Consider the following 224,425-nt stretch of genomic DNA (forward strand, 5'->3'; position numbering starts at 1 on the left):
AACTCCCCGAGCCGCCGCACGCGGTGAGCAGCGGCAGCCCGCCGCCGACGGCGGCGGCCGCGACGGCGGTGGAGGCGAGGAAGCTTCTCCGGCTCGGGGCGGAGGGGGAGTTCGGCGTCATTGCGTCAACCCTTCAGTGGCGCACCGGGACAACACGCGGCGGGAATCCGCCTGTTCGGCTCGGGTGTCCGGGCCGAGGCGTGCCGGCGCTCGCGGAGCGAGCGGGACGAAGCGGGATGAAGAAGAGCAGGCCCGCTGCTGACGTCCTTCGTCGAAGCGCTTCGATGTTGCTGCGAGGTTAAGTGACCGGTTCATGCCGCACAAGAGTCCGGTTCGGATTTGTTCGGTGCCTTGACAGGGTGTGCCGCATCGACTGAGCATCGAAGCGCTTCGAGTTCCTGGACCACCTCCGTCACCCGGCCGCACCGGATGGCACGGGGCTTCACCGGCACCTACCGGGGTTCATCGATCCGAGGCCACCGCTCACGAACCAAGGGGACACCTCACGTGCCGGAATCCGAGCCGCCCTTCCGCGATCCGCGGCTGCCCGTCGCCGACCGGATCGACGACCTGCTGACGCGCCTCACACCCGAGGAGCGGATCGCGATGCTGCACCAGTTCGCCCCGGCTGTCGACCGTCTCGGCGTCGCCGCGTTCCGCACCGGCCAGGAGGCCCTGCACGGCGTCGCCTGGATGGGGCCGGCGACCGTCTTCCCCCAGGCCGTCGGACTGGGCGCGACCTGGAACGACGACCTGGTCCGCCGGGTCGGCGAGGCCGTCGGCGCCGAGGTGCGCGCGATGCGCGCCCGCGACGACCGGGTGGGCCTCAACGTCTGGGCGCCCACCGTCAACCTGCTGCGCAACCCGCTGTGGGGACGCAACGAGGAGGGCTACTCCGAGGACCCGGCCCTCACCTCCGCGATCGCCGTCGCCTACACCCGCGGCCTGCGCGGCGACCACCCGCGCTACTGGCGCACCGCGCCCGTGCTGAAGCACTGGCTGGCGCACAACAACGAGACCGACCGGGCCACCTCGTCGGCGTCGGTGCGGCCCCGCGTGCTGCACGAGTACGACCTGCGGGCCTTCCGCCCGGCGGTCGAGGCCGGGGCGGTGGCCGGCGTCATGCCCGCCTACAACCTGGTCAACGGCCGCCCCAACCACCTCTCGCCCGAGCTGCGCACCCGGCTGCGCACCTGGACGGACCAGCACCTGCTGGTGTGCTCAGACGCCGGGGCGCCCACCAACCTCGTCGACGCCGAGCACTGCTTCGACACCCACGAGGAGGCCACCGCCGCCGCACTGCGGGCCGGTGTCGACAGCTTCACCGACCACGGTCAGGACCCCGGCCCCATCACCGCCAGGGTGCGTGGCGCACTCGACCGGGGACTCATCGACCCCTCCCACGTCGACACCGCCGTGCGCCGCCTGCTCGCCGTCCGGTTCGCCCTCGGCGAGTTCGACCCCGACCTCGACCCGTACGCCGGCCCGCAGCCCTTCGACACCCCCGAGCACCGCGCCCTCGCCCTGGAGGCCGCCGAACAGGCGGTGGTGCTGCTGAAGAACGTCCCGGTCGGAGACTCCCCGGCGGGGCCCCCGGCCCGAGGCGCCGGGCCGCTGCTACCGCTCGCGGAGGGGACGCGCCTGGCGGTGGTCGGTCCGCTCGCCGACGAGTGCAAGCTCGACTGGTACAGCGGCACCCTGCTCCACCGCTCCACGCCCTTCACCGGCCTGCGCGAGCGGTTCGGCGCCGACGCGGTGCAGCTCGCCGAGGGCCTCGACCTGGTCCGGCTGCACACCGCGTCCGGCACCCTGCGCGTCCCCGACGCGTCCACGTCCGCGCCCGACCCGGCGAGCGGCAGCGAGGCCGCTCTCGACCCGGCGCTGCTGCGCGGACGCACCGACCTGCCGCCGCTCACCTGTGACGCGACGGGCACGGTGTTCGCCCTGGCCGACTGGGGCGGCGGCGTGGTCACGCTGCGCGCACCGGACGGCCGCTACCTCACCGTCGCCGACGACGGCTGCCTGCGGGCCGCCGCCGACCGGCCCGGCGGCTGGGTCGTGCAGGAGACGTTCCGCCTGGAGCCGCACGGCGACGGCCACCTGCTGGTCCACCTGGGCACCGGCCGGCCCGTGCACGTCACCGACGGTGGTGTGCGGGTGGGCGCGACGGGCGACGTGTTCCGCGTCGAGACCGTCGAGCACGGCACCGACGCCGTCACCCGGGCCGCCGCCGAGGCCGACGTGGTGGTGGTCGTCGCGGGCAACGACCCGCACATCAACGGCCGCGAGACCGAGGACCGCAGCACGCTCGCCCTCCCTGAGCAGCAGGAACGGATCTGGCGCGCGGCCCGCGCCGCCAACCCGCGCACCGTGCTCGTGCTCAGCTCCTCCTACCCCTACGCGGTGCCCGAGGCCGCCGCCGAACTGCCCGCGCTGCTGTGGACCGCGCACGGCGGCCAGGCCGCCGGGACCGCGCTGGCCCGCGTGCTCGCCGGCGACGTGTCACCGGCCGGACGCCTGCCGCAGACCTGGTACGCCGCCGACAAGGACCTCCCGGACCTGCTCGACTACGACATCGTCGGCAGCCGCCAGACCTACCTGTACTTCACCGGCACCCCCCTGTACCCCTTCGGCCACGGCCTCGGCTACACCACGTTCACCCACGCCGGACTGACGGCCCGCGTCGACGGCGGCACCGTGCACGCCGCGCTGACCGTCACCAACACCGGCCCGGTCGCCTCCGACGAGGTCGCCCAGCTCTACGCCCGGGCCACCGCACCGTCCGTGCCCCGGCCCGGCCGGGAACTGGTCGCCCACCGCCGGGTCCACCTCGCGCCCGGCGAGTCCGCCCGGCTGGACTTCGAGGTGCCGCTGGCCGCCCTCGGCCACTGGGACGTGGCGCACGGGCGCTGGACCGTCGAACCCGGCCGCTACGAGCTGCTGGCCGGACCCTCCAGCGCCGACCCGCACTGCACGGCGGCCCTCACCGTCGACGGCGAACGCGCCGGGCCGCGCCCGGTGCCGTCCGCCGGGCTGGAGGCCGCCGACTACGACGAGCAGCACGCCACCGTGCTCGTCGCCCGCAGCACCACCGACGGAACGGCGGTCGCCCCGGACGGTGACGACCCCGGCGAACTGCTCTACCGGCGCTGCGACTTCGGCGACGGCGTGACCACGGTGGCGCTGCTGGTGGCGGCCACAGGACCCGGCTCCGTGGAACTGGCGGCCGGGCCGCCCCTCGAAGGCACGTCTCCTGTCGGCGCCACTCCTTCCGGCGCCGACCCGGACGCGTCGACCACGGTCGGTGTGCCGGCCACCGGCGGCGTCCACGAGTTCACCGCCCTGCACACCGGCATCCGGCTCGACGGCGTGCGCGACCTGCGGCTGACCCTGCGCGGCCCGGTCCGGCTGGCACGCCTGGACTTCCTCCGACCGGGGGACCGGCGGCACCCCACCACAGCGAGGAACAGCTGATGAAGTTCACCGACGGTTTCTGGCTCATGCGCGAAGGCGTCCGCGCCACCTACGCCTCCCAGGTGCGCGACCTGCGCGTCGACCCCGACCGCTTCACCGCCTACGCCGCCGACAAGCAGGTCCGCGGACGCGGCGACACCCTCAACTCCCCGCTGATCACGGTCGAGTGCTTCTCCCCGGCCGAGGGCGTCATCGGCGTGCGCACCACCCACCACGCGGGACGGGCCCGGCGCGGCCCGTTCTTCGACCTGCCCGGCGCCGGCACCGGACACGGCGCGCAGACCGCCACCGACGGCAGCGTCACCGAGTTGACCAGCGGCCCGCTCACCGTCCGCCTCGACCGCGACGCCCCCTGGGGCCTGACCTTCCTCGACGCGGACGGCCGGCGCCTCACCGCCGTCGAACCCAAGGGCACCGCCTTCGCCACCACCGGCGACGGCACCCACCACATGATCGCCCAACTCACCCTGGGCGTCGGCGAGGACGTCTACGGGCTCGGCGAGCGCTTCACCCCGTACGTCAAGAACGGCCAGACCGTGGACATCTGGCAGGCCGACGGCGGCACCAGCAGTGAACTCGCCTACAAGAACGTGCCGTTCTACATGTCCTCGCGCGGCTACGGCGTGTTCGTCAACCACCCCGGCAAGGTGTCCTTCGAGGTCGGCTCGGAGTCGGTCGGCCAGGTCCAGTTCAGCGTCGAGGACCAGTCGCTGGAGTACCTCGTCGTGGCCGGCCCCACGCCCAAGGAGGTGCTGGCCCGCTACACCGCGCTCACCGGTCGCCCCGCGCTGCCGCCGGCCTGGTCGTTCGGGCTGTGGCTCACCACGTCCTTCTGCACCGCCTACGACGAGGACACCGTCGCCTCCTTCGTCGACGGCATGGCCGCCCGGGACATCCCGCTCACCGTCTTCCACTTCGACTGCTTCTGGATGCGCGAGTACCAGTGGTCGGACTTCCGCTGGGACCCGGACGTCTTCCCTGACCCCGACGGCATGCTGACCCGCCTGAAGGACCGCGGTCTGCGCATCAGCATGTGGATCAACCCCTACATCGCGCAGAAGTCCGCCCTGTTCGAGGAGGCCGCCCGCCTGGGCTATCTCGTCAGGCGGCCGAACGGCGACATCTGGCAGTGGGACCTGTGGCAGCCCGGCATGGCCCTCGTCGACTTCACCCATCCCGACGCGAGGGAGTGGTTCGCCGGCAAGCTCCGCCCGCTGCTCGACCAGGGCGTCGACTGCTTCAAGACCGACTTCGGCGAGCGGGTGCCGACCGACGTCGTCTGGCACGACGGTTCCGACCCCGAGCGCATGCGCAACTACTACACCCACCTATACAACCGGACCGTCTTCGAGCTGCTGGAGAAGGAGCGCGGCCACGGCGAAGCCGTGCTGTTCGCCCGGTCCGCGACCGCAGGCGGGCAGCAGTACCCGGTGCACTGGGGCGGCGACTGCTTCGCGTCGTTCACCGCCATGGCCGAGTCGCTGCGCGGCGGCCTGTCCCTCAGTCTGTCCGGCTTCGGCTTCTGGAGCCATGACATCGGCGGCTTCGAGGGCACCCCCGACCCGGAGGTCTTCAAGCGCTGGCTCGCCTTCGGCCTGCTGTCCTCGCACAGCCGGCTGCACGGCAACGTCTCCTACCGGGTGCCGTGGGAGTTCGGCGAGGAGGCCGTCGACGTCACCCGCCTCTTCACCCGCCTCAAGCACCGCCTCATGCCGTACCTGTACGGGGCCGCCGTCCAGGCGCACGAGGAGGGCGTGCCCGTCATGCGGCCCATGGTCCTGGAGTTCCCTGACGACCCGGCGTGCCGCCCCCTGGACCGCCAGTACATGCTCGGCCCCGACCTGCTCGTCGCCCCCGTGTTCAGCGCCGACGGCGACGTGGAGTTCTACGTCCCGGCCGGTACCTGGACCCGCCTGCTGACCGGCGAGACCGTCACCGGCCCCGGCTGGCACCGCGAGACCCACGGCTTCGACAGCCTGCCCCTGCTGGTGCGGCCCGGCGCGGTCCTGCCGCTCGGCTCCGACGACCAGCGTCCCGACGGCGACTGGCTGGACGGCCTCACCCTGCGCGTGCACGCACCGCCGCCGGACCTCGACACCACCGTCACCGTGCCCGACCACACCGGCCGCCCCGCGGCCACCTTCCGCGTCCGGCGCGAGGGCGACACCGTGCACGCGACTGCCCACGGCACCGACCGCCCCTACCGGCTCGAAACCGGCACGGGCGGCGGGGCCGCCGGGGCCGGGGGCACTGGGGACGTGACGCTCGACCTGGGGGCGGGGGAGCCCGCGCAGGGGTGAGACCGGTTCCGGGGGCGGTCCCACCGCCCCCGGCCGGTGTCCGGTGGCCGGGCGGTACCGGACGCTGTTCGACGGCACCCATTAGGCTTGCCGACATGGCCGACGCACCGTACAAGCTGATCCTCCTCCGCCACGGCGAGAGCGAGTGGAACGCAAAGAACCTGTTCACCGGCTGGGTGGACGTCAACCTCACCGAGAAGGGCGAGAAGGAGGCTGTCCGCGGCGGCGAGCTGCTCAAGGACGCCGGCCTGCTGCCCGACGTCGTGCACACCTCGCTGCAGAAGCGGGCCATCCGCACCGCCCAGATGGCCCTGGAGTCCGCCGACCGGCTGTGGATTCCCGTCCACCGCTCCTGGCGCCTCAACGAGCGCCACTACGGCGCCCTGCAGGGCAAGGACAAGGCACAGACGCTCGCCGAGTTCGGCCAGGAGCAGTTCATGCTCTGGCGCCGCTCGTACGACACCCCGCCGCCGGAGATCGCGGACGGCAGCGAGTGGTCGCAGAGCGACGACGCGCGCTACGCCACCATCCCGCCGGAGCTGCGCCCGCGCACCGAGTGCCTCAAGGACGTCGTCATCCGCATGCTGCCGTACTGGTACGACAGCATCGTGCCCGACCTGCTGACCGGCCGCACCGTGCTCGTCGCCGCCCACGGCAACAGCCTGCGCGCGCTCGTGAAGCACCTCGACGGCGTCTCCGACGAGGACATCGCCGGCCTCAACATCCCCACCGGCATCCCGCTCTCCTACGAGCTGGACGAGAGCTTCCGCCCGCTCAACCCCGGCGGCACCTACCTCGACCCGGACGCCGCCAAGGCCGCCATCGAAGCGGTCAAGAACCAGGGCAAGAAGTAGCAGACAGACCTGAAGAGGCCCCTACCTGTGGTTCTGCGCACAAGGTAGGGGCTTTTTCATGTGCTGGTCCGCGTGGCGGGCATACCCGGCTACCGCTGAGCGCGACCGCGTCCTGGCGGGAACCCGGAGAACTCAGAGAAGATCGCGCCAGAAGGGGGCGGTCGCTCGCGGGTTCCAGCTCTCGTCCACGTCGCCCCGTGCCCCGTCGAACTCCTGGTGCATGTAGTCGTCCAGATCCAGTCCGTAACAGATGATGTCGGTCTGCCACATCGACAGCACCGGGTGCCCGGAGCTTCCCCGGCCGGCGGGCAGGTATCGATGCGCATACACCGGCACCAGCACCGGCGCCTCCGCCAGATGACGCCGAGCTGTGGCCAGAGCCGCCGTCGCATCGGCGGCACGCTCGCCCCAGCCCTCGTACCAGAACCCGTTGTGCTCGACGTCGAGCAGAACACCTTCGACCGGCCAGGCGAGCTGTCGACGCAGACTGTCCTGGTCACCCCAGCGCCACTCCGGCCACGGTCTGGACCAGGTCTGCCCGTCCTCGGGAGGGATGTTGACCGGAAGGGCCGCCGCGAGGAAGGCGCGGTGATCGTCAGCGAACTCGAAGCCGTACTCTCGCTCGATGCGCGTGAACTCGGCGTCGGTCAGCCCCGGCTCGAACTCGTAGAGTCCCTTCTGCGCCAGGCGGGCTGACGCATCCGCCCCCAGACGTGCTCCCTCTTCGCTGATCACCCGGGCACGTTAGCGTCGGCGCAGCACGCCGTCACCCGAGTTGTTTCACGCCGTGTCCTCGCGGGTGGAGACCTTCTCCGCCCCGATCCGCTGCATGCGCTCGGTGCCCCACGCCCCCAGGGGCTCCAGGGCGGCGTTGAGCGAGATGCCGTGCTCGGTCAGGGAGTACTCGACCTTCGGCGGCACCTCGCGGTACACCTCACGATGCACAAGACCGTCTGCCTCCATCTCCCGAAGATGCTGGATCAGCATCTTCTCGCTGACGCCCGGCAGCCCCCGTCGGAGTTCGGCGAACCGGCGGATCCCGTAGTGGTGCAGCTCCCACAGGATCAGCGACTTCCACTTCCCGGTGACCACGTCCATCGCCGCGTCGATCCCGCAGACATAGGGACCGCGTCGTGCCGATGCTGCCATCTGCTCCTCCAAGCCCAAGCCCGTACTCAGGTCCGGACCCAGCCCGGACCCACTTACCCGCAGGTGCGTACCTGACTTGAAAGTCCGTACTGGTCAACGGTACTGGCGACGGAGAGGATCGAGGCGAAGCGGGGCGTACGAAGGCACGTCCGCACCTGAGGGGGAGACCAGGAAATGACAACCGACGACACCACTCGGGTGAGTGTTCTCGGGCTGGGTGCCATGGGCAGTGCTCTCGCAGCCGCCCTGGTGGGGGCCGGCCGCACCACGACGGTCTGGAACCGCTCAGCGGGGAAGACGGCGGACCTCGTGGCACAGGGCGCGGACGCCGCCGCCACGGCGGGGGACGCGGTCCGGGCCGGCCGCGTGGTGGTCACCTGCCTGCTGGACCACGCGTCGGTCCGCGAGGTGCTGGATCCGCTCTCCGGCGCGCTGGCCGGACGGACACTGGTCAACGTGACCACCACAACCCCGGCCCAGTCGCGGGAGTTGGCCGCGTGGGCCGCCGACGCCGGGATCGTGTACCTGGACGGCGGCATCATGGCCGAGCCGCACATGATCGGACGACCGGGTGCGTCGGTGCTCTACAGCGGATCGGCCGAGGCCTTCGACCAGTGCAAACCGCTGCTCGACCTGTGGGGCGCCAGCACCTACTTCGGTGAGGACGCGGGACTGGCGTCCCTGTACGACCTCGCCCTGCTCTCGGGCATGTACGTCATGTTCGCCGGATTCCTGCACGGCGCCGCCATGGTCTCTCCGGCCGGCGTGACGGCAGGCGAGTTCGCTGCCATGGCCGCGCCCTGGCTGTCCGCCATGACCGGTGCCTTCCCGGAGTTCGCCGCGGTCGTCGACGGCGGTGACTACACCGTCGAAGGACAGCAGAGCCTCGAGTTCTCCGACCTCGGCGACATCCTGGCCGCCAGTGCCGACCAGGGCGTCAGCACCGAGGTGGTCGACACGGTCCAGCGGCTCATCCAACGCCAGATCCGCGCGGGCCACGGAGCCGAGGGCTTCGCGCGGATCATCGAGAGCATCAGGCAGCCCGGTTAGAGCTATCGCGCAGGCCCGGCCATTCGCGCCCCGCCGCCCGCCGGGCGTGACCGCGCCCCGCCCGAAGCTCGAAGCAGGGACGGGGCGCGGCGTGCTGGACCGGGTCGACGTCAGCGGTAGGTGATGTCGGACGGCCGGTAGTTGCAGTGCTTGCCGTCGGCGTCGGTGCCGAGGCGCTCCGGCTCCGAACCGGTGTTGTTGCCCTTGTACTTCTGGCAGGGCACCAGGCGGTTCTTGGTGTCGCCGATCACGGTGATCTCGCGCAGCGCCACGGAGTCGCCGTAGTTGGAGTTGATGCCGGCCATCCGGAGGCCGGGGGCCTTCACCTCGATGTCGCGGAAGATCGCCGTACGCTTCTTCTGCGTGGAGCAGTTGCCGCAGGAGCGGTAGAGCGTGGTGAAGTCCTCGACGGTGAACTTCGAGACGACGAGCTTTCCGCCGCCGTTGTGCTGGAAGACCTTGTCCGCTGCGTGCTTGGCGCCGCCGCCGCGCACGGTGTACACGGCGTCGTCGCCGCCCCTGAAGGTCGCGGCGTCCTCGCCGACGTCCTCCCACCACACGTTCTGGATGGTGCAACTGCCCATGCAGTGCACGCCGTCCGCCGCGGGTGCGCCCAGGACCACGTTCTTCAGCACGGCGCCGTCGGCCAGTTTGAACACCGGCTTCTGGCCCTCCTTCTGGCTGCCGTCACCCAGGGCCGAGGTGGCCTTGAAGCGCCGGTACTCGCCGTCGAAGGTGCCCTTGACCTCGATGGTCTCGGGGACGCTGCGGTCGCCCTTGGAGGTCGGCCAGTCGGTGGCCGCACCGGCCGAGGACAGCGGCAGCTGGGTGAACACCGCAGCGCCGGTGAGGGCGAGCCCCGCAGTGAGTCCGCCGAGCACCCGGCGCCGCGTGACCCGGCGCCTGTCCTGGCGGCGGAGTTCTGCTCTGTTCTTCATGTAACTCTTTCCCGGTGTGGTGACGTTGTGCGTCCTCTGGTTGCCGCCGCGGCCGGAAAGGTTGCCGTGCGGATCAGAAAACTTCTGCGAACACCGGGCGCACGTCTTCGTGCACGTCTTCGTGTGTGGCCTGCGCGGCGTCTCAGCGCGGTGCGGCGTCGTGCGACAACAGCGCGAGCTGGATGCGGTTGTCCAGCTCCAACTTGGCCGGCGCACTGGACACATGGGCCTTCACTGTGCCGGCGGAGAGGTGCAGACGCGCGCTGATCTCGGAGTTGGACAGGCCTTCGGCTCCACCGCGCGCGCCATCTCCTGGCCCCGCACGGTCAGTTGGGTGAGGCCCCGCCCGCGTCCCGAATGTCGCGGGTGGCGGCGAGTCCGTCCCGGTGCGGCATGCGCAGGTCCATCAGCACCACGTCCGGCGCACCCGCGCGGACCGCGCCGGCCACCTCGCTGCCGTCCGCCGCCTCCCCGACGACCGTGATGTCCGCCGCACCGCCCAGCATCAGGCGCAGTCCGGCACGCACCAGCGGGTCGTCATCGGCGAGCAGCACGCGAATCGTGGGGCCACGGTAGCCGCGCCGTCAGCGTGAACGTGCCGTCCCCGCTGCCGTGCTCCAGGGTGCCGCCGTCCAGGTCCACACGTTCCCTGAGCCCGGTGAGGCCCGCGCCCGCGCCGGGGATCTCCGAGGCCGTCACCCCGACCGGCAGCGGGTTGTGCACCTCGACGGTGAGGCCCGTGCCCGGTGCACCCGCCAGCCGGACGCCGACGCGGGCGCCCGGGGCGTGCTTGCGGGCGTTGGTCAGCCCTTCCTGCACCACCCGGTAGGCCGTGCGCTGGACCTGGCAGCGCAGTGAGTCGGCGGCCTGCTCGATGATCCCGTCGTCCAGTCCGACCTGCTGTCCGGCCTGCCGCGCCTCGTCGACCAGGCGCGGGATGTCGGCCATGCTCGGCTGCGGTGGCGCCATGCCGCCCCCGGCGCTCCCCGCGTGCTCGCCGGTCTCGCTGCCCGCTCGCGCCGAACCGGTGGCCTCAGCCGTGCCGTCCGCCCCCGCCGGGCTTGTCGCACGTTCGTCGGAGTCGGCCCGCAGCACGTGCAGCACCTCGCGCAGTTCCTCCAGCGCCAGATGCGCGTTGTCCCGGATGACCTGCGCGCTCTCCGACACCTCGGTGTCCGCGAGCGCGGGCGCGCGCCCGGCGGCCGACTGCTTCGTCCGGTAGGCCAGCGCGCCGGCGTGCACCGACAGCAACGAGATGCGGTGCGCCAGCACGTCGTGCATCTCCCGCGCGATCGCTGTCCGTTCCGCCCGACGCGTGTCGGCGAGGTGCCGGGAGTGCTCGCGGCGTTCCCGGTCGGCGTCCTCCCGCATGCGCAGGATCAGCTGGCGGCGGGCGCGGATTGCGGTGCCCCAGGCGAAGAAGACCAGGTAGTAGGCGAAGACGAACGCTGCGGTGACCCAACCGCCCTCGTGGGGCACCGAGTACAGCAGCACGTACGGCATCGCCGTCACCAGGTAGACCACCAGCACCGGCACCGCGCGCTGCCACGGCACCCGCATGGCCAGGTTGAGCACCACCACCATCAGTGCGCCCACCGAGCTGTTGGCCACGGCCGCGACCGGCACGGAGAACAGCGCCACCGCCAGCGGGAAGCGCCGCCGCCACCACAGGGACAGGCAGGCCGCCGCACCCAGCGGCGCGTCCACCGTCCGCATCCAGTCCGGCAGGTACGCGTGGTCCTGGAGCGCGGACAACATGATCGCCCACCACATCACCGCCCACAGGAACAGCGCGACGTCCACCGCCCAGTCCCGGGGGGTGCGCCGCTCCCGGCCCGGCCCCTGGCCGGCGGGCGCTCCGGCGTAGGCGGCGGCCAGTGCACCGGGCAGCAGCGCCCGCGGCACGGCCGTCCTGATCCTGGTCTCGCTCACCTCCCGAGGGTAAGCACCACCCGGCCCTCCCGCCTCCGCCGCCCATCCCGCCTCCGCCACCTGGCCGTCCCGCCTCCGCCGCCCGGCCGTCCCGCGTCCGCCGCCCGGCCGGAAATACCGGACGACCGGAGGATGCCCGCCGCAGACCCGCCACCGTGCTGCTGACCACCGGGTTCACTCTGCTCTCCGGGGAGCACTGGGCTTGGCCGGTACTGCTCGCGGTGCTCCCGGCGCTGCTGGGCACCGCCGTCGGGGTCGCCGTCCTGCTGTCGGTGGTCGCCGCCACGCCGGGCGTCGACCCGCGGGAGCGTGTCGGCCCCGATGACGCGGGGACGTCTCCTACCAGGTGTGGATCGCGATGTGGGGCACGCTTGCGGGCACCGCGCCGACGCTGGCCGCGCTGCCCGCCGCCCTGGCGGCGGGCAGTACGGCGGTACGGGCGCTGCCTGGGCGGCGGTGCCGGTGGGCCTGCTCAACGGGCTGCTCGGAGCGTGGCTGCTCGGCCGCCTCGCCCACCGTCGGCGGGCGGCGAGGCTGCCGGAGACCTTCGTGCGGCTGCGCTACGGCAAGGACATCGCCGCCGCACAGCAACCCGACGGCGGCGGCTGGCTGGACCGGCTGGAACGCGGCGCGACCCGCACCAACAGCGAACGCCGCCCGGTCGGCATCTGAACGCTCCCGACCGCCCCGCGCACGGCCCGGCCCGCACGGATCTCCGCGTGCGGGCCGGCCTTCCGGTCAGCCGTCAGCCGCAGCAGCCGCCGCACTGGCAGGGGCCGCCCGACTGGCAGCCGCAGGAGCACCCCGAACCGCACCCGCACGCGCCTGGCACCGGCGCCGCGGGCCGGCCCCCCGGACGGCCGGTGACGCTCGGGCCGCCCCACGGCACCGCGCCGGTGACAGCCGGGAGCTGGAGAGTGGACCACACGTTCCGGGCGGCAGCCATGGCATCGCTCCTCGAAAGCAGACGTTCCTGGTGGCCGGTCACGGCCTGACCCGACCAGTGCACGCGTCGCTCGCCGGGCGCGTCAACGGCGCGCGGGAGCATGTCCGTCCGTGCTCCCGCGCGTCTGCGCCTCTGTTCGAAGGTCGATACTTTCGTCGCCGCACACCGGTACGAAGGGAGGCTGCGCGTACGCGCCCCCGCTCCCTACGGTGTCCCCGTGGACGTCATGCGAACGGTACGAACAACCTGGCGGTGGACCATCGGCCCCGAGCCGTGGTCCGCGCTGCGCGTCGTCGGTGAGACGGTGGCCCTGCTGGTGGCCACCGGTGCGGCCTTCGCGGTGCAGATGAGCGAGCACGGCTGGCGGCTCGCTCTGCTCAGCGCGCTCAGCGTCCTGCTGCTCGCGGCGCTGCGCCGCCCGCTGCCGGCTGTGACGCTGCTCCTCACCGCGGGCCTCGGTGGCGTGCTGGTCGGCATGTGGCTGCTGCTGCCGATCACCGCCTGGTCCGCAGGCCGCCGCATCGAGCGGCCGACCAAGGCACTGGCCGTCTTCGGCGCCGCGTTCGGGGTCCACCTCCTGACGGAGCTCGTCGGCCTCGTCCGGGAGGGCATAGCGATCAGCTCATGGGTGGTGCTGCTGCTCTCCTCGTTGTGGCTGCTCGCCTCGATGGTGGTGCCCGGGCTGACGGCCCGGTACCTCGCCCAGCGGCGCGCGCTGCTCGCCTCCGTGCAGGCCCAGCACCACCAGTTGCTGCGCGAGAACGCCATCATCGCCCGCGAGGCCCAGCTGCGGGAGCGCCAGCGCATCGCCCAGGACATGCACGACAGCCTGGGCCACCAGCTCACCCTGATAGCGGTGCACACCGGTGCGCTGCAGGTCGACCCGGAGCTCAGCGACACGCAGCGGGTGGCCGTCGGCGTGCTGCGCGACGCCTCGGTGAACGCCATGCGGGAGTTGCGGGAGGTGGTCGGCGTGCTGCGTGAGGACGCCACCGAATCCCGTCCGCAGGAGGGTGCCGAGACACCCGCAGCGGGGAGCGGCCTGGACGCCGTCGCGGGCCTGGTCGAGTCCTCGCGGGCCGCCGGGGCGTCCGTGGAGCTGCACCACCGCGGCACCGCCCGCCCGCTGCCCGCGGTCGCGGACCGCGCCGCCTACCGCATCGTGCAGGAGGGGCTCACCAACGCCCACAAGCACGCCTACGGTGCGCCCATCACCGTCTCGTTGGACTTCGAGCCGGACTCCCTGCTGGTCGAGGTGGTCAACGGCCCCCGCCCTGCCGTGCCGTCCTCCCGCCTTGCGCCCGCCATCAGCGGCGGGCGCGGGCTCGCCGGGCTGGGCGAGCGGGCAAGGCTGGCAGGCGGCATGCTGCACCGCGGCCCGCTGCCCGACGGCGGCTTCCGCCTCGCCGGAGTGCTGCCCTACGAACCCTCCGGTGTCGCCGTCCGCCCACCCGAGGACGCCACGGAAGCCCAGAACAGGGGCGCCGGGAAGGCCGCCGGGCGGGCCTTCGGGACGGCAGCGGCTGACGCTGCGGGGAGCGTCCCCGCGAGCGCCACTGTGAGCGCTGCCGGGAGCGAGAGCGCATCCGGCGCGGCCGCCGCGCTGCCCGCCGCGCTCACGGCCCTCAGCGGCGGGCATGGGGCCGACGCCGAGGACCCCCGGATGCGCATGCACCGGGACTACGACCGCCTGCTCAGCCGCCGTCGCCGCGCCTGCCTGCCGTGGGGCTGCGGCATCGCCGCCCTCACGATGGTGCTGCTCGTCGTGCTGCTGGTGTGGGGGGCGACCACGCTGATGGACGAGTTCCGCAACAGCCTGCTGGAGCCCGAGGAGTACGCGTCGGTGAAGGTCGGCCAGCCCGAGCGCGTGGTACGCGATCGCCTGCCGAACGGCGAGTCGCTGCTCACCTCAGGCCTGTCGAAGGGCGAACCGGAGATACCCACCGGTGCCACCTGCCTGAGGTTGCTGTCCACCGAGGACACACCGGACTGGAACACCGACTTGGTGTTCCGCTTCTGCTTCAAGGACGACGTCCTGGTCAGCAAGGACCGCTACACCACCACCCCGTGAGCAGCACCGCCGTCCTGCGGCGCCCCTCGCAACGCCGTCGGCGGTGGACCGCCCCGCCTCCCGGCCGGCGTCGGCCCGCGCCCCGTCGTTCACGGGCACCTGTTGTCCACAGGCGCCCGTGGCCCCTCAGCATCCTCGCTCCACTTGTCCACAGGCTTCCCGCCCGTGGTGCGCTATCCGCGATGATGGGCGCGCCGGCCGACGGACCGATCACCAGACTGCCCACCCCGCAGCCTCCATCACGCAGCCCACTCCGCACCCACGCTTTCCACTCCCCGTACCGCAGCCGTCGCCCCGCAGCAGCGACCCGCCCCGCAGCAGCCGACCCACCCCGCAGCCGTCGCCTTCACCGCCACTAGACCGCTACCACCACCGTGTTGGAGCCGCCCCCATGATCAGGGTCCTGGTCGTCGACGACGAGCCGCTCATCCGTGCCGGCATCCGGGCGATCCTCACCTCCGCCGGCGACATAGAGGTCGTCGCCGAGGGCGGCACCGGCCGGGAGGCGGTCGAGCTGGCCCGCAGCCACGCGGTCGACGTGGTGCTGCTGGACATCCAGATGCCGGTGCTCGACGGGCTCTCCGCCCTGCCCGAGCTGCGCCGGGCGGCCCCCGCGGCCCGGCCGCTGATCCTGACCACGTTCGGAGAGCCGGACAACGTGCTGGCGGCGCTGCGGCGCGGCGGGGCGGGCTTCCTGCTCAAGGACTCCGCCCCGGAGGAGCTGATCCGGGCCGTGCGGGCAGCCGCATCAGGGGGCGCCTACCTGTCGCCGAGCGCGACCCGGCACGTGGTGGACTCGCTGGCCGACCTGCCGGACGGGCGGGCCGACGAGGCGCGCGAGCGCCTCTCCCGCCTGGGCCCGCGCGAACGCGAGGTGCTGGCGCTGCTCGGGGAGGGGCTGTCCAACGCCGACGCCGGACGCCGACTGCACATGAGCGAGGCGACGGTGAAGGCGTACGTCAGCCGCATCCTGGCGAAGCTGGACTGCGCCAACCGGGTGCAGGCCGCGCTGCTGGCACGGGACGCCGGGCTGGGAGGCTGACCTCCCAGCCCGCGGCCGCACTCGTGCAACCAGGCGCAGTTCCCCGACGGTCGGTACCGGTGCCGACCGGTGCCGACCTGTGGCTCCTGGTGTCAGGAAGCGTCGGCGCTCTTGGCCGGCGCTGCCTGCGTCGAGGCCTGGACGGCGGCAGCCGGGTCGATCTCGTCGGCGTAGTCGCCGGTGACGAGGTAGACCACACGGCGCGCGACGGACACGGCGTGGTCGGCGAACCGCTCGTAGTAGCGGCCCAGCAGCGTCACGTCGACGGCCGTCTCGATGCCGTGCTTCCAGCGGTCGTCCATCAGGTGCTGGAAGAGAGTGCGGTGCAGGTCGTCCATCTTGTCGTCGTCCTGCTCCAGCTGGAGGGCCAGGTCGACGTCCTTGGTGACGATGACCTCGGCTGCCTTGGCCATGAGCCGCTGCGCGAGCTGACCCATCTCCAGGATGGTGGCCTGCAGGTCGCGCGGCACCGCCGACTGCGGGAACCGCAGTCGGGCCACCTTCGCCACGTGCTGCGCGAGGTCGCCGGAACGCTCCAGGTCGGCGCTCATGCGCAGGGAGGTGACGACTATCCGCAGATCGGTGGCGACGGGCTGCTGGCGGGCCAGCAGCTGGATGGCGCGGGTCTCCAGCTGGCGCTGGAGGTCGTCCACCTTGTCGTCGTTGGCGATCACGCTCTCGGCGAGGTTGAGGTCCGCGTCCAGCATCGCCGTGGTGGCGCGGCCGATCGCGGATCCGACGAGCCTGGCCATCTCGACCAGGTTCTCGCTGATCGAATCAAGCTCCTCGTGGTACGCGTCCCGCATGACTGTCCTTCCCTCGCATGGCGATGGTACGGCCGTTGTGGGGCAGTTTCCCCAGGCTGCCACGCTCGGCCCGCAATGCGTCCGGCTTCGGCACCCCAAGTGAATCACCCCCGACACCCGGGTGAACTCTGGGATACGTCGCCCGTTCGGCCCATCGGCCGCCCTGAAGTGGGCCGCCGCCGGTCGCCTGCGGGGAGCGATGTCTCAAATGTAGTGATTGCCGGTGCGGACAGTGAACCACCACCGTCCTGCCGGTGAACTCTGGGGGACGAGTGTTCGAGTCGGGCGGTCAGACCTGTGAGCGGCTTCCGCCACCCGCTTAACCTGTGGACATGGACGTGAACGCGGCAGTCGCCGCAGTGGCTGCGATCGCCGGGGTCTGCACCGGCGCGTTCGCCGTGCTGGCGTTCCGCTGGAGCGAGCGTGAGCAGGCGCGGCCCTCGCGCACCTCCCTGCACATGGAAGCCGGACTGCCACCGGGTGTGGACACCGTGCTGTCGGTGCTGCGTTCCTCCGCCGTGGTGCTGGACGAGGGCGACGCCGTGGTCAAGGCCAGTTCGGCCGCCTATGCGCTCGGCCTGGTGAGGGGCGGGCGTCTCGCGGTGGAGCCGATGCTGCAGATGGCCAGGGACACCCGGCGGGACGGCGAGATACGGCAGGTGGAGCTGGACCTGCCGAGGCGCGGTTCCGGACGGGGCGAGGCCCTCGCGGTCTCCGCCCGCGTCGCGCCGCTCGGTTCGCGGCTGGTGCTGCTGCTGGTGGAGGACCTCACCGAGGCCCGCCGCATCGAGGCGGTCCGCCGCGACTTCGTGGCGAACGTCAGCCACGAGCTGAAGACCCCGGTGGGCGCGCTGTCGCTGCTGTCCGAGGCGGTACGCGGCGCCTCCGACGACCCGGAGGCCGTCGAACGGTTCGCCGGGCGGATGCAGCACGAGGCCACCCGGCTGACCAACCTGGTCCAGGAACTCATCGACCTGTCCCGCGTGCAGAACGACAACCCGCTGGAGGACTCCGAGCCGGTGGGCGTCGGGGTGCTCGTCAACGAGGCCATCGACCGCTGCGGACAGGCGGCGGGCACCAAGCAGATCACCATGGCCACCGGCGGTATCGACGACCTGTACGTGTGGGGCAACCGCGGGCAGCTCGCCGCGGCCCTGGGCAACCTCGTCGAGAACGCCGTCAACTACTCCGCGCCGAGGACCAGGGTGGGCATCGCCGCCCGCCGTATCGCGGCTCCCGGCGGGGACCTCATCGAGATCGCCGTCACCGACCAGGGGATCGGCATCTCGGACAAGGACAAGGACCGGATCTTCGAGCGGTTCTACCGCGTCGACCCGGCCCGCTCCCGGCAGACCGGAGGCACCGGCCTCGGGCTTGCCATCGTCAAACACGTGGCCGCCTCGCACGGCGGGGAGGTCACCGTCTGGAGCGCTGAGGGACAGGGCTCCACCTTCACCCTGCGGTTGCCGGAGGCCGGCACCGCCAGGGAGCGGGCTGAGGCGAGCCGGCGCAGCCGGCAGCAGCTCAGCGGCGCACTGCAGGAACCGGCCGACTACGACGAAGCCGACGACCCCGACGAACCCGCCTCCGGCGGGGGAGGCGGCACCGTGCAGGGCCGGTCGTACGAGACCTTCACCCGTGATCAACTCTCTGCCCCGGAGGTCCTCCCGTGACCCGAGTGCTCGTCGTCGAGGACGAGGAATCGTTCAGCGACGCCCTGTCGTACATGCTCCGCAAGGAAGGCTTCGAGGTGGCCATCGCCGCCACCGGGCCGGAGGGGCTGGACGAGTTCGAGCGCAACGGCGCCGATCTGGTGCTGCTGGACCTCATGCTGCCGGGGCTGCCCGGTACGGAGGTCTGCCGCCAGCTGCGCAACCACAGCAACGTGCCGGTCATCATGGTGACGGCCAAGGACAGCGAGATCGACAAGGTGGTCGGCCTGGAGATAGGAGCCGACGACTACGTGACGAAGCCGTTCTCGTCGCGTGAGCTGGTCGCACGTATCCGCGCGGTGCTGCGGCGGCGCGGTGAGCCGGAGGAGGTCGAGCCGGCCGCGCTGGAGGCGGGCCCGGTCCGGATGGACGTCGACCGCCACGTGGTGACGGTCTCCGGTGGCAAGGTCGACCTGCCGCTGAAGGAGTTCGACCTGCTGGAGATGCTGCTGCGCAACGCCGGCCGGGTCCTCACCCGGATGCAGCTCATCGACCGGGTGTGGGGTGCCGACTACGTCGGCGACACCAAGACCCTGGACGTGCACGTCAAGCGGCTGCGGGCCAAGATCGAGCCCGACCCGGGCGCTCCGCGCTACCTGGTGACCGTGCGCGGCCTCGGCTACAAGTTCGAGCCGTAGGCCGGCCCGCCGGCTCCGGTGCGAGGCGACGACCGTGAGCGGGCAGCTGCTGTGAGGGGGTGGCCCCGGCCCGTCAGGCCGGGGCCACCCCCTCACAGGTGATGCCAGGTGTTACTCGGCGACCGGGCTCTCCTCGGTGCCGCTGCCGGCGTCCGCGGCGTTCTCGCCGTCCGCGGCGCCGTTCTCCGTCTCGCCGCTGTTCTCCGCACCGTCGGCGTCGGGCGAGGCCGAGTCGCCCGCACCCTCCTCCTCCGACTGGCCGGGGGCGTTGTCGGACGGGGCCTCGGCCGGCGGGGTGGGGCCGTAGTCGGAGTAGCCGCCGCGGGCCGGGACCACCGTGGCCCGCAGCTCGACGGCGCCGGTCTCGCTGAGTTCGAAGACGATCGGCTGGGCGTTGCCGTCCGTCACGTCCCCGGTGTCCGCCAGGAACGCGGAGGCGTTGTTGGGGCCGCCGAGCATCAGCGAACCGCCGGCCGGCACGGTGAGGTCGCCGTCCTTGGCCGGCTTCAGCTCGACCTCGCCGCCCGCGCCGGTGACCTTGACGGACTCCAGCGTCTCGTCCTCGGTGCCGTCGTTGAAGATGCGTGCCGACACCGCTGCCGGGCCGTCACCGTCCTCCGACGTCACGATGTTGACGTTCTGGATCTTGATGGATCCGACGGTGATGGCGGCGTTGTCCGGGTTGACCCCGCTCGTCTGGGCGTTGCGACCGGCTCCGCACCCGGCCAGCGAGGCGGTGGAGAGCGCGATGACGGTGGCGGCGACGACGCCGCGTCGAAGGTGGCTGCTCACGGCGGCGGCTTCTCCTAGCGGTAAGTGAAAGCTGTGCTTGAGGTAAAGAGTCGGTCAGGCGCCCAGGTTACCGACCCCCTGCAGCACCCTCGCACCCGACCCGCCCCACCGGCGGCCGCGGTGCGCGCCTGCGCCGCGGCGGAACGGTTCCGGAACCGTCGCACCCGGAAACGCGGCGTTGTGCGCGACCCGCGCGCCCGCGTGTGGGAGTGGTCGTCGGCGGGCGGCCGCGGGCCGGGTCCCGCGGCGGTGAACACCGTCCGCGCGACGCCCGCGAACGGGCCCGGAACGGTGTGTGGAAAACATGGCCCGAGGGCGCGTGCAGGATTCCCGGCCGACTATTGCCGAGGCCGTGAATATCGGCCGACGCGCTGCCGCCGTGATGTGTTGATCAATTAAGCGACGGCCAAACGGGCGACCTCTGGAATACCGGCAAAACGGACTTTTGACGTCTCGTGTCGCCTCTTCCCGCGCGGTTACCGCCGTGATTCGCGGCCCCGCGGGACGGGCCCCGACCTGCGAATACCCGGTTCCACGCCCCGTCCGCAGCACGTCGCGGGCAGAGTTGTCAAGCCCCGAGATATGCCCTGACCTGCGAAAACGCCATTCAGAACACCCGCATCCCGTGCTATCCTGGATAGCCACGGAAGGGGTACCTGACACATGACGTTCAAGGTTGGCGACACCGTGGTCTATCCCCATCACGGGGCCGCGCTGATCGAGGCCATCGAAACTCGCCAGATCAAAGGCGTGGACAAGCTGTACTTGGTTCTCAAGGTCGCCCAGGGTGATCTTGAGGTTCGTGTGCCGGCGGAAAACGCCGAGCTCGTCGGCGTTCGTGATGTGGTCGGCCAGGAAGGACTGGAGAGGGTCTTCGAGGTGCTGCGTGCACCGTACGCCGAAGAGCCCACCAACTGGTCCCGTCGTTACAAGGCAAACCTGGAGAAGCTCGCCTCCGGTGATGTCATCAAGGTCGCCGAGGTCGTGCGTGACCTCTGGCGTCGTGAGCGTGAGCGCGGGCTCTCCGCAGGTGAGAAGCGGATGCTCGCGAAGGCCCGCCAGATCCTGGTGAGCGAACTTGCTCTCGCCGAGAACACCAACGAGGACAAGGCCGAGGCGCTGCTCGACGAGGTCCTCGCCTCCTGACGCAACTCCGACAGCATGTTCCGTCATCGGTGGAGACCCGACGGCACACGCTGAACGGCGGCAGATGCGGATTTGCCGTGGTGCCCGAGTGACGGCTGCGGCCGTCACGGCGGGCGCTGCGGCATGTTCGAGTACGCGTTCCCAGCACGCCGACACCCGGAATGCCGGGACGGTACACGGTGCTGTGCACCTCTTCGCTGTGCAGCTGTTCAACTTCTTCGCAGCTTCTTCGAACTCGCGCACTTGCTTCGCCTGACCCATAGCCAGGGCGGTCCCCGGAGGGACTGAGCGCGGGCTGGCACCTCGAACGGTTCTCACGGAAGGGCCGCCCGAGGTGTGGCGTCCGGCTCGCTGTGGCCATACCCACCTCAGCCAAGGACACAAACCTGAACGTGCAACCAATGTCCGACGAGCACACCACGCCGCAAGGGTCCCGTCCCAGCCACCGCACCGCGGCGATCATCCCTGCCGCAGGGCGCGGCGTCCGTCTCGGCCCCGGGGCCCCCAAGGCGCTCAGGGCGCTGGGCGGCCTCCCGATGCTGGTGCACGCCGTGCGCGCGATGGCCAGAGCCCGAGCGGTCGCCCTGGTCGTCGTCGTCGCCCCGCCCGACGGCGTGTCCGAGGTCCGGCGCATGCTGGACGAGCACCCGCTGCCCGACGGCGGCACCGAGGTGCTGGTGGTGCCCGGCGGCGAGACGAGACAGCAGTCCGTGCGCCACGGCCTCGACGCGCTGCCCGTCGGCGTCGACGCCGTGCTCGTGCACGACGCGGCCCGCCCGCTGGTACCGGTCGACACCGTTGAGGCGGTGATCTCCGCGCTGCGCGACGGGGCGCCCGCCGTGGTGCCCGCCGTGCCGCTCGCCGACACGGTCAAGGAGGTCGAACCCGCCGTGGGACGCGCCTGGGAGCAGGTTCTCGGCACGCCCGACCGGTCCCGGCTGCGTGCCGTGCAGACGCCGCAGGGTTTCGACCGCGCGGTGCTCGCCGAGGCCCACGAGCGCGTCGCCTGTGAGGGCGAGGGCGCCACCGACGACGCCGGGATGGTCGAACGCCTCGGCCGTCCGGTGGTGTTGGTGCCCGGCCACGAGGAGGCGTTCAAGGTGACCAGGCCGCTGGACCTGGTACTGGCAGAAGCGGTACTCGCCCGCCGGAGGGCCCACGATGGCTACTGACCCCCACCCGCCCGCCGGCGCCCAGCCGCTCCCGGCCGACGAGCCGGCGCCCGCCGGACTGCCGTCGGCGGTGCTGCCGCCCGCGGTCCCCGCACCGGTGCGAATGCCGCTCGTCGGCGTAGGCACCGACGTGCACGCCTTCGAGGCGGGCCGGCCGCTGTGGTGCGCCGGGCTGCTGTGGTCCGAGGCGGACAGCGGCGGCCAGGGGCTCGCCGGCCACTCCGACGGCGACGTGGCCGCGCACGCGGCCTGCGACGCCCTGTTCTCCGCCGCCGGTGTGGGCGACCTGGGCGCCCACTTCGGCACCGGACGGCCCGAGTGGTCGGGCGCCTCGGGGGTCACCCTGCTCGCGGAGGCCGCGCGCATCGTGCGCGCCGAGGGCTTCGTGATCGGCAACGTCGCCATCCAGGTCATCGGCGTCCGACCCAAGATCGGCAAGCGGCGGGCGGAGGCCCAGCGGGCGCTGTCCGAGGCCGTCGGCGCCCCCGTCTCCGTGTCCGGCACGACCACGGACGGCCTCGGCCTCACCGGCCGCGGTGAGGGACTGGCCGCCCTTGCCACTGCACTGGTCCTGCCCGCAGGCTGACGCACCCGGCCCGGAGACGCGTCGGTCCGGCCGTCCGGACCGACTTCCTCCCCGGATGCGACGCGGCCCGCTTTGGGTAGGTTCGGTGGTGGTACCCGTAACCCGGCCATCAACCACCGGCCCCGGCCGTGCTCCGCAGGAGCCGCCGGCCGTGCGCCGCGCTCCTGCAGTGCCGGCCGGTGGCGCACCAGTGAGAGAAGGGCACACCGTGGCAGCCACCCTGTCCGACAACCTCAAGCAGCTCCTCGACAGCAAGGTCTTCGTGATGGTCGCGACCGTCCAGCCGGACGGCAGTCCGCAGGTCTCGCCCGTGTGGGTGAAGCGGGACGGCGACGACCTGCTGATCTCCACCACCGAGGGACGCCGCAAGGAGCAGAACCTGCGCCGCGACCCCCGGGTGACCGTGGTCGTGCAGCCCGCCGACTCCCCTTACGCGTACGCGGAGATCCGCGGCACCGCCACGCTCACCACCGAGGGCGGTCAGGAACTGATCGACGAGCTCTCGCAGAAGTACACCGGCACGAGGTACGCCGAGTTCAACCCGGCCTCGGCCCAGGAGGCGCCGCGTGTGGTGGTGCGGGTCTCGCCGCGCAAGGTCGTCGGGCAGGGCGAGATCGTCTGACGCGCCGGCCGGACCCGGGCCTCCCGCCGCCGGGCCGGCACCCCGCCCAGTGGTGCCCCGCGCCGACGGCACGGGGCACCGCTCGCTTCTACTACCCTTGACGGGTGACCATTCGCCTGTACGACACCAGCGCCCGGAAGATCCGTGATTTCACCCCGCTCACCGCGGGCGCCGTCTCGATCTACCTGTGTGGTGCCACCGTGCAGGCCGCCCCGCACATCGGGCACATCCGCTCGGGCCTCAACTTCGACATCATGCGCCGCTGGTTCGCCCACCGCGGCTACGACGTCACCTTCGTCCGCAACGTCACCGACATCGACGACAAGATCATCACCAAGGCCGCCGAGCAGGGACGCCCCTGGTGGGCCATCGGCTACGACAACGAGCGCGCGTTCAACGAGGGCTACCACGCGCTCGGTTGCCTGCCGCCCACCTACGAGCCGCGCGCCACCGGGCACGTGCCCGAGATGATCGAGATGATGGCGGCGCTCATCGACCGCGGCCACGCCTACGCCGCCGAGGGCAACGTCTACTTCGACGTGCGCTCCTTCGAGGGCTACCTGTCGCTGTCCAACCAGGAGCTGGACAACCTGCTCCAGCCCTCGGGCGAGGGCGAGACGGGCAAGCGCGACCCGCGGGACTTCGCCATGTGGAAGGCGGTCAAGCCCGGCGAGCCGTCGTGGCAGACGCCGTGGGGCCCGGGCCGTCCCGGCTGGCACCTTGAGTGCTCCGCCATGGCCCACAAGTACCTCGGCCGGGCCTTCGACATCCACGGAGGTGGCGTCGACCTCGTCTTCCCGCACCACGAGAACGAGATCGCCCAGTCCAAGGCCTACGGTGACGACTTCGCCACCTACTGGCTGCACAACGCCTGGGTCACGATGAGCGGCGAGAAGATGTCGAAGTCGCTCGGCAACTCGGTGCTGGTGTCGGAGATGGTCCGGCGCTGGCGGCCCATCGTGCTGCGCTACTACCTCGGCACCCCGCACTACCGGTCGATGATCGAGTACAGCGAGGAGGCCCTGACGGAGGCGGAGACGGCCTTCGCCCGGATCGAGGGCTTCGTCCAGCGCGCGGTGGAGCGGGCCGGCGCGGTCGAGCCCGCCGCCGAGGTCCCGGCCGACTTCGCGGCCGCGATGGATGAGGACTTCGGCGTTCCGCAGGCCCTCGCGGTGGTGCACAACACCGTCCGGCAGGGCAACGCCGCTCTGAGCGCCGACGACAAGGACGCCGTCACCACCTGCCTCGCCGAGCTGCGTGCCATGCTGGGTGTGCTGGGCCTCGACCCGCTCGACGCCCACTGGGCGGCAGGCGCGGGCGGCGGCGACGAGCTGCACGGCGTCGTCGACTCGCTGGTCCGCCTGGTGCTCGACCAGCGGCAGGCCGCCCGCGCACGCAAGGACTACGCCACCGCCGACGCCATCCGCGACGAGCTGCAGCGGGCCGGCCTGGTCATCGAGGACACCCCCGGCGGAGCCCGCTGGGAGCTCAGCCGCTGACGTCCCCCGCCGTCACCCCACAACCGGCAGCACCGCACCACTGGCGGAACCGGCACGACCGGCGCCACCGCACGACCGGCAGCACCGCCGACCGGCGCGCGCAGCCCCCGAAGCAGCCCGACCCGCAGTACCGAAGGCAGAGAGTAGGAACTCCCATGGCCGGCAACAGCCAGCGGCGCAACCGCCGCACGTCCAACAAGAAGGGCGCGCAGGTCGGCAGCGGCGGCAACCGGCGCCGCAGCCTGGAGGGCAAGGGCCCGACGCCGCGCGCCGAGGAGCGCAAGGGCCACCCCAAGCAGCGCCTCGCGCAGGTCCGCGCCCGCAAGGCCGCCGGCCGTCCCGCGCCGCGCCGCGGCGGCCCCAAGGGCACCTCCGAGCTGGTCGTCGGGCGCAACCCGGTCGTCGAGGCGCTGCGTGAGGGCGTGCCCGCCAACACGCTCTACGTGCAGCAGTTCATCGACAGCGACGAGCGGGTCCGCGAGGCGCTGCGCCTGATCGCGGACCGCGGCGGCATCAACCTGATGGAGGCCCCCCGGGCCGAGCTGGACCGGATGACGAACGGCCTGAACCACCAGGGCCTCGTGCTCCAGGTCCCGCCCTACGCCTACGCGCACCCGGAGGACCTGACCTCCGCCGCGCTGGACGCCGGTGAGGACGCGCTGATCGTCGCGCTCGACGGAGTCACCGACCCGCGCAACCTGGGCGCGGTGGTGCGCTCCGCCGCGGCGTTCGGCGGACACGGCGTGGTCGTGCCCGAGCGGCGCGCGGCCGGCATGACCGCCGGCGCGTGGAAGACGTCCGCCGGCGCGGCGGCGCGCATCCCGGTGGCGCGGGCCACCAACCTGACGCGTGCGCTGGAGACCTACCAGAAGTCCGGGCTGACCGTCGTGGGCCTGACGGCCGACGGCGGAACGGACCTGACGGACGCCGCCGCGCTGGAGGGGCCGGTGGTCATCGTGGTCGGCAGCGAGGGCAAGGGCCTGTCCCGGCTGGTCGGCGAGACCTGCGACGTGCTGGTCCGCATCCCGATGCCTGGCGGCGGAGAGTCGCTGAACGCGGGTGTGGCAGCCGGGGTGGCGCTCTACGAGGCCGCGCGCCGCCGCCGCTGACCGGCGCGGACGTGCGGGCCGTGCGCCGGGTGCGGGCCCAGCCGGGAAGCGGCCCACCAGGGGCTTGACGGGTCGCGGACAGATCGGGCGGGTCAAGGCAGTGTCCTTAACGTCCGTCACTCGGTTAGATGAGCGTGGACACCAGAACACCCCGCACGCCTACCGGGACGAACCCGGGCGGCTTTGACGACGACCCGGTGCTCAGCTCGGTCAAGGTGCCGAGCGACCCCGCACAGGTCATTGTCAACAACGCCAGCTTCCGGGTAAAGCTCGCCACGCCGACTCCCACCGGCAGCGCGTTCGCCGACACCGCCCAGCTGCCCGCGGTCGACGGTGCCAGGCGGCGCGCGCCCGTGGTGTGGAGCGGGCGGAACGCGCCGGGTGACGGCGGCCTCAGCCAGCTGCTGCACGCCGCGCACGCCCGTGGCGGCGGTGAGTCGGCGGGGGGCACCACCCAGGTGCTGCCCCGGGTCGACGCCGAGCGCGCCGCGCACCCCACGGTCGTCAGCCCCCGGGCACCCGAGCCGGACCGGCCCCTGCTGCAAGGGGTGCGGCCGGCCGAGGGCGCCTACGACGAGCCGTACGGACCGGGGTCCGGCACCACCGGCCCCCACGACCGCGACGGGCTCGACCGCGACGCCTACGACCGCGACGCCTACGACCGGCGCGAGAGCGCCCGCGCGAACGACGCCGTCCGGCACGCCTACTACCCCGGGCGCCGGATGAACCTCGGCGTGGTGCTGCTGCCGCTGCGCATCTTCCTGGGCTTCATCTCGATCTACGCAGGCATGGGCAAGCTCACCGACCCCGTCTACTTCGACGGTGGCGAGCGGGGCTCGATGGTCAGCTGGCTGACCTCGCTGGAGCCGTGGGCGATCGCCTCGCCGCTGCACTCCTTCGCGGTGGCGCACCCGGTCGGCTCCGGCCTGACGGTCGCGTTCCTCCAGGTCATCGTCGGCGTGCTGACCGTCTGCGGCCTGTGGCAGCGGGTCGCCGCGTCCTGCGGAGCGCTGCTGTCCGCGGCGCTGCTGCTGACGGTGAGCTGGCGCATGGTGGCCGCCTACGACGCGCCGGACATCATCTACCTGGCCGCCTGGTCGCCGCTGATCATCGCCGGGGCGCCGGTCTACTCGCTGGACGCCAGGCTCGCCGGTGAGGCGTGGCGCCGCCTCGGCCCGCGCGCCGGGCTGTGGGACCTGCGCCGGCGGGTGCTGCGACGCGGCACGATCATGGTGACGCTGATCGCCGGACTGGCCCTGCTGATCGGCTCGGTGCTCGGCAGCGCGGTCCGCACGGCCGGGGTCGCCACCGTGCCCGAGCCGGGCGAGCCGCCGCGCAACTTCCTGCCCGGTTCCCCGCTGCCGTCCACCCCCGGGCAGCGTTCCGGCCGAGCCACGCAGGGGCCGACCGCCGGCCCCACCGCCGGCCAGTCCTCGGCCCCCGCCACCCAGGAGCCGACCGCGGGGACCACACAGGAGACCAGCGGCACCGCCCCCACCGGTGAGACCGCCGGCCAGCCCAGCCAGGACCAGACGGTCCAGGCGCCCCCGCAGCAGCAGGCCCCGCCTCCGCCCGCGCAACAGCAGCCCCCGGCGCCCGACCCGGCGCCCGGCACCTCCGGCGGCGGCGCGCCCGCGCCAGGCGGTGGCGACAGCGGAGGCGGGGGCTCCGACGGCGGCGGCGGTGACAGCGGCGGCACCACCGGCGGTGACGGCGGCGGCAGCGGCGGCGGAGGCAGCTCCGGTGGCCGCGGCGCCCTCGGCGGCCTCCTGGGTTGAAGGGATCTGCTGGGCCTGCCCCTCTGAGCTTTCGAGCCTCTGAACCACTGAGGCTCTGAACCACTGAGGCTCTGAACCACTGAGGGGCGCGGCCCCACGGCGAAGGGTGGGGCCACCGGCTGCGACCGGTGGCCCCACCCTTCGTGCTGCCCGACGGCGTTGCCGGGCCAGGCCGCAGTGTCCCCGGCCAGGCCCGGTGTTCAGGCCAGCTCCGGTGTTCAGGCCAGGTCCGGCCTGGTGGCCCGGTCACGTGGGCGGGCGGGCGGTCGGTCGGGCGTGTCAGGCGAGCGGGTCAGGGGTGCCGCGGTGGGCGGCGAGTTCCCTGGCGGCCTCGGTGAGGTCCTTGGCGGTGTCGATCGCGCGCCAGTAGGCGCCCTGCGGCAGGGAGAAGCCCGCGAGCCGGTGCTCCCGTGCCAGCCGCGGGAACGTCGTGCGCTCGTGGTCGCCGCGCTCGGGCAGCAACTCCGCGAACCCGGGGGAGAGCACGTAGACGCCCGCGTTGATCTCGTACGCGGTGGGCGGTGACTCGATGAAGTCCACGACGTGCCCGAAGCCGTCGGTGCGCACGGCTCCCCACGGCAGGCGCGGGCGGGCCAGGGCCAGCGTGGCGACGGCGTCGCGCTCGGTGTGGAAGGCGGCCATGTCGCGCAGCGGGAAGCGGGTCCAGATGTCGCCGTTGGTGGCGTACCAGGGCTCGGCCGGGCGGGGGAGGGCCGCGGCGGCGAAACGCAGTCCGCCGCCGCGGCCCAGGGGTTCGTCCTCGACGACGGTGGTGATGCGCAGCGGCAGGTCCGCGTCGGCCAGCCACCGCTGCATCACCTCGGCGAGGTGCCCGCAGGAGACCACGACGTCGCTCACGCCTTCCTGGGCGAGCCAGGAAAGCTGATGGCCGATGATCGGCGTCCCCGTACCGGGGATCTCGATCATCGGCTTCGGCTTGTCGTCGGTGTAGGGGCGCAGCCGGGAGCCCTGGCCGCCGGCCAGGATCACCGCCTGGGTGGGTGCGTGCGGAGCTGGCGTCATGCTCCGCACGCTATCCGGGCGCGGCGGACGGACCGCCTCAGCGGGAGCCGTGGCGACTCGGCGTCGTCCCCGCAGCCGCTCGGCGGGACGGCCGCCGGGACGGCGCCCCACCGGCTGTTCGGGCGCTCAGCGGGAGTCGGCGACGCCGGAGGCGAAGGAGGTGTCGCACACCGGCCGGGAGAAGCGCTGGGCGCGCTCGGGCGTGCCGTACTTCTGCACTGCCGCCTTGCCCAACTCGCGGGCGATGCCCGCGCAGTGCTGGGCCAGCGACGGCCGCCGCTCCACGGAACGCTGCAGGTTCGTCAACGCGACGCCCGGGTTCTCCTCCTGGAGTTGGACGAGGAGCTTCTCCTGGAGTACCTCGTGCGGGGCACTCGCGGGAGTCCGGCTCGCCTCCTCCTCGGCGGCGGCGGTGAGCATCTGGGCCTCCGAGGGCTGGACGGCCCAGGGCACTCTGGTCACCGCGAGTGTCCCGGAGAGGACCAGGACGACCGGAAGGACGAGGGCGAGAGTTCTGCCGATACGGCGCGCTGCCTGATTCACTGGTGACTTCCTCGCGAAGGGATCCCGGCGGTACCGGGTCGGAACGGTGCCCGGGAGGGGTTCGCCTGTGATGGTAGCGAGGAGTGGTGATTTGGCGACATTTAGTCACCCTGATGAGGGAACAATCCCTCGATATGGCGATCGCCAGGTTGACGTACGGAGATCGAAAAGGGGCCGTACGCCCGCTAGGTGCGAAAGTACGGCCCCAATCCCTACCCTTGCCGCCCGCCGCTCACTCCCGCGGTGAGACGGGCTCCCGCGAGGCGGCAGGCGGACGGCTGGCGGACGACCCGGAGGGTCAGTCGCTCAGGCGCTCGCCGGTGGAGGTGGCGAAGACGTGGCTCTCGCCGGCCCGCGGCAGGACGTGGATCTGGGAGCCCTTCTCCGGCACGGCACGGCCGTGCACGCGGACCACCAGGTCGCGGGTCTCGCCGCCGATCTCGGTGGTGCCGTAGACGAACGCGTCGGCTCCCAGCTCCTCGACGACGTTCACGGTGACGGCCACACCGGCCGGCTCGTCCTTGGAGAGGGACTTGCCGGTGTCCCCGTTCACCAGGTCGAAGTGCTCAGGGCGGACGCCCACCGTGACCGTCTTGTCGCCCTTGTTGGCGGCCTCCGCCACAGCCTCGCGCTCGACCGGGACGACGCTGTTGCCGAACTTCACGCCGCCGTCGGTGATCGGCACCTCGATGAGGTTCATCGCGGGCGAGCCGATGAAGCCGGCCACGAACAGGTTGTTGGGCCGGTCGTACATCTCGCGCGGTGAGGCGATCTGCTGGAGCAGACCGTCCTTGAGGACGGCGACCCGGTCACCCATCGTCATGGCCTCGACCTGGTCGTGCGTGACGTAGACGGTGGTGATGCCCAGGCGGCGCTGCAGCGACGCGATCTGGGTACGGGTCTGGACTCGCAGCTTGGCGTCGAGGTTCGACAGCGGCTCGTCCATCAGGAACACCTGCGGCTCACGGACGATCGCGCGGCCCATCGCCACGCGCTGGCGCTGACCGCCGGAGAGCGCCTTCGGCTTGCGCTCCAGGTACTCGGTGAGGTCGAGGATCTTCGCCGCGTTCTCGACCTTCTGGCGGATCTCGTCCTTGGGCACACCGGCGATCTTCAGCGCGAAGCCCATGTTCTGCGCCACCGACATGTGCGGGTAGAGCGCGTAGTTCTGGAACACCATGGCGATGTCCCGGTCCTTCGGCGGGAGGTGGGTGACATCGCGGTCACCGATGCGGATCGCGCCGCCGTTGACGTCCTCCAGCCCGGCGAGCATGCGCAGGGAGGTGGACTTGCCGCAGCCGGAGGGGCCGACGAGGACGAGGAACTCGCCGTCCTCGATCTGGATGTCGAGCTCGTCGACGGCGGGCTTCTCGCTACCCGGGTACACACGGGTGGCCTTGTCGAACGTGACCGTAGCCATGCTGTTGTCTCCTTCACCGGCAGGAACGTGCCGGACGATCCGAGTAAAGGTGGAGTTTTGGTGTAGTCCACTGGACGCGGACATCGCCGTGACGCTACCTGGCGGACCGCGCTTTGTCAGTAGTTCCCGCCGGGGAGAACCGCCGGTCACCGCCCGGCCACACCCCGGGCGGGCCCTCCGGACCTCCCCCCGTGTCCCTCCCGGCGGCAGCACCGCCGACGGCACCCGAAAGCCCGTGGCTGCCCGTCCGCGGCGCTGTGTAGAGTGGACGAGCCCGCGCGGCCCCCACCCGCCCGCGCGACGCGCCTCCTTAGCTCAGCTGGCCAGAGCAACGCACTTGTAATGCGTAGGTCGTCGGTTCGACTCCGACAGGAGGCTCAGTGAAAAGCCCAGGTCAGACGGTGTCTGACCTGGGCTTTTCGCGTTCCCGTCCTGCTCCGGCCTACCGGGATGGCTCGTACTGGCGCTGTGTGGCCAAAGCGTGGCGCGACCTGGGTCCGGTCACCGATCTGGAGTCGGGTCACAGCAGAAGCACTACCGCCGTGCCCCACAGCAAGGACAGGGCCACCAGCGGTGGCCCGATCGGCATGCCCTGCCGCCCCGTTGGCGCCTCCTCCAGCGGCCGCAGTTCCGGGCGGAGCAGGAGCGCCTGCAACTCCCCGGCGGCGCGCACCGCATGCGGGTCGCGGCCCAGACGGCGCTCCAGCCACGCCCAGCCGGTGGGGGAGAGCTCGACGGGGGAGTCCTTGGTCCGGGCGACCCGGATGCCGTCGTCGGAGTGCTGCACGGACATGATCACGTTCCACGGGATCCGCCGCACGCGCCACGCTCCCGTCACCCACAGTCCGTCACGGTCGGCGGTGATACGCCAGGCGAGCGCCGTCGCCACGGCCGTCACCAGCCACGGCAGGCCCACGGCCAGCAACAGCCCACCCCACGACGGCCCGCCCTCGAGCGCGGCCCAGATGCCACCGCCCTGCACAAGCAGCAGGCCGGAGCCCACCGCGCGCGAGAAGCCGTGCGCCGTCCACACTCGCGGTGCCGCTGTGGGTGTCATGCCGGCTGCGATCTCTTCGCAGGGCCGCCCAGGGCTCTCGTGTCTACGGCGCTGCGGTCCGCGTCGCCGCACCAGTCCCGGAACGGCCGGTTTCACCGCGGTGACACTGCACTCCACCGACACCTCGTCGTCGTCCGCGCCGTCGCGTGCGACGAAGGCGACCTCGGCGCCGGCGTAGGGGGCGCCGTACAGGACGGCCTCGCGCAGGGGCGGGGGAGGATCCTCGCCCTTGAGGATCTCTGTGACCTTGCCGAACTCGACGACGAGTTCGGGCCCGTCGCCCGCGTCGCCGCGGTCCTCACCGGCGTCCTCGTCCTCCTCCTCGTCCTCGAATGCGTACTGCGAGTGGAAGTGCAGGATCGGCCGGAGGCCCTGCGGGTCGTCGGCTGCGAACACCCAGGTGCGGCCGTCGTCGTGTCCCTCGCGCACCAGTACGTGCAGTACCGGCAGCGGCTCGCTCCGCAGTCGCTTCGCGCGTGTCCGGCCGTCCACGCCGTTCGCGAGGAACGCCAGCCCCGCGACGGAGCCGACCAGTGCCACCAGCTCCCAGTCGAACGTGTCGTACGGCTCCGCGACCAGCGCCGCCCAGTCGCCGTCCACGACGATGTCAACCCGGCTGTCCACGGGGAAGTCCTCGGGGTAGGCCGTCTCGAAGCGATGGGTACGTCCGTCGGCCTCCACTTCGAGGAAGTCGACTTCGTCGCCCTGCTCCAGGGCCGTGACCCGTCCGGACAGCTGAGCCGCTCCTGCGGCCCGCTCCTCGTAGGCGTCGACGACCTGCTGTACCTGCCAGCAGCCGAACCCGGCGACGGCCAGCATCAGCGCGGCCATGAGGAAGGAGATCCGGCCCCGGCGGAAAGTCCGTGCGGCGGCGGGCAGCGGCTGGGTGACCGGCCCGGCAGCCTCCAGAGCCTGCGCCCGCTGCCGCCCCGCGACGACGAGCCGGTGGACGATCCCGACGGTGGTGAACGCGGCGGCCATGAGGAAGGCGAGTGCGGACGGTTCGCCGAGCGCCGCCGTGAAGTCGCCCTCCACGGCGAACCCCACCAGCGCGGCCGCGAGCCCCGCGAGCGCGAGCCGCGGCTGCCGCCACACCCAGTACAGGGTCAGCACCAGCACGATGGCTGTCCCAAGGCCCAGCCAGTCGGTACCGCACGGGTCGGCGGACGTGCACGGGGCGACGGGGCCCGCCACCGTGTCCCACGCCCCCGAGGTGACCAACGCCAGCAGCGCCCACAGAGGGTGCGCCCACCGGGCGGGGACGGCGGCGAGCCAGCGCTGGGCGTCGGGAGTCCGCCACACGGCGACGCCGGGCGGTATGTGCTCGGCGGGCAACGGCAGGGGAAGTCTGGTCACCCGCGCATTATGACCACGCGCGATACACCAGGCGGCAGTAGGCCCCGCCCCGGCGGATCGCGGTCGGATCAACAAGCGGAGCGGATTCGGGTCCCGGCGGGGATCCTTGCTGTCGTCTGCAACGACGAGGCCGTGGAGTTCGGTCTGGGACGGCGGGTGACGGCAGGTGACGGCGGGGGTGTCACCCCAGGCGGCGCAGGGGGGTGCCGGCGAGGTAGGCGGTGATGTTCTCCACGGCCTGGGCGTAGTACGTGCGGTAGTTGCTCTGGGAGACGTAGCCCAGGTGCGGGGTGGCCAGGAGGCGGGGGGCGGTGCGCATCGGGTGGTCGGCGGGCAGCGGCTCGGTGTCGAAGACGTCTACTGCGGCGCCGGCGATCCGGCCCTCGTACAGAGCGGCGAGCAGGGCCTGCTGGTCGACGAGGGCGTCGCGGGAGGTGTTGACCAGGTACGCGGTCGGCTTGAGCAGGGCCAGTTCCGCGGCGCCGAGCAGGCCGCGGGTGCGTTCGCCGAGGACCAGGTGCAGCGAGACGAAGTCGCTGGTGCTCAGCAACTCCTCCTTGCTGGGCGACAGTTGCACACCGACCTCGTCGGCGCGTTCCTGGGTGAGGTGCGGGCTCCAGGCCGTCACCTCCATGCCGAAGGCGAGGCCGACGCGGGCCACCTGGCTGCCGATCCTCCCCAGGCCGAGCAGCCCGAGGCGGCGGCCGTTCAGGTCGGTGCCGACGGTGGACTGCCAGGGCCCACCGGCGCGCAGGACGTTGTTCTCGGTGACGATGCCGCGGGCCAGGCCCAGCAGCAGCGCCCAGGTGAGTTCGGCGGGCGGGGTGGAGGTGCTCTGCGTGCCGCAGACCGTGACGCCGTTGCGTTCGGCCGCCGCGTGGTCGATGACGCTGTTGCGCATGCCCGACGCGATGAGCAGCTTCAGTTGGGGGAGCCGGTCGAGCAGGGAGGCGGGGAAGGGGACACGTTCCCGCAGGGTGACGGCGATGTCGAAGGGGGCCAGCGCGGCGGCGAGTGCGTCCTCGGTCGCGAAGTGCTCGGCGAAGCTGACGACCTCCACCCTGTCCTGCACGGGACTCCAGTCGGCGGCGGTGGCGGCGGCGTCCTGGTAGTCGTCGAGCACGGCGCAGCGCAGTCGCATGGGGTTCCTCTCGGTCCTCCCGGCCTCTCCCGGCGCGGGTCAGGTGGCGGGCGGGGCGGTGTCGCCGTAGGGATTGGCGGGGGTGGGGACTGGGGTGACGGCGGCGGCGTCCACCGCGAGGGCGTCCCCTGTGCCGGGGCGCCAGGTTCCGGTCAGGACGATCCAGGTGTCGACCGGCGGCGCCTCGGCGCCGTGTACGCGGACCTTGAGGCTGACGGAGTCGGCGGCGCAGCAGCTCACCAGGTGCCGGGTGAGGAACCAGCCGCCGCCGGGCCGGGGCGTGACGAAGCCGGTGAGGGCGACGGTCCGGCCGTCGAGTCCGTTGCCGTCGTCGCGCGTGACCCGGCCGGTGAACTCGGTCATGGACAGCCGCACCGGGTCCGAGGCGGGCAGCTTGCCGTACTTGCTGGGCAGCTCCACGGTCAGGCCGCCGTCGCGGGACGCGGTGTAGGAGCCGAGCGGAGGCGGCGGGAAGAGCAGCAGGGCCAGCACCGGCACGAGCAGCAGCCAGGCGACGAGCGGCGGCCGGTCGTGGTGGTGACCGTGGTCGTGGCCACTGCCACTGTGCTCGTCGGCGGACGCGGGAACGTCCCGGGGCGGCGGGGGCTGGTTGCCGCGGCTGACGAAGGGGAAGCCGTCGCGGGCGGCGCCGATCAGGCCCAGCACGATCAGCAGCACGCCGGAGGCGATGAGGAACGGGCGCAACCCCTCCTTGACGTACCGCAGGTACATGTCGGTGAGCAGCGCGACGTGCAGCATGGCCGCGCCGGCGAGCAGGACCACCAGGGTCTGGACGTTGCGTCTCACAGCAGCCACCAGCCGACGAGGGAGGCGACGGCGATGGCCAGGACGGCCGTCACCGACGAGAACCGCAGCGCGAAACCGCGCCCGAACGTGCCTGCCTGGAGTGCGATCAGCTTCACGTCGACCATCGGGCCGACCACCATGAACACCAGGCGCGCGGTGGGGGAGAAGCCGGTCAGCGACGCGGCGACGAAGGCGTCCGCCTCGGAGCAGACGGCGAGCACGATGGCGAGCAGCGCCAGGAACAGCACCGACAGCCACGGCGAGGACGCGAAGGTGTCCAGCACCGAGCGGGGTACCAGCACGTTGAAGGTCGCCGCGGCCATCGCGCCGAGCACCAGGAACCCGCCCGCGTGCAGGAAGTCGTGCTGGAACGAGCGCCGGAACTCCTCCCAGCGGCCGTGCCCCGGCTGGTGCCCGCGCTCACGCCCCGGCAGGCGCAGCCACTTCTCACGCCCCCAGCGCAGCCACAGCCACCCCATGAGGGCGGACACGACCAGGGAGGCGAGCAGTCGGGCGAGGACCATCTCGGGGCTGCCCGGGAACGCCACCGCGGTGGAGACGAGCACGATCGGGTTGACCGCGGGCGCGGAGAGCAGGAACGCGAACGCCGCGGCGGGCGTCACCCCGCGGCGGATCAGGCTTCCGGCGACCGGCACCGACGCGCACTCGCACCCCGGCAGCAGCACCCCGGCCGCGCTCGCCACCGGCACCGCCAGGGCGGGCCGCCGGGGCAGCGCCCGCTGGAAGACCCGGGCCGGGACGAAGGCGTTGACCGCGCCCGAGACCAGGGTGCCCAGCAGCAGGAACGGCACCGCCTGCACCGTCACCGCCACCGCGATGGTCTGCCAGGCGAGGAAGCCCGGGTGCCGCAGCCACGCCACGGCGTCGGACGCCAGCACCAGGGACAACAGGAGCAGGGCGGAGAGCACCCCGGCGACCAGCACCGACGCGGGCAGGCGCGTCGTAGCGGGCGGTCCGGCCCGGTCCGGCGGCCGGACCGGTGGCCGGACCTGCGGGGGCCTGTCGGTGCCTGTCACCCGCACGATGATACGGAAATGGGAACCGTTCTCAGCGCTGGGCGGGTGGTGCGATGCGCGACGGGGACGGGCGGGCGCAGTCGCGCAGTACGCAGGTCAGCCAGCGGACCGTGCTGAGATTGCAACTCCCCAGGTCGACGAGTGGTTTGGGCTCGTCCCGTGCGCAGGAGACAGGGTCGACGCGCAGGGAGGGCAGCACGATACCCACCGACCGCAGTGACGACTTCAGCTCCTCCACCGCCTGCTCGGCTTCCTGGATGCGCTGCACCGCGGCTCGGCGTTCCTCGTCGGACATGGGGGGAGCCTTTCGTTGTTCCTTCACGGGGGGCTTTCTCCCCGAAGTCTCCCTGCGTGAAAGCTACGCTCACCAGGGGTAGCGGATTGAAGTCGTCGACGGAGAAACGGGGGCGCGATGCCGGGACCGAAGAAGCTCGACCCGGGGGCGTCGGTGGCCGCGCTGCTCGGGACGAAGGTGCGCAAGCTGCGCAGCCGGGCCGCACTCACCCAGCGGGACCTGGGCACCAAGGTCTTCGTCACACACACCCGCATCGCGCAGATCGAACTCGGCACGGCCCCGCCCAACCGCCGCCTGACGGAGTCGCTGGACCTCGCGCTGAAGGCGGAGGGCGACCTGCTCGACATCTGGGACCTGCTGGACTACTCACCCCTCCCGCAGTGGGCCGAGCGCTACGTCCGGCTTGAATCCGAGGCGGTTGAAATCTGCAAGTCCAGTGCGGTCGTGCCGGGCCTGCTCCAGACCGAGGGTTACGCCAGGGCCATGCTCAACACGGGCAGGCCGGGCTGCGAGGAGGTGTTGCAGGCACGCGTCGCCACGAGGCTGGGTCGTCAGAACGTGCTCGACCGCACGGAGGCTCCGGTGCTCTGGTGCATCATCGACGAGTCGGTTGTGCGGCGCCCGGTGGGCGGACGCGAGGAGATGCGCAGCCAGTTGGCACATCTGGTCCAGGCCGCCGCCCGCCCGCGCGTCGTGCTCCAGGTGCTTCCCTTCGACCAGGGGGAGTACGCGGCGATGGACGGCGCGCTGACCGTGCTGACGCTGAGCGACGGCAGGCGCGTGGCCTACCTTGAGGGGCACAACTCCGGTGTGCTGGTGGAAAATCAGGCCCGGGTGAGTGAACTGGCACTCACCTACGACTTGTTGCGGGCGCAGGCGCTGCCCCCGGACAGGTCGGTTGCCATGATCCGCGAGGCGATGGAGGACGGTTGCTGATGCGCGGCACAGGACCCGGGCGAGCGGCTTCCGGTTGGCGTAAGAGCAGTTACAGCAACACCGCCGGCGGTGACTGCCTCGAAGTGCGGGACGGGGTGGCCGGGTGGGTGCCGGTGCGGGACAGCAAGCGGACGCGTGGGCCCGTGCTGGTGTTCCCGGCGGCGTCCTGGGCGGCGTTCACCGCCGGGCTGCGGTAGCGGCTGCTCTCGAAGGGCAGTTGGCCGCCGGCCTGGCGGCTGCGGCTCAGCGGACCTTGCGGTAGGTGAGCGGGGTGCCGCCGCTGCCGACCAGTTCGCGTACCAGGGTGCTGTCGCCCTGCATGGTCAGCCGGGACCACTGGCCCGGCGAGCAGGCCGTGGGGTTGCCCTGGGTGACGGCTGAGGGGCCGAGTTCCAGCGGGGGTCCCGCGGACCGCAGCGTGGCCGACCACCGGCAGTCGTGGCCCGGCCCGCGGCCGACCAGCGTCATCACCTGCTCGCCGAGCTTTCCCCTGCTGAGGGTCAGGACCCGGGTGTTGGTGCCCTCCGCCGTGTCGAAGCTCGCCTGCCAGGTGCCGAGGTACCGGTCGGGCACGTCGCCGGTCGCGGATGGCTCCTTCGGCGTCTCCTCGGGGTCCTGCGGGTCTTTTGACGTGTCCCCCTTCGCCTCGCCGGAGGCGTCGGGCGACGGGTCGGGGGACGTGGTGCCGGCGGAGTCGCCGGTCTCCAGGGAGCCGGAGCGGTTGTCGTCGGTGCCGGCGGAGGAGCGCCGGTCGTCGTCGGAGGCGATCCCGACGTAGACGGCCACGCCCGCCAGGGCGGCGACGGTCAGGGCGGCGGCGGCCAGCGGCAGCGTCCAGTGCCGTCCGGTGCGCGCGGGCGGCGCGGCGGGGGGCGGGGCGGTGCCGTAGGGCGTGGTGTGGCCGTAGGGGTGGGTGGGTCCGTAGCCGTACGCCGGGTGGGGGGACGGGGCGGGTTGCGGGGCTGCGGGGCCGGGGTACGTTGCCGGGCCGTACTGGGCCGGAGTCGCGGGCAGCGCGGAGGGCGTGGCGGCCACGGAGGGGCCGGCGGGCGCGGAGGGTGCGGCAGGCGCAGGCGCAGAGGACGGGTCGGAGGCTGCGGCGGCGGTGGCCGCCTTGGCTTCGGCGCTCTCGGCAGGGTCCCCGCTGACGCCCCCGCCCCCGCCCCCGCCCCCGGTCGCCGGGTCCGGGCCGCCGTCCCCGCCCCCGCCCCCGTCCGGGGCTGCGTCCTCGCGGTCGAGGAGCTGGACGGCGTGGCGGCCCAGTTGGGCCACGAGCGCGGCGGGCAGCCACGGCTCGCGGAGGCGGCCGTCGCCCAGGGTCTGACCGGCGTCGGTGCGGCGCAGGATGTCGCGCGGCAGCGGGCGGGCCGCCGGGTCCTTGCGCAGGCAGTCGCGGACGAGGTCGGTGAGCCCGTCGGGCACGCCCGACAGGTCGGGTTCCTCGCGGGCGACGCGGTACATCAGCGCGTGGCTGCCCACGTCGGAGTCGCCGAACGGGAAGCGTCCCGTGGCGGCGAAGGCGAGGACCGAGCCGAGGCAGAAGATGTCGCAGGCGGGCGTGACGGGCCGCCCGAGGACCTGCTCGGGCGACATGAAGCCGGGCGAGCCGATGACGGCCCCGGTGCGCGTCAGTCCGCCCTCGGTGGCGGCGTCCAGGGCGCGGGCGATGCCGAAGTCGATGACGCGGGGGCCGTCGATGGTGACGAGCACGTTCGACGGCTTCAGGTCGCGGTGCACCAGCCCGGCCGCGTGGATGTCGCTGAGGGCCTGGGCCAGTCCGGCGGCGAGGATGCGTACTGTCCGGTCCGGCAGCGGGCCGTGCTCGGTGGAGACGACGTCCAGCAGGCTCGGCCCGGCGATGTAGCCGGTGGCGACCCACGGCACCGGTGCCTCGGTGTCGGCGTCGAGGACCGGCGCCGTCCACCGTCCGCCGACCCGCCGGGCGGCCTCGACCTCCTGCCGGAAGCGGGCGCGGAACTCGCCGCGCTCCGCCAGCTCGCGGCGGACCAGCTTGACGGCGACCGTCCGGCCGCGATCGGAACGCGCCAGGTACACCTGTCCCATGCCGCCGGCTCCCAGACGGGCCAGCAGCCGGTAGGAACCTATGCGCCGCGGTTCGTCCGGCCCCCATGAGTCCATGGCTGTGCGGTCCCTCCCCGTCCCGGAATCCCAACGCCGTGACCCTAACGCGCCCCGGGCCCGCGCCTCCGGGCTGTTGGCCAAATCGTTCCGGCCCGCCCCCCATGCGCAACGGGTGGCTGCGGTCCGGGCGGGCACGTTCACAGACGTGCGGCGGCAGGCGGCCGGTTCCCGGACCGTCCCCGCTGCCGCCCGACTGCATCACCGCCACCGCGCCCGGTGTCACTCGAACGGCTGTGCCCGTCTTTCCCGGGGGTGCGGCGCGGGGGAGGGTGGTCGGCATGTGGTCCCGGCGAGTCGTCGCGGGCACGGCCCTGCTGCCGCTCGCCCTGCTGGTCCCGGCGCACGCCCCACCGCCGGGCCTGCGGCCGCTGCCCGCGGGCGTGGCGTCCGGGCGGACGGACGCGGCGCGGGCCGACGCCCGGGACGCCGCACGTCCGGCGATCGTCGGCCGGGGTGCCTGGGAGGCGGACGAGGACCTGGTACGGGAACCGGCCACCTACACGGGCCGGCCGCGGGCCGTCTTCGTGCACCACACCGCGCACGGCAACACCTACGACTGCGGGGACGTGCCCGAGATGCTGCGCGCGCTGCAACGGGAGCACGTGCTGAGCATGGGCTGGGACGACGTCGGCTACAACTTCCTGGTCGACCGCTGCGGGACCGTCTACGAGGGACGCGCGGGCGGGGTGTCCCGGCCGGTGCGCGGCGCGCACACCAAGGGGTTCAACGCCGACAGCGTGGGCGTCGCCGCCATCGGCACGTTCGGGGCCGGAACGGAGGTGCCGGAGGCGGTGCTGGACTCGTTGGTGCGACTCACGGCGTGGAAGCTGCGGCCGGGGGCCGATCCGCGCGGCCGGGTGCGGATGGTGTCCAGCAACAGCGAGAGCCGCTTCCCGAAGGGCACCCGGGTCCGGCTGGACGTGGTGTCGGGCCACCGGGACAGCTTCCGCACCCGCTGCCCGGGTGACGCGCTGCACGACCGGCTGCCCCGCATCCGCGAGGACGCCGCGCGCCTGCGCCGCACCGCTGCCGCGACCGCGCCGGGCGGCGGCTGACGACAGGCTGGGAGCCGCCCGCCGGAGCCGCCCGCCCGGTCTACTCCTCCTCGGACTCCCGGGCACGGGCGCGTTCGCGGTTGAACTCCTCGACGTGCCGCTGGTGTTCGGCGTAGTCGGAGGTGAAGCGGGTGTCGCCGGGACGCACGGTGACGAAGTACAGCCAGTCGCCCTCCGGCGGGTCGACGACGGCCCGCAGCGCCTCCCGGCCGGGGTTGCCGATGGGGGCGGGCGGCAGGCCGCGGTGCCGGTAGGTGTTGTAGGGGCTGTCGATCCGGGTGTCGTCGCGGCTGGTGTCCAGGGAGCTGCGGTCGAGGGCGTAGTTGACGGTGGAGTCCATCTGGAGCGGCATGTCCCGCTCCAGCCGGTTGTGGATGACGCGGGCGACCCGGCCCATGTCCTCCTCGGTGTCCGCCTCGGCCTGCACGATGCTCGCCGCCGCCACCGCCTCGTAGGTGCTGAGCCCGTGCCGCTTCGCGGCCTCGGGGATGCCTTCCGCCTCCAGCGTGCTGTTCGCCGTGTTCACCATGAACGACAGCAGCGCGGACGCCGTGGTGTCGTCGGTGACGGGATAGGTCGCGGGGAAGAGGTAGCCCTCCGGGTTGCCGTCGGCCTCCGGGGGCAGGGCGAGCGAGGCGTTGCGGGCGGCGCGTGCCGTGGTGCCCTCGTCCAGCCCGAGCGCGGCGTCGGTGGAGGTGTACACCTGGGAGGCGCGTCTGCCCTCGGGCACGAGCAGCGAGTCGTCGCGCTTCGCCTCCCGGTTCCGGTCGGTGAGTTGGACCACCAGGACCACACCCAGCAGCACCAGGACGCACCCCAGCGCCGCCCACACCAGCCACCTCTTTCGCATAACTGCACCGTAGGGGGACGAGCGCCGCGACGCACCAGCGCCTGCGGCACCCGGCGTACCTCCCGGCGCCCGGCGTACCCTCCCGGCACCCGGCCAACCTCCTGGCGCCCCGCCGTACGCGCTGCCGGTTCAGACGCGGGGGAAGCGGGCGAGCAGGGACCACACAGCGGGGTTGTCCGCCAGGCCGTCGTGCATGTCGGTGAGGTCGGCGACCAGGTCGTGCAGGAAGTCGCGGGCCTCGCGGCGCAGCGCGGCGTGGTTGAGGTTGAGCGGACGCTCCTCGGCGGGCTGCCAGTCGGCGCTGATCTCGACCCAGCCGAAGCGCCGGTCGAAGTACATGCGGTCGGCGGACTCGGTGAAGTCCAGCTCGGCGTGCTGCGGCTCGGACGCCCGGGTGCCGCGCGGATCGCGGTCCACCTGCTCGACGATGTCGCACAGGGCCCAGGCGAAGTCCAGCACCGGCACCCATCCCCAGGCTGTGGACAGCTCCCGGTCGGTCTGCAGGTCGGCGAGGTAGACGTCCCCGCAGAACAGGTCGTGACGCAGGGTGTGCACGTCCGCCGTCCGGTAGTCCGTCTGCGGGGGGTCCGGGAAGCGGCGGGAGAGCGAGTAGCCGAGGTCGATCACCGTCCGATGGTGTCACGGGCCCCCGGCTGCACCCTCCCCGGTCGCCGCCCGTGCGGTCGCGGCGGACCCCCGGGACGCGGGAACGCCCCCGGCCGGCTGCCGGAGGCGTTCGCGGGCCGCACGCCGGGGCGCGCGGGAGGTCATGCGGTGGTGCGGGTCGTACGGGTGTGACGGCGGGTGGGGCTCAGACGCCGACGCCGTAGTCCGACGCGATGCCCGTCAGGCCGGAGGCGTAACCCTGGCCCACGGCGCGGAACTTCCACTCGTCGCCGTTGCGGTACAGCTCACCGAAGACCATGGCGGTCTCGGTGGCGGCGTCCTCGCTGAGGTCGTAACGCGCGATCTCGGCCTCGCCGGCCTGGTTGACGATGCGGATGAACGCGTTGCGGACCTGGCCGAAGTTCTGGCTCCGGGCCTCGGCGTCGTAGATCGAGACCGGGAAGACGATCTTGTCGACCTCGGCGGGCAGCGTCGCCAGGTTCACCTTGATCTGCTCGTCGTCGCCCTCGCCCTCACCGGTGACGTTGTCACCGGTGTGCTCGATGGCCTGCTCGGGCGAGACCTTGTTGTTGAAGAAGATGAAGTGCTGGTCGGAGTGAACCTTGCCGCTCGCGTTGACCGCGATGGCGCTGGCGTCCAGGTCGAAGTCCGTGCCCGTGGTGGTGCGGACGTCCCAGCCGAGACCGACGGTGATCGCGGTGAGGCCCGGCGCTTCCTTGGTGAGCGAAACGTTGCCGCCCTTGGACAGGCTCACAGCCATGGGAGATGTCCCTTTCGTCGTGGGTCCGTTCGTCGGATCCTTGCTCCGACGACGGTACAGTCACCTTCCCCAACGCCGTGGGTGTTGCGGCGGTTCCACGCCACACAGAACTCCTGTTGCGCGATCGTGCGCCCCGCAGTGGCGGAACGCACCTCGAAAAGAACGTGCGCCGGGGCGTGCGCGCCGGGACCATGGACCCATGTCCGGTCCCTACTTGATCCGCGGCTCGGTCGCCCTGCCCGAGGCCGAGCTGAAATGGCGGTTCTCCCGCTCGTCCGGGCCGGGCGGCCAGCACGTCAACACCACCGACAGCCAGGTCGAGCTGCGCTTCGACCTGGCCGCCACCGACGCCCTGCCACCGGTGTGGAAGGAACGCGCGCTGGAACGCCTCGCCGCCCGGCTGGTCGACGGGGTCGTCACGGTCCGCGCCTCCGAGCACCGCTCGCAGTGGCGCAACCGCGAGACGGCCGCCGTGCGGCTCACCGCGCTGCTCGCCGAGGCGACGGCACCGCCCCCGCCGCCGCGCCGCGCCCGCCGCACCTCGCGCGGCGCGAAGGAGCGCCGCCTCCAGGCGAAGCGGCAGCGCAGCGACGTCAAACGGGGCCGATCCGGTCGCGGCTGGGACTGATCGGGCACCGCCGCAACCGGCCGCCACCCCCGCCTCGGCACGAGTGGACTAGACCTTTCACGGTTTCTCGGGCGAGACTGGGCCCGTGAACTACGTCATCGCCCTCGATGTGGGCGGCACCGGGATGAAGGCCGCCCTGGTCGGACCGGACAGCGAGCTGCTCCACGAGGCCCGCCGCCCGACCGGCCGCGAGCGCGGACCGGACGCGGTGACCGCCGCCGTCCTGGACTTCGCCGCCGACCTGCGCCGCGTCGGCACCGACCGGTTCGGCACCGCACCGGCCGCCGCCGGGGTCGCCGTGCCCGGCATCCTCGACGAGGCCGCCGGGATGGTCCACTACGCCGCCAACCTCGGCTGGCGGGACGTGCCGCTGCGCGCGCTGCTCGCCGAGCGCCTCGGCGGCGTGCCCGTCGCCCTGGGCCACGACGTGCGCACCGGCGGGCTCGCCGAGGGCCGCGTCGGCGCGGGCGCGGGCGTGGACCGGTTCCTGTTCGTGCCGCTGGGCACCGGCATCGCCGGCGCGATCGGCATCGACGGGCGCGTCGAGGCGGGCGCGCACGGCGGCGCGGGCGAGATCGGGCACATCGTGGTGCGCCCCGACGGGCCCGAGTGCGGCTGCGGGCAGCGCGGCTGCCTGGAGACCCTGGCGTCCGCGTCCGCGGTCGGCCGCGCCTGGGCCGCCGCCTGCGGCGACCCGGCGGCCACCGCCGCCGACGCCGCGCGGGCCGTCGCGGACGGCGACCCGCGGGCCGCCGCCGTCTGGCAGGACGCGGTGGACGCGCTCGCCGCCGGCCTCGTCATCGGCATCACCCTGCTGGACCCGCGGACGCTGATCATCGGCGGCGGCCTCGCGGAGGCCGGCGAGATCCTGTTCGCCCCGCTGCGGGAGACCGTCGCCAAGAAGGTCACCTTCCAGCGGCTGCCCACGATCGTCCCGGCGGCGCTCGGGGACGCCGCCGGCTGCCTGGGTGCGGGACTCCTCGCCCGGGACCTGCTATCAACGGAGGTCACGGACCTGTGAAGGCCAATCGTTGGGCGCTGACCGGCGCCTCGGTGGTGACGCCCGCAGGCGTCACCGAGAACGGCCGGGTGACCGTGGAGGGCACCCGGATCGCGGCCGTCGGCCCCCAGGACGGGCAGCCGGAACCGGGCTCGACGGACCTCACCGGGCACTGGATCGTGCCCGGCTTCGTGGACATGCACAACCACGGCGGCGGCGGTGCGTCCTTCAGCTCCGGCACCGCGGAGGACGTGCTCACCGGTGTGCGGACCCACCGCCGGCACGGCACCACCACCACGCTCGCCTCCACCGTCACCGGCGACCTCGACGTGCTCGCCCGGCAGGCCGGGCTGCTCGCCGAACTCGTCGAGCAGGGCGACCTGGCCGGCATCCACTTCGAGGGGCCGTTCATCTCGCCGTGCCGCAAGGGCGCGCACAGTGAGGGCCTGCTGCGCGACCCCGACCCGGCGGACGTCGCCAAACTGGTCGACGCCTGCCGCGGCACCGCCCGCATGGTCACGCTCGCCACCGAACTGCCCGGCGGCCTCGACTCGGTGCGCCTGCTCGCCGACCGGGGCGTGATCGCCGCCGTCGGCCACACCGACGCCACGTACCAGCAGACCCGGGACGCACTGGACGCCGGAGCGAGTGTCGCCACCCACCTGTTCAACGCCATGCCCGGCCTGGGCCACCGCGCGCCCGGCCCGATCGCGGCGCTGCTGGAGGACGAGCGGGTCACCGTCGAGCTGATCAACGACGGCACCCACCTGCACCCGGCCGTGCTGGAACTCGCCTTCGCCCGGGCGGGCGCCGACCGCGTGGCGTTCATCACCGACGCCATGGACGCGGCCGGCTTCGGCGACGGACGCTACCGCCTCGGGCCGCTGGACGTGGAGGTGGCCGACGGCGTCGCCCGCCTCGCCGACGGGACCATCGCCGGCTCCACGCTCACCCTGGACACCGCGCTGCGCCGCGCGGTGACCGTCGACCGCATCCCCGTGCAGGACGCCGTGCGCGCCCTGTCGGCGAACCCGGCCCGGCTGCTCGGCATCGACGACCGGGTCGGCTCGATCACCGCAGGCAAGGACGCCGACCTCGTCGTGCTGGACGAGGCGTGGACCGTCGCCGGGGTGCTGCGCAAGGGCGAGTGGATCGTGCAGCCGCAACTGGTCTGAGCCCGCACACGGGCGCCGGGACCCGTCCGGATCGGTGGCCGCACGGGACCTGTCCGGATCGGTGGCCGCACGGGTCTCGCGCCGGCCGGGGACGCGGTGGCATGATCGCTGGCGCGGCGGCCCGCCTGGACGGGCACCGCAGCCGCCCAACCCCTGGGGTCGCCATGCCGCTTGTCCGCACCGGTGAACTCATGGCCGGCGTCCGGGAGTCGGGGCGCGCGGTGTTCGCCTTCAACGTCGTCACGCTGGAGCACGCGGAGGCCGTGGCGGCCGGTGCGGAAGCCGCCCACCGGCCGGCGGTGCTCCAGATATCGCAGAACGCCGTCCGCTTCCACGGCGGTCGCCTCGCACCGCTCGCCGCCGCGGCCACCGCCGTCGCCCGCGCCGCCGCGGTGCCGCTGGCCCTGCACCTCGACCACGTCACCCGCACCGAACTGCTGCACGCCGCGCACCCGCAGGGGTTCAGCTCGGTCATGTTCGACGCGTCCGCGCTGCCCTACGGCGACAACGTGAAGGCCACCGCGGAGGCCGTGCGCTGGGGGCGGCAGCGCGGCATCTGGGTGGAGTCCGAACTGGGCCGCGTCGGCGGCAAGGACGGCGAACCGCCCGTGGACGCGCACACACCCGGCGCGCGCACCGACCCGGCCGAGGCGGCCCGCTTCGTCGAGGCCACCGGGGTCGACGCGCTGGCCGCCGCGGTCGGCAGCAGCCACGCGATGAGCGAACGCACCGCCGTGCTCGACACCGGCCTCATCCGGCGGCTGCACGGCGCGGTGCCGGTGCCGCTGGTGCTGCACGGCTCCTCCGGCGTGCCGGACGAGGGGCTCCGGGCGGCGGTCGCCGCGGGCATCTCCAAGGTGAACATCGGAACGGCGCTCAACGCCGCCTGCACGGCCGCCGTCCGCACCCACCTCGGTGAGCGGCCCGCGGCCGTCGACCCGCGCACCTACCTCGCCGCCGGCCGGCAGGCGATGGCCGACACGGTGGAGCACTTCCTCCGGCTGACCGCCGGCCCGCGCTGAGCGGGGGAGGGGTGCTCAGCGGGGACTCGCGCTGAGCGGGGGAGGGGGCGTCAGCCCATCTCGGCGAGCCAGACGCGGTCCACCGCGACGTCGCAGGCGTCGCCCTTGCCGCAGCTGATGCGGAAGACGTTGGTGCCCTCGTGGGTGTTGACCTCACCGTAGGTGTAGGTCCAGCCCTTGGCCCAGTCGCCGTCGCCGGCCTTGGCGAAGTTCTTGAAGTTGAGGTTCTGCGGCTGCTGGCCGTCGTTGACCCACAGCCCCATCTTGCTGTCCTTGCCGGGCACGCTGTAGCTCACGTACAGCCGGTACTTGCCGGCCTTGGGCACCTCGGTCGTCCAGGTCGCCGACGCGCCCTCCTGGCCGAAGCCGGCGATGTACGCGCCGTCCTTGGCCTTGGAGCCGGAGATGTCCTTGGAGACCTCGGGGCCGTTGTCCAGGCGCAGGCTGGAGGCGTCCTCGCTGGGCAGCTCGGAGGACTCGTCCGGCTTGTCCTTGCCGTCGCCCTCCTTCGGGGGCTCCGGCTCCTCCTGCGAACTGCTGCCGGCGTCCTGCTGGCCGGAGGTCGGCGCCGCGGAGGGGTCGGGCTTGTCGTCGTCGCCGCTGAAGGCCACGGCCGCGCCGACTCCGATGACCACGGCGGCCACCACCGCGAGCGCGCCGATCAGCAGGCCGTTGCGCCGATGCGGACCCTGTCCGCGTCCGCCGCGGGGCGGCGCCGGAGTGGCGGGACCGCCGGGGGTGCCGGTCTGCGCCTCGGGCGCGGCGTAGTACGGGCTGGGCGACTGGTGCACCGCCTGGGCCTGCTGCGGACCGTTGCGGCGTTCTCCGACCGCTCGGACCTGGTGGTACGAGGTACGGGGAACCCCGGGCTGCTGGGCCTGGGCTGGCGCGCCGTCGTTCGAGCGGTACAGGTAGCCGAACGGGTCGTCGCCGCCCTCCGGAGTGTTCGTACCGTTGCTTCCGGCGGTCATCCCCTGCTCTCCTCACACGGCAAATGGCTGACCGGCGCAGCCTACCCCGTTAGGGCGACAGGTCCGATTCGCTTGACCTCGTGTTCATCTCCGCCGGACTCAGCCGGCGCGGCGGTGGCCCTTGGACCGGGCCCGCTTCTCCACGTACATGCGCTGGTCAGCCGACTGCAGCACCTCTTCGGCCGACATGCCGCAGGCCGCCCAGCCGATGCCGAAACTCGCGCCCACCCGGACCGCCCGGCCGTCCACCCGGATCGGCGGGATGATCGCGTTCCGCAGCCGCACGGCGAGGTCGGCGGCGTCCGTGCGGCACAGGCCCGAGGCGAGCACCACGAACTCGTCGCCGCCCAGCCGGGCCACCGTGTCGTTGTCCCGCACCCCGGCTGCGAGCCGGCGCGCGACCTCGACCAGGACGGCGTCCCCGCAGTGGTGGCCGAACCGGTCGTTGATCGACTTGAAGCCGTCGAGGTCGCAGAAGAGCACCGCGAGGCCCTTGTCCTGCGGGTCGTCGGTGAGCGGCGAGGTCAGGTGCTCGTGGTGGTCGAAGCCGACGGGGGTCGTCACCAGGTCGTCGAAGCCGTCCATGCTGAAGGCGTGCACCGCGGGCTCCTCGGCCGGCGCGGGGCCCGGCCGGACGCACAGCCGGCCGCCGAGCCGGGACCGCAGCTCGGCGCTGTTGGGCAGGCCGGTGAGCTGGTCGTGGCTGGCGCGGTGGGCGAGCTGGAGTTCGTGGCGCTTGCGTTCCTCGATGTCCTCGACGTGAGTCAGCAGGAACCGCGGCCCGTCGGCGGTGTCCGCGACCACGGAGTTGCGCAGCGACACCCACAGGTAGGAGCCGTCGCGGCGGCTGAGCCGCAGCTCGGCCCGGCCGCCCTCGGCGGAGGTGCGCAGCAGCGTGCCGATGTCCTCGGGGTGCACCAGGTCGGAGAAGCTGTAGCGGCGCATCACCGACGCGGGCCGGCCCAGCAGGCGGCACAGCGCGTCGTTGGCCTTGATCAGCCGCCCGTGCTGGTCGCCGCCCATCTCGGCGATGGCCATGCCGCTCGGCGCGTACTCGAACGCCTGCCGGAAGCTCTCCTCGCTGGCCCGCAGCGCCTGCTGCTCGCGCTCCAGACGGACCAGCGCCCGCTGCATGTTGGACCGCAGGCGGGCGTTGCTGATGGCGATGGCGGCCTGGTAGGCGTACATCTGCAGGGCCTCGCAGCCCCAGGCGCCGGGCCGTCGGCCGTCGCGCGGCTTGTCGACGGATATGACTCCGAGCAGCTCGCCGTCGGAGGAGTACATCGGCGCGAACAGCCGGTCCATCGGGTGCCACTCGTCAGCGAAGCGCGGGGCGGGACCGGCGGTGTGCCACTGGGGCACGTCGTCGTCGTCCAGCACCCAGCCCTCGGTGTACGGGATGAACCGCAGCTCACCCCAGGCCTCGCCCATCGCCAGCCGGCGCTCCCAGGAGGCGCGGGACCCGACGCGGCCGTTCATCATCGCCTCGGCCCCGGCGCTGCCCGCGACCGCGGCGACGACCAGCTCGCCGTCGGATCGCGTGAGGTTGACGGCGGCCAGCTCGAAGCCGAGCCCGCTGACCACACCGTCCGCGACGGTCTGGAGGGTGTCGGCGAGGCTGCGTGCCGTGTTGAGCTGAGCGACGGACTGGTGGAGCTGGCGCAGCGTCGCGAGGTGGATGTACGGCTCAGAGTCGGTGTCCATCGCCCTCCCCCCGTGTGGCTCGCATCCTCCGAATGCCACTCGTCCGTGTGTCCCGGCCACTGAATCACAGCGAGCTGTGCACCCGGTACACAGGGTCAACAATTAGTCCCATCTGTGACTCAAGTCACAGCAGAGCGTAGGCGGTTGATCGCTCCGGGTGGGAACGCTCCCGCGAATGGGCAAATTTCCCGCACATATGTCGTCGGCAACGCCACGGAGTGGCCGGACACGGTCATGACGGGTAGGGCGGAGTGCCGTGCGCCCGTCCTGCTCCGTCCGACCTAGGCCGGACTACCGACCGTACGACGGCCCGGCTGGTACCGCCGCCCGATGCGCCCACCGTGATCGTCCGGTTAGCGTTTCTTGTGTGTACCCGACAGCACCGCACTCCGCCGCCCCCGTGTCCGACGCCTCCGCCGCGCCCGCGGGGCCCTCGCTCCCGCATGCTGAAGGGGTGGACGAGGAACGGTTCCGGGCGGCGATGGCCCGGCTTGCAGCGGGCGTGGTCCTGGTGACGGCGTTCGACGAGGACGACGGCCCGCGCGGCGAGGACGTGGGCATGACCGCCACGGCCTTCCTGTCGGTCTCGCTGGAGCCGCCGCTGGTGCTGCTCAGCGTCCGGACCGGGTCGCGCATGGACGAGGTGCTGGAGGGCCAGCCGCTGTGGGCCGCCTCGCTGCTGGCCGAGAACCAGCGGCAGACGGCCGGGCGCTTCTCGATGAAGGGCCGGCTCAGCGACCGGCTGCTGTTCAAGGAGATTCCCCACACACGAGGGGAGATCACCGGGGCCGCCCTGCCGGACGGCGCGCTCGCCCAGCTGGAGTGCCGCACCGAGCAGCGGGTGCCGGCCGGCGACCACACCCTGCTGGTCGCCCGTGTGCTCAGCACCGCCCTGCCGGCCGCCGAGGGCGGGCCGCTGGCCTACTACCGCGGCAAATACCACAGCCTGCGCTGACCGGTACCGAGGAGTCGACCGGTACCGAGGAGTCGACCGGTGCCGAGGAGTCGACCGGTGCCGAGGAGTCGACCGGTACCGAGGAGTCGACCGGTACCGAGGAGCCGCCGCCCCCGCCTTGGCGGTCGCGACGGTCGGGCGGGGGCGGCGGCTCCGGTCAGGCGTCCAGGACGACGCTGCGTGTGAGGCAGCGCGGGGCGTCCGGGTCGAGGCCGTGCGCCTCCGCGACGGCGACGGCCAGCCGCTGGGCCCGCACCAGCTCCGCCAACGGGTCGAGGCCGCTGGACACCAGCACACCGCCGGTCCGCTCCACGTCGGCGGACAGCCCGGCGGGCACCGGGCCGAACGCCCAGGCCACCCGTCCCGGACCGGTCACCGAGATCGGGCCGTGCCGGTACTCCATCGCCGGATACGCCTCGGTCCAGGCGCCGGCCGCCTCCCGCATCTTCAGGCCCGCCTCCAGCGCCAGGCCGTAGGCCCAGCCGGTGCCCAGGAACGTCCACTGCTCGGCGTCGAGCACCACGTCCGGCAGCGGCTCGGCGAGTGCGGTGCGGGCGTCCGCGACCGCGTCCGCGACGGGTGCGACGCCGTCCGGCAGCGGGCCGTGCGCAGCCAGGGCCGCGCGCAGCAGCACCAGGGCGGTGGTGGCGAACCGGGTCTGCACCACCGACTCCTCGTCGGCCCAGTCCAGTACCACCGTCCGGTCGGCGGCCTCCCGTACGGCCGTGTGCGGGTCGGCCGTCAGCGCCACCGTCGCCTGGCGCCCCCGCAGACCGCCCAGCAGGTCCAGCACCTCGGTGGTGGTGCCGGACCGGGTGATCGCCACCACCCGGTCGTAGCGCCGTCCGGCGGGGAACTCCGAGGCGGCGAAGGCGTCCGTCTCCCCCTGCCCGGCGGCCTCCCGCAGCGCGGCGTAGGACTGCGCCATGAACCAGGACGTGCCGCAGCCGGTCACCGCGACCCGTTCCCCCGGCTGCGGCAGCAGCCCGGCGGCACCGGACGCCGCGTCGGCGGCGCGCAGCCAGCAGTCCGGCTGGGTGGCGATCTCGGCAGCGGTCCGGGACGGACCGTCGGCGCTGCGGGGTGGGTCGTCGGTCGGGGAGGTCTCGGGGGTCATGCGGCGGCTCCAGGGGAGTGCGGGCGGGCCGGAGAGGGGACGGAGTGGGCCGGGTACGGCATTTCCGGGCGAAGGTGATCAAGTGGGTTCTAGCGCGCCGGAACGGGCTCAAGGGGATGCAGGCGGGGTGAACGAGGGGTGGGTGCGGTGAAGTGGCGCGGTGGTGCCGGGGAGTGGGCCGGGAGGGCGAGTCGGAGAGTGCTGAACAGACCGTGCCGGACGGGTGATTGGTGCGGACCATGCGCGGATCACACCTGTGGATATCAGCTCTGACCTGGGAAGCGGAAGGCCGTTGCGGAAGCGAGACCCAGGGTGGTGTAGACCTGATGAAGTCCGGAATGGAGACTCATGCTTCACGTGCGCACCACAGTCACGTGAACACGCCGCCTCGAACAGCGGGGCGAACGGGTAGGAACAGCGCAAAGGGGAAGTGCCAGTGGATCGGCGTCGGTTCTTGGGACTGGCAGCAACCGGAATAGCCAGCGCGGTCGGGCTCTCGGCCACGGCCTGCGGTGGCGGCGACTCCGGCGGCGGCGACGTCAGGCTGAAACTGGTCGCGGCCGACTACGGCTCCCCGGGGGGGCACGACAGCTCCAAGAAGTACTGGGACGCGCTCGCGACCGAGTTCCAGAAGAAGAACCCCGGCATCACCGTCGACGTCTCCGTGCTCAGCTGGAACGACGTCGACAAGCAGGTCGCCGACATGGTGAAGGCGGGCGAGGCCCCCGACATCGCCCAGATCGGCGCGTACGCCGACTACGCGGCCGGCGGCAAGCTCTACAGCGCCTCCGAACTGCTCTCCATACCCGTGCAGGCCGACTTCGTGCCCGCACTCGCCCAGGCCGGCGAACTGCGCCGCACCCAGTACGGGTTGCCGTTCGTCTCCAGCACCCGCGTCTTCATCTACAACAAGTCCCTCTTCACTGCCGCCGGGCTCGACCCCGACGAGCCGCCGAAGAGCTGGGCCGAGCTGAAGCAGGCCGCCACCGCGCTCAAGACCGCCGGCGTGAAGATCCCCTACGGCCTGCCGCTCGGACCCGAGGAAGCCCCCGCCGAGACCATGCTGTGGATGTTCGGCGGCGGAGGCGGCTACACCAACAACGTCGGCGGCTACACCATCGACTCCCCGGAGAACATCAAGACGTTCACCTGGCTGCGGGACGAACTCGTCGGCGCGGAACTGACCGGCCCCGGCTCCCCGGGACGCACCGACCGCCAGGACGTCTTCGACGCGTTCGCCCGCGGCGAGGTCGGCATGCTCAACGGCCACCCGACGCTGCTCCAGCAGGCCGACCGCAACAAGGTCTCGTACGGCACGGCCAAGCTGCCGGGCCGCGACGGGGAGGCGGGCTCCACGATGGGCGTCGCCGACTGGATCATGGGCTTCAAGCAGAACGGGCACCGGGCCGAGATCGGCAGGTTCCTCGACTTCGTGTTCAGCCTGGACCAGCACTACGCCTTCACCGACCAGTACGACCTGCTGCCGGTGACCACCTCCGCCATCGACCGGATGAGCTCGGAGAAGAAGCACAAGAAGCTGTGGCCGTTCCTCGACCAGCTGCCCATCGCCGAGTTCTACCCCGTCGGCAAGATCTCCTGGGCGGGCACCAGCCAGACCATCAAGGAGTCCATCGGCAAGGCCGTCGCCGGCGACGGCAACCCCGAGGCGGTGCTCGGCTCGCTCCAGCGCAAGGCCGAGGCCGACGAGGCCGCCGCCGCAGCCCAGCCCTGACACCCGCCGTTCCCCGGCCACCGCTCCCGGCCACCGCTCGCCCCTGCCCGCCGCCCGGCGGCCGGTCGGAGGTGGGCGGCTGGTCGGAGGTGGGAGGCCGGCCGGGGGCGGGCGGCCTGTCGCAGGCCGTCGGTACGCTGGCACGGTGACCCCGCCCGACGCCCCGCCGGCGCAGCCGGCACCCGACCACCGGGCCGGCGGACCCGGCGCGCTCAACGCCCGGGACCGGGCCGTGCTGGCGGTGGAGCGGCGCGGCTGGCCCGGTCCCGGCGCCAAGGAACGCGCCATCCGCGAGCAGCTCGACATCTCCCCGACCCGCTACTACCAGTTGCTGAACGCGCTGCTCGACGACGCCCGCGCGCTCGCCCACGACCCGGTCACCGTGAACCGGCTGCGGCGGCTCCGGGACGCCCAGCGCGAACGCCGCTGAGGCCGGCACCCGGCCCGGTAGGGTCGCCGGTATGGACAGTGCGCTTCCGGCTCCCACCACCGACGCGGGCCGTGCCGGGCTCGCCGCCCTCCGGGCCGACCCCGCGGAATCCGTCGTCGCGCTCGACTTCGACGGCACTCTCGCGCCCATCGTCGCCGACCCCGCCGCCGCCCGTGCCCACCCCGACGTCCTCCCGGCGCTGACCCGCCTGGCGCCGCGGCTGCGCGCGGTGGCCATCGTCACCGGCCGCCCGGCCGAACTCGCCGTCGCCTACGCCGGGCTGGCCGACGTGCCGGGCTTGGAACGGCTCACCGTGCTCGGCGCGTACGGCGCCGAACGCTGGGACGCCGCCACCGGCGAGACGCGACTGCCGCCGCCCGACCCGGGCGTGGCCGCGGTCCGCGCCGAACTGCCCGCCGTGCTCGACCGGTCGGGCGCGCCCGAGGGCACCTGGGTCGAGGACAAGGGCCGGGCGCTCGCCGTGCACACCCGGCGCACCGCCGACCCGGCCGCCGCCTTCGCGCTGCTCACCGAGCCGCTGCGCGACCTGGCCGAGCGGCACGGCCTGACCGTCGAACCCGGGCGCCAGGTAATCGAGTTGCGTCCGCCCGGCATGGACAAGGGCATGGCCCTGGAGGCGTTCCTCGCCGAGAAGAAGGCCGGGCCGGTGCTCTACGCGGGCGACGACCTCGGGGACCTGGCCGCCTTCGCCGCGGTGGAGAAGCGGCGTGGCGAGGGGCAGCCCGGCCTGCTGGTGTGCAGCGGCAGCACGGTCGCCGGGGAGCAGGTCACCGCGCTCGCCGAGCGCGCCGACCTCGTCGTGCCCGGCCCGGCGGGCGTCGCCGCCCTGCTGTCCGGCCTTCTCTCGGACGTCTGACCGGCCCCGGCGGTGTGCGTGGTCCTCGGCCGGGGCCGTCGGAGACTCGGTCAGCACGACGTCTCCCCTCCCACCGGATCACGCGGCGGGCCCGGGCCCGTGGTCCTGTGCTCGGACTCCAGGGGGCGTCCCGCCGTCGCCACCGTGCGGGGGCGGCGGTCGCCGCGTCCACAGGTCCCGGGGACTCTGGGCGGACCTCGGACGACCGGCCCCGTGAACTGCGGGGACGGCGCGCTGCGAACGGGAGCGCTGGGACGGTTGGGACGGCGGGAGCGGGCTGCCGGGAGGCGGCGCGGGGGCCGCCGGAGGACGGCGCGCGGGCGGTCCGGGGGACGGGCTCAGGACTCCAGGGCGTGGAGCTGGTCGAGGAACCAGCGGCTCGGGGGGAGCGCGGTGGCCGCGGCGGCGAGCCGCTTGGTGGTCTCGGCGCGCTCGTGGCCGTCCATCAGCAGCGCCTCGTGCAGGGCGCGGGCGGTGTCGGCGATGTCGTACGGGTTGACCGTCAGCGCGTGCTCGCCCAGCTCCGCGTGCGCGCCCGCCTCGCGGGACAGCACCAGGGCGCAGCCGTTGTCGGAGACGACCGGCACCTCCTTGGCGACCAGGTTCATGCCGTCCCTGATGGGGTTGACCAGTGCCACGTCGGCGAGCCGGTAGGCGGCCAGCGAGCGGGCGAAGTCGTCCTTGACGTGCAGCACGACGGGAGTCCAGCCGGGCGTGCCGTAGGTCTTGTTGATCTCCTCGGCGACCCGGGACACCTCGGCGGTGTAGTCGCGGTAGACCGCGAGGTCCTGCCGGGAGGGGTAGGCGAAGGCGACGTGCACGACCCGCTCGCGCCACTCTGGGTGGTCGTCCAGCAGACGGCGGAAGGCGTGCATGCCGCGCACGATGTTCTTGGACAGCTCGGTGCGGTCCACCCGCACGATCGCCTTGCGGTCGCTGCCGCCGATCTGCCCGCGCAGCGTGACCAGGCGCTCCTCGACGTCGTCGCGGTGGGAGCGCTCGCGCAGGAAGTCGGCGTCCGCGCCGAGGCCGTGCACGCCGATGCGGGTGGTGCGGCCGTCGAGCGAGACGAGCAGTTCTCCGTCGGCGGAGAGCACCGAGGCGCCCAGCAGGTCGGCGCAGCAGGCGGTGAACGCCTCCGCCCAGCGCCAGGTGAGGAACGCGGCCCGGTCCGCGCCGAGCACGCCGCGCAGTACGGCGGCGGCGACGTCGTCGGGCAGCAGCCGGAAGTAGTCCGGCGGCGCCCACGGCGTGTGCGAGAAGTGCCCGATGCGCAGGTCGGGGCGGCGTTCGCGGAGCAGGCCGGGGACCAGCGTCAGGTGGTAGTCCTGCACCAGGACGGTGGCGCCTTCCGCGGCGTCCTCGGCGAGCGCGTCGGCGAAGGCGGTGTTGTAGGCCTCGTAGGAGGCCCACTGCGCCTCGAAGCCGGTGTCGAAGACCGGCTCCAGCGGCGTCTGGTAGAGCAGGTGGTGCACGAACCACAGCACGGAGTTGGCGACGCCGTTGTAGGCGTCGGCGAACACGTCCGGGTCGATGTCCAGCATGCGCACCCGCTGGTCGCCCGTCTCCGACGCGGGCAGCCGGCCCGCGTCGCGGCGGGCGGCGGCGCGGTCGCCGTCGGTGAGGGCGGCGCACACCCACAGCGCGCCGGCGTCCGGGCCGATCGCGGACAGGCCCGAGACCAGGCCGCCGCCGCCGCGCTTCGCACTCAGGGAGCCGTCCTCGCCCACCGCGTAGGAGAGGGGGCCGCGGTTGGAGGCGACGAGGATCCGGGGCGCAGTGACCATGCGGCGAGCGTATCCGCTGAGGCCCCCGCTCAAACTGCCGTGCGGTTTGAGGTGGGTCACTCGGCCGGTTCGCAGCCCGTCACCCGACGGCCCGGGTCACGCCGCGCGACGGGCGTGGTACTCGGGCACGCCGCGCATCGGTGGGCGCTCCTCGGTGGCGACGCGGTGCGTGCTCGGGTCGAAGCCGCCGCCGGGGGACCGGTCGAACTGGGTCAGCTCGGCCCGGGTCAGCGGCGCTCCGGACAGCCGGGACTGGGCGGTGCGGTAGATGGTGGCGGCCATCCGGCCCAGTGCCAGGCCGTCCTGGTGCCGGTGGCGCCGGACGCCTACGTCGACCTGGCCGAGCGCGTCCAGCCCGACGGCGTCCAGCGCGTCGATGAGCAGGCCCAGCTCCACGCCGTAGCCGACCGGGAACGGCAGGCTCTCCAGCAGCGAGCGGCGGGCCGCGTACTCGCCGCCGAGCGGCTGCACGAACCCCGCCAGGCGCGGCCAGTGCAGGTTGATCAGCGGCCGGGCCACCAGTTCCGTCACCCGTCCGCCGCCCGCAGGGCTGTCGCCGAGCGGGCGGTCGTACATCGCCTTCACCAGGTGCAGGGCCGGGTCGGTGAGCAGCGGGCCGACGATGCCGGAGACGAAACGGGACTGGAAGCCGCGCAGGTCGGCGTCGACGAAGCAGACGATCTCGCCGCTGGTGGCCAGCAGCGAGCGCCACAGCACCTCGCCCTTGCCCGGCAGCGCCGGCAGCCGGGGCAGCAGCGCGTCGCGGTGCACGACGGTGGCGCCGGCCGCCGCGGCGGCCTGGGCGGTACGGTCGGTGGAGCCGGAGTCGACGACGACCAGTTCGTCGACGAGCGGCACGGCGCCGGTCATCAGCTCCTCGCGGATGACCGAGACGATGGCGCCGACCGTCGCCTCCTCGTTGAGCGCGGGCAGCACGACGCTGACGCTGCCCAGCGGCCCGGCGGCGCGTTTGGCGGCGAGCAGCTGCGGCAGTGTCCGGTCGGCGGCGTGCCACGAGCGGCGCCGCAGCCAGGAGTCGACCTCGTCCAGCACGTCTGCGCCTCCTACGGGCTCGGGTTCTCCGGGTCGGACGGTTCGGCGGGTGCGGGCGGTCGGGCGGGGCGCCGGGCGGGGCCGGTGTCTCGCGGTGCGGACGACTCCCTCCACCCTCCCGGTCGTCGGTTACAGTCTTGAACAACGCATGTGACCACTGCATGTCGGGGTCGGCCCCGGTGAGCGGTGGTGCACAGGCGGGACAAACACCTCGGGCGGTCCGATTCGCCCGGCGTCACACCGCTCATCCAGAGGGGCAGAGGGAACGGCCCGTTGAAGCCCCGGCAACCCTCCCGCGCGCACTCGTTCATCCGACATTTCGGGGCGAAGCCGCCGTGGGGAAGGTGCCAATTCCGTCCTGGGACGAAATACGTCACGGGGAAGATGAGGAGAAAGGGCCTCGCCTCCATGGCTGTGCAAGCAGTTGAAAACTCCACCGACACCACCACCGACTCTCCTGGTTCCTTCGGACCAGCCGTCGCGCTCTCCTGTCGCGAATGCGGGGAACGCGTCCCGCTCGGACCGAGCTTCGCGTGCACGGCCTGTTTCGGACCGCTGGAGATCGCCTACGACCTGCCCACCGGCGACCCCGAGGCGCTGCGCGCCGCGATCGCCGCAGGTCCGAACAACATCTGGCGCTACGCGCCGCTGCTGCCGGTGCCCGCCGACGTGGCGGGAAAGCCCAGCCTCAACCCCGGCATGACGAAGCTGGTCAAGGCCGACAACCTGGCCCGCGAGCTGGGTGTCACCGGTGAGCTGCACGTCAAGGACGACTCCGGAAACCCGACGCACTCCTTCAAGGACCGGGTCGTGGCCATCGCCGTCGAGGCGGCCCGCGCGTTCGGCTTCACCACGCTCTCCTGCTCCTCCACCGGCAACCTCGCCGGGGCCGTCGGCGCCGCCGCCGCCCGTGCGGGGCTGCGGTCCTGCGTGTTCATCCCGCACGACCTGGAGCAGGGCAAGGTCGTCATGGCCGCCGTCTACGGCGGTGAGCTGGTCGGCATCGAGGGCACCTACGACGACGTCAACCGGTTCTGCAGCGAGCTGATCGGCGACCCGATCGGTGAGGGCTGGGGCTTCGTCAACGTCAACCTGCGGCCCTACTACGCGGAGGGCTCCAAGACCCTCGCGTACGAGATCTGCGAGCAGTTGGGCTGGCGTCTGCCGGACCAGCTGGTCGTCCCGATCGCGTCCGGCTCGCAGCTGACGAAGATCGACAAGGGGCTGCGGGAGCTGATCAGGCTCGGCCTGGTCGAGGACCGCCCCTACAAGATCTTCGGCGCCCAGGCCGAGGGCTGCTCGCCGGTGTCGCAGGCGTTCAAGAACGGCCACGACGTGGTCCGCCCGGTCCGGCCCGACACCATCGCCAAGTCGCTGGCGATCGGCAACCCGGCGGACGGCCCGTACGTGCTGGACATCGCGCGGCGCACCGGCGGCGCGGTGGAGGACGTCAACGACGCCCAGGTGGTCGACGCGATCAAGCTGCTGGCCCGTACCGAGGGCATCTTCGCGGAGACCGCGGGCGGCGTGACGGTCGGTGTGACCCGCAAGCTGATCGAGTCCGGTGCGCTGGACCCGACGCTGACCACGGTGGTACTGAACACCGGCGACGGCCTGAAGACGCTGGACGCCGTCGCGCCCACCTCCGGTCCCAGCGCGGTGATCCGCCCCAGCCTGGAGGCGTTCCGCGAGGCGGGCCTGGGCTGACGCCCGCAGTGCTCTCCAGCGTCCGACAGCGAGTCAGGGCAGCATGTCAGGGCAGCGCGTCCCGACACCGCTTCCCGACGGCGCCCCCATCCCGCGCCCCGCAGTCCTCTTCCCACAGAAGGTGAATCCGCATGAGCGTTACCGTCCGCATCCCGACGATTCTCCGCACCTACACCGACGGCAAGGCCGAGGTGGCGGCTGACGGCGCCACCCTGGGCGAGGTGCTGGCCGACCTGGAGAAGAACCACACCGGCATCGGCCCCCGGGTCCTGGACGACACCGGCAAGCTGCGCCGCTTCGTGAACGTCTACGTCAACGACGACGACGTGCGGTTCGCCGAGGGTCTGGACACCGCCACCCCGGACGGTGCCGGCATTTCGATCATTCCCGCCGTCGCCGGCGGCTGCTGAACCGCCCGTCCGCCACCGCACCACCGGATCGCCCCCTTCTCTTTTTGTCGAGTGAGGGGGCGATTCCATGTTTAGAAAGGCGATAGAGTGTGCGGCGCCCCCATGAGCGCGTGACGTGTCATCTGAGAACACGACAATCTTGCCCGAGAATGCTGATCCATTTGTCGGGTTGATCCGCTATGCCCGGCCCGGGTTGCCCGGATTCGCCGCGCTCTGTCACGGAATTTCCGATCATTCGTGCTCGGAATTCTCGTCGGATTGACCTGTTGCAGAGGGCGTCCGTGCAGATACATTCAGCGGCGGTCGACGCGTTCCGGCGCACACCTCCTGTGACTTAGGGGGTGAGGTCTGACCCGAGGTCCGCGGAGTGCGGTCTCGCGAAAGGGCCAGTAATAGGGGAGTTAGGAATGGCTCAGGGCACCGTCAAATGGTTCAACGCGGAGAAGGGGTACGGCTTCATCGCGGTCGACGGTGGTGCGGACGTGTTCGTCCACTACAGCGCGATCCAGATGGACGGGTACCGCACCCTTGAGGAGGGGCAGCGAGTCGAGTTCGAGATCTCGCAGGGTCAGAAGGGGCCTCAGGCGGACATGGTCCGACTGACCGCCTGAGCGACGACCACACCACACGTCTGAAGGGTCCGTTCCCCACGGGGGACGGGCCCTTCGCCGCGCGCCCGGGCGTGTGTCCGGTACCTGTGTCAGGGAGCGGCCAGGTGGCTTGCCAGGGGTCGGTCCGGCGGTGATCCGGCGTGCACGGGGCAGGGATTCGACGCGGATTCGCTGACGTGCCGAGCAGGCCGCCCGACGGCCGCGAACCGCCCGCCACCTGGGCGTTCGCCGTACCGGAGCGTGGATCGGCGGGATCGGGGCCGGGTAGGCCGCTTGCACTCAGGGGGGTCGAGTGCTAATCATTGGCGTTAGCACTCTGCAGGTGAGAGTGACAGATTGCGGACCACCTCGGTGAGGTCGGCAGGTGTGGCGGGAAGGAACCGCCCCACTCGCAGATCGTCCGTCGCGGGCGCCGGTGCGGTCCGGAGAAATCCACCCCGTCTGGGAGGACCACTTCACATGGCCAAGATCATCGCGTTCGACGAGGAGGCACGGCGCGGCCTCGAGCGCGGGATGAACCAGCTCGCCGACGCCGTCAAGGTCACTCTCGGCCCCAAGGGCCGGAACGTCGTCCTCGAGAAGAAGTGGGGCGCCCCCACGATCACCAACGATGGTGTGTCCATCGCCAAGGAGATCGAGCTCGAGGACCCGTACGAGAAGATCGGTGCGGAGCTCGTCAAGGAGGTCGCCAAGAAGACGGACGACGTCGCCGGCGACGGAACGACGACCGCCACCGTCCTGGCGCAGGCGCTGGTCCGCGAAGGACTCCGCAACGTAGCCGCCGGTGCCAACCCGATGGCGCTCAAGCGCGGCATCGAGAAGGCCACCGAGGCTGTCTCCGCCGCCCTGCTGGAGCAGGCGAAGGACGTGGAGACCAAGGAGCAGATCGCCTCCACCGCCTCCATCTCCGCCGCGGACACGCAGATCGGCGAGCTCATCGCCGAGGCGATGGACAAGGTCGGCAAGGAAGGCGTCATCACCGTCGAGGAGTCGCAGACCTTCGGGCTCGAGCTTGAGCTCACCGAGGGCATGCGCTTCGACAAGGGTTACATCTCGGCGTACTTCGCCACTGACATGGAGCGTATGGAGGCCGTCTTCGACGACCCCTACATCCTCATCGTCAACTCCAAGATCAGCAACGTGAAGGACCTCCTTCCGCTGCTCGAGAAGGTCATGCAGTCCGGCAAGCCGCTGCTGATCATCGCCGAGGACGTCGAGGGCGAGGCGCTGTCCACGCTCGTCGTCAACAAGATCCGCGGCACCTTCAAGTCCGTCGCCGTCAAGGCCCCGGGCTTCGGCGACCGCCGCAAGGCCATGCTCGGTGACATCGCCATCCTCACCGGTGGCCAGGTCATCTCCGAGGAGGTCGGCCTCAAGCTGGAGAACGCCGGTCTTGAGCTTCTCGGCCACGCCCGCAAGGTCGTCATCACCAAGGACGAGACCACCATCGTCGACGGTGGCGGCGACAGCGAGCAGGTCCAGGGCCGGGTCAACCAGATCCGCGCCGAGATCGAGAACTCCGACTCGGACTACGACCGCGAGAAGCTCCAGGAGCGCCTCGCGAAGCTGGCCGGCGGCGTGGCCGTCATCAAGGCCGGTGCCGCCACCGAGGTGGAGCTGAAGGAGCGCAAGCACCGCATCGAGGACGCGGTGCGCAACGCGAAGGCCGCCGTCGAGGAGGGCATCGTCGCCGGCGGTGGCGTGGCCCTGCTCCAGGCGACCAACGTCTTCGAGAAGCTGGAGCTCGAGGGTGACGAGGCGACCGGCGCCAACGCCGTGAAGCTCGCCCTGGAGGCCCCGCTCAAGCAGATCGCCGTCAACGGCGGCCTTGAGGGCGGCGTCGTCGTGGAGAAGGTCCGCAACCTCGCCGTGGGTCACGGCCTCAACGCCGCGACCGGCGAGTACGTCGACATGATCGCCGAGGGCATCATCGACCCGGCGAAGGTGACGCGCTCCGCGCTGCAGAACGCGGCCTCCATCGCCGCGCTGTTCCTCACCACCGAGGCCGTCATCGCCGACAAGCCCGAGAAGGCCGGCGCCGGTGCGCCCGACCCGACCGGTGGCATGGGCGGTGGCATGGACTTCTGATCCCCCGCGGATCGGACAGCTCCAGGCAGCTCGACGAAGGGCGGCACTCCCCGGTGGGAGTGCCGCCCTTCGGCACGTCCGCAGCCGCCGGGACCCACGCAACCCCCCTGCCCACCGGCGGCGGGCCGTGGTGGGATGTACCACTGTGTGACGTAAGCCACCGTTGATTGGCGGAATGCGGTGTTAGCGCCCGGGTAGCCTGCCGGGAGCTTCTACGGAGGACCACTTCCGCGGCCGGACGCCATGGGTGCGCCGTCAGAGCCGAGCACCATCCGACTTTGAGGACACGCATGGAGTCTCTGGACGCCTTCATCGTCGACGTCAACGACGTCTTCTGGACCTATCTGCTGATCCCGCTGGTGGCGGTGGCGGCACTGTGGTTCACCTTCCGGTCGAAGGCCGTGCAGCTGCGGCTGTTCCCGGAGATGCTGCGCGTCGTGCGCGGCAAGGCCGAGACCGCGCCCGACGGTCGCAAGCACGTCTCCTCCTTCGGCGCCTTCACCATCTCCGCCGCCGCCCGCGTCGGCACCGGCAACATCGCCGGTGTGGCCACCGCGATCACGCTGGGCGGCGCGGGCGCGGTGTTCTGGATGTGGGTCATGGCGCTGCTCGGCGCCGCCTCCGCCTTCGTGGAGTCCACCCTCGCCCAGCTCTACAAGGTGCGCGACCACCGCCAGGGCGGCACCTTCCGCGGCGGCCCGGCGTACTACATCCAGCGCGGGCTGGGCAAGCGCTGGGGCGGCGTCGTCTTCGCCGTCACCATCACGCTCACCTTCGGGTTCGTCTTCAACGCCGTCCAGTCGAACACCATCAGGACGGTGACGGCCGGCTCCTTCGACGCGGCCGACGCCCGCTGGTTCCCGCTCGCGATCGGGCTGCTGCTCGCCGCGATGCTGGCCGGCGTCATCTTCGGCGGCGTGCGGCGCATCGCCCGCGTCACCAGCGTGCTGGTCCCCGTCATGGCCTGCGTCTACCTGCTGCTGGGCCTGGTCGTGGTGCTGCTCAACCTCGGCGACGTGCCGCGGGTCTTCGCCGACATCGTCGGCGGCGCGCTCGGCTTCCGCGAGGTCGCCGGCGGCGCGATCGGCGCGGCGATCCAGCAGGGTGTGCGGCGCGGCATGTTCTCCAACGAGGCGGGTCTGGGCTCGGCCCCGAACGCGGGCGCCACCGCGCAGGTCTCGCACCCGGTCAAGCAGGGCCTGGTGCAGTCGCTCGGCGTCTTCTTCGACACGCTGCTGATCTGCTCGATGACGGCGTTCATCATCCTCACCACCAACCCGTCGCTGGCCGGCCGGCAGGGCGCCGACCTCACCCAGAACGCGCTGACCGACACGCTCGGCGGCTGGGCGGGGCACGTGCTGACGCTGGTGGTGTTCATGCTCGCCTTCAGCTCCATGATCGGTAACTACTACTACGGCGAGTCCAACATCGAGTTCATGACCGCGCGGACCTGGGTGCTGCCCGGCTACCGGGCGCTGGTCCTGGTCACGGTGGTGCTGGGCGCGCTCGGCACGGTCAGCACGGTGTGGAACCTCGCCGACGTCTTCATGGGCTTCATGGCACTGGTGAACCTGGTGGCGATCCTGCCGCTGTCGGTGATCGCCTTCAAGCTGCTCGACGACTACCAGGCGCAGCGCCGCCAGGGCCTGGACCCGGTCTTCACCCGCGACCGCATCCCCGGCCTGACCGGCGTCGAGTGCTGGGAGGGCGCCTCGGAGAAGGCCGCCGCCCCGCGGCCGTCCGGCTCCTGACCGTCCCGGCCCCAGCCCGTCGCCCCGGCTCCTGACCGTCCCCGTGGGCGGCCGACGCACCCTGACGGTGTGTCGGCCGCCCACGGGCGTGTCCCGGCCGGGCGGGCATCCGCCGAGTGCTCCCCACCGGGCACAGACCATCCCATACTGTGAGATTCCGCACCTCAGAGGCCTCTGTTCAGCCGTCGCGAACGCTGGTTAACCTCCCGGAAGCTTCCAACGGGAGAACCACTTCCGCGGCCGACAGCACCTTCGTACGCGACCCGTACACCGCCGTCCGAGCCGAGCACCACCCGACTCACGAGGACGGGAACGCAACCCTTCATGAGCACGCTGGACTCCTGGATCCTCGGCGTCAACGACGCCTTCTGGACGTACCTGCTGATCCCCCTGGTGGTGATCGCGGGCCTGTACTTCACCTTCCGCTCCCGGGCCGTGCAGCTGCGCCTGCTGCCGGACATGCTGCGGGTCTTCAAGGACCGCCCGGTCGGCGGCGTCAGCCCGTTCGGGGCGTTCACCATCTCCGCCGCGGCCCGTATCGGCACCGGCAACATCGCCGGTGTGGCCACCGCGATCACGCTGGGCGGCGCGGGCGCGGTGTTCTGGATGTGGGTCATGGCGATCATCGGCGGCGCCTCGGCGTTCGTCGAGTCCGTGCTCGCCCAGCTCTACAAGGCCCGCGGCAAGGAGCCCGGCACCTACCGCGGCGGCCCGGCCTACTACATGGAACGCGCCCTCGGTAAGCGCTGGCTGGGCGTGCTCTTCGCCGTCCTGATCACGCTCACGTTCGGCTTCGTGCTGACGGCCGTGCAGTCCAACACCATCACCGTCACCATGCAGGGCTCGCTGAGCGCCGCCGACAGCGCCTGGTTCACGCCGGTGCTGGGCGTCGCGCTCGCCGCGCTGCTGGCGATGGCCGTGTTCTACGGCGTGAAGCGCATCGCCAAGGTCACGCAGGTCCTCATCCCCGTCATGGCCGGCCTCTACCTGCTGCTGGGTCTGGCCGTGGTGCTGCTCAACGTCACCGAGGTGCCCCGCCTGCTGGGCGACATCGTCGGCGGCGCGTTCGGCGTGCGCGAGGTCGCCGGCGGCGCCGTCGGCACCGCGATCCTCCAGGGTGTGCGGCGCGGCATGTTCTCCAACGAGGCCGGCATGGGCTCCGCGCCCAACGCGTCCGCCGCCGCCGAGACCACCCACCCCGTCAAGCAGGGGCTCGTGCAGACCTTCGGCGTCTACTTCGACACGCTGATCATCTGCACCATGACCGCGCTCGTCATCCTCAGCACCAACCCGTCGCTGGCCGAGCGCGGCGGCGCCGACGTCACCCAGGGCGCGTTCAACGACGCGCTGGGCGGCTGGGCCGGGCACGCGCTCACCCTCGTCGTCTTCCTGGTCGCCTTCAGCTCCATGATCGGTAACTACTACTACGGCGAGTCCAACATCGAGTTCATCACCGGCAGCCGCCGCGTGATGACCGGCTACCGGGCGGCCGTGCTGGCCTGTGCGGTGCTCGGCGCGATGGGGTCCGTCAGCGTGGTGTGGAACCTCGCCGACATCACCATGGGCGCGATGACCCTGGTGAACCTGCTGGCGATCCTCCCGCTGTCGGTGATCGCCTTCAAGCTGCTCGACGACTACCAGGCGCAGCGCCGCCAGGGCCTGGACCCGGTCTTCACCCGCGACCGCATCCCCGGCCTGACCGGCGTCGAGTGCTGGGAGCCGACGGGGAGCGTGGTCGGCGGGATGCGGGACGGCGGACGGGACGGTGACGCGCGTGTCCCGGCCGACGCAGCAGGCGCGGTCCGTTCGGCCTCCGGCGCGACGGGCTAGACGGATCAGACCGGTCAGCAGGTGCGGGCCGGGGCGTCGTGGCGCAGAACCGTCACCGCCGTCGACCGGGCCGCCGACGCGGGGCACCTGGAGGTCGCCCCTGCCGCCGGTGACCCCGGCCAACTCACCGTGCCCGACGGCACGATGGACCTGGGCACCACCGCACAGATCGGCGTCAGCCCCTGGGGGACCCGATCACCGAGCCGTAGCCGGGCGTTGGTGAGCGGGCCGGGTCCGGCCGCGTCCCCCGTGCCTCAGCCGGTGCGATGCCGTGCGTCGACCGGAACGCCCGCGCGCGGAGAACGCCCGAGGCCAGATGGTCAGCCCGGCGGTGGCTCGGACAGGAACTCGGCCAGCAGGGTGGTCAGTTCGCCCGGCGCGTCCTCCTGGGCGAGGTGTCCGGCGCCACCGATCAGCTCCAGCCGGGCCCCCGGCACCCGGCCGGCCAGCTCCCGTCCGCGCTCGGCCGGTATCCAGGCGTCCTCGGTGCCCCAGCAGACCAGCACCGGCAGGTCCAGCTCGCCGTAGCGCTCCTGGATCTCGTCGGTGAAGCGCTGCTCGGCCTGCGCGATCTGCCGGTAGAAGGCGGCCTGGCCGCGCTCGCCGAGCCACGGCTCCACCAGCGCGTCCGCCACCGACGGGTGCAGACCCGGACCGCTCGCCGAGCTGACGTACTCGCGGACGAGGGCGGCGTGCAGCGGCGGCGGCAGCTGCTCGAAGACGGCGGCGTGCTGCTGCACCAGCCGGAAGAACGGCGAACCCCAGGGTGCCAGCGCCACCACGTCGACGAGCGCCAGCGCCCGGTACCGGGCACCGTGCAGCAGATGCGCCCGCAGCGCGACGGCACCGCCGAAGTCGTGCGCCACGACGGCCGGCTTGCTGAGGCCCTCGGCCTGCTCCCAGTGCGCCAGCAGCTCCGCGAACACGCGCCCCTGCGCACCCAGCGACACGTCCTGCCCGGCCTGCATCGCCGAGCTGCCGTACCCCGGCATGTCCCACACGTAGACGCGGTGGCGCCGGGAGAGGGCCCGCGCGGTCGCCCGCCAGACGTAGGAGGAGAACGGCGTCCCGTGCAGCAGCACCACCGGCGGAAGGCCCTCCGCGCCCAGGGCGTCCCACCGCACCTCCCCGGAGGTGCTGCCGAACGTCCGCGTCAGTTCCCATCCCGTCACGGCGGTGCTCCTCTTCTCACCTGTGCCTGCGCCTGTGCCTGCGCCTGTGCGCGGTGGCGTACCCGTCCGCGACCAAGTGTGCGGCAGGCCACCGACACTCGCCGGTGCGCCGCCCGGGAGGGCTCGGCTCAGGGCGGGCCGGAGCCGTTGAGCCAGAAGGCGCCGTAGGCGGCGGAGAGCGCGACGAGGACCGTCAGCAGCGTGGCCGCCCTCGCAGGGCGGGCCCTGGCCAGGGCGAGGGCCAGCGGGAAGAGGATCGGGAAGGCCGGGAGCAGCAGGCGCGGCTTGGAACCGAAGTAGCCGGACGCGCCGACGGCGAGCAGCGTGACGACGGCCGAGTAGACCACCAGCGGAACGGGCACGCGCTGCCGCAGTCCCAGCCAGTGCGGCCACACGGAGAGCAGGACGACGGCGAGGAGGACGAGCACGCCCGCCCATGCGCCCGCACCCATCGAGGCGGCGACGAACCGGGCGAAGGCGATCCCGGCGTCGAAGCCGTTGCCCCACTCGCCCTGCACGTCGAGGTAACCGAACAGGGCGCCTCGCTCCCAGCCCACCCACAGGATGTACGAGGCCGCGCCCAGCGGCGCGATCAGGCAGCCCAGCACGGCCCTGGCACGGCGGCCGGGGGCCGGCGGGACGGCCGGACGTGCCGTCCGCCAGGCGCAGAAGGCCGCCACCAGCAAGGCCGCCGCCACTGCCAGGCCCACCGGCCGGGTCAGCCCGGCCAGGGACGCCAGCAGCCCCGCGGTGATCCACCGGTGGGTGACGGCGGCGTACAGGGACCAGGCGGCGAGAGCCACGAACAGCGACTCGCTGTAGGCCATGGACTGCACGATGCCGACCGGCAGCGCCGCCCACAGCACGACCAGGACCGTGGCGGCGCGCCGCCCGTACGTGCGGTCGGCGAGCGCGAAGATGCCCCAGGCGGCGGCCACCGAGGCGAGCAGGCTGACGAGCAGTCCCGCGTGGGGAGCGGACAGCCGGGTGACCGCCGAGACGGTCTGCTCCAGCCACGGGAACAGCGGGAAGAACGCCATGCTGGACAGGTGCCGCCCGTCGGGCGCCTGCACGGCGAAGGCGTACCCGTGCTCCGCGATGCGCGTGTACCAGAGCGAGTCCCAGCGCTCCGACAGCAGCACCCAGGGGTTCCTGCCGGTGAACCCGGACCAGACGAACAGGACGGCGACCCCCAGCGCGCGGATCGCCGTGTACAGCGCCAGCGCGGGCGCCGCCCGGCGCACGGCGGCGGAGAGGGCGCTCGCGGCCGGTGTGCGCACCTCGGCGGGCACCACCTGCGCGGCCGGCCGCACGGGGGGTGCCGCAGGGGCAGCAGGGGCAGCGGGGGAGAGGAGCCGAACAACCGCCATACCGTGTCTCCCCCGCTTCCGCGCCGAACCGCCCCGCGCGCGAGCAGGTGGTCGGTCCTGCCCGCGCGTACAGGGAGACGCGGCCCCGGGAGGTGCGGTTGTCCGAGGTGACACACGTCGCAGCGGGGGGCGCGCGGCGGAAGGTCCAGCAGCGGGAGGGCGCGCGGCGGGAAGGCGCAGCAGCGGGAGGGCGCGCGGCGGAAGGTCCAGCAGAGGGGAGGGTGTGCGGATGCGGTCCAGGAGGTGCCGGTGACCGGTCACCCGTCCGGATGCGGGGTGTTTCCCGCCGCGCGGATCGGGGACACGGCGGAAATGGTGCAATTCGGCTACACGATGATGACCGAGCAGGCCGGGCCCCGGGACCTCGTCGACCATGTGGTCCTGGCGGAGCAGGCCGGTTTCGACTTCTCCGTCACCTCCGACCACTACTTCCCCTGGCTGACCAGCCAGGGCCACTCCCCGCACGCCTGGACGGTGCTGGGCGCCGCCGCGCAGGCGACCAGCCGCATCCCGCTCATGACGTACGTGACGTGCCCGACCGTGCGCTACCACCCGGCGGTCGTGGCGCAGAAGGCGGCGACCCTGCAACTGCTCGCCGAGGGCCGGTTCCGGCTGGGCCTGGGGTCGGGCGAGAACCTGAACGAGCACGTGGTCGGCGGCGGCTGGCCCCCGGCGGACGTGCGTCACGAGATGCTGGAGGAGGCTGTGGAGATCATCCGCGCCCTCTTCGGCGGCGGCTACGTCAACCACCACGGCACCCACTACGACGTGGAGTCCGCCAAGCTGTGGGACCTGCCCGAGGAGGCGCCGCAGATCGGCATCGCCGTCTCCGGCGAGCAGTCCTGCGAACTGGCCGGGCGCCTGGCCGACCTGGTCATCGGCACCGAACCCAAGGCGGACCTGCTGGACGCCTTCGCCCGCCACGGCGGCGAGGGCAAGCCGAGCGTCGGCCAGCTCCCCATCTGCTGGGACACCGACCACGACACGGCTGTGGCCCGCGCCCACGACCAGTTCCGCTGGTTCGCCGGCGGCTGGAAGGTCAACTCCGAGCTGCCAGGACCCAAGTCCTTCGAGGCGGCAACCCAGTTCGTGCGCAAGGACGACGTGGCCGAGTCCATCCCCTGCGGCGACAACCCGGACGACTTCGTCAAGGCCATCGCCCCCTACGTGGAGGCCGGCTTCTCCGAGGTCGCCGTCGTCCAGGTCGGCGGCGACACCCAGCCCGCGTTCATCAACTGGGCCCAGGAGACGCTGCTCCCCGCCCTCCGCAGCACCTGGCCGTCCTGACGGCCACCCCTGCGGGACGCGTGGCGGCGGGTGCGTAGCGTGGACGCGGGCGGGTGCCGCCCGCCGCCCGTTCCCGGCGGGCAGGACCGCCGGGGCCGACCCGGGGAGGACCCGCCGTGGCCAGTCAGAAGGAACGCATGCTCGCCGGTGAGCCGTACCTCGCCGACGATCCGGAACTCAGCGCCGACGCACTCCGCGCCGCGCTGCTCAGCGAACGCTTCAACGCCACCAGCTCCGCCGACCCCGCACAGCGGCGGGAACTGCTCACCGAACTGCTCGGTGAGATCGGCGAGGACGTCGAGATCCGGCCGCCGCTGCACCTCGACTACGGCTACCAGACCACCATCGGCCCGCGCACCTTCGTCAACTACGGCCTGACGCTGCTCGACGTCGGCCGCGTCACCATCGGCGCCGACGTGCAGATCGGCCCGAACGTGCAACTCCTCACGCCCACGCACCCGGTCGAGCCGGAGGCGCGACGCGCGAAGTGGGAGGCCGCCGAGCCGATCACCATCGGCGACAACGTGTGGCTGGGCGGCGGCGTCATCGTCTGCCCCGGCGTGACCATCGGCGAGAACACCGTCGTCGGCGCCGGAGCCGTCGTCACCCGCGACCTGCCCGCCGACGTCGTCGCCGTCGGCAACCCGGCCCGCGTGATCCGCAAGCTCTGACCGGGGCGGGGAGCGGGGCGCTCAGCGCGGGGTGCTCAGCCGGTGACGCGATCAGCCGGTGACGTGATCAGGTGGTGAGGTCCACGAGGAAGCGGGACCAGGCACGTGCGGGAAAGGCCAGACGAGGCCCGGCGAGGCGCTTGGAGTCCCGCACGTGCACGGTCTCCGGACACTCCGCCACCTCCACGCAGTTGCTGCCCTCACTGTCACTGTGGGACGACTTCCGCCAGGAGAGGGCGACTTCGAGGCACTCGCTGCCTTCGCTGTCGCTGTAGCTGGACTTGAACCACGCCGACTGCTTGTTCAAAGCTCCTCCAGCATGCGGGTGATGAAGCGGGCTGACTCCTCGGTACTGAGTGCTTCGGTCCGGATCATCCCATAGCGCAGAGTGAGCGCGCTGATGTCCGCCGGTGCAGAGGTCAGGTGGCTCAGCGACTGCCCTTCGACAAGCGCCAGATTCTCGTGGTCACGGGTCTCCAGCAGGACGAGAGGTCCGGTGAGCGCGAGAGGGATGGCCTGTGTGAACGGCAGCACCTGCAAGGTGACACGAGGGTGGCGGCCGATCTTCAGCAGGTGCGCCAGCTGGTCGCGATAGACCTCCGGCCCACCGATCCGTGCGCGAAGTGCAGCTTCGTACATCACGAAGCTGAAGGCTGCCGGCGGCTTGCGATCCAGCAGGGTCTGCCTCTCGACGCGGGCGGCAATCCGCTCCTCGATGACCTCCTCGTCGAGCGGCGGGCTGTGCTCGCTGATCAACGCACGGGCGTAGGACTCGGTCTGCAGGAGTCCGGGGACGAGGGTCGTCTCGTAACACCAGAGGCTGATGGCGTCGGCTTCGTAGCCGAAGAAGTCGTGCGACCGTGCCGGAAACCTCTCGCGGCGCAGGTACTGCTTCGCCGCTCGCAGCAGACCCTGCGCCCGGAACAAGTCATCTGCCACGTCGAGTAGTTGCGGGGTCGGCATACGCGCGCCCTGCTCCATGGACTTGACCGTGTCAGGCGAGTACCCAGCCGCCCGGGCCAACTCCTCCCGCGACGTGCCGCAGTTGGTCCGCCATAGTTTGACCTGGTTGCCGCAGTACCGCCAGGCCAGCGGTGTCTCACCCTGCCGAGTGGTCATCGGCGTACCTCCCCCGGCACCGCCTGCTACCGACCGTCCTGTCGCCGATACAGCGGTGCCCGTATCCACCTGGTTACTACCGACCGTAGCGACGCGTAAGCAGGCTTTGCGTCATGAACAGCAAGAATTCCCCCACCGGGTTCCCCGTCGGCTGCCACGCCGTGGACATCCGCAGCAGCCGGGTGGGCCGGGTGATGGGGCACGAGGGACCGTTCGTGCAGCTGAGGCCGACGGGAGGCGGGCGGGAGTGGGACTGCCCGCCCGAAGCGCTGCGGCACGCGTCCACCAGCGAGGAGTTGCGGGTGCGGGTGGCCCGTCTGAACCGTGAGAGCAGGATGCCGTGAGCGTGCGCGCGGTGCTGCGCTTCGCGCGGTGGCACCTGGCACCGGACCGGGAGCCGGACGCGGAGCCGGTCACGTTCGCCATGGAGTGCGCCGTGTGCGGAGCCCGGTCCGAGGCACGGGTGGACTTCGGCGACGTGCAGCAGTGGACGTTCCGCCACGCGGGTCGCAACTCCTCGCACCACACCTACCGGGAGGTGATCACCCGCCCGTGGCGGGCCTGGACCGTGTAGCGGATGGCCGGGCCGCCGGTCCGGTACGGCCGGGTGGAGTACGGGTGCACGCCGCCGGGTCGCGCGGCGGGTGCCCGCCGGGGATGCTGGGAGGCGGACAGTCGGACAACACCGCCGTGATCGGCAGGGAGGCCACCGTGCCCGTGACGGACCTGAACGGTACGCCGCTGTACCACCGCACCGAAGGGGACGGACCGACCGTGGTGCTCGTGCACGGCTCGTGGACCGACGGCGACAGCTGGGCGGGTGTGGTCCCGCTGCTCGCCGAGCGCTGCTCGGTGACGGTCTACGACCGGCGCGGGCACAGCCGCAGCGAATCAGCGGAACCGCCCGGTCAGGGCTCGGTGCACGAGGACGTGGAGGACCTGGCCGCGCTGATCCACCACCTCGAACTGGGCCCGGTCCACGTCTGCGGCAACTCCTACGGCGCTCTCATCACCCTGCGCCTCGCCGCCGCCCACCCCGACCTGGTGCGTGCGCTGACCGTGCACGAGCCGCCCGGCGTGCGCCTCCTGGAGGCCGACCCGGCCACGAAGCCGCTGGCGGACGGGTTCCGGGAACGTGTGGAGCCCGTCCGTGCCCTGCTGGAGGCCGGGGACGGTGAGGCCGCAGCCGAACGGTTCGTCGAAACGGTCGCCTTCGGCCTCGGGGGGTGGCGGCGGCTGCCCGAACCGGTGCGAGCGTCCTTCGTCCGCAACGGGCCGACCTTTCTCGACGAGCTGCGCGACCCCGACTGCCTGGGGCTCGACCTGGCCGCGCTGCACGCCTTCCCCCACCCGGCGCTGCTCACCCGCAGCGACGACAGCCCGCCGATGTTCGCCCCCGTCCTCGACCTGGTCGCGGCCTTCCTGCCGCAGGCCGAGCGCCACACCTACAGCGGCGCCGGGCACGCGCCGCACGCCGGCCAGCCCGAGGAGTACGCCCAGGTGACCCTGCGGCACATCCTGGCCGGCACCTGACCGACCCGGATGCCCTCGCTGCCCCCAGCCAGGCCCGGCCACCCCACCCAGGCCGGGTGGGGTGGCCGCGGTGTGTGCTGTGACGCGTGAGGGGGCGTGCGGTCGCCGGGTCAGTGCCAGTCGGCGGGGAGGACGCCCACCGTGAAGGTGTCGAACGTGTCGTGGATGTCCTCGTCCTCGTCCAGCCACTCCTCCGCTTCCGGTGGCACCCGGCAGCCCAGGGCGGCAAGGCGGACCAGGGCGGTCAGGCCCGGGAGGTGGTCCGCCTGGTCGACGGGCAGCCGCTCTGCGTCCGGCCACTCGTCGGCGAAGACGCGCAGGCAGTCCCGCCGGGCGCGGGCCTCGTCTGTGACCGGCCGGTCGTCATACACGTGCCAGAAGCCCGTCGTCGGGATCGGCCGGCACATGGCGACAAGACGCCGCAGCAGAGCCGGGTCCGCATCCACCCACGCGACGGGAAGCGCCTCGCCGGCCAGGGGCGCCGCCACCTCCTCCGCCTCGGACAGCTCGTCCGCCGGGACCGCCACCGCAGTCAGCCCGTACGGGGTGTCGGCGTGCCAGTCCAGCAGGCACACGGTCCGTGCAGGGCGTGCCATACGCACATCTCCTTCTTCTCATCGTCATGCCGCAGTCCGCCCACCCGCATGACCGGGTGCTCGACCCTGGCATGCTGCTTGACCCTGACATGGTGTGAGGCCGTGCACTGGGAGGCGTCATGTTGAGTATCGGAGACTTCGCCCGGACCGGCAGCGTGTCGATTCGCATGCTGCGCCACTACGACGCCATCGGGTTGCTGCGCCCCGCGCACATCGACCCGTCCAGCGGCTACCGCCACTACACGGCCGACCAGCTCACCCGGCTGAACCGGATCATCGCGCTGAAGGAACTCGGCTTCACCCTGCGGCAGGTGGCCGACCTCCTCGACGCGCAGGTGGACGCGGCCGAGCTGCGCGGCATGCTGCGGTTGAGACAGGTCGAGCTGCAGGAGGAACTGGCGGCGGGAGCGGCACGGCTGGCCCAGGTCGAGGTGCGTCTCCGCACGATCGAGAGTGAGGGTCGCATGGAAGCCTGCGACATCGTCGTCAAGTCCCTCCCCGCCGTCCGCGTCGCCGAACTGACGGCCATCGCAAGCGACTTCACGCCTGCCGCGATCGGCCCGGTCATCCAGCCGCTGTTCGAGGAGCTGTGCCGGCGGTTGGAGGCGGCCGGGGTGGCCATCACCGGGCCGACCATCGCCCACTACGGGCACGCGGCTGACGGGGACGGCTCGGTGGTGGTGCACGCCGCCGCGCCGGTCGACCTGCGGGAGCGGGAGGGCCACGACTTCGCGGTGGTGGACCTGCCCGCCGTCGAGCAGGCCGCGACCGTCGTCCACCGAGGTCCCATGGCGGAGGTCATGCCCGCCGTGCAGGCGCTGTCCCGCTGGGTGGAGGGCAGCGGCGGCTACCGGGCGGTGGGCGCCTCACGCGAGCTGTACCTCTCGTGCGAGGGCGGCCAGGAGCACTGGGTGACCGAGATCCAGGAGCCGCTGACGCGGGCCTGACCGGCGGCGGGCGGCTGCGCGCGACCCCGGGCCGTCACCTGCGGGCGGCGTCCAGGGCGTCGCGCAGCCGCCCGCCGCTGGCGGCCAGCAGGCGGGTGGCGGTGGCCGCGTCCACGTCGGCCAGCAGCGTCAGCACGGCGTTCTTCACCTCACCGCCGGTGGCGTTCAGCGCCGCCTCGATGGCCTCGTCCGGCGCGCCCGTGGCGAGTGCCACGATGCGCCGCGAGCGGGCGCGCAGCTTCTCGTTGGACGCGCGCACGTCCACCATGAGGTTGCCGTAGGTCTTGCCCAGCCGGATCATCGTCACGGTCGACAGCATGTTGAGGACGAGCTTCTGCGCCGTCCCCGCCTTCAACCGCGTCGATCCGGTGAGCAGTTCGGGGCCGGTGACGATCTCGATGCCGTGCTCGGCCGCCGCCGCCAGCGGCGAACCGGCGTTGCCGGACAGCCCGATGGTGAGCGCGCCCCGGCCGCGGGCGAAGGTGACGGCACCGACCGCGTAGGGCGTGCGGCCGGACGCGGAGATGCCGACGACGGTGTCCTGCGACGTCAACCCCAGCGCGCGCAGGTCGGCTTCGGCCAGGTCGGCACGGTCCTCGGCGCCCTCGACGGCCGCCACCATGGCCTCCGGACCGCCCGCGATCAGCCCGACCACCTGGTCCGGGTCGGTGTTGAACGTCGGCGGGCACTCGCTGGCGTCGAGCACGCCGAGCCGTCCCGCCGTCCCGGCGCCCGCGTAGACGAGTCGTCCGCCGCGGGCCATCCGGTCGGCGGTGGCGTCGATGGCCGCCGCGATCTGCGGCAGCCGGGCGGCGACCGCGGCCGGCACGGTGGCGTCCTCGCCGTTCATCAGTGCGGCGATCTCCAGCGTGGGCAGCCGGTCCAGCTCCGCCAGCTCGGACCGGTGCGTCTCGGTGCTCAACCGGCCCAGCTCGTCGCGGAGTTCACGGTGGGTCGTCATGGGGTGCGTGCTCTTTCCGTACCGGGGCGGGGGACTGGCGGACGGGTTCGGGGGCGGGCGTGGCACCGCCCCACCCGCCGCAGGCGCGGGACGCCCGGGGCGCGGCGGTGCCTCAGCGGGTGCGTCGGGCGTGCCGGCGGTGCGCCAGCGCCTCGTACGACGCGGCCAGCGCCGGAGCAGCCTCGTCGTAGGTGAGCTGCGCGACGCCGACGAAGAGGCAGTCAACCACCAGGAGCTGGCTGGTGCGGCTCGACATGGCGGCCGGGCGCAGCTCGCTCTCCCGGGCGGCGGACGTCGTCAGGAGGTGGTCGGCGTACTGGGATATCTCGCCGTCCGGCCCGCCCGTGACGGCCACCGTCGTCGCACCCCGGTCGAAGGCCACCCGCAGCGGTTCGATGACGTCCTCGGTGCGTCCGGAGTGGCTGAAGGCCACGGCCACGTCCCCCGGGCCGAGCTGGACGGCGTTGGTGACAGCCAGGTGCGGGTCGTGGTGGTCGTGCGCGACGCGGCCGATGCGCAGCAGCTTCTGCGCCAGGTCCTGGGCCACCAGTCCCGACGCGCCGACGCCGTAGACGTCGGTGCGCCGGGCGGTGGACAGCGCCGCCACGGCCGCCTCGACCTGCGTGGCGTCCAGGACTGCGGCGGTGTCCGCCAGCGTCTGCCGTTCGTCCTGGGCGAGCTTGGCGATGACCTGGGCCATCGGGTCGTCCACGTCGATGTCGGCGGTGACGGCGGGCGCGGCGCCCGACGCCTGGTGGGCGGCGAGTCCGGCCAGCGCCAGCCGCAGGCCTCGGTAGCCGGTGTAGCCGAGCAGGCGGGAGGTGCGGACCACCGTGGCCTCGCTGGTTCCGGTGCGCTGCGCCAGGCCGGTGACGGTCAGGCCCGCGCAGCCGGCCGGATCCGCCGCGACGGCCTCCGCGACCCGGTGCATCGACCGGGTCATCGACGGCGCCAGCGTCCGCACCTTCGCGGCCAGCGCGGCCGGGCCGGGCGGCGCGGGAGGGGCCGGCGGGGGCGGTGGGGACTGAGAGGTGCTCGCGGCGGGCTGCCGGGGTCCCGGCAGCGCGGCCCGGTTCGACGCCAGGGGCTGCCGGGTGAAGGTTTTCTTCATGCGATCCTCACGCTCCGGAAGATATTTTCAGCCCCCGCCCGCGTCAAGACCGCCTCGGGGCCGGGCAGGGCGGCCGGGTGCGTGGTCCGGCGGTGGGGCGGCCTCTGGTGCAATGGAGGCATGGAGTTGGAACAGGCCCTGCACACCGCCCGCGCGCTGGTCCTCGCCGACCTGGCGGCTGCGGACGTCGCGGAAGCCGACACGGTGTCCCTGGTGGAGGACGCCGTCACGCACCGGCGGTGGTGGGTGGAGCAGTGGCCGCAGGGCGCCGCGTTCGTCACCGGCCTGGTCGCCCAGGACGTGCAGGACGCCCTGCTGGACCGCTACGGCCGCTGGCCGCTGTGCCCGTTGTGCGGCGACGACGTGGACGGCGGCCCGCACGCCCTGGACGTCGAACCGGAACTCGGCGAGGACCCGCACTGGGTGTGCACCCTGACCGCCACGGCGGTGGCGCCCGTCGGCCGCCTGGGCGCGTCCGCGTGACGGTGTACATCGACCCGCCGATCTGGCCGGGCCACGGACGTATGTGGTCGCACCTGGTCAGCGACGTCTCCTTCGAGGAACTGCACACCTTCGCCGCCCGCCTCGGTGCGCCCCGCCGGGCCTTCGACCGGGACCACTACGACCTGCCGTCCACCCGCTACGCCGACGCCGTCCGGCTCGGCGCGGTGGAGGTCGGCAGCAAGGAACTCGTCCGCCGCCTCACCGCCGCCGGCCTCCGCCGCCCCAAGGGCCGCCCGGCCTGAGCGCCGCTCCGGCGGCCGGGGACGCGGTGACCTTCGGTGTGCTGTGGCTGGTGGCCGATCCGCAGGCCGAATCGCGACGGGAGCACTGATCGCCTGTCCGGCACGGCGGTCGCCCTGGGACACTTCGGACAGGGGCAGGCGCGCAGGCGGGAGAGGTCGGTATGGGTTCGGACGAGGACATGATGGTCGGTCCGGCGGCGCGGTGGGCGGCGGGGGAGCGGGAGCCGGAGCAGTCGCCCCGCCGGGCCGACGACCGCCGCTACGAACCGCGTCCGGACTGGCAGCGCATGGTCCGCTCGGACTGGCACGACCTGCGCGTGGTCCGCACCCGTCTGGCTGCCGGGGCCGACCCGGACGGCGACCCGCAGGACCGCGCGGACGGCGGGCCGCCGCCGCTGCACCGGGCCGCGGAGGAGGGCGCCGCGGAGGTGGTGGCGGAGCTGGCCGGGCGGGTCAGCGACCTGGAGGCCGTGGACGGCGAAGGACACACCGCGCTGTGGGCGGCGGTCTGCGCCGACTCCCCGGACGCCGCCGCCGCAATGCTGGCGGTGGGCGCTGACCCGTGGCGTCCGGTGGTCGGCGAGCGGTCGGCGGGATGGCTCGGCCTGCGCAACAAGTGCGCCGACGTGTTCGCCGGCCTGCCCGGCGCCGTCCTGCCCACTGCGGACGAGACGGCCCGGCAGCAGGAAGCGGACTGGCTGATCGGCCTCTTCACCGGCGAGTATCCGGAAGGCCTGGCGGCAGCGTTCGTCGCCGGGTTGACCGAGGACGAGGCGCTGCGCCGGGTGGGCCTGGACCCGGCCGCCTGCTCGCCGCTGACCGAGGCGGACAGGGCCGCGTGGGACGCGTTGGAGCACGAGGCCGGGGACGTCACCGGGGTGTCCGCCGTGCCCGGCGGCTGCGTGCTGATGCACGCCTACAACTACTGGCTCAGGACCGAGGAAGCACTGATACCGCTCTCGGCGGGCACCACCGCGTACGGCCTGTACTTCAACCCCAAAGGCGGCGTCTTCGGCACCCTGGCCCGCGACGGCGCCGTGGTCCTGCACGAGGAGATCGGTCTCGACCCGGACGAGGACTCCCCCGCCGACCACTGGCTGTTCCGCTTCTATGACCGGGGCCCCGAACACCTCCACGACGCGTCCTGCCTCGCCTACGCCTGCTGGACGGCGGGCCTGAGCCCCACCTCGGCCGAACAGGTCCTCGGCCCGCCCCGGCGGTGGGCCACGCCGCCCGGGACGCGGTGACGGCGATGCGGGTTCGAGAGGGCCAGAGTGGTGTGACACCGAAACGGGAGACGAACATGGCGGAGTGGGAAGTCCACGCGCAGTTGCTGCTGGCGGGGCCCGCCCGTGATTCTTCGGAGCTGTGCCGACGTCTGGCCGAAGCTCTCCTTGGGGGCCCCACGAGTTCGTGGCGGTGGCGACCCTGAGCGGTGGCGCCGCCTCGCCCGTGGTCTCAGCGGGCGGTACGTTCCAGATCGGCGCGGCGACACCGGGGGAAGCCGTGGACGTGGCCGTACGTCAGGTGCGGATCGCGTTCGCGGCGGCAGGGGTCGTGGACCAGGGCGTCACCGAGGTCTCCGTGACCCCGGGCGGCGTCGACCCGCGTACGTTGCCGTAGCGCACGGACGTTCCTGCCCGGGGCAGGACGAGGTGAGAGTGGCCTTGGCGTGTCCCTTGTCCACGCGCCTCCCCGGTCCGGATCGGCAGTGTGCGAGTCGCCTCAGGGCAGGCGGTCGGCCGGCTGGTCGGTGGTTGCCGCGCCTGGATGGTCGCCGCCCGCTGCCGTCTCGACGATGCGGGTGCGGGTGGTGGTCGCCGCCGCTGTGCGGTGCCAGTGGGCGGCCAGTGCCGTACCGGTGAGGGCGAGGGCGGCGAGCAGGGCGCCGGTCCAGGCGACGGCCGGGTAGCCCCAGCCGGCGCTGATCACCAGGCCGCCCAGCCAGGGGCCGACGGTGTTGCCGATGTTGAAGCTGGCGGTCGTGGTGGCACCGGCGAGGGTGGGGGCGGCACCGGCCACGTCGAACATGCGGGCGTTGAGCGCGGGCGCGGTGAAGAAGGCCGTGACGCCCAGCAGCAGCGACAGTCCGACGGCCGCCGCCGGGTGGTGTGCGGTGAGCGCGAGCAGGGCCAGCACGGTCGTCGAGGCGGCTATGCCGAGGTACATCGTGCCGAATAGGCGCCCGTCGGCGACCCGGCCGCCGACGACCGTGCCGATGAGCGCGCCGACGCCGAACAGGCCGAGGACCGTCGGCACCCAGCGCTCGCCCAGTCCGGCGGTCTCGGTGAGCAGCGGCGAGAGGTAGGAGAAGAGCGCGAAGACGGCACCGCCGTTGAGCGCGGTCACGGCCAGCGCCAGCCACACCTGCCGGTCGGTGTAGATGCGCAGCTCCCTGCGGAGCACCGGACGGTCGGCCCCGGTGGGCGGCTGGGTGCCCGGGACGACGGTGACCACGCCCACCAGCCCGACGGCGGACAGGGCGGCCACCGCCCAGAACGCGGACCGCCAGCCGAACTCCTGGCCGAGGAACGCGCCCGCCGGCACGCCTGCGATGTTGGCGACGCTCAGCCCGCCGACCATGACGGCCATCGCGCGGGCACGGGCGTTGACCGGTACCAGCGACACCGCGACCGCCGCGCCGACCGCCCAGAAACCGGCGCAGGCGAGTGCGCTGACCACCCGCGAGGCGAACAGCACGCCGTAGGTCGGAGCGAGCGCCCCGGCCACCTGGCCCAGCCCGAAGACCGCCAGCAGCGCGATCAGCGTGGTGCGTCGCGGCAGGCGCAGGGTCGCCGCGGCGAGCACGGGCGCGCCCACCACCATGCCGATGGCGAAGGCCGAGATCAGCAGCCCGGCCTGCGGGATGGTGACGTCGAGATCGCGGGCGACCGGTTGCAGCAGACCCGCGAGCATGAACTCGCTGGTGCCGAGCGCGAAGACGGAGAGCCCCAGCACGTACACGGCTGCGGGCATGCGGGCACGGCCGGCGGCGTGGTCGGGCGGGGCGTCAGAGGGCACGTACGGCGGCAACACCGGACCCGGTCGACGCATTCCCGTTCGGCCGTTCGTCCCAGAGCCTGCCCTTTCAGGAAAGCGGGCGCCCGCCCCCCGTCCGGGCGCCCGCCTCACCTCCGGCCGTCCCACCGCGGCCGGCCCGCCCGGGGGTTACCCGCCGGGGTACCACTCGTACTACTCGCCCGCGTAGGCCTTCTCCAGGGCGGCCAGGTCGAGCTTGCGCATGGTCATCATGGCCTCGGTGGCGCGCCGCGCCTTCGCCGGGTCGGGGTCGCGCAGCATGGCGGTGAACGGGGTGGGCACGACCTGCCAGGACACGCCGAACCTGTCCTTGAGCCAGCCGCACATGCTCTCCTCGCCGCCGTCCGTGAGCCGGTCCCAGTAGTAGTCCACCTCCGCCTGGTCGGCGCAGGGGATCTGGAACGAGACGGCCTCGTTGAAGGTGAACTGGGGGCCGCCGTTCAGCGCGACGAACTTCTGGCCGTTCAGTTCGAACTCGACGGTCAGTACCGTCCCGGCCGGGCCCGGACCGCCCTCGGGCATGCGGACCGTCTCGCCGACCCGGCTGTCCTCGAAGACCGAGACGTAGTGCCGGACCGCCTCCTCGGCCTGCCCGTCGAACCACAGGCACGTGGTGAAGCCCTCGGTTGTCATCGCTGCCTCCTGCGGGTGAAGTGCTGTCACCCCTTACCGACGGCCGCCGCGCCGCGAACTCATCGCATGCGGCCCTGCGGATGTGCGCGGACCCTCACAGTCGGCGGCCGAGCAGGCCCAGCAGCTGGTCCTGCGCGGGGGCGTCGGCGGGCACGGGGACGGGCGCGGCGAACATCGGGGTGCCCTGCAGGGCGTCCGCCATCGGGAGGACCTGCTCCAGCACGGCCGCGGCCAGCTCGGGGTCGAGCCGGTCGTCCAGGCCCGCGCCGCGGGCCAGGTCCCAGGCGTGCACGGCGAGGTCCAGCGTCATCTGCCACGCGTACTCCTCCGCCGGGCTCCGGCCCCCGGAGGTGTGTACCGGCAGGTCGAGCGCGCCGGGCCGGTGGAACGCGGGCACGGACGCGGCGGAGGCGCTCGCCCAGGCGGCGGCCGGGTCGTCGCCCAGCACGTCGCCGTCGAAGCGGTCGCCGACCTCCTCCAGCGTCGCTCCGCTCAGCAGCGGCGGCGCCCACAGGTGCTCGGCGGTGAGGTGGTTGACGAGGTCGCGCACCGACCACTCGGTGCACGGCGTGGGCGCGGTCCAGCGGTCGTCGGGGACGGCGCGCACCCGGCGGTCGAACTCCGCGTGCGCGCGGTCGAAGGCTTCGAGCTGTTCCATACCCTCAAGCTGACAGCGCCCTCAGGCTGACAGCAACTCCAGTTCGGTGGTCAGGTTCCGCCGGGCGTGGTGCTCCCAGTGGCGCCGGCCGTGCTCGGTGCGGAACAGGCCGGGCAGCGCCAGCAGGGAGCGCAGCACCCCGGCGCGGCCGGGAAGGAACACCTCGTCGGGCAGGAAGCCGTACTCCTCCCGCACGGCGGCGGCGTAGGCGGCGTACTCCTGCGGGTTGCCCGCCAGCACGGCCAGGTCGGCATCGCACAGCGTCTCGCCGTTGCGGTCGCCGGGCTCCGGGTCGTGGGTCGCGGTCAGTCTGACCAGGCGGGCGACCTCCGCGGTGCGGGCCGCCGACACCCCCGCCTCCGGCAGGGCCCGCTCGGCCAGGGCGGCGCTGCGCTCCTCGTTCTCGCTGCGGTCGGGCCGGTAGACGGCGTCGTGGAACCAGGCGGCCAGCAGCACCGCCTCCGGGTCGTCGGCGTGGGCACCCAGCTCGTCCAGGCGGTCCAGGACCGCCGCCAGGTGCGCGGTGGTGTGGTAGCGGCGCTGCGGCTCGGCCCAGCGGGCCAGCAGTTCGGCGCCGTAGGGCTCCGGGTCGGGGCCGTCGGCGGTCCCGCGCGACCGGGTCAGCAACGCGTTCCACCGGGCGAGCAGGTCGGAGCGGTCGGGGGTGCGGGGCTCGGTCATGGAACCAATTGTGTAGTGCACCTTCCCCGGTCGCGGGGTCTGTGGCACTCTTTGTTATATGTCTAGACCAATTCTCGAGGTGATCGCGCTCAGCGCGGAGGACGCGGAAGCGGCCCGGGCCGGCGGGGCGGACCGCCTGGAGCTGGTCAGCGATATCGCCGCTGACGGGCTCACCCCCAGCCGGGAGACGTTCGCCGCGGTGCGTGCCGCGGTGGACATCCCGATCCGCGTCATGCTGCGCACGACGGACGGCTTCGCGGCCGGGGACGCCGCCGACATCGCGGCGCTGCGCGCCCAGGCCCAGCTGCTGCGCGCGGAGGGTGCCGACGAGTTCGTGCTCGGCTTCCTCGACGGGACCACCGGGCAGCCCGACCTGCACGCGGTCGGCGCGCTGCTGGAGGTCGTCCACGGCGCCCGCTGGACCTTCCACCGGGCCATCGACCGGGCCGCGGACCGGGAGAGCCTGCGCAAGTCCCTCGCCGAGCTGCCGGGCCTGGACACCTACCTCACCGCCGGGTCGGCCACCGGTGTGCAGGACGGCCTGGACGTCCTGCTGGCCGAGAGCGCGCGCACGCTGGCCGGGGACCCCGGTTTCGAGGCGCGCATCCTGGTGGGCGGCGGCCTGCGCCTGGATCACCTGCCGCAGCTGCGCGCGGCGGGACTCGACGCCTTCCACATCGGCGGCGCCGCCCGTCCGCAGGGCTGGCAGGCGCCGGTGGACGCCGACGCGGTGCGCCGCTGGCGCACGGCGCTCGACGCCTGACATCTGACACCTGGCGCCCGGGGGCCTGGCACCTCAGGCCTGGCGCGGTCGGTCGCACCGGACCGGGCCCGGGAGGAGTGGCGGCTGCACGTCGGGGGGCGTGCCAGCCGTCGCCGGACCTCGGACCTCGGACCTCGGAGCCCGGACCTCGGAGCCCGCGGGTCGGGGGCGGAGGTCGGTATGGCGGGAGTCAGGGTCGGCGGAGGTCCGGAGACGGGACGTTCAGTGGCGGCGGTGGATGCCGGCGGCGGCTGCGGTGCCGTCGTCCATCCGGCCCAGCACGGCGATGTCGATCGCGGCGCCGAAGAAGACCCGGACGGCACGGAGGCTGTTGCCCAGCAGATGGCGGGTGTGGGCGTCGGCCGGTCCGATGGCGGTCGCGCCCCGGCTCCGACCACCCACAGCGGGAGTGAGCGATGCGGTAGTCATGCATCCAGCATGCGATTCACCCGTTCGCCGCACATCGGTCCCACGACCGATTCGTCCCATGCGGACCGTAGGCCCGGCGGGTGAGCGCGACCCCTACGGGTCGCCTCCGGGCCGGTGCGAAAACCGGTCGCCCGTGCCCGGAGGCGCCGGTACACTCGCCCGTCTGCCGCCTCCCGGACCGGGGAGGCCCCCGGCCGGACGGTAATCGGCCGGCACTCGCCGTTCCCGCACCCGTAACCCGCCGGAGGCCGTGCCGTGCCCGCCCCTGCCCACCCACCCGCCGACCCCGGGACCGCCCCCACTCCCGCACCTGCCGCACCTGCCGGGAGCGACGCCCCCGCTGCGCCCCGGCCCCGCACCGACACCGCACCCGCGCACGGGCCCGACGAACCGGCTCCCGCGCCCGGCGGACCGCTGGAGCGCGAGCGCGCGCACCTCGCGGCGTCCCGCGCCGCGCTGCGCGCCATGCGGGCCGACGCGGCGGCGCTGGACATCAAGGACGTCACCGCCAACTGGGTGAACGCGGAAGTCCTCCAGGCCGAGCTGGACAAGCGCATCACCTCGCTCGCCGACCTCGCGCACACCCCGCTGTTCTTCGGCCGCCTCGACTACCGCGCCGAGCCCGGCCCGGCGGCGCTGTCCGACGGGCACGCCCACCCCGACGGGCAGGTCCGGCCCACCGGGCAGGCCGAGGGCGACACCGGGAACCGCTTCTACATCGGCCGCCGGCATGTGCACGACGCCGACGGGGACCCGATGGTGGTCGACTGGCGGGCACCCGTCTCGCAGCCCTTCTACCGGGCCTCCCGGCGCGACCCGCTCGGCGTCGAACTGCGGCGCCGCTTCGGCTACACCGGTGGCGAACTGACCGCCTACGAGGACGAGCCCCTGGGCGCCCCTGCCGGAGGCGCCCCCGCTGGCGGCGACCCCACGGCTGGCGACACCGCCGCGGACGTGCGCGGCAGCGCCCTGCTCCAACGCGAGATCGAACGGCCCCGCGTCGGCCCGATGCGGGACATCGTCGCCACCATCCAGCCCGAGCAGGACCGCATCGTGCGGGCCGGGGTCGAGGGTTCGGTGTGCGTGCAGGGAGCGCCCGGCACCGGAAAGACGGCCGTCGGCCTGCACCGGGTGGCGTACCTGCTGTACGCGCACCGGGAGCGGCTGGCCCGCACCGGCACTCTCGTCATCGGGCCGAACCGGTCGTTCCTGCACTACATCGAGCAGGTGCTGCCCGCGCTCGGCGAACTGGCGGTCCGGCAGTCCACCGTCGCCGACCTCGTGGCGCACGTGCCCGTCACCGGCACCGACGACGCGCTCGCCGCCCGGCTCAAGGGTGACCCCCGGATGGCCGAGGTGCTGCGCCGCGCGGTCCGGTCCGGCGTGCGGCGGCCCACCGAACCGTGCGTCGTGGTGCGCGGCTCCCGCCGCTGGCGGGTGCCCGCCGACGAACTCGCCGCGCTCGTCGACGAACTGCTGGCCCGCGACATCCGCTACGGCGCCGCCCGCGACGCTCTGCCGCAGCGCATCGCGCACGCCGTGCTGGTCCGTATGGAGCAGTCGGGTGAGGCACCCGACGACCGGGTGCAGGACGCGGTGGCCCGCAACGCGGCCGTCAAGGCGACGGTCAAGGAGGTCTGGCCGGCCGTCGACCCGGCAAAGCTGGTGCTGCGGCTGCTCGGTGACGCCGACTTCCTCGCCGGGCAGGCCCACGGTGTGCTCGACGAGGACGAGCAGCGGGCGATCCGGTGGGCGAAGCCCGCCCGGAGCGTGCGGTCGGCCCGCTGGTCGGCGGCCGACGCGGTGCTGATCGACGAGGCGGCCGACCTCGTCTCCCGCACCGGCTCACTCGGCCACGTCGTGCTGGACGAGGCGCAGGACCTGTCGCCCATGCAGTACCGGGCGGTCGGCCGCCGGTGCAGCACCGGCTCGGTCACGGTCCTCGGCGACCTCGCCCAGGGCACCACCCCGTGGGCCACCGCCGACTGGGCCGAGGCGCTGCGCCACCTGGGCAAGCCCGACGCCGTCGTGGAGGAGCTGACCCGGGGCTTCCGCGTGCCGCGCCAGGTCATCGACTACGCCTCCCGGCTGCTCCCGGCGATCGCGCCCGGCCTGGCGCCCGCCACCTCCGTGCGCGAGTCGCCCGGCGACTTCGCCGTGCGCCCGTGCGACCCGGCACGGCTCGACGACGCCGTGCTCGCCGCCTGCCGGGAGGCGCTCACCCGGGAGGGCTCGGTCGGCCTGATCGCCGCCGACGCCCGCGTCCCGCAGCTCGCCGCCGCGCTCGACGCCGCCGGGCTGGGCCATCTGGAGCCCGGCACCGAGACCACCGCGTCGTCCCGGCTGACGCTGGTGCCCGCCACGCTCGCCAAGGGCCTGGAGTACGACCACGTGGTGCTCGACGAACCGGCCGCCGTCGTCGCGGGCGAGCCCGACGAGCGCACCGGGCTGCGCCGCCTGTACGTCGCCCTCACCCGTGCCGTCTCCGGCCTGGTGGTGGTCCACGCCGACCCGCTCCCGTCCCGGCTGGCCGGCTGACGCGCGGGCGGAGCTGCCGGGTGCACCTGCCGTCTGACGACCGGGCGTCCGGTCGTCAGTCCAGGACCGCGGTGGCCTCGATCTCCACCAGGTGCTCGGGCACGTCGAGCGCCGCGACGCCGATCAGGGTGGCCGGCGGCACCGGGGTGACGCCGAGCTTCGCGGACGCCCGGGCCGCTCCCTCCATGAACAGCGGCATCTTGTCGGGAGACCAGTCGGGGACGTAGACGGTCAGCCGAGCCACGTCGTGGAAGGAAGCGCCGACCTCCGCGAGAGCGGTGCCGACGTTGAGGTAGCACTGCTCGACCTGAGTGGCGAGATCGCCCTCGCCGACCGTGACTCCGTCGGCGTCCCAGGAGACCTGCCCGGCGACGAAGACCAGTCGCGAACCGGTGGCGACCGCCACCTGCCGGTACGCGTCGATCTTCGGCAGTCCGTCGGGATTCACCAGGGTGATGGCCATGCTGTCCGCCTCCTTGTTCACCACGGACCGGGACGCTCCCGGTCTCCAGTGGTTACTCAGAAACCGTAGGAGAGCAGCCGCTGACATGGAAGAACGCACTTCTCCGTGACTGGGGAACCTGGCGGTGACCGTGCAGTTCACGGGCTCGCCCGGCAGGAGATGCGGACCTGGGGCGCATGGTCTCCACAGCGCGTGGCGGGCTTCTGCGAGACGTCTCCGTCTCCGTCACCGCCACGGCAGACGGAGCCACGGGCTCTCGGGGTCGGTGGTGAGCTGCCGGTGGGCGTCGAGCATCTCGGTGTACCAGGAGCCTGCCTCGTCCCGGTCGAAGTGCAGGCAGCGGCCCAGCACGTATCCCGCGGAGAACTCCTCCCAGGACTCGTAGGAGACCTGGCTCACCCGTCCCGCTCGGACCAGTGCCCGCTCGGTCTCGGCCATGGTGCCGTACCGGGCGCCCAGGCCCCAGCGGGCCATCTTGGAGGCCCGCCCGTAGCACCAGGCCAGCACCGAGCGCACCTGGCCGTCCTCCGGCAGCAGCCCGTCGGCCCGGAACCGGGACTCGTACCGGGCGATCCGCCCGATCAGGTGCCGGGCCCGCCGCACCTCCCGGTCCAGCAGGTCCGCCCGGCCCAGGCCCGTTCCCCGGCCCAGGCCTGTCTCCCGTCCGCGGTCTGGCTCGGACTCCGGCTCGCGGCCGTGGGACGGACCGGCGGCCGGACCGCCGTCCGGCGCCGCGTCCGCGCCGTCCCCGTCCCCGGCTGTGGAACCCGCCCGTGCCCCCGCGGTCGGCGGTGCCGGGCGGGCGGAACGCCGCAAGGCGTACTCCGCCGCGTCCTGCCACTCCGCCACGCCCGGCGCCCGGCCGGTGGCCTGCGTCATCTGCTGCCGCAGCCTCAGCAGCACCTCCCACAGCGGGTCCAGCGACTCGCCCAGCAGCAGTTCCTCCAACCGGGCCAGCCAGGCGATCCGGTCGGTGATGCCCCACGCCTGCTCAAGCCGGTTCCGCTCGCCCGAGTACCCCCTGCCGTGCCAGGCCACGGCGTTCCACAGCGAGCCGTTGGAGACGCACAGCAGGGCGCCGCAGGCCAGCCCGTGCGCGAGTGGCCCGTCGAGCACGCCGCCCACCCGCAGGGTGCGCAGCATGGCCTGGCCCGAGGGCGCCTGCTCGGCGTGCGCCCGCCACTGCACGCGGTGGGCCATCGTCCCCGGGAAGTACGCCTCACAGGGGGTGCCCGGGTTCACCGCCAGCCACCACCTGTCGCTCGGCCATGACGAGGCGAGGCTGCGCAGACTCTCGCCCTCGTACACGGGGTTGTCGCCCGGCACCGGCAGCATGCCGTCGGTGTAGTAGGCCATGCAATGGCTGCCGAGGGACTTGTTCCAGAACGGGTGGAGTTCAGCCTGGCGGACGGCGTCCACCGGTCCGCGGGGCGTGGCGAAGTACAGGTAGTGCGGAGCCAGCGCGTTGAAGTAGGCGGTCCAGTCGGCATGCTGCCGGGCGTGCAGAAGTGCCTGTTCCAGCGCCCCCGGCGGCGTCCACGCGACCGTCTCCCGCGCTGCCTTCCTGCCCCACCGCATGTGTCCCCCTGGTCTCGACCGGCCAACGGGATGCCATGATCCCAGCCGCCGCCGCCACGCGGCCCGGCGGGCCCGGCAGGGACCTGCGGGGCAGGGCGACCTGTCGGGGGCAGGGCGACCTGTCGGGGGCGAGGTGACGCTGCCGCTCAGTCGGTCGTCCAGTCCCAGGTGTCGAAGTAGGCGGTCCTGCCGGTGCGGCGGGCATCCGCCACGGCGCTCAGGCGCGCGAAGTCGCCTTCGCCCATCCTCAGGGCCCGGACCACCGCCATGATCGAGGCAGTCACGGAGCTGCCCCCGGTCGTTGTGAGCGACCTTCTCGGCATCACGGCGTCCGCCGCGGCCCGGTGGACCACCTGGCGAGCGCCAGCTGGGCCGAGTACCTGGATGCCCGCACCATCGACGGCTTACCGGCAGAGCCACCGGGGGCTCCCGATGAGAGCCCGGCACCTTACGACTCCCAACAACAGGAGGCTTTTGAACCTTCAGGCGCAGCCTCACACCCGGGATCTCAGCACGTCGATCTCGCAGCCTGGCGCGAACGGGTCGAAGCCGTGCTCGATCAGCCAGCGAACTGCCAGCAGGCTTCGCAACGACCACCACGCGTGGATCACGTCGAGGTCGATGTCGGTGCCATAGCCGGCGAGGACGTCGTCGAGGTGCTCCTCGTGTCCGAGCGTGAAGGTGGCGAGGTCGTACAGGGCATCGCCCTGGCCGGCCTCGGACCAGTCGATGACGCCCGTCACTTCGTCGCCGTCGAGGAAGACGTGCGCGATCTGCAGGTCGCCGTGCGTGAACGCCGGAGTCCACGGCCGGAGGGCGGCCTCGGCGACCCGGCGGTTCCGGGTGACCAGGTCAGCTGGCAGGAGGCCGTTCGTCACGAGCAACTCGCACTCGTCGTCGAGTTCCGCCGCCAGCGCGGCGATGGTCCGGCCGGCCCGGCCGGGCCGGGGCGGCAGCGGCGCTTCGTGCAGCTTCCGGATGGCGGCGCCTGCCGCGGCCCAGGCCGCCGACGCCCCGGTCGACGGCCCTCCGAGGCGCCCGAGCGTCGTCCCCGGGAGCGCGGCGATCGCGAGCACGGGCGGCTTGCGCCATAGGACCTTCGGGGTCGGGACCGGCGCCAGGGACATCGCCTCGACCTCGACGTCGATACGCGTCTGATCGGTGTCCACCTTCAGGAACACGTCGCCGACGCGCAGGGTCGCGCGCTCGGAATGGGCGACGACGATCTCGACCTCATCCATGGGCGATCAGTATCCCGGAGGTGATCGCCCACGTCGCCGGGTTTATCGCATGCGATCACGCAGCTGACCGCGTCCCGCCGGGCCTTGGTCCTGGCCGGGAGCTGGCAGGCCAGGGCCGTGGCCACCGGATACCGCATGGGTGGAATACCGGCTCTGCACCAGCCGGTCGGTCCTCCTCGTCGGTGTAGCAGACACACGCGAAGCAGGTGGCCTTGGGGACCGTCTCGGCGTACTGCTCCAGCGGCAACCAACCAGGATCGCTCTCCGCGCCGGACACCGGGCCGGAGCGCGCGCCGGACACCGGGCCGGAGACCGGCACGGACACCGGGATGACGCCCGGCGTCGGGGGACGTCCTGTCGTCCACGGGACCTCTCCTTCCGTTCGGCCGGTCGGGAGGGCCGCTCCGGGGGCACCCTCAGGCGCCGTCGTCGGCCAGCAGCTCACCCGCGTCGACGATGCGGTACGCGTAGCCCTGCTCGGCGAGGAAGCGCTGCCGGTGGGCGGCGAAGTCCTGGTCGACGGTGTCGCGGGCGACCACCGAGTAGAACCGCGCCTCGTGCCCGTCCGCCTTGGGCCGCAGCACCCGGCCGAGCCGCTGCGCCTCCTCCTGGCGGGAGCCGAACGTGCCGGACACCTGGATGGCGACAGTCGCCTCGGGCAGGTCGATCGAGAAGTTCGCCACCTTCGACACGACCAGCACCGACAGCTCGCCCTGCCGGAACGCGTCGAACAGCTTCTCCCGCTGGGCGTTGCTGGTGTCCCCCTTGATCACCGGGGCGTCCAGCCGCTCGCCCAGCTCGTCGAGCTGGTCGATGTACTGGCCGATGACCAGGGTCTGATCACCCGCGTGCCGCCTGACCAGGGACTCCGTCACCCGCTGCTTGGACTCCGTGGTCGCGCAGAAGCGGTACTTCTCCTCCGTCTCGGCGGTGGCGTAGGCCAGCCGCTCCGACTCGGTGAGGCTGACGCGGACCTCGACGCAGTCCGCCGGCGCGATGTAGCCCTGCGCCTCGATCTCCTTCCAGGGCGCGTCGAACCGCTTGGGGCCGATCAGCGAGAACACGTCCGACTCGCGGCCGTCCTCGCGGACCAGCGTCGCCGTCAGGCCCAGTCGCCGCCGCGCCTGGAGGTCGGCGGTGAACTTGAACACCGGCGCCGGCAGCAGGTGCACCTCGTCGTAGACGATCAGGCCCCAGTCCCGGGAGTCGAACAGCTCCAGGTGCGGGTAGACGCCCTTCCGCCGGGTCGTCAGCACCTGGTACGTGGCGATGGTGACCGGGCGGATCTCCTTGCGGGTGCCGCTGTACTCGCCGATCTCCTCCTCGGTGAGCGAGGTGCGCCGCACCAGTTCGTGCTTCCACTGCCGGGCCGAGACCGTGTTCGTCACCAGGATCAGCGTCGTCGCCTTGGCCTGCGCCATCGCACCCGCGCCGACGAGCGTCTTGCCCGCGCCGCACGGCAGCACCACCACCCCCGAGCCGCCGTGCCAGAAGCCCTCCACGGCCTGCTTCTGGTAAGGCCGCAGCGACCACTCCCGCTCGTCCAGGTCGATGCGGTGGGCCTCGCCGTCGACGTAGCCCGCCAGGTCCTCCGCAGGCCAGCCCAGCTTCAGCAGCACCTGCTTGACCTGCCCGCGCTCCGACGGGTGCACGGCCACCGAGTCGGCGTCGAGGCGCTCACCGACCAGCGGGATGATCCGCTTCGACCGCAGCACCTCCTCCAGCACCGGCCGGTCGGTGCTGGTCAGCACCAGGCCGTGCGCGGGGTGCTTGGTGAGCGTCAGCCGCCCGTAGCGGGCCATCGTCTCGGCGATGTCCACCAGCAGCGCGTGCGGCACCGGGTAGCGGGAGTACGCCACCAGCGCGTCCACCACCTGCTCCGCGTCGTGCCCGGCCGCCCGCGCGTTCCACAGGCCCAGCGGCGTCACCCGGTAGGTGTGGATGTGTTCCGGCGCCCGCTCCAGCTCGGCGAACGGCGCGATCGCCCGCCGGCAGGCGTCGGCCTGCTCGTGGTCGACCTCCAGCAGCAGCGTCTTGTCGCTCTGCACGATCAGCGGACCTGTGTTCACGCGGTTCTCCATCCGGCCCAGGCATCACCGCCCCCGGCACGGGGGCAGTCCTCCAGTGTCCCGCATCCGCGGGGGAAGTCCCTCCTGCGAGTGAATCCGATGGGTGCATGTCGTTTCTCCGGCTGTACCGTCGGAGAATGACGGTACAGCCGGGAAAAACGCACATGAGATGTCGTTCAGGAGGCTGAGATGCTGTTGCGGTTCCGGGTCGCCAACCACGCCTCGCTGCGTGACGAGCAGGAGCTGTCGCTGATCGCCGACGGTCCCAGGCAGGGCCGGGCGGACCGTGCGGTGCCGCGCACCAGGCACCACACCGTGCCGGTGGCGGTGGTCTACGGCCCGAACGCCTCGGGCAAGTCGAACGTCATCGACGCCATGGCGTGGATGCGGCTCGCCGTGCTCTCGTCGTTCCGGCGCTGGGACCCGTCCGGCGGCGTGCCGCGGCGGCCCTTCGCGCTGCGGAAGCACCCCGGTCGGGAGCCGAGCAGTTACAGCGTCGAGTTCCTCCACGGGGAGGTCCGCTACGAGTACGGCTTCACCTGTGACGACGAGAGGGTGGAGGCCGAGTGGTTGTCCAGTTACCCCGAGGGCAAACCGCGGCGGCTGTTCGAGCGGACCGCGGGCGAGGCCATGCGGTTCGGCCGGGGGCTCAGCGGGCGCCGCAAGACCATCGCCGACCTTCTGCGGCCGAACAGTCTCTACCTGTCCGTAGCCGCAGCGCAGGGCCATGAGCTGCTCGGCAGCCTCTACCAGTGGTTCCGGGAAGGGCTGCGCGTGGCGACCGACGCCGACTTCACGCAGCGTCTCGACTTCACCGTGGACCTCTGCCTGAAGGGAGGCGAACGCCCCGGTGGGGAGCGGCTGCTGGCGCTGCTGCGCTACGCGGACCTGGGAGTGTCCGGGCTGGAGGTGTCGGAACCGGAGCCTCAGGCGGAAGCCGATCGCGCCCGTGTGGTGGCTGCGCTGCGGGACGTGATCGGGGAGCGCGTCCATGTCCAGGAGAGCCTGGGGGACCGGGTCAGCGTGGAACACCGCACAGACCAGGGCACGTTCACTCTGCGACTGGCGGACGAGTCGAGTGGGACGCGGACGTGGATCGGACTGCTCGGCCCGGTCCTCACCGCGCTGGCCGACGGTTCCGTGCTGTGCGTGGACGAGTTGGACGCCCGACTTCACCCGCACCTCACCGACACCCTGGTCGGACTCTTCCAGTCCCCGCACGTCAACACCCGCGGTGCGCAACTGGTCTTCAGCACACACGAGGCGCACCTGCTCGGCCGCAACTCCCGGATCGAACTGCAGCGGGACCAGGTGTGGTTCACCGAGAAGGACCACGACAGCGGAGCGACCCGGCTGTTCCCCATGACGGACTTCCAGGTCCGCCCCTCCGGCGAGAACCTCGAGAAGCGCTACCTGGTGGGCCGGTACGGGGCGGTGCCGTTCTTCGACGACGACCTGCTCGACGACATCGTCGCGGGCATCAACAGGGGGAGAGGGCTTGCAACGCAAGAGCTCGCTGAGGCGGAACCGGAAGGAACGCCCGGAGCGGCGTAGGTTCCTCATCCACTGCGAAGGCGAGAGAACGGAACAGCACTACTTCAGAGGGCTCCGGGCCGAGCTGCGCTCCACTCCCGTGGAGGTCTGCATCGCCCCGCAGCACGGTGAACCCCTGGCCCTCGTACGAGCGCCGTCACCCGGCAGGAGAACGCACCCCGCAGCGCCCGGGACCGCCACACGGCCTACGACGAGGTCTGGTGTGTCGTCGACGTCGAAGCGCCGACCCCGCATCCGGGCCTGGACCAGGCTCTCGCCCTGGCCCGCCGCGAGGGCATCAGGATGGCGCTGAGTAATCCGTGCTTCGAACCGTGGTGCTGCTCCACTTCACCTCCACCGCCGCCTACTGCACGTCCGCACAGGCTCAGCGGCTGCTGGAGAGGCATGCCGCATGCGGCTACACGGCACAGCGCAGACACCTGGAGTACGCGAAGCTGGCCGACCACTTCGGTACGGCACGCCGACGGGCCAGGGAGTTGCGCCTGCCCGTTCAGGGACGGGCGCCGCAGACTGTCAACCCGTGGACGGACGTCGACACGCTGATCGACGCGCTGCGGGAGCCATGCGGGTGAGCTGTGTCCGGCCCTGGGACCAACGCCCTTGGGCGGCGTTTGCGAGGGGGGCTCACGTGACCGGCCTGTCGTCCAGGATGCGCTCAAGGGACCGTCGACCCATTCGGCTCATGGGCGGATTGCTCTCGACGTAGTACCAGACCAACCCCATCGCTTGGGCGAACGCCCACGCCCTTCCCCGCTCCCATTCGAGGTCACCGCAACCCAGGCGATCACGGAGGACCTGCCGCGGCCCGGCTTCGAGCACGTGCCACGCGCACACGAGATCCAGCGACGGGTCGGCCGGTCCGACGCCGCCGACATCAAGAACCCCGGCCAACCGACCTGCGGACAGGAGCACGTTGCCGGGGATGAGATCGCCATGGGTCATCACGTCCTCAGCCGCGTCGCGCGGGAGGGCACGCAGAGTTGTCCAGAGGCGGCGCAGCCGGCGAACATCCAGGAGTTGCTCGCTGTGCCGGAAACAGGTCTCCATCCATGCGTCATGGGAGCGCAGGTCGCCTCCCCGGCCCGTACCGGCGAAGGTGCGGCCACGCGTGTCGATCGCCCGGAGGTCTCCGATGAGATCCGCCAGGTCCCGGGCGAATCCGACTGATCCACCCGGGTCCTCGTCCGCGGCCACGTCCCCGGGCAGCCACGTCTGCACCGACCACGGAAGCGGATAGCCTGCCCCGGGTTCACCCAGCGCGACCGGCTCGGGCGAGGGGAAACGGATGCGGCCCGCCAACTCGCGAGCTGCTTCCGCTTCGGCCTCCAGCCCGCGCCGCGTCGACTCGACGTCTGCGGACTCAAGCGGGAACCGGGCCGCGAACCGATCTCCGACGCGGAAGATGGCGTTGGCCGTGCCCTGGGCGCGGATGCTCCTGACCGGCAGGCTCCGCCACTCGGGAAACTGCTGGTCCACCAGTGTGCGCACCGTCTCAGGCCGCACCGTCAACTGATCGGCGTGCATCTTCACCGTGGAAGCATGCGCGGCACGATCCATGCCTTCAACCCGTTTTCGCCGCGAGAACACGCTCAGGGACAGACAACCCCGGTCAGCCGTCGGCGAGTTCGGCGACGCCGGTGATGCGGTGCAGCGGGTAGGTGCGGACCTCGTCGGCGGTGTGGTCGTAGCCGGTGACGAAGCCGCCCTCCACCCGGACGGGGGCGATGACGCGCTGGCTGGCGGCGCCGTCGGCGTTGACGTAGCCGATCCACACGGCCTGCCCGGTGAGCACGGCCGACTGCATGGTGGCCAGGGTGTCCGCCGAGGTGGTGCGCGGCAGCGTGCCCTCCGGGGTGTGGCGCGGCGCGCGCGGTTTGTGCGGGGTGACGGCGGCCAGGTCGCCCGCCCGGATGGCGCGGACGGCGGCGGCCAGCAGCGTGTCGTCCGGGCGCGGCGGGCCGTCGGGCACCGGCTCCGGCGGGGTGCGCGGCGGGGTGCGGTGGGCGTCGGGGCGGGCGATCAGCACGTCGCCGTCCGCCGACTCCGCGGCCGGCGCGAAGCCCAGGTCGCGCAGGCCCGCCAGGAGCTGGTCGGGGGCGGCGGCGGACGCCAGCACCGTCGGCGCCAGCAGCCGCAGGCGCAGCCCGGCGGACCGGCGGTCGGCGAGGATCTCCGTGAGCAGTGCGTCGTCGTCGCACCGCACGTAGGAGGAGGCGGCGCCCACCCGCAGCCGGCCGTGCCGCCGCGCCACGTCGTCCACCAGGTACGTCAGCGGTTGCGGCACCGGTGTGCGGGAGTGCGCGGCGAGGAAGGCGTGCAGTTCGGTGGCGCTGCGCCCGGCGTCGAGCGCCCGGCGCACCGACTGCGGGGTGAAGCGGTAGACGGTCGCGGCGCCCTTGGACTCGACCTCGGCCAGCACGCTCAGCGCGTCCGACAGCGGGCGGCGCAGCGGGCCGGGGGCGACGGCGGTCAGGTCGGCCTGCAGCAGCACGTGGTCGAGGGGTTCGGGCAGCAGCGGCGCGAGCAGAGCGGCGGCCTTCGCCGCCGGACCGGCGGTCGCGGCCGGGCCGTCACCGGAGGCGGTGCCTCCGGAGGCGGTGCCGCCGGGGGCGAAGGCGGCGTCCAGCAGCGGGCGGGCGTGCCCGGCCAGGGCGCCGCGCCCGGTGAGGCCCAGCTGCTCGGCCTCGGTGAGGACGGCGGTGCCCATCGTGGCCCGCAGCTCGTCGCCGGACCTGAGCGGGCGTTCCCAGCGCAGCCGTTCCAGCAGCGCGCCCGGTTCCGGTGTGCCGCACTCGGGCAGTTCGGCGAGCAGTTCCAGGGTGCGGCGGCGCAGCGCGGGCGCGAGGGAGCGGTCCAGGCCGGGGCCGAGCGCGGACAGCGTGCGGCCCTTGCCGTCGCGGGTGCCGGCCAGCCCCGGCACCCGGGTGCCCGGCAGCCAGGCGGCGACCAGCACCGCCCAGCGGTCCTGCGGCGCCCGGTCCAGCCAGTCGTCGTAGGCGGGGGTGGGCGCGTACCGCTCGTCGGTCTCGCCGTCGGACGCCACCAGGCCGGCCGCGTGGGCCAGTTCCACCCAGAACGCGGTCTCCGGCTCCGGCAGGTCCAGGGCGGCGGCGGTCCGCCTGAGGTCGCGCACGCCAAGGCCGCCGGCGCGCAGCACGGCGGGGGCGGCCCGCTCCCACTCCTTGAGCAGTTCCTCGACGGTCGAGACGGCCGTGAACGCCTGCCCCGCGGCGGTGCCGTCGACGGTCGGCAGCGGATGCACCCGCTGGGCCGCGACGGGCGGCGGCACGGGCTCCAGCTCGCGGTGCGCGCGGCCCTCCCGCAGGTGCAGCGCCACCTCGCGCGGCAGCAGCACGGTGTGTCCGCGCCCCCCGCCCGGACCGGGTGCGGCGCGGGGGCCGGCGGGCAGCAGCAGCCCGCGGTCCAGCAGCCACCGCACGGGCGCGGAGAACACACCCGCCACGGGGGCCGTGCCGTCGGCCGGGTCGGCGGTGGCGACGGTGCCGTAGGGCGGGCCCCACACCAGCTTGCCGAGCATCGCCGCCGCTTCGGGCGGCGCCCCGGCGAGCAGTTCGGCCATCCGCGTGCGGTCGGTGAACAGGTCGGTCAGTGCGTTGACGGCACTCACCGGGTCGTGGGTGGCGGGCAGCCCGCAGGCCGCCACCAGTTCCTGGAGCCGCCCGGGCGACGTCCCGGCGGCGGCCTCGGCGAGGGAGGGGCCCAGCCCGGTCGGTGACGTCGTGGTCGCCGACGGGGACAGCAGCTCCCGGGCGGTGCGGACCAGCCGCAGCCGCTCACCGCCCCACACCAGGGCCTGGGCGCGCAGCGCGGCCACCGCCGTCGGCAGCTGCTCCTCGCCGCCGGGCAGCAGCGCTGCCAGCGCGGGCAGGTCGCACGGGTCGGGCGCGACGGCAAGCGCCTGCGCGGTCTGCAGGGCGAAGGTGTCCAGGCGCTCGACGGCCCGCACGACGGACGCCCTGGTGCCGGCGCGGGTGGCGAGCTGGGTGAGGTCGCCCGGTACCGGCGAGAGCAGGTCGGGGCGTGCCCGAAGCAGCGCGGCGAGCGCCTCGTCGGGCAGGGCGCGCAACTCGTCGGCGAGAGTGCGCGGGGAGCCGGTCTCGCTGGTCATCCCCCTCACGGTACCGGGCGCGGCGCGATACGGTCGCTGTGTGGGGATCGAGAGCGAACAGCTGGTGTTCGACTACCTGAGCCGCGTCGGGGACTTGGCGCACAGCACGCCGATGACCGCTGCCGAACGGGCCCGGCTGGTCAGCGATCTGCGGGCGGGCATCCAGAGCGAACGGGCCGCGGCCGAGGGCGGGGGCGAGTCCTCTGCGGCGGTGCGCAAGATCCTGAAGCGGATGGGCCGGCCCGAGGACGTGGTGGCCGCTGCCGGCGGCGGGGGCGGCTCACTGCCGGAGCAGCGCGACGCCACCGCCGCAGGTACCGCCGGTGCCGTCGGGCCTTCGGTGCCGCGGTCCGCGTCGGGCGGAGCCGCGCCGCCGCACCTGGCCGGTCTGGACGAGCTGACGTCCGCCGAGAGCGACCCCGACTGGTGGCGCGGCGCCGGGTCAGGGCCGCTGCCGCAGGGCAGCGGCGGTGAGGTGAGCGGCTTCGTCGGCGGCATCGAACTGCCCGACATGCTCAAACCGCCGCCCGGCGAGAAGGGCCCGCTGCCGTCACCCGCGCCGCCACCCGCCATGGAGACGGCCGCCGCCGTGCCCGGTCCGGCCGCCGCGAAGGAGGTGCCGACCGGCCGTCGGCGGCTGGTCGCCCGGTTGCGCGGCCGGGCCGGGCAGCCCGGCGGCGGGACCCGCCGGGCTGGCGGCGCGGTCGAGCTGATCGCGGCGCTGGCGCTGGTGGCGGGGGCGGCGCTGGGCTCACTGGTGGCACTCGGCCTGGGCTGGGTGCTGACGTGGTGGTCGCCGCGGCTGAGCCGCATCGAGGCGAAGTGGGCACTGCTGGGCATGCCCGGGCTGGTCGTAGGCGTCGGGCTCGTCTGGTTGTGGGGGCGCGCGGACGGGCGGTGGGGCGATCCGATCGCCGACGGGCAGCTGCAGGAGGTGCTGACCGGCGCTTACCCGTGGGTGCTGCGGGGAGCGGCCGTCGCCAGCGCGGTGTTCCTGCTCTGGCGCGCCCGCCGCCCGGTCGCCTGAGCGGCGGGCCGGCCCGATCCGTGGCCGGCCCGATCCGTGGCCGGCCTGATCGGTGGCCGGGGCGGGAGCGGGGCCCCTCCCGCCCGTCCCGCCCCGGCCGGTCGGCCGTGCCCGCCCGACCGGCACAATGGGCGCCGTGACCTCACCGACCGACGCCGGGGAGCTGCCCGGCCACCCGACCCCGCCGCCGGTGACGGTCGGCTTCGACCTCGACATGACGCTCATCGACTCCCGACCCGGCATCCGGGCCGTCTACGAGCTGCTGGCCGCCGAGACGGGCGTCCACATCGACTGCGAGCTGGTGGTGTCCCGGCTGGGGCCGCCGCTGGAGACCGAACTGGCCCACTGGTTCCCCGCCGACGGCCTCCGGGCCGCCGCCGACCGGTACCGGGAGCTGTACGTGGACCACGCGATCGAGCCCACTCCCGCCCTGCCGGGCGCCCGCGAGTCGCTCGCCGCGGTACGGGATGCCGGCGGCCGGTCGGTGGTGGTGACCGCCAAGAACCAGCGCAACGCGGGCCACCACCTGGCGTACCTCGGTCTGGAGCCGGACGAGCTGGTCGGCGACCTGTGGGCCGAGGCCAAGGGCCGGGCGCTGCGCGAGCAGGGCGCGACGGTCTACGTCGGCGACCACGTGGGTGACGTGCGCGGCGCCCTGGCGGCCGGGGCACTTCCTGTGTCGGTGGCGACGGGCCCGTACTCGGCGGCCGAACTGGACGCCGCCGGGGCGGCGGTCGTCCTGCCGGACCTCACCGCGTTCCCCGCCTGGCTGGACGGCTACCGCTCGGAGAGCCGCCGCGCCGCGTCACCCGCCTGACGCCGCTGCTCGGCAGCGGACCGCAGCAGCCCTGCGGCGGCCAGCGCGAAGCCCAGCCCCATCAGCATGCACACGAAGTAGGCGATCGGCGGGAACCGCTCGGTGCCGAGGAACATCGGTGCGAACGTGACGAGGGTGGCCAGCGCGCCGACGGCGAAGACGATCCCGCCGACCCGCACCAGCAGGTCACCGGCTCTCCCCTGATCGGTGGCGGGGCCGGTGGCGGGGCCGGTGGCGCCGCCCGTGGAAGGAGAGGACGGGCTCCGGTGGACTGGTGTATTGCTCACCTGTCCAGGGTAAGCCGGTGGGCAGGTGCGCGGAGGAACGGGGCCGGGGCATCTTGTCAGCGGGCGACGGAAGATTAACCTTGAGTCATGGCGGGGCGAGCGGCCCGCCGCTGCTTTCCAGTTCCACGGATTCACGCTTTCACGTTTTCACGAGCGTTCTCGGTGCCGACCGGCGCAGCCCAGGGGCTGCGAGGGCACCGTTCGACGCTAGGGGGGCGTTGAGTCCTGCCCATCAGTCCGGCGCAACTGCCGGGGCCGACCGACGAGTGACGAGGACGAGGACAGACGTGCCTACCGGCAAGGTCAAGTGGTTCAACAGTGAGAAGGGCTTCGGCTTCCTCTCTCGTGACGACGGCGGGGACGTCTTCGTGCACTCCTCCGTGCTGCCCAGCGGCGTGGAGGCGCTGAAGCCGGGGCAGCGGGTCGAGTTCGGGGTGGTGGCCGGTCAGCGGGGTGACCAGGCGCTCTCGCTGACGCTGCTCGATCCGGCGCCCTCGGTCGCCGCGGCGCAGCGCCGCAAGCCGGACGAGTTGGCGTCGATCGTCCAGGACCTCTCCACGCTGCTGGACGGCGTCTCCCAGCAGTTGGAGCGCGGCCGGTACCCGGACCGCCAGCACGGCCACAAGATCGCCGGGATGCTGCGGGCGGTGGCCGACCAACTCGACGTCTGAGCCCGCGACCTCGACGTCTGAACCTGCGACGCCTGCCCGGGCCCGACGTCCGGCGCACACTTCGCGATGCGTGGCCCGCCCCCGGCCGGGGGCGGGCCGCACACCGAGGCGCAGCCGACCGTCCGCTCGGATCGGCCGACCTCCCGCCTGGTCTTTCGCCGGTGAACCCATCCGCCGAGCGAATGGTGACGAATAACTTGTACAGGCAAACAAGGGACTTCGGCCATGAAAACTCCGATTCAGGACACCGCTCCGCCGGACGCCACCCACGGCCCTCTCGACGAGGGCCCCGGTTGCCGTCCCCTCGACGACTGGCCCGCCTGCCTGCCCGCCCTGCGAGGCGAGATCCGGCGCCGACTCCAGTCGTGGGGCCTGAGCGACGTCTCCGACGACGCGCAGGTGGTCTGGACGGAGCTCGTCTCCAACGCCGTACGGCACGGCACGCCGCCGCTGGCGGTGACCGTGGTGCTGCGACGCACGAGCGACCGGCGGCGTGCCGTGCGCATCGAGGTCAGCGACGCCGGCACCGGTGTGGACATCGGCCGGCTGCAGGCCCGGTGGCGTCATCCCGCCTTCGACCTGGCCGAAGACGGCAGGGGTCTCTTCCTGGTCGACGCGCTCTGCGATGCCTGGGGGGACCGGCGCCGCTGCCACGGCCACACCGTCTGGGCGGAGATTCCCGCGCCTGCGCCCGCGTCTTGACGATCAGGGTGACGCGCACCGCGGGAGGGACCGTGACCGACGCCGCGGCAGGAGTCAGCGGGGCAGGGTCAGGGCGTCCGGGGCCAGGGGCGGGACGAGGCCTTCCGCCGCTGCCCGGGTCAGCAGCCCGCGCACGGCGGCCAGACCGGACTCGCCGAGGTCGGCGGTGAACTCGTTGACGTACAGCCCGATGTGCTGCTCCGCCACCTCCCGGTCCATCTCCTGCGCGTGCGCCCGCACGTACTCCCGGGACGCCTGCGGGTCGTCCCACGCCATGCGCACCGAGGTGCGCGCCGCCGCGGCGAGGGCCCGCAGCGTCGGCCCGCCCAGTGAGCGCCGGGCGATGATCGCGCCCAGCGGGATGGGCAGGCCCGTCGTCCGCTCCCAGTGCTCGCCGAGGTCGGCGAGCCGGTGCAGGCCGTAGCGCTGGTAGGTGAAGCGGGCCTCGTGGATGACCAGCCCGGCGTCCACCCGGCCGTCCCGTACGGCCGGCATGATCTCGTCGAACGGCATGACCACCACGTCGCCGACGCCGCCCGGGACCTGCTCGGCCGCCCACAGGCGGAACAGCAGGTACGCGGTGGAGCGCTCGCCCGGTACCGCCACCGTCGCTCCCCGCAGGTCGCGGCCGGGTTCGCGGGTCAGTACCAGCGGGCCGCAGCCGCGTCCCAGCGCACCCCCGCACGGCAGCAGCGCGTACTCCTCCAGCACCCACGGCAGCACCGCGTAGGAGACCTTCAGCACGTCGAGTTCGCCGCGTTCCGCCATGCCGTTGGTCACGTCGATGTCGGCGAACGTCACGTTCAGCGGCGGCGCGTCCGGCACCAGGCCGTGCGCCCAGGCGTGGAAGACGAACGTGTCGTTGGGGCAGGGGGAGTACGCGATGTCCAGCGGTGCGTGCCGCGGCTGCTCAACCATGCCTCGTCCAACCCTCGATGACGGGTGCGATCTTCCCGAACGCCCCGGCCAGCGCGTCCAGCGCGTCCGGGATGCGCCAGGCTGCGCGGTCCCTGGGCCCGACCGGGTTGGACACCGCCCGCACCTCCAGCACGGGCACGCCCGACGCGGCGGCGGCCTGGGCGACGCCGAACCCCTCCATCGCCTCGGCGACGGCCCCGGGATGACGGGCCGCCAGCTCGGCGGCGCGGGCGGCGGTGCCGGTCACGGTGGAGACGGTGAGGACCGGGCCGAGCACGGCCCGGAGCCGGTCGGCGACCGCGCGGGCCAGGTCGCCCGGCACGTGCACCGTGTCGGTGCCGAACCCGAGCGCGGCGACCGAGCGGAAACCGTCGGGCGTGTCGGCGCCCAGGTCGGCGGCGACGATCGTGGAGGCCACCACCAGGTCCGGCGGTTGCACGGGCGCGAACCCGCCGCCGATACCGGCGGACACCACCAGCGCGTACGGCCGCCCGGCCAGGGCGGCCGAGGTCAGCTCGGCGGCGGTGGCGGCAGCCGCGGCGGCCGGGCCCACTCCGGCCGCAAGCACCGTCGGGCGGCCCTCACCCGAGCCCGGTCCGGAGTCTGGGTCCGGGCCCCGACCGAAGTCGGAGCCGCAGGCGGCGAGGCCGGCGAGCACCGCGTCCCGCTCGGGCGGGACGGCGGTGACGATCAGCGCGCGCACGGCGGACCGGTCCGGTGGCTCAGTTGTTCTTGAGCTCGATGTTCCAGACGCCCTTGTAGTTGTCGCCGTCCACCTGGACGATGCTCACGTTGACCGACGACGCCTGCTCCTGGCCGCCCATCGGGTCCTGCCGGCTGAAGAACGCGTCGCTCGGGAAGCTGCGGTAGGTCTTGGTGATCGGCTCGATCGCCTGCTGGCCGTTGAGGAAGAGCACCCAGCCGGTCTCGGCGATCTCCGGGTCGACGCCGAGGCGGAGCATGTCACCCTCGCCGACCGTCAGGGAGCGGGTGGGCTTCTGCTTGGTGCAGTCCGCGATCCGCTTCTCGCTGAGCTTCTTGCCGTGGTCGTAGCAGGCCGCTTCCGTCGACACCGACGTCGAACCGGCCACCATGGTGGCCCGGGGCGTCGGCTTCTCGCAGGCGGACAGGGCGACAAGCCCGAGGGTGACGGCGCCGGCGGCGACGGCGGTGCGGGCGGCGCGGCGGCCCCGGCCTCCTGAGAGCATGCTGGTCATGCACGCAGGCTACCGCTCCGCGTCCGTCAGGCGACGCGGGGGTGCGGCGTGCCGCGCCGCGCGGACACCAGCAGGCCCCGGACGGAGGCGATCGCCCCCGCCAGCAGGATGCCCGCGCCGACCGCCATGCCCAGCGTGCCGAGCAGCGGGAGGCAGATGCCGACGGCCCCGCCGACCACCCACGACATCTGCATCAGCGTCTCCGAGCGGGCGAACGCCGAGGTGCGCACGTCCTCCGGCACGTCCCGCTGGATGAGCGCGTCCAGCGACAGCTTGGCCAGCGCCTGGCAGATGCCCGCCACGGCGGCGACGGCCGTCACGGTGACGGCGCTGTAGGCGACGGCGGCGGCGACGGACGCGGTCAGGGACAGGCCCAGCACCACCGCGATGATCACTTCGGGGCCGCGGGCCTTCAGCCAGGCGCCCGTGGCGGTGCCCAGCGCGTTGCCGGCGCCCGCCGCGACCACCACCATGCCCAGCGAGTACGCGGCGTTCATGCCCTCGAAGGGGTGCTCGCGCAGCATGAACGCCAGGAAGAACGTGAGAAAGCCGGACAGGGCCCGGATGGAGGAGTTGGCCACCAGCGCGTTCAGCACCGACATGCCGACCGTGCGCAGCCCCGGGCGGCGGGCCCGGCGGTCGTGCCCGGGGGTGTGCCGGGCCACCCACGGCTCCGGCTCGCCCGCTGCCGCCGCCAGCCGGGCCTTGCGCTCACCCTTCGCCGAGTCCACGTCGTGGGAGAGGCTGAAGGACAGGAAGGTGCCGACGATGAAGATCAAAAAAGCGCCGTACAGCGGCCACTGCGGGCCGAGTTGGTGCAGACCGGCTGCCACCGGCGCCGCGGCGCCGGTGGCCAGCAGACCGGCGAGTGTCACCCGGGAGTTGGCCTTGACCAGCGAGATGCGTGGTGGCAGCAGGCGTGGCACCACCGCCGAGCGGACGATGTTGTAGGCCTTCGACGCGACCAGCACGCCCAGCGCCGCCGGATACAGCTCCAGCCCGCCGTCGCCGACCGCGCCGGACAGCGCAAGCGCCAGCAGGGCCCTGGCCAGCATCGCCCCGGCCATCGCGGCCCGCCGGCCGTGCGGGATGCGGTCCAGCAGCGGGCCGATGACCGGCGCGAGCAGCGCGAAGGGCGCCAGCGTCACCGCCAGGTACAGCGCGACGCGCCCGCGCGCCTCGTCGGTGGGCACGGCGAAGAAGATGGTCGAGGCCAGCGCCACGGTGATCATCATGTCGCCCGCGGAGTTCACCGCGTGCAGCTCGATGAGCCGGCCCAGGCCCGTCTCCCCGGCGCCCTGGGCGTGTGTCGCCCGCCGGATGCGGCGGGCGACCGCGGTGGGCGGCCTGCGCACCGCATGGCCCAGCCCCCGCATGACGCTTCGCCTTCGTCCGGGTTCCCGTTCCGTCAACCTGGTTGCACCCACCTGGTTCAGTCTGCCCCAGCGAAGCACGCTTACCCGGCAGCCCCACCGGACCGGCCCGGACGCACCGGCGCCCCGGTGGGGTAGCGTGGGAGCGCAGTGCGCCCCGTACGGTCCTTGCACCGGGGAGGCGGACGTCGCAGCGGCCCGTCGGTCCGCTCCGTCCCCGGTCCCCTCGGCAGGCCGGGCCCCGCGATGGCGCGCCCCCGCGACACGGCGTAGGAGAAAACGATTCTTGTGAGTGCTGCGATGCGAAGCCGTACCCCTGACCGGCTGTGCGCCGAGGCAGTCGAACTGGCCCGGGAGGCGGCGGTCGAGGCCGCGCACCCCCGGCCGGTCGGCGAGCACCTGGGCACGGTCGTTGACGGTGATCGGGTCGTGACCCACCTCTTCGCGTGCCGGGAGCCCGGCTACCGCGGCTGGCACTGGGCGGTGACCGTCGCCCGCGCCTCCCGCGCGAAGCTCGTCACCGTCGACGAGACGGTGCTGCTGCCGGGGACCGACGCGCTGCTCGCCCCGCAGTGGCTGCCCTGGAGTGAGCGGCTGCGGCCCGGCGACATGGGCCCCGGCGACCTGCTGCCCGCCGACGCCGACGACCTGCGCCTGGAGCCCGGCTTCTCCGGCGAGGACGCGCCGCCGCCCAACTCGCCGCTCGCCGCTGACGAGGAGGAGCCGCCGCTGCCGCGCCCCGCTGAGCTGGGCGCGATCGCCGACGAGCTGGGCATGGGACGGCCCCGCGTGCTGTCGCGCTTCGGCCTGCACACCGCGGCCGACCGCTGGGAGGAGGAGTTCGGGCCGAAGGCGCAGATGGCGCAGTCCGCACCCGCCTCCTGCATGAGCTGCGGCTTCCTGGTGCCGCTGACGGGCTCGCTGCGGCAGGCGTTCGGCGTGTGCGCCAACGAGTACGCCCCGGCCGACGGCCGGGTGGTGTCCCTCGCCTACGGCTGCGGCGCGCACTCCGAGGCCGCCGTCATGCCCAAGCCGGTGCGCCCCCCCGAGCCGGTCGTCGACGAGAACCGGGTCGACGCCATGCCCCTGCACGACCCGCCGCCGGCCACCGACGAGGATGCCGACGGGGCCGGGAACGGACCCGACGGGTCCGGTGACAAGGCCGGTGGCCGTTCCGGTGGCGAGTCCACGGACGGCGATTCCGGCTCCACGTCCGCGCCCGGCCCCGACGGCGGCCCCGCCACCGGCTGACGGCTGGACGCCGACGACCGCGCGCTGGCCCGCTTGGCAACCGCCGACTGCCGGCTGGCCGCGCCCACTCGGCGTGGGCCCGCCCCCCAGGGCGGCTCGGGCCGCGCCGGGAGGCCGGACCGGGGCGGCGGGGCGCGTGGGGTGCCCCGGGCGGTAGCGTCACCGCATGGCCGATGACCTCTTCCGCACCGCAGACCTCCGCCGCCGCGTGCTCGACGCGTGGGCGGCGTCGCCAGCCCGGTTCCGGGAGGACGCCAACGCCGAGGAGGAGCTGGCCCTAGGCGGCTACCGTGACCGACTCGTCGTCGAGCTGGCGCAGAACGCCGCCGACGCCGCCGCCCGTGCGGGCGTGCCCGGACGGCTGCTGCTCACCCTGAACTCCGGCGCGCTGGTCGCCGCCAACACCGGCGCCCACCTCGACGCGGCCGGCGTGGAGTCGCTGTCGACACTGCGCGCCTCCGCCAAGCGCGACGACACGCAGCCGGAGGGCACCGTCGGCCGGTTCGGCGTCGGCTTCGCCTCCGTCCTGGCGATCAGCGACGAACCCGCGCTGCTCAGCCGTACCGGCAGCGTGCGCTGGTCACTCGACGAGGCGCTCACCATGGCCGCCGCCCGCCCCGAACTGGCCGACGAGCTGCGCCGCCGCAGCGGCGGCCCGTTCCAGGTCCCGCTGCTGCGCCTGCCGCTGCCCGCCGACGGCACCGCACCCGACGGCTACGACACGGCCGTGGTGCTGCCGCTGCGCGACGCAGCCGCCCGGGACCTCGCCGAGCGGCTGCTCGCCGCCGTCGACGACGCGCTGCTGCTCACCCTGCCCGGCCTCGCCGAGGTCGAGATCCGCACCGACGCCGGGACCCGCACCCTCACCCGCCGCCAGGACGGCCCGTACACCGTCATCGGCGGCACCCGCTGGCGGGTGGTCACCGACGCCGGCACCGCGGGCCCCGAACTGCTCGCCGACCGGCCGGTGGAGGAGCGCGCCCGGCCCGGCTGGTCGGTCACCTGGGCGGTGCCCGTGGACGCCGAGGGCGCCCCCGTGCCGCCCGCCACCGCGCCCGTCCTGCACGCGCCCACCCCCACCGACGAGCCGCTGGGCCTGCCCGCGCTGCTCATCGCCTCGTTCCCGCTGGAGCCCACCCGGCGGCACGTCGCCCCCGGCCCGCTGACCCGTTTCCTGCTGGAACGGGCGGCGGACGCCTACGCCGCGCTGCTGCGCGAGTGGGAGCCGGTCAGCACCGGCACGCTGGACCTGGTGCCCGGCCCGCTCGGCAAGGGCGAGATCGACGGCGAGCTGCGCGGCCTGCTGCCGCCCCGCCTGATCCGGGAGCCGTTCCTGGCCGGGGCCGGACTGGACGACGAGGGCAAGCCGTACGCGCTGCGGCCCCGGGAGGCGGAACTCGCCGAGGGCGCCGGCGCGGAGACCGTCGCCGTGCTCGCCGAACTGTTCCCCAGCCTGCTGCCGGCCGGTCTGGAGCGCCGCACCGAACTGCGTGTGCTGGGTGTGCCGCGCATCCCGCTGGGTGAGGTCATCGACCGGCTGGCCGGGGTGGAACGCGACCCGGCCTGGTGGCGGCGGCTCTACGACTCGCTGGCCGGGGTTGACCCCGACCGGCTCACCGGCCTGCCCGTGCCGCTGGCCGACGGCCGCACCACGATCGGCCCCCGCCAGGTCCTGCTGCCCGACCCCACCGGGGACGCGACCGGGGGCGGCAGCGGGGACGCCAGCGGAGACGGCACCGCCGGGGACGGGCCCGGCGCTGCGGCCCGGCGCCTCGCCCGGCTGGGCCTGAAGGTGGCGCACGCCGAGGCCGCGCACCCGCTGCTGGAGAAGCTGGGCGCGCTGCCGGCCACGCCGCGCGCGGTGCTCACCACCCCGCAGGTGCGGGCGGCGGTCGCCGCGTCGATGGACGCCGAGGAACGCTGGGACGACGGCCTGGACGACGCCGGGAACGGCCCGCTCGACCCGGACGAGCTGGTCGAGACGGTGCTCACCCTCGTCCGCGACGCGGGCCTGGCCCCAGGCGAGGAGCCGTGGCTGGCCGCGCTGGCCCTGCCCGACGAGGACGGCGAACCGGCCCCCGCCGGTGAACTCCTCTACCCCGGAAGCGCGTTGGAGCAGATCATTCGCGAGGACGAACTCGCGCGCTGCGACGCGGAGTTGGCCGAGCGCTGGGGCGAGCAGCCGCTGACCGCGGTCGGCGTGCTGGACCGACTCACCCTGGTCCGGGCCCAGGACGTCGTACTCGACCCGGACGAACTGGAGCCGCGCGAAGGCGACTTCGCCGAACCGGACGACGCCGGGCTGTTGGACGCGGTCGACGTGTGGTGCGAGGACACGCTCGACACGCTGCCCGAGACGCCCGTCCCCCCGGTCGCCGGTGAACTGCTCGCGGTGCGCGACCTGGACCTGGTCGACGACGACCGCTGGCCGCAGGCCCTGGCGATGCTCGCCATGCCGCCGCTGCGGGACGCGCTGACCACCCCGCTGCGCGTGCTGCTGCCCGACGGCACCACCGAGAGCGTGCGCCCGTACACCGCGTGGTGGCTGCGCGGCCACCCCGTGCTGGACGGTCGCCGTCCCGCCGGGCTGCGCGCCGCCGGCGGCGACCCGCTGCTCGCAGGGCTCTACGAGGAGGCCGACGCGTCCGGGTTCGACGACCCGCAGATCCTGCACGCCCTCGGCGTGCGCACCTCCGCCGCCGCCCTGCTCGACGAGCCGGGCGGCGCGGCGGAGCTGCTGGGCCGCCTCGCCGACCCGGACCTGCCGGTGGGCGCCGCCCAACTGCACGGCCTGTACACGCTGCTGGCCGAACTCGACCCGTCGGAGGTGACACTGCCCGACGAACTGCGGGCCGTCGTCGACGGCGAGGTGCGGGTGGTGGACGCGGCGGACGCCCTGGTCGCCGACGCGCCCGACCTGCTGCCCGCCGCGGGCGGCCGGGCACTGCTGCCGGTCCGCCCGGCGCTGGCCGCCGAACTCGCCGCGGTGCTGGACGTGCGGCGGCTGTCCGAGGCCCTGACGCCGCAGCCGCCCATCGGGGGCGAGCAGCGGACCGTCCCGGACGCGGTGCGGGCCCTGCTCGGCTCCGCCGCACCCGCCACCTACCTGGAGCACGACGAGCTGCTCGTCGACGGCATCGAGACCGAGTGGCGCCTCACCGGCGACGGCGTGCTGCACGCCGCCACGCTGGAGGGCGTCGCCGCCGGGCTGTGCTGGGCGGCGGGCGCCTGGCCGCGCCGCTTCGAGGTGGCGGCCCTGCTGGAGGACTCCTCCCGCACGGCGGAACTCACCGTCGCCCGCTGGTTCGACTGACGCCGGTCCGGGTGAATCCTGCGACGGCCCGGGCGGCCCCCCTCCGTCCGGTAATGGCCCAGGCGACCACCCCGTCCGGCAACGGTCGGGGGGAATCCGGCTCCGGTCCGAGGAACGGGCGGCGCGTCTCACGGAACGGACGTCGCCGCCCGGCCTCCCCGCACGCGTTACTCTCACGTGCGTGGCTGAGATCCGGATTCCCGCTGACATCAAGCCCGCCGACGGACGTTTCGGTTCGGGCCCCTCCAAGGTGCGAGGCGAGGCGCTCGACGCCCTGGCCGCCACCGGTACCTCCCTGCTGGGCACCTCCCATCGCCAGGCACCCGTCAAGGACCTGGTCGGCCGGGTCCGCAAGGGCGTGTCCGAGCTGTTCTCGCTGCCCGAGGGCTACGAGGTCGTGCTCGGCAACGGCGGCTCCACCGCCTTCTGGGACATCGCGACGCACGGTCTGATCGAGAACAAGTCGCAGCACCTGTCGTTCGGCGAGTTCTCGTCCAAGTTCGCCAAGGCCGCGAGCGCCGCGCCCTGGCTGGCCGAGCCGACCGTCGTCAAGTCCGAGCCGGGCACCCACCCCGTCCCGCACGCCGAGGCCGGCACGGACGTCTACGCACTGACCCACAACGAGACCTCCACCGGCGTCGCGGCCCCCATCCGCCGGGTCGCCGGAGCCGACGAGGGCGCGCTCGTCCTGGTCGACGCCACGTCCGGCGCGGGCGGCCTGTCCGTGGACATCAGCGAGAGCGACGTCTACTACTTCGCGCCGCAGAAGTCCTTCGCCGCCGACGGCGGCCTGTGGCTCGGCGCCTTCTCCCCGGCGGCCCTGGACCGCGCGGCCCGCATCGCGGCCGGCGACCGGCACATCCCCGCCTTCTTCGACCTGCCCACCGCGATCGACAACTCGCGCAAGAACCAGACCTACAACACCCCGGCGCTGGCGACCCTGTTCCTGCTGGCCGACCAGCTGGACTGGATCAACGGCCAGGGCGGCCTGGACTGGGCCGTGAGCCGCACCGCGGCGTCCTCGCAGGCGCTGTACGGCTGGGCCGAGGAGTCCAAGTACGCCACCCCGTTCGTGGCCGACCCGGCACAGCGCTCGCAGGTCGTCGGCACCATCGACTTCAGCGACGAGATCGACGCCGCCGCCGTCGCGAAGGTGCTGCGCGCCAACGGCATCGTCGACACCGACCCCTACCGCAAGTTGGGCCGCAACCAGCTGCGGGTGGCCATGTTCCCGGCGGTCGACCCGGCCGACGTCGAGGCCCTCACCGCCTGCGTCGACTACGTCATCGAACAGCTCTGACCTTTCCGGCACCGTCGTCCCGGCGGTCCGCGTCCGCAGGCCCGGCAGCACCGCTGCCGGGCCTGCGGCGTTCGCACCCCGGCCCCGCAGCGCCGGTGCGGGGCGGGGCCCCAGCGGCGGCGCCGGTGTTCTTACCGGTGTTTTGCCTGTTGCCGGTCGGGTACCCGCCCCCGCATGGCTACTCCGACGACAGGACTTGCGAACTTCGCATCCGAGAAGCGGGTGCGTCTGACCACCTACGGCCGCGACGGGACGCCGCAGGGTTACACCAGCAATCTCGCAGTCGAAGGTGACCGGGCCTACTTCCGGACGTACAGCCGCGCGGAGAAGAACGCGCGCCTGGACCGCTACCCGGAGGTCGAGATCGTGCCCGCCACGATGGACGGCGTTCCCGCAGGAGCCCCGCTGAAGGCCCGCGTGCGGCGCCTGGACGGTCAGGAGTCGCAGCACGCCGCCCGCAGACTGGCCCGCAAGCACCCCCTGATGCAGGGCGTGCTGGTGCCGCTCGGCTATGCGCTGAAGTTCGACCGCCCCGTGCACTACGAGCTGCGCCTGATCGGCGAGTAACGGCCCCCGTCCTCACGGGGTCCCGGACGGCTACAGATCTCCGTTGAGCCACATGGGGATCGTGAGGACGATCCACATGGCGGCGAAGATCCAGTCGAAGCCGGACGTCCAGCGGCGCAGCGCGGTGCGGGTGACGGCGACGATGACCAGGACCCCCGCTCCGGCTGCCCAGTGCAGGAGCCGGCCGACGGCGGCCAGGGTGTCGTTGCCGCGAGCGTCCGCGACGAACAGCAGCAGGAAGCCGATGACCGCGAACAGGAGCACGGAGCCGAATGCGGTTTCGGTGCGGTTCCCGGGCGACAGCTCGGCCGGCGCGCTGGGCGAGGGGGGTTCGGAGGAGGTCATGCGGGCTTCCCTGGATACGACGGCGGTGCCGTCGGCGGCAGCCCGCAGATCCGCCTGAGCGCCCGAGCCTAGCTGGGCAGGGAACTCCGTGGACTCCGGCGGGCTACGGCCGCTTGCACGCCCGCCCTGGTCAGTGGCGGGTGCCGTCAATCCTGGTTGCCGGGTATACGCAGGTCAACGCGGTTTCTGGTCAGGCGTGCGGCGGCGAGTGGCGGAAACGCCGTCGCGGTGAAGAGCCGAAGGAGGAGAGGCTCGGCCGCGAACGTGGTGCGGGAGCCACCAACGCCCTTCGGCCGCGGGCGGTCAGGCGCGGCGGCGGAACAGCTTGCGCAGGCCGAGCCAGGCGCCGACCGCCACCGCGACGATGACCGCGCCCTTGAGGGCGCTGCCCTGGCCCGCGGAGTCCTCCGCTCCCGAGTCCTGACCGCCGTCGCCGCGGCCGTCCGCCTTGCCGCCGTCCCCGCCGCTCCCGTTGCCGTTCCCGTCCTTCTCGGCCACGTCCTCGGGCAGCAGGTCGCCGGACAGCTCCACCGGGCGCACCTCGCTGCGTTCGCCCTCGGTGCCGAACATCAGCGTGCGGCCGTCCGGGGTGAAGGTGACCGATTCGCCCTGCCGCTGGATCGGCACCTGGAGGCGGTCGATTCGCTCGGGGCGGCCGTCCTGCCAGTCGTACATGATGCCGCCGAAGTAGCCGCGGACCGCGAGACGGCTGCCGTCGGGCGAGAACGCCGCGTCGGTCGCCCACAGGTCGATCTCCGCGATCCGCTCGAAGGTGTTCACGCCTTCGGTGGTCAGCTTCTCCGGCCCGCGGTACAGGCCGTCGCCGTCCTCGTGCTTGCCCACGATGTAGACCCGGCCGGTCTTCGGGTGCACGGCCAGCGACTCGGCGTCGCGCGGCCCGTCGGAGTAGCGGACGGTGAACCGGGTGGGGGTGAGCGTCTGGTCGGCGAGCTTCTCGGGTTCGGGGAAGCGGAAGATCCACACCTCGGGCCAGGTGCCGCCTAGGTTGTCGCCGATGTCGGCCACGTAGACGTTGCCGTCGGGGCCGATCGAGATCGCCTCGACGTCGCGTCCCTCGAAGCCGCTCAGCGTGACGGTGGCGACCGTCCGGCCGGTGCGGCTGTCCACCGCGTAGACGTTGAACGGCGTGTAGCCGCTGTCGTTGTGCGTCCAGTAGACGCCTTCGTGGAGGCGGCTCGCGGCCAGCCCGCTGGACTCCACGATCCGCGGGTCCTCGATGGTGAACGGCTCAGGGCCGTCCGCCGCCACCGCTGCCCCGGCCGTCCCGGTGACCGCCCCCGCCGCCAGGACCAGAGCCGCACCCGCCGCACACACACCCATTCGCATGCCCCCAAGCCTGCCACCCGCTTCCCCGGCCTCGGTGACCGGCATCACGTCGCCGGGAGGGTGCCGGGTCCGTCAGGATGTCGTGGTGCGGATGATGTGTGTGGGCGACTCGATGACGATCGGCAGCGCGGGCGACTTCACGTGGCGCTACCGCCTGTGGCAGCACTACGGCCGCACCTTCGGTGGGCCGTTCCGCCTGGTGGGTCCGCGGACCGCGCTGTACGAGGACTCGCAGGAGTACGGCGATCCGGCGTTCCCGGAGAAGGCCCGCGGGCACCTCGCCGGGTGGGGCGAGGGCTTCCACCACATGGCGCCGCTCGTCGAGGACGCCGTGCGACGGCACCGCCCCGACACGCTGCTGGTGTCGCTCGGCCTCATCGACCTCGGCTTCTACACCGACGCCGAGCAGACCGCCGCGAACGTCGAACGGTTCCTGACCGCCGCCCGGGCGGCGGCGCCGCGCATCCGCGCGGTGCTGCTGCCGGTGATACCCAACGTGCGGGCGGCGGGCGATCCGCTGTTCGCGGCCGAGTGCGACCGGTTCAACGTGCTGCTGGCCAAGACCGTCGCCGACCTGGACACCCCGCTGTCACCGCTGCTGCTGGCGTCCGCGCCCGCCGACTTCCGCACCGACCGCGACACCTACGACGGCACGCACCCCTCACCCAGCGGCGAGCACCTGCTCGCGGCGGCCTTCGTCGACGCCATGTACCAGGCCTGGGACGTCGCCGAGCCGTACGAACCGGTCGCCGCCCGGTAGCGCCCCGGCGCCGGGCAGAGGCTGGGCGGTGCCCGTCAGGCGGAGACGGCCTGCAGGGGCAGGGCGACGAGGACGTAGGCGAGCAGGGCGCAGACCGCGGCGGCGCCGAGCGTCGTGGCGCGTTCCCGGTGGGTGCGCGCCATGAGCAGGGGGATGGCGGTGAAGACCGCGAGGCAGGCCCAGGCCTGCGGCGCGTAGCGGAGGTCAAGGGCGTACGTCAGGCCCTCCATGCCGAACAGCCCGGCGAACGCGGCCAGGGCGGCGACGCGGCGGCGGGTGTCCCGGGAGCTGCGCCACCACAGGCCGGCGACACCGAACAGCGGCCCGGCGACCAGCGCCATGCCGAGCCACACCAGCGGGAAGAGCAGACCGCCCGCGCCGCCCCGGACGAACTCGGCGTACCCGTAGTAGCCGAGGACCAGGCCGAGTTCTGCGCCGGCGCCACCGATCGCCGCTCGCAGGGGCGGGCCCTGGCGGAACAGCAGGGCTCCGGCGGCGAACGCGGCGGCGGCCCACACGGCTCCGGAGTTGGCGATCTGGTTCCAGGCGCCGGGGAGCCAGCCCTGGGCGAGGTTGGTCAGCACGCCCAGCAGCAGGCCGCCGAGCGTCGCTGCCACCGCCCGGCTCCGCCACGGGAGCGGGCCGGCCGTCGGTGCGGCGGCCAGGTGGTCGGGAGCAGTGGTCGTCATCGCCGTCTCCGTGGTCGTGGATGCCGATGCCGCAGCAGCGGCACCCGGAGACGGTGACTATACACTCCGCGTATACATGGGGTGAGTACGCGAGGGTCCAGGGCGGCTGCCCGTGTCCCGGAGTTGCCGCGCACGATGGCGTCAGCCCCTTCCCGGCTCACGTCCACCTTCGGGGGAGCCGGGTCCGGGGCCGGGAAGCGCGGAGAAGCCCATGATGCGGCCTGCTGCGGTGACGGTGATCTCCAGATGGGCCGGCATCAGGGAACCGTTGGTGTGGCGGCGGTAGGTGAGCACGTACAGCGCACGCTCGCCCGTCTCCCCGGCGACGGTGTCGACGGTCTTCCGGCTGCCGCGCACGTCCTGGGGAAACCACGCGCGGGCGAAGTCGGTGCCGACCGTGCGGGCCTGCTCACGGCCGAGGTCCCCGGGTTCCCCCTCGCTGTCGTGGGAGCGCGCCTCCGTGAGCTTCTTGTCAGGCCACCATCCGGAGATCTGCCCGCGGTCTGTCTCCGCCGTGATCAGGGCACGCTCTCCTCGCCACTCCCGCCGGACGCCGGCCATCTGTGTGCCGGTGCAGAAGGTAGGTGGCGGAGAAGCCGTTGTCGCACGCACCCCTTCCCGCTGTCCCGGCGCTGCCCGGAAGCAGCGTGACAGCGGCGACGCCGGCCAGGGAGACGGCGAAGACCGTGGGCAGCGCCGAGGGGCGCTCCTGTCTGCGAGCCCTCAACCAGACGGGCAGGGCGAACAGCGCGGCGAGAAGAAGAAAGGAGACCAGCAGGCCGGGCACGGCCTTGATGGATGCCTCGATCACTGGAAACACCTTGTCCGGAACCGGAGGGCTCAGAGCCGTCGGGAGCCAGCCCGTCCGCGAGCCGTCGGCTACTCAGTAGAACCGGAACCTAAGCGATCTTTCGGAACGGAGGAAAGACCTCCGTTCCGACGCCTCGCTCATGCATGGCTCACGCCTCGCTCACGCCTCCGTCACGCAAAGCTCACGCCGGGAAGCGGCGGGCCACCCAGCGCCAGCCGAACTCCAGCAGCACGGCGGCGATGGCGGCGATGGCGACCGCCCTCAGCGGCATCGTCAGGCCGACCAGCCGCAGCGCGAAGAACTCCTGGAGCCACGGCGTCACCTGGACGGCGAGGAAGGCCGCGGCCATGGTCAGGATCAGGGCCACCCGCCACCAGGTGTAGGGGCGGGCGACGATGGCCAGCACCCACATCGCCACCAGGAACAGGGTCAGCGTCGCCGCGCTGGTCTCGGCGTCCAGCGCGTTCGGCCCCGAGTAGTGGCTGCGGGCCAGCAGGTAGGTGGTGAAGGTGGCGGTGCCCGCGATCAGTCCGGCGGGGATCGCGTAGCGCATGACCCGGCGCACGAAGTGCGGCGCGGCGCGCTCCTTGTTCGGGGCCAGCGCCAGGAAGAAGGCGGGCACGCCGATGGTCAGGGTGGCCAGCAGAGTCAGGTGCCGGGGCAGGAACGGGTACGGGACCTGCCAGATGATCACCAGTACCGCCAGCAGCACCGAGTAGACGGTCTTCGTCAGGAACAGGTTCGCCACCCGTTCGACGTTGCCGATGACCCGGCGGCCCTCGGCCACCACCGACGGCAGCGTGGCGAAGCTGTTGTTCAGCAGCACGATCTGCGCGACGGACTTGGTGGCCTCGGAACCGGACCCCATCGCCACGCCGATGTCCGCGTCCTTCAGCGCCAGGACGTCGTTGACGCCGTCGCCGGTCATCGCGACGTCGTGGCCGCGGGCCTGGAGGGCGGCGACCATGTCGCGCTTCTGCTGGGGCGTGACGCGGCCGAACACGGCACCCTTCTCGATGGCGTCGGCCATGCCCTCCGGGTCGGACGGCAGGTGGCGGGCGTCCACGGGCGCGTCGGCGCCGGGCAGGCCGAGCTTCGCCGCGACCGCGCCGACCGACACCGCGTTGTCGCCGGAGATGACCTTCGCCGCGACGCCCTGCTCGGCGAAGTACCGCAGGGTGTCGGCGGCCTCCGGGCGCAGCCGCTGCTCCAGCACCACCAGCGCGTGCGGTTCGACGTCCGACGCCACGTCCGGGTCGTGCAGGTCCCGGGAGGCACGGGCCAGCAGCAGTACGCGCAAACCCCGGGTGTTGAGGTCGTCGACGTGCGACAGGGCCGGGTGCTCGTCCGGCAGCAGCACGTCGGGGGCGCCCAGCAGCCAGCCGGCGGTGCCGCCGTCCTGGCCGGTGAACGCGGCACCGCCGTACTTGCGGGCCGAGGAGAACGGCAGCGCGCCCGTCCGCCGCAGGCCGCTGCCCGGGTCCACCGGGTAGGCGTCGATGACCGCCCGCAGGCTGGCGTTGGGCCGCTCGTCGGCCGCGCCGAGCGCGCCCAGCACCTGCCGCACGGACGCCTCGTCGGTGTCGGCGAGCAGGCGCAGCTCGGAGACGTCCATGCCGCCCTCGGTGAGCGTGCCGGTCTTGTCCAGGCACACCACGTCGACCCTGGCCAGGCCCTCGATCGCGGGCAGTTCCTGCACCAGGCACTGCTTGCGGCCGAGGCGGATCACGCCGATCGCGAAGGCGACCGAGGTGAGCAGCACCAGCCCCTCGGGAACCATCGGCACGATGCCGGCGACCATGCGGCGCACGGCCTCGTCCAGGTCGCGGCTCTCCACCACCGTCTGGCTGATGATCAGGCCGATGGCGGCCGGCACCAGCATGTAGGTGATGTACCGCAGGATGGTGGAGATGCCGCTGCGCAGTTCGGAGTGGACCAGCGTGAAGCGGCTGGCCTCCTCGGCGAGCTGTGCCGCGTAGGCCTCCCGACCCACCTTGACGGCGGTGAAGGCGCCGCCGCCCGCGACCACGAAACTGCCGGACATGACGGGGTCGCCAGGCTGCTTGACCACCGGATCGGCCTCACCGGTCAGCAGGGACTCGTCCACCTCCAGGCTGTCGGACTCCGCCACCCGGCCGTCCACCACGATCCGGTCGCCCGGGCCGAGTTCCACGAGGTCGCCCAGCACGATCTCGCCCGTCGGCACCGGCGTGCTGCGTCCGTCGCGCCGCACCACCGGCTTGGCCTCGCCGATCACGGCGAGGTTGTCCAGGGTCCGCTTGGCCCGCAGTTCCTGGAAGATGCCGATGCCCGTGTTGGCGATGATCACGAAGCCGAACAGGCCGTCCTGGATCGGTCCGACCACGAGGATGATCGCGAAGAGCACGCCGATGATCGCGTTGAACCGCGTGAACACGTTGGCCCGCACGATCTCGGCGGCGGACCGCGACGACCGAACGGGTACGTCGTTGACCTCGCCCCGGGCGACACGTTCGGCGACTTCGGCCGTGCTCAGGCCGGGCGTCCTCGAAGGGGCGGGCTCGCCGCCCGGTCCGGTCTGCCCCGTGTCGGTGTCCACCCGCTGCGTCATGCCCCCGACGGTAGACGGGAACGGCGGTGAATGCGCTGCCGAGCCCCTTGGGCGGGTCGGCGGGTGGCCGGGAACCGCCGGGTGTGTCCGGGAGCCGCCGGGTGTGGTCAGCCGTGGTCAGTCGAGAGTACGGGCGTGATCGCGGAGGGTCGGCGGGGCCGTCTCGGTGGAGGTGGTCAGCGGGTGCCCGGCGGCAGCGGCTCGTCGCCCGCCGAGGCGTCGCCTGCCGGAGCATCGCCCGTGGAGGCGCCGGGTGCCGGAGCGCCGGGCGTCGGAGCGTCGGGCGTGTCGGCGGCGGGGGGCGCTTCGGTGGTGGCTGTCCCGGTCGTGCCGGTCCCGGCTGCTTCGGCGCTGCGGCGGATGGACGTCTCGCGGGCGCGGACGTACCAGAGCCCGATCAGGCCGAGGCCGGCGCCGGCCAGGCAGGTCCAGATGAACCAGTCGTGGCCGCGGTCGGCGTACCAGCCGTAGAAGGGCAGTTGGACGAGGAAGAGCACGAACCACGCCGCGGTCAGGCCTGCCACGGTGGCGAAGATGTTGCCCTCCAGCGGCTCGGGTGCCTCCCGGTCCCCGCTGGTCCACCTGTCCAGGCGCATCGTCTCGGCCAGCCTCTCGCTCGTGTGCTCCCAGGGTATCCGCGCCTGCCGACACACCTCCGACCGACCCGACCGACCCGACCGACCCGACCAGGACCGGCCGGTCGCGGCCCCGGCCGGCCGGCCGCAGCCCGGTCCGGGTGCGGGACTCAGCCCGGTCCCGTCCGGCTCAGCTCAGCCGGTGGAAGCGTTCCGTCTCCTCCACCGCCGTCTTGAACCGCTCGTCGAAGTCGTCGCGCCGCAGCGCCCGTATCACGTAGTCCTGCACGGTCATGCGCCGTCTGGCCGCGTGTTCGTGGAGCCGGTCGAGAAGCTCACCGTCCATGCGCAGGCTGAGCACCTTCGAAGTCATCCCGCCACCGTGGCCGCCACCACCGGGTGACGGGGCTCAATCCCGTCCGGACTCACCCGTACGTGTGACGGAGGGAACGGCGGGACCGATAGTCGTTAGCCGAGGTAATGAGTTAGGCTAACGAGTATGCCGGACCTGATGCACGATGCGGACGCCGCCGCCGTGAACGCACTGCGTTCCTCGGTGATGCGGCTCTCCCGCCGCCTGCGGCACCAGAACGTCGACGAGTCGCTCAGCCCCACCGAGATGTCCGTGCTCGGCACGCTCGCCCGGTGCGGCTCGGCCGGTCCCGGTGAGCTGGCGCGCAAGGAGCACGTGCAGCCGCCGTCGATGACCCGCATCATCGCGATGCTGGAGGCGAAGGGCCTGGTCCGCCTCGAACCGCATCCCGAGGACCGGCGGCAGAAGATCGTCACGCAGACCGAGCAGGCCGAGTCGATGCTGGCGGCCAGCCGCAGCAAGCGCAACGTCTGGCTGGCCGAGCTGGCCGGCGGACTGGACGAGGAGGAGTGGGCGAAGCTGCGGGAGGCGGCGCCCGTACTGGAGAAGCTGGCTCATCTGTAGGAAGTACGCCAAGGAGGCGAAGCACCATTGAGTTCGGGACCCGGAGCACACTCCGCACCCGCACCCCCGACACAGGAACCCAGCGGCAAGCCGTCGATGTTCAGCTCGCTGAGGATCCGCAACTACCGTCTCTTCGCGATGGGCCAGGTGGTGTCCAACACCGGTACCTGGATGCAGCGCATCGCCCAGGACTGGCTCGTCTACAGCCTCACCGGTTCGGCCACCGCGGTCGGACTCACCGTCGCGCTGCAGTTCCTGCCCATGCTGCTGTTCGGCCTCTACGGCGGAGTCATCGCCGACCGCTACCCCAAGCGCCGGCTGCTGTTCGTCACCCAGTCCGTGATGGGACTCACCGGCCTGGTGCTGGCCGCGCTCACTCTCAGCGGCGCCGTCCAGGTGTGGCACGTGTACGCCGTCGCCTTCGCGCTCGGCATGGCCACCGTGGTCGACAACCCGACCCGGCAGACCTTCGTCTCCGAGATGGTCGGTCCGCACCAGCTGCGCAACGCGGTCTCCCTGAACTCGGCCAACTTCCAGTCCGCCCGCCTCGTGGGCCCGGCGGTCGCCGGACTGCTGATCACCGCCGTGGGCAGCGGCTGGGCGTTCCTGCTCAACGGCCTGTCGTTCCTCGCACCCATCATCGGCCTGCTCCTGATGCGCACCAGCGAGCTGTACCCGATCGCACCCGTGCCGCGCGGCAAGGGCCAGCTCCGCGAGGGGCTGCGCTACGTGCGCAGCAAGCCGGAACTGATGTGGCCCATCATCCTGGTCGGCTTCATCGGCACCTTCGGCTTCAACTTCCCCATCTGGCTCGTCGCGTTCACCGAGAACGTCTTCCACATGGGCGCCGGCGCCTACGGACTGCTCAACGTGCTGATGGCCGTCGGATCGGTCACCGGCGCGCTGCTCGCGGCCCGGCGCAACTCCTCCCGGCTGCGCCTGCTGGTCGGTGCCGCCGTCCTGTTCGGCGTGCTGGAGATCGCCGCCGCGCTGTCCCCGTCGTTCTGGCTGTTCGCCGCGCTCATGCTGCCCATCGGGATGATGGGCCTCACCTTCAACGTCACGGCCAACTCCAGCGTGCAGCTCGCCACCGACCCGGCGATGCGCGGCCGGGTGATGAGCCTGTTCATGATGGTGTTCGTCGGCGGCACGCCCTTCGGCGGCCCGCTCATGGGCTGGATCACCGACACCTACGGCGCCCGGATCGGCTTCCTGTCGGGCGCGGTCATCTCGCTGCTGGCAGCCGTGGTCGTCGGCCTGGTGCTGGCCCGGCTGACGGGGCTGCGGCTCCGCGTCGACCTGCGCCGCGGACGTCGGCACTTCGCCTTCGTACCGCGCGAGCGCACCCCCGTCACCGGGCTCGCGGCCTCGCAGGGCGCGGGCGCCTGACCGCGTTCGCCCGCCTGACCGCCTTCACCGCCTGACCGCGTTCACCGCCTGGCCGCGTTCGCCCGTCCGTCGGGCCCGGCGGACGGGACACTGGCGGGATGAGACTCTTCGCCGCCGTGCTGCCGTCGCCTGAGGCGGCCGGGCCGCTCGCCGAACTGGTGCAACGGCTGCGGGCCCGACCAGGGGCGGACCGGCTGCGCTGGACCGACCCCGCGGGATGGCACGTCACCGTCGCCTTCCACGGCGAGGTGGCCGAGGACCGCGTCCCCGAACTGCACCGCGGCCTCGCCCGCGCCGCCGCCGACTGCCCGCCGTTCACGCTCCGCCTGTCCGGCGGCGGACGGTTCGGCGACCGGCACCTGTGGGCGGGCGTGGACGGGGAGCGCGACAGCCTGGCGGGGTTGGCCGCCGGTGCCGCCGGTGCCGCCAACGGGGTTGGTGGGGCAGATGGGGTTGGTGGGGCGACTGGCGCGGTCGGCGGACACCCGTATGTGCCGCACCTCACGCTGGCCAGGGGCTCCGGACGGGAGCCGCTGGCGCCATGGACCGACGCGCTGTCCGGCTACGCCTCCGCGTCCTGGCAGGTCAGCGAGCTGGTGCTGATGAGCAGCCGGCTGCCGCACGACTCCTCCGGCGGCCCCCACTACCTGCCCGTCGCCGCCTGGCCGCTCGGCGGCTGACCCGGGCGGATACCGTGGAAGGGTGAACTCGAAGATCAGGATGCGGATCGTGACCGGCGCGCTGGTGCTCATGTTCGCCGTGGTGGCGCTCGCCTCGGCCTTCGGCCGGTAGCGGCGGCCCCGGGCGGACGCGGACGCCACCCACCGGCGCGCACATGCGACGGCGGCCCCGGGCCCGGCGGGATGCCGGGCACGGGGGCGCCGCGCGTCACGTGCCGCAGCACGTGCGGCGAGTTCCCCGGGCGGCAGGTTTATCCGCCGACCGGGGCACGTGCTCGCCGGTTCACCAGGCGAAGGCCTCCGGGGTCGGGCCGGGGCCCGGGAAAATCTCGTCCAGCGAGGCCAGCAGCTCGTCGCTCAGCTTCACGTCCACCGCGCGGACCGCCGCGTCGAGCTGCTCGGCGGTGCGCGGGCCGACGATCGGGCCGGTCACGCCGGGCCGGGTCAGCAGCCAGGCCAGGGCCGTCTCGCCGGGGTCCTTGCCGTGCTTCTCCAGCAGGTCCTCGTAGCGCTGGATCTGCTCGCGCAACGCGCTGTCCTTGAGCGCGTCCGCCGATCTGCCGGTGGCGCTGCGCCCGGCGCCGCCCTCACGCTCCTTGCGGATCGCGCCGCCCAGCAGGCCGCCGTGCAGCGGTGACCATGGGATGACGCCCAGCCCGTAGGCCTCGGCGGCCGGGATGACGTCCATCTCGGCGCGGCGCTCGGCCAGGTTGTAGAGGCACTGCTCGCTGACCAGGCCGAGGCTGCCGCGCCGGGCGGCGGTCTCGTTGGCGCGGGCGATGTGCCAGCCCGCGTGGTTGGACGAGCCGGCGTAGAGGATCTTGCCCTGCTGGACCAGTACGTCGATGGCCTGCCAGATCTCCTCCCAGGGGGTGCGCCGGTCCACGTGGTGGAACTGGTAGAGGTCGATGTGGTCGGTGCCGAGCCGCTTCAGGCTGGCGTCCACCGCGCGGCGGATGTTCAGCGCGGACAGCCGGTCCTGGTTCGGCCAGAACTCGCCGTCGGGCGCCATGCTGCCGTAGACCTTCGTGGCGAGCACGACCTTCTCGCGCCGGCCGCCGCCGAGGGCGAACCAACTGCCGAGGATCTCCTCGGTCCTGCCCTTGTTCTCGCCCCAGCCGTACACGTTGGCGGTGTCGAAGAAGTTGATGCCCGCCTCGAGCGCGGCGTCCATGATGGCGTGGCTCGTGGCCTCGTCCGTCTGCGGACCGAAGTTCATCGTGCCCAGCACGAGTCGGCTGACCTTGAGTCCTGTGCGTCCAAGCTGCGTGTACTCCATGCCCACCAGCCAAGCTGCTGAAGCGCACTCGAAGCAAGCAGCCCTGCCGCACGTCCGGCCTCCGGTGGCGCAGACGCAGCGTGTCGGCTGTCGTCCCCACGGCCTGGCGGCCGAGGGGACGACACACCGCACTGCCGCTCAGATCAGGCTGAGCTTCATTTCGCCCCCGCCGACGATCTTCTCGCCGTCGACCAGCACGATGCTCCAGGCAAAGTAGTGACCCTTGGACATCTTGGGGCCGAAGCTGTCGCAGACGTGCCAGGGGCTACCGCCCCCGCCGGTGCCGTAGCAGCGGAAGCCGTCCCGCTTGCGGTCCAGGACCTCTCCCCTGATCTCGATGTGGGCCCCGTCCTTCTTGAGGTCCTTCACCCACAGCTTTGTGCCCTTGCGCTGGAAGCAGGCCAGGCCCACGGCCTGCCGGCCGGTCAGAACTTCAAGGCAGTTCGCGTCGAACTTGATCGTGCTGCTGGTCTTGCGGGCCTTCTCGAAGTGGATCGTCTTGGCTGACGCGCTCCCCGGGAGGAGCATCACCAGGGCGAGGGCTGTTGCGACGATGCCTGCGGTGTGGGCGAGTTGCTTTCGGAGCATGTCATCTCCCGTGTACGTCGGACGGGTGGTAACGAGCCGGTGTTGTCAGGAGCACTCTCCGTAGCTGGGCCCGTTGGTCTCCCATGTGCCGTTCGCCCTTACGATCTGGCGCGCTTCGAGCTTGACGGGCTTCTTGCCCAGGGAGTTGACGAAGTTGCCGGTCGCCGCGCTGTAGTGGCGGGCATTCCTCACACCGAACCACTGGCGGTACTCGTCCACGACGCCGGTGGTGCGCGAGTACGTCCAACCCTGCATCTTGCCCAGCGGGGTCACGTTCCCGCCGTAGCTGATCTTCTTGCGCTTGACCGTCGTCCCGTTCGTCTCCCACAGCTTGACCTTGGTGTAGCTGAGGAGAACGCGTCCGCTTGCGTCGGTGTAGGTGTGCTTGCTGGTGAGGTGGCAGGAGAGGCTACTGGCTTTCACCTCGTCGGTTGACTTCGCCTGCGCTGAGCCGTTGCTCAACACGAGCGGGATCAGCGCGGTTGCGGCGACGAGAGTGGCAGACGTCTTCCTTCTCATTGGGAGTCCCCGTGTGTCGTGCTCAGCGCGGCACCAATGCACGTGCCACGTGAGGGTTGAGTTCTGGCCAGGTTGGTCGGGTGGATCGTCCCGAGTCGCTGAGTGCGCGAGCCGGGTGCCGTTGCATATGTGTGGTGGCGTTTCGACCGTCACTTCGCAACGGGGTGCACATGGCTGGAACTCAGGTCGGAGTCGTCAGGGCCCGGCTGTGGACTCGGTGAAGGAAGACTGGCACGGGCCGCCCGTGCAGTTGAATGACGTGACGCGCACGGATATTTGACGTTCAGCGCACTCAGTCGAGCCCAGGGGCAGCACAGCGACCGTGCCCCGTCACACCGTTGGAGGATCGACGGGAGCGGTGTTTCGGTGCTCGGACGGGGACACGGCGAATGCGTCGCGGAAGGACCGGGTGAACACGGCGTGGTGTCGAAAGCCCCAGCGCGCGGCGATGTCATGGACGGGCACCGCTGCAAGCGCCGGGTCGGACAGATCACGATGCGCGCACGCCAGCCGCTGTCGGCGGATGCTCTGCGTCACCGTCTCCCGTTCCTCCTCGAACAGCCGATGCAGGTAGCGGACCGAGATGTGGTGCGCACTCGCCACCAGGGCGGGGCACAACTCGGGGTCGGAGAGGTTCTCCTGGATGAACGCCCGAATCCTCAACCGCAGGATCCGGCTGCGGGTCTCCGCCGGCTGCGTGTTCTCCGCGTCGCCGGCCTGAGCGAGGAACGCGGTGAGCAGGTCGAGGAGGATCAGTTCGAGTCGAGGGGCGTCAGCTGCTTGGTAGCCGGAGTTCCGGCGGGAGAGCTGGGTCAGGCAGAGTGCAAGCAGCGCCCCTGCGCCCTCGCGGGCGGAAAGGCGCTGGCCGACCGCCCGGTCCACCTGGCGGGATGCCAGTGGGATGGCGGCCCGGGGTACCTCCACGCCGACCGACTGCACGAGCGCGCCCGCCGCGGCTGGTCCGGTTCTGACCCGTGCGGGTGCGGAGGACACCGTGGTGAGCAGGTCGTCAGTGCCGTAGCGGCTCCAGGACTTCCCCCAGGCGGCCTCCGCTCCTCCGCTGACTAGGAGGAAGACATGGCAGGTTTCCGGGTCCGTCTGTCTGACCAGGCTCGCGGAGCGGTGGAAGGTCAGAGCGTGGTAACTCGCTGGCCACACCGCGAGCGCGCCCAGCTCCATCACCCGTAGCTCCGCGCGGAAGTCCTCACGATGGGCGCTGTGCACATCCATAGGAGACAGCGAGCCCGCCATGTGCTCCCGCCACCGCTCGAACCGCTCCGCAGCCGGTACCTCGGCGCTGTTGAAATAGAGCTTCTCCGTCAGCACAACTCCCCCTTGGTCACGCGGTCGCCCTCAAGCTTCGCAACACCGGACAGGGAGCAGCAAGATCACGAGCGTGTCCACGACCGGTTGTCTCCCGCCTACGGTCTCCCCACCGTGCACCGGTCGCTACGGGCAACCCGGCCATCCGAACAACCAGTCATGGCAAACAGCGGGAGGCGGCTCACCACCCGGCGAAGACGTGCAGGTGGTTGTCGATGACGTTGTTGGATCAGCACCGTCGCTCAAGGCGTGGCAGGCAGAAGAACGGAAACGGGAGAACGCACGGCGACCGCCCACGAACGGGGGCGGAACCAATGTGCGAGCACCTGGTCAGGCGGGCGGTCCGTCGCCGACGCGCCCGCCGCACCCGCCGCCGGGAATGCGGGCGCGGGGGCGGGCCCGGGGTGCACGCTGGGGGTATGGGACTGGCAGCGGAACTGGGCAGGGAAGTACGCGGCGACGTGGAGTTCGACGCCGCGAGCCGGGCACTGATGACGATGGACGCCTCCAACTACCGGCGGGTGCCCGTCGGTGTGGTCGCACCCCGGGACGCCGAGGACGTGGCGGCGGCGCTGGAGGTGTGCCGGCGGCACGGCACCGCGGTGGTGGCGCGCGGCGCGGGCACCAGCATCGCCGGGCAGGCCACCGGTACGGGTGTGGTGCTGGACTTCACCCGGTACATGAACCGGGTGCTCGACCTCGACCCGGCGGCCCGTACCGCGCGCGTCCAGCCCGGCGTCATCCTGGACACCCTGCGCGGCGGCGCGGCCCGCCACGGCCTGACGTTCGGCCCCGACCCGTCCACGCACCGCCGCTGCACGCTCGGCGGCATGATCGGCAACAACTCCTGCGGCTCGCACTCGGTCGCCTGGGGCACCACCGCCGACAACGTGCGGGAGCTGTCGGTGCTCACCTACGGCGGTGAGCACGCCCGGCTGGCCCGCGGCGGCGACGGCGTTCCGGCGCGGATCAGGGAGGAGGTCGCGGCCCTGGTCGGCGGTGACCTGGCTCGGCTGCGGACCGGCTTCCCCGAACTGCCGCGCCGCATCTCCGGCTACGCCCTGGACGAGCTGCTGCCGGAGCGCGGCGAGGACTGGGCGCGCGCGTTCACCGGCAGCGAGGGCACGCTGGGGGTGCTCACCGAGGCGACCGTGGCCCTGGTCCCGGCCCCCAGGGCCCGGGTGCTGGCTGTGCTCGGCTACCGGGACGAGAGCGAAGCCGCCGAAGCCGCACCGGAGTTGCTGCCGCACGGGCCGCTCACGGTGGAGGGCATGGCCGCCGACCTGGTGGTGGGCAGTGCGCGCGAGTCGCTGCCGCGCGGTGACGCCTGGCTGTTCGTGGAGGTCGGTGGCGAGGACGAGGCGCAGGCGCGGGAGCGCGCCGGGCGGCTGTGCCACGCGGCGGCCTCGGGCACGACCGCGTACGCGCTGGTGGTGGACCCGGCCGACCAGCGGGTGCTGTGGCGGATCCGCGAGGACGCCTCCGGCACAGCGACGCGTATGCCCGACGGCACCGAGGCGTGGCCGGGGTGGGAGGACTGCGCGGTGCCGCCAGCCCGACTCGGCGTGTACCTGCGGGACTTCCGGGCGCTGATGCGCGAGCACGGCCTGCGGGGCCTGCCCTACGGGCACTTCGGCGACGGGTGCATCCACGTCCGGATCGACTTCGACCTGCTCGGGCCGGAGGGCGTCGCCCGGTTCCGCACCTTCTCCGTCGAGTTGGCGGACCTGGTGGTGCGGCACGGCGGTTCGCTGTCCGGTGAGCACGGCGACGGCCTGGCGCGGGCGGAGCTGCTGCCGCGCATGTACGGGCCGGAGATGGTGGGGCTGTTCGAACGGTTCAAGGACGCCTGGGACCCGGCGGGCCGCCTCAACCCGGGCGTGCTGGCCCGTCCCGACCGGCTGGACGCGAACCTGCGCTTCGCGGTGCTGCCCAAGGACACCCGGCCGACCCGCCCTGACGGGTTCTCCTACCCGCACGACGGCGGGGACTTCACCGCGGCCGTGCGCCGCTGCGTGGGCGTGGCCAAGTGCCGCGAGACGCAACCGGGGCCCGCCGTGATGTGCCCGTCGTTCCGGGCCACCGGCGAGGAGCGGCACTCCACCAGGGGGCGGGCGCGGCTGCTGCACGAGATGCTGGCCGGGGAGGTCGTCACCGACGGCTGGCGCTCCCGCGAGGTGCACGACGCACTCGACCTGTGCCTGTCCTGCAAGGGCTGCCGCAGCGACTGCCCGGTCGGCGTGGACATGGCGACGTACAAGGCGGAGTTCCTGCACCACCACTACGCCGGGCGCCCGCGTCCCGCCGCGCACTACTCGATGGGCCTGCTGCCGCGGTGGCTGCGGCTGGTGGCGGCGACCCGCACGGCGCCGCTGCTGAACTCCCTGGCCCGGACGCCGCTCGCACACGTCGCCAAGCGCCTGGGCGGCGTCGCTCCGGAGCGCGACATCCCGCCCGTCGCCCGGACGTCGTTCACCCGCTGGTGGCGGGCGCAGGGCCGGACCGATGGAGCGCTGGCCGCGCCCGCGTCCCGGGTGGTGCTGTGGCCGGACACGTTCACCAACCACCTTTCGCCGGAAGCCGGTTCGGCCGCGGTGGCGGTGCTGCGGGACGCCGGGATCGAACCCGTCGTCCCGCCGGGAGCCGTCTGCTGCGGTCTCACCCAGGTCTCCACCGGGCAGTTGGGCCGGGCCCGGTCGGTGCTGCGCCGCACTCTGGACCGGATGGAACCGGCGCTGCGGGCGGGTGTGCCCGTGACCGTGCTGGAGCCGCCGTGCGCGGCGGCGCTGCGCACCGACCTGCCGGAGCTGCTGCCCGACGACCCGCGGGCCGCCCGGCTGGCGGGCCTGGTGCGGACGTTCGCCGAGACGCTGGAGCAGCACGCACCGGACTGGGAGCCGCCGCGCCTGGACCGTCCGGTGGCCGGGCAGAACCACTGCCACCAGCACGCGGTGCTCGGCGACGCCGCCGACCGGCGGCTGCGGCAGCGCGCCGGACTCACCGGCGAGCTGTCCGCCGGCTGCTGCGGCCTGGCCGGCAACTTCGGCTTCGAGAAGGGCCACTTCGAGGTGTCGAGCCGGTGTGCGGAGGACCAGCTGCTGCCCGCGGTACGGGCGGCGGGGCCGGACGTGGAACTGCTCGCCGACGGCTACTCCTGCCGTACCCAGCTGTCGCAGCTCGCCGGTGTGCACAGCCGCCACCTGGCGGAGGTCCTTGCCGAGGGCCTGCGGCGGCGACCGGCGGCCGGTCCGGGTGACGCCGGGAAGGCGCCGGAAGGAAACCCGGGCACGGAGTGAACCCGGCAGCCCTCCACGGCGTCTGAACATCCGGCGGGGAAAATGCCCTGCAACTGGCCGGGAATTGGCTGGGAATTGTACTGCTGGATTGGTTCGGGGAATTCTTTGACGTAGTCGCGGTGGCGCTTCTAATGTGACCCCACGAATCGGCCCGGTAAGGGCGGTTGCACGTTCACGCGTGTCGTTGCCGCTGCTTTGTGCTGCCCGGGCCGGCCCACTGAGGGAACTGAGAAGAAGGAGCCACCCCCCATGCGGCTTTCCCTGTCCCACCCGGCCGGCCGGCGCCGCCTGGCCGCCGCCGCCCTGGCCACGACGGCGGCCGGAGCGCTGCTCGGCGCGACCGTCCCGAGTGCCGTGGCGGCCCCGTCCGACCAGGAGCGCGCCAAGCCCGGTGCGCGCATCATCGGCGGCGGTGACGTCTCCAACGACGCGCTGCCTTTCATGACCGCCCTGCTCAGCAAGGGAAAGGGAAATCCGAAGGACCGCCAGTTCTGCGGCGGTAGTCTCGTCAACCAGCACGTCGTCATGACCGCCGCGCACTGCGTGGAGGGAATGAAGCCCAAGGACCTCCAGGTGGCCGTCGGACGCACCGTGCTCTCCCGGACCGGCCAGGGCCAGGTACGCGAGATCAGAAAGTCCTCCGGCGCGGGCGACCCGGGCGGCATCGTCATACACCCGCGCTACACCAAGGGCGCGGACGCCTACGACATCGCCTTCCTGGAGCTGGCGAAGCCGGTCACCGGGGTGCGGCCCGTGCAACTGCCCACGGTGGGCACGGACTCGCTGATCCGTCCCGGGGCCAAGGCCACCGTCGCGGGCTGGGGCAACACCGACACCGGCATGCCGCACTTCCCGGACCGGCTGCGGCAGGTCAAGGTTCCGCTGCTGTCGCACGACGAGTGCAAGATCGCCTACAAGGAGTACAACCGTCAGGTGAACGTCTGCGCCGGAGTGGCCGGCAAGGACTCCTGCCAGGGCGACAGCGGAGGCCCGCTGTTCCGTCCGGTGCCTGGCCGGGAGGGCGTCTTCCAGATCGGCGTGGTGTCGTGGGGTGACGGCTGCGCCGAGCAGGGCGCGCCGGGTGTCTACGCCTCCACCAGCTCGGCGAAGCTGTGGAAGACCCTGGGCGAGTCACCCGAGGGCAAGAAGATGGCGAAGCGCCTGAACCGCTGAGCCGACCCGGCACAGCCGCCAACCGCTGCGGCCCGCGGGCCCGTTCGGCAGGCCACGCGTGCGGCGTCAGTCGCCGCCGCGTGAGCCGGTCGGGCGGGCCCGCACGTGCATGCGCTCGCCCTGCGCGCCGAACAGGCTGAGGAACTCCACCGGCCGGTCACCGGCGTTGCTGAAGGCGTGCGGGGTGCGGGTGTCGAACTCGGCCGCCTCGCCCGCCGTGAGCACCAGGTCGTGCTCGCCCAGGACGAGGCGCAGTCGGCCGGAGAGCACGTACAGCCACTCGTAGCCCTCGTGCACCCGCGGCTCGGGGCTGTGCCGCGCGCCCTCGGGAGGGGCCGGGAGGATCTGCTTGTAGGCGTTCAGGCCGCCGAGGTAGCGGGTCAGCGGGACGAAGGTCTGTCCGTGCCGGGTGAAGGGCTGCGGGTGGATGCGGGGGTCGCCGGTCGGCGGCGCGCCCACCAGCTCGTCCAGCTGCACGCCGTGCGCCTTGGCCAGCGGCAGCAGCAGTTCCAGGGTGGGTTTGCGACGGCCGGACTCCAGGCGGGACAGCGTGCTGAGCGAGATGCCGGTGAGTTCGCTCAACTGCGCCAGTGTCGCGCCGCGTTCCTGCCGCAGTGCCCGCAGCCTGGGCCCCACCGCGGTCAGCACCTGGGGGATGTCGTTGTCGGCCATCCCTCCATTTGCCGTCACGGCAATCTGTTTTGTCAAGCGAGTACCGGTTGGTGTGCGGCCAGAAAAACGAGCAAGCACGCTTGATTGTTTTTCGCGTCGGTGCCACGCTGGGCCCGCGCCACTCCGCAACGCCCGAGCACCGCAACGCCCGAGCACCGCCGAGTCCGCACCGCAACGCCCGAGCACCGCCACGTCAACGGCGAAGGGTGGACGCCGCGGCGTCCACCACGAGAGGGGCCCATGTGCTGCGCATCGCCAACGCCTCGGGGTTCTACGGCGACCGGTTCGACGCCGTGCGCGAGATGCTCACCGGCGGACCGCTGGACGTGCTCACCGGCGACTACCTGGCCGAGCTGACCATGCTGATCCTCGGCCGGGACCGCCTGAAGGACCCGGATCGCGGCTACGCCCGGACGTATCTGCGGCAGCTGGAGGACGGCCTCGGGCTCGCCCGGGACCGCGGGGTGAAGCTGGTCAGCAACGCGGGCGGCCTCAACCCGGCGGCGCTCGCAGACGCGGTGCGCGCGCTCGCCGACCGGGTCGGCGTGCCCGTCCGGGTCGCCCACGTCGAGGGCGACGACCTGCTCGGCCGGGGCTGGGGCGAGGGTGTGCTCACCGCGAACGCCTACCTCGGAGGCACCGGCATCGCCGCCTGCCTGCGGGCCGGAGCCGACGTGGTCGTCACCGGCCGGGTCACCGACGCCGCTCTGGTCACCGGCCCGGCGATGGCGCACCACGGCTGGGCGGCCGACGACTTCGACGCCCTGGCCGGGGCGATGGCCGCCGGGCACGTCCTGGAGTGCGGCGCCCAGGCCACCGGCGGCAACTACGCACTCTTCGGCGAACTCGCCGCCGCCGGGCACGACCTGCGCCGCCCCGGCTTCCCGCTCGCGGAGATCGCCGCCGACGGGTCCGCGGTCGTCACCAAGCACCCCGGCACCGGCGGCGCCGTCACGCCGGGTACGGTCACCGCCCAACTGCTGTACGAGACCGACGGCGCCCGCTACCTGGGCCCGGACGCCACGGCCCGGCTGGACTCGGTGCGCCTGACCGCCGACGGCCCCGACCGGGTACGGATCGACGGTGTGCGGGGCGAGCCGCCGCCGCCGACGCTGAAGGTCGGACTGACCAGGCTGGGCGGCTTCCGCAACGAGGTCGTCTTCGTGCTCACCGGCCTGGACGTCGAGGCCAAGGCCGCCCTGGTGAAGGAGCAGATGGCCGACGCGCTGACCGCCGCCGGGCCGAAGGAGGCGCGCTGGTCGCTGGCGCGCACCGACCGGCCCGACGCGGACGTGCAGGAGGAGGCGTCCGCGCTGCTGCGCCTGGTGGTCCGCGACGCGGACGAGGCCGCGGTGGGCCGGGCCGTCAGCGGGGCCGCCGTGGAACTGGCCCTGGCCGGCTACCCCGGCTTCCATGTCACCGCGCCGCCGGGGCCCGGCGCCCCCTACGGCGTCTTCGAGGCGCTGGCCGTGGACGCCGCCGACGTGCCGCACGTCGCGGTGCTGCCGGACGGCCGCCGCGTCCCCGTGCCGCCCGCGCCGCGCACCCGGGCACCGGCCGCCGTGCCCGAACCGCCGCTGCCGCCTCCGCTGCCCGCCGGGCCGTGCCGCCGCGCGCCGCTCGGACTGGTCGCCGGGGCCCGCAGCGGCGACAAGGGCGGCGACGCCAACGTCGGCGTGTGGAGCCGGGAGTCGCTGGGCGCGGACGGCTGGCGCTGGCTGGTGCACGAGCTGACCGTCAGCCGCTTCCGCGAGCTGCTGCCGGAGACCGCCGCCCTGCCCGTGCGGCGGCACGTGCTGCCGAACCTGCGCGCGCTGAACTTCGTCGTCGAGGGGCTGCTGGGCGAGGGCGTCGCCGCACAGGCCCGCTTCGACCCGCAGGCCAAGGCGGTGGGGGAGTGGCTGCGCTCCCGCCACCTCGACATCCCGGAGGTTCTGCTGTGACGGTGTGGACGTCGGCCCTGGACACCGCAGGGCCCGAGTACGCCGCGAACCGGGAGGTGATGCTCGGCCGCCTCGACGAGATCAACGCCGAGCACGCCAGGGCGCTCGGCGGCGGCGGGCAGAAGTACGTGGAGCGGCACCGCTCCCGCGGCAAGCTCACCGCCAGGGAGCGCGTCGAGCTGCTGCTCGACCCCGACACCCCGTTCCTGGAGCTGTCGCCGCTGGCCGCCTGGGGCAGCGACTACCCGGTGGGCGCCTCCCTCGTCACCGGCATCGGCGTGGTGGAGGGAGTGGAGTGCCTGGTCACCGCCAACGACCCGACGGTGCGCGGCGGCGCGAGCAACCCGTGGACGCTGCGCAAGGCGCTGCGCGCCCACGAGATCGCCCGGGTGAACCGGCTGCCCTGCCTGAGCCTCGTGGAGTCCGGCGGCGCCGACCTGACCGGGCAGAAGGAGATCTTCGTCCCCGGCGGCGCGCTGTTCCGCGACCTGACCCGGCTGTCGGCCGCGGGCACCCCCACCATCGCGGTGGTCTTCGGCAACTCCACCGCGGGCGGCGCCTACATCCCCGGCATGTCCGACCACGTGATCATGGTCGCCGAGCGGGCGAAGGTCTTCCTCGGCGGGCCGCCGCTGGTGCGGATGGCCACCGGCGAGGAGGCCGACGACGAGGAGCTGGGCGGTGCCGACATGCACGCCCGCACCTCCGGGCTGGCCGACCACTTCGCGGTGGACGAGCCGGACGCGCTGCGCCAGGCCCGCCGGGTCGTGGCCCGGCTCAACTGGCGCAAGGCACACGCCGATCCGCCGCCCGCCGCGCCGCCGCTGTACCCGGAGGAGGAACTGCTGGGCATCGTGCCCGGCGACCTGAAGGCGCCCTTCGACCCGCGTGAGGTCATCGCCCGGCTCGTCGACGGCTCCGACTTCGACGAGTTCAAGCCGCGCTACGGCCCGAGCCTGGTCACCGGCTGGGCGGAGCTGCACGGCTACCCCGTCGGGGTGCTCGCCAACGCGCAGGGCGTGCTGTTCAGCGCCGAGTCGCAGAAGGCCACGCAGTTCATCCAGCTCGCCAACCAGCGCGACATCCCGCTGCTGTTCCTGCACAACACCACCGGCTACATGGTCGGCACCGAGTACGAGCAGGGCGGCATCATCAAGCACGGCGCGATGATGATCAACGCCGTCTCCAACTCGACCGTGCCGCACCTGTCGGTGCTGATGGGCGCCAGCTACGGCGCCGGCCACTACGGCATGTGCGGACGCGCCTACGACCCGCGCTTCCTGTTCACCTGGCCCAGCGCCAAGTCCGCCGTGATGGGCCCGCAGCAGCTGGCCGGCGTGCTGTCCATCGTGGCCCGCGCCGCCGCCGAGGCCCGCGGCCGGCCCTACGACGAGGAGGGCGACGCGGCGCTGCGCGCCATGGTCGAGCAGCAGGTGGAGGCGGAGTCGCTGCCGCTGTTCCTCTCCGGCCGGCTCTACGACGACGGGGTCATCGACCCCCGCGACACCAGGACCGTGCTGGGCGTCTGCCTGTCCGCCCTGCACACCGCGCCCGTCGAGGGCGTGCGCGGCGGCTTCGGCGTCTTCCGGATGTGAGACCGGGCCCGACCCCGGACGGTGCGCGGACCGGAGGCGGACCCGCACAGACCCACAGGACCTGAGAGGACCGGATGCTGACCTCCCTGCTCGTCGCCAACCGGGGCGAGATCGCCCGCCGCATCTTCCGCACCTGCCGCGAACTGGGCGTCGCGACCGTCGCCGTGCACTCCGACGCCGACGCCGACACCCCGCACGTGCGGGAGGCCGACCTGGCGGTGCGGCTGCCGGGTGACAGCCCAGCCGAGACCTATCTGCGCGCCGACCTCCTGGTCAAGGCCGCCCTGGACGCCGGAGCCGACGCGGTCCACCCCGGGTACGGCTTCCTCGCCGAGAACGCCGCCTTCGCACGGGCGGTGCTGGACGCCGGGCTGGTCTGGATCGGGCCGCCGCCCGGCGCGATCGAGGCCATGGCGTCGAAGACCCGCGCCAAGGAGCTGATGCGGGCCGCCCGGGTCCCGCTGCCCGACACCGTCGATCCCGCCGCCGCCAGCACCGGCGACCTGCCGCTGCTGGTGAAGGCGGCGGCCGGCGGTGGCGGACGCGGCATGCGTGTGGTCCGCGAACTGGAGCGGCTGCCGGCGGAGTTGGCCGCCGCGCGGCAGGAGGCCGCGGCGGCCTTCGGGGACGGCGAGGTGTTCGTCGAGCCGTACCTGGAAGGCGGGCGGCACGTGGAGGTGCAGGTGCTCGCCGACCGGCACGGCACCGTCTGGGCGCTCGGCACCCGCGACTGCTCGCTCCAGCGCCGCCACCAGAAGGTGATCGAGGAGTGCCCCGCGCCCGGCCTCGACGGGCAGTTGCGCGACACGCTGCACACCGCCGCCGTCCGCGCGGCCCGCGCCGTGGACTACGAGGGCGCCGGAACCGTCGAGTTCCTGCTCTCCGCCGACGGCCGGCCCTACTTCCTGGAGATGAACACCCGCCTCCAGGTCGAGCACCCCGTCACCGAGGCCGTGCACGGCGTGGACCTCGTCCGCCTGCAACTGTCCGTCGCCGAGGGCGAGGCACTGCCCGCAGAGCCGCCGCCCGCCCGCGGCCACGCGGTCGAGGCCCGGCTCTACGCCGAGGACCCCGGCCGCGACTGGCAGCCGCAGACCGGGACCCTGCACAGGCTGGCGCTGCCCGACGGCGTCCGCCTGGACAGCGGCTACGACGACGGCGACACCGTCACCGCGCACTACGACCCGATGCTCGCCAAGGCCGTCGCCTGGGCACCGACCCGGGCCGCCGCCGTGCGCCGCCTCGCCGGGGCGCTGCGGCACGCCACCGTGCACGGCCCGGCCACCAACCGCGACCTGCTGGGCGCCGCGCTCACCCACCCCGACTTCGCCGCCGGCCGCCTGCACACCGGCTTCCTCGACCAGCACCTCGACGACCTCACCCGGACCGACCCCGCCGGCACGTCCGCCGCCGCGCTCGCCGCGGCCCTCGCCGACGCCACCGGCCGCTCCCGCTTCGGCGGCTGGCGCAACCTGCCGTCCGGGCCGCAGTCGAAGAGCTACCGCGCCGAACCGGCGACGGACGCGACGGATGCGACGGGCCCCGCCGCCGTCCACGAGGTGCGCTACCGCCTCGACCGGGACGGCCTGCACGCCGAGGGCCACCCCGGCACCCGGCTCGTCACCGCCGCCCGCGACCGCGTCGTGCTGGAGACCGGCGGCATCCGCCGCACCTACCGCGTCGCCCGCTACGGCACCCGGGTGCACGTCGACTCCGCCGAGGGCGCACGGGCGTTCACCGCCCTGCCCCGCTTCACCGACCCCGCCGCCCGCACCGAACCCGGCTCGCTGCTCGCCCCGATGCCCGGCACCGTCACCCGCCTCGCCGACGGCGTCCGCATCGGCACGGCGGTCGCAGCCGGGCAGCCGCTGCTGTGGCTGGAGGCGATGAAGATGGAGCACCGCGTCACCGCTCCCGCCGCCGGCACGCTCACCGCACTGCACGCCGAACCCGGCCGCCAGGTCGAGGTCGGAGCCCTGCTCGCCGTCGTCACCGAGGAGCCCCCGTCATGACGTCAGCCCTGCTGGACACCGAGGAGCAGCGCGCCCTGCGCGCCGCAGTCGCCGCGCTGGGAGCGCGCTACGGGCGGGAGTACTTCACCACCGTCACCCGCGAGGGACGCCACACCGACGAACTGTGGGCGGAGGCCGGGAAGCTGGGCTACCTCGGCGTCAACCTGCCGACCGCCCACGGTGGTGGCGGCGCCGGCATGCGCGAGCTGTCGATCGTGCTGGAGGAGCTGGGCGCCCAGGGCTGCCCCTTGCTGATGCTCGTCGTCTCGCCCGCCATCTGCGGCTCGGTCATCGCCCGCTTCGGCACCGACAGCCAGCAGCAGCGCTGGCTGCCCGGCCTCGCCGCCGGCACCCTGAAGATGGCCTTCGGTATCACCGAGCCCGACGCCGGCTCCAACTCGCACCGCATCACCACCACCGCCCGCCGCGACGCGGCCACCGGCGACTGGCTGCTCACCGGCCGGAAGATCTACATCTCCGGCGTCGACATCGCCGACGCCACGCTCATCGTCGGCCGCACCGAGGACGCCCGCACGGGCAGGCTCAAGCCCTGCCTGTTCATCGTCGACCGCGACGCCCCCGGCTTCCACCGGCAGCTGATCCCGATGGAACTCGCCGCCCCCGAGAAGCAGTTCGAGCTGGTCATGGACGACGTGCGGCTGCCCGCCGACGCGCTCGTCGGCGACGAGGACGCCGGGCTGCTGCAACTGTTCGCCGGGCTCAACCCGGAACGCATCATGACCGCCGCGTTCGCCCTCGGCATGGGCCGCTACGCGCTGGGCCGGGCCGTCGACTACGCCCGCACCCGGACCGTGTGGAAGTCACCGATCGGCGCCCACCAGGCCGTCGCCCACCCCCTCGCCCAGGCCCACATCGACCTGGAACTCGCCGCCCTGATGACCGCCAAGGCCGCCCACCTCCACGACAGCGGGGACGACGCGGGAGCCGGCGAGGCCGCCAACATGGCCAAGTACGCGGCGGCCGAGGCCAACATCCGGGCCGTCGACCAGGCCGTGCACACCCTCGGCGGCAACGGCCTCACCACCGAGTACGGCCTGGCCTCCCTGCTCAACGCGGCCCGTGTCGCCAGGATCGCTCCGGTCAGCCGGGAGATGATCCTCAACTACGTGTCGCACCAGTCCCTCGGCCTGCCGAAGTCCTACTGAGGGACAGCCCCCGGACACCGGGACCGGGTTCCGCTGCGACCCCGTCCGCCGCCTTCCGCCCGCCGCACCCGCGAGGAGACCACCGTGACCGACCCCACCGCAGGCGCCGCCGCCGAGGACACCGCCGCCGAGGACACCGCTGCCGAGGACACCGCCGAACTCGTGCACCGCACGGACGACCGCGGCGTCGCCGTCCTCACCCTGGACTCCCCGCACAACCGCAACGCGCTGTCCACCCGTCTCGTCGCCGCCCTGCGCGACCACCTCACCGCGGCCGGCGGCGACGACTCGGTGCGCGCGGTGCTGCTCACCCACACCGGCAACACCTTCTGCGCCGGCGCGGACCTCCGAGACGGCGGCGGGTCCCCGGCCGACCTGGTGGACCTGCTGCGAACCCTCGTCGAACTGCCCCGCCCCGTGGTGGCCGCCGTCGACGGCCACGTCCGCGGCGGCGGACTCGGCCTCGTCGGCGCCTGCGACCTGGCGGTGGCCTCCCACCGGGCCACCTTCGCCTTCACCGAGGTCCGCATCGGCGTCGTCCCCGCCGTCATCTCGCTGCCGCTGCTGCCCCGCCTGGACCCGCGTGCCGCCTCCCGCTACTACCTGACCGGGGAGCGGTTCGACGCCGCCGAGGCGGCCCGCATCGGCCTCATCACCGCCGCCGGTGAGAACACCTCCCACGCCCTGGAGCCCATGCTGAGCGCGCTGCGGCGCGGCTCCCCGCAGGGCCTCGCCGAGGCCAAGCGGCTGGTCACCGCGGAGGTGCTGCGCGCCTTCGACCGGGACAGCGATAGCCTCGCCAGTCTCTCCGCGCGCCTGTTCGGCAGCCCCGAGGCGCGCGAGGGCATGACCGCCTTCCTCGAACGAAGGGACCCCGCATGGGCGCTGTGACCGCCCCCAAGCAGGACCGCAGCCGCGCCACCAGGCAGCGGCTGCTGGAGGCCGCGGTGAGCTGCCTGGCCGAGCACGGCTGGTCGGGCAGCACCGTCGCCGTGGTCGCGGAGTACGCCGGGGTGTCCAGAGGCGCGGCCCAGCACCACTTCCCGACCCGGGAGGACCTGTTCACCGCCGCCGTGGAGTACGTGGCCGAACGCCGCTCGGCGGCGCTGACGGCCCTGCCCCGCCCGGCCGGCACCCGGGCCGCCGTCGCCCTGCTCGTGGACCTCTACACCGGCCCGCTGTTCCGGGCCGCCCTGCACCTGTGGGTCGCCGCCTCCCACGAACCGCAGCTCGGCCCGCGGGTCGCCGTGCTGGAGGCCCGCATCGGCCGGGAGACGCACCGCATGGCGGTGGACCTGCTCGGCGCTGACGAGTCCGTGCCGGGGGTGCGGGAGACGGTGCAGGGGCTGCTGGACATGGCCCGCGGCCTGGGCCTGGCCAACCTGCTCACCGACGACACCGCACGCCGTGAACGTGTCGTCGCGCAGTGGGCCGGGGTGCTCGACGCGGCCCTGACCGCCCGCTGACCCGGGTGGCCTTGATGACGGGCTGAGCTGTGACGTTCGGGCTTGGGCCCGACCTCAGCGATGCGAGCACGCAGTACGTGAGTCGTCCGCCCGATCCCCCTCTGCCGTCGGCAACTCCTGGGCCGACGGCGGCTGCGGACCCTGCACTTGGCCCATGACCGTACGCGAGGAAGCACACCGGCTGCTCGACGCGGTGCCGGAGGACCGGCTGCCCGATGCCCTGGAGCTGCTGCGGCAGTGGGCGGAAGCGGAACTCGGCGAGCGCCCCCGCCGCCAGTTCCGTACGACCGGCGTCTTCGACGGCGAACCCGACCTCGCGGTCCGCTCCAAGGAAACAGTCCGCGACGCCTGGGCCAGGGAGGAGCCTCGGAGCGCGTGATCGTCATCGACACCGGCCCCGTGGTGGCAGCCGCCAACCGCAAGGACGACTACCACTTGCAGTGCGTCGACCTGCTCCAGAACTTCCCCGGCCCGCTCCTGCTGCCCGCCCCGCTGCTGACCGAGATCGGTCACATGCTCGCCAGCCGCGCCGGGGCCATGGCAGAGGCCGGTTTCCTCCGCGACGTCGCGGACGGCGTATACGAACGGGTGCCCGTGACCTCCTCCGAGGTCAGTCGGGCCGCCGACCTGGTCGAGCAGTACGCGAGCCTGCCCCTGGGCACCGCCGACGCCTTCGTCGTCGCGGTCGCCGAGAAGTACCGCGCGGTCAACATCGCCACCCTGGACCGCCGCCACTTCAGTATGGTGCGCCCGAGCCACCTCCCGGCACTCACTCTGCTGCCGTAGCCCCGCGTTGACGTGCCCGCTCGCGGCAGAGGGCAGCACGGCCTTGGTCCGGTGTCCTGCCCGCCGCCCGTCCCCCCGCAGCGACGGGCGGCGGTGGGAGCGTCGTGCGCTCCCCCCGCCGCCCGTGTGCGCCGGGCCCGCCCGAGGCGGGCGGACCGGGTGGATCAGCCGGAGATCTGGTCGAAGCCCTCGATCTCCTGGGGCTGCCGCGAGGACGGGCCGGTGTAGCGCGCGGAGGGGCGCACCAGGCGGCCCGTGCGCTTCTGCTCCAGGATGTGCGCCGACCAGCCGGCGGTACGCGCACAGGTGAACATCGAGGTGAACATGTGGGCCGGCACCTCGGCGAAGTCCAGGACGATGGCCGCCCAGAACTCCACGTTCGTCGCCAGCACCCGGTCCGGACGGCGGTTGTGCAGCTCCTCCAGCGCCGCCTTCTCCAGAGCCTCGGCGATCTCGAAGCGCGGCGCGCCCAGTTCCTTCGCCGTGCGCCGCAGCACGCGCGCCCGCGGGTCCTCGGCGCGGTACACGCGGTGGCCGAAGCCCATCAGCCGCTCGCCCTTGTCGAGCTGCTGCCGCACGTACGCGGCGGCGTCACCGCTGCGCTCGATCTCCTCGATCATGCCCAGCACCCGCGAGGGCGCCCCGCCGTGCAGCGGGCCGGACATGGCACCGACCGCGCCCGACAGGGAGGCCGCCACGTCGGCGCCGGTGGAGGCGATGACGCGAGCGGTGAAGGTGGACGCGTTCATGCCGTGCTCGGCGGCCGACGTCCAGTAGGCGTCGACGGCGGCCACGTGCTTGGGGTCCGGCTCGCCCCGCCAGCGGCGCATGAAGCGCTCCACGACCGTGCCGGCCTTGTCGATCTCCCGCTGCGGCACCATCGGCAGGCCCTGGCCGCGCGCCGACTGCGCCACGTAGGACAGCGCCATCACGGCGGCCCGGGCCAGGTCGTCGCGGGCCTCTTCCTCGTCGATGTCCAGCAGCGGTTTCATGCCCCAGACCGGCGCGAGCATCGCCAGCGCGGACTGGACGTCCACGCGGATGTCACCGGAGTGGACGGGGATGGGGAACGGCTCCGCGGGCGGCAGTCCGGGGTTGAAGCTGCCGTCGACGAGCAGCCCCCAGACGTTGCCGAACGAGACGTGCCCCACGAGGTCTTCGATGTCGACCCCGCGGTAGCGGAGAGCGCCGCCCTCCTTGTCGGGTTCGGCGATCTCCGTCTCGAACGCGACGACTCCCTCGAGTCCGGGTACGAAATCGGACATCTGGCGGCTCCTAAAGGTGTGTCGGAACGGTTCCGCTGCTTCGGTTCTCGCAGGCTGGCGGTCCGTTGCCGGTATCCGGGTCATGCCCCGTGCGGAGGGTGGTCACCCAACCCGGGCGATCGAACACCATAGCCGCTGCTGTCGGGGTGCCACACCTTCCCACCCGGTGATTTTGGTGGGTTCGCCACCTGCGGTACAGGGTGAGAAGCGGCACACTCGCGCATTCGGCCCCACCAGGTGTACGCGCGGAGAAGAGCGGGCAGACTCGGCCACCGCAAGGCTCCGGCATGCTGCAAGATGAACCCGTGCCCCAAGCCGACCGCCACACCGCAGCGACCAGCGCCGACGAACCCCGCCAGGACCGGCAGCTCGACCCGGCCGGGATGCGAGCCCGGTACCGGGCCGACGGCCTCGACGAGATGTCCCTCGCGAAGGACCCGGTCACCCAGTTCCTCGCCTGGTTCGCCCAGGCGGAGGCCGCCGGACTGCACGAACCCAACGCGATGGTGCTGTCCACCGCCGACGCCGAGGGCCGCCCCAGTTCCCGCACGGTGCTGCTGAAGCAGTGCACCGAGGACGGCTTCGTGCTGTTCACCAACTACGGCTCGCGCAAGGGCCGCGAGATCGCCGTCAACCCGTACGTCTCGCTGCTGTTCCCCTGGCACGGCATCGCCCGCCAGGTCATCGTCGGCGGCCGGGCGGAACGGGTCAGCCGCGCGGAGACCGCGGCGTACTTCCGCACCCGCCCGCACGGCTCGCAACTGGGCGCCTGGGCGAGCGAGCAGTCCTCCACGGTCGCCTCCCGCGAGGACCTCGACCGCATGTTCGCGGCCCTGGCCGAGCGCTACCCCGAGGGCGAGGACGTGCCGGCACCCCCGCAGTGGGGCGGTCTGCGGGTGGTGCCGGAGACGGTGGAGTTCTGGCAGGGCCGGGAGAACCGGCTGCACGACCGCCTGCGCTACCGCCGCGAGGGCGACGGCTGGACCATCGAGCGCCTCTGCCCCTGATCAGGGCGCAGGACCCCCGACCCGGGCCCCGGAGCTCCGGGTCGGGACTCCGAGACCCCCGGGCAGGCCCCTGGTCAGCCCCCGACCGGAACCGGGAAGCGGTTCCAGACCCGGTGCGAGGCCAGCAGGCCGGTGATCTCCTCCAGCACCGCCGAGGAGGTGTCCGCCAGCACCACGCCGGGCGCGGTGGTGGAGCAGCCGGCCGCCCGGACGACGCCGTCGGCACCGCCCCAGCCCCCGATGGCCTTGGCGTGCCGGAACGCCTCGGAGACCATCAGCAGCACCCGCGGGTCGACTCCGGTACGGCTCTCCTGCGGCGCGCCCGCGCCGGCGCTGCGGGCACCCGCCGCGTCGGGGCCGTCCGGCGCGGCGCCGGCGAGCAGCAGCGCGTCGAACTCCACCGACCGCGCCGTGGCGAAGGTCCGCTGCACGGTGACCGGACCGCCGTCCCCGTCGGCCAGCTCACCCCCGGTGGGGGCGATCACCAGCGGGACCATGCCCGCAGCCAGGATCGACTCCCGTACCGCACGCACCTGCGCCAGGTCCGCGGCCGTGTCGGCGACGATGCCGATGACCCGCCCCTCGGCGGGCCACGTTCCCCCGACCTGCGAGAGAGCGGGGCTCGGCTCGGGGTTGTGGGCGGCGTACTCCGGGTCCGGATCGGGGACCGGCAGCCCGAGACCGGTCGCCACCTCGCGGCACAGCCGCTCGTCGATGTTGGCCAGCACCCGCAGCGTCCGCTCCCGGATCGTCTGCTCGTAGCACTTGCCCAGCTCGAAGGTGTACGCGCCGATGATGTGCTCCTGCTCCACCGGCGACATGCTCCGCCAGAACAGCCGGGGCTGGGAGAAGTGGTCGTCGAAGGACTCCGGCGCCTCCCGTACCTGGCGGGACTCAGGCACCCGCACCGGGGTCTCCACGTACCCGCCCTCCTCCGCGCCCGCCAGGAACGGGCAGCCGCCGTCCAGGGAGTTGGGGTGGTACGGGGCCACCCCGCGGTGCACGGCCTGCTGGTGGAAGCCGTCCCGCAGCATGTCGTTGACCTCGGCGTGCGGCCGGTTGATCGGGAGCTGCGAGAAGTTCGGTCCGGCCAGCCGGGTGATCTGGGTGTCGATGTAGGAGAACAGCCGGCCCGCCAGCAGCGGGTCGTCGGTGACGTCGACGCCCGGCACCAGGTGGCCGGGGTGGAACGCCACCTGCTCGGTCTCCGCGAAGTAGTTCGACGGGTTGGCGTCCAGGGTGAGCAGCCCGATCGGCTGCACCGGCGCCAGCTCCTCGGGCACGATCTTCGTCGGGTCCAGCAGGTCGATGCCCTCGAAGGTCTGCTCCGGGGTGTCGGGGAACGCCTGGATGCCCAGCTCCCACTGCGGGTACGCGCCCGCCTCGATGGCGTCGGCCAGGTCGCGGCGGTGGAAGTCGGGGTCGAAGCCGTTGATCATCTGCGCCTCCTCCCACACCAGGGAGTGCACGCCGGCCCGGGGCTTCCAGTGGAACTTCACCAGCGTCGTCGTGCCGTCGGCGGCCACCAGGCGGAAGGTGTGGACGCCGAAGCCCTCCATCGTCCGGTAGGAGCGCGGGATGCCCCGGTCCGACATGTTCCACAGGGTGTGGAAGGTCGCCTCGGTGTGCAGGGAGACGAAGTCCCAGAAGGTGTCGTGGGCGCTCTGCGCCTGCGGGATCTCGCGGTCCGGATGCGGCTTGCCCGCGTGGATGACGTCGGGGAACTTGATCGCGTCCTGGATGAAGAAGACCGGGATGTTGTTGCCCACCAGGTCGAAGACGCCCTCGGAGGTGTAGAACTTCGTGGCGAAGCCCCGGGTGTCGCGGACGGTGTCCGCCGAGCCGCGGGAGCCGAGCACGGTGGAGAAGCGCACGAAGACGGGGGTCTCCACGTCCTTGGCCAGGAAGGCGGCCTTGCAGACCTCGGAGGCGCTGCCGTAGCCGCGGAACACTCCGTGCGCCGCCGCGCCCCGGGCGTGCACCACCCGTTCGGGGATGCGCTCGTGGTCGAAGTGGGTGATCTTCTCCCGCAGGTGGTGGTCGCGCAGCAGGACCGGGCCGCGCGCGCCCGCCTTCAGGGAGTGGTCGGTGTCCGGGAGGCGCAGGCCCTCGGCGGTGGTCAGCCGCGCCCCCTGCTGGGACCGGTCGCCCGGTTCCCCGGAGCGGCGTCCGGTGGGTGACACGGGGGCCGGCTCCGCCTGGTCCGGTTTGGGCGGCAGCGGTTCACGGGGAGTGGTGGGCTCCTCCAGGGAGGGAGGCTCCGGCGCGGGCACACCGGGGATGTCGGGGGCCTCCCCGGCGGCGGGCTCGTTCGAGTGGGGGGACTTCTTGCTCCGGTTCAAGCGTTCCTCCGGGTGGTGGCGTGTCCGCGGACGGCGGGGCGCGGACGAGATGGTCGCCTCCGCCGGGTAACCGGTACGGACCGTCCCATTCCTCCCGCTGCCCGCCGCCCGTCCTGCCGCTCGTCTGCCACCCGTCTGCCGTGCGTCGCCCGCCTCCGACCCGCCGTCGGAGGGAGCGATGTCCGCGGCGGCGCCCGATCGGCCGGACTTTCGGGCAACCTGACGGGAGGTTCGGGCGTCCAGTTGTGCGGCACCCGGCGCCGGACGCGCAGGCAGGAACGCGGGCAGGAACGCGCGGGCGGGACCGGGGCGCGTGGCGGCAACCCGGCCGGTGCCGGGCGCGGTACCCGGGAGGCGGCGGAGGGAACTGGGGCTGGTGGTGGAGGACGGCGGACACACGGACACCGAACGGTGGATCGCACGGCGGCGCAGCCGCGAGGGACTGCTCGTGCTCTTCGCCGTGCTCGTCGCCGCGGCCGGCCACGCCACCGCAGGCTTCGCCCTGGAGGGCGCGCTGCCGTCCGGGTACGCCGTGCAGGTCGCCGGTCTGGGCTCGCTCGGGCTGCTCGCCCACCTGGCGGTGCGCCGCTTCGCCCGGTACGCCGACCCGCTGCTGCTGCCGCTGGCGGTGATGCTCAGCGGGCTGGGCCTGGTGCTGTTGTCCCGCCTGGACCACTCCTACGCCGAGAAGTACCGCGCGCCCGAGGTCGCCGCCGGGCAGGCGATGTGGAACGCGCTCGGTATCGCGCTGCTGGTCGTGCTGCTCGTGGTGATGCGCCACCACCGCGTGCTCCAGCGCTACACCTACCTGGGCATGGCGGTGTCCATGGTGCTGCTGATGGCCCCCGCGCTGTTCGGGGCCGACGAGTACGGCGCCAAGCGCTGGATCCGGCTGGGCGGCCTGTCGGTGCAGCCCGGCGAGTTCGTGAAGATCCTCATCGTGATCTTCTTCGCCAGCTACCTCACGGCGAACCGCGACGCGCTGGCGCTGGCCGGGCGCCGGGTGTGGGGCCTGACCCTGCCGCGTGGCCGCAACGCGGGCCCGGTCCTGGTGGTGTGGGTGCTGAGCCTCCTGGTGCTGGTCCTCGAACGGGACCTGGGCACCTCGCTGATCTTCTTCGGCGTGTTCGTGATCATGCTGTACGCGGCCACCGAACGCACCAGCTGGGTGGTCTGCGGTGTGCTGATGGCCGCGGCCGGAGCCTTTGTGGTCGGCTCGGTCGAACCGCACGTGAAGGGCCGCGTCACCGCCTGGCTCAACCCGCTCGCCATCTACCTGCCGCCGGAGCAGCAACCGCCCGGGCTGGTCTCCGACCAGCCGGCCGAGGCCCTGTTCAGCTTCGCCACCGGCGGCCTGACCGGCACCGGCCTGGGCGAGGGCCAGCCGTGGCTGATCAAGTTCGCCGGGCGCAGCGACTTCATCCTCACCACCGTCGGCGAGGAGCTGGGGCTGCTGGGGACGACTCTGGTCATCCTGCTGTACGCGCTGCTCGTGCAGCGCGGCCTGCGCACCGCGCTGGCCACACCGGACCCGTTCGGCAAGCTGCTGGCGCTGGGCCTGTCGGTGACGATCGCGCTCCAGCTGTTCGTGGTCGGCGGCGGGGTGTCCGGCCTGGTGCCGCTCACCGGCAAGGCGCTGCCGTTCCTGGCGCAGGGCGGCTCGTCCACGGTGGCCAACTGGCTGCTGGTCGCGCTGCTGATCAGGATCAGCGACAGCGCGGGCCGCGCCGCGGTGGCCCCGAAGGGCAACGCCACGATCCTCACCCCCGCGGTGGCATCCGCCGACGTCACCCGCTGAGGGCGCGGCGGGCGTGGGAGCGACCTGCGCGGGAGGCGGGAGGCGGGAGGCGGGAACGCAACGACCCGCGGTGTCGTTTCCGCTGCGCCGCCCAGGGGGCGGGAGCAGCGGGCCGGTCGGACGATCCGGCGACACCGCGGGTCGGGTGACTGCTGGGAATTGGCCGGGCTAGCCGGCGTTGCGCAGGTGCGCTGACTCCGGCCCCTAGGCCGCAGTCACCTCACGCGTCCGGTTGTCGTACATCTCCGGAACCACCTCCCTTCTCGTGTAAAGCCGACGGTAGGCACCGCCTCCGCGACGGGCAAGCGAATTTCGGGGGTGCAACAATTTGCCGGAAGGCGCTGTGTGCCGCGTCACGTTCGAGTTGAATGATCGTGCGGCCGCAGTGTGCAGCAGCGTCAAGCCCGGGGGTGCCCGATGCCTGCTCAACCCGATACCCAGTCCGGACCGGCAGCCGGTGGTACCGGCGGTGCCGGTGGAGGCCCCGTGGGCGGCAGCGGCGCCGACCCCGGGGGCGAGTCCCTGCTCGCCGCGCTGCTCGACGGCATGGACGCGGCGCTGTGCGCCTTCGACGCGGCCGGTGTGGTCACCCACTGGAACCGCGAGGCGGAGCGCATCCTCGGCTGGACCAGCCGGGAGGCGGTGGGCCGCAAGGGCCTCTCCGGGTGGGCGGTGCGCAGCGCCGACGCCCAGGAGATCGAGTCGCGGCTGCTGGGCGCCATGACCGCGCCGGGCCGCCAGGTGCACGAGTTCGCCCTGGTGACCAAGGACGGCGGCCGGGTCCTGGTGCGCACCCAGTCCTCCGGCGTGCGCGACCCGGACGGCCGGCCCGCCGGGGTGTACTGCGCGTTCAGCGAGGTGCACACCCAGATCGACCTGGAGCGGTCCATCGCGCTCAGCGAGGCCCTGTTCGACGACGCCTCCTGGGGTGTGGTGCTGCTCGACGCGGACCTGCGTCCCGCGGTGTCCAACACGCACGCCGCGCGGGCCCTCGGCGTCGGCCGGGCGGCCATGCTGGGCCGTCCGCTCGGCGACCTGATCGCGGAGGGTGTCGACGAGCTGGAGGGCGCGTTGCAGCACGTGCTGGCGGCCGGCACGCCGCCCGCGCCCGCCGACCTGTGGGTGACGCTGCGCACCGGCCGCAACGGCCGCTCCGACGCCCCGGGCGAGTCCGGCGGCCGGGGCGACGGCGGTGAGCGCCGGTGCTGGCGCAGCGGCATGCTGCGGCTGGCGTCGCCGCTCACCGAGGAGCCGGTGCCGCTGGGGGTGGCGTGGCTGTTCCACGACATCACCGACGCCAAGCGCGCCGAGCAGGAGGCGTCCCGGGTCCGCTTCCGCGACACCCAGCTGCACCGCGCGGCGCGGGCCGCCGCGGAGTGCGAGGACCCGCGTGAGGCGGCGGCCCTGCACCTGGACTTCGCGCTCGCCGGGTTCGCCGACCACGCCCTGCTCGACCTATCCGTCGGCGGCCGGCTGGTGCGCGCCGCCCGGACGCCGTCCCTCGCCGGGCCCTGCCCGCCGGCCGCCGGCAGCGGCATCCCGGTCCGCTACATGGACGCCCACCCGGCGCTGCAGGCGCTGGAGCGCTGCGGGTCGGTGCGCACCAGCGTGGGGGGCGCCGCGGTGCCCGGCTGGGCGGCGGCCCGGTCCTGGCCGGAGGACGCGGTGCACGGCATGTGCTCGGTGCTGCGCAGCCGGGGCCACACGCTCGGTGTGGTGACGTTCCTGCGGACCGCCGGGCGCCGGCCCTTCGACCGGTCCGACGCGATGTACGCGGAGGACGTCGCGGTGCGGGTGGCGGCCTCGGTGGACCTGGCGGAGACGGTGGAGCGGGACCAGCGCCGGTAGGGCGTCGGCGCGGGCAGGGCGTCGCCCCGGAAGGGCGCGGCGCGGGCAGGGGTGTCAGCGCCGGTAGAAGATCCGGTCCGCGTACTCCGTCATGACGTGGTCGTTCCACTCGTGGCCGCCGTCGACGTTGCCGGACCGCAGCAGCGGGGGCTCGATGCCCCGGGCGGCCAGGTCCCCGGCGGCGGTGGCGACCACGGCCTGCATGAGGGCGCTGGTGACCACGGTGGACGCGGGGGCGAACGGCGCCGGGATGCCGGGCGCGGTCAGCGTCGTGTCGCCGACGGGCACGCAGCTGTCGATGACGACGTCGCAGTGGTCCTTCAGGAACGTGCCGGAGGAGTGCCGGGACTTCGTGGCGCCGGAGTACTCCACCGACGTGACCCCGATGACCTTCATGTCCAGGGCCCGCGCGTTCATCGCCATCTCCACGGGCAGCGCGTTGCGCCCGGACAGCGAGATGATCACCAGGGTGTCGCCCGCGGTGGCCGGGCTGGTGTCGAGGACCGCTGCGGCCAGCCCGTCGACCCGTTCCAGCGCGCTGCCCAGGGTGGCCGGCACGACGTCGACCCCCACCACGCCGGGCACGCTGAGCAGGTTGACGACGGCCAGCCCGCCCGCGCGGTAGACGACGTCCTGGGCCGGGAGCGAGGAGTGGCCGGCGCCGAAGGCGAAGATCCGGCCGCCGTCGGCCACGGTCGAGGCGAGCAGTGCCCCGGCGGCCCGCACGGAGCCGGCGTTGGCCGCCCTGGCCTTCTCCAGCAGGCTGATGGCACTGTCGAAGAACTGGTCCGCAAGCTCACTCTCGGTCATTGCGCACACGTTAGAGGTCTGGACCAGAGCCTTCAATAGCTCCGCGGCACCGGATCGCGGGGGCGTGCGCGGGGGGCGGGCGCGGGCCGGGCGGGCCGCGGCGGGAACGGTTGTCGGCGCTATGCGTCAGAATTGGGTCAGGGCCACCGCACGAACTGACGAGGGGCACGAATGTCCGGACTCATCGACACCACGGAGATGTATCTCCGCACCATTCTGGAGCTGGAGGAGGAAGGCGTCGTCCCCATGCGTGCCCGCATCGCCGAGCGGCTGGACCAGAGCGGTCCGACGGTCAGCCAGACCGTGGCACGCATGGCCCGGGACGGGCTCGTCACAGTGGCCGGGGACCGCCACCTGGAGCTGACCGAGGAGGGCCGCACCCTGGCCACCCGGGTGATGCGCAAGCACCGGCTGGCCGAGTGCCTGCTGGTCGACGTGATCGGCCTGGAGTGGGAGCAGGTCCACGCCGAGGCGTGCCGCTGGGAGCACGTGATGAGCGAGGCCGTGGAGCGGCGGGTGCTGGAGCTGCTGCGCCACCCCACCGAGTCGCCGTACGGCAACCCCATCCCGGGGCTGGAGGAGCTGGGTGAGAAGAACGAGTCCGACCCCTTCCTCGCCGAGGACATGGTCGCGCTGAGCGAGCTGTCGCCCGGCTCGGACGGCAAGACGGTCGTGGTCCGCCGCATCGGGGAGCCGATCCAGACCGACGCCCAGCTGATGTACACGCTGCGCCGGGCCGGGGTGCAGCCGGGCTCGGTGGTGACGGTCACGCCGGGCGCCGACGGCGGCTCGCACGTGGGCAGCGGCGGTGAGGCGGCGGAGCTGAGCGCCGAGGTCGCCTCGCACGTCTTCGTCGCCAAGCGCTGACAGCGGACCGGTCGGCCGGTCGGCCGCTCGACCGCTGCCGCACGCGGCCCCGCCCTTCCCGGGCGGGGCCGCGTGCGTTGCCGACCGGACGCGCCGGTGGGCGCGTGCCCCGGCGCTGCGCCGGGGCACGCCGGCCGAAGCGGAGCCAACGGTCCGGTTCCGCCGTCTAGTTCTCCGGAAGGAGGACGCCAGGGCACTGATCGTGCGACGCTGGGGCTGACGTATATGCGGGACGGGAGGGAAGCCGTCTGATGTACCGGTCCTGGAGCAGGGGCCCCGGTGCTGTGAGCATCCAGGGCCCCGTCCTTGTGCGCCCCCCTTCGGTCGCGGCCCGGAGCCCCGAGCTCCCAGGGCCGCCGCCCTACGGCGACCGCCTCCCCGTGTGCTTCCCAGTGGCGAGCGCCCCTGCGGTGAGCGGTGCCGCCCTCCCGCCCGCTGTCTCCCCGCGCCGAAGACGGTCAACCGCGCACCGGTGTCACTCGAACGGGGGGTGTTGCCGCGTCGGGGGCTCTTTTCGAACCCGCATTCGATAGCGTGTCGGGTGTTGTGGTGGGTGCAGCGGGCAGGAGGGGGATGGGGGTGCCAAGGCGAATGGTGCGACGCATCGATGTCACCGGCAGGGGCGGAGTGCGCCTGGCTGCCTGGGAGTTCACCGATCCTCCGAAGGAACAGCCCGAGGTCGGGCGCCGGTCCGGCGCGCCCTCGGGGCAACGGCCTGGCAGCGGCGTCCTGTTACTGCACGGCCTGATGGGCCGGGCCTCGCACTGGGCGACCACCGCCCGCTGGCTGTCCGGCAGTTACCGCGCGGTCTGCCTGGACCAGCGCGGCCACGGTCGCAGCGACAAGCCCTCCGAAGGACCCTTCGACCGCGAGTCGTTCGTCGCCGACGCGGAGGCCGCGATCGAGCAGCTGGGTCTGGGACCGGTCGCGCTCATCGGTCACTCCATGGGCGCGCTGACGGCCTGGCAGCTCGCCGCGAAGCGGCCCGACCTGGTGCGCTCCCTGGTGATCTGCGACATGCGCGCCTCCCCGCTGGGCGAGCAGTCGCAGCGGGAGTGGGAGCAGTGGTTCGAGCACTGGCCGCTGCCGTTCGCCACCCTCGCCGACGTGCGGCGCTGGTTCGGTGAGGAGGACCCGACGCTGGAGCGGCCCAACCCCTCCCGCGGCGACTTCTACGCCGAGGTGATGGCCGAGCGGTCCGACGGCTGGCGGCCGGTGTTCTCCCGCCGCCAGATGCTGCTGGCCCGCGAGACCTGGGTCTACGACGCGCACTGGGAGGAGCTGGCACAGGTGCGCTGCCCCGCGCTGGTGGTGCGCGGCGTGGACGGCGAACTGGGCCGGGCGGAGGCCCAGGAGATGGTCCGCGTGCTGCCGCGCGGCAGCTACGCGGAGGTCTCGGACGCCGGCCACCTCGTGCACTACGACCAGCCCGACGGCTGGCGGGTCGCCGTCGAGCCGTTCCTGCGCCGCACGATGGCGGCCGGCGACGAGGAGGGCGTCATCCCTTGCTGACGGCGGTGAGGATCTCCGGCAGCCGCCGGGCGGTGCGCGGCGCGGCCAGCTTGAGACCGGCCACGGCAACCAGCAGCCCGTAGCCGATGCCCACGGGCAGCACCGTCCACAGCATGCCGTGGCGGTCGTCCAGGTGCATCCAGACGGTGAGCGCCACCACCGGCAGGCACAGCAGCAGACCGGCCAGCAGGCCCAGGAGCAGGCTCATGTACGCCACCGAGCCCTGGCCCGGCACCACGTTCTTGTAGCCGCTGTCCTGCGGGATGGAGTACGGGAAGAGGGCCGAGGCGACGGCCCCGCCGCCGATCAGCACCCCGGCCAGTGCCAGGGCCAGGCCGAGCGCCGACGGCAGCTCGTCCCACTGCCCGAAGACGGCCGCGGAGCCCACGAGCACGACGACGGTGAACGGCACCACGACCACGGCCAGCGCCAGTGCCCTGGCGCGCAGCTCCAGGTAGGCGTCGCGGCTGGAGGAGATGGTGCCCGCCACCATCCAGAACGCCGACGAGTCCTGCCCGAACTGGTTGTACATCAGCAGGCCCAGCATGCCGGCCACCCAGCAGGCGTTGTACACCGAGCCGTTGCCCTGCACCGCGGTCACGAAGGGCAGCAGCACGCCGATGCCCAGCGACGTCGCCCAGGCCGCCTTGGTGCGCGGGTCCCGCCACGCGTACTGGAGGGTGCGCCGCAGGGCGGGGCCGGTCCGCCCGGCGGGCAGCAGGGCGCTGAGCCGGCCGCCGCCGGCCCGGCCGCGGTCGGCCTCCGGGGCCGGCTGGAGGGTGGAGGAGTCCGGCGCGGTCATCATTTTGGTGAGACCGGCGTGCCACCACCACAGCAGCGCCGCCAGCACACCCGCGGTCGCGGCCAGCAGCAGCGCCGCCAGCGCGTACGAGCCCTCCCCGGCGGCGCGCACCGCCTCGACGCCGGACGCCGGCGGCAGCCAGCGCAGCACGTCGGCGTAGGGCCGCAGCGCGGCCAGTCCGCCGCCCGCGCCGAGCTGCTGGGCGGCGAGGTTGACGAGTTGGATGCCGACGGCCAGGAACAGGCCGCTGAGCAGGGCCAGGTCGCGGCCCTTGCGGCTGGTCAGCAACCTGGCGTTGGCGGTGGCCAGGGCCCTGGAGAGCGCCACGCACACCAGCACCACCAGCGGCACCGCCACCACGGCGGCGGCCCAACCGGCGCCGTCCGCCACGGACACGGCCGCGCCGGTGGCGATGACCAGGGTGAACAGCGGTCCGAAGCCGACCAGTCCGGACACCAGCAGCGCGGTGAGCAGCGGGCGGGGCCGCAGCGGCAGCATGGCCAGCCGGCCCGGGTCCAGCGTCTCGTCGCCGCCGCCGGCGAACAGCGGCATCACCGCCCAGCCCAGGGTGAGCACCGCGACCAGCACGATGCCCAGGGCGGCGGCGTCGGGCCGCCCGCGCAGGGCGACCATGCCGAGCAGCACCAGCGCGGCGACGAGCAGCACCAGTACGCCGCTGACCACGAAGAGCGCGGTCCGACCGGAGGACTGCCGCAGGCCGTTGCGCAGCAGCGACCACTTGAGGCGGACGAAGACCCGCACGATCGGCGGCTGCACGTCCGAACGCGGCAGGGAGCCGGTGCCGAACCCCTCTGCACTGTTCGGTTGCACGGCGGCGGTCATCGGGCACCGCCGAGCCAGTCGAGGTCCGCTCCGGCGGTCCTGCCGTGGGCGCCGACCAGCTCCAGGAACGCCTCCTGGAGAGAGGCCGCCTCGCCCCGGACCTCGGCGAGCGGCCCGTGCGCGCGGATGCGTCCGGCGGACATCACCGCGACCCAGTCGCACAGCGACTCGACGAGTTCCATGACGTGGCTGGAGAAGACGACGGTCGCGCCGGAGCGGGTGTAGCGCTCCAGCACTCCGCGGATGGTCTGCGCGGACACCGGGTCGACGCCCTCGAACGGCTCGTCGAGGAAGAGCACCGAGGGGTTGTGCAGCAGGGCGACGGCCAGGCCGATCTTCTTGCGCATGCCGGTGGAGTAGTCGACGACCAGCTTGTGCTGGGAGCCCGACAGGTCGAGCACGTCGAGCAGCTGGCCGGACCGGCGCTCCACCTCGTCTGCCGGCAGTCCGCGCAGCAGGCCCATGTAGGTGAGCAGTTCGCGGCCGGTGAGTCGTTCGAAGAGGCGCAGCCCCTCGGGCAGCACACCGATGGTCGACTTCACCCGCACCGGGTCCTGCCACACGTCGTGGCCGCCGATGTGCACCGTGCCGGCGTCGGGCCTGAGCAGGCCGGTGACCATGGACAGTGTGGTGGTCTTGCCGGCGCCGTTGGGGCCGACCAGGCCGACGAAGCGCCCGGCGGGCAGTTCGAGGTCCACCCCGGCGACGGCGGCCTGCTCGCCGAACCGCTTCCACAACCCCTGGATGCGTACCGCCGGGACCTGCCCGCCGTGCTCTGCCTCGGTCGCCACCGGCTCTTCCCCTTCGCCGTCCGCTCGGGGCCGCCGCCTTCCGTACCGGAACGCCCGGACCCCCGTCCGGGCGACACGATACGGGCCGCCGGACGGGGGCGGGAGGTCGGCGTCGGTGGCGGTGCGGCCACGGCGGCGGGGTCAGACGGTGCGGGGGCCCGCCGCCTCCCGGCCGCACGCGTAGGCGAGCTGCGGCAGCAGCTCCTCGGCGTCCGGCAGCCAGCGGTTCGCCGCGGTGGGCTGGCGGGCCCACTGCACGGAGCCGCGCAGGCCCATGCGGGTGGGGGGCGCGGCGACCCAGTCGCCCTCGCCGTGGGCGAGGAGGTCGATGGACTCCGGCGCCCAGCCCTGCTTCCTGACCAGTCCGGGCACCTTGGGGGAGGCGCCGGGCAGCACGAAGAAGAGCATGCGTCCGAAGGGCGTGCAGGTGACCGGCCCGAGCGGCAGGCCCATGCGTTCCATGCGGGCCAGGGCGAGGCAGCCGGCGACGTCCGGCACGTCGACGGCGTCGAAGGTGCGTCCGGTCGGCAGCAGTACCGAGGCGGCCGGGTGCTCCTGCCACATCCGCCGGGCCGCGGTGGCACTGCCGGTGGCCAGTTGGGCCCAGTCCGCGTCCCTGGGGTGGGCGCCCGGCGACGGGCAGTCGATCACGCGGCAGGTGCACCGTGGGGTGCCGCCGTCCTCGCTGCCGGTCTCCAGCCAGGTGCCGGGAAACACGTCCCAGTGCCGCTCCTGTGCGTAGCGGACCGCGTGTTCGAGCAGTGTCTCCCCCCGCTGCTGAGGGATCGGGGGCGCTGCTGTGACTCCTGAGGTGACTCCGATGGTCTCTTCCACGCACTTCACAACTTCACGTACCACCAGGGGTTACGGCTCGGTGCCGCATCACCGAGGCGATACGTTCCGGCGCCGCCCGGCGGACGTGCGCCGAGCCGGGGCGCACGGTCGGTGCGCGCCGCTCAGGGGCGGGGCGCGGAGGCGGAGTGGCGGATTCCGCGGCGGGCCGTGCGCCCGGCTCACCGGGACCGGCCCGAGGGCGCACCGTTGCACAGGCGGGGGCGCGTGCCGCGGTGAGCGGCTGCGGATGGGTAGTCACCTCTGCGGAGTGATGCCGGAGTCCGCCGGGATTTTCCGCATATGCACTGGGCAGTGTTCTTCAACGTTCGTCAGCGTTCGTCAGCGTTCGTCAGCGTTCATCAGCGCGTTTCGCAAGCGACGCGATTCCGTCATCCCATCACGAGGGGGAGCCGCCCATGGCCGCCAGGCCGCTCGTAGCGAGGCAGCCGAACGAACGGCTGCAAGCACTCATCCAGGAGGCCGCCTGCTCCAACGCCGGACTGGCCCGCCGCGTCAACCTGGTCGGCGCCGAACACGGCCTCGACCTGCGCTACGACAAGACGTCGGTGGCGCGCTGGCTGCGCGGTCAGCAGCCGCGCGGCCGGGCGCCCGGCATCATCGCCGAGGCGCTGGGCCGCAAGCTCACGCGGGCCGTCACCATCGACGAGATCGGCATGGCCAACGGCAAGAACCTCGCCGCCGGTGTCGGGCTCCAGTTCGCACCCTCGGTGCCCGCCGCCGTCGAGCAGGTCAGCGAGCTGTGGCGGAGCGACGTCGGGCGCCGGGAGTTCCTCACCGGCCGCACGGTCGCCGCCTCCGCACTGGTCGAGCCCAGCCGCGACTGGCTGATCAGCGGCGCGGACCCGCAGGTCGCCAGGACGGCGGGCCCCCGGGTGGGCACCGCCGACGTCGAGGCGGTGCGCGCCACCACCGCCGCGCTGTCGGAGCTGGACCACCGCTTCGGCAGCGGCCATGTGCGGCCGGTGGTGGTGCACTACCTCAACAGCGTGGTCTCCGGCCTGCTCGCCGGCTCCTACCGGGAGGCGGTCGGCCGCGACCTGTTCGCGGCCGTCGCCCGGCTCACCGAGCTGGCCGGCTACATGGCCGTCGACACCGGTCAGCCCGGCCTGGCCCAGCGCTACTACATCCAGGCGCTGCGCCTGTCCCAGGCCGCGGGGGACCGCGGATACGGCGGCTACGTGCTCGCCGCGGGCATGAGCCACCTCGCCGGCCCGCTGGGCAACCCGCGCGAGATCACCCAACTCGCCAGGGCCGCCCAGGAGGGCACCCGCGGCCAGGTCACACCCCGCGTGGAGTCGATGTTCCTCGCGGCCGAAGCCCGCGGCCACGCCGTGCTCGGCGACGGCCGCGCCTGCCAGGTCGCCGCCGGCCAGGCCCTGGCCGCCTTCGAGCGGGCCGAGTCGGCGACGGACGCGGGCGACGATCCGCCGTGGATCGCGCACTTCGACTCCGCCTACCTCGCGGACGAGCTGGCGCACTCCCATCGCGACCTGGGGCAGCCGGTGCCCGCCGCCCGGCGGGCAGAGGAGGCGCTCGCCCAGCTCGACGAGCGCCGCGCCAGACGCCGGGCGATCGGCTTGCTGCTGCTCGCCGACGCGCAGGTGCAGCAGCGGGAGATCGACCGCGCCTGCCACACCGGGGGCCGGGCGGTGGAACTGCTGAGCGGTCTGCGGTCGGAGCGCGGCCAGGAGTACCTGGACGCCTTCCGGCAGCGTCTGGAGCCTTTCGAACAGGAGCCGGTGGTACGCGAGTTCACCAGCCGCTCCCGGATGGAGGCCGCCGCGTAACCGGGCGGGTGCGGGCGGTGGCCCGGGGTGTCCGGGGGCCGGTGGCGCCGCGGCGTAACCGGGCCACCGGACCGGTGCGTCCGCACGCCGGGCGGACCGGCTGGTAACCGGGGCGCTCGTGGTCGGGTGCGCTCGGGACCCGGTAGCGTTGCCGACGGTCTGTAAGTCGGATGAACGCCCGCACCAACAAGGAGCCCCGGTGACAGCGCACAGCGGACAGGGCGACGAGCCGCGCGAGGGAATCGTGCTGCCGTCGAACGGTGAGCCGTGGTTCCCGGGGCGGCAGGAGACGCCGCCGGTGTCACCTCCGGCCGGGCAGCCGTGGGACCGGCCCTGGGGCCCGGCCGCCGACGAGGCCTCCGACGCGGCGCAGGGCCCGGGAGCGCCGGGCGCCGGTACGCCGGTGCCGCCGCGGCCTCCGCACGCCCCGCCGCACCAGCCGCCCGCGCCGCAGACTCCGCCCGCCCCGACCGCCGGACCGCTGCCCGACTACGCGTCACCGGACCACCAGCCGAACGCTCCCTCCGCCTACGGTGGTTCGCCGTCGGCCGCGGAGGAGACGCAGATGCTGCCCCCGCAGCCCTCCGACCCCGGCACCGCGGCCCCCGGCCAGGGCGCGTACGGCCAGAGCGGCTACGGCCAGAGCGGCTACGGCCGGGGCGGCTACGGCCAGGACGGGTACGGCCAGGACGGGTACGGCGGCCAAGGCGGCTACGGCGGCCAGAGCGGAAGCTACGGCGGTCAGGCCCGTCACGGCCAGGACCAGTTCCACCAGAACCCGTACCGCCAGGACGAGTACCAGCAGGACCAGTTCACGTCGGGCGGCCACGGCGGCCACACCGTCCACAGCGACAGCGGCTACGGGCAGGGCGGTCACCGGCAGGGGGGCCACGGCCGTCACTCAGCTGACGCGTATCCGCAGGCCGCACCGCCGGGGGAGTTCGGGCCGCCGCCCGCGGACGCCGACGCCACCCAGCTCATCCCGCCGCAGGGCGCGGCGGACGCCGACGCGACACAGCTCATCCCGCCGCAGGGCGCCGCGGACGCCGACGCCACCCAGTTCATCCCGCCCTACGCCGACGGCCCCGCCGCCCCGGCCGGGCCCGAGGCGGCACGCCGTCCGCTGCCGCCGGAGGCCCCGGCGGGCGGCCCGCCGGAGTCGGCGGGGTCCGCGTACAGCGGCGCCGACTCCGCCGACCTCCCGGCCGGCCCCGCCTACGGAATGCGGCCCGGCACGCCGGGGGAGCGCCCGCCGCCCGCCGAGTTCGACAACCTGTTCCGTCCGGACCCCGGCGCCGGGGCAGGCGGCGGAGCAGCGAGCTCCACCCAGCAGCTGCCGCAGATCGGCGAGGCCGTCTCCCGGCCCCGCCCGGCCGGAAGGGGCGGCCCCGGCGGTCCAGCCGGGGAGAGGCCGCAGCCGACGTCCCGGGGGCGCGGGCGCCCGTCAGGCGAGCGCAAGAAGCCGAGCCCGGTGCTGCTGGGCGGCCTCGGGGTGCTCGGCATCGTGGTGGCCGGACTGATCGGCGGGGCCGCGCTGGGCGGTGGCGACGACAGCTCCGGCGACGGAACCCCCGCCGCCCGGACCGGGGAGCCAAGTGCGGCCCCGGAGGAGCAGGAGGAGCAGGAGGAGACCGAGGCGCCCGTCGATCCGGTGGAGGAGCAGGCCAAGGCGCTGGACACTCTGCTGGCGGACAGCAACAACAGCCGCGAGGCGGTGATCCGCTCGGTGGAGAGCATCCGCAAGTGCGAGAACCTCGGCACCGCAGCCAAGGACCTCCGGGACGCCGCCGACCAGCGCAACGACCTGGTGACCCGGCTCGGCGAACTCGACATCGCCCAGCTGCCCGACCACAGGAAGCTGGCCGCGGAGCTGACCAAGGCGTGGAAGGCGTCGGCGGCCGCGGACGACCACTACGCGGACTGGGCCGAGCAGGTCGACTCGCCCAAGGGCTGCCGAGGCGGCCAGGCCCGCAGCACCAAGGCCCAGGCCCGCGGCAACCGGGCGAGCGGGGAGGCGACGGCCGCCAAGCAGAAGGCGGCCGACCTGTGGAACCCCGTCGCCCGCAAGTACGACCTCGACGAGCGGCAGCCCACCCAGCTGTGACGGCTGCGCCCGGCGGTGGCGGCATGCCACCGCCGGGCGGTGCCGGGCGTCCGGGCGGACCCAGGTGGAACCCGGGGGGCACCGGGCGGCACCGGGGAGCGGTCAGTTGCCGGCGATGGCGCGTTCCAGGGTGGGCCCGATGTCCACCGGGTCGCGGCGCGTGGTGATCAACTCGCCCTGCTCGACCCGCTGGAAGCTGACCATGGAGTTGACCAGCCGCGGGTAGGACCGGGCGGCGAGCAGGTCCTCGTAGCGCCAGCCGAGGTCCGGGGTGAGCCCGCCGGTGGTGAGCGGCGGGCTGGTGTCCAGGGCGCGCTGCAGCGTGCGGGGCGTGACCGGGCGGCCTTCCAGCGACTCCAGCGTGGCCCGCAGCACCGTGTACGCGACCCAGGTGGTCTGCACGCCGGGATCGGCCGCGTCGATGCGGTTGTCGCCGAACGCGTGCTCCTGGATGACCTGCTTCATCTCGTCCCAGACCGGTTCCCGGGAGGGCGGGTACCAGGCCGTGACGAAGCTGCCCTCCAGGATGCCCTTGCCGCCGCCGGTGCGGTCCACCAGCGACTGCTGCACGCTGCCCAGCACCGATGCGAAGCCCACCTCGGGGCCGCCGGCGCCGGCACGGGCGAAGGAGTCGAGGAACGCACCGGTGCGTCCGCCGAGGGCGGCGCTCACGCAGGCGGCCCGCGTCTCGTCGCGACCCGCGCCGCCACCCGTCCCACCGCCCGTGCCGCTGCCGTCGCCCGTGCCGTCACCGCCCGTCCCGCTGCCGGGTGCGAGGGGCGTTCCGGGGGTGTCGCCGCGGGCGCCGCGGATCGCCTGCTCGGCTTCCTCGCCGTAGTTCGCGGCGTCCTCGGGCACGCGCACGTCGGCGGCGGGGCTGCGGCGGCCGGTCGCAAGCCCGGCGTTGAAGAGTTCGGGCAGCTCGTCACCGGCGAGCGTGTCGGGCCGTACCAGCGCGACCCGCTCGCACACCTCCGACAACTGCTGCCCGCTGCCGGCCAGCAGCGCCGGCTGGCCCCCGTTGACCGGATACGACAGCGGGCTGGTGAACTCCTCCTCGGTGACGCCGTAGCCGCCCAGGTAGGGGATGCCGTCCGCCTCCAGCGACGCCATGAAGACCTGGCTGTGCTGGCTGTAGGAGCCGACGACGGCGACGGCGCCCTCCTCGCGGGCCCGCCGCGCGCAGCGGGCGGCGAGCACGCTCTCGTTGCCCTCGTTGCAGGTGACGACGCGCAGCTCGCGGCCGTTGACGCCGCCCTCGGCGTTGACCCAGCGGGCGAAGGCCTTGGCCACGGCGGTCACGCCCGGCATGTTGGTCGCCCGGGTCTTCACCGGCGCCCAGGTCATGACGGTGATCGGCCCGGAGTCGGTGGAGCCGCCGGTCAGCGTGCCGCAGCCGGACAGCAGCCCGGCACCGAGGGCGGCGGCGGTCAGCGCGGCGGCGAGCGGGCGGAGGCGGGTACGGCGCCATACGGTCATGTCCACACACCCTGCCGCCGCAGCCGCAACGGGTCAGTGACGAACCCCCAACAGTGGGTGACAGGAGGATGAACAGCGGCCCGGGACGTGCCCGCGCGGCAGGGGAACGTACGATCGACAACCGTGCAAGCTCAGGAGAGGTCTTCCCGTCGCGGCGGTCGGTCCAGCACCATGGACGGTATGCCGGTCAATGACATGCCCTGGTGGCGCTGGCGCAGCAACGTGCGCTCGGCGCTGCACATGCTCTCCGACCCCGCCTTCCAGCAGGAGTGCTGGCTCGCGGGGCGTCCAGGCTACGGGGACGTGACGGACGCCGTCTACCGCCTGGTCGAGGACACGTGGCTGGACAACTGGTCCGCCGAGAAGTACGTCGGGACCGTGTTCCGCGACGCGCAGGAGGCGGCGCTCGTCGACGCCGCCGTGCTGCAGGTGCTGCGCATCATGCACCAGGTCGGCGCGGACGCTCCCGTCGCGTCCTACCTGGAGCATCCGTCCTGGCCGGAAGCGGTGCGGGCGGCGAGGGAGGCGCACGTGCTGCTCGCCGCCAACGACGGGCACAACCCGGACGAGCCGCCCACCTCGCTGGACGTGCTGGCCATCATGCTGCGCGCGGTCTGAGCCCGCGTGCCGATGTGCCACCCTGGTGCGCATGAGTTCGCCGTCGCCCACCGCCGCTGACCAGTACGTACTGACGCTGTCCTGCCCGGACAAACAGGGCATCGTGCACGCGGTGTCCAGCTATCTGTTCATGACCGGCTGCAACATCGAGGACAGCCAGCAGTTCGGCGACCACGACACCGGCCTGTTCTTCATGCGCGTCCACTTCAGCGCCGAGTCCCCGGTGACGCTGGAGAAGCTGCGGGCCAGCTTCGCCGCCATCGGCGACTCCTTCCACATGAGCTGGCAGCTGCACCGGGCCGAGCAGAAGATGCGCGTGGTGCTCATGGTCAGCAGGTTCGGCCACTGCCTGAACGACCTGCTGTTCCGCGCCAGCATCGGCGCGCTGCCGGTGGAGGTCGCCGCGGTGGTCTCCAACCACCCCGACTTCGCCGAGCTGGCCGCCTCCTACGACGTGCCGTTCCGCCACATCCCGGTGACCCGGGAGACCAAGGCGCAGGCCGAGGCCGAGCTGCTGGCGCTGGTCGAGGACGAGGGCGTGGAACTCGTCGTGCTGGCCCGCTACATGCAGGTGCTCTCCGACGACCTGTGCAAGGCGCTGTCGGGCCGCATCATCAACATCCACCACTCGTTCCTGCCGAGCTTCAAGGGCGCCAAGCCCTACCACCAGGCGCACGCCCGCGGTGTGAAGCTGATCGGCGCCACCGCGCACTACGTGACCGCCGACCTCGACGAGGGCCCGATCATCGAGCAGGAGGTCGAGCGGGTCGGCCACCAGGTGACGCCGGAGCAGCTCGTCGCGATCGGCCGGGACGTCGAGTGCCAGGCACTGGCCCGCGCGGTGAAGTGGCACAGCGAGCACCGGGTGCTGCTCAACGGCAGCCGCACGGTCGTCTTCGACTGACCGGTTTCGACAGGCCGGTTTCGTCTGGCCGGTTTCGTCTGGCCGTCGACGACTGACCGTCTTCGACGGGCAACCGCCGCCCGGTCAGAGCCGGGAGAGTGAGGCGGTGGCGAGCAGCACGTCGCGGATGGCCTCCGGATCGCCCTCGGCACCGGCCGCGGCGTCCAGCGGCGGCACATGACCGGCCACGAGCTGGCAGAACTCCATGCCGTCGAGCGCGACATGGGCCACCGTGTGCTGCGGTGACGCGACCGTGCCCGGCGAGTCGAGCGGGATGTACCAGTGCCCGCCGCCGCTGCCCTCCACCTCCAGGTGCAGCGTCCGGGCGGGCGAGCCGGCCGCGGCCAGTCGTCGCGGCGGCGCCGCCAGTCCGGCCCGGCGGCGCCCGGCGAGGACCAGCGGCAGCATGCGGGCGGCCAGGTCGATGAGCTGCCGCAGGTGGTTGCCGCTGGGCAGCGCGTGCGGGTAGTCCACCGCGTCGGCGATGTCGCCGGCGTGCACCCAGCACTCGAAGGCCCGGTCCAGGAAGACGTCCCGCATCGGCAGCCCCAAGCCGGGGACCTCCCGGTCGGCGGCGCGGTCGCCGCCGAAGGACACCGTGCGGACCAGGGCGTGCGTCTGCTGCCGCCAGGGCGCCAGCAGCGTCCGGCCGTCGGGCACACCGGCCTGCCAGAAGGCCTCCGTCCTGGTCAGCGGGTCGAGCGCGGCGGCGGACGTGCCGAGCGGGTCGGGCAGCCCCAGGGCCGTGGCGACCATGCCGTCGACCGCCATGAGGTGCCCGATGACGCCGCCGACGCTGGTCGTGTGCTCCTGCTGCTGCCGGCCGTCGAACCAGCGCAGGCGCACCGGGGCCCGCCACTCCGCCTCCGCCATGTCGTGCAGCAGCGCGTCGAGACGGGCGGTCTCCGCGTCGTACGGCGCCGCCCACTCCGGTACCGGGATGCGGGCGGGGCGCCGGTCGAGGCAGCCGGCCAGCACCCGGGAGCGCAGCATCGGGTCCAGGTCGAGGCTGTCGCCGGTGTGGAGCAGCCCGACGGCGTCCCGCAGCCGCAGCGCCTCCTCCGCGCAGCTGGCGCAGTCGGTCAGGTGCGCCTCCAGCACCACCGCCTCCGCGGGCGAGCACGCCGACAGGGCCCAGGCGCCCAGCAGCGACTTCAGCAGCGAGTGGTCGTACCCGTCGGGACCGCCGGGACCGCCGGGTCCGCCCGGCCCGTCCGGGTCCTCGTACGAGAGCGGGTCACCTGGCGTGCGGCCACCATCCGGGCCGGGGCCGTCTTGCGGGGTGCTGCCGTCTCCCGGGGCATGCGGGTCCGGGTCGCGGTGGTGTGGGCCGGACGCGTTCTCGCCGTCCCGGCCGTCGGCCGGTCGCCCGTCATCCACCGCCTCCGCCCTGTCAGCCTCCGCCCTGTCCTCCTCCGCGCTGCCACTGCCCGCGGTGCGGGCCGACGTCTCCAGCGTCGCCTCGCGGGACTGCCGCTGCGTCCGCCCGGCGTCCGGTGTGCCGGGTTCCGGCGCGGGCCGCAGCGGCGCCCGGCCGGGTCCGGCGGGCGCCCGGTACGGGCCGGAACCGCGCGGTCCCTGACGCGGCAACGGGACCTGCGGGCGGCGGGCCGCCGGCGGGTTGTCGTCGCCCGCGGCGCGCGGCGGCGGTATGCGCGGCGGTCCCGCGGGCCCGTCCTCCGGGGAACGGCCGGGAAGGTGCGGGTCGTTCACTGCTGACCTCCGAGCCCTGCCGGTCCCAGTGGCGGCGGGGTGCCCTTTGTCGCGGTGGACAGCATCTGAAGCCCCAGCCGGAGCCGACGCCTCGCCTCGTCCTCGGTGACGCCCAGATGCTCGGCGGTCTGACGGTAGTCCCGCCGCTGTATGTACGCCAGTTCAAGGGCGGCGCGCAGCGGGGCGGGCATGGACGTCCTGATGTAGTCGGCGCGGGCCGCGACCGAGGCGGCGCGCACCTGCTCCTCCAGGTGCTCGGACGGGCCGTCCCCGGACTCCTGGCGGCGCCGCAGGGACTGCACCGCCAGCCGCTGCGCGACCGCGGCGATCCAGGACCGCATCGAACCCTCCTTGGGCTCGTAGGCTTCCGGGTTCTCCCAGACGTACCCGAAGACCTCCCGGGTGACGCGGTCCGCGGCGTGTTCGTCGTCGAGCACGCGGTGGGCCAGCCCGTGCACCAGCGAGGCGAACCGGTCGTACAGCTCGCCCAGCGCCGCTGCCTCGCCACGGGTCAGCCGCTGCTGCATCTTGCGGTCCCAGCGAGGTGGTGTGTCATGCCCCATCGTCCCGGCCCCCAGCCCTCTTCCTTCCTCGAATGTAGTGCGAAGAGCTGACAAGGTGCGCCCCTTTACGGCAATGTGCGCCCCCTGGACGACAGCACATCGTGGTGGATCGGTCACGGTGTGCGGACCGCACCTGCGGTAAATGAATCATTCGTGACGGATTCTGTCGATGCGTTACGCGGGTGTGACCGGATCTGTGGGGAGTTTGCACCTCACTTCGGCATAGGGTCGAGACAGAGGGGGGCCGTTTTGACCGTGGTCGGCGGGGCAGTCGAGACGGGAAGCAATAGTTCCGGTAGACCGAGCGAAGGGCTTCGACGCGTGTCATTGAGGGTGATGGAGGAGACACGGGGGGAGTGGTCCGTGCTGCGGGTCTCCGGCGAGATGGACCTCGTCACCTCCCCGGCGGTCCGGCAGCACATGCACGCGGCGGTGGCCGAGGGCCGGCACAGTGTGGTGCTCGACCTGTCGGAGGTCCTGTTCTGCGACTCCAGCGGAGTCGGCGTGCTCATCGCCTCCCGGCGCCTGATGCACTCCTGTGCCGGGCAACTGCGGCTGATCCTGCCCGCCAAGGGCGCCGTTGACGGCTCCCACGTCAACCGGGTGCTCGCCGCTCTCGGCGTGCGACGCCTCTTCGACTGCTACCCCGACCTCACCGCGGCCACCGACTGCGCCGCCCGCCCCCTCTCCGCCTGAGCGGCCGTCAGCGCGGCTCGGGCACGGGCAGTAGCCGCACCTCGGACGCCGGGAGCTTCGCCCACCAGTGGCCGTACCGGCTGTACACGGACGCCTCACGGCCGGCGAGCAGCGCCGTCAGCGACCGGGCCTCCGCCGCCAGCCCTGCCCAGTCGGCGGGCGTGAGGGCGTGGAAGGCGGACGCCTCGACGCCGCCGTCCACCGGCCGCCACACACCGGCGACCCGGCCGTCCACCAGCAGGGTCGGCAGCACGTCGCCGTTGTTGCGGATCACCATCGTCCGGTAGGCCGGGGGAATCACCCGGCTGCGGTCGGCGTGGGCCAGCAGCACGCTGTCCCACATGCCCAGCAGCCGCGGCGGCGCAGGGGTGTCCTCCGGCGGCCGGGCGGCACCGGGCAGGTCGAACAGCGTCACTCCGTCCGGTCCGGAAAGCTGCTCGACGGCGTCCCCCAGGGAACCCAGGGCCGCCCGCACCGGCGCCCGCCGCACCATGGCGAACTGCGCCACGTCCGCCACCGACGCGGGCCCGAACCCGGCCAGGTAGCGCACCACCAGGCTGCGCAGCGCCTCGGGATCACCCTCCCGGCCCGCCGGCACCGGACCGGACCCGGACGCGACGAACGAGGGCCGCACACCGAACGACCACGGCGCGTCCCCCGGGGCGTGATGCAGCGGCGCGTACGCCCGCAGTCCCCACCACGCGCCGTCGCGCCGCTCGGCGTCGAGCCGCTGCTCGACCCAGGCCCGCATCTCGGCCGCGGTGCGCGGCCGGTCGGCGAAGGCCAGCACCTCCGGCACGAGTTCCGCCGCGTCCGCCGGGGTCAGGCCCGCGGCGGCGAAGCGCTGACCGAGCCGTGAGGCGTACAGCGTCGGCTGCATCGCCGCGCGGAACACGTCGTAGTCCTCCGCGTGCACGGCGTGCAGCGTGATGCGCATCAGCGTCGCCTTGACGACGGACCGCCGGGCGAAGGCGTCGTCCAACTCCTTCGGAGTGAAGCCCGCAAGCCGGTTCCACAGGGCGAGATACGGTGACGCCGGATGCTGCGCCTGGAGCGCGACCACCTGCCGCACGCCGTCCAGGACACTCAACGATTGGCGTCGCAGTAGCAGTTGACGACTGAGAGTCGCCCGGTTGAGCCCCTGCACGGTGATGTCCATGACGCAGCATTCTGCCGTTCCGGCTTCCGCGCGGCGGTGCCCGCACCCGGTGGGAGCCGCCGGCCACGCCCGCGCCGCCCTTTTGCACCCTGTGTTCGGAGTGTGAATCAGTGCGGGTTTCGGCAGGCCCGGACCGTTAGCAGGGCGTACGCACAAGCTCCGGGCCGCTGCCGCACACGGCAGGTCGTGCCGCGGCCCCGCCACGCACCCGAGGGACATCCATGCCCATGTCCACGCCCGTCACTCCCCACGACCGCGACCTCGTCTCCGGATGGTCGCGGTCGGCCGACGCCGTCGGCACCGCCCTGTGCGGCACGTTCGCCGTCGCCATGGCGGCCAGCGCGGTCGAAGCCGCTCTGGCCCCCGCCTGGACCGCGCACACCTGGCCCGTGCCGTGGCTCGTCACCGCCGCCCTGGTGCTCCTGTGGGTGCCGCTGCGCTACCTCGACAAGCTGGCGGCAGGCACCGAGCCCTACCTGCCGGCCGCCCGCTGCGTACCGCTCCCCGTGCCCCAGCCAGGCCCCGGCCCCGACGCGGACCCCGGGCCCCTGTGGCACGCAGCCCGCTGACGTCGGGCGCCTGAGGTCGGGCGTCTGACGTCGGGGCCGATGCCGGGGCCGATGCCGGGGCAGCGTCAGCGGACGACGTCGAACACGTTCTTCTGGATGCCGTTGCCGTAGACCTCGTGCTCGACCAGCTCCAGCTTGCGGGTGTCCACGTCCGACTCGCTGAACAGGCGCTTGCCGGCGCCGAGTAGCAGCGGGAAGACGAGCAGGTGGTAGCGATCGATCAGGCCGGCGTCGGAGAGACCCCGGTTGAGGGCGGCGCTGCCGTGCACGATGACCGGGCCGCCCTCGGTCTGCTTCAGCGCGGCGACCTCGTCCAGTGAGCGCAGGATCGTCGTGTCGCCCCAGTCCGTCACCAGGGCGTCCTCGGTGAGGGTGGAGGAGACGACGTACTTCGGCATGGCCTTGTAGCCGGTGAACTCCTCCATGCCCGGCCACACCGGGCTGAACGCCTCGTAACTGACCCGGCCCAGCAGCAGCGCGGCGGACTCGCGCTGCTCCCGGTCCTTGATCTCGTACGCCTCGGGCAGGAACTCCACGTCCTTGAAGGTCCAGCCCGAGTTCCGGTATCCGGGCTCGCCGCCCGGGGCCTCCACGACGCCGTCGAGCGAGACGAAGGCGGTGCTGATCAGAGTGCGCATCTGGTGTCTCCCGGGGGTGTGTCTGGTGGTGGGACGGGGTGTCGGTACGTCGATGGGCGGCCGGTGTACCTGCTGCTGTCGCGGCTTCGGCTTTGCGGCAGCAGTAGTACACCTGCCACCACTGACAGACCGGACGACGCGGCGGAACTCATCGTTTCGGGCGAAGAGGCCTGCATCGCGTCGGCCGTCACGGCTCACCGGTGTCACGGCTCACCGTCGTCACGGCCGCCGGTGTCACGGCCTCCGGTCTCACGGCCTCCGGTCGCGGCGCGGCCGAGCAGGTGGCAGGCGAACGCGACACCTCCGGCGAAGGACGCCCCGGCCGCCAGCAGCGTCCAGAACATCACCCGGCGCCGGGGACGGCCGTTCCGTCCCGCAACTCGAACCAGACGCTCTTGCCCGTGGGCTCCGGCTGCCCGTGCCAGGTGACGCCCCAGGCCGAGGCGAGAACGTCCAGCAGGGGCAGGCCCCGGCCGCACTCCTGCTCCCCGCCCACCGGGCGCAGGCGCGGCGCGAGGCGCGGCTCGCCGTCCCGGACTGCCACCCACAGACCGTCCCGGCGGACGGCGGCCACCAGGGTCAGCGCGGGCACCCGGGTGTGCAGGTGCACGTTGGCGACGACCTCGGAGACGAGCAGCCGCGCCACGTCCACCAGCTGCGGGTGCCCGGTCGCCCGCAGCAGTGAAGCGACTATGTCGCGGCCGACCTTCGCCGTCTCGGGGACGTTCGGGGCGCACATGCGGTACGAGCCGACGGTCGGCTCGGCGATGGCGAGTTCGGTGATGGCGGTCAAGTTCCCTCCCGGCGAGAGGCGCCACCGTGGCCCGGCCGCCTGGTCAGGGGCGGCTGCTCTGCGGTTTCACTGGCGCGCTGTAGCGGTACGAGCACCGACTGTAGAGCATGCGGATGCACATGTGCATCCATCTCATTGAATTCGTGCATCATTTGGGAAGCGGGGGTCGCACCCACCAGACTTGGCGCGGAGTTGAGGAGGGGTGGATGCCAGCGAGGGCGGTTCCGTCTGCCAGGCAGCGACGACTGGGTGTCGAGTTGCGGAAGATGCGCGAGAGCGCCGGGTTGTCCGTCTCTCAGGCCGCATCGGGGCTGGGTGTGGACCGCACCCGCATCAGCAACATCGAGGCCGGACGGGTTGGGATCAGCGGGGAGCGTGTCGAAGCCTTCGCGAGCCTCTACGACTGCTCGGATCGGGACTACGTGTGCGCTCTCGCGGGCATGGCGGCCGAGAGGCGGCGAGGCTGGTGGGAGGAGTACCGGGAGACGATGGCGGTCGGCGCCCTCGACCTCGCCGAACTCGAGCACCATGCGGTGGGGCTGCGGGCGGTGCAGATGATGCACATTCCGGGTCTGCTCCAGACCGAGGCCTACGCACGGGCTGTGTTTGCCACTGCTGTTCCGGAGCCCACCCCGGTTGAACTGCGCCGCCGGCTCTCGCACCGGATGCGGCGTCGTGACGTGCTCGACCGGGTTCAGCCACCCGACTGCACGTTCCTCCTTCATGAGGCCGCACTGCGCCTGGAGTTCGGCGGCTCCAGTGTCATGCGATCGCAACTGCGATACGTGCTGGACGAGTCGGAGCGTGACAACGTGACGCTGCGTGTCATTCCGTTCTGCTCGGGAGGCTTTCCCAACGCGGGCAACTCCACCCTCTACGCGGAGGGGCCGGTGCCGCAGCTCGACACCGTGCAACTCGATGTGGCCAATGGTGTCGCCCTGCTGGACGCCGTCTCGGTACTGGCCAAGTATCGAGCGATCATCAGTCGGACTGCGGAGTTGAGCCTCTCGTCTGCCGCCTCCCGTGACTTCATCCGGGAAGTGGTTCGCGAAGGCTGAATCGAAGGGGAAACCAGCATGAAGTGGCAGAAGTCGTCTTACTCGACCGATGCGGAAGGCTCCAACTGCATAGAACTCGCCGCGGACCGCAGTGAGGTCCGGCTGCGGGAGAGCGAGCGGCCGGATGTCGTACTGGTGGCCGGTCGGGGCGGGCTGGCCGCGCTTCTCGGCGCGGTGAAGGGGGGCCTGCTCGACGAGCTGTGAAGCGGTCGCGGCGGAGCGTGACCTGCGGTGCAGTCGATGCACGCTCGTGACTGATCGCCCGGCGCCGAGCGGCGAAGCCTCGGGTACGCTCCGTCGAATGCGACAGGTACCCCGGCCCCGAGTCCCCGAGCGGCGACGTTCGAGTAAGCGGGTTCGTCGTCGCACAGTATGCGAGGCGCCTACTCCTTTGCGCCGGAATATGCCCGAAGTGCTTGTTCGCGCAACAGCTTGTCCATCAGGCTGTGTTACTCCGGTGTCACTTTCCGTGACCCCGTCGGTCTTGGTGGTGTGAGCGGTGCAGGTGCTGCAGGTGCAACTGGAGATCGGGCCTGACCCGATGGAGGTCGGCCGCGCCCGACGATGGGCGCGGTCCCGACTGGCGGGTTCCGGGATCAGTGCCGACGGGCAGTTGGGCGAGACGCTGATCCTGCTCATCTCCGAGTTGGTGACCAACGCCGTCGTGCACGCCGGTTGCCCCGCGGTGCTGCGCATGCTGCTCCCCGAGCGGCACGTTCCCGGTGCGGTCAGGGTGGAGGTGGCCGACACCAGCAGCAAGGCGCCCTGCCGCAGGCAGGCCGGTGGCGGCGACACCGGCGGGCGCGGGCTGGAGCTGGTCGACGGGCTCGCGGACCGCTGGGGCTGGCAGCCGGAGGGTCAGGGCAAGCGCATCTGGTGCGAGCTGGACCGGGCCGAGAACGGGCCGGTGGCGGACGTGGTGCCGGCCGGGGGCGCGGCTCACCCGTGTGCGCGGACAAATCGGCCTTAACGGGCAAAGCTCAGGCCAGGTGTTGACGAACGGTGTCCGTTTGATCACCCTGGTCTGGAGCGATTCGTCGTGAGGGGACGTCGAGGGCTGTGGACGGCGTCCACAGCCCTCGACGAGAGCGGATCGTCCGTCCGGTCCCGGCGTACCCTGCCGGGGAGTGACAGGGCCCGGACGACGAGAGCCGGGTGGCGGTCCGCGATGCGTGCTCGGGGCGTGCAGCGCCCCGCCCCCGGCCCGTCGGGCCCCGTCCCACCGGTCTCACCTGTTTCCGCCAGGCCACTCAGGTGTCTGGCGCTGCGATCGTTCATGGCCCGTCCCTGCCCCGGTTCGGCGGATCTGCGGGGCGGTCTCACGGGGAGTCGTCCCACGATCGGTCGGCAACGCCAGGGCAGCCCCAAGGAAGAAGCCCCAAGGAAGAAGAAGGACGGCTGATCAGAAGTTGCCGGGCGGCAGCGGGAGAGGTAGTCCGGGCAGGCCGTCGATGCTCTGTGCGATGTGGTCCTTCTTGGCGAAGTACGCGCTCAGCGAGGCGTCGTCCTCACGCGCGAAGCGTTTGCCGTGCAGGTCGCGATCTTCGTCGTACGACATGAAGGGCACGCCGTATCCGCAGGAGTCGCGGATGAGTTCGGCCGTCACCACGATGATCGCGCGCAGCCCGTGCAGGGCCGGGTCGATGCTCGGAAAGTGTGCGAGCAGATCCTCGAAGCGCGGGTCGTCACGGAAGACGGGCTCGCCTCGGCCGTGCACCCGAACGATGTTGGGTGGCCCCTGGAAGGCGCACCACATCAGCGTGATCCGTCCGTTCTCCCGCAGGTGCGCGATGGTCTCGGCGGTGCTGCCGGCGAAGTCGAGGTAGGCGACCTGCTTCCCGTCCAGTACCGCGAAGGAGCCCTTGAGGCCCTTGGGGGAGAGGTTGACCGTGCCCTCGCCGGCCAGCGGGGCGGTCGCGGTGAAGAACATCGGCTGCTGCTCTATGAAGGTGCGCAGTCGGCCGTCGATGTGTTCGTAACTCTTTCCCATGTTCGGCATTATGCTGGGATGTCGCCCGTGCCGCGGAAGGTGCGGCGGTATGCCGCCGGGGAGACCCCGAGCGCGGCCTGGAAGTGCTGCCGCAGGGAGGTGCCGGTGCCGAACCCGGCGTCTGCGGCGACGCGGTCCACGGTCAGGTCGGTGGTCTCCAGCAGTTCCCGCGCCCGGTCCACCCGTTGGAGCGCGAGCCAGCGCATCGGGGTGAGGCCTGTCTCCTCGCGGAAGCGGCGGTTGAACGTGCGCACGCTCATCGTCTCCCGGGCGGCCAACTCGCCCAGCGTCAGCGGCCGGTCGAGGTGCCGCAGCGCCCAGGCGCGGGCCTGCCCGGTCGCGCCGACGCCCGGCGCGGCGACCGGGCGCCGGACGAACTGGGCCTGACCGCCCTCCCGGTGCGGCGGCACCACGGTCGCGCGGGCCACGTCGGCGGCGACGGCGGCGCCGTGGTCGCGCCGGATCAGGTGCAGGCACAGGTCGATGCCGGACGCCTCACCGGCCGAGGTCAACACGTCGCCCTCGTCCACGTACAGCACGTCCGGGTCCAGTCGCACGGCCGGGAACAGGCGGCGGAACAGGTCGGCGGACTTCCAGTGGGTGGTGGCCCTTCGGCCGTCCAGCAGTCCGGCGGCGGCCAGGACGAAGGCGCCGGTGCAGATCGACGCGACGCGGGTGCCCGGACGGATGCGGGCCAGGGCCGCCGCGAGGTCGGCGGGCAGGAGGCCGGTGCTGTCGGTGGCGCCGGGGTCGTGGGTGGCGGGTACGAGCACGGTGACGGCCGTGTCGAGCGCTTCCGGGCCGCGGCCGACGTCGATGGGGAAGTCGGCGTCCGTGCGGACCGGGCCGGGCGCAACCGCGCACGTGACCACCTCGTACAGCGCCCGCCCGTCCGCCCCGCGGGCCTGCCGGAACAGCTGGTGCGCCAGGCCCAGCTCCATCGGCATGACGCCGTGCCGCACGAGCACCGCCACCCGGTGCGGGCGCGGCGGTCCTGATGGCGAGGGCGGTCCCGATGACGATGACGATGGCGATGACGGGGACGGCATGGCCAGATTCTTTCACCCTTCGGCACTCTGGCCACTCGTAGGGCTGCCCGTGCCGGGCGCAGGGTGGAGGCATGAACGTGCTCTGGATCTTCGCCCACCCCGAACAGCGCTCACTCAACGCCTCGCTCCGCGACGAGGGACTGCGGGAACTGGCCGCCGCCGGCCACCCGACCCGGGTGTCGGACCTGTACACGATGGGCTTCGACCCCGTCCTGGACGCCGGTGACTTCCCCGCCGACCCGTCCGGCGACCGGCTGCGGGTGGGAGCCGCGCAGGAGCGCGCCCACCGGCGGGCCGAGCTGAGCGCCGACGTATCCGCCGAGCAGGAGAAGGTCCGGTGGGCGTCGGTCCTGGTCTTCCAGTTCCCGCTCTGGTGGTTCGGCCCGCCGGCGATCCTCAAGGGCTGGTTCGACCGGGTCTTCGCGCAGGGATTCGCCTTCGGCGTGCGGGACGAGCGGGGCCACCGCCGGTACGGGGACGGCGGCCTGGCGGGCAGGCGCGCGCTCACCGTCACCTCGGTCGGGGCCCGCGCCTCCGGCTTCGGGCCGCGCGGGGTGCACGGCCGGCTCGACGAGGTGCTGTTCCCGCTGCTGCACGGCACCTTCTGGTACACCGGCCTGGAGGCGCTGCCGCCCTACGCGGTGTACGGTGCCGACCGCCTCACCGACGCCGGGTACGCCGAGGCCGCCGCAGGCCTGCGCGAGCGGATTCGGGCGCTGCCGCACACCGAGCCGCTGCCCTTCCGCACCGAGCGCGGCGGCGACTACGACGCCGACCTCGTGCTGTACCCGCACGTGGCGCCCGGCCGCACCGACCTCGGCGCGCACTACACCTCGGCCGACGACCGCACCGCGCCCTGCGCGGCTTCGGGCGGGGCCGCGCGGAACGTGCGGCGGTAGGCGCTCGGCGCGACGCCCAACACCGCCTGGAAGTGCTGCCGCAGGGAGGCGCCGGTGCCGAACCCGGCGTCCGCGGCGACGCGGTCAACCGGCAGGTCGCTCGTCTCCAGCAGGTGCCGCGCGCGCTCCACGCGCTGCCGGGTCAGCCACACCTGCGGGCTGACGCCCGTCTCCTCGCGGAACCGCCGGGTGAACGTGCGCACGCTCATCGACTCCTGGGCCGCCAACTCCGCCAGGGCCAAAGGCCGGTGGAGGTGACGCAGCGCCCAGGCGCGGGCGGCGGACGTCGACGCCATGCCGGGCGCGGGCACCGGCCGCCGGACGAACTGCGCCTGGCCGCCGTCGCGGTGCGGCGGCACGACCGTGCGCCGGGCCACCGAGCCGGCCACCTCCGCACCGAAGTCCCGCCGGACCAGATGCAGGCACAGGTCGATGCCGGAGGCGACACCGGCCGACGTCAGCACGTCGCCGTCGTCCACGAAGAGCACGTCGGGGTCCACCTCGACCTGCGGACGCAGCTGCCGCAGCTCCTCGCAGTGCGCCCAGTGGGTGGTGGCCCGGCGGCCGTCCAGCAGTCCGGCGGCGGCCAGGACGAAGGCGCCGGTGCAGATGGAGGCGATCCGCGTGCCCGGCCGGATCAGAGCCAGCGCCGCCGCGAGCGGCGCCTCCAGCGTGCCGAACGGGAACGCGGGGTCCGGCTCGTGGGCGGCGGGCACGATCACCGTGTCGGCCTCGGCCAGGGCACCGGGGCCGTGCGGGACGTTGACCGTGAAGTCGGTGTCGGTGCGCACCTCGCCCGCCTGCACCGCGCAGGTCAGCACCTCGTACAGCGGCTCGCCCGCCGCCGTGCGGGCCCCGCCCAGGATGCGGTGGGCGATGCCCACCTCGATCGGCAGCAGACCGTGCCGGACGAGCACGGCCACCCGGTGGCGGCCGGGATGCCGGAAGTACGTCCGCGAAAGGCCCATGGCCCGATCCTTGCACATCATGGCCATCGGGCCACTCGTTCACGGTGAGCAGCGCGGACAGCATGAACGCCGTGGCCCAGACATTCCATGACTCCCCGCAGCAGCCCCCGCGCCCGCAGCAGCCCTCGCGGCTCGAAAGCGCGCCCCGGCCCCGCGTGCACCGCGCCTGGTGGGTGGCCGGCGTCGCGTTCGTGACGATCATCGGCGCGGCCGGGTTCGCCTCGCTTCCGGGCCTGCTCATCGACCCCCTGCACACCGAGTTCAACTGGTCGCGCGGCACCGTCGGTTTCGCCGTCGCCGTCAACATGGCCCTGTACGGGCTCACCGCGCCCTTCGCCGCCGCGCTGATGGACCGCTTCGGCATGCGGCGGGTGGTGGCCTGCGCGTTGACCGTCATCGCCGTCGGCGCCGGGCTGACCACGGTGATGACGTCCGCCTGGCAACTCGTCCTCTACTGGGGGGTGCTGGTCGGCCTCGGCAGCGGCTCGATGGCGCTGGCTTTCGCGGCGACCGTCGTGGACCGCTGGTTCACCACCCGGCGCGGCCTGGTCACCGGTGTGCTCACTGCGGCGGGTGCCTCCGGGCAACTGGTGTTCCTGCCGGTCCTGTCCTGGCTGGTGGAGCAGCACGGCTGGCGGCCCGCCTCGGTGACGGTGTCTCTGACCGCGCTCGCCGTCGTGCCGTTCGTCGTCCTGCTGCTGCGCGACCACCCCGCCGACGTCGGCCTGGCCCCCTACGGCGCCGCCGCGCCGGTGGCCCGCCCGGCGCCCGAGCCCGGGGCCGCCCGCCGGGCGCTGCGGGTGCTGCGCGACGCCGCCCGCACCGGCCCGTTCTGGCTGCTGGCGGGCAGCTTCGCGATCTGCGGCGCGTCCACCAACGGCCTGATCCGCACCCACTTCGTGCCGTCCGCCCACGACCACGGCATGCCGATCACCGCCGCCGCTTCGCTGCTCGCGCTCATCGGCGTGCTGGACGTGGTCGGCACGATCGCCTCCGGCTGGCTCACCGACCGGTTCGACGCCCGCCGCCTGCTCGCCGTCTACTACGCGCTGCGCGGTGTCTCGCTGCTGTTCCTACCGATGCTGCTGGCACCGACCGTTGAGCTGCCCATGGTGTTCTTCATCGTCTTCTACGGCCTGGACTGGGTGGCCACCGTGCCGCCCACGCTCGCCCTGTGCCGGGCCGCCTACGGCCGGGACAGCGCCATCGTCTTCGGCTGGGTGCTGGCCTCCCACCAGATCGGCGCCGGGCTGGTGGCCTTTCTCGGCGGCCTCGCCCGTGACGCCTTCGGCTCCTACGACCCGGTGTGGATGGCGTCCGGTGCGCTGTGCGCCCTGGCGGCGCTGATGGCCCTCGTCATCCGCCCCGGCGAAGTCCCCGGCGATCGGGAGCCGGCCGGGGCGCCACCGGGCGCCTGAGCGGCGCCTGAGCCGCCCGGGAGCCTCAGGTGGGCCGGGTACGGGCCGGGTACGGGCCGGGTGTTGGGAGCGAACGCTGGTTGTCAGTGGCCGCGGCTAACGTGCGGGCATGGGACAACGAGTGCCGGCCACCGGCAGCGAGAAGGAAACCCTGCACGTCAGCCTCGACCGGCACCGCGACGTGGTGCTGTGGAAGCTGGACGGCCTCGGCGAGGAGCAGCTGCGGCGCCCGATGACGCCCTCGGGTATGACGATGCTCGGGCTGCTCAAGCACCTCGCGGCGGTCGAGTACGGCTGGTTCTGCGAGACGTTCGGCAGGCCCGTCGAACCGCTCTGGTTCAAGCCAGAGGAGGACTTCACGCTCGGCCCGCAGGAGAGCGCCGAGGACATACGGGCGTTCTACGGCAGGGCGCGGGCCGCCGCCGACGCGGTGATCCGGCAGCTGCCCGTCGAGGCCACGGGCACCTCCTGGGACGGCGTGACGGTGTCGATGCGCTGGGTGCTGGTCCACATGGTCGAGGAGACGGCCCGGCACGCCGGGCACCTGGACCTCATGCGGGAGCTGCTTGACGGCAGCACCGGCGACTTCCCCGCCTCCTGAGGCATGCGCCGGGGTGCCGCCGACGCCGCTCAGGCGGCGGAGCGGGCCACGGCGCGGGCGATGCGCTCGGCGTCGCGGGCCAGCTCGCGCAGCATGCCGCTGATCGGGCTGGTGTAGCCGGTGAAGTACAGGCCGGGCGCGCCCGGTGCGGCGCGGCGGCCGTGGGTGCGGGGCAGGCCGCGCTCGTCGAGCACGTCCAGGTGCCCGGCGAGGTCCTCCAGGCCGCGCCGGTAGCCGGTCGCGGCGATGACCACCTCGGGGCTGATCAGTGAGCCGTCGGCCAGCCTGACCTTGCCACCGTCCAGGGACGCGACCGCCGGAACGGGCTCGATCAGCCCCTTCTTCACGCCCCTTACCAACCCGACGTCCTGCACCGGGATCGCGCCTTCGCGCACCCGCGAGTACAGGCCCTGCGACGGGCGCGGCAGGCCGCGGCCTGCCAGGTCGGGCATGGTGGCGCCGACCACCACGCGTGCCATCCGGTCCACCACGGGGACGGGGAGGCGCCGCACCAGGATTCCGGTGGCCTGGGACGGCCAGCCGAGCGTGGACCGGCGCACGATGTGCGGCGGCGTGCGCACCGCCAGCCGTACCCGTCCGGCGCCGCCCTGCACGAGGTCGGCGGCTATCTCCGCGCCGGTGTTGCCGACCCCCACCACCAGCACGTCACGACCCGCGTACGGCTTCGCGTTGCGGTAGCGGGAGGCGTGCAGCAGCTCACCGGTGAACGTCTCGCGCCCCTCCCAGTCCGGGATGTGCGGGGTGTGGCTGTAGCCGGTGGCGACCACGACCACAGGGGCGCGCAGCTCCCGGCCGCCGTTGGCCCGCAGCAGCCAGCCGCCGTGGCCGTCACCGCCCGTGCCGCTGCCGTCCGCCGCGCCGCTGCCGTCCGCCGCGCCGCTGCCGTCCGGGCCGCCGTCCGCGGGGGCCAGGCGCTCGATGCGGCTCACCTCGACGCCCGTCGCCACCTCCAGCCGGTGGTGCTCGGCGTACTTCTCCAGGTAGCGGACCATGTCGTCCCGGGCCACCCAGCGCCCGAACGACCGGGGCATCGGCAGTCCCGGCAGCGAGGACCAGCGGCGGGTGGTGTGCAGCCGCAGCCGGTCGTAGTGGCCGCGCCAGGAGGCGCCGACGGCATCCGACCGCTCCACCACCAGGGCGCGGATGCCGCGCTTCTGGAGGGCCGCTGCGGTGGCGAGGCCACCGGGGCCGCCACCGATGATGTGGACGGGTCTGCCGTCTTCGGGCATGGGCATGTCGTTGAGCTTAAGCCCCGGTAACGGCCGGCGCCGAGGGCGCCTCCGGCCAATGTGCCGGGCCGCGCTCCCGTGCGCCGCCCGGCGGCCTCCACGCTCCCGGACACCCCGGGGAACCGCGCCCGAGCGGCACGCAGCGCCGACCCCGGGCCGTTGGGGCGGCGCTGCGGGGGGATGCCCGAGCGGGCGTCCGCGGGGCTCGAGGGCGACTTCCGGGCGGCCGGCGGGCAGTGTCAGGGCGGTCCGTGACCGTTCGGGGCGCCCGCGTCCGGGGCCGGAAATTCGCCGAAACAACATCTGCCGCCCACCAGCCGGGGTTGGGGTGTTGGGGTTCCCGGCTGGTGGGCGGCAGCGATCGCACGTTCTACCGCGATTCGGACGCCCGCGGCGACACCCTGGTGACACCGGCACTAAAGTGCCGCCCATGGTGCACGAGAAAGCCGGTGCCGACGGGGACGCCCACACCGAGGAACTGGCAGGTCATCTGGCATCACTGGGCGTGGATGCGGACGCCGTGGAGCTCTACGTCAGGCTGCTCTCCGGAGAGGCCCGCGCCCGTCTGGACGACGCCCGGCACGCGGCGGCGGTGCGGGCGCTGACCACGCTCGGCATGGTCACGGAAGGCCCCCGCGGTGAGCCCGCGCCGGTCCCGCCCGCGGGCGCGCTGGAACTGCTGGAGCGCCGCCGCGCCCTCCAGCTCGCCGAGGCGCGCGCGGCGGTGGCCGGCGCCTACGACCACTTCCGGCGGCACCACCCGTCGGCAGGCGGGGGAGTGGTGGCCGAGGAGGTCACCGGAGAGGGCATCGAGCGGCGCCTCGGCGAGGCGCTCGCCGACGCCCGCGCCGAGGTGCTGCGCTTCGACACCCCGCCCTACTTCTGGGACAGCCAGCGCGGCGCCGCTGCCGAGATCGCCATGCTGCGGCGCGGTGTGCGGCACCGGGCCGTCTACGCCCGCGCCTCGCTGGCCCACCCTGGTCACCTGAGCACCAACATCCAGCCGTGCATCGACGCCGGCGAGCAGGCCAGGGTGCTGTCGGAGCTGCCGGTGAAGCTGACCATCGTCGACGACCGCATCGGCTTCGTCGGCCTGTCCATCGCCGAGGTCGAGGTCAACCGCGGCCTGCTGGTGGTGCGGCCCAGCGGACTGCTGACGGCGCTGCGCGCGCTCTTCGAGTCGTGCTGGGACCGGGCGCTGCCCATCCAGGCGTCGAGCGGTGTCGCCGCGGCGCCGGTCGCGATGCGGCCCGGGCCCTCCGAGCGGCGCATCCTGGCCATGCTCGTCGCCGGGGTGCCCGACAGCCAGATCATCCGGGAGCTGGGCGTCAGCCGCCGCACCTTCTTCCGCCGCATGGAACTGCTCATGGCGCAGGCCGGTGCGGGCTCCCGCTTCCAGTTGGCGCTCCAGGCGCAGCGCCGCGGCTGGCTGTGACGACCGCGCCGGGCCCGCCGCCGGGCGCCGCGCACATCCCCCTCCAGGCCGACGGCGGCCGGTAACTCCCCTGCCCGCAGGGCACTTCGCGGGCGCCGCGTCACCGTGGTGCCGGGCGGGCATCTTGGTGTCCCTGGCACTGGTGTGCCTCGGCGGGCGTCGGCGGTCCGCTAGAACCTTTGTTTCGCGCGCACTTCAGGGAGGGGCACGGCCGCATGAAGAGACCGGCACGCATACGCACCGTACTGGGGGCGGGGCTCGCCGCGCTCGCCGTCGCGGGGACCACGCTCGGCACCGCCCAGGCCGCGGAACCCGGGTCGCCCGGAGAGATCCGCGGGGCCGGGACCGGTCAGAGCATCGCCGGCGAGTACGTCGTGGTCCTGAAGAAGGACGGCGACCTCAAGAAGGCCGACACGAAGGCCGGTTCGGGAGCGCGGGAGCGCCTGCTGCGTGCGCGGGCGGGGTCCCTGGCGGGCCGCTACGGCGGCGCGGTGGACCGGACCTACTCGGCCGCGCTGGAGGGCTTCTCGGTGAAGGCGTCCGAGTGGCAGGCCCGCCGGATGGCCGCCGACCCGGCCGTCGCCTACGTCGAGCCGAACCGGATCGAGACGGGCGACGCCACCCAGACCGACCCGGTGTGGGGCCTGGACCGGATCGACCAGCGCGACCTGCCGCTGAGCAAGAGCTACACCTACGACACCACCGCGTCGAACGTCACCGCCTACGTCGTCGACTCCGGCGTCCGCATCGGGCACACCGAGTTCGGCGGCCGGGCCCGCTACGGCTACAACTTCGTCGACGGCAACACCACCGCCAGCGACTGCCACGGCCACGGCACGCACACCGCCGGGACCGTCGGCGGTGCCACGCACGGCGTCGCCAAGGGTGTGAAGATCGTCGCGGTCAAGGTGCTCAACTGCAACAACAGCGGCACCACCGCCAACGTGCTGGCCGGCTACGACTGGGTGGCGAAGAACGCGGTCAAGCCCGCCGTGGCCAACGTCAGCATCGGCGGCAGCGCCAGCGACGCCAAGGACGAGGCCGTGCGCCGCATGGTCGACGCCGGGGTGACGGTCGCGGTGTCCGCGGGCAACAACAACACCGACGCGTGCACCCAGTCGCCCGCCCGGGAGCCCAAGGTGATCACGGTCGCCGCGACAGCGAGTGACGACTCCCGTTCGACGTTCTCCAACTACGGCACCTGCGTGAACGTGTTCGCGCCCGGCACGTCGATCGTGTCCGCCGGTCACGCCGACGACACCGGCACCTCCACCAGGAGCGGCACCTCGATGGCCGCCCCGCACGTGACGGGGGTGGCCGCGCTGTACGTGTCCGCGAACCCGACCGCGACGCCGGCAGCCGTCACCAAGGCGCTGCTGGACCGCTCGACGGCCTCGAAGGTCACCTCGCCCGGAACCGGCTCGCCCAACAGGCTGCTGTACAGCCGGTTCTGACACCGCTCCGGGTCCGGACGCGCGGGCGCGCAGGCATCGCGCGCCCGGACGCGGAGGCAGGTCGGTCACGGCCGGTGAGACGGCCGGTGAGGCCGCCGGGGGAGACGGAGGGCTCCCGGCGGTCGAGCGCGGCGGTCGGTACGAGCGGCCGGTACGAGCGGCCGGCAGGCGGCGGTTCGCGGCGGGGAGCGGAAGGCGGTCGGGCGGTCGGTGCGCGGCCCGGCCGGTGACAGGTCCGGCCGAAGGGGCGGCGGGGGCCGCGGCCTGGGACCGGTCTATCGGGTGGGCTTGCGCCCGGTGACACCCAGGTGGACGAGCAGGGCCAGGCTCGGCTTGAGCTGGGCCTGCTTGACGCCCCAGCTCTGGAAGCCCTTCTGGTGGCCGGCGACGGAGGCCAGCATGGTGACGAGGGAGCCCGCGAGCGCGGCGGCGCTGACGTCCTTGTCGACGCGGCCCTTCGCCTGCAGCTCCTCGATCGACTCGGTGAGCGAGGACGTCACCGAGGTGAGGATCTTCATACGGATCTTGTAGAACCGTTTGTCCCCCTCTGCGGCGCCCAGGTCGACCACCCGCAGGATCGCGTCGTGGCGGCGCCAGAACGCGAGGAAGCCGTCTACCAGTTCCTCCGCCGTGCGGGCGCCCGCACGACCGGCCCAGGAGCGGCCCGCGACGAGTTCGTCGAGCGCCGAGCCCTCCTTCGCCATCGTGTCGGCCAGCTCCAGCACGGCCCCTTCCACGTCGGGGAAGTACTGGTAGAAGGTCGCCGGGGAGGTGCCCGCCCTCCGGGCCACGTCGATCACCTTGACGTCGCGGTAGGGCGAGGAACTGAGCATGTCACTGAGGCAGTCGAGCAGCTTCTGACGCGTTGCCTGCCCGCGCCGCCCGGCCACCCGGCCGTCAACAGTTCGAACGTGTCCTGTCATGCCGTCAGCTTACCGACGGGTGATCGATGCGCGATTTGTCCGCATGCAAACGGGTTCCGCCCCGGTCGCACGGCGCGGCGCCGGACTGGCGGGCGGGGCACGGACGGGACAAAAATGGGGAACACCGGGAAGAAGCGGGGGGAAACACCGAAAGCGGGAACGGTGAGGGGTAGAGGGATCCGCACGTGGGGATCCGCACGTGACGGCGGGGCCGCAGCCCCGCCAGGAAAGGACCGCGCGTTATGGCTGACTTCGCCGAGGGTGCTCCCTGCTGGGCCGACGCCACCCTGCCCGACCTGGCCGCCGGCCGGCGCTTCTACGGGGAGCTGTTCGGGTGGTCCTTCCCCGAGGAGCGGCCCGCCGACCCGGACGGGTGGATTCCCGCACTGCTCGACGGCGAGCAGGTGGCGGGCCTTCGGCAGAAGTCCGACGGGCGCATGCCGACGGTGTGGACCGTCTACCTCGCCACCGCCGACGCCCGGCGCACGGCGGCCCGGATCGACGCCGCCGGCGGCCGGGTCATCACCACCCCCGTCCCCGTCGGACGCGGCCCCGCCGGGATCACCGCGACCGCCGCCGACCCCTCCGGCGCGGTGTTCGGCCTGTGGCAGCCGGGTGAGCACCCCGGCTTCGCCGCCGTCGGCCGGCCCGGCACCTACGTGTGGACGGAGGTCCGCACCCGCGAGCGGGACGCCGTGGACGCCTTCTACCCGGAGGTCTTCGGCTACGGCACCCGCCAGGCGGAGGCCGCCGGCGAGGACTTCCTGATGTGGGCCCCCGAGGGCGAGCCCGCCGACGAGGAGCACGCTGTCGGCGGCCGGGCCCTGCTCGACGAGTCGACTCCCGTTGAGCTGCCCGCGCACTTCCTCACGTACTTCGCGGTGGACGACTGCGACGAGGCGGCCCACACCGTCGTCCGGCTCGGCGGCCGGGTCCTCACCGGCCCCGAGACCGGCGGCTACGGCCGGTTCGCTGTCCTGGTGGACAACCAGGGAGCCGTGTTCGCGGTCCTCGACACCGGACGGACCGCCCGGCCAGACTCGGCCGAGCTGTCCGCGCGGGCGGCGCCGGAGGAGGAGCCCGCGCCGGACGGCGGCGCCCCCGCGCAGGCGGAGGACGACGTGCGGGCGGAGGACGACGGGCGGGCGGAGGACGACGGGCAGGCGGAGGACGACGTGCGGGCAGGACGGGACGGGCGCGAGGAGGCCGGGGACGACGGGCGCGAGGAGGCCGGGGACGACGGGCGCGAGGAGGCCGAGGAGGACCGGCAGGAGGGGGAGCGCGGCACCGAACGGCGTGCGCCGGGCGGCGACGAGGGCGGGCCGGACTCCCGGCGGGCCGTGTCGGAGGGCTGACGGCGGCCGTTCCATGCCGCAGCATGGGAGCGGCAGGACCGTACGACGGGGGAGCAACCGTGACGTCTCACGCACCCGCCCGCACCGGGCAGGCGGCAGCGCCCTGCCCGCCCTGCCCGCTTGGCCCACGCCGGGGTGCGGGCCGTGCCCCGGCCACCGGATTCCGGCCGAACCGGCCCCCGGTTCGCGACCGCGGAGGCCGGGAGGAAGAATCAGCGTCCGTACCGCCCCTCCGGAGCGGCAGCGGGACGCCGTACCGGACGCAGGAAGCACGGACGGGAGCGTCCGCGGCGGCAGCAGTATCAGCAGTATCAGTGAGAACAACGACAAAAGCACAGACAAGCCCCTACGGGGAGGTGGCAGGCACATGGTGGAGCAGCTGACGCAGCACGATCCCCGGCGGATCGGCCCGTTCGAGGTGCTCGGCCGGCTCGGCGCCGGGGGCATGGGACTGGTCTACCTGGCCCGCTCGGCCTCCGGCCGCCGCGTGGCGATCAAGACGGTGCGCACCGAGCTCGCCGAGGACCAGCTGTTCCGGGTCCGCTTCACCCGCGAGGTGGAGGCGGCCCGCGCGGTCAGCGGCTTCTACACGGCCGCCGTCGTGGACGCCGACCCGCGGGCGGCCGTGCCGTGGCTGGCCACCGCCTACGTGCCGGCGCCCTCGCTGGAGGAGATCATCCACGAGTGCGGCCCGATGCCGGCCCAGGCCGTGCGCTGGATCGCCGCGGGCATCGCCGAAGCCCTCCAGTCCATTCACGGGGCCGGGCTGGTCCACCGCGACCTCAAGCCGTCCAACGTGCTCGTCGTCGAGGACGGGCCCCGCGTCATCGACTTCGGCATCGCCTCCGGCGTCTCCAACACGCGGCTCACCATGACCAACGTCGCCGTCGGCACCCCGGCCTACATGTCCCCGGAGCAGGCCCGCGACTCCCGCAGCGTCACCGGGGCCAGCGACATCTTCTCGCTGGCCTCCACGCTGGTCTTCGCCGCCACCGGCCATGCGCCCTACCACGGCGCCAACCCGGTCGAGACGGTGTTCATGCTGCTGCGCGAGGGGCCCGACCTGGAGGGGCTGCCCGACGAGCTGCGTCCGCTCATCGAGTCCTGCATGCGGACCGAGGCGGACGCCCGGCCCAGCCCCGCAGACCTCCAGGCACAGCTAGCCCCGCACCTGTTCTCCTCCGGCGGGGACGACAGCGGCACCGCGTCCGCGTGGCTGCCCGCGGGCGCGGTCGAACTCATCGAGCGCAAGCGCGGCGGTCGCAACCGGCCCCCGCGCCCCGCACCCGTCCCCGTGGCGCCCGCGCCGCCGCCCGTCGCACCGCCCCAGCCCGCGCACGCGCCGCCCGTCCCGGCGGGCGCGCTCGCCGCGCCGCCGCACCCGGGCCCCGCCGTCCCGCAGGCGGCACCGGCCGGACCGCAGTCCGCCTCGGCGTTCGCACAGGCCGCGCCGATCGCACCCGACGCCCCACCACGTCCCCCGGTGCAGCCGGGCGCCGACCCGGTGCGGCTGCCCGGCTCGCAGGTGCCGATCGGTCCCGGCCCGCGCCGCGTGGACGGCCGCGGGCCCGACGCCGCCGCCGGCACCCAGTGGGTGCGCCCGCCGGGCGGCGTACTTCCCGCGCCCGCCGGACCGCCGGGCCCCGCCCGGCCCCCGGCCGCGCCGCCGCGGCCGCCCGGCGGCGGCGCCGCGTCGGCGGACGGGGCCGCGCCCGCCCGCTGGCGGCCGTGGCGGTTCCGGATGTCCAACGACGTGTGGGGCACACCGGTCGTCGTGGACGAACTGCTCTACGTCACCTCCTTCGAGGTGCACGCGCTCGACGTGGCCAGCGGCAGACGCCAGTTCAAGACCCGCGACGTGGCCTGGTCGATGGCCGTCGCCGACGGCCGGGTGCACGCCTCCGACGGGCCGAGCCTGTTCGCGCTGGACGGCGCCGACGGCACCGAGCGCTGGAAGCAGGCCGTGGACGGCTGGGTGTACGCGCTGCGCGCCGACGGCGGGACGGTGCTCACCGGCACCCGCGGCGGCGGCGTGCAGACCTGGGACGCCGCCACCGGCGAGATGCTGTGGGAACTCAGCGGCGCGCAGGTCGACTTCGAAACGCCGGAGGCCGGTCCGCTGCTGCACGGCGGCACCGTCTACCTGTGGGCCGACGGACGGCTCTCGGCCCGGGACGCGCGTGACGGCGGCGAGCAGTGGTCGTACCCGGTCGGGGACGCCGCGGCCACCGGCGGCGTGCCGGTCCGGCTGCTGCCGACCGACGACGGGGTGGTCTACGTCAGCGCGGGCGCCCGGGTGCTGGCGCTGGACGCGGGCACCGGACACGAGCGCTGGCGCTTCGACGCCCCGGCGGCGTTCCTCTGCCCGCCCGCCTTCGCCCCCGGCCCGGCCGTCGCGGGCGGCGGCGTGTACCTGGCGGACTACCTCGGCACGGTGTACGCGCTGGACGCGGCGAACGGCAACGACCGCTGGCGGATCGCCACCGAGGCCCGCCAGTCCGCGGACCCCGTCGTCGTCGCCGACGGCCTGGTGCACGTGGGCAGCGGTCGTGCGCTCTACACCATCGACGCCGTCCCGGGCACCGGGCGCTACCGCTTCCAGGCGCAGGGCGACGTGGTGGGCGCGCCGGTCGCCGCAGACGGGCGGGTTCACTTCGGCTCCGCCGACCACTCGCTGTACACGCTGGACGCGGTGGGCGGCCAACTGCGCTGGAAACTGGCCACCGGTGGCGAGATCACGGGCTCTCCCGTGGTGTCCGGCGGCGTGCTGTACGCCTGCAGCAAGGACCGCTGCGTGTACGCCCTGGACGCGGCCAAGGGCACCGGCCAGGCCCGCTCCTGACGTCCTGTCACCCTGACGCCCTGACGCCCTGACGCCCTGTCATTGGCGTCGGCTGGGTTCAGACGTAAGGGAGTTGGGAGCGGGCGGGAACCCGGGGCGGCCATGTCCGCGTCCCTTGCACGTGTACGGTGCGCGCGACGGTCGCGGCACCGTGTTCCGCATGAGCCTCGGGGGGCCCTTCGTGATGCGTCAGGTCAAACTGCTCGCCGCCGTCACCGCCGTGCTGCTGGCGCTGACCGGTTTCAGCCACACCGGCACCAGCGGCAAGGGCGGCGGTGGCAAGAGCCGCAGCAGCGGAAGCAGCAGCGGCGGCGGATGCGGCAAGAAGTCGACCAGCGGTAGTAGCAACAGCGGCAACACCTACAAGTCCAACGGCCGGAACAACACCTACCGTGGCGGGACCAGTGGCGGGACCAGTGGCGGTTCCGGCAGCGACAGCAGCAGCCGACGGCCGACCGGCAGTGTCAAGCAGTGCGTGACGACCACCAGGGCCGTGGCGACCGTGCGCGTCGACCCGCGGACCAGGAACGGCAGCCACCGCGTGCACGTCGACTTCCTCGACCGCAACGGCGTTCTCGTCGACAGCGGATCGACGGTGGTGCTGCTCCAGTCCGGGAAGCCCGTCGACGTCGACGTCCCGATGGACCTGCCGGAGAAGGCCGGAGACGTGACGAACTGCCGTGTGCAATCCATTAGTTGAGTGGTCGTCATCTGAACCGCCACCCGGTGGGTGCACCTCACGGGCACGCTGACGGGCCTGGCGACCAGCGCCTACGGGTTGGCCCTCGGCCGGGCGGGGTATGCGCTCGCGCTGCCGCTCATCGGCTACGGCACGGCCTGGCCTGCGCACCTCCGGTCGTGGCAGGTGCCGGGAGGCGCACGCGTGGGCGGGCCCGTGCCGGCGGCATCCCCCTCGGCCGCCGGCACGGGCCCGTGTTCCCCGGACACGCGGTGGTTCCGTGTACCGCCCGGTGCGCGGATACTGCCGCGCACCGGGCGGGAGGATCAGGTGACCGGCTCGCTCGAACCGTGGTGGTCTCCGTTGACGACTGCGGGCTCCCCCGAACCGTGGTGGTCGCCGGCCGCACGCAGTGGTTCGCTCGACCCGTGGTGGTCCTTCTGGACCGCCACGTCGTCCTGCTTCGGCCTCTTCGACTTCTGGTTCTTGTTGACGGCCATGCCTGATTCCTCCCGTTGGTGGTGCTCCCGTGGTGACCGGCCGGCGGCACCCCCGCATACCGCCGGACAGTCACCGGGGGCCGGTCACCCCCCGTGACCGGCGCCCCTCCCCTCGATCCGCCTCCCCCCGAGACCGGCGGATCGACTGGTTCCAGCATGCCGCGGCGGGATAAACGATCGATGAACGTCCGTTTGGCGATCGGGAGTCGGGCGGAAGTCGGGTATCGGTGGACACCGAATCGGAACCCGTCGGACCGGAACCCGTCGCACAGGGCCGGACCGCGTGGGAACGGCCGGTTCCGGCGGGCGGGTCAGACCGTGACGGGCGGCGCCAGCAGCTCGCGCACCTCGGCGGTCTCGGGGGCGCCCATCGCCTCGAAGATGATCAGCGCCTCCTGCCAGCAGGCCCGCGCCCGGTCCCGCTGCCCCAACTCGGCCAGTGCCCTTCCCAGTACGCACAGCACCGTGCCCCGCCGCCACTCGCCACCGATGCTGCGAAGCACCAGGGCCTGCTCGGCGTGCCCGGCCGCCAGGGCCGCCCGGCCGTCGGCCAGGTGCGCCTCCGCGACGCGGAAGTGCGTGACGCCCTCCCACAGCGGCTGCCGGCTCTCGTGGAATACGGCGAGTGCCTGGGTCAGCTTCGCCAGCCCCTCGGCGGTGCGCCCGGACTTCGCCAGTGCCACGCCGAGCGTGTAGAGGCCGTTGGCGAGCCGTAGCGTCAACCCCATGGCGTCGTAGATGCGCACGCCCTGCTCGGCGAGGTCGATGGCTTCGGAGAACCGGCCCAGCGACATGTGGGCCCGCGACAGGTTGCACAGCGCGCTGGCCTCCGACGGCCGGTTGGCGTAGTCGCGGAACCGTCGCAGGGCCTGGCTCAGGTACTCCTCGGCGTCCTCGTTCCTGCCCTGGTAGTTGGCCACGATGCCGCAGTCGTTCAGCGCGTACGAGGTGCTGATGGGGTCGTCCGCGGCCAGTCCCAGCAGCAGCGTCTTCCGCGCCTCCTCGTCCGCCTCGTTGAACCGGCCCGAGGTGAGGTGGGCGACGGTCAGCACCAGTCGGGCCCGGGCCTCCGCGTGCGGGTCCCCGGCCTTCTGGGCGGCGTCCCGCACCCCCTCCGCGGTCAGCAGGTACTGCCGGGCGTTCGCCCCCGACTCGGCCAGGTCGCTGGTGACCAGCAGCAGGTCCGCGGCCCGGCGCAGCGTCGCGCCGCCCGCGAGCTGCTGGGCGCAGGAGAGGAAGCACGAGGACTCCGCGAACAGCCACTCCGTCGCCGACGCCAGGTCGCCGAACTCCAGCCCCCGGGAGTCCGTCGGCTCCAGGTACTCGACCAGCAGCTCACCCGGCCGGTCCAGGACGTGCACCCGGGCCGCCGTCACCAGGTAGAAGTCGAGCAGGCGGGACAGCGCCGCGTCCCGTTCGGTCGGCGGCTGCTCGTCCCGGTACGCGCATGCACGCGCGTAGAGTCGCAGCAGGTCGTGGAAGCGGTACCGGCCGGGAGCGGCCGACTCCAGCAGGCTGGCGTCGACCAGCGACTCCAACAGGTCCTCGGCCGCCTCCTCGTCCCGGTCGAGCATGGCCGCCGCGGCCGCCAGCGACAGGTCCGGGCCGTCGGCCAGTCCCAGCAGGCGGAACGCCCGCGCCTGCTCCGGGTCGAGCTGGCCGTAGCCCAGTTCGAAGGTGGCCTTCACGGCGAGGTCCCCGGCCTGCAGCTCGTCCAGCCGGCGGCGTTCGTCGGCGAGCTTGCGGGCCAGCACCGACACCGTCCAGGTGCGCCGGGCGGCGAGCCGGGCCGCGGCGATGCGCAGCGCCAGCGGCAGGAACCCGCAGGCCGCCACGACGTCCATCGCGGCCTCCCGTTCGGCGCCGACCCGTTCGGCGCCGACGATGCGGGTGAACAGCGTCATGGCCTCCTCGGGGCTCATCACGTCCAGGTCGACCAGGTGTGCGCCCGCCAGGTCCACCATGCGGGACCGGCTGGTGACCAGTGCCGCGCACCCCTCGGTGCCGGGCAGCAGCGGACGCACCTGGGCGGCGTCCCTGGCGTTGTCCAGCAGCGCCAGTACGCGCCGACCGGACAGCAGCGAGCGGTACAGCGCGGACCGCTCGTCGACCCCGTCGGGCACGGCCTCGTCCGGGGTGCCCAGCGCCCGCAGGAACGCCCCGAGCACCGCTTCCGGTTCGGCCGGCGCGGTGCTGGCGCCGCGCAGGTCCACGTAGAGCTGGCCGTCGGGGAAGTTGTCCCGGGCGGCGTGCGCCACGTGGATGGCGAGGGTCGTCTTGCCGACGCCGCCGATGCCCGCGACCGCGGACACCGCCATCACCCGCCCTGCGGACGTGCCCAGTTGGCCACCCAGGTCCGCGACGAACGAGCGGCGCCCTGTGAAGTCCGGAACCGTGGCCGGAAGTTGCTGTGGACGGACCAGGGCGGGAGGCTCCGACTGCACGGCCGGGGCGGCCAGCGTGTCGTCTCCGCGCAGGATGCGCTGCTGCAGGTCGGACAGCTCCGCCCGCGGGTCCACGCCCAGTTCGTCCGCCAGCAGCCGCCGGGTGTCGGCGTACACGGCCAGCGCCTCGGCCTGCCGGCCGCCGCGGTAGAGCGCCACCATCAGCAGCTCCCGCAGTCGCTCCCGCAGGGGATGTCCGGCGGTCAGCGCGGTCAGCTCCGAGACGGCCTCGGTGTGGGCGCCGTCCCGCAGGTCCAGGTCCAGGCACTGCTCGAGGACCGAGAGCCGCCACTCCTCCAGCCGCACCCGCTGCGTCTCGGCGTACGGGCCTGGGACCTGCGCCAGCGGCTCGCCGTCCCACCGGCCCAGAGCGTCCCGGTACAGTTCGCGCGCCCGTCCGAGGGCACCGGCGTGCGCGGCGCGCTCGGCCCCGGCGACCAGCCGTTCGGCCTCGTCCAGATCCAGCACCGCGTCCCGGCCGGTGCGGATGGCGTACCCGCCGGACTCGCTGACCAGCGCTTCCGCGCCGAGCGCCTTGCGCAGGCGGGAGGCGTAGGTGCGCAGCGCCGCGAGTGCCTGCTGCGGCGGGTTCTCGCCCCAGAGCGCGTCCACCAGCTCCTGGGCGGTGGCGGTGTGGCCGCCGCGCAGCAGCAGCGCGGCCAGCAGGGCCCGTTGCTGAGGGGAACCCGTGTGCAGCGGCTCCTCACCTCGCCAGGCCCGTACGGGCCCCAGTACCGCGAAGCGCAGCGCCGTTGCCGGGTCGGCGACCATGAGTGCCCCCTCGTCGTCCTGTGCTTGGGTGCCGCACCCCACAGTGTGCCCTGTGCACGGGATGAGCGGCAGTTCCGTACCGGCCTCCGGCGGCCCCGGCCCGTGTCCAACCTGGAAGAGTAACCCGCCACCGGGCGGCGCGAGTTGCTCGGCGTCGCTTCCCGGCCCCCGGCGGAGGCCCCGCCTCCGGGCCCGCCCGGCCCGGCTGACCGGGGGCGTCCCCTCGCCCGCCCGGGGTCCTCCGGTCGGCCGCCGTGCGGTTGCCGGGCGCACGGCACCGGGATTCCCTGGACGGGGCCGGCACTCCGCCCGCCCGCGCCGAGGGAGGCACCATGGCCCTGCACCGCACCGCCGGCACCCGCGCGGAGCGGCCCGCCGACGCCGACGCGAGTGACGACGACCACGACGTCTACACATCCCTGCTCGGCGGGCGCACCCTGCCGCGACGGGCCATGCCCGACGCACCCACCGACCCGTTCAACGTCTACCGGCTGATCCGGGACGAGCTGGACATGGACGGCAACGCCGCGCAGAACCTCGCCACGTTCTGCACCACCTGGAGCGAGCCGCAGGTGCACCGGCTGATGGACGACAACCTCGCCAAGAACATGATCGACAAGGACGAGTACCCGCGCACCGCCGAAATCGAGTCCCGCTGCGTGCACCTGCTCGCCGACCTGTGGCACGCGCCGGACAGCGCCGGAACCGTCGGCTGCTCCACCACCGGGTCCAGCGAGGCGGCGATGCTCGGCGGTCTCGCCATGAAGTGGCGCTGGCGGCAGCGCAGGAAGGCCGCCGGGCTGCCCGCGGACCGGCCCAACCTGGTCTGCGGGCCGGTGCAGGTCTGCTGGGAGAAGTTCGCCCGGTACTTCGACGTCGAACTGCGGCAGGTCCCCCTGGAGTCGGGCGCGACCGGCCTGCGCCCGTCCCAACTGCGGGACCACGTCGACGAGAACACCATCGGCGTCGTGGCCGTCCTCGGTGTCACGTACACCTGCGACTACGAGCCGGTCGCCGAACTCGCCGCCGAACTGGACGCCGTCCAGCACGACACCGGCCTCGACGTGCCGCTGCACGTGGACGCGGCCAGCGGCGGCTTCGTCGCCCCCTTCGTACAGCCCGACCTGGTCTGGGACTTCCGGCTGCCGAGGGTCCGCTCGATCAACTCCTCGGGCCACAAGTACGGCATGGCGCCGCTGGGCGTCGGCTGGGCGCTGTGGCGGGAGAGCGGGGACCTGCCGGAGGAGCTGGTCTTCCGGGTCAGCTACCTCGGTGGCGACATGCCGACCTTCGCGCTGAACTTCTCCCGGCCCGGCGGCCAGGTCGCCGCCCAGTACTTCCTGCTGCTGCGGCTCGGACGGGCCGGCTACCGGGCGATCCAGCAGCGCTGCCTGGACTCGGCCGCGCGACTCGCGGACGAGATCGCCGCGATGGGCCCCTTCACGCTGCTGCACGACGGCCGCGGCGCTCTGCCGGCCGTCTCCTACACGCTGCGCGACCCCGACGGGCCGCTCGACCTGCACGCCCTCTCCGACCAGTTGCGGATGCGCGGCTGGCAGGTGCCCGCCTACCCGCTGCCGCCCGACCGGCAGGAGACGGTGATCCACCGGGTGCTGATCCGGCACGGTATGAGCGCCGACCGGACCGCGCTGTTCGCCGAGGACCTGCGGCAGTCCGTCGCCGCCCTGGGCCGCACCGGTGCCCGGCACGGCTCCGGCCCCGGCACCGCCTTCCACCACTGAGCACGGCTGAGCACTGCCGCTGACGGACCCCGCGGGCGCGGGCGGGCGGGGCGGTCAGGCGCGGGGGTAGCGCTGGAGCCAGCCGGGGGAGTGGGAGGGCGTGGCCGGGCTGTGCAGCGCCGGGCCCTGCGTCATCTCCATCGCGAAGTCGTCGGCCAACTCCAGGATCGTCGGCCGCCCCTCCAGCTCCGTCACCCAGGCCGGCGGCAGCGCCGTCTCGCCGTGCTGCACACCGAGCAGGTTGCCGCAGACCGAGCCGGTGGAGTCGGAGTCGCCGCCGTGGTTGACGGCCAGCAGCAGGCCGTGCCGCACGTCCTCCGCCACCAGCGCGCAGTACACGCCCATGGCCAGCGCCTCCTCGGCGGTCCAGCCCTCCCCGAGCGACTCCACCCGCTCCGGCGTCGGCAGGCCCTGCCGTACGGTGCCCAGCGCCCGCTTCAGCGCCTCGGTGGTCTCCTCGTGCCCCGGCCGGTCCGCCAGCATCGCCAGGGCCTGCTGCACCGCCGCGTCCAGCGACACCCCGCGGGTCAGCGCGTGCACGATGACGGCGAACGCCCCGGCGGACAGGAACGCCGTCGGATGGCCGTGGGTCTGCGCCGCGCACTCCATCGACAGCTGGAACACCAGCTGCGGCTCCCAGCCGACCAGCAGGCCGAAGGGCGCCGACCGCATCACCGTGCCGCACCCCTTGGAACCGGGGTTCTTCGGCTGCTCCAGCGTGCCCATCCGGTCGTCCGCCAGGCCGGTGAGGCAGGCGTTGCCCGGGGCGCGGCGGGCGTACAGCCACTCCTCGCGGGCCAGCCAGCCGTCGTCCTTGCGGCGCTCGTCGGGCCCCCAGTCGCGCTGCGTCGCCGCCCACCGCCGGTAGGCGGCGTAGACGTCCGACGGCGGGTGCCAGGCGCCCGCGTCGCGGCGGACGTGCGCCCGTATCAGGCCGTCCACGGTGAACAGCGTCATCTGCGTGTCGTCGGTGACCGCGCCGCGCCGCCCGTAGGCGGGCACATAGCCGGTCACCCCGTCCGGGCCGTGGGCGTCCCGGATCGCGCTCAGCGAGTCGAACTCGACGCCCGCCCCCAGGGCGTCCCCGATGGCGCCGCCCAGCAGGCAGCCGCGGACCCGGCTGCGGAAGTCCTGCTGCTCGGCCCGGCCCCACACGGCGGTGTTGCCGGAGCTGCCCGATCCGGTCACGGTGCCCCCCTCGTTCCGGCCTCTTCCGGCCATCCCCGGTCCCCGGTGATACTGCCCGGCTCAGCACTGTAAACGAACGCGCGGACGGGGAAGAGAAGGCGTGGGCCCGGACGGCCGGGCCCCGGCCGGAGCCCTCAGTCGCCGAGGACCGGCAGCAGCTCCGGCAGGTGCCCGTCCCGGTCCCGCGCCGCCTGCTGCCGCTCGGCGGGCACCTCCCCGTAGGTGGTCGTGCGCGGCCGGGCCGGACGGCCGGCCGCGGCGGCGATGGCCTCCAGGTCCTTCACCGAGCGGTACGAGCCGTAACCCGACCCCGCCATACGGGAGATGGTCTCCTCCATCAGCGTCCCGCCCAGGTCGTTGGCGCCCGACCGCAGCATCTGCGCGGCGCCCTCCGCGCCCAGCTTCACCCAGCTGGTCTGGATGTTGGTGATGTGCGGGTGCAGCAGCAGCCGGGCCATCGCCGTCACCGCCCGGTTGTCGCGCACCGTCGGCCCGGGGCGGGCGATGCCCGCCAGGTACACGGGCGCGTTGGTGTGGATGAACGGCAGCGTCACGAACTCGGTGAAGCCGCCCGTCTCCTGCTGGAGTTCCGCCAGCGTGCGGAAGTGGCCGAGCCAGTGCCGCGGCTGGTCGACGTGGCCGTACATCATGGTCGAGGAGGACGGCAGCCCCAACTCGTGTGCGGTGCGCACCACTTCGATCCAGGTGGCCGTCGGCAGCTTGCCCTTCGTCAGCACCCAGCGCACCTCGTCGTCGAGGATCTCCGCCGCGGTGCCCGGGATGGAGTCCAGACCGGCCTCTTTCGCGGCCGACAACCAGTCCCGGATCGACATGCCCGTCCGCGAGGCGCCGTTCACCACCTCCATCGGAGAGAAGGCGTGCACGTGCATGCCCGGCACCCGCTCCTTCACCGCCCGCGCGATGTCGAAGTAGGCCGTGCCCGGCAGGTCCGGGTGGATGCCACCCTGCATGCACACCTCGACCGCGCCCACGTCCCATGCCTGCGCGGCCCGGTCGGCGACCTGGTCCAGCGACAGCGTGTACGCGTCCGCGTCGGTGCGGCGCTGCGCGAACGCGCAGAACCGGCAACCGGTGTAGCAGACGTTGGTGAAGTTGATGTTCCGGGTGACGACGTACGTCACCTCGTCCCCGACGGTGTCCCTGCGCAGCTCGTCCGCCACCCGGCACAGCGCGTCCAGCGCCGGCCCGTCCGCGTGCAGCAGCGCCAGCGCCTCGCCGTCGGAGAGGCGCTGCGGGTCGTCCGCCGCCGTGGACAGCGCCGCCCGCACGTCGGTGTCGATGCGCTGCGGCACCATGCCCGGAGCCGCCTGCTCGCGCAGCGACTCCCAGTCGCCGTACACCTCGTCGAAGTCGTCCCGGCGGTCCGCCGTGCGGCCGTCGGTGTCGATGGTGCGGTGCAGGTCGGTGCGCCCCGACGCCTGCGCGGTGAACTCCTCGTCCGGCTCCTGCCACGGCAGTCCCGACGGCACCGCGCCCTCCCGCGCCAGGCCGGTGTCCCCGTCGGCCAGGGCCCGCACGTGCGGCAGCAGCCGCGGGTCCAGCCACGGTTCGCCGCGGCGGATGAACTCCGGGTAGACGGTGAGCCGTTCGCGCAGCGTGAAGCCCGCGTCCGCGGTCCGCGCGGCCAACTCCTCGATGTGCGGCCAGGGCCGCTCCGGGTTGACGTGGTCCGGCGTCAGGGGCGACACCCCGCCCCAGTCGTCGATGCCCGCGTCGATCAGCAGCCGGTACTCCTCGTCGACCAGGTTCGGCGGCGCCTGGATTCGCGCGGACGGCCCCAGCACGTGCCGGGTGACGGCCACCGCCGCTGCCAGCTCGGTGAGTTCGGCGTCCGGCATGCCGCGCATCGCCGTGTCCGGCTTGGCGCGGAAGTTCTGCACGATGACCTCCTGCACGCCCTGGTAGGCGCGCTGGACGCGGCGCAGCGCGAACAGGGCCTCGGCGCGCTCGTGGAAGTCCTCCCCGATGCCGATGAGCACCCCGGTGGTGAACGGCACGTTGGACCGTCCGGCGTCCTCCAGCACCCGCAGCCGCACCGCGGGCTCCTTGTCGGGCGAACCGTGGTGCGGGCCGCCCGGCTCCGACCACAGGCGGGTCGCGGTCGTCTCCAGCATCATGCCCATCGACGGCGCCACCGGCTTCAGCCGCTGGAGGTCCGTCCAGGACAGCACGCCCGGGTTCAGGTGCGGCAGCAGACCCGTCTCCTCCAGCACCCGGATCGCCATCGCGCGCACGTAGGCGAGCGTGTCGTCGTAGCCGTGCGCGTCCAGCCACTCGCGCGCCTCGGGCCAGCGGTCCTCCGGCCGGTCGCCGAGCGTGAACAGCGCCTCCTTGCAGCCCGTCTCGGCGCCCTTGCGGGCGACGTCCAGCACCTCGTCCGGGGACATGTACATCCCGTGCCCGGCGCCGCGCAGCTTGCCGGGCACCGTCACGAACGTGCAGTAGTGGCAGCGGTCCCGGCACAGCCGGGTCAGCGGGATGAACACCTTGCGCGAGTAGGTGATGACCCCCGGCCGCCCGGCCGCCTCCAGCCCCGCGTCCCGCACCCGCGCGGCGGAGGCGGTCAGGTCCGCCAGGTCCTCCCCGCGCGCCTGCAGCAGCACGGCGGCCTCGGCCACGTCCAGGGCGACACCGTCCCTGGCCCGGCGCAGCGCGCGGCGCATGGCGTTGGCGGTGGGCACCGGGGCGTCGGCGGCGACTCCCCGTGCGCCGCCTGTCGGTCCCACCGGGTGCGCGTCGGCTGTCGGTCCCTGCGCGTCTGAGGTCATTACCCGAGGGTACGACCCCGCTCTGAGCAGCAGCACAGCAGATCCGGGCCGCCCTGGGCCGGCTGAGCCCGGCCCCGGCGGGTGCGCGGGGCCGGGCTCAGAGACGCGGGGTCGGAGGTCGCGCCGGTCAGAGACGTGGGGTCAGAGGATGCGGGTGATGCGTGCTCCCGTTCCCGGCTCGGTCAGGTCCGCCGCCAGGGCCACCGGCACCTTCACCTGCCCGGGCCCGGCTCCCACGGTCAGCGTGCCGACCCGCGTGCCGGACGCGGCCTCACCGGGAATCGTTTCGTCACCGGAGGTGAGTGCCAGCTCCACCTCAAGCCCCGACCAGCCGACCGCCGTGACGTCCTTCGTCGCCACCACCGGCGTCCGGCCGCCCAGACCGTCGTCGACCTGCCCGACCACGTCGCCCTTCTTCACGATCGTCTCGGCGGTCAGCAGCTCACCGGCCGAGCTGATCAGGTTCCGGCCGGCGCTCAGCGCGCCCTCCAGGATCGAGTTGCCGGGACCGGCCGGGGGCTGGCTGAGGACCGCCCCGATGATCAGCTGCTTCGTGCCGCCGACCTCCTTCTCCGCCGCGAACAGCAGGTTGCCGCCCGCCGCGGTGGTCGTGCCGGTCTTGATGCCGATGGTGCCGTTGTAGGGCACCAGCTGGTTCCAGTTGCTCTGGTTCCTGCCGTTGCGGTCGTCGTACGACGGCTGGGCCACCGACGCCCGGAACGCGTCCAGCTTCATCGCCGCCTTGCCCAGCTTCACCTGGTCGGCCGCGGTGCTCACGGTCTCCTTCAGCAGGCCGCTGGGGTCGGTGTACGTGGTGTTCTTCATGCCGAGTTCCTCGGCGGTCTTGTTCATCTTCTCGACGAACGCCTTCTCCGACCCGGAGTCCCACCGGGCGACCAGTCGGGCCACGTTGTTCGCCGACGCGATCATGAGCGCGTTCAGCGCCTCCGCCTCGGTGAGCGTCTCGCCCTCCTTGACGTCCACCGTCGACTCGCCCTGCTGGCTGAGGCCCGCGTCCTCCTCGGCCTGCTTGTCGACCGGGATCGACGCACCGTCCTCACCGGCCTTCATCGGGTGTTCGCGCAGCATCAGGTACGCCGTCATCGCCTTGGCGACACTGGCGATCGGCACGGGCTTCTGCTCGCCCGAGGTGCCCAGCGAACCGAGTCCGTCGATCTCCATGGCAGCCTGGCCCGACCCCGGCCACGCCACGTCCGGCTTGCCGCCGTCGAAGGTGTGGCTGGACTGCGCGGTCAGGTCGAGGGACGGCTCCGGCAGCGGACGCAGCAACTGCGCCGCGACGAAGACGATCACCAGTAGCAGGAGCAGCGGAGTCCAGATCTTGACCCGGCGGACCAGCGTCCGGATCGGCGTCTCGGGCGGCGCCGGCTTGTTCGTGAGCTGCGCCAGCAGGTCGAGCGGACGCTCGCCCGGACCGGGCGGCAGCGGCTGCTGCCGCGTGCGCTCCACCTCCGGCAGCGCACCCGCCGCCTGGTCGCCGTCGGACGTGGCCGCGCCGGCGGCCTTCGCGTCGGGTGTGCCGGCGTCCGCCGGGGCGGGCTTGACGGGCGGGCCGGGCGGCGGCACGGCAGGCTTCGCCGACCGCACGTCGTCCGCCGACCGCAACGGCACGAACTGGCTGGTGCGCTCCACCGCGGGGGGCGCGTCATCGGCGTCGCCGTCTCCGGCGTCGGCGGCGACCCCGGAGGCGGCGTCGGGCTTCGGCGTGGGGGAGGAGGGAGCGTCGGTGCCGCCGGCGTCCTTCTCCGCGTCGGCCTCGGCCGTCCTGGCCTTGGCGGCCTGGCCCTCGCCCTTCGGGTCCTCGCCGTCCGCCTTGTCGTCCGGCGCCTTGTCGTCCGGGTCCGCGTCCGTCGGGCGGTCGGACTTCGGCGGCTGGGTGCGGAAGACGGCCGTCGGCTGGTCGACGGCGACGGCAGGGCGCGCATCGCCGTCCGCCTCGTCCGCCTGGTCCGCCTCGGGCGTCTCCGCGCTCGAGGCGGCCGTGGCGGCCTCGGCGTCGGAGTCGAGGTCGGCGTGTCCGGCGGCGTCGGTTGTGGAAGCGGCGTCGTCGGCCTTGGCCTCGGCCTTCGCTGCGGGGGCTGCTTCGGAGGCCTTGGGGGCGTCCGGCTCAGCCTCGCCGTCCGTCGATCGGTCAGGATCGGACGCTCCGGCGGCGTCCGACGCTTCGGCCTCTTCGGCATCCTCGGCAGACACCCAGGCGGCCACCGCGTCCCGCAGCTCCCGGTTCCCGGACCCGGACCCGGACCCGGATTCCGCCGCGTCGGACGGCTCGTCGTCGGACGGCTTCGCGTCGGATAGCTCCGGACCGGAGGGCTTGTCCGTGGCGGTGTCGCCCTGCGCAGCGTCCGCCGAGCTTTCGGCGTCCGCAGCACCTTCCGCGTCCGTCAGGCTCGCGCTGTCGGCGGCCTGGGGGGCGCGCGGGGGCGTGCGGGTGGTCGGGGTACGGAAGACGGCCGTCGGTTCGTCCACGGGCCGCGTGGCCCCCTTGACGTCCGCGTCACCGCCCGCGCCGTCACCCTCTACCGGGACGTCCGCGTCCCTGTCCGCGTCCGTGCTCGCGGTCAGGTCATCCGACGACGCGGACGCGGTCGTGTCCGCGTTTGGATCGTCGTCCGCCGGCTCCGTCGGAGGGCCCGGCGTCCGTGCGGACGTGCCGTCGCCATTGCGACTGCCGCCGCCGAACGTCGTACGGGGGTCGTTCCGGTCGCGGGCGGCCGGAACCGTACCGCGCTCCGCTGTCGTCTCCCCCGACGACTTCCTCTGCTTCGAACTGTCGGGGGACTCGCCCGCCACCGTGCCTCCTGAGTTCTGCCGATCGCGTACCAGTTAACAGTGTCCTGCGGAACACGCCCGTACGGCCGGGTGGACCGTGCGGTCCGGGTGTCCCAGTGGACAGACGAGACGACATACCTACTGGTTCCCGTCCATAACGACCAGGCACTCTCGACAGAACAATGTGAGAGGGGTCACCCTGTGATTCATCCACGCGGGGAGGCATGGATGGGCAGGAGCCGCAGAACAATTCCGGAAGAGCTGCTGTTGCTCGCTCTGGACCCGACCACGGGTACCACAGCGCAGCCGCAGTCGCTCGACCTCGGCCTGGCCGGAGCGCAGCTAGTGGAGCTGGCTCTGGCAGGACGGATAGCCCCGGACGGGGATCGTATCGCCGTGGTGCTGCCACGGCCGACAGGAGATCCAACTCTGGACTCCGCACTGGAACTGCTGCGCAGGCGCGGCAGTCCGGTACGCGCGGTCCACTGGATAGGCGGACCCCGACTGGGGCTCCGCCAGACGTATCTCTCGCATCTGGAGCGCTGCGGCATGGTGCATGCCGTCGAGGGCCAGATGTGCGGGGTGCTGCCGACGACTCGCTACCAGGCGACGGAGACGGCCATCAGCCGGGAGATCAAGAACCGGCTGGACTCGGCGATCCGCACCGGTGTACCGCCGGACCCGCGGACCGCCGCGCTCGCCGCACTGGCCCACGCGGTCGGCCTCGGCAAGCACCTCTACCCCGGCAACGAGGGACGGTCGAGCCGTTCCCGGTTGCGGGATCTCATCAGGCACGACCCGATGGGCGGACTCGTCGCGCACGCCGTCATGGACGTGCAGAACGGTGTGGCGGCGCAGCCGCGGCGCGCACCGGGCGGCGCGCCACCGCCAGTCAGTACGCGCGGCACCGCACGGGCCACCGCGACGGGGACGGCGATGCCGTCCCGCGGGATGCCCGAGCAGGCGCTCCGGGGCGGCATGGCCCGCGCCGGCGCTCGCTGACGCATCGGAACGGGAGCCGCTGACGCCAGGGGTGGCGGGCAGTCCGCATGACTGCGGGCCGCCCGCCACCCCTTGCGTGCGTGCCTGCACACTGTGTGGTCGATTCTTGTCAAAGTACCGGCACATCCGCGCTGTTGGTGGCAACCTGCTGCACAGTATTCGTACGAAACAGCGGAGGTGCTCATCCCGTGGCGTCCAACGTCAACCCGACAGTGCGAAGGCGCCGGCTGGGACAGGAGCTGCGAAAGCTCCGGGAAGAGAAAGGCATGACGGCGGAAGAAGTCGCCGAACGCCTGCTGGTTTCGCAGTCGAAGATCAGCCGCCTGGAGAACGGCCGCCGCAGCATCAGCCAGCGCGATGTCCGCGACCTGTGCGGCGTCTACGAGGTCGAGGACCGGCGGATAGTCGACTCGCTCATGCAGATGGCGAAGGAATCCCGCCAGCAGGGCTGGTGGCACGCCTTCGGCGATATCCCGTACAGCGTCTACATCGGCCTGGAAACCGACGCCGCGTCACTGCGGGTGTACGAGTCCCTCATCGTGCCCGGACTGCTGCAGACCCGCGCCTACGCGCAGGCCGTCATCGAGGGCATGTGGCCGGAGGCCACGCCGAGTGAGATCGAAAAGCGGATCCAGATCAGGCTGAAACGGCAGGACCGGCTCACCGAGACCCGCAACCCGCTGAGGTTCTGGGCTGTGATCGACGAGGCGCTGCTGCGCCGCGTCGTCGGCAGTCCCCGCATCATGGCCGAGCAACTCGAGCACCTTGCCGAACTCAGCCAGCAGCCGCATGTGACATTGCAGGTCCTTCCGTACAGCGTGGGAGCCCACCCCGGTATGTACGGCAAGTTCGCCATTCTCGAGTTCCAGGACGCCGGTGACGCGAGCGTCGTCTATCTGGAGGGCGTCACCAGTGACCTGTACCTGGAGAAGGCCAACGACGTGCAGAGCTACGGCGTGATGTACGAGCATCTCCGGGCGGAGGCGCTGAACCCGGAGCAGTCGCGGGCCTTCATCCTGCAGGCCGCCGCCGATCATGAGGCATGACGTATACGGCGAATATGAAAGGCCGGAGAGTACACGGGAGGAAGTGATGGGGGAAGGCCTTGTGGGGGTATTCCATTCGGTCGAGTGAACGCTTCCTACCCGGACTCCGATGAGCCCGTACCGTGGATCGTTCGGAGCCCTGGTAGGGCGGTGGGTTTCGTGCCCACGCACACGCACAACCATCGGAGTGATCATGCTTGATCGGCAGGCACCCTTGGCGAACTGGACCAAATCCTCGTACTCGGCCGTGAACGGCGACTGCGTCGAGGTGAGGGCGTACTCCCGGCAGGTAGTCGCCGTCCGCGATTCCAAGAACCCTCACAAGTCGGCTTTCCACTCGTCCACCGAGGCATGGTCGTCCTTCGTCGGACTTGTCCGGCAGGGTCTTCCCCGCTGACAACTGATCTGCACACCGTGTGAAGCAGAGTCCTCCCGACTGGCCCACCGTCCTGGTCGAGAGGACTCAGCTTCGTCTCCGACCCGCGCTCACGATTCTCTCGTCGCGCTTTCCGCTTTCTCCAGGAACGAACGGCATTCGGCTGTCACGGGGTGTTCTGCACCGAGGTGGGTCAGGCAGGCGCTCAGAGTGGATCGGGCCAGCGCGACGGCTTCCGCCCGGCGGCCCGAGCCGTCGGTGATCCGGGCGAGTTCCACCTGGACGAGCAGGGTGTGGGCGTGCGCCTCTCCCAGGGACGACAGCCGAGTGGTGAGCACCTGGCGGGCCAGGCATTCCGCCTCCTCCCACTGTCCCCGGCCCCGCAGCACCGAGGCCAGGCGATGGGCACTCGCCGTGGTCAGCCAGTGGTCGGGGCCCTTGGCCGCGCGGTGTCCTTCGAAGGCACTGCGCGCCGGTGCTTCCGCTTCGTCGGGCCTGCCCAGCTCGTCGAGTACGAACGCCCGGGTGAGCAGGCACGTGAGGGTCACGGGGTGCTCCTCGCCCAGAACCCGGGTGCTGGTCTCACTGATCTCCTCGGCGAGGCGCACGTTCTCCTCCCTTTCGCCGAGCCGACACAGCACCTCGGCCAGGAGCCCCTTGCTGAGCAGTGTGTCGGGATGCTCGGCACCGAGGGTCCGCGCCCGTCCTTCCGCGGCCCTGCGCACCGTGCTTTCCGCAGCGCGCACATCGCCCACCCAGTACAGGGGGAAGTACAGGTGGTGAGCGCTGCTGAGCGTCGTGGGCGCGTCCGGTCCGTCGGTGCGCTCCCTGGCCTGCAGGACCTCCTGCTGCAGCGTCAGGCATTCCTCGTACTCGCCAAGTGCCAGCAGGACCTGGCCCAGCACCTGCTTGTCGGTCAGGGACTCGGTCGTGCTGGTCGTGCTGGCCGCGCTGGTCGCGGTGTCCCGGGAGGCGACGGTGACGGTCAGGCGGGCGAGAGCGAGCAGGTTCTCGTGATCGTCGCGTTCGACCATGTGGGTCCGCAGCTGCCGGGCGACAGTCAGGGCCAACGGCAGGGCGTCGGCTCCGTGTTCGCCAGCCCGCTTCAGGACCTGGGCCACGTGCGGGATCAGCAGTCGGCGCATCCTGTCACCAGCCGGAGTGGCACCGGCCGGTTCCGGGAGGGCCTGCGAGAGCAGGGCCGCCGCGGCAGCCAGCAGGATCGGCCGCTGGGCTTCCGGCGTGCTGGTCCACACGGTGTCCAGCACCAGCCCGTGGACTCGCAGCAGACGCAGCGGCGGGCCTGACTGCTCGTGCAACTCGTCCACCGCGACGAGCGAGTGGTCGACCAGTGCCTTCAGGCAGGGGGCGATGGTGGTCTCGGCCAGCGGCGGGTCGACGTCTCCCAGCCCCGACGAGGCCACCGCACGCGGCGGGATCACGCCGACGGGCAGCGGGTCGGAGGCGAAGCAGCTGAGGAGCCGCATCAGCGTGGTCGCAGCGGGCAGGCCCCGCTCCGCAAGCCCGTCCAGCGAGAGCTGCCAGGTGCTGCTGAGGGCCCGTCGCGGCTCGTTCTCCCAGGGCACCACGCCCTGGTCGATCCGGGTGCTCGGGTTGTCGGCCATTCTGCGGCGTAGCTCGTCCATGGTCATGGGCTCCAGAATCTGCTGTGACAGCTGGGACCCCGCCAGGGTCAGCGCCAGCGGGAGGCATCCGACGGCCTGGGCAAGAAGCAGTGCCTCGGTGTCGCTGCCCGTGGACGGCGCGAGATCGCGCAGGACGAGCGCGGCGTCCTCCGGGTCGAGAAGGTCGACGCGGTGCGTCTCGGCGTGCGACCAGAGCGCCGAGTGGCTCTGCCGGGTGGTGACGAGCACGGTGCCGTGGCAACTCGACCTGAGCCAGCCGCCGTCGAGGCACGCGGGGTCGTCCGCGTTGTCCAGCACCAGGAGCCACGGTCTGTCCGGCCCGTCCAGGTGGTGCCACACCAGGTCGGCGGCCGGCCGGTGCCCCCGCTGGACTGCCTCCAACTCCGCTGCCGTCGCTCCGCGATCCGCGGCGACGGCGAGCATGCCGGCCCGCAGGGAGGTCCGGTGGGCCGCGTTGACCCAGAAGCCGTCGATCTCCCGTGTCGCTGTGCACTCGTCGAAGACGTGACGGGCCAGCGTCGTCTTTCCGCAGCCGCCCATGCCGTGGAGGACGTGGACGCGCTTCCCGGAGAGCGTCCTCACCGCGGCGGTGAGCAGCGCCTTGTACTCGACACGGTCGCGGACCTCGACGGGCTTGGGCGCCGCGACGGGGACCCTGACCGAGTCAGGTCCCATGTACGGTTCCCGCACGGCCTGCCCGGGCAGGAGGACCGGTGACCCCTCCGGGTAGTGGTGGTGGTGCTCGGTGATGTGCTGGTCCCGGGCGGCCTGGAACAGCCTCCCGTAGTCGGAGACGGCGACCTGCGGGTCAGCCCGTCCCTCCACCTTCTCCTGTGGCATCCACTCAGGCTTTCCACTCGGTCCGGGCTTTCACTGGGTGCCCCACGGGGTTGCGCGAAGCCGTCCCCCGGTGCGGCGGGTCTGCCGACATCCGGTAGCCGAGCTCACCCCTCGTGGATGGTCTGGTTGCCGCCTGCCTGGTAGACACGTGCCCGACCTGACGCTGTGGCGTTCATGGTGATCGTGGTGAGCCGGTCCTGGGCGTCGGCCGGGAGCATCGGACGCCACTCCTCGTCGAGGACCCGCTGCAGTTCGTCTCTCAGGTTCGGATCGTCCCGCAGCAGTCGCCGTAGCCGCCGCTGCCAGTCCTCGGCCAGGCCCTCCTCCACGTCGGACTGTCCGGCCGCCCGTGCGGCGAGCAGTTCGGCCCGCACCTCTTCGAGTTCGTCCTCGATGGCGCGTGTGCGTTCCGGGTGTACCCGCCGCCACAGACCCACGGCCATCGAACGGGCCTGCTCCCAGGTGTCCGTGGCCATGCTGCTCACCAGCGCCGTACCTGCCGCGAGTACCAGAGTCTCCACGGTGCCCCCCTGTAGACGTGCCTGTCATCGTAGGCGGACCGGGGGCGGATTCGGAGGGTTTTGCCGCTGCGGCTCGGCCTGAGCACCACCTCTCGCCGGTGCTCAGCCGACCGCTGCCGCGACCCGTTGTCGCCGACCACCGCGGATAAAGGTGTGCGAGGGGCCGGATCCGGCCATGTCCGTGGTCGGGTTGCGCCGGCCTTTCGGCGGGCCCGTGCATCGTCGGGAGTCTCCTGGCACGCTCACTACCGACACCACCACCACTACACAGGGTTATCGGCAGGTGGCGTCTGAGTCCGGACGTCGGGGTGTGCTCCCGTGGATGTCGGGGAGTCATGCGCGCCCCGGCCCCGACGAGGGGACGTAACGTCCGGCGCCGACGGCCGTCTCGTGAAGTTTCCGGGGGTGTCGCCGGAGCCGAAAGAGAGCGTTCTCACACCCCCCGCACACGGACAGCCCGGTACGGTCGATGATGACCGTACCGGGCCGTCGCGCCCCCGTGACCGGCAGGCCGTACGAACCCCCGTGGCCGTACGCCCTGCTCGTCTATTTTGTTTTACGTGCTGTTGAGAGAGTACGGCGAGGGTGGCCCCCTTTGTCAAGCACGTTTTACGGCGGACAGCGGAAGCTACGCGTGCGTAAACTTCAGTAGAGGACGGCTGCGGTTGACCAGCCGCAGCGTTGATCACAGGGGGTGATGGGGTGGACAGGGGGACACCGGAAAGCGAGCGCACCATCGCTCAGCGACTGGACCACCTGATCGGGACGATCCATCCGGCGGGTCGCGGCCCGCTGAGCTACATGGAGATAGCCGACGGGATCAAGGAGAAGGCCGGTCCCGACGGGCCGACCGTCTCGCACGCCACGATTCAGAAGATCCGCAAAGCGGAGATCGTCGATCCCAAGGTGAGCACGCTCACGGTGATCGCGGGCTTCTTCGGGGTGCCGGTGACGTACTTCTTCGACGCCTCGGTTGCCGAGCGGGTGGACGCGAAACTCGCCAAGATCAAAGAGCGGGTCGAACTCACCAGAGCACAAAGGGAGTTGGTCGAAATCCTCGATGACGGGGATGTGCGCGACGTGGCGGTGCGGATGAACGGGCTGTCCGCCGGGAGCCTGCACGCCATCCGCGGGGTGATCGACCAGGCCCGCAGGCTGGAGGGCCTGCCCGACACCCCTGAAAAGCGCGAATAAGGCCCGCTGGAGCCCATCTCCGTTCTTGTCGCGATTTCGCCGGACCTCGCAGCGGGGATAACACGGCAGTTCACCGGGCGGACGCCGGGGCGACCCGGAAATGTCCGAGAGCATTTGGTCGAGCGGGAGCCGAGCGGCCTAAACTACGGCTCCGAAGGAGACCGTATGCCCAGAAAGAGCCGCCGTGCCCGCTGCGAGGCTGCCGCTGACGCGCTCGACATTCCGCGACCGTTCGACCTCGACGCGCTCTGCGAGCGCGTCGCGGCGGACCGCGGACGGCCGCTGCGGCTCGTCCCGCTCGAAGGCGCCCCCGACGGCAGCCTGCCCTGCGGGGTGTGGGTCGCCACCGCCAGCACCGACGTCATCTTCTACGAGCCCGCGACCAGCGGTGTGCACAAGCTCCAGATCGTGCTGCACGAACTGGCGCACCTGCTGCTCGGCCACGGCGCTCCGGACGCGGAACGCCCCGCCTACGCGGTGCGCCTGCTCGACGACGCCGCAGCCGTCCACCGTGACGACGAGGACGAGCTAGACCTGGACCAGCTGATGCACGTACTCGGACGCACCAGCTACACCGACGGCGAGGAACGCGACGCCGAGCTGCTGGCCAGCATCCTCAGCGAGCGTGCCCTGCGCGGCGGCGCTCCGGCGACGTCGGACCAGGCGGCGGGTGTGCTCAACCGGCTCAACGACGTCTTCGGCCACCCCATACGCGGATGAGGCGCCTGTGCAGACCGCTGTTCTGATCCTGCTGTGGACCATGGTCCTCTGGCGGGCCCCGGCCGCGCTGCGGCCCGGCGGCCCGGCGAAGCAGCGCCCGCTGTGGTTCACCTTCGCCGCGCTGACCGTCGCCATGACGCTGCGGCTGCCCGACGTCATGACGACCCTCGACGGCCACACCGGCGTCAACAACCTGTCGACGCTGCTCAAGCACCTGCTGGGCGTGCTCGCCGCCGCGTCCCTGCTGGAGTTCGTCTTCGGCATGACCCGCCCCGACAACCGCTCCGGCCAACGCCTGCGCCTGGCCGTCACCGGCACCGTGATGGCCGTGCTCGTCGCCCTGTTCGCGGTGATGCCGCGGGAGACGGAGGTCGCGGACTTCTACGAGACCAGCGCCGGCTCCGTCACCGCCACCGGCTACCTGCTGGTGTTCTTCGGCTTCCTGGGCTCCGCGATGGCCGCAGCCGCTTGGCTGTTCTGGGGCTCCAGCCGCCACGCCGGCGCCGGCTGGCTGCGCACCGGGCTGCGCATCCTCGGCGCGGGCACCGCCGCGGGCGTGGCGTACGCGGTGGTCCGTGCCACCTACCTGGTGCTGCGCCTGACCACCCGCGCCGACGACCCGGCGCGCGACGCGACGGTGAGCGACACCACCGACGTGCTCAAGCACGTCGCCATCGCCCTGATAGTGATCGGCAGTTCGGTTCCGGCGGTGGGCGTCGCGTGGCAGTCGGCACGGTACTGGGCGCATCTGCGCCGGCTCCGCCCGCTGTGGCACGACCTCACCGCGGCTGTCCCCGAAGTGGTCCTGGACGAGCGGTTGCGGCGCCGGGAACTGCGGCTGCGGCTGCACCGCACGGTGGTCGAGATCCGCGACGCGCTGCTCGCCCTGCAACCGCACGTCACCACCGCGCATCGGGACGCGGCGGAGGAGGCGGCCACCGCCGCCGGACCCACCGGCACGGACCGCCGGGCCGTCGCCGAGGCGGGGTGGGTTGAGCTGGCCCGTGCCGCCAAGCTCGCCGGTCATCCGCCCGCCACCACCGTGCAGCGCCGCGACCCCGGCGGGCCCGACGAGGACGGCGACGGGTCCTCCTCCGGCGTGCGCCGCCCCGGTGACGCACCGCACGACCTGGAGGCCGAGGCCCGCTGGCTGCGCCGGGTGGAAGCGGCCCGGCACACCCCGCAGGTCAGGGACTTCACCGCCGCACATCTGCCGAGCACCCGCAGTCCCGAGACCCCGACGCCCGGCCGGGGCACGTCCGAAGCCCCGGCGTCCGAAGCCCCGGCGCCCGAAGCCCCGGCGCCCGAAGCCCCGGCGTCCGAAGCCCCGGCACCCGATGCTCCGGTGTCCGGTGACCGATCCTCCCGTCAGGAGACCGCCTCCTCGTGAGCCCACACCGCGCAGGAGCGCCCGACAGCCGGACGGCCGCCGCCGGCACCACCACCGCCGCCGGCACCACTGACCCGGTGCCCGACGCCGGGACCGACGGGACGGCGGCACCGCCCGCACGTCCGGAACGCGGCTTCGCCCGGTTCGTCACCGACGCCTTCGAGCCGAAGAACTGGATCATCGCGCTGACCGTGGTGGTCGGCTGGCAGGTCGCCGGTCTCACCGGCGTCGGCTGGGGGCTGTTCGGCGCGGTGTTCGCGGCCGTGTTCCCCGTCCTGTTCATCACCTTCGGCATCCGCCGGGGCACCTGGGCCGACCGGCACCTGGGCGTACGGCAGCAGCGCCTCGTGGCGATGGTGTTCATCATCAGCTCGGTACTCACCGGCACGCTCCTCATGGTGCTGCTCGGCGCACCTCAGGCGATGGTCGCCCTGATCGCCGCGATGGTCGCCACTCTCGTGGTGCTCATGGCGATCACCGTGGCCTGGAAGGTGTCCGTGCACGCGGCCGTCTCGGCCGGCAGCGTGGCGATCCTGACCCTGGTCTTCCACGGGCCCCACCCGCTGGTGCTGCTGCCGCTGGTCGTCCTGGTCGGCTGGTCGCGGATCGCGCTGCGCGACCACACGCCCGCCCAGGTGGTCACCGGCGCCCTGCTCGGCGCGCTGATCGCGGGCAGCACCTTCGCGCTCCTGCGCTGACCCCGCCGCCGGTGACCGGATCGTTCCGGCCACCGGCCCGTTCTGCCGCCGGCCCCTGGCCCGGTGCGGTGCGCGGATCACGAGGTGCCCTGCCTCAGTGGGAGAGCTGCCCGCGGACGGCGCCGTCGGGGAACTCCTTGTTGTGCACGTTGAGGTAGAAGCCGTTCGCGTTCGCCGCGATGTGCTTCAGACCCGCCGGGTTCAGCTTGTTTACGACACCGGACACCGCGAAGATGTTCTCCGGGATCGGGGTGGTGAACAGCGGGAACCGCACGTCGCCGTTCTTGCCGAACCCGCCCTCGTGCACGTGCGCGGCCTGCGGTGCGCCGATGTTCACCCAGGCCAGCGAGTAGTGCGCCTTGTTGTGCCGGGGGTCGACGAAGCCGATGCCGAAGCCGTCCAGGTCACCGGCCAGCGGCACGCCCTCGCTGCTGATCTCCTGGAACCCGCTGGCCAGGGCGCGAAGCTTGCCGGCCTTGATGATTTCCAGCGGGTTGATCGCCTTCTTGATCGGCTTGAGCTGGCCGCGCACCGCGCCGTCGGGGAACTTCTTGTTGTGCAGGTTGACGTAGAAGCCGTGCGGTTTGGCGATGATGGCCTTGGCGATCTTGGCGTCCTCCACGCTGACGTGCCCGGCCGCCGCCCGTACCGTCTTGGGCATCGGCGTGCCGAACAGCGGCACCGCGACGTCCCCGTTCTTGCCGAGCCCGCCGATGTGGATGTGTCCGGCCGCGGGGGCCTCGATGCCCTTCCACTTCAGCGCGAACGTGACCCGGTCGCCCTTGACGTTCACCAGCGCGATGGCCTTGCCGTCGGGGTCGCCCGCACCACGCTTGCCGTCCTCGGACACCTCCTGCGCGCCGGTGAGCACCGCGGCCAGGGAGACCGACTTGCCCTTCGCCGGCTTGGTGGTGGTGGTCGTGGTGGGGACCGTGCTGCTGCCGTGTGAGGTGTGGGCGGAGGCCGGGGAGGTTCCCAGCAGGCCCAGGGCGAGTGCCGCGGCCGAGAGGGCCAGAAAGCGCCGTCGCATGGTGCCGTCCTTTCGGAAGCTGTCGACGACCGGCGCGGAGAGCGACCGGTCAACCTCACCCACGCACCCGGGCCGCGAAACACTCAGACCCGGCCGGACTTTGCTTCGTTTGCCTCAAGACTGAGTACGACGGCCCGCGTTGTCCGTATCCCCCTTCCGACATGACCGTGACGGAGGACGAGGAAGCCCATCATGCGCGCACGTATCGCCCTGTTCGCCGCAGCACCGCTCGTGCTGGCACTGACCGCATGCGGCGGAGGCGGTCCGGACGACGGGGCCGCCGTCGGCGCGAACCAGCAGCCGCCCGCCGCCGCGGACCCGGCGGCGCCCGCACCGCCGGCGGGCCAGGGAGAGTCGGGCCAGGACGCAGCGCAGGAGGACATCGCGTCGCCTCCCGCCGCGGAGGAGCCCACCCGGGCCCCGGCGGCTCCGCCCAAGGCCGCGCCGGACACCACCATCAAGGTGGTCCAGGCCGATGAGGGCCGCTTCCTCGTCGACGGGTCCGGACGCACGCTGTACGGGTTCACCAAGGACAAGGGCGGGAAGAGCAACTGCGACGCCGACTGCATCGCCGTCTGGCCGGCCCTCATCACCCCGGCGAAGGTCAACGCGGGTGACGGAGTCCAGTCCGGCCTGCTGCGCCAGACCGACCAGAGCCAGGGTGTCAGCCAGGCCACCTACGGCGAGTGGCCGCTCTACTACTACGTCGGGGACGCGGTCCCGGGCGACGTCAACGGGCAGGGCCTCGATGACGAGTGGTTCGTGGTCGCCCCCGACGGCAAGCTCATCAAGTAGGGCGGTGGGTTGGCCCGTTGAGGTCGCAGGCCGGTCCGGGGCGGTCGGCGTCGGCGCGGGCCGCCGGTGGCCCCCGGGCCGGACCGGCCTTGTCCGGGAAGAGGCGCGCGCGGTCAGGGTGTCGCGGTGAGCAACTCCAGGATCTGCTCACCGTACTTGGCGAGCTTGTTCTCGCCGACGCCGTTCACGCCGCCCAGTTCGGCGAGCGAGGTCGGCGCCGCAGTGGCGATCTCGCGGAGCGTCGCGTCGTGGAAGATGACGTAGGCGGGCACGCCCTGCTCCTTCGCCGTCGCGGCCCGCCAGGTACGCAGCGACTCGAAGACCGGGACCAGCTCCTCGGGCAGCTCGACCGCCGGCGCCCTGCGCGACCTGCCGCCCCCGGATGCCTTCGCCGGGCGGGTTGTACGGGCCGCCGGGTCGCGGCGCAGCCGCACCTCACGCCCGCCGCCCAACACCTCGCCGCCCGCCTCGGCCATCACCAGCGTGCCGTAGTCGCCCTCCACCGCCAGCAGCTCCTGGGCGAGCAACTGCCGTACGACGCTGCGCCATTCGGCCTCCGTGAGGTCGGCTCCGACACCGAAGACGCTCAAGGCGTCGTGGTCGAACTGGATGACCTTCGCCGTCTTGCGGCCGAGCAGGATGTCGATGACCTGCCCCGCGCCGAACTTCTGGTTGCGCTCCCGCTTCAGCCGGACCACGGTGGACAGCAGCTTCTGCGCGGCGACCGTGCCGTCGTACGACTCGGGCGGCGTCAGGCAGGTGTCGCAGTTCCCGCACGGCTCGCCCTGCTGCCCGAAGTAGGCCAGCAGTCGCACCCGGCGGCACTCCACCGTCTCGCACAGCGCCAGCATCGCGTCCAGGTGCCCGGCGAGCTTGCGGCGGTGCGCGTCGTCGCCCTCCGACCCGTCGATCATCTTGCGCTGCTGCACCACGTCCTGCAGCCCGTACGCCAGCCAGGCCGTGGACGGCAGGCCGTCGCGGCCCGCACGGCCCGTCTCCTGGTAGTAGCCCTCGACGGACTTCGGCAGGTCCAGGTGGGCGACGAAGCGCACGTCCGGCTTGTCGATGCCCATGCCGAACGCGATCGTGGCGACCATCACCAGCCCGTCCTCCCGGAGGAAGCGGGACTGGTGGGCGGCACGGGTCCGGCCGTCGAGACCGGCGTGGTAGGGCAGGGCGTCGACGCCGTTGGCGGTGAGGAACTGCGCGGTCTTGTCCACCGACGCGCGCGACAGGCAGTAGACGATGCCCGCGTCCCCGGCGTGCTCGGCCCGCAGCAGGGACAGCAGCTGCTTCTTCGGCTCCGCCTTCGGCACGATCCGGTACTGGATGTTCGGCCGGTCGAAGCTCGCCACGAAGTGCCTGGCGTCGTCCAGCGCCAGCCGGGAGGCGATCTCCGTGCGCGTCGCGTCGGTGGCGGTGGCGGTCAGCGCGATGCGCGGCACCTTCGGCCAGCGCTCGTGCAGCTGCGACAGCGCCAGGTAGTCGGGCCGGAAGTCGTGCCCCCACTGCGCGACGCAGTGCGCCTCGTCGATGGCGAACAGCGACACCCCGCCCGTCGAGGCCGCCTTGTCGAGCAGCCGCAGAGTGGCGTCCACCTTGAGCCGTTCCGGCGCCAGGTAGAGCAGGTCCAGTTCGCCGGCGAGGAACTCCGCCTCCACCATGCGGCGCTCGTCGAGGTCCTGCGTGGAGTTGAGGAACCCGGCCCGCACACCGAGCGCGCGCAGCGCGTCCACCTGGTCCTGCATGAGCGCGATCAGCGGCGAGACCACGACCCCGACACCGTCCCGCACCAGGGCCGGGATCTGGTAGCAGAGCGACTTGCCGCCGCCGGTCGGCATCAGGACCAGCGCGTCGCCACCCGACACCACCAGGTCGATGATCTCCTGCTGCTCACCCCGGAAGGCGTCGTAGCCGAAGACCCGCTTCAGTACGCCGAGCGCGTCCTTCGGCAGCGGCTCGCGGAACGCGCCGGCCTCGGCGTGCGGGGCGTCCGCGGCCTCCCCCGCGCCCTGCGCGGGCAGGCCTGCGTCGCCGAAGGGCTCGTCCGGCTCGTAGGGGAACGGGTCGGCGAAGTCGTCGTCCGGTTCCTGGAGCTCGCCGGGGCCGAAGAGGTCCGTCGACTCGTGGAGGTCCTGCGGGTCACTGCTGGGCGCGGCCATCCGCCCATGCTAGGAGCCGCTGGTACGTTCCGACGACCAGTTCCGGCCACCGGGGCCTCGCCGTCCGCTTCCCGGCCTGCTGGGGGCCGCGGTCCCGGACGCCTCCGCCGCGAAAGCCGGCGGCCGCCCCGCCGGGGCGTGCTCCCCGCCTGGTAGCCCCCTATCTCCGCCGCACCGCGCACAGCAGTCACGCCATGCCCACCGGTACCACCGCAGGATGGCCGGAACGCACAGCCGGGTGGTGCGGCGAACACGGAGTGTCGCCGGGCGGCTGCGCAAGCGGGAGCGAAAGCCACAAAGGTGAGTCATGTCACTTTCCGGCGCGTTGGATGCACCTTCGACCGAGGAATGCGGTCTGGACCTTGTGGGGCCCGTCGGGATGACCGACCGGACGGGCCGGCAGTGACTCGACCACGGCCCAGGCCGTCGGAGGACCAGGGGGAAGCGGATGAAGATCGCGTTCTTGGTGTACAACGTGTACGGAATCGGGGGCACGATCCGGGCCACCGCGAACCTCAGCAGCGCGTTCGCCGCGGCAGGCCACACCGTGGACCTCGTGTCCCTGTACCGGACGCAGGACGCACCCCGGCTCACCCTCGACCCCCGGGTGCGGGTGATGTCGCTCGTCGACTGGAGGCGCTCGGCGCCGACCTTCGAGGGCGGCCTGCCCGCGGTCTCCGAACCGACCGCCATGTTCGCCGACCGCGGCGTCTGCTTCGGCCCCCTGCCGCCGTCCCGGCTGACCGACGAGCGCGTCGCCGCCTACCTGCGGGACACCGACGCGGACGTGGTCATCGGGACGCGGCCGGTGATCAACGGCTACCTGGCCCGGTTCGGCGAGAGCCGCTACCTGCGCGTGGGGCAGGAGCACCTGACCCTCGCCATGCACGACGACCAGCTGCGGGCCGACCAGAACGCCGCACTGGCCCGCCTCGACGCCTTCGTCACCGTGTCGGAGGCCGACGCCGACGCCTACCGCGACGCCCTGCCGGACGTCACGACGCGCATCCTCTGCATCCCGAACGCGGTGCCCACGCCCGCCGTCGCCCCCGCCACGGGGGAGAGCCGGACCATCGTGGCCGCCGGACGACTGGCGTCCGTCAAGCGCTACGACCGGCTCGTCGACGCCTTCGCCAAGCTGGCCCCGGCCTACCCCGACTGGAGTCTGCGACTCTACGGGCGCGGGCCCAGGCGGGACGAAATCCGGGCACAGATAGACGAGTTGGGCCTGTACGAGCAGGTGCGGCTGATGGGCGCGGTGGCCCCGATCGAGACCGAGTGGGCCAAGGGCGCCATCGCGGCGGTCAGTTCCGACGCCGAGTCGTTCGGCATGACCATCGTCGAGGCCATGCACTGCGGCGTGCCGGTCGTGGCGACCGACTGCCCCTACGGCCCCGGCGAGATCATCGACCACGGCACGGACGGGCTGCTCGTCCCGCTCGGCGGCGGTGCCGACGCCTACGCGGAGGCGCTGCGCACCCTGATGGACGACGCCGACCGGCGGCGGGCCATGGGCGAGCGGGCGCAACTCAAGGCGGCCCGCTACGAGTCGGCGTCGATCGCCGCCCGGTACGAGGAGCTCGTCGTGGACCTGCACCGCGGCCGGGCGCGCACCCGGTCGCTGAGCCGCCGCCTGCGGGACGCCTTCCGGGTGGGACGCCCGGCGTCCGCGCCGACCGCCCAGCCGGCGCAGCCCACCGTGCCGCGCGGCCCCCGGGCACGTGCCCGCGCCACCGCGGACGGCGGGCTGCGCCTCCGTCTCGACCCCGCGACGCTGCCGGACACGCCGCTGGAACTCCTCCTGCGCCTGCGAAAGGACCCGCTGCAGCGGGAGGTCCGCCTCCCGGTGCCGGCGCTCGCCGACCCGGTGGACGGCCGGATCGGTGTGCTGGTGGAACGCGGAGGCCACCGGCTCGCCGAAGGACGCTGGGACGTGTACGCCGTGCCGCGCGGCGGCGGCCGGACCCGTCGGGTGGCCGCCGAACTCGTCGAGACGGCCGCGCTGGTGAACCGGCCGCCGGACGTGGACGACGAGGGCGTGTCGTCCTGGGTCCCGTACACCACGAAGGACGGGAACCTCAGCGTGCGCGTATGGCACCGCCCGGAGCACGCGGAGGTGGAGGACGTGCAGATCGACCGGGCCGGGGCCACCGTCACCGCCCGGCTGTACGGACCGGCCGCGCCGGGCCCGGACGCCGTGGTCGTCGCGGTCTCCCGGGCGGGCGGCGCGCACGACCTGCGGCGCCCGGTGGACCGGCTGCCCGGCGGCCGGTTCGCCTTCACCGTCGGCTATGCCGACCTGGTCGCCCTCCGCAACCCGGAGAACCCGCTGTGGGACCTCTGGCTGCACCCGGACGGCTCGGACGGCGGCACGCCGGTCCGGCTGGGCCGGATCGGCGGTGACGGCCACCAGCGCAAGCAGACCGACACCTACCCGGCGCGGCTCCTGCCGGACACGGCAACGGGCGAAACGATTCGCCTGCGCCCGTACCTCACCGTCGACAACGCACTCGCCCTCAGCGCCCGCCCCCACCAGCCGGAGCCCGAGCCGGAGGTCGAGTCCGCGCCCGAGCCCGAGCCCGCGCCGGAGCCGGAGCCGGAGCCGGAGCGTGAACCGGAGGCCAGCGCCGAACCGCCGTCGCGGTGAGGACTGCCGCCCTTGAGGACTCCCGCCCCTGCGGGACGCTGCCCGTCGCGCTCACCCCGCCTCGAACTTGCCGTTCCCGCAAGTTTCCGTGCCGGGTCGGGGAGCGTCCGGCGAGACTGGGCGCACACCGACCCGGGGAGTCCCGGAGCGGCAGCACCACCGAGGCGGTGCTGCCGCTCCGGACGGCGTCCACGGGTCCGGCCGGCGTCCCCGCGTGCCGGTCGGCAGCCGAAGGGAGACCACGATGCCCGGAACCACCCGCCGAACCCGCCGCCGCGACACCCCGCCACCCCGGACCGGAGGCAGTGAGACCGAGGCCCTGCGCGGTTTCCTCGACTACCTGCGGACCTCGGTCGCCGCGAAGGTCGAGGGTGCTCCCGAGCCGCAGGTGCGGACCGCCGCGGTGCCGTCGGGCACGAACCTGCTCGGCCTGCTCAACCACCTGACGAACGTCGAGCGTGCGATGTTCCTCGGAGACGAGGTCAGCGACTGGCCGGCGACCTTCCACGCCGCTCCGGGAGACAGCGTGGCCGACGTCGTGGCCCGGTACCGGGACGCGGTCACGCGCGCGAACGGCGTACTCGACGCGTGCACCGATCTCGACGCGCCCGTCCCCCGACCGCGCCGCCCCGCTCCCAGCATCCGCTGGGCGCTCGCCCACATGGTCGAGGAGACCGGCCGGCACGCGGGCCACGCGGACGTCCTCCGCGAACTCATCGACGGCACAACCGGCCGCTGACCCTCCTCCTCTGCACGGGCGAGGGCGTGAACACCGCGCGGGGCGTGAACACCACGCGCAGCGGCGTCACTTCAGGCCCAGTTCGACCCGGTACAGCACACGGGTAAGGCCGTCGCTCGCCAGCCGGACCAGGTCACCGCTCTTGTGCCCCTCCGCACCCTTCAGCGAGATCGCCGTCGTCACCGGGCCGATGCGGGACTTCGTCCACACGTACTCCTGCGGGCCGGACGAGGAACTGTCGCTGTACTTGCCCGACTCGAACAGCGACGACTCCGCGTTGCGCACGTCCCGCTCGTCGAACCGCAGCGAGGAAAGGCCCGTCAACTGCCGCCCGCCGCCGAGGTCCTGGTCGGGGCAGCGGACGCTCTCCTGCACGGTGTCCTTGATCTCCCGCTCGGCGTCCCGCTCGCTGCGGTGCACACTGATCGTCACCGAACCGCGCAGCAGGCCGCGGCCGTCCTTCGCAGGCAGGTCGATGCGCCGGGTCAGCGTGTGCAGCACATGGCCGGGCAGCTCGCCGCGGGACCAGACGCAGTCCCCGCCCAGCACCGGCCAGGTGCCGCCGCTCTCGTACTGCTCGTGGCGGACCATGCCGGCCGCCCAGTCGGCCGGCTCCAGCTGCGCCCGCTCCGCCAACCTGCGTGCCGCGTCCGCCGACTTGGGCACTCGCTTGGGGTCGGGCGTGAACGTGTAACCGCTCGGTGACCGCTCCGCGTCCCCGGCCCCGTCCTCCTCCGGCCTTGTCCAGGCGCCGTCCCCGTAGTGGTCGGACGCGGCTCCGGACGTCGCCGAACCCGCCGTCGCCGCACCGGTCGCCTCGACGTCCGGATCGCTGTCCGCACGCGGCGGCTCCTGGCCGCAGCCAGCCAGCAGCACACCGGCCAGACAGGCGGCCAACACCGTCGCGGTCCTCCGCTCTGCACGCATCCGTACCCCCTCAAGCCCCGTGGTCAGCCGAGCCGGCGCGCGGCAGGGAAGTGCGAGTGATTCTAGGCACCGACAGTGAACCAGCGGTACGGATGGGACGGATCCGCATGCCGGTCGCCGCCCGGTGCCCCGCCGCGCATCCCGGCCCTCCCCGTGGCCGGTTCCCCCGCGGGGCGCCCCTCCTCCCTGTCCTACCTGTGGACAACACCGCTGCCTGTGGACAGAACCGCTGCCTGTGGACGGCGGGGCCGGTTGTCAGTCCCGCGCTCTACGGTCCTGCCCATGACGCGAACCACGCAGGTCTACAGCTATCTGCGCCCCTCCGCCGTACAGCAGGCCCCGGCAGGGCCGTTGCTCGGCCTGGAGACGTCCGGCGGCCTCACCCCGGCGGGCGCCGAGGCCAACCCCCGCTTCTTCCACGGCTTCCTCACCGAGCCGCAGGCCGCCTCCCAGGCGCTGCTCGCCGTGGCCGACATCGCGGCGGCGCGTTACCACCGGCGGCTCGCCGCCGCCTCGCTGGACCCGGTCGTCACCGCCAACGGCGACCGCCTGCGGTTCGAGTCGTTCTCCGGCTGCTGCGGCGTCTACGCCCGGCTCGACGTGCTGCCGCGCGGTCTGGACGGCGACGACATACGTCACGGCACCACCAACGTCGACGTCAACAGCCCGCTCAGGGAGTCGCTTTCCCGCGTCGGCAGCGGCGACCCGCTGCACCTGCGCGTCGGACCGGAGGAGATGGCCGTCACCACGCTCACCGGGCCGGTCGTGGAGAAGAAGGTGCCGCTGCCGGACCGGTGGCTGCGCGGCTTCGCCGAGACGCAGGTCATCGCCTCCGGATTCGACCTGCGCGCCGAGCTCGGCGCCGTACAGGCCCAGCGCTACCTGCGGTCGCTGCCACGCGGCGCGACCGCGAGCGGTGGTGTCGGCTGGGTCGTGCCCGCCGCGGGTACGCTCCGCCCCACCACCCGCCCGGTGCCGGGCGCGGTCTGCCTGCCCGGACCGGCCCGGCTCGGCGTGCTGCACCGGGTGCTGCGCCACGTCACCGGGTTGCGCGTCTACGGTCCGCCCGTCGCGGCCGGCGGTGCGGCCTTCGGCAGTGGCGCCGACGGCGGCCCGGTCGCCAGCGCCTGGGAGGTGTCGCTGCCCGGCATGCGCCTCACCCTGATGCTCTCCCCGCAGGCGGCCCGCGGCTTCTCCGGTGAGGGAGCCGTCCTGGAACACCTCGCCACCGGCACCGCGGTGGAGGCCGAGGAGGCGGCCACCGACGCCGAGCTGACGGCCGCGCTGCTCGCCTGGGACCCGCGGATCGACCCCGCCGACCTCGCCGACCGCTCCGGCCTGCCCCGTGACCGGGTCAGGGCCGCACTCACCCGCCTCGGCACCGCGGGACGGGTCGGCTACGACACGGCCGAAGCGGCCTACTTCCACCGCGAACTGCCCTACGACGCCGACCGGGTCGAGCGCCACAACCCCCGCCTGCGCTCCGCCCGAGCCCTGCTCGAAGCCGGCGCGGTCACCCTCGACGGCGACCTGGCCACCGTGCGGTCCGAGGACCGCGTGCACCACGTCCGCCGGGAGGCGGACGGCCGTCGTACCCACTGCACCTGCCCCTGGTGGGCCGAGCACCGCGGCGGACGCGGCCCGTGCAAGCACGTGCTCGCCGTCGGCCTCGCCCACCGCGCCGACCTGCACACCGACCGGAGCGTCGCCCGATGACCACCACCGCCCCCGACAGGAGCGCCGCACCGACCGCGGCCCCCACTCCCGCGTCGGCCCCCACTCCCGCGTCGGCCCCCACCCCGACCGCCTCCACCCCTGAGCGGACCCCCACACCCGAGCGGACCGCCGCGCCCCTGCTCGACGCCGTACGCCGGGGCGACAGCGGCGCGGTCGCCGTGCTGCTCGCGGGCATGAGCGAGCAGGAACGCCGTGCCTGCGTCGACGCGCTCACCGCCGAGCGGCGGCGACTGCGCAGCGACTGGTCACGATGGGACGGGCCGAACCTGGCCGCCCTCAAACTCGCCGGAACGGGCTGCCACACCGGTGCCGCCGCCTGCGCGCGCTGGCTGATGCACAGCGACCTGCGCTGGGCGGACACCGAACCGGAGGCACTGGCGGACGTCCTCGCGGACCGTGACCCCGCCTGGCTCGCCGACCTGCTGCGCCGGCTGTCCGAGGCCCGCACCGACCTCATGCCGGACGAGTTCACACTGCTGCTGCGGCTCCGCGACCTCGCCGACGTACCGATGCCGGCCAACGAGGCCTGCGTCAACGCCTGGATCAACCAACTCCAATCGCAGCGCTACGCGAGCGGCAACAGCACGCCCGTCAGCCTGGTCCGGACCCTGCGCGAGGACCCGCTCACGCCCGTCTTCGTACCCCTCATCCTCGACCTGGCCGGGGTGAACAGCCCCGACCTCTGGACCCCCGAGGAGAGTTCCGCGTCCGATCAGACCTGGCCCGGCGCCCTCAGCCGTCTCAGCGACGAAGGCCTGCTGCCGCGCCGGGGCCTGATCGACCGATGTCTCGCCGCCCTCCTCCGCGGCGGACGCCCCGCCGAGCTGCGCTTCGCCACCGCCCTGCTGACGGCACTGAGCCCGACTCCGCAGGAGCGGGCGGAACGCACGGGTGACTGGGTCCGCCTGGCGGCCGACGCGCCCTCAGCCGTCGCCGCCCACGCCCAGACCGCCCTGCGCGACCTGTGGGAGCAGGAGCAACTTCCCTCCGCCGTGCTAGCGGAAGCCTCCACAGGCGTGCTGTTCCGCACCGAGAAGAAGCTGGTGAACGCGCAGCTCAGCCTCGTCGACAAGGCCGTCCGCCGGGAGCCGGACAGCGCACCTCTGCTACTGGCGGCCGTCGGCCAGGCGTTCGGGCACCCCGACCACGCCGTCCAGACGCGCGCCCTACGCGTCGTACGACGTCACCTCGCCCACGCCGACGACGCCACCCGAGCGGAACTCGGCGCAGCAGCAGACCTGCTGGCGCCCTCGCTCCTCACCGAGGCCGCGCAACTGCTCGGTTCGCACATCACCCCGCCCGCCACCGAGCCGTACACGGAGTCCCTGCCTCCCGTACCGGTCCCGCACGCTCTGCCGCCCGCCCCGGACACCGCCACCGAGGCAGCGGCCGAGATCACCGCCGCTCTGGCCCACGAACCGGAGGCGGCCGAGTTCGAGCGTGCACTCGACACCCTCGTCCGGCACGCCCACCGCGACCGCCCGGCGCTCGTCGCGGCACTCCAGCCCCTCGCGCAGCACCACACGTGGCTCGCCGACCCGCAGCAGTTCCACGACTCCACCGACGGCCTGGCGCTGGCCGTCAGCGCCGTGCTCGGTCACCTCGACCCGCAGCAGATCCGCGGCTCCGGCAAACGTCCCGCCCGGCACGGCCGCACCTGCCAGCACCAGCGGTTCACCGCCCTGCTCGACGCACGGGTGCGCGAGGCAGCCGAACGCCTCACAGGCGACCAGCCGCTGCCGCTGCTGCTCGCCACGCCCAGCGACCACCTCGGCCGGCTCGGCGCCGCCGAACTGCTCGACCGGCTCGCCGCATACGACCGGCTCGGCGTGACACCGGCACCGCTCGACTTCGAGCAGGCACTGCTCCGCGTCCAGCACCCCGACGACCCCGCGGAGCTGACAGAGCGCGCAATGCGCTCGGGCACCGAGCACAGCGACCGCCTGGCGGCTCTGCTGTCATCCGGCCCGCTCGCCCCCGCGCCGCTGGAGCGCCGCGTCGCCAAGGTGAAGCGGCGCTGGTACCGGTCGGAAGAGCCGGCCGGCAGCTACGTCCGGTACGACATCCAGGCACTGCCCGCCCTGCTCGACATCTGCCGGGAACCAGAGACCCGGCGCCTCGCCGACCCCCTCACGCCCGGCAACGAGATCTGCTACTGGCACCACATGCCGCCGAGCCGGCAGCTGGCCGCCTGCCCCGGCCACCGCGAGACCCTGGCGGCCGGACTCATCCCGGCGGCGGCCGACCTCGACGGCTGGGGCATGTCCGACGCCTGCCAGATGCTGCCCCTGCTCGCCGAGGCGCCCGGAGGCGCAGGCTCACCCGGCCTGCACCTGCTACTCGCCTACGGCCTCAGCGCCCGGGACCGCGAAGACCGCACCCACGCCGTGGACGCCCTTCTCCTGCTCGCCGCCCGCCACCACCTCGACCCGGTACTGCTCGCCTCGGACATGGTCGAACTGATCGACCGCGGCTTCGCCCTCCCCAACCGGGTCTGCGACGCACTCGCCACCGCCGCCGACACCGGCGCGCACCGCACGGTCTGGTCCGTCCTGGCGGCACTGCTGCCCGCCCTGCTCACCCGCACTCCTGCCTCCCGTGCGCTCGGCGCCTTCCTGGCCACCGCCTCCGACTGCGCCGAACGCACCGGCATCCGAGGCGACATACCCGGGTTGGCCGACCTCGCCGCCCGCCGCGGCACCACTCGCGTCCTGAGTCAGGCCCGGCGTCTCGCCGCCGCCCTGGCCGACCCCAGCGCGGAGGCCGCCGCACCCGTCTGAGGTCAGAGCCCCGCCCGCCTGCCGTGCCCCGGTCCACCACCGGAGTACGGCAGGCAGGTGCGGCGGGGAACGCCAGGCGGTGAGGGGGGAGGGGCAGCGGACGGCCCGTCAGCCGGTCGTCCGCTCCTCGGCGACAGGCGGCAGTGCCGCCGTGTCCCGGTCGGCCGCGTCCACGTCGGCCGCACCGTTGACGGCCGCGTCCCCGACGTAGCCGAGGCGACCGCGGGTGGCCATCAGCAGGACGACGGCCGTGACGACGCAGGCGACCAGGAGGGAGTAGACGGTGTAGTCGTCGGACAACGTGGGGAACATGTCCGACCAGGCGACGGAGAAGAAGTTGTTGACGCTGGTGTGCAGCAGCATCACCAGCGGCATGCTCCCGCCGGAGCGGTTGAACACCCACGTCATGGCGAAGCTGAACGCGACCGTCGTGCACATGAACGCCGTCACCCGCCCCGCGCCGGGGTTCGGCCCGCCGCCCCACTCGGTCAGGAACAGCGGCAGGTGCCACGCGCCCCAGAGCAGACCGACACCGACGGTGGCGGCCAGCGGCCCGTACCGGCGCTGTGCGCGCGGCATCGCGAACTCGCGCCAGCCGGGCTCCTCGGCGAGCCCGGTCGTGATCATCTGCACCAGCAGCGCGGGCAGGTACGCGGCAAGCACCACGGCGGACGGCAGCGCGGGTCCCCGGCCGGACAGTGCCACCGACGTCAGGGTCAGCGCGGCCGGCACCGACAGCAGGACCACGACGTACCAGCGCCAGCTGACCCGGAGCCTGGTCATCCGGCCGAGCCAGATCCGCAGGCCGCGACGTCCCTCGGTGATGCCGGTCAGCAGGAGGGCCGAGGTGATCGGACCCAGGTAGGCACCCGGCAGGACTCCCAGGAGCTGGGTCGTGCCGCCGACCTCGGGGAAGGAGTAGCGCCAGACGCCGAGGCCGTTCTCCGACAGGATGTACGGCGTCCAGGCCGCCCAGCTCAACGTGAAGGTGAGCACGAAGAACCAGGTCAGCGGGCGGCGGCGGAGGCTACCGCGCAGGCCCCCGGCACGTCCTGCCCGGCCTGCGGGGTCCGGTTCGGCGCTGAGCGGGGATGGGTCCTTGATACTCACTGGGGTGTCCCTTCGGACGGGTCTGGTGTGACGTGTTCAGCACACCAACCCCGCGTCCGCGGATCATTGCCGTGAGCGCCCCGAGTAGTGGTACAGCAGGCTGTACCACCGCCCGAACGGCCCGCCCTGCTGCCCGCGCCGACCCCCGCGCGCTAGCTCCCGCGCCGCGCGTTCTCCAGGTAGTGCAGGACGGCCGCCACCCGCCGGTCCGTCCGGTCGGTGGGGGACAGGTCGAGCTTGGCGAAGATGCTGCGGATGTGCTTGTGCACGGCGCCGCCGGTGACGACGAGGCGTTCGGCGATGGCGTTGTTGCCCAGCCCCTCGGCCATCAGGCCGAGCACGTCCCGCTCGCGCGGACTCAACCGTTCCAGACGGGTGTCCTGGCGGGTCCGGGTGAAGAGCTGGGCAACGACCTCGGGATCGATGGCGGTACCGCCGGAAGCCACCCGGTGCAGCGCGTCGAGGAACTCCTCCACCCGGCCCACCCGCTCCTTGAGCAGGTAGCCCAGACCGCCGACACCACCGGTGAGCAGGTCGGTGGCGAAGCTCTGCTCCACATACGCGGACAGCACGAGCACGGCCAGGTCGGGACGCCGCCGCCGGGCCTCCACCGCCGCGCGGATGCCCTCGTCGGTGTGGGAGGGCGGCATGCGCACGTCGAGGATCGCTATGTCCGGCGCGTGCTCGTCGATGGCCGCCAGCGCGCCTTCGGGCGTACCGGCGGTGGCCACCACGTCCAGGGACTCCGCGCGCAGCAGCAGCGCGAGCCCCTCGCGCAGCAGCGGGTCGTCCTCGGCGATCACGATCCGCAGCTCACGATCCACAGGGAAGCTCCACCTCAAGAGTTGTCGGGCCGCCGACCGGGCTGGTCAGGCGGAACGTCCCGTCATGCGCCGCCACCCGGCGGCGGATACCGCTGAGCCCGGTCCCGCCGCCCGTACCGCCCGGGTCCGCACCGCCCACGTCCCCGCCGACTTCGAGGCCCACGTCCCCGCCGCCCGTTCGGCCGGCGTCCGCGCCGCCCCGGCCGTCGTCGGTGACGGTCAGACGCAGGCGCCCGCCACGGGCGTGCGCCACCACGGCGGCCCGCCGGGCGCCGCTGTGCTTGGCGATGTTCGTCAGCGCCTCGGCAGTGACGAAGTAGGCCGTCGCCTCGACGGAGGCGGCACACCGCTGCGGCACGTCGACCTCGGTGCGGCAGGGCACCGCGCAGCTCGCGGCCAGACCGGTGAGCGCCCCGGCCAACCCCCGGTCGTCCAGCACCGGCGGCAGGATGCTGCGCGCCACCTCGCGCAGCTCGGCCAGCGCCTGCTCGGCGGCGGACTGGGCGCGCTCCAGCATCTCGTCGGCGCGGGACGGGTCACGTGCCACCTGGCGGCGGGCGGCACCGAGCAGGACGGTGACGGACACCAGCCGGTTCTGCGTCCCGTCGTGCAGGGCGCGCTCGATCCGGCGCAGCTCGACGGCGTGCGCGTCCAGCGCGGCGGCGCGGGTGGCGGTCAGTTCCGCGACCCGCAGCGACAGGTCGGTCTCCGGGCCGGCCGCCAACAGCCGCCGTCCGGGCGCCGCCTGGAGCCGGGCCATCGCCGGGCCCAGCCCCAGCAGGATCGCGATCCACCCCACACCCAGCAGGGCCACGGCGACAGCCTCGGGCCACGACTGGGCCGTGCCGAACCCCACGGAGGTGGCGGTCGTGTCCTGCGGGAGCAACTTCCAGTACAGCGGGAAGGCGGTGTCCCGCGCGGCGAGGACCGGCAGCCAGACGCCGAGGAAGCCCAGTCCGAGCCCGGCGGTGGAGTGCCGCAGCAGCCACCGCGCCTCCCGCCGGGTGGCCGGGTCGACGAGCGCCGACCGGACCCGGACGGGCGGTGGTTCCGGTGCCGGGACCTCCGGTCCCCACCGCGCCAGCCGCTCCCGCTCCCGCCCGGCCAGGGCGTGCAGCGCGCGCAGCACCAGCGGCGCCAGCAGCAGCCCGACACCCGCCAGCACGGACACCGCCGTCACAGCGAGCACGACCAGCACGAGCAGCGCCAGGACCGCCGTACCGAGACCACTGACAAGCTGCGCGACTGCGGACCCGGAGGCCCGCAGCACCCGGACGGCGGTGTCCTGCAACCTCTCGCCCGCGCCCTCTCGCGGCGACACCGCCTCGCCTCCCACCCGCGCCCCTTACGCCTCCGCGCCCGTTCCGACGCGTCCGTCCCGCCTGGACGGTCACGGGCGCGGCAAGTATCGCAGGGGGAGCCACCCCCGCCACGGCTGAGCGCCGCGCCCTCCAGGCGGATGCGGGGCGGATGCGGGGCGGATGCGGGCGTGGTCGTGGACGCGGGTACAGCCTGCTGTACTCCGAGCCGGGCAGTCCACGGGATCGATCGACGGCGGGCCGGCTCCTAGCGTCATGGGCAGAGCAGCCGCAGTGACTTCAGCACTGCCACCGTTGCCGCCGCACCCGTTGCTGCCACATCCACAGGAGGAACCCCATGGCCCCCACCGACCGCGACCACCTCTCCACCCTCACCGCTGACGTCCCCGCCCCGATCACCGGTGGTCGCGTCTACCGCACGTTGCTGTGGGCGGTCCTGATCACCAGCACGCTCGTCAACCTCGCGGCCTCCCTCGTCGGCGCGGACCTCGCACTGCACCTCGTCTGCGGCGTCGTCACCGCGCTCAGCGCGACCGCCCTGGTCCTGCACGGCCTGCGCGGCCGACGATAGGCCGACACCGTCACCAACCTGGCCGCAACCGAAGGCCGGTGGCAGGACCTCAACGTCAGGCCGAGCGGGGCACGATGCTCACCGCGCGGTACTCGTAGCCGTCCTGCCGGAAGCCGGGGGCTTCCCACGTGAGGTCGACCCGCTGACCGGGCGACAACGTGCGGAAGCCGGCCACCTGGATGTCGGAGTAGTGGCCGAAGCAACCACCGGGCGTCTCGGAGGAGTCGAGCACACCCCACCCCTCCTCGTCGTTCCACTCGCGAACCGTCGCATTCACCATGCCCGGAACCCTACGGGCCGCCTCCCGCAACGCCCTCACCGACCGACGGGGCTCTGCGCGCGGCACCCCCGGGCCACTTGGTCAAGCTTCGTACAGCCACCTCGTGAACGCGCGAGGCTCGGGCGTTGCCCTTGAATTCAGAGTTCTGGCCGAGGCCGACACGGCCGCGGACCCGGATCGGAGCCGTACCGGATAGTGCTGACCCGTCGGGAGAAGTACCGGGAGCCGGCGCTGGAGCAAGGCAGGCTGCAGGGTGCCTGGCCAGGGAAATCACCTCTCCGCGGTTCTCACGGGTTCACGGAGTTTCCGGGACTCAGGTGTGCTGGGTCTGTTCCGGTGGGCCGCCCGTGACGACTGCCGGCCTGCCCTGGCCGCTCACCGCGTCAACGGTCGAAGGCTTGTCGGTGCAAGACCTCGGCACGAAGTGCTACCGGGTAGCACCGAGTGCTACCGTGGTTGGTATGAGCGTTCAGCCCGAAATCACCCAACGGGATCTGCGCAGCCGGTCCCGAGAGATCATGGACGCCATACAGGGCGGCCAGTCGTTCACCGTCACCCGCGACGGACACCCGATCGGCCAGCTCGTCCCGCTGCGCCGACGCCGTCGGTTCGTCTCCCGCCAGGAGTTCGCCGCGATGTCCAGGACCGCGCCCGACATCGACCTCGACACGTTCCGCGCCGACCAGGACGCCACGGCCGACGCCTACCAGGACGATCCCTATGCCCGCTGACCGCTCGACGTATCGGCAGGGCCTCCTCGACACCAACATCATGATTCTGCGCCGCTGGGTGGCCCCCGAGGAGCTACCGGACGAAATGGCGATCACCGCCATCACCCTGGCCGAACTGTCCGCCGGCCCGCACGAAGTCCGTCGCAACGACGAGCAGAGCAGTTACGACGAACACGCCGAACGCGCCCGCAGGCTCGACGTTCTGCAACGCGCCGAGAACGAGTTCGACCCCATCCCCTTCGACGCCGAAGCGGCCCGCATCCACGGCCGTATCTGTGCCGCTGTGATCAGCGCCGGCCGCAAGCCACGCCGCCGGGTGGCCGACCTGATGATCGCTGCCATCGCCGTGGCCGAGGACCTTCCCCTCTTCACCACCAACTCCGACGACTTCAAAGGGCTGGACGACCTCCTCACCGTCGTACCGGTCACCCGCCCGAAGGTGCCCCAAGCAGGCTGACGCCAGGGCACCGGTGCGGTCGGAGCACAACGGAATTCGTGGTCCGGGCGTGGCGGAGTAGCGATCGTGCAGCAGGGCCGGTTCGAGGGTTCAAGCCCTTCGAACCGGCCGATGGCTGGTGCCCCCGGCAGGATTCGAACCTGCGACACCCGCTTTAGGAGAGCGGGTGGGTAATCTGGCGCCTGACCTGCGGCTTCGCCGACCGAGGTGGCGGGCGGCTACTCGACCGCAGAGAACCGGTGTTGACCGCAGCTGACCCCTGCATCTGGCACGATTGTGGCACGAACCTCAGCCGACGACAGTCAGCCACGACGGCGGGGGCGCCGACCGAGGGCGCACGCGTGTGCCTCGCTACACCCACCGGCCTCAGTCACGCTACTTGCTTGCGCCGTCGTCCACAGCCAAGTGCCACAGTCGGCCCGTGAAGAGAGCGCCAGATGTGCTGCAACTTCGGAGCCTTCACCTGGGGACGTGCAGGTGCATAGGGCTTGCTGGTGGGTTGAACTGCAGCGGAGCAGGACTGGCTCCTGTCGGGCGGTGGGCTGGATTCGCGGTATCCCCCCACGGTCTGGCACGGACCTCCTTGTGCCGAGCCCTACAGCCACATAGGTGCTAAGCGGCATTTTGCTCCCCTTTGCCCTCCGGGTGCAGGGCCAGAGCTCCAGTAGTAGCCCCAGGCGCCTGGCGGTCTCAGACCGCTGGCCTTGCTCCTGCCTTGCCTGGCCAGGGCGGTTTCAAAGTCTGACTGTTCATGGGTCCGTGCTGGTCAGCGGAGTCCGAGGAGAGC

General features: G+C 73.1%; 199 protein-coding genes, 2 tRNA genes, 2 pseudogenes and 1 riboswitch (1 of these 204 only partly in view). Of the genes and pseudogenes, 109 read left to right on the forward strand and 94 right to left on the reverse strand.

The features are described from left to right. Nucleotides 1–121, reverse strand: partial view of an extracellular solute-binding protein gene (locus QNO07_RS03090; RefSeq protein WP_283989817.1) — the beginning only. Its footprint begins 1,559 nt before the window's first position; 121 of the gene's 1,680 nt are visible here — the first part of the coding sequence; the start codon lies at nucleotides 119–121; its stop codon lies off the left edge, out of view. Between the two features lie 386 nt (nucleotides 122–507). On the opposite strand from QNO07_RS03090, the gene QNO07_RS03095 reads away from it, so the two are divergent. The 3 genes from QNO07_RS03095 (at nucleotide 508) to QNO07_RS03105 (ending at nucleotide 6,628) form a co-directional block, all read left to right on the forward strand. Further along, nucleotides 508–3,474, forward strand: a complete 2,967-nt coding sequence (locus QNO07_RS03095; protein WP_283989818.1) for a glycoside hydrolase family 3 C-terminal domain-containing protein — start codon at nucleotides 508–510, stop codon at nucleotides 3,472–3,474. Continuing rightward, nucleotides 3,474–5,774 carry an alpha-xylosidase gene (gene yicI / locus QNO07_RS03100; RefSeq protein ID WP_283989819.1) on the forward strand — a complete coding sequence of 767 codons (2,301 nt, stop codon included), beginning with the start codon at nucleotides 3,474–3,476 and terminating at the stop codon, nucleotides 5,772–5,774. The genes QNO07_RS03095 and yicI overlap by 1 nt, the downstream gene beginning before the upstream one ends. Before the next feature lie 95 nt (nucleotides 5,775–5,869). Next, nucleotides 5,870–6,628 (forward strand): phosphoglyceromutase, encoded by a 759-nt coding sequence (locus QNO07_RS03105; RefSeq protein WP_283989820.1) that lies wholly within the window; start codon nucleotides 5,870–5,872, stop codon nucleotides 6,626–6,628. Between the two features lie 132 nt (nucleotides 6,629–6,760). Here the strand turns inward: QNO07_RS03105 and QNO07_RS03110 are convergent, their stop codons facing one another. Beyond that, the gene (locus QNO07_RS03110) at nucleotides 6,761–7,363 is read right to left on the reverse strand and encodes a hypothetical protein (RefSeq protein WP_283989821.1); all 603 of its coding nucleotides are present in this window, start codon (nucleotides 7,361–7,363) and stop codon (nucleotides 6,761–6,763) included. A 45-nt stretch (nucleotides 7,364–7,408) separates the two neighbouring features. Further along, complete coding sequence (locus tag QNO07_RS03115; RefSeq protein ID WP_283989822.1) at nucleotides 7,409–7,777, reverse strand: winged helix-turn-helix transcriptional regulator; 369 nt, start codon at nucleotides 7,775–7,777, stop codon at nucleotides 7,409–7,411. Between the two features lie 174 nt (nucleotides 7,778–7,951). On the opposite strand from QNO07_RS03115, the gene QNO07_RS03120 reads away from it, so the two are divergent. Then, complete coding sequence (locus QNO07_RS03120) at nucleotides 7,952–8,827, forward strand: NAD(P)-dependent oxidoreductase (RefSeq protein ID WP_283989824.1); 876 nt, start codon at nucleotides 7,952–7,954, stop codon at nucleotides 8,825–8,827. 110 nt (nucleotides 8,828–8,937) lie between these two features. Here QNO07_RS03120 and QNO07_RS03125 read toward each other — a convergent pair whose 3' ends face one another. The 3 genes and pseudogenes from QNO07_RS03125 to QNO07_RS03135 all read right to left on the reverse strand — a co-directional run bounded on the left by QNO07_RS03125 (nucleotide 8,938) and on the right by QNO07_RS03135 (nucleotide 11,697). Continuing rightward, on the reverse strand, nucleotides 8,938–9,765 hold the full coding sequence (locus QNO07_RS03125) for a pectate lyase (RefSeq protein WP_283989825.1): 828 nt from the start codon (nucleotides 9,763–9,765) through the stop codon (nucleotides 8,938–8,940). A gap of 142 nt (nucleotides 9,766–9,907) precedes the next feature. Next, nucleotides 9,908–10,271 (reverse strand): annotated as a pseudogene (locus QNO07_RS03130) (response regulator transcription factor). Between the two features lie 31 nt (nucleotides 10,272–10,302). Beyond that, a complete protein-coding gene (locus tag QNO07_RS03135) occupies nucleotides 10,303–11,697 on the reverse strand; it encodes a sensor histidine kinase (RefSeq protein WP_283989826.1) in 1,395 nt (464 codons plus the stop codon). 348 nt (nucleotides 11,698–12,045) lie between these two features. Between QNO07_RS03135 and QNO07_RS03140 the strand changes: the two genes are divergently transcribed. The 3 genes from QNO07_RS03140 to QNO07_RS03150 all read left to right on the forward strand — a co-directional run bounded on the left by QNO07_RS03140 (nucleotide 12,046) and on the right by QNO07_RS03150 (nucleotide 15,756). Then, entirely contained in the window at nucleotides 12,046–12,369 is a 324-nt protein-coding gene (locus QNO07_RS03140) for a hypothetical protein (protein ID WP_283989827.1), read from the forward strand. 500 nt (nucleotides 12,370–12,869) lie between these two features. Next, nucleotides 12,870–14,714, forward strand: a complete 1,845-nt coding sequence (locus QNO07_RS03145; protein WP_283990059.1) for a sensor histidine kinase — start codon at nucleotides 12,870–12,872, stop codon at nucleotides 14,712–14,714. 391 nt (nucleotides 14,715–15,105) lie between these two features. Further along, nucleotides 15,106–15,756 (forward strand): response regulator, encoded by a 651-nt coding sequence (locus QNO07_RS03150; protein ID WP_283989828.1) that lies wholly within the window; start codon nucleotides 15,106–15,108, stop codon nucleotides 15,754–15,756. A 92-nt stretch (nucleotides 15,757–15,848) separates the two neighbouring features. Here the strand turns inward: QNO07_RS03150 and phoU are convergent, their stop codons facing one another. Beyond that, entirely contained in the window at nucleotides 15,849–16,562 is a 714-nt protein-coding gene (gene phoU, locus QNO07_RS03155; protein ID WP_283989829.1) for a phosphate signaling complex protein PhoU, read from the reverse strand. 332 nt (nucleotides 16,563–16,894) lie between these two features. On the opposite strand from phoU, the gene phoR reads away from it, so the two are divergent. After that, on the forward strand, nucleotides 16,895–18,235 hold the full coding sequence (gene phoR / locus QNO07_RS03160; protein WP_283989830.1) for a two-component system sensor histidine kinase PhoR: 1,341 nt from the start codon (nucleotides 16,895–16,897) through the stop codon (nucleotides 18,233–18,235). Then, nucleotides 18,232–18,912, forward strand: coding sequence for a two-component system response regulator PhoP (phoP, locus tag QNO07_RS03165; protein ID WP_283989831.1), 681 nt, complete (start codon nucleotides 18,232–18,234; stop codon nucleotides 18,910–18,912). The genes phoR and phoP overlap by 4 nt, the downstream gene beginning before the upstream one ends. 111 nt (nucleotides 18,913–19,023) lie before the next feature. On the opposite strand, the gene QNO07_RS03170 is transcribed toward phoP, so the two are convergent. After that, nucleotides 19,024–19,704, reverse strand: a complete 681-nt coding sequence (locus tag QNO07_RS03170) for a DUF461 domain-containing protein (RefSeq protein WP_283989832.1) — start codon at nucleotides 19,702–19,704, stop codon at nucleotides 19,024–19,026. 663 nt (nucleotides 19,705–20,367) lie between these two features. Between QNO07_RS03170 and QNO07_RS03175 the strand changes: the two genes are divergently transcribed. The 7 genes from QNO07_RS03175 (at nucleotide 20,368) to QNO07_RS03205 (ending at nucleotide 27,616) form a co-directional block, all read left to right on the forward strand. Further along, on the forward strand, nucleotides 20,368–20,850 hold the full coding sequence (locus QNO07_RS03175; RefSeq protein WP_283989833.1) for a CarD family transcriptional regulator: 483 nt from the start codon (nucleotides 20,368–20,370) through the stop codon (nucleotides 20,848–20,850). A 401-nt stretch (nucleotides 20,851–21,251) separates the two neighbouring features. Then, the gene (ispD, locus tag QNO07_RS03180) at nucleotides 21,252–22,022 is read left to right on the forward strand and encodes a 2-C-methyl-D-erythritol 4-phosphate cytidylyltransferase (protein ID WP_283989835.1); all 771 of its coding nucleotides are present in this window, start codon (nucleotides 21,252–21,254) and stop codon (nucleotides 22,020–22,022) included. A 103-nt stretch (nucleotides 22,023–22,125) separates the two neighbouring features. After that, nucleotides 22,126–22,608 (forward strand): 2-C-methyl-D-erythritol 2,4-cyclodiphosphate synthase, encoded by a 483-nt coding sequence (gene ispF, locus QNO07_RS03185; protein ID WP_283990060.1) that lies wholly within the window; start codon nucleotides 22,126–22,128, stop codon nucleotides 22,606–22,608. A gap of 208 nt (nucleotides 22,609–22,816) precedes the next feature. Further along, nucleotides 22,817–23,230 carry a PPOX class F420-dependent oxidoreductase gene (locus QNO07_RS03190; protein ID WP_283989836.1) on the forward strand — a complete coding sequence of 138 codons (414 nt, stop codon included), beginning with the start codon at nucleotides 22,817–22,819 and terminating at the stop codon, nucleotides 23,228–23,230. A 104-nt stretch (nucleotides 23,231–23,334) separates the two neighbouring features. Beyond that, the gene (cysS, locus tag QNO07_RS03195) at nucleotides 23,335–24,729 is read left to right on the forward strand and encodes a cysteine--tRNA ligase (RefSeq protein WP_283989837.1); all 1,395 of its coding nucleotides are present in this window, start codon (nucleotides 23,335–23,337) and stop codon (nucleotides 24,727–24,729) included. A 155-nt stretch (nucleotides 24,730–24,884) separates the two neighbouring features. Beyond that, the gene (gene rlmB, locus QNO07_RS03200) at nucleotides 24,885–25,838 is read left to right on the forward strand and encodes a 23S rRNA (guanosine(2251)-2'-O)-methyltransferase RlmB (protein WP_283989838.1); all 954 of its coding nucleotides are present in this window, start codon (nucleotides 24,885–24,887) and stop codon (nucleotides 25,836–25,838) included. Between the two features lie 128 nt (nucleotides 25,839–25,966). Continuing rightward, entirely contained in the window at nucleotides 25,967–27,616 is a 1,650-nt protein-coding gene (locus tag QNO07_RS03205; RefSeq protein ID WP_283989839.1) for a DoxX family protein, read from the forward strand. Nucleotides 27,617–27,895: 279 nt separating this feature from the next. Here QNO07_RS03205 and QNO07_RS03210 read toward each other — a convergent pair whose 3' ends face one another. The 3 genes from QNO07_RS03210 to QNO07_RS03220 all read right to left on the reverse strand — a co-directional run bounded on the left by QNO07_RS03210 (nucleotide 27,896) and on the right by QNO07_RS03220 (nucleotide 30,602). Continuing rightward, nucleotides 27,896–28,639 carry a nucleotidyltransferase family protein gene (locus QNO07_RS03210; RefSeq protein ID WP_283989840.1) on the reverse strand — a complete coding sequence of 248 codons (744 nt, stop codon included), beginning with the start codon at nucleotides 28,637–28,639 and terminating at the stop codon, nucleotides 27,896–27,898. A 126-nt stretch (nucleotides 28,640–28,765) separates the two neighbouring features. Continuing rightward, nucleotides 28,766–29,182, reverse strand: coding sequence for a hypothetical protein (locus tag QNO07_RS03215; protein ID WP_283989842.1), 417 nt, complete (start codon nucleotides 29,180–29,182; stop codon nucleotides 28,766–28,768). Between the two features lie 298 nt (nucleotides 29,183–29,480). Further along, a complete protein-coding gene (locus tag QNO07_RS03220; protein WP_283989843.1) occupies nucleotides 29,481–30,602 on the reverse strand; it encodes an ABC transporter ATP-binding protein in 1,122 nt (373 codons plus the stop codon). 304 nt (nucleotides 30,603–30,906) lie between these two features. Here QNO07_RS03220 and QNO07_RS03225 point away from each other — a divergent pair. Next, nucleotides 30,907–30,980, forward strand: a tRNA-Thr gene (locus tag QNO07_RS03225). Nucleotides 30,981–31,122: 142 nt separating this feature from the next. Here QNO07_RS03225 and QNO07_RS03230 read toward each other — a convergent pair. The 5 genes from QNO07_RS03230 to QNO07_RS03250 form a co-directional block, all read right to left on the reverse strand. Then, complete coding sequence (locus tag QNO07_RS03230; RefSeq protein ID WP_283989844.1) at nucleotides 31,123–33,015, reverse strand: hypothetical protein; 1,893 nt, start codon at nucleotides 33,013–33,015, stop codon at nucleotides 31,123–31,125. A gap of 181 nt (nucleotides 33,016–33,196) precedes the next feature. Beyond that, nucleotides 33,197–34,156: a D-2-hydroxyacid dehydrogenase family protein gene (locus QNO07_RS03235; RefSeq protein ID WP_283989845.1), complete on the reverse strand. Its 960-nt coding sequence runs from the start codon at nucleotides 34,154–34,156 to the stop codon at nucleotides 33,197–33,199. A gap of 39 nt (nucleotides 34,157–34,195) precedes the next feature. Beyond that, nucleotides 34,196–34,963, reverse strand: coding sequence for a TIGR03943 family putative permease subunit (locus QNO07_RS03240; RefSeq protein ID WP_283989846.1), 768 nt, complete (start codon nucleotides 34,961–34,963; stop codon nucleotides 34,196–34,198). Then, on the reverse strand, nucleotides 34,960–36,000 hold the full coding sequence (locus QNO07_RS03245) for a permease (protein ID WP_502961763.1): 1,041 nt from the start codon (nucleotides 35,998–36,000) through the stop codon (nucleotides 34,960–34,962). Before QNO07_RS03245 ends, QNO07_RS03240 begins: the two co-directional genes overlap by 4 nt. Before the next feature lie 31 nt (nucleotides 36,001–36,031). After that, on the reverse strand, nucleotides 36,032–36,295 hold the full coding sequence (locus QNO07_RS03250) for a hypothetical protein (protein ID WP_283989847.1): 264 nt from the start codon (nucleotides 36,293–36,295) through the stop codon (nucleotides 36,032–36,034). A gap of 117 nt (nucleotides 36,296–36,412) precedes the next feature. On the opposite strand from QNO07_RS03250, the gene QNO07_RS03255 reads away from it, so the two are divergent. Then, nucleotides 36,413–37,231, forward strand: a complete 819-nt coding sequence (locus tag QNO07_RS03255) for a Scr1 family TA system antitoxin-like transcriptional regulator (protein ID WP_283989849.1) — start codon at nucleotides 36,413–36,415, stop codon at nucleotides 37,229–37,231. Then, a complete protein-coding gene (locus tag QNO07_RS03260) occupies nucleotides 37,231–37,428 on the forward strand; it encodes a DUF397 domain-containing protein (protein WP_283989850.1) in 198 nt (65 codons plus the stop codon). Before QNO07_RS03255 ends, QNO07_RS03260 begins: the two co-directional genes overlap by 1 nt. A 46-nt stretch (nucleotides 37,429–37,474) precedes the next feature. On the opposite strand, the gene QNO07_RS03265 is transcribed toward QNO07_RS03260, so the two are convergent. Next, nucleotides 37,475–39,370 (reverse strand): serine/threonine-protein kinase, encoded by a 1,896-nt coding sequence (locus tag QNO07_RS03265; RefSeq protein ID WP_283989851.1) that lies wholly within the window; start codon nucleotides 39,368–39,370, stop codon nucleotides 37,475–37,477. A 281-nt stretch (nucleotides 39,371–39,651) separates the two neighbouring features. Here QNO07_RS03265 and QNO07_RS03270 point away from each other — a divergent pair, with 281 nt between their 5' ends. Further along, nucleotides 39,652–40,428, forward strand: coding sequence for a peptidoglycan recognition protein family protein (locus QNO07_RS03270; protein WP_283989852.1), 777 nt, complete (start codon nucleotides 39,652–39,654; stop codon nucleotides 40,426–40,428). A 40-nt stretch (nucleotides 40,429–40,468) separates the two neighbouring features. Here QNO07_RS03270 and mltG read toward each other — a convergent pair whose 3' ends face one another. The 3 genes from mltG to QNO07_RS03285 all read right to left on the reverse strand — a co-directional run bounded on the left by mltG (nucleotide 40,469) and on the right by QNO07_RS03285 (nucleotide 42,665). Continuing rightward, nucleotides 40,469–41,278, reverse strand: a complete 810-nt coding sequence (gene mltG, locus QNO07_RS03275) for an endolytic transglycosylase MltG (RefSeq protein WP_283989854.1) — start codon at nucleotides 41,276–41,278, stop codon at nucleotides 40,469–40,471. 129 nt (nucleotides 41,279–41,407) lie between these two features. After that, on the reverse strand, nucleotides 41,408–41,905 hold the full coding sequence (locus QNO07_RS03280) for a hypothetical protein (RefSeq protein ID WP_283989855.1): 498 nt from the start codon (nucleotides 41,903–41,905) through the stop codon (nucleotides 41,408–41,410). Between the two features lie 184 nt (nucleotides 41,906–42,089). After that, nucleotides 42,090–42,665, reverse strand: a complete 576-nt coding sequence (locus QNO07_RS03285) for a TerD family protein (protein ID WP_283989856.1) — start codon at nucleotides 42,663–42,665, stop codon at nucleotides 42,090–42,092. A 199-nt stretch (nucleotides 42,666–42,864) separates the two neighbouring features. On the opposite strand from QNO07_RS03285, the gene arfB reads away from it, so the two are divergent. The 4 genes from arfB (at nucleotide 42,865) to QNO07_RS03305 (ending at nucleotide 46,490) form a co-directional block, all read left to right on the forward strand. Then, nucleotides 42,865–43,293 (forward strand): alternative ribosome rescue aminoacyl-tRNA hydrolase ArfB, encoded by a 429-nt coding sequence (arfB, locus tag QNO07_RS03290; RefSeq protein ID WP_283989857.1) that lies wholly within the window; start codon nucleotides 42,865–42,867, stop codon nucleotides 43,291–43,293. A gap of 85 nt (nucleotides 43,294–43,378) precedes the next feature. Further along, nucleotides 43,379–44,314 (forward strand): ROK family protein, encoded by a 936-nt coding sequence (locus QNO07_RS03295; protein ID WP_283989858.1) that lies wholly within the window; start codon nucleotides 43,379–43,381, stop codon nucleotides 44,312–44,314. Continuing rightward, nucleotides 44,311–45,468 carry an N-acetylglucosamine-6-phosphate deacetylase gene (nagA, locus tag QNO07_RS03300; protein ID WP_283989859.1) on the forward strand — a complete coding sequence of 386 codons (1,158 nt, stop codon included), beginning with the start codon at nucleotides 44,311–44,313 and terminating at the stop codon, nucleotides 45,466–45,468. The genes QNO07_RS03295 and nagA overlap by 4 nt, the downstream gene beginning before the upstream one ends. Nucleotides 45,469–45,632: 164 nt before the next feature. After that, nucleotides 45,633–46,490: a class II fructose-bisphosphate aldolase gene (locus QNO07_RS03305; RefSeq protein WP_283990062.1), complete on the forward strand. Its 858-nt coding sequence runs from the start codon at nucleotides 45,633–45,635 to the stop codon at nucleotides 46,488–46,490. Between the two features lie 50 nt (nucleotides 46,491–46,540). On the opposite strand, the gene QNO07_RS03310 is transcribed toward QNO07_RS03305, so the two are convergent. Together QNO07_RS03310 and cdgB are read right to left on the reverse strand one after the other, a co-directional pair. After that, nucleotides 46,541–47,461, reverse strand: coding sequence for a carbohydrate-binding protein (locus QNO07_RS03310; protein WP_283989860.1), 921 nt, complete (start codon nucleotides 47,459–47,461; stop codon nucleotides 46,541–46,543). Between the two features lie 99 nt (nucleotides 47,462–47,560). After that, complete coding sequence (gene cdgB / locus QNO07_RS03315) at nucleotides 47,561–49,165, reverse strand: diguanylate cyclase CdgB (protein WP_283989861.1); 1,605 nt, start codon at nucleotides 49,163–49,165, stop codon at nucleotides 47,561–47,563. 400 nt (nucleotides 49,166–49,565) lie between these two features. Between cdgB and QNO07_RS03320 the strand changes: the two genes are divergently transcribed. Continuing rightward, on the forward strand, nucleotides 49,566–50,120 hold the full coding sequence (locus QNO07_RS03320; RefSeq protein WP_283990063.1) for a flavin reductase family protein: 555 nt from the start codon (nucleotides 49,566–49,568) through the stop codon (nucleotides 50,118–50,120). A 157-nt stretch (nucleotides 50,121–50,277) separates the two neighbouring features. Here QNO07_RS03320 and QNO07_RS03325 read toward each other — a convergent pair whose 3' ends face one another. After that, a complete protein-coding gene (locus tag QNO07_RS03325; protein ID WP_283989863.1) occupies nucleotides 50,278–51,237 on the reverse strand; it encodes an SIS domain-containing protein in 960 nt (319 codons plus the stop codon). Nucleotides 51,238–51,673: 436 nt separating this feature from the next. On the opposite strand from QNO07_RS03325, the gene QNO07_RS03330 reads away from it, so the two are divergent. The 3 genes from QNO07_RS03330 (at nucleotide 51,674) to otsB (ending at nucleotide 54,276) form a co-directional block, all read left to right on the forward strand. Next, nucleotides 51,674–52,969, forward strand: coding sequence for an extracellular solute-binding protein (locus QNO07_RS03330; protein WP_502961764.1), 1,296 nt, complete (start codon nucleotides 51,674–51,676; stop codon nucleotides 52,967–52,969). A 145-nt stretch (nucleotides 52,970–53,114) separates the two neighbouring features. Further along, nucleotides 53,115–53,399 (forward strand): DUF3263 domain-containing protein, encoded by a 285-nt coding sequence (locus tag QNO07_RS03335; RefSeq protein ID WP_283989865.1) that lies wholly within the window; start codon nucleotides 53,115–53,117, stop codon nucleotides 53,397–53,399. A gap of 31 nt (nucleotides 53,400–53,430) precedes the next feature. Continuing rightward, nucleotides 53,431–54,276, forward strand: coding sequence for a trehalose-phosphatase (otsB, locus tag QNO07_RS03340; protein ID WP_283989866.1), 846 nt, complete (start codon nucleotides 53,431–53,433; stop codon nucleotides 54,274–54,276). A 338-nt stretch (nucleotides 54,277–54,614) separates the two neighbouring features. Here otsB and QNO07_RS03345 read toward each other — a convergent pair whose 3' ends face one another. Together QNO07_RS03345 and QNO07_RS03350 are read right to left on the reverse strand one after the other, a co-directional pair. Next, nucleotides 54,615–56,063, reverse strand: coding sequence for an alpha,alpha-trehalose-phosphate synthase (UDP-forming) (locus tag QNO07_RS03345; protein WP_283989867.1), 1,449 nt, complete (start codon nucleotides 56,061–56,063; stop codon nucleotides 54,615–54,617). Nucleotides 56,064–56,159: 96 nt separating this feature from the next. Next, nucleotides 56,160–57,116: a glucosyl-3-phosphoglycerate synthase gene (locus QNO07_RS03350; protein WP_283989868.1), complete on the reverse strand. Its 957-nt coding sequence runs from the start codon at nucleotides 57,114–57,116 to the stop codon at nucleotides 56,160–56,162. Between the two features lie 241 nt (nucleotides 57,117–57,357). Next, a riboswitch (SAM riboswitch) is annotated at nucleotides 57,358–57,507 on the forward strand. A gap of 17 nt (nucleotides 57,508–57,524) precedes the next feature. On the opposite strand from QNO07_RS03350, the gene thrC reads away from it, so the two are divergent. The 6 genes from thrC (at nucleotide 57,525) to QNO07_RS03380 (ending at nucleotide 65,513) form a co-directional block, all read left to right on the forward strand. Further along, a complete protein-coding gene (gene thrC, locus QNO07_RS03355; RefSeq protein WP_283989870.1) occupies nucleotides 57,525–58,823 on the forward strand; it encodes a threonine synthase in 1,299 nt (432 codons plus the stop codon). Nucleotides 58,824–58,954: 131 nt separating this feature from the next. Next, the gene (locus QNO07_RS03360; protein WP_283989871.1) at nucleotides 58,955–59,233 is read left to right on the forward strand and encodes a MoaD/ThiS family protein; all 279 of its coding nucleotides are present in this window, start codon (nucleotides 58,955–58,957) and stop codon (nucleotides 59,231–59,233) included. 407 nt (nucleotides 59,234–59,640) lie between these two features. Continuing rightward, complete coding sequence (locus QNO07_RS03365) at nucleotides 59,641–59,844, forward strand: cold-shock protein (protein ID WP_219092312.1); 204 nt, start codon at nucleotides 59,641–59,643, stop codon at nucleotides 59,842–59,844. Nucleotides 59,845–60,303: 459 nt separating this feature from the next. Then, nucleotides 60,304–61,932 (forward strand): chaperonin GroEL, encoded by a 1,629-nt coding sequence (groL, locus tag QNO07_RS03370; protein ID WP_283989874.1) that lies wholly within the window; start codon nucleotides 60,304–60,306, stop codon nucleotides 61,930–61,932. Between the two features lie 290 nt (nucleotides 61,933–62,222). Next, a complete protein-coding gene (locus QNO07_RS03375; protein ID WP_283989875.1) occupies nucleotides 62,223–63,683 on the forward strand; it encodes an alanine/glycine:cation symporter family protein in 1,461 nt (486 codons plus the stop codon). Nucleotides 63,684–64,007: 324 nt separating this feature from the next. Further along, entirely contained in the window at nucleotides 64,008–65,513 is a 1,506-nt protein-coding gene (locus QNO07_RS03380) for an alanine/glycine:cation symporter family protein (RefSeq protein WP_283989876.1), read from the forward strand. Nucleotides 65,514–65,833: 320 nt separating this feature from the next. Here QNO07_RS03380 and QNO07_RS03385 read toward each other — a convergent pair whose 3' ends face one another. Both QNO07_RS03385 and QNO07_RS03390 read right to left on the reverse strand, forming a co-directional pair. After that, the gene (locus QNO07_RS03385) at nucleotides 65,834–66,685 is read right to left on the reverse strand and encodes an alpha/beta fold hydrolase (RefSeq protein ID WP_283989877.1); all 852 of its coding nucleotides are present in this window, start codon (nucleotides 66,683–66,685) and stop codon (nucleotides 65,834–65,836) included. 128 nt (nucleotides 66,686–66,813) lie between these two features. Continuing rightward, nucleotides 66,814–68,055, reverse strand: a complete 1,242-nt coding sequence (locus QNO07_RS03390; RefSeq protein WP_283989878.1) for a glycosyltransferase family 39 protein — start codon at nucleotides 68,053–68,055, stop codon at nucleotides 66,814–66,816. 312 nt (nucleotides 68,056–68,367) lie between these two features. On the opposite strand from QNO07_RS03390, the gene QNO07_RS03395 reads away from it, so the two are divergent. Further along, nucleotides 68,368–69,342 carry an LLM class F420-dependent oxidoreductase gene (locus QNO07_RS03395; RefSeq protein ID WP_283989879.1) on the forward strand — a complete coding sequence of 325 codons (975 nt, stop codon included), beginning with the start codon at nucleotides 68,368–68,370 and terminating at the stop codon, nucleotides 69,340–69,342. Nucleotides 69,343–69,479: 137 nt separating this feature from the next. Further along, complete coding sequence (locus QNO07_RS03400) at nucleotides 69,480–70,013, forward strand: sugar O-acetyltransferase (RefSeq protein WP_283990064.1); 534 nt, start codon at nucleotides 69,480–69,482, stop codon at nucleotides 70,011–70,013. 67 nt (nucleotides 70,014–70,080) lie between these two features. Here the strand turns inward: QNO07_RS03400 and QNO07_RS03405 are convergent, their stop codons facing one another. After that, a complete protein-coding gene (locus QNO07_RS03405) occupies nucleotides 70,081–70,320 on the reverse strand; it encodes a DUF397 domain-containing protein (protein WP_283989880.1) in 240 nt (79 codons plus the stop codon). After that, complete coding sequence (locus tag QNO07_RS03410) at nucleotides 70,317–71,132, reverse strand: helix-turn-helix domain-containing protein (protein WP_283989882.1); 816 nt, start codon at nucleotides 71,130–71,132, stop codon at nucleotides 70,317–70,319. Before QNO07_RS03410 ends, QNO07_RS03405 begins: the two co-directional genes overlap by 4 nt. 113 nt (nucleotides 71,133–71,245) lie before the next feature. On the opposite strand from QNO07_RS03410, the gene QNO07_RS03415 reads away from it, so the two are divergent. From QNO07_RS03415 to QNO07_RS03425, 3 genes are all read left to right on the forward strand, one after another. Continuing rightward, nucleotides 71,246–71,476 (forward strand): hypothetical protein, encoded by a 231-nt coding sequence (locus QNO07_RS03415; protein WP_283989883.1) that lies wholly within the window; start codon nucleotides 71,246–71,248, stop codon nucleotides 71,474–71,476. Then, a complete protein-coding gene (locus QNO07_RS03420) occupies nucleotides 71,473–71,706 on the forward strand; it encodes a DUF7848 domain-containing protein (RefSeq protein ID WP_283989884.1) in 234 nt (77 codons plus the stop codon). Before QNO07_RS03415 ends, QNO07_RS03420 begins: the two co-directional genes overlap by 4 nt. A 143-nt stretch (nucleotides 71,707–71,849) precedes the next feature. Continuing rightward, on the forward strand, nucleotides 71,850–72,665 hold the full coding sequence (locus QNO07_RS03425; protein ID WP_283989885.1) for an alpha/beta fold hydrolase: 816 nt from the start codon (nucleotides 71,850–71,852) through the stop codon (nucleotides 72,663–72,665). 110 nt (nucleotides 72,666–72,775) lie between these two features. On the opposite strand, the gene QNO07_RS03430 is transcribed toward QNO07_RS03425, so the two are convergent. Next, entirely contained in the window at nucleotides 72,776–73,261 is a 486-nt protein-coding gene (locus QNO07_RS03430) for a hypothetical protein (RefSeq protein ID WP_283989886.1), read from the reverse strand. 119 nt (nucleotides 73,262–73,380) lie between these two features. On the opposite strand from QNO07_RS03430, the gene QNO07_RS03435 reads away from it, so the two are divergent. Beyond that, entirely contained in the window at nucleotides 73,381–74,208 is an 828-nt protein-coding gene (locus tag QNO07_RS03435) for a MerR family transcriptional regulator (RefSeq protein ID WP_283989887.1), read from the forward strand. A gap of 34 nt (nucleotides 74,209–74,242) precedes the next feature. Here the strand turns inward: QNO07_RS03435 and murQ are convergent, their stop codons facing one another. Next, nucleotides 74,243–75,169 carry an N-acetylmuramic acid 6-phosphate etherase gene (gene murQ, locus QNO07_RS03440; RefSeq protein WP_283989888.1) on the reverse strand — a complete coding sequence of 309 codons (927 nt, stop codon included), beginning with the start codon at nucleotides 75,167–75,169 and terminating at the stop codon, nucleotides 74,243–74,245. Between the two features lie 112 nt (nucleotides 75,170–75,281). After that, nucleotides 75,282–76,280, reverse strand: a complete 999-nt coding sequence (locus QNO07_RS03445) for a MurR/RpiR family transcriptional regulator (RefSeq protein ID WP_283989889.1) — start codon at nucleotides 76,278–76,280, stop codon at nucleotides 75,282–75,284. Nucleotides 76,281–76,400: 120 nt separating this feature from the next. Between QNO07_RS03445 and QNO07_RS03450 the strand changes: the two genes are divergently transcribed. The 4 genes from QNO07_RS03450 to QNO07_RS03465 all read left to right on the forward strand — a co-directional run bounded on the left by QNO07_RS03450 (nucleotide 76,401) and on the right by QNO07_RS03465 (nucleotide 78,649). Next, on the forward strand, nucleotides 76,401–76,763 hold the full coding sequence (locus tag QNO07_RS03450) for a DUF8819 family protein (RefSeq protein ID WP_283989890.1): 363 nt from the start codon (nucleotides 76,401–76,403) through the stop codon (nucleotides 76,761–76,763). Further along, a complete protein-coding gene (locus tag QNO07_RS03455; protein ID WP_283989891.1) occupies nucleotides 76,760–77,026 on the forward strand; it encodes a DUF4031 domain-containing protein in 267 nt (88 codons plus the stop codon). Before QNO07_RS03450 ends, QNO07_RS03455 begins: the two co-directional genes overlap by 4 nt. 161 nt (nucleotides 77,027–77,187) lie before the next feature. Then, nucleotides 77,188–78,273: an ankyrin repeat domain-containing protein gene (locus QNO07_RS03460; protein ID WP_283989892.1), complete on the forward strand. Its 1,086-nt coding sequence runs from the start codon at nucleotides 77,188–77,190 to the stop codon at nucleotides 78,271–78,273. Nucleotides 78,274–78,445: 172 nt separating this feature from the next. Continuing rightward, nucleotides 78,446–78,649: a hypothetical protein gene (locus QNO07_RS03465; protein WP_283989893.1), complete on the forward strand. Its 204-nt coding sequence runs from the start codon at nucleotides 78,446–78,448 to the stop codon at nucleotides 78,647–78,649. A 102-nt stretch (nucleotides 78,650–78,751) separates the two neighbouring features. On the opposite strand, the gene QNO07_RS03470 is transcribed toward QNO07_RS03465, so the two are convergent. The 4 genes from QNO07_RS03470 to QNO07_RS03485 form a co-directional block, all read right to left on the reverse strand. After that, nucleotides 78,752–80,002 (reverse strand): Cmx/CmrA family chloramphenicol efflux MFS transporter, encoded by a 1,251-nt coding sequence (locus QNO07_RS03470; RefSeq protein ID WP_283989896.1) that lies wholly within the window; start codon nucleotides 80,000–80,002, stop codon nucleotides 78,752–78,754. A 216-nt stretch (nucleotides 80,003–80,218) separates the two neighbouring features. Then, nucleotides 80,219–80,698, reverse strand: a complete 480-nt coding sequence (locus tag QNO07_RS03475) for a VOC family protein (RefSeq protein WP_283989897.1) — start codon at nucleotides 80,696–80,698, stop codon at nucleotides 80,219–80,221. 94 nt (nucleotides 80,699–80,792) lie between these two features. After that, the gene (locus QNO07_RS03480) at nucleotides 80,793–81,356 is read right to left on the reverse strand and encodes a TIGR03086 family metal-binding protein (RefSeq protein ID WP_283989898.1); all 564 of its coding nucleotides are present in this window, start codon (nucleotides 81,354–81,356) and stop codon (nucleotides 80,793–80,795) included. A 21-nt stretch (nucleotides 81,357–81,377) separates the two neighbouring features. Beyond that, nucleotides 81,378–82,037 carry an HD domain-containing protein gene (locus tag QNO07_RS03485; RefSeq protein ID WP_283989899.1) on the reverse strand — a complete coding sequence of 220 codons (660 nt, stop codon included), beginning with the start codon at nucleotides 82,035–82,037 and terminating at the stop codon, nucleotides 81,378–81,380. 58 nt (nucleotides 82,038–82,095) lie between these two features. On the opposite strand from QNO07_RS03485, the gene QNO07_RS03490 reads away from it, so the two are divergent. Further along, entirely contained in the window at nucleotides 82,096–82,800 is a 705-nt protein-coding gene (locus QNO07_RS03490) for a copper homeostasis protein CutC (protein WP_283989900.1), read from the forward strand. Nucleotides 82,801–83,022: 222 nt separating this feature from the next. On the opposite strand, the gene QNO07_RS03495 is transcribed toward QNO07_RS03490, so the two are convergent. Next, complete coding sequence (locus tag QNO07_RS03495; RefSeq protein ID WP_283989902.1) at nucleotides 83,023–83,229, reverse strand: hypothetical protein; 207 nt, start codon at nucleotides 83,227–83,229, stop codon at nucleotides 83,023–83,025. A gap of 255 nt (nucleotides 83,230–83,484) precedes the next feature. Here QNO07_RS03495 and QNO07_RS03500 point away from each other — a divergent pair, with 255 nt between their 5' ends. Then, nucleotides 83,485–85,767, forward strand: a complete 2,283-nt coding sequence (locus QNO07_RS03500; protein ID WP_502961765.1) for a HelD family protein — start codon at nucleotides 83,485–83,487, stop codon at nucleotides 85,765–85,767. A 55-nt stretch (nucleotides 85,768–85,822) separates the two neighbouring features. Here QNO07_RS03500 and QNO07_RS03505 read toward each other — a convergent pair whose 3' ends face one another. From QNO07_RS03505 to QNO07_RS03525, 5 genes are all read right to left on the reverse strand, one after another. Continuing rightward, complete coding sequence (locus QNO07_RS03505; RefSeq protein WP_283989903.1) at nucleotides 85,823–86,230, reverse strand: RidA family protein; 408 nt, start codon at nucleotides 86,228–86,230, stop codon at nucleotides 85,823–85,825. Between the two features lie 225 nt (nucleotides 86,231–86,455). Further along, complete coding sequence (locus QNO07_RS03510) at nucleotides 86,456–87,808, reverse strand: DUF1266 domain-containing protein (RefSeq protein ID WP_283989904.1); 1,353 nt, start codon at nucleotides 87,806–87,808, stop codon at nucleotides 86,456–86,458. A gap of 146 nt (nucleotides 87,809–87,954) precedes the next feature. Next, nucleotides 87,955–88,092, reverse strand: coding sequence for a hypothetical protein (locus QNO07_RS03515; protein ID WP_283989905.1), 138 nt, complete (start codon nucleotides 88,090–88,092; stop codon nucleotides 87,955–87,957). A 210-nt stretch (nucleotides 88,093–88,302) separates the two neighbouring features. After that, nucleotides 88,303–89,049 carry a phosphotransferase family protein gene (locus QNO07_RS03520; protein ID WP_283989906.1) on the reverse strand — a complete coding sequence of 249 codons (747 nt, stop codon included), beginning with the start codon at nucleotides 89,047–89,049 and terminating at the stop codon, nucleotides 88,303–88,305. Between the two features lie 416 nt (nucleotides 89,050–89,465). Beyond that, complete coding sequence (locus QNO07_RS03525; RefSeq protein ID WP_283989907.1) at nucleotides 89,466–91,118, reverse strand: DNA repair helicase XPB; 1,653 nt, start codon at nucleotides 91,116–91,118, stop codon at nucleotides 89,466–89,468. A 189-nt stretch (nucleotides 91,119–91,307) separates the two neighbouring features. On the opposite strand from QNO07_RS03525, the gene QNO07_RS03530 reads away from it, so the two are divergent. Then, nucleotides 91,308–92,672, forward strand: coding sequence for an AAA family ATPase (locus QNO07_RS03530; RefSeq protein WP_283989909.1), 1,365 nt, complete (start codon nucleotides 91,308–91,310; stop codon nucleotides 92,670–92,672). A gap of 299 nt (nucleotides 92,673–92,971) precedes the next feature. Further along, nucleotides 92,972–93,244 (forward strand): hypothetical protein, encoded by a 273-nt coding sequence (locus tag QNO07_RS03535; protein ID WP_283989910.1) that lies wholly within the window; start codon nucleotides 92,972–92,974, stop codon nucleotides 93,242–93,244. Nucleotides 93,245–93,296: 52 nt separating this feature from the next. Here QNO07_RS03535 and QNO07_RS03540 read toward each other — a convergent pair whose 3' ends face one another. Together QNO07_RS03540 and QNO07_RS03545 are read right to left on the reverse strand one after the other, a co-directional pair. Beyond that, entirely contained in the window at nucleotides 93,297–94,196 is a 900-nt protein-coding gene (locus QNO07_RS03540; RefSeq protein WP_502961771.1) for a phosphotransferase, read from the reverse strand. 85 nt (nucleotides 94,197–94,281) lie between these two features. Continuing rightward, nucleotides 94,282–96,801, reverse strand: coding sequence for a helicase-associated domain-containing protein (locus QNO07_RS03545; RefSeq protein ID WP_283989913.1), 2,520 nt, complete (start codon nucleotides 96,799–96,801; stop codon nucleotides 94,282–94,284). 40 nt (nucleotides 96,802–96,841) lie between these two features. On the opposite strand from QNO07_RS03545, the gene QNO07_RS03550 reads away from it, so the two are divergent. Both QNO07_RS03550 and QNO07_RS03555 read left to right on the forward strand, forming a co-directional pair. Next, nucleotides 96,842–97,828 (forward strand): hypothetical protein, encoded by a 987-nt coding sequence (locus tag QNO07_RS03550; protein WP_283989914.1) that lies wholly within the window; start codon nucleotides 96,842–96,844, stop codon nucleotides 97,826–97,828. Nucleotides 97,829–97,955: 127 nt separating this feature from the next. Continuing rightward, entirely contained in the window at nucleotides 97,956–98,645 is a 690-nt protein-coding gene (locus tag QNO07_RS03555) for an HAD family hydrolase (protein ID WP_283989915.1), read from the forward strand. On the opposite strand, the gene QNO07_RS03560 is transcribed toward QNO07_RS03555, so the two are convergent. Then, nucleotides 98,606–98,830 carry a hypothetical protein gene (locus QNO07_RS03560; RefSeq protein WP_283990067.1) on the reverse strand — a complete coding sequence of 75 codons (225 nt, stop codon included), beginning with the start codon at nucleotides 98,828–98,830 and terminating at the stop codon, nucleotides 98,606–98,608. The genes QNO07_RS03555 and QNO07_RS03560 overlap by 40 nt on opposite strands. A gap of 389 nt (nucleotides 98,831–99,219) precedes the next feature. Between QNO07_RS03560 and QNO07_RS03565 the strand changes: the two genes are divergently transcribed. Together QNO07_RS03565 and QNO07_RS03570 are read left to right on the forward strand one after the other, a co-directional pair. Next, nucleotides 99,220–99,603 (forward strand): cold-shock protein, encoded by a 384-nt coding sequence (locus QNO07_RS03565; RefSeq protein WP_283989917.1) that lies wholly within the window; start codon nucleotides 99,220–99,222, stop codon nucleotides 99,601–99,603. 225 nt (nucleotides 99,604–99,828) lie between these two features. Next, complete coding sequence (locus QNO07_RS03570; RefSeq protein ID WP_283989918.1) at nucleotides 99,829–100,305, forward strand: ATP-binding protein; 477 nt, start codon at nucleotides 99,829–99,831, stop codon at nucleotides 100,303–100,305. 54 nt (nucleotides 100,306–100,359) lie between these two features. On the opposite strand, the gene QNO07_RS03575 is transcribed toward QNO07_RS03570, so the two are convergent. The 4 genes from QNO07_RS03575 to QNO07_RS03590 are packed head-to-tail and all read right to left on the reverse strand — an operon-like array spanning nucleotide 100,360 to nucleotide 103,816. After that, complete coding sequence (locus QNO07_RS03575; protein ID WP_283989919.1) at nucleotides 100,360–101,223, reverse strand: 1,4-dihydroxy-6-naphtoate synthase; 864 nt, start codon at nucleotides 101,221–101,223, stop codon at nucleotides 100,360–100,362. Continuing rightward, complete coding sequence (locus QNO07_RS03580) at nucleotides 101,216–101,926, reverse strand: futalosine hydrolase (RefSeq protein ID WP_283989920.1); 711 nt, start codon at nucleotides 101,924–101,926, stop codon at nucleotides 101,216–101,218. The genes QNO07_RS03575 and QNO07_RS03580 overlap by 8 nt, the downstream gene beginning before the upstream one ends. 19 nt (nucleotides 101,927–101,945) lie before the next feature. Beyond that, nucleotides 101,946–102,440, reverse strand: coding sequence for a DUF2771 domain-containing protein (locus tag QNO07_RS03585; RefSeq protein WP_283989922.1), 495 nt, complete (start codon nucleotides 102,438–102,440; stop codon nucleotides 101,946–101,948). 26 nt (nucleotides 102,441–102,466) lie between these two features. Continuing rightward, nucleotides 102,467–103,816, reverse strand: coding sequence for an MFS transporter (locus tag QNO07_RS03590; RefSeq protein ID WP_283989923.1), 1,350 nt, complete (start codon nucleotides 103,814–103,816; stop codon nucleotides 102,467–102,469). Between the two features lie 297 nt (nucleotides 103,817–104,113). Between QNO07_RS03590 and QNO07_RS03595 the strand changes: the two genes are divergently transcribed. The 4 genes from QNO07_RS03595 (at nucleotide 104,114) to QNO07_RS03610 (ending at nucleotide 110,244) form a co-directional block, all read left to right on the forward strand. Continuing rightward, nucleotides 104,114–105,064: a DUF3027 domain-containing protein gene (locus QNO07_RS03595; RefSeq protein ID WP_283989924.1), complete on the forward strand. Its 951-nt coding sequence runs from the start codon at nucleotides 104,114–104,116 to the stop codon at nucleotides 105,062–105,064. Between the two features lie 166 nt (nucleotides 105,065–105,230). Beyond that, the gene (locus QNO07_RS03600) at nucleotides 105,231–108,377 is read left to right on the forward strand and encodes a sacsin N-terminal ATP-binding-like domain-containing protein (protein WP_283989926.1); all 3,147 of its coding nucleotides are present in this window, start codon (nucleotides 105,231–105,233) and stop codon (nucleotides 108,375–108,377) included. A 181-nt stretch (nucleotides 108,378–108,558) separates the two neighbouring features. Continuing rightward, the gene (gene serC, locus QNO07_RS03605) at nucleotides 108,559–109,677 is read left to right on the forward strand and encodes a phosphoserine transaminase (protein ID WP_283989928.1); all 1,119 of its coding nucleotides are present in this window, start codon (nucleotides 108,559–108,561) and stop codon (nucleotides 109,675–109,677) included. A 174-nt stretch (nucleotides 109,678–109,851) separates the two neighbouring features. Continuing rightward, the gene (locus tag QNO07_RS03610) at nucleotides 109,852–110,244 is read left to right on the forward strand and encodes a PNPOx family protein (protein WP_283989929.1); all 393 of its coding nucleotides are present in this window, start codon (nucleotides 109,852–109,854) and stop codon (nucleotides 110,242–110,244) included. Nucleotides 110,245–110,274: 30 nt separating this feature from the next. On the opposite strand, the gene QNO07_RS03615 is transcribed toward QNO07_RS03610, so the two are convergent. Both QNO07_RS03615 and QNO07_RS03620 read right to left on the reverse strand, forming a co-directional pair. Then, nucleotides 110,275–110,589, reverse strand: coding sequence for a hypothetical protein (locus QNO07_RS03615; RefSeq protein WP_283989931.1), 315 nt, complete (start codon nucleotides 110,587–110,589; stop codon nucleotides 110,275–110,277). A 303-nt stretch (nucleotides 110,590–110,892) separates the two neighbouring features. Next, the gene (locus QNO07_RS03620; RefSeq protein WP_283989932.1) at nucleotides 110,893–111,936 is read right to left on the reverse strand and encodes a WD40 repeat domain-containing protein; all 1,044 of its coding nucleotides are present in this window, start codon (nucleotides 111,934–111,936) and stop codon (nucleotides 110,893–110,895) included. A 94-nt stretch (nucleotides 111,937–112,030) separates the two neighbouring features. On the opposite strand from QNO07_RS03620, the gene QNO07_RS03625 reads away from it, so the two are divergent. After that, the gene (locus QNO07_RS03625) at nucleotides 112,031–112,696 is read left to right on the forward strand and encodes a GDSL-type esterase/lipase family protein (protein ID WP_283990068.1); all 666 of its coding nucleotides are present in this window, start codon (nucleotides 112,031–112,033) and stop codon (nucleotides 112,694–112,696) included. Nucleotides 112,697–112,731: 35 nt separating this feature from the next. On the opposite strand, the gene QNO07_RS03630 is transcribed toward QNO07_RS03625, so the two are convergent. From QNO07_RS03630 to QNO07_RS03650, 5 genes are all read right to left on the reverse strand, one after another. Continuing rightward, nucleotides 112,732–113,385: a DUF6518 family protein gene (locus QNO07_RS03630; RefSeq protein WP_283989934.1), complete on the reverse strand. Its 654-nt coding sequence runs from the start codon at nucleotides 113,383–113,385 to the stop codon at nucleotides 112,732–112,734. A gap of 141 nt (nucleotides 113,386–113,526) precedes the next feature. After that, on the reverse strand, nucleotides 113,527–113,946 hold the full coding sequence (locus QNO07_RS03635; protein WP_283989935.1) for a hypothetical protein: 420 nt from the start codon (nucleotides 113,944–113,946) through the stop codon (nucleotides 113,527–113,529). Between the two features lie 431 nt (nucleotides 113,947–114,377). Beyond that, nucleotides 114,378–116,786, reverse strand: coding sequence for an HAD-IC family P-type ATPase (locus QNO07_RS03640; protein WP_283989936.1), 2,409 nt, complete (start codon nucleotides 116,784–116,786; stop codon nucleotides 114,378–114,380). Between the two features lie 176 nt (nucleotides 116,787–116,962). After that, complete coding sequence (locus tag QNO07_RS03645; RefSeq protein ID WP_502961766.1) at nucleotides 116,963–117,382, reverse strand: DUF2530 domain-containing protein; 420 nt, start codon at nucleotides 117,380–117,382, stop codon at nucleotides 116,963–116,965. Nucleotides 117,383–117,551: 169 nt separating this feature from the next. Next, nucleotides 117,552–117,734 (reverse strand): ribbon-helix-helix protein, CopG family, encoded by a 183-nt coding sequence (locus QNO07_RS03650; protein WP_283989938.1) that lies wholly within the window; start codon nucleotides 117,732–117,734, stop codon nucleotides 117,552–117,554. 126 nt (nucleotides 117,735–117,860) lie between these two features. On the opposite strand from QNO07_RS03650, the gene QNO07_RS03655 reads away from it, so the two are divergent. The 3 genes from QNO07_RS03655 to thpR all read left to right on the forward strand — a co-directional run bounded on the left by QNO07_RS03655 (nucleotide 117,861) and on the right by thpR (nucleotide 120,367). Next, complete coding sequence (locus QNO07_RS03655; RefSeq protein ID WP_283989939.1) at nucleotides 117,861–118,298, forward strand: MarR family winged helix-turn-helix transcriptional regulator; 438 nt, start codon at nucleotides 117,861–117,863, stop codon at nucleotides 118,296–118,298. Nucleotides 118,299–118,325: 27 nt separating this feature from the next. Then, nucleotides 118,326–119,687, forward strand: a complete 1,362-nt coding sequence (locus tag QNO07_RS03660; protein ID WP_283989940.1) for an MFS transporter — start codon at nucleotides 118,326–118,328, stop codon at nucleotides 119,685–119,687. A 98-nt stretch (nucleotides 119,688–119,785) separates the two neighbouring features. Beyond that, nucleotides 119,786–120,367, forward strand: coding sequence for an RNA 2',3'-cyclic phosphodiesterase (gene thpR / locus QNO07_RS03665; protein ID WP_283989941.1), 582 nt, complete (start codon nucleotides 119,786–119,788; stop codon nucleotides 120,365–120,367). A 283-nt stretch (nucleotides 120,368–120,650) separates the two neighbouring features. Here the strand turns inward: thpR and QNO07_RS03670 are convergent, their stop codons facing one another. The 4 genes from QNO07_RS03670 to QNO07_RS03685 form a co-directional block, all read right to left on the reverse strand. Beyond that, entirely contained in the window at nucleotides 120,651–121,646 is a 996-nt protein-coding gene (locus QNO07_RS03670; protein ID WP_283989942.1) for an aldo/keto reductase, read from the reverse strand. 138 nt (nucleotides 121,647–121,784) lie between these two features. After that, nucleotides 121,785–122,234, reverse strand: a complete 450-nt coding sequence (locus QNO07_RS03675) for a hypothetical protein (protein WP_283989943.1) — start codon at nucleotides 122,232–122,234, stop codon at nucleotides 121,785–121,787. Between the two features lie 45 nt (nucleotides 122,235–122,279). Continuing rightward, on the reverse strand, nucleotides 122,280–122,753 hold the full coding sequence (locus QNO07_RS03680; RefSeq protein WP_283989944.1) for a hypothetical protein: 474 nt from the start codon (nucleotides 122,751–122,753) through the stop codon (nucleotides 122,280–122,282). Nucleotides 122,754–123,083: 330 nt separating this feature from the next. Then, entirely contained in the window at nucleotides 123,084–124,079 is a 996-nt protein-coding gene (locus tag QNO07_RS03685) for a helix-turn-helix domain-containing protein (RefSeq protein ID WP_283989945.1), read from the reverse strand. 416 nt (nucleotides 124,080–124,495) lie between these two features. On the opposite strand from QNO07_RS03685, the gene QNO07_RS03690 reads away from it, so the two are divergent. Further along, nucleotides 124,496–127,372, forward strand: coding sequence for an FAD-binding and (Fe-S)-binding domain-containing protein (locus tag QNO07_RS03690; protein WP_283989947.1), 2,877 nt, complete (start codon nucleotides 124,496–124,498; stop codon nucleotides 127,370–127,372). A gap of 249 nt (nucleotides 127,373–127,621) precedes the next feature. Beyond that, nucleotides 127,622–128,545, forward strand: coding sequence for a S1 family peptidase (locus QNO07_RS03695; RefSeq protein ID WP_283989949.1), 924 nt, complete (start codon nucleotides 127,622–127,624; stop codon nucleotides 128,543–128,545). Nucleotides 128,546–128,611: 66 nt separating this feature from the next. On the opposite strand, the gene QNO07_RS03700 is transcribed toward QNO07_RS03695, so the two are convergent. Then, entirely contained in the window at nucleotides 128,612–129,217 is a 606-nt protein-coding gene (locus QNO07_RS03700) for a helix-turn-helix domain-containing protein (protein WP_283989952.1), read from the reverse strand. A gap of 206 nt (nucleotides 129,218–129,423) precedes the next feature. Here QNO07_RS03700 and QNO07_RS03705 point away from each other — a divergent pair, with 206 nt between their 5' ends. From QNO07_RS03705 to QNO07_RS03740, 8 genes are all read left to right on the forward strand, one after another. After that, nucleotides 129,424–131,160, forward strand: coding sequence for an acyclic terpene utilization AtuA family protein (locus tag QNO07_RS03705; RefSeq protein ID WP_283989953.1), 1,737 nt, complete (start codon nucleotides 129,424–129,426; stop codon nucleotides 131,158–131,160). After that, the gene (locus QNO07_RS03710; RefSeq protein ID WP_283989955.1) at nucleotides 131,157–132,755 is read left to right on the forward strand and encodes an acyl-CoA carboxylase subunit beta; all 1,599 of its coding nucleotides are present in this window, start codon (nucleotides 131,157–131,159) and stop codon (nucleotides 132,753–132,755) included. The genes QNO07_RS03705 and QNO07_RS03710 overlap by 4 nt, the downstream gene beginning before the upstream one ends. A gap of 74 nt (nucleotides 132,756–132,829) precedes the next feature. After that, nucleotides 132,830–134,767, forward strand: a complete 1,938-nt coding sequence (locus QNO07_RS03715; RefSeq protein ID WP_283989957.1) for an acetyl/propionyl/methylcrotonyl-CoA carboxylase subunit alpha — start codon at nucleotides 132,830–132,832, stop codon at nucleotides 134,765–134,767. Continuing rightward, nucleotides 134,764–135,933, forward strand: a complete 1,170-nt coding sequence (locus QNO07_RS03720; protein WP_283989959.1) for an acyl-CoA dehydrogenase family protein — start codon at nucleotides 134,764–134,766, stop codon at nucleotides 135,931–135,933. The genes QNO07_RS03715 and QNO07_RS03720 overlap by 4 nt, the downstream gene beginning before the upstream one ends. Nucleotides 135,934–136,017: 84 nt before the next feature. Beyond that, entirely contained in the window at nucleotides 136,018–136,824 is an 807-nt protein-coding gene (locus QNO07_RS03725) for an enoyl-CoA hydratase family protein (RefSeq protein WP_502961767.1), read from the forward strand. Then, nucleotides 136,812–137,399, forward strand: coding sequence for a TetR/AcrR family transcriptional regulator (locus QNO07_RS03730; RefSeq protein WP_283989961.1), 588 nt, complete (start codon nucleotides 136,812–136,814; stop codon nucleotides 137,397–137,399). Before QNO07_RS03725 ends, QNO07_RS03730 begins: the two co-directional genes overlap by 13 nt. Before the next feature lie 154 nt (nucleotides 137,400–137,553). Further along, entirely contained in the window at nucleotides 137,554–137,778 is a 225-nt protein-coding gene (locus QNO07_RS03735) for a hypothetical protein (RefSeq protein WP_283989962.1), read from the forward strand. Then, the gene (locus QNO07_RS03740) at nucleotides 137,775–138,185 is read left to right on the forward strand and encodes a type II toxin-antitoxin system VapC family toxin (RefSeq protein ID WP_283989963.1); all 411 of its coding nucleotides are present in this window, start codon (nucleotides 137,775–137,777) and stop codon (nucleotides 138,183–138,185) included. The genes QNO07_RS03735 and QNO07_RS03740 overlap by 4 nt, the downstream gene beginning before the upstream one ends. 164 nt (nucleotides 138,186–138,349) lie before the next feature. Here the strand turns inward: QNO07_RS03740 and QNO07_RS03745 are convergent, their stop codons facing one another. After that, complete coding sequence (locus QNO07_RS03745) at nucleotides 138,350–139,450, reverse strand: citrate synthase 2 (RefSeq protein WP_283989965.1); 1,101 nt, start codon at nucleotides 139,448–139,450, stop codon at nucleotides 138,350–138,352. Nucleotides 139,451–139,833: 383 nt separating this feature from the next. On the opposite strand from QNO07_RS03745, the gene pdxH reads away from it, so the two are divergent. Then, entirely contained in the window at nucleotides 139,834–140,457 is a 624-nt protein-coding gene (gene pdxH / locus QNO07_RS03750; protein ID WP_283990071.1) for a pyridoxamine 5'-phosphate oxidase, read from the forward strand. A gap of 74 nt (nucleotides 140,458–140,531) precedes the next feature. Here the strand turns inward: pdxH and QNO07_RS03755 are convergent, their stop codons facing one another. Next, a complete protein-coding gene (locus QNO07_RS03755) occupies nucleotides 140,532–142,799 on the reverse strand; it encodes a catalase (protein ID WP_283989967.1) in 2,268 nt (755 codons plus the stop codon). 415 nt (nucleotides 142,800–143,214) lie between these two features. Here QNO07_RS03755 and QNO07_RS03760 point away from each other — a divergent pair, with 415 nt between their 5' ends. Together QNO07_RS03760 and QNO07_RS03765 are read left to right on the forward strand one after the other, a co-directional pair. Then, a complete protein-coding gene (locus QNO07_RS03760) occupies nucleotides 143,215–144,597 on the forward strand; it encodes an FtsW/RodA/SpoVE family cell cycle protein (protein ID WP_283990072.1) in 1,383 nt (460 codons plus the stop codon). Nucleotides 144,598–145,014: 417 nt separating this feature from the next. Further along, entirely contained in the window at nucleotides 145,015–146,445 is a 1,431-nt protein-coding gene (locus QNO07_RS03765) for a PAS domain-containing protein (protein ID WP_283989969.1), read from the forward strand. A gap of 54 nt (nucleotides 146,446–146,499) precedes the next feature. Here the strand turns inward: QNO07_RS03765 and QNO07_RS03770 are convergent, their stop codons facing one another. Continuing rightward, nucleotides 146,500–147,255 (reverse strand): SIS domain-containing protein, encoded by a 756-nt coding sequence (locus QNO07_RS03770; RefSeq protein ID WP_283989971.1) that lies wholly within the window; start codon nucleotides 147,253–147,255, stop codon nucleotides 146,500–146,502. A 171-nt stretch (nucleotides 147,256–147,426) separates the two neighbouring features. Between QNO07_RS03770 and QNO07_RS03775 the strand changes: the two genes are divergently transcribed. Both QNO07_RS03775 and QNO07_RS03780 read left to right on the forward strand, forming a co-directional pair. Next, nucleotides 147,427–148,122 carry an iron-dependent transcriptional repressor DtxR gene (locus QNO07_RS03775; RefSeq protein ID WP_283989973.1) on the forward strand — a complete coding sequence of 232 codons (696 nt, stop codon included), beginning with the start codon at nucleotides 147,427–147,429 and terminating at the stop codon, nucleotides 148,120–148,122. Between the two features lie 591 nt (nucleotides 148,123–148,713). Then, nucleotides 148,714–149,634, forward strand: coding sequence for an alpha/beta fold hydrolase (locus QNO07_RS03780; RefSeq protein ID WP_283989974.1), 921 nt, complete (start codon nucleotides 148,714–148,716; stop codon nucleotides 149,632–149,634). Here QNO07_RS03780 and QNO07_RS03785 read toward each other — a convergent pair. The 3 genes from QNO07_RS03785 to QNO07_RS03795 all read right to left on the reverse strand — a co-directional run bounded on the left by QNO07_RS03785 (nucleotide 149,621) and on the right by QNO07_RS03795 (nucleotide 152,904). Then, on the reverse strand, nucleotides 149,621–151,279 hold the full coding sequence (locus tag QNO07_RS03785) for a transporter (protein WP_283989975.1): 1,659 nt from the start codon (nucleotides 151,277–151,279) through the stop codon (nucleotides 149,621–149,623). The genes QNO07_RS03780 and QNO07_RS03785 overlap by 14 nt on opposite strands. Next, a complete protein-coding gene (locus tag QNO07_RS03790) occupies nucleotides 151,276–152,070 on the reverse strand; it encodes an ABC transporter ATP-binding protein (RefSeq protein WP_283989976.1) in 795 nt (264 codons plus the stop codon). The genes QNO07_RS03785 and QNO07_RS03790 overlap by 4 nt, the downstream gene beginning before the upstream one ends. A gap of 141 nt (nucleotides 152,071–152,211) precedes the next feature. Further along, on the reverse strand, nucleotides 152,212–152,904 hold the full coding sequence (locus QNO07_RS03795; RefSeq protein WP_283989977.1) for a bifunctional DNA primase/polymerase: 693 nt from the start codon (nucleotides 152,902–152,904) through the stop codon (nucleotides 152,212–152,214). Between the two features lie 416 nt (nucleotides 152,905–153,320). Here QNO07_RS03795 and QNO07_RS03800 point away from each other — a divergent pair, with 416 nt between their 5' ends. Further along, entirely contained in the window at nucleotides 153,321–154,712 is a 1,392-nt protein-coding gene (locus QNO07_RS03800) for an NsdA family TPR-like regulatory protein (protein WP_283989978.1), read from the forward strand. Between the two features lie 199 nt (nucleotides 154,713–154,911). After that, complete coding sequence (locus QNO07_RS03805) at nucleotides 154,912–156,816, forward strand: hypothetical protein (RefSeq protein ID WP_283989979.1); 1,905 nt, start codon at nucleotides 154,912–154,914, stop codon at nucleotides 156,814–156,816. Nucleotides 156,817–156,918: 102 nt separating this feature from the next. On the opposite strand, the gene QNO07_RS03810 is transcribed toward QNO07_RS03805, so the two are convergent. Next, nucleotides 156,919–158,295, reverse strand: a complete 1,377-nt coding sequence (locus QNO07_RS03810) for an ABC transporter substrate-binding protein (RefSeq protein WP_283989980.1) — start codon at nucleotides 158,293–158,295, stop codon at nucleotides 156,919–156,921. Nucleotides 158,296–158,466: 171 nt separating this feature from the next. Here QNO07_RS03810 and QNO07_RS03815 point away from each other — a divergent pair, with 171 nt between their 5' ends. Together QNO07_RS03815 and purU are read left to right on the forward strand one after the other, a co-directional pair. After that, entirely contained in the window at nucleotides 158,467–158,913 is a 447-nt protein-coding gene (locus QNO07_RS03815) for an SCO4402 family protein (RefSeq protein ID WP_283989981.1), read from the forward strand. Nucleotides 158,914–158,944: 31 nt separating this feature from the next. Then, nucleotides 158,945–159,817 carry a formyltetrahydrofolate deformylase gene (purU, locus tag QNO07_RS03820; RefSeq protein WP_283989982.1) on the forward strand — a complete coding sequence of 291 codons (873 nt, stop codon included), beginning with the start codon at nucleotides 158,945–158,947 and terminating at the stop codon, nucleotides 159,815–159,817. An 84-nt stretch (nucleotides 159,818–159,901) separates the two neighbouring features. Here purU and QNO07_RS03825 read toward each other — a convergent pair whose 3' ends face one another. Continuing rightward, nucleotides 159,902–161,197, reverse strand: a complete 1,296-nt coding sequence (locus QNO07_RS03825) for a zf-HC2 domain-containing protein (RefSeq protein ID WP_502961772.1) — start codon at nucleotides 161,195–161,197, stop codon at nucleotides 159,902–159,904. Between the two features lie 329 nt (nucleotides 161,198–161,526). Continuing rightward, the gene (locus QNO07_RS03830) at nucleotides 161,527–162,093 is read right to left on the reverse strand and encodes an RNA polymerase sigma factor (RefSeq protein WP_283989985.1); all 567 of its coding nucleotides are present in this window, start codon (nucleotides 162,091–162,093) and stop codon (nucleotides 161,527–161,529) included. A gap of 336 nt (nucleotides 162,094–162,429) precedes the next feature. Between QNO07_RS03830 and QNO07_RS03835 the strand changes: the two genes are divergently transcribed. After that, complete coding sequence (locus tag QNO07_RS03835; protein WP_283989986.1) at nucleotides 162,430–162,789, forward strand: STAS domain-containing protein; 360 nt, start codon at nucleotides 162,430–162,432, stop codon at nucleotides 162,787–162,789. Nucleotides 162,790–162,796: 7 nt separating this feature from the next. On the opposite strand, the gene QNO07_RS03840 is transcribed toward QNO07_RS03835, so the two are convergent. After that, nucleotides 162,797–163,948, reverse strand: coding sequence for a winged helix DNA-binding domain-containing protein (locus QNO07_RS03840; RefSeq protein ID WP_283989987.1), 1,152 nt, complete (start codon nucleotides 163,946–163,948; stop codon nucleotides 162,797–162,799). 227 nt (nucleotides 163,949–164,175) lie between these two features. Here QNO07_RS03840 and QNO07_RS03845 point away from each other — a divergent pair, with 227 nt between their 5' ends. After that, a complete protein-coding gene (locus QNO07_RS03845) occupies nucleotides 164,176–164,517 on the forward strand; it encodes a hypothetical protein (RefSeq protein WP_283989988.1) in 342 nt (113 codons plus the stop codon). Between the two features lie 65 nt (nucleotides 164,518–164,582). Here the strand turns inward: QNO07_RS03845 and QNO07_RS03850 are convergent, their stop codons facing one another. The 3 genes from QNO07_RS03850 to QNO07_RS03860 all read right to left on the reverse strand — a co-directional run bounded on the left by QNO07_RS03850 (nucleotide 164,583) and on the right by QNO07_RS03860 (nucleotide 165,948). Then, complete coding sequence (locus QNO07_RS03850) at nucleotides 164,583–165,155, reverse strand: dihydrofolate reductase family protein (RefSeq protein ID WP_283989989.1); 573 nt, start codon at nucleotides 165,153–165,155, stop codon at nucleotides 164,583–164,585. A gap of 203 nt (nucleotides 165,156–165,358) precedes the next feature. Beyond that, nucleotides 165,359–165,499 (reverse strand): hypothetical protein, encoded by a 141-nt coding sequence (locus QNO07_RS03855; RefSeq protein ID WP_283989990.1) that lies wholly within the window; start codon nucleotides 165,497–165,499, stop codon nucleotides 165,359–165,361. Beyond that, the gene (locus tag QNO07_RS03860) at nucleotides 165,499–165,948 is read right to left on the reverse strand and encodes an ATP-binding protein (RefSeq protein ID WP_283989991.1); all 450 of its coding nucleotides are present in this window, start codon (nucleotides 165,946–165,948) and stop codon (nucleotides 165,499–165,501) included. Before QNO07_RS03860 ends, QNO07_RS03855 begins: the two co-directional genes overlap by 1 nt. A 206-nt stretch (nucleotides 165,949–166,154) precedes the next feature. Between QNO07_RS03860 and QNO07_RS03865 the strand changes: the two genes are divergently transcribed. The 3 genes from QNO07_RS03865 (at nucleotide 166,155) to QNO07_RS03875 (ending at nucleotide 167,976) form a co-directional block, all read left to right on the forward strand. Then, nucleotides 166,155–167,006: a helix-turn-helix domain-containing protein gene (locus QNO07_RS03865; protein WP_283989992.1), complete on the forward strand. Its 852-nt coding sequence runs from the start codon at nucleotides 166,155–166,157 to the stop codon at nucleotides 167,004–167,006. Nucleotides 167,007–167,024: 18 nt separating this feature from the next. Continuing rightward, entirely contained in the window at nucleotides 167,025–167,210 is a 186-nt protein-coding gene (locus QNO07_RS03870) for a DUF397 domain-containing protein (RefSeq protein WP_283989993.1), read from the forward strand. 295 nt (nucleotides 167,211–167,505) lie between these two features. Continuing rightward, entirely contained in the window at nucleotides 167,506–167,976 is a 471-nt protein-coding gene (locus tag QNO07_RS03875; RefSeq protein ID WP_283989994.1) for an ATP-binding protein, read from the forward strand. A gap of 432 nt (nucleotides 167,977–168,408) precedes the next feature. On the opposite strand, the gene QNO07_RS03880 is transcribed toward QNO07_RS03875, so the two are convergent. Both QNO07_RS03880 and QNO07_RS03885 read right to left on the reverse strand, forming a co-directional pair. Continuing rightward, on the reverse strand, nucleotides 168,409–168,996 hold the full coding sequence (locus QNO07_RS03880) for a pyridoxamine 5'-phosphate oxidase family protein (protein WP_283989995.1): 588 nt from the start codon (nucleotides 168,994–168,996) through the stop codon (nucleotides 168,409–168,411). A gap of 8 nt (nucleotides 168,997–169,004) precedes the next feature. Further along, nucleotides 169,005–169,943: a GlxA family transcriptional regulator gene (locus tag QNO07_RS03885; RefSeq protein ID WP_502961773.1), complete on the reverse strand. Its 939-nt coding sequence runs from the start codon at nucleotides 169,941–169,943 to the stop codon at nucleotides 169,005–169,007. Between the two features lie 173 nt (nucleotides 169,944–170,116). On the opposite strand from QNO07_RS03885, the gene QNO07_RS03890 reads away from it, so the two are divergent. Next, nucleotides 170,117–170,944 (forward strand): NAD(P)H-dependent oxidoreductase, encoded by an 828-nt coding sequence (locus tag QNO07_RS03890; protein WP_283989997.1) that lies wholly within the window; start codon nucleotides 170,117–170,119, stop codon nucleotides 170,942–170,944. Here the strand turns inward: QNO07_RS03890 and QNO07_RS03895 are convergent. Further along, nucleotides 170,872–171,912: a GlxA family transcriptional regulator gene (locus tag QNO07_RS03895; RefSeq protein WP_283989998.1), complete on the reverse strand. Its 1,041-nt coding sequence runs from the start codon at nucleotides 171,910–171,912 to the stop codon at nucleotides 170,872–170,874. The genes QNO07_RS03890 and QNO07_RS03895 overlap by 73 nt on opposite strands. A gap of 62 nt (nucleotides 171,913–171,974) precedes the next feature. Between QNO07_RS03895 and QNO07_RS03900 the strand changes: the two genes are divergently transcribed. Further along, complete coding sequence (locus QNO07_RS03900) at nucleotides 171,975–173,330, forward strand: MFS transporter (protein ID WP_283989999.1); 1,356 nt, start codon at nucleotides 171,975–171,977, stop codon at nucleotides 173,328–173,330. Nucleotides 173,331–173,439: 109 nt separating this feature from the next. Further along, nucleotides 173,440–173,931 carry a DinB family protein gene (locus tag QNO07_RS03905; RefSeq protein WP_283990000.1) on the forward strand — a complete coding sequence of 164 codons (492 nt, stop codon included), beginning with the start codon at nucleotides 173,440–173,442 and terminating at the stop codon, nucleotides 173,929–173,931. A 29-nt stretch (nucleotides 173,932–173,960) separates the two neighbouring features. Here the strand turns inward: QNO07_RS03905 and QNO07_RS03910 are convergent, their stop codons facing one another. After that, a complete protein-coding gene (locus tag QNO07_RS03910) occupies nucleotides 173,961–175,181 on the reverse strand; it encodes a flavin-containing monooxygenase (protein WP_283990073.1) in 1,221 nt (406 codons plus the stop codon). A 430-nt stretch (nucleotides 175,182–175,611) separates the two neighbouring features. Between QNO07_RS03910 and QNO07_RS03915 the strand changes: the two genes are divergently transcribed. Beyond that, nucleotides 175,612–176,616 carry a LuxR family transcriptional regulator gene (locus QNO07_RS03915; RefSeq protein ID WP_283990001.1) on the forward strand — a complete coding sequence of 335 codons (1,005 nt, stop codon included), beginning with the start codon at nucleotides 175,612–175,614 and terminating at the stop codon, nucleotides 176,614–176,616. A gap of 215 nt (nucleotides 176,617–176,831) precedes the next feature. Continuing rightward, nucleotides 176,832–178,070 carry a S8 family peptidase gene (locus QNO07_RS03920; RefSeq protein WP_283990002.1) on the forward strand — a complete coding sequence of 413 codons (1,239 nt, stop codon included), beginning with the start codon at nucleotides 176,832–176,834 and terminating at the stop codon, nucleotides 178,068–178,070. Nucleotides 178,071–178,345: 275 nt separating this feature from the next. Here the strand turns inward: QNO07_RS03920 and QNO07_RS03925 are convergent, their stop codons facing one another. Then, on the reverse strand, nucleotides 178,346–178,993 hold the full coding sequence (locus QNO07_RS03925) for a TetR family transcriptional regulator (RefSeq protein ID WP_283990003.1): 648 nt from the start codon (nucleotides 178,991–178,993) through the stop codon (nucleotides 178,346–178,348). 242 nt (nucleotides 178,994–179,235) lie between these two features. Here QNO07_RS03925 and kbpA point away from each other — a divergent pair, with 242 nt between their 5' ends. From kbpA to QNO07_RS03945, 4 genes and pseudogenes are all read left to right on the forward strand, one after another. After that, a complete protein-coding gene (gene kbpA / locus QNO07_RS03930) occupies nucleotides 179,236–180,348 on the forward strand; it encodes an AfsK-binding protein KbpA (RefSeq protein WP_349636802.1) in 1,113 nt (370 codons plus the stop codon). 367 nt (nucleotides 180,349–180,715) lie between these two features. After that, nucleotides 180,716–183,190 carry a protein serine/threonine kinase AfsK gene (afsK, locus tag QNO07_RS03935; protein WP_283990004.1) on the forward strand — a complete coding sequence of 825 codons (2,475 nt, stop codon included), beginning with the start codon at nucleotides 180,716–180,718 and terminating at the stop codon, nucleotides 183,188–183,190. Between the two features lie 160 nt (nucleotides 183,191–183,350). After that, nucleotides 183,351–183,890 (forward strand): hypothetical protein, encoded by a 540-nt coding sequence (locus QNO07_RS03940; protein ID WP_283990005.1) that lies wholly within the window; start codon nucleotides 183,351–183,353, stop codon nucleotides 183,888–183,890. Between the two features lie 18 nt (nucleotides 183,891–183,908). Beyond that, nucleotides 183,909–184,040: pseudogene (locus tag QNO07_RS03945) on the forward strand (Mpo1-like protein); the annotation flags it as partial. 155 nt (nucleotides 184,041–184,195) lie between these two features. Here the strand turns inward: QNO07_RS03945 and QNO07_RS03950 are convergent. After that, on the reverse strand, nucleotides 184,196–184,369 hold the full coding sequence (locus QNO07_RS03950) for a hypothetical protein (protein ID WP_283990006.1): 174 nt from the start codon (nucleotides 184,367–184,369) through the stop codon (nucleotides 184,196–184,198). A gap of 311 nt (nucleotides 184,370–184,680) precedes the next feature. Continuing rightward, on the reverse strand, nucleotides 184,681–187,584 hold the full coding sequence (gene afsR, locus QNO07_RS03955) for an SARP-family global regulator AfsR (RefSeq protein ID WP_283990007.1): 2,904 nt from the start codon (nucleotides 187,582–187,584) through the stop codon (nucleotides 184,681–184,683). A gap of 332 nt (nucleotides 187,585–187,916) precedes the next feature. Between afsR and gad the strand changes: the two genes are divergently transcribed. Continuing rightward, on the forward strand, nucleotides 187,917–189,326 hold the full coding sequence (gene gad / locus QNO07_RS03960) for a glutamate decarboxylase (protein WP_283990008.1): 1,410 nt from the start codon (nucleotides 187,917–187,919) through the stop codon (nucleotides 189,324–189,326). Nucleotides 189,327–189,380: 54 nt separating this feature from the next. On the opposite strand, the gene QNO07_RS03965 is transcribed toward gad, so the two are convergent. The 3 genes from QNO07_RS03965 to QNO07_RS03975 all read right to left on the reverse strand — a co-directional run bounded on the left by QNO07_RS03965 (nucleotide 189,381) and on the right by QNO07_RS03975 (nucleotide 195,793). After that, nucleotides 189,381–190,547 (reverse strand): ADP-ribosylglycohydrolase family protein, encoded by a 1,167-nt coding sequence (locus QNO07_RS03965; protein WP_502961768.1) that lies wholly within the window; start codon nucleotides 190,545–190,547, stop codon nucleotides 189,381–189,383. A 101-nt stretch (nucleotides 190,548–190,648) separates the two neighbouring features. Then, a complete protein-coding gene (locus QNO07_RS03970; RefSeq protein WP_283990010.1) occupies nucleotides 190,649–193,303 on the reverse strand; it encodes a bifunctional FO biosynthesis protein CofGH in 2,655 nt (884 codons plus the stop codon). A gap of 141 nt (nucleotides 193,304–193,444) precedes the next feature. After that, the gene (locus QNO07_RS03975; protein WP_283990011.1) at nucleotides 193,445–195,793 is read right to left on the reverse strand and encodes a D-alanyl-D-alanine carboxypeptidase family protein; all 2,349 of its coding nucleotides are present in this window, start codon (nucleotides 195,791–195,793) and stop codon (nucleotides 193,445–193,447) included. 531 nt (nucleotides 195,794–196,324) lie between these two features. On the opposite strand from QNO07_RS03975, the gene QNO07_RS03980 reads away from it, so the two are divergent. The 3 genes from QNO07_RS03980 (at nucleotide 196,325) to QNO07_RS03990 (ending at nucleotide 198,541) form a co-directional block, all read left to right on the forward strand. Further along, nucleotides 196,325–197,098: a GOLPH3/VPS74 family protein gene (locus QNO07_RS03980; RefSeq protein WP_283990012.1), complete on the forward strand. Its 774-nt coding sequence runs from the start codon at nucleotides 196,325–196,327 to the stop codon at nucleotides 197,096–197,098. Between the two features lie 188 nt (nucleotides 197,099–197,286). Beyond that, complete coding sequence (locus QNO07_RS03985) at nucleotides 197,287–198,144, forward strand: helix-turn-helix domain-containing protein (protein ID WP_283990014.1); 858 nt, start codon at nucleotides 197,287–197,289, stop codon at nucleotides 198,142–198,144. Between the two features lie 193 nt (nucleotides 198,145–198,337). Further along, the gene (locus QNO07_RS03990) at nucleotides 198,338–198,541 is read left to right on the forward strand and encodes a DUF397 domain-containing protein (protein WP_283990074.1); all 204 of its coding nucleotides are present in this window, start codon (nucleotides 198,338–198,340) and stop codon (nucleotides 198,539–198,541) included. An 89-nt stretch (nucleotides 198,542–198,630) separates the two neighbouring features. Here the strand turns inward: QNO07_RS03990 and QNO07_RS03995 are convergent, their stop codons facing one another. Then, complete coding sequence (locus QNO07_RS03995; protein WP_283990015.1) at nucleotides 198,631–201,006, reverse strand: tetratricopeptide repeat protein; 2,376 nt, start codon at nucleotides 201,004–201,006, stop codon at nucleotides 198,631–198,633. A 104-nt stretch (nucleotides 201,007–201,110) separates the two neighbouring features. Continuing rightward, complete coding sequence (locus tag QNO07_RS04000) at nucleotides 201,111–201,527, reverse strand: hypothetical protein (protein ID WP_283990016.1); 417 nt, start codon at nucleotides 201,525–201,527, stop codon at nucleotides 201,111–201,113. Between the two features lie 702 nt (nucleotides 201,528–202,229). Between QNO07_RS04000 and QNO07_RS04005 the strand changes: the two genes are divergently transcribed. The 4 genes from QNO07_RS04005 to QNO07_RS04020 all read left to right on the forward strand — a co-directional run bounded on the left by QNO07_RS04005 (nucleotide 202,230) and on the right by QNO07_RS04020 (nucleotide 205,529). Continuing rightward, nucleotides 202,230–202,721 (forward strand): XRE family transcriptional regulator, encoded by a 492-nt coding sequence (locus QNO07_RS04005; protein WP_283990017.1) that lies wholly within the window; start codon nucleotides 202,230–202,232, stop codon nucleotides 202,719–202,721. A gap of 165 nt (nucleotides 202,722–202,886) precedes the next feature. Further along, on the forward strand, nucleotides 202,887–203,441 hold the full coding sequence (locus QNO07_RS04010; RefSeq protein WP_283990018.1) for a hypothetical protein: 555 nt from the start codon (nucleotides 202,887–202,889) through the stop codon (nucleotides 203,439–203,441). Between the two features lie 7 nt (nucleotides 203,442–203,448). After that, a complete protein-coding gene (locus tag QNO07_RS04015; protein ID WP_283990019.1) occupies nucleotides 203,449–204,831 on the forward strand; it encodes an MAB_1171c family putative transporter in 1,383 nt (460 codons plus the stop codon). After that, a complete protein-coding gene (locus QNO07_RS04020) occupies nucleotides 204,828–205,529 on the forward strand; it encodes a phosphatase PAP2 family protein (protein ID WP_283990020.1) in 702 nt (233 codons plus the stop codon). The genes QNO07_RS04015 and QNO07_RS04020 overlap by 4 nt, the downstream gene beginning before the upstream one ends. Nucleotides 205,530–205,623: 94 nt before the next feature. Here the strand turns inward: QNO07_RS04020 and QNO07_RS04025 are convergent, their stop codons facing one another. Beyond that, nucleotides 205,624–206,559, reverse strand: a complete 936-nt coding sequence (locus QNO07_RS04025) for a CHRD domain-containing protein (protein WP_283990021.1) — start codon at nucleotides 206,557–206,559, stop codon at nucleotides 205,624–205,626. A gap of 192 nt (nucleotides 206,560–206,751) precedes the next feature. Here QNO07_RS04025 and QNO07_RS04030 point away from each other — a divergent pair, with 192 nt between their 5' ends. Next, nucleotides 206,752–207,354, forward strand: a complete 603-nt coding sequence (locus QNO07_RS04030; protein WP_283990022.1) for a COG4315 family predicted lipoprotein — start codon at nucleotides 206,752–206,754, stop codon at nucleotides 207,352–207,354. A 113-nt stretch (nucleotides 207,355–207,467) separates the two neighbouring features. Here QNO07_RS04030 and recQ read toward each other — a convergent pair whose 3' ends face one another. Beyond that, nucleotides 207,468–209,516 (reverse strand): DNA helicase RecQ, encoded by a 2,049-nt coding sequence (gene recQ, locus QNO07_RS04035; protein WP_283990023.1) that lies wholly within the window; start codon nucleotides 209,514–209,516, stop codon nucleotides 207,468–207,470. A 448-nt stretch (nucleotides 209,517–209,964) separates the two neighbouring features. On the opposite strand from recQ, the gene QNO07_RS04040 reads away from it, so the two are divergent. Together QNO07_RS04040 and QNO07_RS04045 are read left to right on the forward strand one after the other, a co-directional pair. Next, entirely contained in the window at nucleotides 209,965–212,163 is a 2,199-nt protein-coding gene (locus tag QNO07_RS04040) for a glycosyltransferase (RefSeq protein WP_283990024.1), read from the forward strand. 244 nt (nucleotides 212,164–212,407) lie between these two features. Continuing rightward, nucleotides 212,408–212,902: a DinB family protein gene (locus QNO07_RS04045; RefSeq protein WP_283990025.1), complete on the forward strand. Its 495-nt coding sequence runs from the start codon at nucleotides 212,408–212,410 to the stop codon at nucleotides 212,900–212,902. A gap of 66 nt (nucleotides 212,903–212,968) precedes the next feature. Here the strand turns inward: QNO07_RS04045 and QNO07_RS04050 are convergent, their stop codons facing one another. Continuing rightward, on the reverse strand, nucleotides 212,969–213,829 hold the full coding sequence (locus QNO07_RS04050; protein WP_283990027.1) for a hypothetical protein: 861 nt from the start codon (nucleotides 213,827–213,829) through the stop codon (nucleotides 212,969–212,971). 282 nt (nucleotides 213,830–214,111) lie between these two features. On the opposite strand from QNO07_RS04050, the gene QNO07_RS04055 reads away from it, so the two are divergent. Next, complete coding sequence (locus QNO07_RS04055) at nucleotides 214,112–215,545, forward strand: SWIM zinc finger family protein (RefSeq protein WP_283990028.1); 1,434 nt, start codon at nucleotides 214,112–214,114, stop codon at nucleotides 215,543–215,545. Continuing rightward, nucleotides 215,542–218,346: a DUF6493 family protein gene (locus QNO07_RS04060; protein ID WP_283990029.1), complete on the forward strand. Its 2,805-nt coding sequence runs from the start codon at nucleotides 215,542–215,544 to the stop codon at nucleotides 218,344–218,346. The genes QNO07_RS04055 and QNO07_RS04060 overlap by 4 nt, the downstream gene beginning before the upstream one ends. A gap of 108 nt (nucleotides 218,347–218,454) precedes the next feature. Here QNO07_RS04060 and QNO07_RS04065 read toward each other — a convergent pair whose 3' ends face one another. The 3 genes from QNO07_RS04065 to QNO07_RS04075 form a co-directional block, all read right to left on the reverse strand. After that, on the reverse strand, nucleotides 218,455–219,456 hold the full coding sequence (locus tag QNO07_RS04065; protein WP_283990030.1) for a CPBP family intramembrane glutamic endopeptidase: 1,002 nt from the start codon (nucleotides 219,454–219,456) through the stop codon (nucleotides 218,455–218,457). Nucleotides 219,457–219,608: 152 nt separating this feature from the next. After that, nucleotides 219,609–220,268 (reverse strand): response regulator transcription factor, encoded by a 660-nt coding sequence (locus QNO07_RS04070; RefSeq protein WP_283990075.1) that lies wholly within the window; start codon nucleotides 220,266–220,268, stop codon nucleotides 219,609–219,611. A gap of 1 nt (nucleotide 220,269) precedes the next feature. Then, nucleotides 220,270–221,601: a sensor histidine kinase gene (locus QNO07_RS04075; protein ID WP_283990031.1), complete on the reverse strand. Its 1,332-nt coding sequence runs from the start codon at nucleotides 221,599–221,601 to the stop codon at nucleotides 220,270–220,272. A gap of 335 nt (nucleotides 221,602–221,936) precedes the next feature. Between QNO07_RS04075 and QNO07_RS04080 the strand changes: the two genes are divergently transcribed. Then, on the forward strand, nucleotides 221,937–222,170 hold the full coding sequence (locus QNO07_RS04080) for a hypothetical protein (RefSeq protein WP_283990032.1): 234 nt from the start codon (nucleotides 221,937–221,939) through the stop codon (nucleotides 222,168–222,170). 55 nt (nucleotides 222,171–222,225) lie between these two features. On the opposite strand, the gene QNO07_RS04085 is transcribed toward QNO07_RS04080, so the two are convergent. Continuing rightward, entirely contained in the window at nucleotides 222,226–222,450 is a 225-nt protein-coding gene (locus tag QNO07_RS04085) for a cold-shock protein (RefSeq protein ID WP_283990034.1), read from the reverse strand. A 461-nt stretch (nucleotides 222,451–222,911) separates the two neighbouring features. Here QNO07_RS04085 and QNO07_RS04090 point away from each other — a divergent pair, with 461 nt between their 5' ends. Continuing rightward, nucleotides 222,912–223,181 carry a type II toxin-antitoxin system Phd/YefM family antitoxin gene (locus QNO07_RS04090; protein ID WP_283990035.1) on the forward strand — a complete coding sequence of 90 codons (270 nt, stop codon included), beginning with the start codon at nucleotides 222,912–222,914 and terminating at the stop codon, nucleotides 223,179–223,181. Further along, a complete protein-coding gene (locus QNO07_RS04095; protein WP_283990036.1) occupies nucleotides 223,171–223,638 on the forward strand; it encodes a type II toxin-antitoxin system VapC family toxin in 468 nt (155 codons plus the stop codon). Before QNO07_RS04090 ends, QNO07_RS04095 begins: the two co-directional genes overlap by 11 nt. 116 nt (nucleotides 223,639–223,754) lie before the next feature. Here the strand turns inward: QNO07_RS04095 and QNO07_RS04100 are convergent. Next, nucleotides 223,755–223,832, reverse strand: a tRNA-Arg gene (locus QNO07_RS04100). Nucleotides 223,833–224,425 lie beyond the last annotated feature (593 nt).

It is taken from the genome of Streptomyces sp. 549 (assembly GCF_030124175.1).
Lineage (GTDB): Bacteria > Actinomycetota > Actinomycetes > Streptomycetales > Streptomycetaceae > Streptomyces.

Bases quoted from the DNA above. Each gene is read 5' to 3' on its own strand.
- QNO07_RS03105 (WP_283989820.1), top strand. From the start codon at position 5,870: ATGGCCGACGCACCGTACAAGCTGATCCTCCTCCGCCACGGCGAGAGC.
- QNO07_RS03475 (WP_283989897.1), bottom strand. From the start codon at position 80,698: ATGACAACCGAGGGCTTCACCACGTGCCTGTGGTTCGACGGGCAGGCC.
- QNO07_RS03505 (WP_283989903.1), bottom strand. From the start codon at position 86,230: ATGGCCATCACCCTGGTGAATCCCGACGGACTGCCGAAGATCGACGCG.
- phoR (WP_283989830.1), top strand. From the start codon at position 16,895: ATGGACGTGAACGCGGCAGTCGCCGCAGTGGCTGCGATCGCCGGGGTC.
- QNO07_RS03150 (WP_283989828.1), top strand. From the start codon at position 15,106: ATGATCAGGGTCCTGGTCGTCGACGACGAGCCGCTCATCCGTGCCGGC.
- QNO07_RS03395 (WP_283989879.1), top strand. From the start codon at position 68,368: ATGGTGCAATTCGGCTACACGATGATGACCGAGCAGGCCGGGCCCCGG.
- recQ (WP_283990023.1), bottom strand. From the start codon at position 209,516: ATGGCCGCGCCCAGCAGTGACCCGCAGGACCTCCACGAGTCGACGGAC.
- QNO07_RS03235 (WP_283989845.1), bottom strand. From the start codon at position 34,156: ATGCGACTGCGCTGCGCCGTGCTCGACGACTACCAGGACGCCGCCGCC.
- QNO07_RS03345 (WP_283989867.1), bottom strand. From the start codon at position 56,063: ATGGTCACTGCGCCCCGGATCCTCGTCGCCTCCAACCGCGGCCCCCTC.
- QNO07_RS03640 (WP_283989936.1), bottom strand. From the start codon at position 116,786: ATGACGCAGCGGGTGGACACCGACACGGGGCAGACCGGACCGGGCGGC.
- QNO07_RS03325 (WP_283989863.1), bottom strand. From the start codon at position 51,237: ATGACCCCCGAGACCTCCCCGACCGACGACCCACCCCGCAGCGCCGAC.
- QNO07_RS03435 (WP_283989887.1), top strand. From the start codon at position 73,381: ATGTTGAGTATCGGAGACTTCGCCCGGACCGGCAGCGTGTCGATTCGC.
- afsR (WP_283990007.1), bottom strand. From the start codon at position 187,584: ATGGTCGCCGACCCGGCAACGGCGCTGCGCTTCGCGGTACTGGGGCCC.
- QNO07_RS03870 (WP_283989993.1), top strand. From the start codon at position 167,025: ATGAAGTGGCAGAAGTCGTCTTACTCGACCGATGCGGAAGGCTCCAAC.
- kbpA (WP_349636802.1), top strand. From the start codon at position 179,236: ATGGCTGACTTCGCCGAGGGTGCTCCCTGCTGGGCCGACGCCACCCTG.
- QNO07_RS03365 (WP_219092312.1), top strand. From the start codon at position 59,641: ATGGCTCAGGGCACCGTCAAATGGTTCAACGCGGAGAAGGGGTACGGC.
- thpR (WP_283989941.1), top strand. From the start codon at position 119,786: ATGAGACTCTTCGCCGCCGTGCTGCCGTCGCCTGAGGCGGCCGGGCCG.
- QNO07_RS03210 (WP_283989840.1), bottom strand. From the start codon at position 28,639: ATGACGCCAGCTCCGCACGCACCCACCCAGGCGGTGATCCTGGCCGGC.
- QNO07_RS03390 (WP_283989878.1), bottom strand. From the start codon at position 68,055: ATGGCGGTTGTTCGGCTCCTCTCCCCCGCTGCCCCTGCTGCCCCTGCG.
- QNO07_RS03865 (WP_283989992.1), top strand. From the start codon at position 166,155: ATGCCAGCGAGGGCGGTTCCGTCTGCCAGGCAGCGACGACTGGGTGTC.
- QNO07_RS03925 (WP_283990003.1), bottom strand. From the start codon at position 178,993: ATGACAGGACACGTTCGAACTGTTGACGGCCGGGTGGCCGGGCGGCGC.
- QNO07_RS03620 (WP_283989932.1), bottom strand. From the start codon at position 111,936: ATGCGAATGGGTGTGTGTGCGGCGGGTGCGGCTCTGGTCCTGGCGGCG.
- QNO07_RS03480 (WP_283989898.1), bottom strand. From the start codon at position 81,356: ATGGAACAGCTCGAAGCCTTCGACCGCGCGCACGCGGAGTTCGACCGC.
- QNO07_RS04050 (WP_283990027.1), bottom strand. From the start codon at position 213,829: ATGCGTGCAGAGCGGAGGACCGCGACGGTGTTGGCCGCCTGTCTGGCC.
- QNO07_RS04090 (WP_283990035.1), top strand. From the start codon at position 222,912: ATGAGCGTTCAGCCCGAAATCACCCAACGGGATCTGCGCAGCCGGTCC.
- QNO07_RS03145 (WP_283990059.1), top strand. From the start codon at position 12,870: ATGCGAACGGTACGAACAACCTGGCGGTGGACCATCGGCCCCGAGCCG.
- QNO07_RS03940 (WP_283990005.1), top strand. From the start codon at position 183,351: ATGAGCCTCGGGGGGCCCTTCGTGATGCGTCAGGTCAAACTGCTCGCC.
- QNO07_RS03625 (WP_283990068.1), top strand. From the start codon at position 112,031: ATGTGTGTGGGCGACTCGATGACGATCGGCAGCGCGGGCGACTTCACG.
- QNO07_RS03765 (WP_283989969.1), top strand. From the start codon at position 145,015: ATGCCTGCTCAACCCGATACCCAGTCCGGACCGGCAGCCGGTGGTACC.
- mltG (WP_283989854.1), bottom strand. From the start codon at position 41,278: ATGCGAAAGAGGTGGCTGGTGTGGGCGGCGCTGGGGTGCGTCCTGGTG.
- rlmB (WP_283989838.1), top strand. From the start codon at position 24,885: ATGGCCGGCAACAGCCAGCGGCGCAACCGCCGCACGTCCAACAAGAAG.
- QNO07_RS03920 (WP_283990002.1), top strand. From the start codon at position 176,832: ATGAAGAGACCGGCACGCATACGCACCGTACTGGGGGCGGGGCTCGCC.
- cdgB (WP_283989861.1), bottom strand. From the start codon at position 49,165: ATGGACACCGACTCTGAGCCGTACATCCACCTCGCGACGCTGCGCCAG.
- yicI (WP_283989819.1), top strand. From the start codon at position 3,474: ATGAAGTTCACCGACGGTTTCTGGCTCATGCGCGAAGGCGTCCGCGCC.
- QNO07_RS03410 (WP_283989882.1), bottom strand. From the start codon at position 71,132: ATGACCACTCGGCAGGGTGAGACACCGCTGGCCTGGCGGTACTGCGGC.
- QNO07_RS03575 (WP_283989919.1), bottom strand. From the start codon at position 101,223: ATGGTTGAGCAGCCGCGGCACGCACCGCTGGACATCGCGTACTCCCCC.
- QNO07_RS03785 (WP_283989975.1), bottom strand. From the start codon at position 151,279: ATGACCGCCGCCGTGCAACCGAACAGTGCAGAGGGGTTCGGCACCGGC.
- groL (WP_283989874.1), top strand. From the start codon at position 60,304: ATGGCCAAGATCATCGCGTTCGACGAGGAGGCACGGCGCGGCCTCGAG.
- arfB (WP_283989857.1), top strand. From the start codon at position 42,865: ATGTCCGGTCCCTACTTGATCCGCGGCTCGGTCGCCCTGCCCGAGGCC.
- QNO07_RS03745 (WP_283989965.1), bottom strand. From the start codon at position 139,450: ATGTCCGATTTCGTACCCGGACTCGAGGGAGTCGTCGCGTTCGAGACG.
- QNO07_RS03650 (WP_283989938.1), bottom strand. From the start codon at position 117,734: ATGACTTCGAAGGTGCTCAGCCTGCGCATGGACGGTGAGCTTCTCGAC.
- QNO07_RS04040 (WP_283990024.1), top strand. From the start codon at position 209,965: ATGAAGATCGCGTTCTTGGTGTACAACGTGTACGGAATCGGGGGCACG.
- QNO07_RS03400 (WP_283990064.1), top strand. From the start codon at position 69,480: ATGCTCGCCGGTGAGCCGTACCTCGCCGACGATCCGGAACTCAGCGCC.
- QNO07_RS03520 (WP_283989906.1), bottom strand. From the start codon at position 89,049: ATGGATGAGGTCGAGATCGTCGTCGCCCATTCCGAGCGCGCGACCCTG.
- QNO07_RS03590 (WP_283989923.1), bottom strand. From the start codon at position 103,816: ATGCGGGGGCTGGGCCATGCGGTGCGCAGGCCGCCCACCGCGGTCGCC.
- QNO07_RS03610 (WP_283989929.1), top strand. From the start codon at position 109,852: ATGGCTACTCCGACGACAGGACTTGCGAACTTCGCATCCGAGAAGCGG.
- QNO07_RS03885 (WP_502961773.1), bottom strand. From the start codon at position 169,943: ATGCCGATGGAGCTGGGCCTGGCGCACCAGCTGTTCCGGCAGGCCCGC.
- QNO07_RS03845 (WP_283989988.1), top strand. From the start codon at position 164,176: ATGTCCACGCCCGTCACTCCCCACGACCGCGACCTCGTCTCCGGATGG.
- QNO07_RS03530 (WP_283989909.1), top strand. From the start codon at position 91,308: ATGCTGTTGCGGTTCCGGGTCGCCAACCACGCCTCGCTGCGTGACGAG.
- QNO07_RS03460 (WP_283989892.1), top strand. From the start codon at position 77,188: ATGGGTTCGGACGAGGACATGATGGTCGGTCCGGCGGCGCGGTGGGCG.
- QNO07_RS03680 (WP_283989944.1), bottom strand. From the start codon at position 122,753: ATGAGAAGGAAGACGTCTGCCACTCTCGTCGCCGCAACCGCGCTGATC.
- QNO07_RS03285 (WP_283989856.1), bottom strand. From the start codon at position 42,665: ATGGCTGTGAGCCTGTCCAAGGGCGGCAACGTTTCGCTCACCAAGGAA.
- QNO07_RS03775 (WP_283989973.1), top strand. From the start codon at position 147,427: ATGTCCGGACTCATCGACACCACGGAGATGTATCTCCGCACCATTCTG.
- QNO07_RS03495 (WP_283989902.1), bottom strand. From the start codon at position 83,229: ATGACTACCGCATCGCTCACTCCCGCTGTGGGTGGTCGGAGCCGGGGC.
- QNO07_RS03585 (WP_283989922.1), bottom strand. From the start codon at position 102,440: ATGACCAGCATGCTCTCAGGAGGCCGGGGCCGCCGCGCCGCCCGCACC.
- QNO07_RS03645 (WP_502961766.1), bottom strand. From the start codon at position 117,382: ATGCGCCTGGACAGGTGGACCAGCGGGGACCGGGAGGCACCCGAGCCG.
- QNO07_RS03970 (WP_283990010.1), bottom strand. From the start codon at position 193,303: ATGACCTCAGACGCGCAGGGACCGACAGCCGACGCGCACCCGGTGGGA.
- ispD (WP_283989835.1), top strand. From the start codon at position 21,252: ATGTCCGACGAGCACACCACGCCGCAAGGGTCCCGTCCCAGCCACCGC.
- QNO07_RS03570 (WP_283989918.1), top strand. From the start codon at position 99,829: ATGAAAACTCCGATTCAGGACACCGCTCCGCCGGACGCCACCCACGGC.
- QNO07_RS03880 (WP_283989995.1), bottom strand. From the start codon at position 168,996: ATGGGAAAGAGTTACGAACACATCGACGGCCGACTGCGCACCTTCATA.
- QNO07_RS03730 (WP_283989961.1), top strand. From the start codon at position 136,812: ATGGGCGCTGTGACCGCCCCCAAGCAGGACCGCAGCCGCGCCACCAGG.
- QNO07_RS03360 (WP_283989871.1), top strand. From the start codon at position 58,955: ATGAGCGTTACCGTCCGCATCCCGACGATTCTCCGCACCTACACCGAC.
- QNO07_RS03485 (WP_283989899.1), bottom strand. From the start codon at position 82,037: ATGACCGAGCCCCGCACCCCCGACCGCTCCGACCTGCTCGCCCGGTGG.
- QNO07_RS03670 (WP_283989942.1), bottom strand. From the start codon at position 121,646: ATGGAGTACACGCAGCTTGGACGCACAGGACTCAAGGTCAGCCGACTC.
- QNO07_RS03220 (WP_283989843.1), bottom strand. From the start codon at position 30,602: ATGGCTACGGTCACGTTCGACAAGGCCACCCGTGTGTACCCGGGTAGC.
- QNO07_RS04095 (WP_283990036.1), top strand. From the start codon at position 223,171: ATGCCCGCTGACCGCTCGACGTATCGGCAGGGCCTCCTCGACACCAAC.
- QNO07_RS03430 (WP_283989886.1), bottom strand. From the start codon at position 73,261: ATGGCACGCCCTGCACGGACCGTGTGCCTGCTGGACTGGCACGCCGAC.
- QNO07_RS03545 (WP_283989913.1), bottom strand. From the start codon at position 96,801: ATGACCAGCGAGACCGGCTCCCCGCGCACTCTCGCCGACGAGTTGCGC.
- QNO07_RS03615 (WP_283989931.1), bottom strand. From the start codon at position 110,589: ATGACCTCCTCCGAACCCCCCTCGCCCAGCGCGCCGGCCGAGCTGTCG.
- QNO07_RS04010 (WP_283990018.1), top strand. From the start codon at position 202,887: ATGCCCAGAAAGAGCCGCCGTGCCCGCTGCGAGGCTGCCGCTGACGCG.
- QNO07_RS03950 (WP_283990006.1), bottom strand. From the start codon at position 184,369: ATGGCCGTCAACAAGAACCAGAAGTCGAAGAGGCCGAAGCAGGACGAC.
- purU (WP_283989982.1), top strand. From the start codon at position 158,945: ATGAGTTCGCCGTCGCCCACCGCCGCTGACCAGTACGTACTGACGCTG.
- QNO07_RS03555 (WP_283989915.1), top strand. From the start codon at position 97,956: ATGGGCGCCGTGACCTCACCGACCGACGCCGGGGAGCTGCCCGGCCAC.
- QNO07_RS03770 (WP_283989971.1), bottom strand. From the start codon at position 147,255: ATGACCGAGAGTGAGCTTGCGGACCAGTTCTTCGACAGTGCCATCAGC.
- QNO07_RS03835 (WP_283989986.1), top strand. From the start codon at position 162,430: ATGGAGGAGACACGGGGGGAGTGGTCCGTGCTGCGGGTCTCCGGCGAG.
- QNO07_RS03380 (WP_283989876.1), top strand. From the start codon at position 64,008: ATGAGCACGCTGGACTCCTGGATCCTCGGCGTCAACGACGCCTTCTGG.
- QNO07_RS03700 (WP_283989952.1), bottom strand. From the start codon at position 129,217: ATGGCCGACAACGACATCCCCCAGGTGCTGACCGCGGTGGGGCCCAGG.
- QNO07_RS03595 (WP_283989924.1), top strand. From the start codon at position 104,114: ATGCGAAGCCGTACCCCTGACCGGCTGTGCGCCGAGGCAGTCGAACTG.
- QNO07_RS03630 (WP_283989934.1), bottom strand. From the start codon at position 113,385: ATGACGACCACTGCTCCCGACCACCTGGCCGCCGCACCGACGGCCGGC.
- QNO07_RS03445 (WP_283989889.1), bottom strand. From the start codon at position 76,280: ATGAAGAAAACCTTCACCCGGCAGCCCCTGGCGTCGAACCGGGCCGCG.
- QNO07_RS03470 (WP_283989896.1), bottom strand. From the start codon at position 80,002: ATGCCCGCAGCCGTGTACGTGCTGGGGCTCTCCGTCTTCGCGCTCGGC.
- QNO07_RS03655 (WP_283989939.1), top strand. From the start codon at position 117,861: ATGCCGGACCTGATGCACGATGCGGACGCCGCCGCCGTGAACGCACTG.
- QNO07_RS03720 (WP_283989959.1), top strand. From the start codon at position 134,764: ATGACGTCAGCCCTGCTGGACACCGAGGAGCAGCGCGCCCTGCGCGCC.
- QNO07_RS03840 (WP_283989987.1), bottom strand. From the start codon at position 163,948: ATGGACATCACCGTGCAGGGGCTCAACCGGGCGACTCTCAGTCGTCAA.
- ispF (WP_283990060.1), top strand. From the start codon at position 22,126: ATGCCGCTCGTCGGCGTAGGCACCGACGTGCACGCCTTCGAGGCGGGC.
- pdxH (WP_283990071.1), top strand. From the start codon at position 139,834: ATGCGAGCCCGGTACCGGGCCGACGGCCTCGACGAGATGTCCCTCGCG.
- QNO07_RS04045 (WP_283990025.1), top strand. From the start codon at position 212,408: ATGCCCGGAACCACCCGCCGAACCCGCCGCCGCGACACCCCGCCACCC.
- QNO07_RS03265 (WP_283989851.1), bottom strand. From the start codon at position 39,370: ATGGACTCATGGGGGCCGGACGAACCGCGGCGCATAGGTTCCTACCGG.
- QNO07_RS04060 (WP_283990029.1), top strand. From the start codon at position 215,542: ATGACCACCACCGCCCCCGACAGGAGCGCCGCACCGACCGCGGCCCCC.
- QNO07_RS03600 (WP_283989926.1), top strand. From the start codon at position 105,231: ATGGCCGATGACCTCTTCCGCACCGCAGACCTCCGCCGCCGCGTGCTC.
- QNO07_RS03125 (WP_283989825.1), bottom strand. From the start codon at position 9,765: ATGAAGAACAGAGCAGAACTCCGCCGCCAGGACAGGCGCCGGGTCACG.
- QNO07_RS03270 (WP_283989852.1), top strand. From the start codon at position 39,652: ATGTGGTCCCGGCGAGTCGTCGCGGGCACGGCCCTGCTGCCGCTCGCC.
- QNO07_RS03830 (WP_283989985.1), bottom strand. From the start codon at position 162,093: ATGGGGCATGACACACCACCTCGCTGGGACCGCAAGATGCAGCAGCGG.
- QNO07_RS03905 (WP_283990000.1), top strand. From the start codon at position 173,440: ATGGGACAACGAGTGCCGGCCACCGGCAGCGAGAAGGAAACCCTGCAC.
- QNO07_RS03800 (WP_283989978.1), top strand. From the start codon at position 153,321: ATGGCCGCCAGGCCGCTCGTAGCGAGGCAGCCGAACGAACGGCTGCAA.
- QNO07_RS03855 (WP_283989990.1), bottom strand. From the start codon at position 165,499: ATGTTCTGGACGCTGCTGGCGGCCGGGGCGTCCTTCGCCGGAGGTGTC.
- QNO07_RS03895 (WP_283989998.1), bottom strand. From the start codon at position 171,912: ATGGGCCTTTCGCGGACGTACTTCCGGCATCCCGGCCGCCACCGGGTG.
- QNO07_RS03990 (WP_283990074.1), top strand. From the start codon at position 198,338: ATGCTTGATCGGCAGGCACCCTTGGCGAACTGGACCAAATCCTCGTAC.
- QNO07_RS03965 (WP_502961768.1), bottom strand. From the start codon at position 190,547: ATGGCCGGAAGAGGCCGGAACGAGGGGGGCACCGTGACCGGATCGGGC.
- afsK (WP_283990004.1), top strand. From the start codon at position 180,716: ATGGTGGAGCAGCTGACGCAGCACGATCCCCGGCGGATCGGCCCGTTC.
- QNO07_RS03510 (WP_283989904.1), bottom strand. From the start codon at position 87,808: ATGCGGTGGGGCAGGAAGGCAGCGCGGGAGACGGTCGCGTGGACGCCG.
- QNO07_RS03910 (WP_283990073.1), bottom strand. From the start codon at position 175,181: ATGCCCGAAGACGGCAGACCCGTCCACATCATCGGTGGCGGCCCCGGT.
- QNO07_RS03175 (WP_283989833.1), top strand. From the start codon at position 20,368: ATGACGTTCAAGGTTGGCGACACCGTGGTCTATCCCCATCACGGGGCC.
- QNO07_RS03375 (WP_283989875.1), top strand. From the start codon at position 62,223: ATGGAGTCTCTGGACGCCTTCATCGTCGACGTCAACGACGTCTTCTGG.
- phoU (WP_283989829.1), bottom strand. From the start codon at position 16,562: ATGCGGGACGCGTACCACGAGGAGCTTGATTCGATCAGCGAGAACCTG.
- QNO07_RS03715 (WP_283989957.1), top strand. From the start codon at position 132,830: ATGCTGACCTCCCTGCTCGTCGCCAACCGGGGCGAGATCGCCCGCCGC.
- QNO07_RS03810 (WP_283989980.1), bottom strand. From the start codon at position 158,295: ATGACCGTATGGCGCCGTACCCGCCTCCGCCCGCTCGCCGCCGCGCTG.
- QNO07_RS03780 (WP_283989974.1), top strand. From the start codon at position 148,714: ATGGTGCGACGCATCGATGTCACCGGCAGGGGCGGAGTGCGCCTGGCT.
- QNO07_RS03900 (WP_283989999.1), top strand. From the start codon at position 171,975: ATGAACGCCGTGGCCCAGACATTCCATGACTCCCCGCAGCAGCCCCCG.
- QNO07_RS03415 (WP_283989883.1), top strand. From the start codon at position 71,246: ATGAACAGCAAGAATTCCCCCACCGGGTTCCCCGTCGGCTGCCACGCC.
- QNO07_RS04085 (WP_283990034.1), bottom strand. From the start codon at position 222,450: ATGGTGAATGCGACGGTTCGCGAGTGGAACGACGAGGAGGGGTGGGGT.
- QNO07_RS03250 (WP_283989847.1), bottom strand. From the start codon at position 36,295: ATGTCCGACGAGGAACGCCGAGCCGCGGTGCAGCGCATCCAGGAAGCC.
- QNO07_RS03695 (WP_283989949.1), top strand. From the start codon at position 127,622: ATGCGGCTTTCCCTGTCCCACCCGGCCGGCCGGCGCCGCCTGGCCGCC.
- QNO07_RS03540 (WP_502961771.1), bottom strand. From the start codon at position 94,196: ATGCACGCCGATCAGTTGACGGTGCGGCCTGAGACGGTGCGCACACTG.
- QNO07_RS03890 (WP_283989997.1), top strand. From the start codon at position 170,117: ATGAACGTGCTCTGGATCTTCGCCCACCCCGAACAGCGCTCACTCAAC.
- QNO07_RS03450 (WP_283989890.1), top strand. From the start codon at position 76,401: ATGGAGTTGGAACAGGCCCTGCACACCGCCCGCGCGCTGGTCCTCGCC.
- QNO07_RS03675 (WP_283989943.1), bottom strand. From the start codon at position 122,234: ATGCTCCGAAAGCAACTCGCCCACACCGCAGGCATCGTCGCAACAGCC.
- QNO07_RS03255 (WP_283989849.1), top strand. From the start codon at position 36,413: ATGCCGGGACCGAAGAAGCTCGACCCGGGGGCGTCGGTGGCCGCGCTG.
- QNO07_RS04055 (WP_283990028.1), top strand. From the start codon at position 214,112: ATGACGCGAACCACGCAGGTCTACAGCTATCTGCGCCCCTCCGCCGTA.
- gad (WP_283990008.1), top strand. From the start codon at position 187,917: ATGGCCCTGCACCGCACCGCCGGCACCCGCGCGGAGCGGCCCGCCGAC.
- murQ (WP_283989888.1), bottom strand. From the start codon at position 75,169: ATGACGACCCACCGTGAACTCCGCGACGAGCTGGGCCGGTTGAGCACC.
- QNO07_RS03115 (WP_283989822.1), bottom strand. From the start codon at position 7,777: ATGGCAGCATCGGCACGACGCGGTCCCTATGTCTGCGGGATCGACGCG.
- QNO07_RS04030 (WP_283990022.1), top strand. From the start codon at position 206,752: ATGCGCGCACGTATCGCCCTGTTCGCCGCAGCACCGCTCGTGCTGGCA.
- QNO07_RS03305 (WP_283990062.1), top strand. From the start codon at position 45,633: ATGCCGCTTGTCCGCACCGGTGAACTCATGGCCGGCGTCCGGGAGTCG.
- QNO07_RS03735 (WP_283989962.1), top strand. From the start codon at position 137,554: ATGACCGTACGCGAGGAAGCACACCGGCTGCTCGACGCGGTGCCGGAG.
- QNO07_RS03980 (WP_283990012.1), top strand. From the start codon at position 196,325: ATGGGCAGGAGCCGCAGAACAATTCCGGAAGAGCTGCTGTTGCTCGCT.
- otsB (WP_283989866.1), top strand. From the start codon at position 53,431: ATGGACAGTGCGCTTCCGGCTCCCACCACCGACGCGGGCCGTGCCGGG.
- QNO07_RS03310 (WP_283989860.1), bottom strand. From the start codon at position 47,461: ATGACCGCCGGAAGCAACGGTACGAACACTCCGGAGGGCGGCGACGAC.
- QNO07_RS03995 (WP_283990015.1), bottom strand. From the start codon at position 201,006: ATGCCACAGGAGAAGGTGGAGGGACGGGCTGACCCGCAGGTCGCCGTC.
- QNO07_RS03815 (WP_283989981.1), top strand. From the start codon at position 158,467: ATGGACGGTATGCCGGTCAATGACATGCCCTGGTGGCGCTGGCGCAGC.
- QNO07_RS04025 (WP_283990021.1), bottom strand. From the start codon at position 206,559: ATGCGACGGCGCTTTCTGGCCCTCTCGGCCGCGGCACTCGCCCTGGGC.
- QNO07_RS03915 (WP_283990001.1), top strand. From the start codon at position 175,612: ATGGTGCACGAGAAAGCCGGTGCCGACGGGGACGCCCACACCGAGGAA.
- QNO07_RS03690 (WP_283989947.1), top strand. From the start codon at position 124,496: ATGGGACTGGCAGCGGAACTGGGCAGGGAAGTACGCGGCGACGTGGAG.
- QNO07_RS03850 (WP_283989989.1), bottom strand. From the start codon at position 165,155: ATGCGCACTCTGATCAGCACCGCCTTCGTCTCGCTCGACGGCGTCGTG.
- QNO07_RS03205 (WP_283989839.1), top strand. From the start codon at position 25,967: ATGAGCGTGGACACCAGAACACCCCGCACGCCTACCGGGACGAACCCG.
- QNO07_RS03490 (WP_283989900.1), top strand. From the start codon at position 82,096: ATGTCTAGACCAATTCTCGAGGTGATCGCGCTCAGCGCGGAGGACGCG.
- QNO07_RS03635 (WP_283989935.1), bottom strand. From the start codon at position 113,946: ATGGCCGGCGTCCGGCGGGAGTGGCGAGGAGAGCGTGCCCTGATCACG.
- QNO07_RS04080 (WP_283990032.1), top strand. From the start codon at position 221,937: ATGGCCCCCACCGACCGCGACCACCTCTCCACCCTCACCGCTGACGTC.
- thrC (WP_283989870.1), top strand. From the start codon at position 57,525: ATGGCTGTGCAAGCAGTTGAAAACTCCACCGACACCACCACCGACTCT.
- QNO07_RS03260 (WP_283989850.1), top strand. From the start codon at position 37,231: ATGCGCGGCACAGGACCCGGGCGAGCGGCTTCCGGTTGGCGTAAGAGC.
- QNO07_RS03120 (WP_283989824.1), top strand. From the start codon at position 7,952: ATGACAACCGACGACACCACTCGGGTGAGTGTTCTCGGGCTGGGTGCC.